Below are 230,686 nucleotides of genomic sequence, written 5' to 3'. Positions count from 1 at the left end.
TACTCAACGTTCTTACAACGCGCTTACGACCAAGTGATCCACGATATTGCCATTCAAAAACTGCCCGTTTTATTTGCTATTGATCGTGGCGGTATTGTGGGCGCTGATGGTCAAACTCACCAAGGTGCTTTTGATCTCTCATTCTTACGCTGTATTCCTAATATGGTCATTATGGCGCCAAGTGATGAAAATGAGTGTCGCCAAATGCTTCATACGGGTTATCACTATCAAGATGGTCCTGTTGCCGTACGCTATCCAAGAGGCTCTAGTGTTGGTGCACAATTGCAACCTCTGAGTCCGCTACCGATGGGTAAAGGTATTATTCGTCGCCAAGGTAAAGGCATTGCAATCCTAAACTTTGGTACGTTACTGCCAGAAGCATTAGAAGTTGCTGAAAAATTGGATGCAACGGTAGCTGATATGCGTTTTATTAAGCCTCTTGATAAATCACTTATCCTTTCTCTGGCTGAACAGCATGATATGTTGGTAACGCTGGAAGAAAATGCCATTATGGGTGGTGCTGGCAGTGGTGTTAATGAGTTACTCATGCAAGAACGTTGCTTAGTACCCGTCTTAAACTTAGGTATTCCAGATCTGTTTGTACCACAAGGTGGACAAGAAGAGATCAGATCTGACTTAGGATTAGATGCAGAAGGTATTGAAAAATCAATTAAAGCTTATCAAGCTAACTGATTGAATTAAAATAATAAAAAACCTCTCCTAATTAACCACTGGAGAGGTTAATGTATTTTCTAGGCTGTGATTTACCTACTTTTATATACTGATTTACGCTTTCACATCTCCTATTTCCGCCCCATTATAATCTTGTTGGTCATCACATTTTTATGTAATTCACTGAAAACAGTCGCTTTCATTCTTGAATCCATTCAGCGTTAATTTATTCAATCAGTTAGATTTTTCTTTCTTTTTGTTCGCCAACGAAACGTTTCGATCATGCTCACAATATGAATAAATCAAACTTGTTTTCCCACCTTTCTTTTCTACTATGTAGACAGCGAAACGTTTCGCTGAGGAGGAAATATGAAAAAAGGTGTATTACTTAATAGTCCTATTTCGAGTGTCATTTCACGTTTAGGACACACTGACAAAATCACTATTGCAGATGCCGGATTACCTATTCCCTCCTCTGTTGAACGTATTGATCTTGCTCTCACTCAGGGTATTCCGGACTTTATGTCCGTGTTACAAACAATCACTCATGAAATGCAAGTTGAAGCCGTGATGCTGGCGGAAGAAATAAAAACCATCAATCCCTCTCTTTTTAATGAAATCATCGCTTATCTCCATTTATTAGAACAAGAGCAGAAGAAACCTATTCAAATAATGTGTGTTTCACATGAAGCATTCAAAAAGCAACTTACTGAAAATAAAGCTGTTATTAGAACCGGTGAATGTACGCCTTATGCCAATATTGTGTTGTTTTCTGGTGTGACTTTTTGAGGACAATATGGAACCTTTACTTGAACTTAAAGATATTGATAAGTCATTCCCCGGTGTCAAAGCACTATCAGGCGCGACTTTGCGAATTTACCCCGGTCGAGTGATGGCTTTAGTCGGTGAAAATGGCGCAGGAAAATCAACACTGATGAAAGTACTCACTGGGATCTATAAAAAAGACGCCGGCGAGGTCATTTATCAAGGTGAAAGTTGTGCATTCAATGGTCCCAAATCTTCCCAAGAAGCAGGAATAGGCATTATTCACCAAGAGCTTAACCTTATTCCAGAATTAACCATCGCAGAAAATATCTTCTTAGGTCGTGAGTTTACACGTGCTTTTGGCGCTATCGATTGGAAGAAAATGTATGCAGAGGCTGATAAGTTATTAGCCCGATTAAACCTTGCTTACAGTAGTCACCGTTTAGTATCTGAATTATCGATTGGCGATCAGCAAATGGTAGAAATTGCCAAGGTGCTTAGCTTTGGTTCCAAAGTGATTATTATGGATGAGCCAACGGATGCATTAACGGACACTGAAACTGAATCACTATTTAGTGTTATTCGTGAACTCAGAGATCAAGGCTGCGGTATTGTTTATATCTCACATCGCTTAAAAGAGATCTTTGAGATTTGTGATGATGTGACAGTGTTGCGAGACGGTCAGTTTATTGGTGAAAAACCTGTCGCCTCATTAAAAGAAGACACGCTAATTGAAATGATGGTGGGTCGTAAGTTAGAAGAGCAATACCCTCGTATTAATATCCCCCAAGGAAAAACTAAACTTAATGTCATTAACCTCAGTGGCGCAGATGTTCACGATGTTAGTTTCTCATTACATGAAAGCGAAATTCTGGGTATTTCAGGATTAATGGGAGCGGGTCGTACTGAGTTAATGAAAATTATCTACGGCGCATTACCCAAAACCAATGGCACCGTTGAAATAGATGGTAAACCCTGCCAAATAAAAAAACCGGTTGAAGGATTAGAGCAAGGCATTGTTTACATCTCTGAAGATAGAAAACGTGATGGTTTAGTGCTTGGCATGTCAGTAAAAGAAAATATGTCTTTGACTGCACTACGCTATTTTAGCCGCGGTATGGGGGTGCTTAATCATAAAGAAGAGCAACTCACTGTGGGTGATTTTATTAAATTATTCAATATAAAAACCCCTTCAATGGATCAAACCATTGGCTTTTTATCTGGGGGGAATCAACAAAAAGTGGCTATCGCAAGAGGCCTAATGACTCGCCCTAAAGTGCTTATTCTTGATGAACCTACTCGCGGTGTAGATGTAGGTGCGAAAAAAGAAATTTATCAGTTAATTAATAAATTTAAACAAGAAGGATTAAGCATCATCTTAATTTCTTCTGAAATGCCTGAGGTGATGGGAATGAGTGACCGCATTTTAGTTATGCATGAAGGTCGTATTAGTGGTGAGTTTTCTGCTCACAATGTGACACAAGAAATGCTAATGGCAGCGGCTGTTGGTAAACAATATGACGCTAAAGTAGGAGTTTGATATGAGCACGAATTCAATTCCAGCGTCAAAACGTTGGTTCTCAAAAGCTTGGCTGTTAGAGCAAAAATCGCTAATTGCATTGCTACTTCTGATTGTTGTGGTTTCTACTCTCAGCCCTAATTTTTTTACCTTAAACAATATTTTCAACATTCTTCAACAAACATCCGTTAACGCCATTATGGCGGTTGGAATGACTCTGGTTATTTTAACATCAGGTATCGACCTATCGGTTGGTTCGTTGCTTGCACTAACAGGTGCCGTTGCGGCTTCTATGGTGGGGGCAGATGTTAATGCGATTGTTGCTGTTGTTGGTGCATTGGCATTAGGTGCAGCTATTGGTGGTGTAACAGGAATTATCGTTGCTAAAGGTAAAGTTCAAGCCTTTATTGCTACGTTAGTCATGATGTTATTACTACGCGGTGTGACTCGCGTCTATACCGACGGTAGCCCAATTAATACTGGATTTAGCGATAATGCCGATCTGTTTAGTTGGTTTGGTATTGGTCGCCCGTTTGGTATTCCAACCCCAATTTGGCTCATGATGATTGTCTTTTTGAGCGCATGGTATTTATTACATCACACCCGTTTAGGTCGCTATATCTATGCACTTGGGGGAAATGAATCTGCCACTCGCTTATCGGGTATTAGCGTCGATAAAATCAAAATCATTGTTTATTCATTATGTGGTTTATTAGCCGCTCTTGCGAGTGTCATTGAAGTTGCTCGACTTTCATCAGCACAGCCAATGGCAGGTAATGGTTATGAGCTAGATGCGATTGCTGCTGTTGTGTTGGGAGGCACCAGTCTTGCAGGTGGTAAAGGTCGTATTATCGGTACATTAATTGGTGCGCTTATTCTAGGATTCTTAAATAATGCACTGAATTTATTAGGAATATCATCAAACTATCAAATGATAGTAAAAGCGGTGGTTATCCTACTTGCTGTTTTGGTAGATAACAAAAAATAACTCTCTATTCTCTTAATCCGAACCCCGACAGGAACTTATATTATGAAACTCAAAAAAATGGCGACACTTCTTTCTGTTGTTGCATTAAGCGCCACACTCAGCGCCAACGCATTTGCAAAAGAATCGATCGCGCTTGTTATCTCAACACTGAACAACCCTTTCTTTGTCACCATGAAAGACAGTGCACAGAAAGAGGCAAATAGATTAGGTTACGACCTTGTTGTTCTAGATTCTATGGATAATCCGGCTAAAGAGCTTGCTAACGTGCAAGATCTCACCGTAAAAGGCACACGCTTAATGCTTATTAACCCAACAGATTCAGATGCTGTGGGGAATGCCGTTATTTTAGCCAATAAAGCCAAAATCCCAGTTATTACCTTAGATCGTGTTGCAAACAAAGGTGAAGTCGTCAGCCACGTCGCTTCAGATAATCGTCTTGGTGGTAAAATGGCGGGTGATTACATCGCTGAAAAAGTCGCTAATGATGCCAAAGTCATTCAATTAGAAGGGATCACTGGAACATCTGCATCTCGTGAACGTGGTGAAGGCTTTAAACAAGCCGTTGATGCCCATAAACTGAATATACTCGCAAGCCAACCCGCTGATTTTGACCGCACAAAAGGTCTTAACGTGATGCAAAATCTGTTAACTGCATATCCTGCGGTTCAAGCTGTTTTTGCACAAAATGATGAAATGGCATTAGGTGCATTACGTGCATTGCAAACTGCCGGTCGTACTGATGTATTAGTCATTGGTTTCGATGGTACAGATGATGGGATCAAAGCAGTAAACCGCGGCATGTTAGGTGCAACCATTGCTCAACGCCCAGATCAAATTGGTATTATCGGTATTCAAACTGCAGATAAAATTCTTAAAGGCGAGAAAGTGGATGCAACAATCCCTGTCGAGCTTGAGTTAGTTATTAAAAAATAACAACAATAAATACCACGGAGTGATATTACTCCGTGGTAGCTTTGATCATTAAAACACGTTTTCACAAGGATAAAGGCTATGACAACACCTCGCCTTGCTGTTCTAGGTAGCATCAATGTTGACCATATTATGAATATTTCACAATTTCCAAAACCTGGTGAAACCATTATTGGTCATCAATACAAAATAGCCTTTGGTGGTAAGGGTGCAAATCAAGCCGTTGCTTGTGGTCGCAGTGGCGCCGATATTACCTTTATTGCTTGTGTTGGTGATGATGCAATTGGCAGTGAAATAATCTCTCAGCTTAAAACTGATAATATTCATATTGATGCAATTAGTATTATTCCACAAACACCAACAGGTGTTGCGATGATCCTCGTTAATGAACAAGGTGAAAATGTCATCAGCATTGTTGCTGGTGCGAATGGCGCACTAACACCTACACACTTTCAGCAGTATCATCATGTTGTTGAACATGCAGATGCCTTACTGATGCAATTAGAATCACCATTAGAGACTGTTTTTGAAGCCGCAAAACGGGCAAAATCACATCAAACTAAAGTCATTTTAAACCCCGCTCCTGCACAACCTTTATCTGATGAATTTCTGAGTTTTATTGATGTTATCACTCCAAATGAGACAGAAGCCGAAATATTAACAGGCGTTTCTGTGCATGATGAAGCGGGTGCAGCAAAAGCTGCCGAAATCTTACATCGTAAAGGGATCAAACAAGTGCTGATCACTTTGGGTAGCCGTGGTGTCTGGTTTAGTGAACAAGGAAAAGGCATGATAATTCCTGGATTTCGTGTCGATGCTGTTGATACCATTGCCGCAGGTGATACATTTAACGGTGCATTTGTCACTGCAATATTAGAAGGGAAACCTTCCGTTGAGGCTATCCGTTTTGCTCACGCAGCAGCAGCAATTGCAGTTACACGTCATGGTGCGCAATCTTCAGTTCCTTGGCGTCATGAAATCGAATCATTTTTAGCAGAGCGAGCATAGTACTTTGGCAACAATGAAAGATGTCGCCCGTTTGGCGGGCGTTTCGACATCAACTGTTTCTCACGTTATCAATAACAACCGTTATGTTAGCGAAGGTATTCGTAAAAAGGTTAACGACGCTATCGAAACCTTAAATTACGCGCCTTCTGCTTTAGCGCGCAGTTTAAAAATGAACTGTACTCACACTATCGGTATGTTAGTCACAGCCAGTAGTAACCCGTTCTATGCAGAAGTTGTTCGCGGTGTTGAACGCAGTTGTTACGAAAAAGGTTATAGCCTAATTTTATGTAACACCGAAGGGGATTACGAGCGCATGGATAGTAGCCTTGAAACGTTGCTACAAAAACGTGTTGATGGTTTATTATTGATGTCAACAGAAGCCAGAGCGCCCTCTCATGAAGTACTAAATCGTTATCCTCGCTTACCAATGGTTATGATGGATTGGTCCCCGTTTGAATACGGGGGAGATATTATTCAAGATAACTCTCTGCTCGGTGGAGAAATTGCAACCCATTATCTGATTGAAAAAGGCTTTACTGAAATCGCCTGTATTGCAGGCCCACAAGATAAACTTCCAGCAAAACATCGTTTGCAAGGTTATTACAATGCGATGCAAAAAGCGGGATTAGCGATTCGAGAAGAATTCGTGTTAACCAGTGATTTTGAATTTGCGGGTGGATTTAGTGCAATGCAAAAATTACTCTCACTTTCTGTCTTACCACAAGCTGTTTTTACCTGTAATGACGCGATGGCGGTTGGTGCTTATCAAGCTATTTATCAAAAAGGTTTGCGTGTACCTGATGATATTTCAGTCATGGGTTATGATGATATCGACCTAGCCTCTTATATGATCCCACCACTTTCGACTATTCACCAACCTAAAGATGAGTTGGGAAAACTCGCTGTCAGCCAATTATTACATCGCATGGAAAATATCGATGCTGATGATAATGTTCTGGTGCTTACACCCAAACTTATAGAGCGTGGCTCGGTGATAAACCATAAAAAATAATCTATTACATTAATAGGTTATTAGGATCTGTATGTATTTAATACAACATGTTTGGTATCCTATTAAAACTGCTATATACTTATGCTATATAGCAGTAATTGATAGGAGCTATTACTATGATCCAGCATGGCAAAGTATTTATGAGCAATAGAACACAAAATGTTCGTTTACCCGCTGAGACTCGATTTCCTGATGATGTAAAAGAAGTTTTTGTTCGCGTCAAAGGAAAAGAAAGAATAATCACACCGATACAAAATGCATGGGATAGCTTTTTCTTATCAGATCAGTCTGTAACAGATGATTTTTTATCTGAAAGACCAGATCAAGTCACAAGTGAAAGAGAATCCTTTGATGATTAAATACCTGTTAGATACAAACATCGTTATATTTACCATTAAACGCAGACCTGAATTTTTACTACCGAAATTCAACCAACATGCTGAACAATTAGCTATTTCTACAATCACACTTGCTGAGCTCATTTTTGGTGCTGAAAAAAGTTTAAATTCAGCTAAAAACTTAGCTACGGTTAACGACTTTGTTTCTCGACTCACTGTTTTATCTTACGATGAGTTAGCCGCTTTTCATTATGGGGATATCAGAGCAACACTTGAGAAACAAGGTAAACGCATTGGTGATAATGATTTACACATAGCTGCACATGCTAGAAGTAAAGGGCTAATAGTAGTTACAAATAATACTCGAGAATTTGAAAGAGTTGATGGGTTAAGAATTGAGGATTGGACTCATCATTAATTTAGATATCAAAACTTATTGAGCGTGGCTCGGTGATAGATTTCATAAAATAACAACAAGAAAGTTAACACTATTATTACTGATGCTCTCTTTTAAGATGATGGCATTTATTTCTAGTTACATTTATAAAATTAAACATTAAATATCAAATAATTAGATTGTTTTTAAAACTACATCTATTTATCTTTATCTCCTCTTTAATCCTCTATATTTAAGCTACTTTTTCTCGTTCTTTACGCCATTGGCCATGAAGGATGCAAATTTCCATCAAATCTATTATACTATCGCCCTTTCGCATTATCTGATGCAGCGCCATTTAGGGCATTGCTTTAGAATTTTCACACTTAAATGATAATGTGTCCTTTAATTTATGGGGCAAGTGTTATCCTCATTTTGACGATTAATCACTTCCCATTTTGATAAAATTTGAGAGTATTATTATGTCATTACCTTCTTGTCCTAAGTGCAATTCAGAATACACCTATGAAGATGGTGCAATGTACGTGTGCCCTGAATGTGCTCATGAGTGGAACGATGCTGAGCCTGTTGTTGAAAGCGATGAATTGATTGTTAAAGATGCTAACGGTAACTTATTAGCCGATGGCGATTCAGTGACTGTGATTAAAGATCTGAAAGTCAAAGGTAGCTCTACTATGCTGAAAATCGGTACGAAAGTAAAAGGTATCCGTTTAGTGGAAGGCGACCATAACATTGATTGTAAAATTGATGGCTTTGGGCCAATGAAGTTAAAATCTGAATTTGTGAAGAAAAACTAAGATAAATTAATAATACCTTTATTAATTCATTCAGATATTCTTAGCATTCTCAAAGGCGCTTATTAAGCGCCTTTTTATTTAGATAAACGTTACTCGTTACCCTCACTAAAGTGATCAAATCCTTTAAGATTAGGATAAACATCTTTACCATCACGTAAATAACGAATGCCTTCGCTAATCGGCATAATTTGCCCTATACAATGGAAATCTGCACCTGTATGCGCTAATGCAATCTCTAAAGCGCCACGGTTAATTTCTGGCACAGTAAAACATAATTCATAATCTTCACCGCCACTTAATGCCCAAATCTCCGCTTGTTCTTCGCTCACTTCTGCTTTCATCGCCGGCGAGTAAGGTAATGCATCTAAATTTAAGCGCGCACCACAACCACTTGCTGTAAGAATATGGTTTAAATCTGAAATAAGTCCATCGGAAATATCAATGGCAGATGTCGCTAAGTGGCGTAATGCCTGACCTTGTAGTAAGCGTGGCTGAGGGCGTAAATGCCTTGCGACAAAATAATCACTGTGCTCTTTTTCTATCGGTTTTAATCTATCTTGTAGTACAGCAAGTCCTGCTGCACTATCGCCTAAAAACCCAGTAACGTAGATCCAGTCACCTATTTTCGCACCGGAACGAAGTAATGCGGTTCCTTGTGGAACAAGCCCTTGTATTGTAATTGTTAAACTTAAAGGGCCACGAGTAGTATCACCACCGATTAGCTGGATTGCATAATACTCAGCTAAAGCAAAGAAAGAACGGCTAAATGCTTCAAGCCATTCACTGTTTGTCTCTGGCAATGTCAATGCGAGTGAAGCCCAAGAGGGATCAGCTCCAACAGCGGCTAAATCACTAATATTTACAGCAAGGGCTTTATAGGCTAAATCTTCAGGTGAGATAGAAGGAAGGAAGTGAATACCACTCACTAAAGTATCGGTACTAATCGCAACTTGTTGCTTTTCAGGTACCGTCAATATTGCGCAGTCATCGCCAATTCCTGTACTCACATCTTTTCGTTTTACAGGTTGTGAAGTGAAATATTGCTTAATAAGGGAGAATTCACCACAAGGCATTATCTATTTCCTATTGAGCTATGTGCATACTAGACTAGCTTTATTAAACAAAAGGCCGGAAATACCGGCCTTGAATTATTTACCATAGAGGAAACGTGAAAAACGTTATTTTTTACGTACAGTTGGTGCAGCTTTATCAAGCACGCCATTAACAAATTTATGGCTATCGTCAGCACCAAATACCTTAGCCAGTTCAATCGCTTCGTTAATCGCAACTTTGTAAGGAACATCTTCACGGAAGCTAAGTTCAAACATTGCTAAACGTAAAATTGCTTTTTCAACTTGACCTAACTCTTCAAGTTGGCGGGATAAATAAGGTTCCATCGCCTTATCTAAACGTGTTGCATTAATGGCAACACCCACTAAAAGCTCACGAAAATAAGCAATATCTACACCTTGGGTATCCTGCTCGGATAAAAACTCCAATTCCACATCCGCGATGTCATTTCCGGATAATTGCCATGAGTAGATAGCTTGAACAGCACACTCACGAGCACGACGACGAGCAGCAGGTTTCACAAAATTCCCCTTAAGTTAAAACAGATGATTAGCCTTTTATGGCTTTAAGTACATTGATCATTTCAAGTGCTGTCATTGCCGCTTCAGCACCTTTGTTGCCCGCTTTTGTTCCAGCGCGTTCAATGGCCTGTTCAATACTTTCAGTGGTTAATACACCAAAAGTCACAGGGATCTCGCTTTGCATTGCAACTTGAGATAGGCCAGAACTACATTCGCCAGCAACGTATTCAAAATGTGCGGTTCCACCACGGATAACAGTACCTAGTGCGATAACTGCATCGTATTTGTCGCTTTCGGCTAATGCTTTAACCGTTAATGGCAACTCATAAGCGCCTGGAACCCAAACGACGGTAATATTTTCAGAGGAAACTTGTCCAATGCGTTCTAATGCATCAACCGCACCTTCTAATAGGTTGTCATTGATGAAGTTATTAAAACGGGCAATTGCAATTGCTACGCGTGCGTTTGGCGCCGCGACAACACCTTTGATTACGTTCATAGGTTACCTTTTTCTCCTATCCGCGGGGCGCGGATTTTATCATATTCTTTCCTTTACTGCGCTCTGTTTTATTATTACACAGCAAAGGAGCCAAAAACCCTTGATAAATCAAGGCATTTAGTTGGCTGATAACGATGTCGTAACGACAGGAAATAACACACACGGCGCTATTTTACTACAAATAGCGCCGTAGACACACTTATTTGCGTCTATTAATAACGAGGTTTTAAACAAACTCTGATATCAGAGCCAATTTTTTGGAGAGAATCTACTGTAAATTCAGGCGCTTCGGATAATGATGAAAGTGGTGAAAGTGCAAATAATCCACGCGCATCATTCCCTAAAATTTTAGGCGCAATATAAATAATAAGCTCATCAACAAGCCCTGCCTCTAATAGTGCGCCAGCAAAATGAGCGCCACTCTCAACCCATACGGTATTGATATTGCGTTTACCTAATTGCATCATTAATAAAACTAAATCCACACCACTGTTTTTGCCATTCGTTGGTAATAGGATTTCTGATACATTACCTTGCCAGTCATTTGGCTGTGATTTTGTACGCGCCAACCAACATTCGCCTTCAATTTGAGTGATTTTATGATTTTTAGTCACTCTATTTTGGCTATCAGCGACAATACGAATAGGTTGTCGTAGCGTTTCTTCAGGATAAAGCGCTTTAATTTCATCTGAAAGCTCATCCCAACGTACATTCATAGAAGGGTTGTCAGCAAGCACTGTTGCACTTGTCGTTAAAATAGCGCTGGCTTGGGCACGGAAATTTTGTACATCCCGACGAGATGCTTTTGAGGTTATCCATTGGCTTTCACCTGATGCTAATGCCGTTTTACCATCTAAAGATGCACCTAATTTTAACTGGATATAAGGGAAGCCCGTTCTCATTCGTTTAAAAAAGCCAACGTTAAGTTTTTCAGCTTCTTGCATTAAAACACCGTGTGATACATCAATTCCCGCTGATAATAATTTGTGTAATCCTCGTCCTGCAACTTGAGGATTAGGATCTTGCATCGCAGCAACAACGCGCTTTATACCTGCATTAATTAAGGCATCAGCACAAGGTGGCGTTTTACCAAAATGGCTACAAGGCTCAAGTGTGACATAAGCTGTCGCCCCTTTTGCTTTATCTCCTGCCATTTTTAATGCATTGACTTCAGCATGAGGGCCACCTGCGTGATGATGATAACCTTCACCAATAATCTCACCCTCTTTTACAATCACACACCCTACATTAGGATTAGGCGATGTTGTAAAGCGACCTAATGCTGCAAGCTCAATGGCTCGACGCATATAGTGTTCATCATGCAGGCTTTCATTTTCACTTGGATTGTTGCTGTTGTTATTTATCATAATAATTACATGTAATTTTATTATTTATCGTTATTTTTCAAATCATTAAATAAAGCACAGTATTAATGTATTAATCCTGTAATTTTGCAATTTCTTCACCAAAATCACGGATATCTTCAAAACTACGATAAACAGAAGCAAAGCGAATATAAGCCACTTTATCGAGTTTCTTTAGTTGCTCCATAACAAAATTGCCAATTTCTTTTGAAGGGATTTCTCTTTCACCCGTCGCCCTTAGCTGTGATTTGATATGGCTTATCGCAGCTTCAACATCATCTGAACTCACTGGACGCTTTTCTAATGCTTTAAGCATACCTCGACGAAGTTTTTCTTCATCAAAAGGCTCTCGAATTTCATCACTTTTCACAACACGAGGCATCACTAACTCTGCGACTTCAAAGGTAGTAAAACGTTCATGGCAAACAAGACATTGGCGACGACGGCGCACTTGTGAACCATCACCAACAAGTCTGGAATCAATTACCTTGGTATCTACGGCTCCACAAAATGGGCAATGCATAGTTATTCCTACTTTTGACAATACTCATAAACAGTGTACCTGTTCAGTGAACAAAAAACACCCTGTCAGTATACACTGGCAGGGTGTTTGCGATGTTTTACCAGAAAAACGCTCTATTATGGTAAGAGTGTTGTCTGATCGGCACCCTCTTTTTCCACTTTTTGTACGATCAAGTGTTCACGTTTCATTCCCATTTTCAGTGCTAATGCAGAAGCCACATAAATAGAAGAAATAGTACCGATTGAAACACCGATTAACATAACTAAAGAGAAGCCTTGAAGCATTGAACCACCAAAGATATACAGCATTAATACAACCAATAATGTTGTTGCTGATGTCATGATGGTACGGCTTAATGTCTGTGTAAGAGAAACGTTCATAATTTCATATGATGTTCCTCGACGAATTTTACGGAAGTTCTCACGAATACGGTCTGATACAACGATACTATCGTTCAGTGAGTAACCGATAACAGACATCAATGACGCTACAATGGTTAAGTCAACTTCTATGTGGAACAGTGAAAGCACACCCAGTGTTATCACCACGTCATGCGCAAGTGCAATAACCGCACCTAACGCCAAACGCCATTCAAAACGGAATCCAACATAGATAAGAATACAGATAAGTGCAGATAATAACGCCATTGCCCCTGTTTGAGCCAATTCACTACCCACACTAGGCCCAACAAATTCAATACGTTTAACCACTGCATCGTTATCAACTTTAGCATTGATAACATCGATAACTTTCTTACCTAATTCTTGACCAGCCTGTCCTTCAACAGGAGGCATACGCACCATAATATCGCGACTGCTACCAAAATTTTGTAACAGAGGATCTTTAAAGCCCGCTGCATCTAGGCTATCACGCATTTTATCAAGGTCGGCTGGTTGACTGAGATTGATCTCAATTACTGTACCACCTGTAAAATCCAGTCCCCAGTTAAATCCTTTCACGGAAATGATAGCAATTGACGCTATCAAAAGCAGAAACGAAATACTAAAGGCGACGTTGTCCCAACGCATAAAGTCAATGACTCTACGACCATGGTTTAATTGTTCAACAGTATAATCCTGTGCCACAACGTGCTCCTTAAATAGACAGTTTCTTAACGCGTTTACCACCATACAACAGGTTTACAATCGCACGAGTACCGACGATAGCGGTAAACATGGAGGTTGCAACCCCGATTGCAGTTGTGATAGCAAAGCCTTTAATTGAGCCGGTACCGACTGCATAAAGGATCACAGCTGTAATTAATGTGGTTAAGTTCGCATCAATAATACTGGAGAAGGCACCTTTATAACCTTCATGGATTGCTTGTTGTACTGATCGACCATTACGTAACTCTTCTTTGATACGTTCGTTTATCAGTACGTTGGCATCGACGGCGACGGCAAGTGTTAATACGATACCTGCAATACCTGGCATGGTCAGTGTTGCGCCCGGTAATAGTGACATTACCCCAACAATTAACACTAAGTTTGCCATTAATGCCGTACTCGCAATCACACCAAATTTACGATAATAAATTATCATAAAGGCAACAGACGCAATCAGACCCCATAAACACGCTTCTAAACCTTGAGTAATATTTTGCAGACCCAAAGTTGGACCAATCGTTCTTTCTTCAACGATTTGAATCGGGGCAATCAACGCACCAGCACGTAATAACAGAGATAACTGACGTGCTTCATTCGCATTTGAAATACCCGTAATACGGAAGCTATTTCCTAAACGACTCTGAATATTCGCAACGTTGATAACTTCTTCGCTTTTAACCAATACAGCACGGTCATTCTCGTCGCGTTTACCGCTGTCTTTATACTCTACGAACAGTGTTGCCATCGGTTTACCGACGTTGTCTTTCGTAAAGTTAGACATGATAGAACCACCCGCGCTATCAAGTGAAATATTCACTTGAGGTTGACCATATTCATCAGCCTGAGAAGTGGAGTCAGTAATGTGGTCACCGGTTAAAATAACGCGTTTATAAAGAATCGTTGGTCTACCTTCACGGGTATATTTCACTTCTGAGTCGCCCGGAATACGGCCTGTTTCTAACGCAGAAGGATCAACAGTGGTATTGACTAAACGGAATTCTAATGTTGCTGTCGCACCTAAGATTTCTTTAGCACGAGCGGTATCTTGGATACCTGGTAATTCAACAACAATTCGGTCAGCGCCTTGACGTTGAACTAATGGCTCTGCAACACCTAACTGGTTAACACGATTACGTAAGATAGTGATGTTTTGCTGTACTGCATAAGTACGCGCATCACGTAAACGTTCGTCAGTAAAAATAGCTCTTAACGAGTTATTTGCACCATCTCTAAAAATGAGATCTTGATTACGACGAGTTAGGTAATCTGAAGCTTTAGAGCGATCATCCGAATTACGGAAACGGATTTCAACGCCATAATTATCCGTTTTACGGATAGATGAATACGGAATGCCTTCATCACGTAATAATGTACGTAGACTTTCAACATTTTGTTCCTGAAGTTTACCTAACGCGGTTTCCATATCGACTTCCATCAAGAAGTGAACACCACCACGTAAGTCTAACCCCAGTTTCATCGGCTCACCGCCAATGGCTTCTAACCATTTTGGTGTTGCCGGTGCAAGGTTAAGTGCAACAATGAACTGGTCGCCTAATGCAGGCAACAACACTTCACGGGCACGTAACTGAATATCAGGGTTACCGAAACGAGCCAAAATCGCACCATTTTCAAGTGCAATAGATTTCGCTTCAATTTTTTCTTTATCTAATAAAGATCGAACTTGATCCAGTGTTTGCTCATTGGCGGCGGTTCCCCGCGCGCCAGTGATTTGAACAGCCGGATCCTCACCATATAGGTTAGGAAGTGCGTAAAGCAGACCGATGAGGATAGCGGCTATCAACATCAGGTACTTCCACAAAGGATAACGGTTTAGCACGGCAGTTCCCTTTTCCCTTTGGGGAAATGTTATTAAATAGCTTTCATTGTGCCTTTAGGTAATACAGCGGCAACAAAGTCACGTTTGATAGTTACTTCTGTTGTTTCATTCAGAGCAACAACGATATAGCCGTTATCTGAAACTTTAACAACACGACCAATTAAACCACCAGTCGTTAAAACTTCATCACCTTTACCAATAGAATCCATCAGTTTACGATGTTCTTTAGTACGTTTTTGCTGTGGACGTAGGATCATAAAATAGAAAATCAGAATAAAGATCACTAACATCGGTAAAATAGACATAAAGCTAGCTTCAGGCGCAGCTTGTCCAGCAGAAGCAACAGCATCAGAAATGAAAAAACTCATTCACTTTTCCTCATTGTTGTCGATATCGACGATATTCAAGTTATAAGCCCAATATCATACACAGAATTGGGCTTTCTCGTATACATTATTCACACTTAGTCGCACTGCCATTTAGCGGTGGGACGGGTTTTCCAATACGTTCGTAGAATTCGTGTACAAACTCTTCAAAACGCGAGTCTTCAATAGACTGACGAATTTCAGCCATCAAACGCTGATAATAACGCAAGTTGTGGATAGTGTTCAGCCTTGCACCTAAAATTTCGTTACAACGATCAAGATGATGTAAATAAGCGCGGCTATAATTTTTACAGGTATAGCAGTCACAATGTTCATCAAGTGTTGATGTATCAGAGCGATGTTTCGCATTACGAATTTTAATAACACCATCGGTTACAAACAGATGACCATTTCGTGCATTTCGTGTTGGCATAACACAGTCAAACATATCAATACCACGACGAACACCTTCAACTAAATCTTCTGGTTTACCAACACCCATTAAATAACGCGGTTTATTCGCAGGAATTTGAGGGCAGACATGCTCTAAAATACGATGCATATCTTCTTTCGGTTCACCGACTGCAAGACCGCCGACAGCGTAACCGTCAAAACCAATTTCGACTAGCCCTTTTACCGAGATATCACGTAAATCTTCGTAAACACCGCCTTGAATAATACCGAATAATGAATTTTTGTTATTGAGCTCATCAAAGCGCGCACGACTACGTTTAGCCCAACGTAATGACATCTCCATTGAGTTTTTCGCATAATCCCAATCTGAAGGATATGGCGTACACTCATCAAAAATCATCACAATGTCAGAACCCAAATCGAATTGGATTTCCATTGATTTTTCTGGGCTTAAGAAAATCTTCTCGCCATTAATAGGGTTACGGAAATGAACACCCTCTTCTTTAATTTTACGCATTGCGCCTAAACTAAAGACTTGGAAACCGCCTGAATCCGTTAAAATGGGACCTTGCCATTGCATAAAATCATGTAAATCACCATGTAACTTCATGATTTCTTGACCCGGGCGTAACCATAAGTGGAAAGTATTACCTAAAAGAATTTGTGCACCTGTTGCTTTTACTTCTTCAGGTGTCATTCCTTTTACGGTGCCGTAAGTACCCACTGGCATAAATGCTGGTGTTTCAACAACACCACGTTCAAAAATAAGGCGACCGCGGCGAGCATTACCGTCGGTTTTGTCTAATTCGTATTTCACTCATCCTCCAAGCATCAGAAAAACAGTCCAATGCGCAATAAAAAACAGCACATTCTAATCATTTGTTAGACGGCTGTATATGTTACTTCAACAAAAACCCGTGCTTAGTCAAAGGGATTCAGCAATAAAATTGAAATAACGATTTATAAAACGAAGAAAAACGTTAAAAAGAATAATAAATCTTTATTCTTGTCCTACTTTTTCATTGATAGCTAAAGGATTACAAGTAATAAACATCGCATCACCATAACTGAAAAAACGATACTCTTGTTCAACCGCTTCTTTATATGCATTCATGGTATTTTTATACCCAGCAAAAGCAGAAACTAGCATGATTAAAGTCGATTCAGGCAAATGGAAATTCGTAATCAAAGCATCAATTATTTGATATTGATAACCAGGATAAATAAAGATTTGAGTATCATCGAAGAAAGGTGCTATTAACGCATCTTTTGTTGCTTTCGCGGCACTTTCTAACGAACGAACAGAGGTTGTTCCCACTGCAATCACTCGATTGCCACGTGCTTTACACGCTAATACCGCATCAACCACTTCTTGTGGTACTTCTGCGTATTCAGAATGCATGGTGTGTTCTTCGATATTATCAACACGCACAGGTTGGAAAGTACCAGCACCAACATGCAGTGTGACAAATGCCATCTCAACACCTTTTTCTTTTAAGGCTTGAAGTAATGGTTCATCAAAGTGTAATCCCGCAGTAGGGGCTGCAACAGCGCCTGGACGTTCATTATAAACCGTTTGATAAAGCTCTTTATCAGACTCTTCATCAGGACGATCAATATAAGGAGGTAAAGGCATATGCCCAATACTATTCAGGATGGTAAGAACATCTCTTTCATCATCAAAGCGAATTTCAAAAAGTGTATCATGACGCGCAACCATAGTTGCTTGTACACTTTCATCTTCACCTAGCACAAGCGCAGCGCCTTCTTTCGGTGATTTAGAGGCTCTAACATGAGCAAGAACGCGATGTTCATCAAGCATACGCTCAACTAACACTTCGATTTTGCCACCTGACGCTTTACGGCCATAAATACGCGCGGGGATCACGCGAGTATTATTAAAAACCAGTAGATCACCGGCATTTATTTTATCTAACACATCGGTAAAAATACCGTGTGATAAAGCACCAGTCTCACCTTCTAAAGAGAGCAAACGACAACCACTGCGTTGAGGTTGTGGATAGTGAGCAATCAAGGCTTCTGGCAATTCAAATGTAAAGTCTGATACACGCATAATTAAACGACTACTTTCATAAAAAACAGGCGGACTAGTCTAGTGCTGCCAGCTTATCAGTGCAACAAAGAAGCCCTTTTTTATTCAAAAAGCGCTATGATGATGAAATGAATTATCTTGCTCACTTACATCTGGCCTTTAGGGCAAAAAGCTCTCTATTAGGCAATATGATGGCAGATTACGTTAAAGGCACGCCTAGCTCTGATTACAGCCAAGCTGTTATTGAGGGCATTCGTATGCATAGACGCATTGATGTGCTCACTGACACTCACCCATTAGTCAAACAAGCTCGACTGTTATTTCCTGATGAATATCGCCGAGTTTCACCGATTACCTTAGATGTTTTTTGGGATCATTTTCTTTCTTTAAATTGGTCAAAATTCGAACCAGACATCCCATTAGCTCAATTTGTCACCAGAACTCGAAATATTATTGAACCCGATTTATGGCAAACGCCTGAAAAATTCCAAGAACTCAATGAATATCTATGGTCACAATCTTGGTTAATTCGTTATGCAGACAAGGCATATATTGCTCAAACATTGAAAGGAATGGCGAGAAGAAGACCGCGATTAAGTGCACTCGCTGGCTCTTATATCGTACTCGAAACACATTACGATGAATTAAGTGAGATTTTTTGGCAGTTTTATCCACAATTGCTAGAAAGAGCACAGCATCACCAACTTGATGACTGATACATTTAACAACTATTTAGAACTTCATCTTTTTGTCATATTGTAGGATTACATTTGATATATCAAAGAGATGCTAAGTCAATTTATTATATTATTCGTAACGATTTGTTAACAAGCATAGTATTCATTTTCAAAGTTGATTAGAATGAATCGTTATACAAGGAGTCATAAATAATCCTACTTTATTGTATTAAGTTGATAGCTATAATCTATCAAATAGATTGTTCTGTTTAACTTTATCAATAGCGATTGATTATTTATGCTGTATACATCATTTAAAAACAGGGTACATACTCTAAATAGTTCGAGGTGTAGCTAGGCGACAAGTGAATGAGTGCTAGAAGCATACAAGAGTATGTGACTAGTGCGAATGAACACAGTCAACAACGCGACAACTTGAAATATGACGAATAACACCCTGAATTTACTCCAAATAGTTCGAGATGTAGCTAGGCGACAAGTAAATGAGTCGCTAGGAGCATACAAGAGTATGTGACTAGTGCGAATAAACGCAGTCAACAACGCGACAACTTGAAATATGACGAGTACAAACTCTTTCAATCTACAGGAGTACATTATGGTTCTGGTTACTCGCAAAGCCCCTGATTTCACAGCTGCTGCCGTTTTAGGTAATGGTGAAATTGTTAATGATTTTAACCTGCATTCATTTATCAAAGGCAAACCTGCCGTTATTTTCTTCTGGCCAATGGATTTCACTTTCGTTTGCCCTTCAGAGCTGATTGCATTCGATCACCGTTTTGAAGAATTCAAAAAACGTGGTGTTGAAATCATTGGCGTTTCTATGGACTCAGAATTCGTTCATAACGCATGGCGTAAAACCCCAATTGATGATGGTGGTATTGGTGAAGTTAAATACCCAATGGTTGCTGATATCAAACACGACATCATCAAAGCTTACGGCATCGAACACCCAGAAGCGGGCGTTGCATTGCGTGGTTCGTTCTTGATCGATAAAGAAGGCGTTGTTCGCCACCAAGTTGTTAACGATCTGCCATTAGGCCGTAATATTGACGAAATGATCCGTATGGTTGATGCACTGCAATTCCACGAAGAGCACGGCGAAGTTTGTCCTGCACAGTGGGAAAAAGGTCAAGAAGGTATGGGCGCATCTCCAGATGGCGTTGCTAAATACCTGAAAGCAAACTCTGGCAAACTGTAATCGTTCAGTAAGCTAATGCATTTCTAAAAGCCTGTAAAAACAGGCTTTTTTATTTCACAAACCCTAGTAAAAAATGAGTACTCATCATGAAATGAAGTTTTCAACTTAGTGCTTTAACGATTTTTAGCTCTGGTAATATCTTCCTACGCAGCAATTGCCTTTTCCAAAATTTCATTTAAGTAGAGTTGCATTCTCTTCTTCACTGCTAAAAGACTCAACTCAGCTATATCATATTCTTTAAGTTTGACTTTCATCGTTCCCCCCTCAATCTCTCTGAATATCATTTTAGCTTTATCAATATCACTTTGTTGTGTTGTTTTATCTCCACAACAAAAGAGATCGTTTTTTACTAGATAAGGTTTCTTTTTTTATAAAAATGATCTAGTCATGGTTTTGCCATTTATTTATATTTTATTTAATTAAAAATTAATATCTAACATCAATTTATTATTAAAATAATAATATTAAATAGAATATAAGAACAAATGACCTTTAATTTAATTTCAATAATAGAATATATATAAATAGTAGTTATTCTCTTTCGTAATTACAGATAAAAATAATAATCATTTAATTAAAAAAATTAATTAACACGAATTATTTTTATTTCTATGATAGTAATCACAGAATAAATTCTTTAATAACCACACTATCAGAAAGGATAATAAAAATACGCAAAAAATGGAGATAACACATTGTAAATACAAATATTTAACATTTTCTTACAAGGTGTTTTTTAATCATAAAAAGAGTTGAAATCTATAATCTATCTGCTAACCATACCGTTATTATATTTTTTATATAACGATAAAGCAAGCGGGTAAATAAAGAATTTATCATCACAACTTATTTCTTATTAAATTAGTTAAGCGGAGATAAATATTAATGTCTGATACACATCATCGTCCAATATTAGATATTGGACTATCAAGACTAGAGTTTCTGCGAATATCCGGTAAAGGGCTTGCAGGGATCACAATAGCACCCGCATTGCTTTCTCTTTTAGGTTGTAAGCAAGAAGAAATAGATAGCGGAATAATTCAATTAACCACAACACCTAAAGGCGTTTTAGTCACAAATAGAGCGCGTTGCACAGGATGCCACCGTTGCGAAACGGCATGTACAACATGGAATGATGGAAGTGTTGGATCATTCTTCTCTCGCACCAAAATTCATCGTCATTTTTATTTTGGTGATAAAGGTATTGGCTCCGGTGGTGGACTTTATGGCGATTTAAACTTTACAACAGATACATGTCGCCAATGTAAAGATCCCGAATGTATGAAAGTCTGCCCAGTAAAAGCTATCCGTTATCAAGAAGAGTTCGGCTGTATTGTCGTTGATACACGTCGTTGTATTGGTTGTGCCGCCTGTACAACAGCTTGTCCGTGGATGATGGCAACGGTCAATCCACAAACTAAAAAATCCGGCAAATGCAATTTATGTGGTGAGTGTGCATCAGCGTGCCCAACCGGTGCTCTGCAAATCATTGAATGGAAAGAAATTACTGTTTAATAAATCCAGACAATCACATCACTGAACCACATTTAGATTAGGAAGCAATATTATGACTAACGGCTGGACTGGAAATATTCTAAGAATCAATTTAACTACCGGTGCCATCACTCGTGAAAGCTCAAGCAAGTATAAATTCTTGATTGGTGGTATGGGCTTTGGCTACAAAATTATGTATGAAGAGGTTGCACCTGGCGTTAAACCTTTTGATGAAGAAAACAAAGTTGTCTTTGCAGTAGGTCCTTTAACTGGCTCTGGCGCACCTTGTAGCTCCCGCGTCAATATCACCTCTCTTTCCACCTTTACTCGTGGCAATCTGGTTGTTGATGCTCATATGGGTGGATTTTTCGCAGCATGGATGAAGTTTGCAGGCTACGACTCGCTGATTATTGAAGGTAAATCGGATAAACCTGTTTGGATCCATATTGACGATGACCAAGTTTCTATTGAAGATGCCTCTTTCTTATGGGGGAAAGGCGTTCGTCAAACCACCGAAGAGTTATGCGCTCAAACAAGCCCTGAAGCCTGTGTTGCTGCAATTGGTCCTGCGGGTGAAAACCTTGTGCCATTATCAGGTATTATTAATAGCCGTAACCACAGTGGTGGTGCGGGTATTGGTGCCGTCTTAGGTGCTAAAAAACTAAAAGCGATTGTTGTTGAAGGCAGCCGTGGCGTTAACGTTGCTGACCGTAAAGCGTTAAAAGAACTTAACGACTATATGATGACACAACTGATTGGTTCTAATAACAACCATGTTGTACCAAGCACACCACAATCTTGGGCAGAATATTCACACCCAGGCTCTCGTTGGAATGCGCGTAAAGGTCTGTATTGGGGAGCGGCTGAAGGCGGCCCAATTGAAACAGGTGAAATTCCTCCTGGTGATATCAACACGGTTGGTTTCAGAACCATGAAATCCACCTTTGACTTAGGCCCAGAAGCAGAAGAGTACACCGTAAAAATGGGGGGGTGCCACTCTTGCCCTATCCGTTGTATGGCACAGCTTAACGTTCCGCAAGCGAAAAAATTTGGTGTACCACAAACGGGGGGTAACACTTGTGTCGCTAACTTCGTTCACACTACTATTTTCCCTAATGGACCTAAAGATGTTGAGAAAAAAGGAGATGGTAACGTTGTTGGTAACCTAGTGGGTCTGAATATTTTTGATGATATGGGACTTTGGTGTAACTACGGTCAGCTTCACCGAGACTTCACGTATTGTTATACCCACGGTGTATTTAAACGAGTGCTTTCTGAAGAAGAATATAACGATATTCCTTGGGATAAACTGGAAGAAGGCAACCCAGAATTTATCAAAGATTTCTATTACCGTTTAGCACATCGTAAAGGTGAATTTAGCCACCTTGCTGATGGCTCTTATCTCATTGCACAGCGCTGGAATTTAGGTGAAGAGTATTGGGCTGATAAGAAAAATAAACTTTGGTCACCAATGGGCTTCCCAATTCACCACGCCAATGAAGCATCAGCTCAAGTGGGTTCTATCGTTAACTGTATGTTTAACCGCGATGCGATGACTCATACCCATATCAACTATATCGGCAGTGGTTTACCGCTAAAACTACAAAAAGAGATTGCCGGTGAGCTATTTGGCTCTGGTGATGCTTTTGATGAAACCAAAAACTATACACCAATCAATAAAGCCAAAATTGCTTATACCAAATGGACTCTCTTACGTAGTTGCTTACACGATGCAGTCACCTTATGTAACTGGGTATGGCCTATGACAGTTTCTCCTCATAAGAGCCGTAATTATCGTGGTGACTTAGAAATGGAAGCTAAATTCTTTACTGCTATCACAGGTGAGCCAACGACTTCTAAAGATCTAGATTTAGCCTCAGAACGTATCTTCACTCTACACCGTGCTTATACGGTTAAATTAATGAACACCATGGATATGCGTAATGAGCATGACCAAATCTGTTCATGGGTATTTGATAAAGATCCTGATATTCCAGTCTTTACTGAAGGTACAGACAAAATGGAAAGAGTCGATATGCAGCTTTCTCTCACTATGTTCTATGAAGAAATGGGCTGGGATCCGCAATTAGGTTGCCCAACAAAAGAAACTTTAGTTCGCCTTGGATTGCAAGATGTTGCAGACGATTTAGCGTCTCGTGGTTTATTACCCGGTTAATCGGTAAAAGAAGGAGATCATGATGATAGAACAAAATGCATCGGCTTCTATACCACCTGATATCGCTGATGATGCAGATATTGCTTTAGAGCAACCTGATATCTCTCGTCGCCGTTGGTTACTGCCACTATCAGAAACAGGTGTTGGACGTAGTACTAACACCTCAACTGATATCGTCAAAGAACCCGTTGCAGAGGTAGCCGAATTATCTGCTGAACAACATCTCGCGAATGCGATACGTCAATGTTCAAAAGAAGGTGAACTATTAGCCATTTCAACGCTGTATGATGCACCCTATTCTCTGACTGAAGAGGATATTGCACAGTTAGAAACCGCGTTAAAGAGCGACGAGTTTATTGATATCGCCCATTTAAATCTCAATGGCGAGGATTATTACTACTCTGATGAATTTATGTCAGATAACTTCGCACAACTGCAATTATTAAACCGCCATGCGGATATTTGTACCGCTATTGCAGGTGTGGTTCGTTTTGAGTGCGAAACCTATCCTCGGCCATTGAAACAAAGCATGTTGATGTCTGAACCCTTTCAATACACGGCTTCAGAGATTGAAGATGCACTGACACTGATGAAAACTCACCCTGACTTTCAGGATATTCAGCAAGTTTTAGCATCCAACGATGCTCCTTATCTCTTTAGCAATACGTTAATGAGTTACGGCAAAGCACGGGGCTTAACTGAATGGATTGAGGTAGAACAACATGAAAATCCTTAATGTTCTGCCTTATCAACGAAACTCGATGTGGGTATTACAACATCATCAGACTGAGGAGCAAAAATAATGCGTGTTTCTCGCCGTAAATTTGTAGCAGGTATGGGATCGGTCATTTTTTTCAGTGCACCACTAGGGAGTGCGCTTGCAGCCACTGCAGAAAAAAAACCTATTCGCTATGCCATGATCCACGATGAGACTCTTTGTAATGGCTGTAATATCTGCGCCACTGCATGTCGTCGATTAAATAAAGTCCCCAATGGTATGGCAAGAATGGATATTGCTCATATTCCATTAAGCCTCAAAGAAGATAACGATAAATACCATTTCTTTAGACACTCTTGCCAACAATGTGAAGATGCGCCATGTATTCCGGTTTGCCCTACGGGTGCTTCTTGGCGTGATGAAACCAATGGCATTGTGCGTGTTAATAAAGAGAAATGTATTGGTTGTAGCTATTGCATATCAGCATGTCCATACCAAGTCCGTTATCTTAACCCTGTGACACAGGTTGCTGATAAATGTGATTTTTGTCTTGAGTCTCGACTACAAAAAGGTTTTCCACCGATTTGTGTGAGTGCTTGTCCACAAAATGCCTTGTTATTTGGTAGAGAAGATAGCCCTCAAATTCAAGAATGGCTCAAAACACACGATTACTATATTTATCAACTTGATGGTGTAGGAAAACCCCATCTCTATCGCCGCGTAGGGCCTCATGTACAAGAGGGAGGTGAAGTATGAGTGCCGTTCATATCATGCCAAATGCCGAGCAATTCCAAGCCTCACTAAAAGAGTATGTCTTGATCTACACACCCGACTATTCACCATTGTGGTTAATCGTTGCAGGCGTGCTTTTAGTTGGGATGTTGCTTGTTCTTGCACTGCATGGCTTCTTACGTTATCGCTTTGCCACACCACACGGTGAGTCGCATAAAGAAGAGAAACTCTATCTTTACTCTAAAGCAGTGCGTTTGTGGCATTGGAGTAATGCCTCTTTATTTATTCTGTTGCTTCTAAGTGGTGGGATTAACCATTTTGCCCTGCTTTCAGCCCACGATACGGCACTATTAGTTAATGTGCATGAAATTTGTGGCTATCTGCTCTTAGTTTGCTGGTTATCCTTTATCCTTATTAATCTTATTGGTGGTAATGGTAAATTTTACCGCATTGATGGCAAAAATTGGCTCCAGCGCGCTTTAATGCAAGTTCGCTTTTACCTCTACGGCATTATCAAAGGTGAAGATCACCCCTTCCCAGCAACACTTAATGTTAAGTTTAATCCACTGCAACAAATGGCTTATTTAGGGGTGATGTATGCATTAGTTCCACTGCTTTTAATAACGGGTGTGTTGCTTCAAAACCCAGCATTTATTCCTGCTGACGCAGTGATATTTAAAGCATGGTTATTAATCGCACATCAAATATTAGCTGTATGTAGTGTCTTTTTTATCATTGGTCACCTTTATCTGTGTACAACAGGGAAAACACCCTTCCAAACATTTCGCAGTATGGTTGACGGTTACCATAGACACTAATTAATACATGGAGTAAGGAGCTTATATGTCTGTCCCTTCAAAGGAAAATATTAGATTAACAAAAGAAGACTTACGACAGTTGCATGTTTCAACTTCGCTTTATCGTTGGTTTTTGCGTTATTTTCCTGATGGAGGCACTTACAGTGCTATCCATAGTGAGTTAATAAAACAGCGCCGTACACAGTGGATAGAAAGCTTTATTCAATATATTTATTTACGTCATTTTAGTGAAGCATCCTTTGCCAAACAGGAACAAGAAGTCATGGAAAACATCTTGTTCCTGCTCGGCAATGAACAACAAGGTGTGACATTACAACGCCTGCCCTATCACAACATGTTGCCAACCTCTGAAAATATTCAATTTTCTACCGAATGGCATCAATTGATCTTAAAAAGTCAGCAACTAAGCACCGATCTTGCTTTGTGTGGAAGTAACAATATTGTGGCTTTTTCTGGCGATGAAAACAGCATTGCCAATACGGGTTATAACAATCAATTGATAAATACTGGTTTTGCAGGAAAAGTATGTAATACAGGTAATCAATGTCGTATTGGCAGCTTAGGCGGGCGCTCCCGTATTTGTAATAGTGGCAACGATGTCAAAATTTATGCCTCAGGTAATGGTGTTCATGTCGCAAACAGTGGTATACGCAGTTTCATTACGGCCTCTCAAGATCGCGCAAAAGTCACTAATACAGGTGATTTAGCGCAAATCAATGTGACTGGAAAAAACACGGTGGCAATTAACACCGGCGATAACTGTAAAGTCACGGTATCTGGCGACGACAGTATTTGTATATCAACGGGTAATCTTCATCAGTTCTGCTTAGGAAAAGGCGGTAGTGCAGTGATTGCTTATCATGACGGCAATCGTACGCGCTTTAAAATCTTCTATGAAGGTGAAGATGATATTGTTGCTGGCGTTCATTATTACTTAGATGAAAACCAACAGCCCGTGGCAGAAAAACAGTATTCTACAGATCAAAATTAATGGGCAATCTAAGATAAACTGTTTGCTCTGCTCTTAAATCAAATAGGTACTATAATGTCCAAAGTCGCTATTTTTTGCTATGATTAGACATTATAGTATCTATTTGAGGCTAACAAATGAAACTCTCATTACTTACTGATCTTGATGTTAGTCGAGCCTTTGCCTCTCATTTACGAAAGTTGCGTGAAAAAGAAAAATGGTCACGCGAACAACTTGCCGAGCGTAGTACAGTTCCTGCTTCAACTATCAAAAAATTTGAGTTACAAGGTAAAATTTCACTACGCCAGTTACTGTTACTTTGGCAATGCCTTGATGATTTAAATAATCTTTATGCGGTTGTGGATCCTAAGAAAGTGAATAAACCACGTATGCCAAGGACTATTGAAGAGGTATTACAAGATGAGTTTTAAGCCGATCTAAAAGCTAAATGTGACACGGACGTTATCTACAGGTGATCCTGTTTTAATGGGAACATTGGTACAAAACCATAGTGGTGTCTTTTTTCAATATGATGATGAACATTGGGAGCCAGCCCCTTTTTATGATGTAACTTATAATCCCAATCCTAGAAATGAACATATCTCTTCATTTGCTGGATATGCTAAAAAGCCACCATTAAAGACAATAAAGCAACTTGCTGAAATAGCTGGTTTTGGAAGTTGGCAACAAGCACAAGCGTATATTCATCATACCGTTGATGTTATTGCTCGATTCTCATCACTTGCCAAAGAATATGATGTATCCAAATTAATACGAACAGATATAGAAAAAACACTTGCTGATCGTTTAAAAGAAAATCGACACTTACTGTAATTCCAACAAAAAGGGAAACTTTCGTTTCCCTTTTTACGTTTAAATCAATCTGTTTTCACTGCATTTTATTGCTTATTGATAGCTTCAGTATGGATCACTTTTTTATGGTGTAAACCAACAACTTTGTCATAAATACCACAAACTACAATAGTAATGAGAACAGGAGTTAACCACGCTAAACCTTGCTCACTTAATGGCAATTTAGTTGCCCACTCTGGTGATAAATGTTTCAGATAATCAGAGGCTTTTATTGCATCAAAAATACCGAAAAATAAGCTAACCGCCATGGCGGGTGCGATAATACGGCTTGGATTATTCCACAGACGTAATGTGAAGCTCATTAAAATAATCACAATGCAAGGCGGATAAATCATAATCAATACAGGAATAGAAAACTCAATGAGTTTGCTTAATCCTAAGTTTGATACAACAGCTGAGAATATCGCCAGAATCAACACTAATACACGATAAGAGATAGGCAAATAACGGCTAAAAAACTCTGCACATGCACACGTTAAGCCAACAGCAGTCACCATACAGGCTAAGAAAATCAGTACCGCTAAGAAGAAGCTACCAAAATTGCCGAAAGTGTACTGAACATAGGCATGTAAAATATCAGCGCCATCTTGAGCACCCGGAATAATGCTGCCACTGCTAGAGCCTAATTTAAATAAACTCAAATAGATCGCAGTTAACAATACACCAGCAATAATTCCCGCCCACATAGTATAACGTGTTAACAGTGATGAATTATCAATACCCCGAGAACGGGCTGCATTAACAATAACAATACCGAAAACCATAGCGCCCAATGTATCCATGGTGAGGTAACCGTTAATAAAGCCTTGAGTCAACGCCATATCACGATAAGCATCAGTAGCAGGAATAGCACCACCAGCAGGCCAAAATACTGCGGCCACACCTAATACCGCTAATGCCAGAATTTTAATCGGTGCAAGAATATGACCAACACTGTCTAGCAATTTACCGGGATAAAGTGAAATACCAATAACAATTAAGAAATAGACAATGCTGTAAATCAGCAATGACATCTCAGTATCACCCACTAAAGGAGCAATACCCACTTTAAAAGAAACCGTTGCAGTACGAGGTGTTGCGAAAAGAGGCCCAACAGCGAGATAGGCAACAATAGCTAATAATAACCCCATTGATTTACCAATAGGTGTGCTTAATGCCTCAATACCACCACCGACTTTTGCCAATGCGACAACCGTTAAAACAGGTAAACCGACACCGGTGATCAAAAAGCCAATTGCCGCTGTCCAAACAAATTCGCCTGATTGTAAACCCACCATTGGAGGAAAAATAATGTTGCCAGCGCCAACAAAGAGGGCGAATGTCATAAACCCTAATGCCAGAATATCTCTAGAAGTTAATCTATGTGCCATAAGTTTTGTTAATATATAGTTACAATAATGGTTAATTTGCGCCAATATAGCGCAACATAAAATCAACAATATCTATTTAGGCTCATACCATCATTATTCAGGATAATATCCATATATAATCATTTCATGTAGAGCAATCAGATACTAAATAGAAAAAATTGCCGATAACTGGTCACAAGTAAAACTTTTATAATGAAAAAAGGCAATAGCCAATCCCAAAACCAGAATAATCATCTAAACTATTTTTCAGCTCCAGTTATAACTGTCATATATCATCGAATATACATGATATGATTTGTGCATTTTATCACCAACAATATTGAATATTAGCATCACTTAAAGTTACCATTAATTAATAATATTAAAATTTAACGCTACGATATTAGTTTTTATTGATATTAAAAAGATCAAGAATGAGACCAAAAACCTTTATCACTGATTGATACAAGTGATAAAGGCTTTAAAAAGACAGACTGCTAATGTGTTTTTTTAGCGGTAAGCAATGTTTGAGGAAGGATAAAAGAGAAGGTACTCCCCACACCCACTTTACTTTCAATGTTCAATTGAGAGTGATGATGAAGCAACGACTTTTTCACAATTGCCAAACCTAACCCTGTACCACCTGAATGACGAGAGCGCGCTTTATCAACGCGATAAAAACGTTCTGTTAAACGAGTTAAGTGTTCAGCACTGATCCCCGCTCCATTATCTGAAACACTAAATAACATACCTTGGGGGATTTTTTTCCAACTGACGTTGATTGTGGTGCCTTCTTCAGTGTGATTAATGGCGTTATACACTAAGTTAGAAACAGCACTACGCAGTTGCTCTTCATTACCACGAACAGCCCACTGTTCATCAACATCAAAAACAATCTGGTGTTGACCTTGGCTTAATGAGTTAGCTTCTTGTTGTAATAAAGCCAAAATGGCAGGGATATCAACAATCTTGTTTAAATCAATATGGGGCGCAGATTCGATACGAGAAAGTTGTAAGAGTTGCTGAACAAGCGTATCCATGCGTTTAGCTTGCTCTTGCATCGTAACTATCGCCTTATGCTCTGCAGGTTTGGCTGAACTATTTTCTTCCATCATTTCAAGATAACCTTGAATAACGGTTAGCGGTGTTCTTAACTCATGACTAACATTAGCAAAAAAGTCACGCCGTGAATTTTCTAGTTTATTTTTTTCTGTCACATCACGCGCCACCATCAAGCGCTGATCTTCGCTATATGGCATCACACGGAACTCAACAATAGAGCCATTATTCAGTGAAATAGTTAAGGGACGACTAAAATCACCTGCGGTAAAATAGTGCAAAAAATCAGGATAACGTAATAAGTTAAAAATAGTTTGCCCGTTATCTTCAGGCCAGCGAAAGCCTAATAAATGTTGAGCAAGGCTATTACACCAAAAAATATTGCCTTCATTTGTCATCATCACAACAGCATCAGGTAAGCTTTCAGCCCCACTTCTAAAACGTTTAATTAAGTCGCCTAATTCTCTGCGTCGTTTACGATTACGTTGCTGGGTCTGTCGGATCCCATAAAAAATAGGCTCCCATCCCCCTCTTCCTTCTGGGGGTAATACAGAGCGATCTAACCATAACCATTTAGATAATTTCAGCAAATTATAGGCATGCCACACAAGGGCACTGAGAAGCGATGCCACCAGCAACCAAGGAAGATGCCCAATAAAAAGCGATAATATAAAGGCAGGCAAACAAAATAGACATAGCCCCCAAACGAGGGCTTTCCACGATAGTCGTTCTAACACCTGACGGTTACTCCCATATTGACTTAGAAACGGGCAGAGAAACGATATCCCGTTCCACGTACTGTCTGTATCATTCGGTCATGACCATCTTCTTCAATGGCCTTACGTAAACGACGAATATGCACATCAACAGTACGGTCTTCGACATAAACATTCGTTCCCCAAACGTAGTTTAGCAGTTGTTCTCTGCTATATACGCGTTCAGGATGTGTCATAAAAAAGTGCAGGAGTTTAAATTCGGTAGGCCCCATATCAATCGGTTTATCTTGACTAGTGACTCGATGAGAGACAGGATCAAGCCCTAATCCATTGAATTCAATGATATCTTCTGCTGACATCGGTGATAAGCGTCGTAAAATCGCCTTCACACGGGCGACAAGCTCTTTAGGGGAAAACGGTTTGATAACATAATCATCAGCCCCCGTTTCTAACCCTTGGACTTTATCTTCTTCTTCCCCTTTGGCCGTTAGCATAATAATGGGAATATCACGGGTGTTACTTTCCCGTTTCATCTGTTTTATTACCTGTAAGCCTGATCCTCCGGGGATCATCCAATCTAATAAAACCAGATCAGGGTAAGGATCAATCAGAAAGCTCAATGCAGAATCGTAGTCTTCTGCTTCAATAGGTTGAAAACCATTTTGTTCCAAAACAAAACAGATCATCTCTCGAATTGCGGTTTCATCTTCAACAACAAGAATACGCCTTGCCATACTCTATCCTGTGTAATGTATATAGAGGGTCAAAATGATTATGATGCAGTTTTATGACAGATTTATGACTAGCCTTAACATTACTGAAATAGATCCCTGTTGTTAAGGTAAATAAATCATTTTTTGGTGAAATATCACTCAAAAAAGGGGGTAATTGTTGAGTTTTCACTAAAAAAGCAAGGTGCGCTATACTCTTCACCAGATAAAAAAGAGGGATAGCAATGCGGATTATTCACACATCAGATTGGCATTTAGGGCAATATTTTTTTACTAAGACTCGAGCTAAAGAACATCAACAGTTCCTTGATTGGTTGTTAGCACAAATTAAACATTATCAAGTTGATGCTCTGATTGTTGCAGGCGATATTTTTGATACGGGTTCTCCACCAAGTTATGCCCGAGAACTGTATAACCGTTTTGTTGTTGCTATTCGAGATACACAATGTCAGCTCGTTATTCTAGGTGGCAATCACGACTCTGTCGCAACACTAAACGAGTCAAAATCACTCTTGGCGTGTTTAAATACCACCGTTATTGCCAATGTTGATACTGAAACACCGCAAGCACCGCTGATCCTTCATCAAAAAGACAATGCACCAGGCGCATTACTTTGCGCAATTCCTTATCTACGCCCTAGAGATATGATAAGTAGCCGAAGTGGGCAATCTGGGGCTGAAAAACAAAATGCGCTAAAAGAAGCCATTGCTGATTATTATCAAGCTCAATATCAAGCTGCTCTTGATTTACGTAAACAATTGAATGCAAATATCCCCATTATTGCAACAGGTCATCTCACCACTATCGGTGCAAGCGTCACCGATTCAGTACGTGAAATTTATATTGGTACTTTAGAGGCTTTTTCTGCAACCCTATTTCCTGAATTTGATTATATTGCTCTTGGTCATATTCATCGCCCTCAAGTAGTGAATAAATCAGGTCATATTCGTTATAGTGGCTCCCCTATTCCTTTAAGTTTCGATGAAAGCGGGCAACAGAAAAGTGTCTGTCTTATCGATTTTGAGCAAGACAAATTAACTAACCTCACACTATTACCTATCCCTGAGTTTCAATTACTACGCACTATCAGTGGTTCATTAAAAGAGATAGCGATACAAGTTGAGGATTTAAAAAAACAATACGCTGAAATAGATACCACTATTTGGTTGGATATCGAAGTCTCAACACAAGATTATCTCAGTGATATACAGACCCGTATTCAAGAGCTAACTAACGATCCACTTTTTGATGTGATCTTATTAAGAAGAGCCAGAAAACAACGCCAAGCGTTCACTCAAAATGAGAACGAAACACTGACCGAATTAACTGTTTATGATGTTTTTGAAAGACGCTTAGAACAACATGAGTTTGATTCAGAAGAGACAAAAACACGCTTAACAACATTGTTTAAGCAAGCCGTTGAAATGGCAGAACAAGAGGATAACGAAGCATAATGAAAATCTTAAGTCTGCGATTTAAAAACATTAACTCCTTAAAAGGTGAATGGAAAATTAACTTTAACCAAGAGCCTTTTATCAGCAATGGATTATTTGCCATTACAGGCCCTACGGGTGCGGGAAAAACCACCCTGTTAGATGCGATTAGTTTAGCGCTTTATCATCGAACGCCACGACTAGATAAAGTCACACAATCACAAAATGAATTGATGACACGCCATACGGCGGAGTGCTTGGCTGAAGTTGAATTTGAAGTCAAAGGTGTGGCTTATCGTGCATTTTGGGAACAACGCCGTGCTAATTATAAAGAAGATGGCAATCTTCAAGCACCACAGGCAGAACTGGTTAAAATAAATACGACAGGAGGCGAAGATAAAATATTAGCAAGCAAGATAAGCCAAGTGAAAGAGATGATTATTAATATCACTGGTCTTGATTTTGATCGCTTCACTAAATCTATGTTGCTTTCCCAAGGACAATTCGCGGCTTTTTTAAATGCAGATGATAAATCTCGTGCTGAATTACTCGAAGAACTGACTGGAACAGATATTTATCGTCATATTTCTCAATCAATTTTTAAACATTGGCGAGAAGAAGAACATGCATTAAAAACGCTAAAACAGCAAGCCGAAATGATGGCGTTATTAGATGAAAATGCGCGCCAAGCGTTATTAACTGAACAAACTGATCTTTTTGCCAAAGAGAGCCTATTACAAAAAGAACAACAGGAATATCAAATAGCAAAGCAGTGGCAAGAAAAAGAAACTGAACTCAATAAAAACACACTATTAGCACAAACTGAGGTTAACTTAGCGCAAGAAGCAATAGTTGCGGCGAAACCCGATATTCAACGCCTTGAAAATAGTGAACCCGCAGAAAAAATCCGTCCGATTTATGATGAAAAGAACCGTCTATTAAAAGAACAAACCTATATTGAGTCACAACTCTCAACGCTAAAAGCAGAAAAACAGCTTATTGAACAACAGATCCAACCTATTAATCAGCATTTAGTCGAGGCTCGTGACTCATTTAAACAGCACGATGAGAAAAAACAGCAAATATTGCAACTTATTCGTGAAAAAGTAGCGCCATTAGATAATCAGTTAATCTTGCTACAACAAGATATTTCAGCAAAAACACAGCAAAAAAATACGCTAGAAAAAACACAGTCAGAATATCTTGAAAAAATACAGTTAACAGAAGCCCAATTATCGGGATCACAAAAACAATTCAATGAATTAAATGAATATTTAAATCAGCATACCACTCATGCTCAACTTGCTGAAAACTTACCTTTATGGCAACGTTATTTTGAGCAATATGATGAAATCACAGAAAAATATCTTATTAGCCAAAAGAGTGAAAAAACAGAGCAAGAAAAAGAACACGCACTCAAGTTTGCCTTAGAGAAAGCAACTAAATCACTAGAGCAACAACAGCACACACTTAATTTACAGCAACAACAATTAAGTGAATTACAAACACAACTTGAGCAACTCAATAAAGCAGATGCTATTGCGGATATTCCTCATCGTTTGCAACAAATTTCTCAGCAAAGAAATGCCCTCGCAAAACTCATGGGATTACAGACTCAATTACAGCATGCGATAAAAACTGAACATCAACAGCAAAAAAGCCATTCAGAAAATCAGCAAAAAATAGCAATGCTGACTGAAAACATTCACAAAAATGATATTGTTTTAAAAGAGAAAGAACAACATCTTAAAGACTTAAACGATAATTATCTGCTAATACGAAAATTAGCAGAATACGAAGAAGAGAGACAACATTTAGTTAAAGACAACCCATGCCCTGTTTGTGGTTCAACTGAACATCCTTATGTTGAAAAATATAAAGAAATTAAACCAGACGAAACAAAAACACGATTAGATATTTTAACGCAGCAAGTTCATACATTAACAATAGAGTTAGTAGAACAAAAAACACAGTGTACTAACTATCAAGTTCAAAATGAAAAATTAAGTCGCGATCTAGAGCAACTAACACAAGATATTGCGTCATTAAAACAACAATGGCAGCTCTTAGCTCAGACTTACGCATTACCCGATGTTGATTGCGAAGAAACGGCTTTAACTCAATTAGATTTAGAACTTGAGAAAGAAGATAAGTTACTGACACAAAAACGGATTAGTTATCAACAATTAGAAGCCCTAATTCAGCAAGAATACAAAAGGTTATCTGATAACAAAGAGCTATTTAATCAACAACAGCAAGCGATCCTTCATCAACAAAATGAATTTGCACAGCAACAGAAAGACGTTTCCAATAAACAACAACAAACAGCGCAATATCTTCAACAACAAACCCAGTTAGCACAGGATCTTCAATCAATTGTCAAACAGCAAGGTTATGAGTTACGGGAATTTGAAGACAAAACTCAATGGCTTATTGCGCGTAAAAAAGAGAGCCAACAATATCAATCAACCTTAAAAACACATCACGAATTACAACAAACAATTCGCGAATTGTTATTAACGCAGGAAGAGAGAAAACGTTATTTATCTGAAACTCAAAAAGAACTTGATGCTGTTTTAGTTCATTTACAACAACACCATCAGCAACAAGAACAGCTAAACGCGCAACGCCAAGCTTTATTTGGTACACAAACCACCGAAGATGCGCGCAATGAGTTGGATAAACAAAGTCAGCTGTTACAAAAACAAATTGAACAATATAGCGAAGAGAAAAATCGACTCGAAGTCCGTTTAAATCAGCTTATTGGTCAATATCAGGAAAATGAAAAATCGCTACAACGGTTGCAAACACGCTCACAAGACATTATTGAACAATATCAATATGCGTTAAAAAATAGCCTGTTTACTGACGAAAATGCATTTTTAGCCTCTCTGTTATCCGTCGAGGAAAGAAATCGTTTACAAGAGCAACAAAAACAACGGCTTGATAAATTACTGCAAGAAAAAACACGTTTAGATACACAAGAAAAGGCATATCAACAACATTTGTCACAACAGCCAGTGTTATCGACTGAGCATAATATTGAACAGATCACCACGCATTTATCGTCACTAGAAACACAACTGGCTCAATTACAAGAAACAAAGTTCCGTATTCAAGAGCAACTGCGTATTGATGAAGAAAAACGCAAAGCGCAACAAGATCTACTGATCCATATTACTAAACAGCAATCTCAGTTTGATGATTGGAGCTACTTAAATGAATTGGTGGGATCGGCATCAGGGGATAAATTTAGCCGTTTTGCCCAAGGCTTAACGCTTGATCATCTCATTTATTTGGCTAACCGTCGTTTAGAAAAGCTGCATGGACGTTATTTCTTACAACGCAAAACACCAGCAAGCCTTGAACTACAAATTGCAGACACATGGCAAGCCGATGCACTGCGGGATACTCGCACGCTCTCTGGTGGCGAAAGTTTCTTAGTCAGTTTATCGCTCGCCTTAGCACTGTCGGATTTGGTCAGTAACAAAACGCAAATCGAATCATTATTTCTCGATGAGGGCTTTGGTACATTAGATCCTGATACCTTAGATATTGCATTAGATGCGCTGGATAGCCTTAATGCATCCGGCAAAATCATTGGCGTCATTAGTCATGTAGAAGCCATGAAAGAGCGCATTCCTGTGCAAATTAAAGTGAAGAAAGCGGGAGGATTAGGTATTAGCCAACTTGCGCCTGAGTTTAGATATGTAGATAAACAGAATCTAAATCAAGTAGTTAAAAACTAGGTCGAATATTTTGACGTAGCTGATTAAATTTTTTATATATCAATAAATCACTGCTAAGCCCTATAGTATGTGCATAGATTAGCTCAAGCTAAGACACGCTTTAAGCGCTTAAATTTATCAAGGAGACAATCATGTCTAACGCATTTACTGATTTAATGAAAAAACGTAGAACAATTTATCATTTAGGTAATCAACTTCCAATTAGCGAAGACAGAGTCACTGCGATTATCAAAGAAGCGGTTAAAGAGAGCCCAACAGCATTTAACTCACAAACATCTCGTGTTGTTGTTCTGTTTGGTGAACAACATCAAAAACTGTGGGATATCGTTAAAAATACACTGAAAAAATTAGTCCCCGCAGAAGCATTTAGTGCAACTGAAGCAAAAATTAATAGCTTCGCCGCAGGTGCGGGTTCAATTCTGTATTTCGAAGACACCGATATCGTAAAAGGTCTTCAAGAGCAATTCCCACTGTATGCGGATAACTTCCCTGTATGGTCAGAGCAAGCAAGTGGTATGGCGCAACTTTCTGTTTGGACTGCATTAGCCGCAGAGAACGTAGGCGCATCACTACAACACTACAACCCAATTATTGATGATGAAGTTCATGCAACTTGGGATCTGCCAAAAACATGGAAATTAAGAGCGCAAATGGTCTTTGGTTCAATTGAACAAGAGGCTGGTGAAAAGAATTATATGGAAGATGATTCACGCTTTAAAATCTTCAAATAAGTGTTAGAACAGACATCTGACAAAGTACCCTAGCAATAAGTAATACCCTCTTTCTTTACTTTCATTCCATTGCCCACAAGCCTCTGTGGGCTTTTTTTTACATATCTACAAAACTCATACCCACAAAAAAAGAGTGGTGACCTTATGCCACCACTCTTTTATTACTTAATCAGTTTCAGATCGGTCTTTCGCTATTTTTTCTGAGCGCCATAGACATTTTCATGGGAATCAATATGCAGTAGATACAGTTCAACTTTGTTGGCTACCCATGAATAGCCGAGTAGTACAGTCAACTCATTAAGCCTAAATTTGTGTACTCTAAGATAAGCAAGATCGCCTTTTTTCTGTTCACCAATCAGTGGATTATCGATTATTTGATCAATTTCATCTTCAATAATTTTCACATCTGATACAGGCAACTTTTTCATTGCCTTTTCAAATCGAGAGGACTGATAAACATCAATCCCTTTTTGTGGTTCGGACATATCGAGAAACCTTTTTGTTTTCGACTTCCGCCTGTGCCAGTAATAATTCTTCGATAAAGCTATATGGCAGATCAGGGTTATCTTCAGCTATACGCCCTATTTTAGCCCAGTGTTCAATTTGTTTAGGAACACTTCTGCTTTTCGCTTCCGCATGAATTTTAGCATCAGACACAAAGTCTTCATCTAATCTTACAGAAATAGCCATTACTTACACTCCAAGCCTCACGGCAATTATAACTTTATGACTTTATAACATTAAACGTTATAAGTTTAGATCTTTATAATGACGATAAAATGCAGTCTTTTGTCGCAAAATGACACAATGAATCACAAATTGTTCCTTGTAAAGGCGTTGACTCTTATGTTTATTCCCGCACATTTGCGAATAAAAAAACATAAAAAAAGAGCAAAGTGCGTAATGAATACAAAGGTAGGGATGGACCCTTTGTGTTCAACACTTTGCTCTCTTTATTTATTTACGCACCTCTCGTAAGAGGTGCGATTTTCACAAGGCGTATGAAAATACGTTATTTACGTGTGATGTTATTCGCTTTTGGTTGAGCAATTGGAGACTGCTCAGCAAAGTATTTCACGACTGCATCAACATCTGGCACGCTGTAAACAGGATCTTTACCTTCTTTCAGTACTGAGAAGTTACTACCACCCGTTGCTAAGTATTCGTTAGCCACAACACGGTAGTTCGCTTTCATATCTACGGGTTTACCGTCAATTTTCATTGATTCAACGATAACACGGTTACCATTAGATGCTTTGCTATCCCATGTGTACTGGAAGTTACCTGAAATCGCTAACACTTGTGGGCGTGAACGATCCCATTGTTGTTCTAACAGGCGTTTGATTTGCTCACCAGTCAACGTTTGAGTTAACAGTACGTTAGAGAATGGCTGTACAGTGTAGATTGCGTTATAAGAAACGTCACCACCTGTCATATCAGCACGAATACCACCGCTGTTCATAAATGCGATTTGTGCGCCACCCATATCTTTTGGTTTCGCAGTATATAAATGCGCATCAGCAATCACTTGACCCAGTGCAGACTCACCCGCGTCGTTAGTTTGCTTAGTTAAATTACCTTCTAACTTACCGATAATACGGTTAGCTAATGGGGTAGCGATTTTTTCGTAAGCTTCTAACAGTTTAGTGACTGCTGGATCTTTTTCATATTTACGGTTATCAACCCAAATATTACGTGCTTCGATATCAACAACATCTTTAGTTGTTTTGTCTAATTTCAGATCGATACGCGTTAACATTGCACCGTTAGATTGTGCAGAAGTCACCGAACGTCCGTTAATAGTACAGTTATAAGCTTGGTGAGTATGACCCGTCACAACGAAATCAATTGCAGGATCTAATTGCTCAACAATACCTAGAACTTTACCCGTAATACCATTACATGCGTTGATATTCACTGGGCCACCATCACGGCGCTGTGCGGCACCTTCGTGGATCAGAACACCAATTGCTTGAACGCCTTGCGCTTTTAACTGAGGCACTAATGCATTGATGGTTTTCGCTTCGTTATGGAAACTTAAACCTTCAGTACCTTTAGGCGTTACAATTGCAGCAGTACCTTCTAAAGTGACACCAATAAAGGCAACAGGGATACCGTTAAATTCTTTGATAACATATTCAGGGAATAACGTTTTACCTGTTTCATTAACAGTTACGTTTGCTGATAAGTATTGGAAATCAGCCCCTTTAAATTCGGTTGGACCTTGGCAACCCGTAACTGGGTGGCAACCACCGTTTTGCTTACGCAGTAACTCGCCCATGCCTTTATCAAATTCGTGGTTACCCACAGAAGTTGCTTCTAAGCCGGCTAATGATAATGCTTCGATTGAAGGTTCATCATGGAACATTGAAGATAACAGAGGGCTTGCACCAACCATATCACCCGCAGCAACAACGATGTTGTTCGCGTTATCTTTCTTCATTTCTTTGATTAACGTAGCCATGTGCTCGATACCACCAGGTTTGTTTGGACCTGGCGCTTTTAGCGCACCGTGGAAGTCGTTCATTGCAATAACACGCACATCAACAACATTAGCTTCGTCGTAGTTCTTTGCACAACCCGCTAATAAGACTGAGCTTACTGCTAGTGCAACGAGTTTGTATTTATGGTTCATTTAAAATTTATCCCTAAGATCAAAATTCACGTTTCGGACAATCAATTACTTCGAAATCTTTGCTATAACAGATATAGAATTCATCTCGATTAATTTGAATTTCTTTATCCTTCAGTGATGGATTGTGTTCTTTTAAGAACTTAATCAATGCACTGTTTGAAGGACGGCCTTCTGGTAATACTAACGCTTCATACAACTCTTTTTGTTTACCAAAGAATGCATCTGGTGTATCAAAAGCACACACACCGTGTTTTTCCCACTCACCTTGCAGTAAGTCGATACCCGGAGAATCACACAGATAAGGTTTGATAGCAGAGTATTCTAAAGGTGGTAAATCGCCTTTACATAAACGAGGATGCTTGCGTATGTCTTTCCAATCACGGCACTCTTCCCATGATTTACCATCACAGGTTTCAGCCCACAGCCCATGAACAATCCAGCCAAATTTGTTATCAGAGAAACACTGGATTTCAAATTTATCGTACTCACGTTTTGCACGATCTTTTTCATTATCGTTATTTAAACGTTTAATGTTATTACTTTTATAATCACAAAAAGCCGGTGAGTAGTTAATTGCTAACTTAAAGTAATCTGTCGATGCGGTGCTATTTTGACCATAGCGATCATTAGAAGCAATGTAGTCGTAAGGTGCTGTTGGCGCATCAGGTAAAATACAAGATACGCCTTCAACTAATTTAGCTTGAGGTTTTAATGGTTCTGTAATTTCAGGTGCTTGCGTTGCACATCCTGCTAGCACTAAAGCAAAAGCTGCAGGTAATAGCTTCATAAAGCGCATAAAATCCCCTTAAAGAGCAATGAATTTTACTCTCTTGGTTCAAAAAGGTAAGAAAAACCTGCCCTGAACGGGCAGGCTTAATGGCTTATTTCTTCTCTGTTAAATCGATTCTGTAAATTGCAAAACCGATTTCATCATTTTCCACAAAGGTCATTGGATATTGAGAGAAATCTTTAATAAATGCAGCGGCTTTTTCGCTTGGAGAAGTTTCAAAACGTACATCTAACGCTTTGTCAGTCTTAATAGGTAAGAATGACCAGTTGTTAGCGGCTTTAGTTGCAACTTCACCTTTTTCTTTCGTTTGTTTAGCAATGTAAGAAGCTAAAATTGCACGGTTTTCATCTGGAGATGCGAACGCAATATTTGCTTCACCCGTACCTGCAAACTTACCGCCGTATCCACGGTAGTTATTGGTTGCGATCAGGAATGTGGCTTTAGGATCGATTGGCTTGCCTTCATAAGTCACTTCTTTGATACGGTTCGCATCTTTATTAACGACTTGGCAATCAACGTCATATTTAGCTGGTTGAGTTAAGTCAACTTTATAGTTCACACCGCTAATAGTGTCGAAGTTATAAGTACGGAAACCATCCCAGTTGATCAGTTCTTGTGGTTTTGTTGAATTAGGATCAACTTGGTTCCACATACCTGCTGAACATTCTAACCACTCAACAACATCAGCACCGGTCGCTTTAACAACCACTAATGTGTTTGGATACAAGTATAAATCTGCAGCGTTACGGAATGTTAAATCACCTTTTTCAACTTCAACGAAGTCTGCTGGTGCATTTTTACGACCACCCGCTTTAAATGGCGCTGCTGCACCTAATACTGGTAAACCGTCTAAGTTTGGATCACCTTGAATAAAGTGTTTGGTGTAATCAACTTGTGCATCATTAACGATTTGTACAGTTGGATCGCTTTGTACTAATGCTAAGAAGCTGTACATATTGGCAGATGCTTTACCAATGTGTTTACCCACGAAATCACGGGTACCTTGGTGTGCTTTTTCAATGATTTGTGCTAATTCAGCATCACGTTCAACTAATGCTTTTTTGTTTGCTTTATCAAAGATAGGGCGCGCTTCACCCGTTGCTTGTGTCATCACCCATTTACCGCTGTCGTTATTGATAACCATATCAACGACACCTAAGTGATCACCCCATTGGCCAGGCATAACAGCAGGAATACCGTTTACAGTACCTTTCGCTGTATCTACGCCTTTAATGCCTTCAAATTCTTTGCTTGGGAATACGCCATGAGCGTGACCAAACATGATTGCATTGATGCCTTCAACTTCGCTTAAATAATAAACAGAGTTTTCAGCCATTGCTTTGTACGGCTCTGACGCAAAACCAGAGTGAGGAATAGCCACAATCAGGTCAGCACCCTCTTTTTTCATTTGAGGGACGAATTTTTTCGCTGTTTCTGTAATATCGTTTACAACGACCTTACCATCCAGATTGGCTTTATCCCAGATTAAGATCTGTGGTGGTACGAAGCCGATATAACCAATCTTGATAGTGTGTTCTTTACCATCACGATCTTTTACTGGTGTATCAACAATAATATAAGGTGTGAAATAGTTTTTGCCTGTTTTCGCATCCATCACGTTGGCGTTGATGTAAGGGAATTTAGCACCGGCAATGGCTTTTTTCAGGTAATCTAAACCATAGTTAAATTCATGGTTACCAAAGTTACCTACTGTGTAGCCCATGGTGTTCATCAGCTGGTGAGCTGGATGAGATTCGCCTTTTTCTAAGCCTTTAGCTGCTTGATAGTCAGCCAGCGGGCTACCTTGGATCAAGTCGCCGTTATCAACTAAAATCGCATTGGTTGCTTCAGCTTTTGCTGCTTTAATTAAATTAGCAGTACGGACATAACCAAACTGTTCAGTTGATTTGTCTTTGAAGTAGTCAAAGTCGATTAAGTTACTGTGAACATCAGACGTCTCCATAATACGAAGATCGACTGTCGCAGCATTCACGTTGAATGCGACAAACATTGCTAATGTTGAAATTTTCAACACGTTCTTAACCATTACACACCCCTTATATATTGGTTAACAGGAGAGCAAAATGGCTCTCCTTTCGTTACTTCTGTCAAACGGTAGTGCCTTTACTAGGACTAGAAGTACAGACGCATACCGGTTTCGAAGATATATTGTTTTTTATCTTCATATTTCGGGTTTTCGCTACGAGCATCATCATATGCAACTTCAGCGAATAAACGTAAGTTGTTGTATTTAGATACTGCAAAACGTTTATCTACACCCATAGTATAGGTTTCTTTTTTGTAGTTGAATGTATTGGCATCACCATCACGCAGGTAGTAACCCGCATACATACCACTTTCGATACGATCCCAGTGCCATTTCACACCAACACCATATAAATCTGCTTTCCAGTCGCCTTTAACTGAATTCCAACCACGAGGGTTTTTAAATTGATTTTCATAGAGTGCTAAACCTGGGTTTTTAGCACGAGATTGACCATAGTCTAAACCGATAGAGAATTCACGACCAGGGAAAAAGTATTCAGCACCAAAAGCTAAGATGCTGTTTTCAGGTGTTTTATCTTTATTTGGACCTGAATTATTTGCTTCACCTTTAGCCGCTGAGTAACCTGCGTCAAACTCTAAACCGAAAGTTGATTTATAGAAACCAACGACTGAGTAAGCACGAGTGATATCACCAGCAACACGACGACCATCATCACCAGATTTACCGGTTACAGTACCTGCTAATTTAAAACCTTCGTAACGGTTAGTTTCTAAGAAAATGGTTTGTGGTAAACGGGTCATAAAGTTGTTTTTACCAACACCATTGTAATCAATACGGTGATTACCGTATTTATCTTCTGTAATGTTGGTATTACCACCAGAGTAACCTACTGAACGACCTAATACATCGCTAAAGTAGAATACACCTGTGTTGCCGTAACCGTAGCTTGATTTTTTCACCCAGTCGATTGGGATGTAAGTACGACCAAATTGGATTTGACCATAATCACGATGAGAGAAACCGACATAACCCACACGGTTGTACATTTCAAAGTTTGATTTAGGGTTTTCGCTGTTAGTTCTTTGAGTGTCTGAACCCCACTCTAATTTACCAAAGACTTTGATATCGTTAGTCAGTTCGTGTGAACCGAAGAAGCCGATACGGCTACCATCATCCGTCATTTTCATTTCGTGATTTTGGCTAGTCACTTGTGTTTTTAAACGGAACTGACCATTTACATCGAAACGTGTACCTTTATCGTTATACACGTTTACTGCGTTTGCAGATCCAGAAAGAACCAACAAACCAACCAGTGCTGCTAGAGGCTTCAAGCTTTTCATGATTAAAATACCCATCTATTTTCTATAGTTTTATGATTTTCTTTAAGGTCAAAAATAATACCGCCGTATATAGTTGACCTGAGATTCAAGCAAAAGATCTCTGCCACGAATTTCGAAAAAGAAAATCGCTCTCACAATTGATAATTTTTATAGCTACTAATTATGACTCTACAAAATCTTCTTAAAGGCTTTAATTTCCTTGACACAGACGTAAACACCAATAAGACATAAAAATAATATCCTCATTATATTTAAATAAGAGCATTGCTTTTATTTCTGTCAGGAAAAGAAATAGGTCGTTGAGTTTTCGATGGCATGTTACTCAAAAAAAAGCCCTGCTTTCGTGACACAGTCCACAATTACACCAATGTGCATTTTCATGGTTACATACCCAAGTGATAGGTATCACAATTAAAGGTAAAGATACGTGTTTTTTGAACTTAATCAACTTTTTAAAAATGGCACTTTAGTATTTTTCTTTTATATTTCATTTCTTTATAAGACTCTTTTTTTTGCTAATAAAAAATTTATCTCCCTATTTAATATATTTAAAAGGAAGTATTAATTTTAACCACTAAATAAATAACACTAAAGATTTGAATATTGTTATTCCTAATTAATAATTTTTATTCTTTATATTTATTTCTTATTTAAATAAAGGCAAAGTCGAATTTAAATACAATTTAACTGGTGGTAATGAACAACACTCCATCATAAAAAGAATAATTATCTGTAAATATTAAAAAGAGAAGCACAAAAATACCATTCAATCACAATATCTAATCAATACGGACAAGTAACCACAAAACCCAATGAAACATTACAAAACCTAAACTATTACCATGGTTAATATAAAAAGACCAATCGTGCTCTTTTAACGATATTTGAAAAAAAAATATCTATATTTGTGATCTTAATCACCTTGTTAATTATGAAAAAACCCCGCCTACATTTTCCTAATTTTGTGATAATTATCACATGAGGGCGTCAAGAATATTTTTGTTTTGTAAATTAATGCAGGGATAAATCTGAAAGTGATTTCAGTTTGTAAACAAAAAAGAGTATAAAAATAAAATCTTGTGATTATTGTCACATAATAGCTTGTGCTAAAAATTACATTATTTCATTATTAATATTCTTAATTAATTCAAGTCAAATAAGAATAACACGCATTATCATAGAGTAGATTTACTAATTATTCGTTTCAGCTTTTTTTATCTTTTTATTCAATAACACCATATAGATTTTCTTTTAAGGGATATTACCTTTTAGATACCCTCAACATTCAGTATCATATTGAGGTAAATAATGATTAAGGGGAATGTCAGATGCTGTGGTTTAAAAATATTTTGGTCTATCGCTTAAATAAAGAGATAGCACTGTCAATGGATGAGTTAGAACAACAGCTTGCTTCATTGGCATTCACACCTTGTAGTAGCCAAGATATGACACGAACAGGTTGGGTTTCGCCGATGGGTGATCGCGGTGAAGCGCTTATTCATGTTGCTGGCAAACAAGTCATGATATGTGCACGGAAAGAAGACAAAATCCTACCTGCCACTGTGATTAAAAATGCCTTACAAGATAAAGTTGAAAAGCTTGAGGGGGAACAAGGGCGTAAACTGAAAAAAACAGAGAAAGCCACCTTAAAAGATGAGGTTGTTCATACTCTGCTTCCTCGTGCTTTTAGCAAATTTTCACAAACATTTATTTGGCTAGATTTAGAAAAACAACGCGTTATTGTTGATTCAGGCAGTGCAAAGCGTGCCGAAGACAATTTAGCATTGTTACGTAAAACCTTAGGGTCATTACCTGTTGTTCCTTTGAATTTTAATGAATCCGTTGAATTAAAAATGACAGAGTGGGTACGCTCTGGAGAACTTCCAGCGGGTTTTACCTTAATGGATGAAGCAGAGCTAAAAGCAGTGCTAGATGAAGGTGGCGTTATTCGTTGTAAGAAACAAGAATTAGTTTCTGACGAAATTGCGACGCATATTGAAGCGGGTAAATTTGTCACCAAACTTTCAGTGGATTGGGAAGATCGCCTTCAATTTATGCTTTGTGATGATGGTTCTATCAAACGCATTAAATTCAGTGAAACGTTACGTGAGCAAAATGATGATATTGATAAAGCTGATTTTGCCCAACGTTTTGATGCCGACTTTATTTTAATGACCGGAGAATTAAGCGCTTTAATTGAACGAGTCACCGAAGTCTTAGGTGGCGAAGCCGAATAATAACTTCTTCCCAAGAAAACAGCCTATCATTCGCGATGTATAGGCTGTTTTTTTATCTAATAAAAATATAATTTATTTTTGAATTAAATAACGAATCGTTGGGCCATCTTGTTGAATATCTAACACGGTATAGCCGTAATTTTTCGCATCAAGTGGAATATTGTTGATTGATTGAGGGCAATCACTCACCACTTCTAAAATCTCGCCTTTTTTCAGTGATGGCATAGCTTCAAGCGTTGCCACCGCAGGGTAAGGACAAGGTTCACCAACCATATCTAGACGATAATCAGGAATAATAGTGTCTTTCTGGCTCATGCAATTTCCTTATTAATCTGCGTTGAAATAGAGTCTGCTTGTTGGGCTTTTTTACGGAAAAAGTGTTTTTCCCACAAAAGTAATAATGCAAATGACAGACCCAACATCAGATACGTCACACCTAATCCCCCCACAGGGCCAAAGGTATCAAGTAAATTAATCTTGTCATAATCCGTTGCGATCACTGAGGCAAAATCATCCCAGTAGTAAGCCAATAATGTGGAGCCGATGACGTTACCCAATCCCACCCACCAAAAATGGATTTGACCTTCCACTGCTCGATACATCCAGCCCGTTTCACACCCACCAGCAAGCACAATACCGAAACCGAAGAGTAAGCCACCAATGACAGCATTCGGTCCTGCCCACATAATTTTTGGCGCAGCACCTAATTGGACATAACTGAAGATCCCAATGGCACTCACCGCCATACCGATGATAATCGCTTTTGCCATATGGGTTCTGCCTGTGATCCATAAGTCGCGGAAAGCAGAGGTAAAACAGATTTGTGCGCGTTCAATTAAAATACCAAAACCAATACCGCCTAGCATGGCGAAACCCAGTTTTGGTGAATCAAAGAGAATAATTAAAGACCACGCAATCATGGCAAAAAAGATAACCATTCCCAATCTAAATCGACGTTTCGCACGTTGTTTATCTTGAGTGATAGGTGACGCTTGGCTAACTTTTTGTAGTTTTACTGGAATACGAAATAAAGGCATCAATGATAACTTGGCACCAAAATAGGAACCGACTGCCGTTGCAACCGCAAAAAACCAAGCATGTAAAGAGAACTGAGGAATACCCGTAAAGAAGGCAGCAAGGTTACACCCCATTGCTAAACGAGCACCAAAACCTGCGATGATCCCCCCTAGAACAGCTTGAAGAATACGAATTTTATGTTGAGGATGGCGAAGTTTGACGTTGTTAGCCCAAAGAGCAGCCATAATACAACCTCCAAACATCCCGATAATCATCACACCATCAATACGCGTTAATGGCGTACCTTCAAGACCGATAATTTTAAAATAACCCCATTCTTCAGGGTGAGCACCAAACCATTGCATAACGTGCCCTCCCCAGCGAGTAAACTCACCAGTGACAGCCCAAAAAGTGCCGGTTAAACCAAAGTAATAAGTTGATAAGATACCTGCCGCGATAACGGCTGGAAGAGGCTTCCAAAAACGGATCAGGTACTGGGATTTAAATTCTGACCAAGACATGTTTTTTCCTAAAGCTAACCTCTACGAGAGACACTCTCCACGCAGTAGGATGAGGCGAACATGTTACTCCGATAATTTTTTTATCAAAGAGTCAGTATTCAGATAAATGAAGGAAATTTGCGTTATAACAAAGTTTTTGTAACAGATAAATAACTTATCCCACTTATAAATTCAGCAATACTTTTCATTTATAAGTGGGAAATAAGTGCTTAGCAAATACGAGGCAGTGGCTCGTTATAAGGTAAGTCAAGAATACGGCTTGTCCCAAAAATTCCCGTTAATCGAATATAATTATCCTCAGTGACTTCACCAATAGTACAAGCATCTTTACCTAAAGTATGTTGATGTAATGCTTCAAGTACTTGGGCTTCCGCTTCTGGTGATACCACTAACACAATTTTTCCTTCGTTAGCAAAATTCAGCGCTTCAAGCCCTAATAATTCACAAACACCACGAACAGATTGTTTCATTGGTAATTTGCTTTCATGCACATTCATGCCACAACCACTGGCTTGAGCGAATTCATGTAAAATTGCGGTCACTCCGCCTCGTGTTGCATCACGTAATGCACGAATACCTTTAATTTGGCGTAAAGGCGCAATCATTGGCTCAAGAACAGCACAGTCGCTTTGTAGATCGGCTTCTAACCCTAAATTCTCACGAAGGTTCAGAATTGTTGCACCATGATCGCCAATCGTGCCACTCACTAAGATCTTATCGCCAGCTTTGATATTGCTTGCAGCCCAATTAATTGCGGTTGGAATAACCCCAATACCTGCCGTATTGATAAAGATCTTATCCGCAGCACCACGAGGAACCACTTTCGTATCCCCCGTAACAATTTGTATTCCTGCTTGCGCAGCGGCTTTTGCCATCGCCATGACAAGGGTTTCGAGGGTTTCAAAGGGAAGCCCTTCTTCAAGAATAAAACCACATGAAAGGTAACGAGGCACCGCACCACCAACAGAAAGATCGTTAGCCGTACCACAAACAGATAATTTACCAATATTTCCGCCAGGGAAAATGATCGGATCGATGACATAGCTGTCTGTACTAAATGCAAGACGATCGCCAAGAGTGGTTAATTCATTTAACGCGATCCGCGCTTGGTCTTCTTTTTCATTTAATAATGGATTATCGAATGCTTTTAAAAATAGTCCTTCGATAAGTTGTTGCATACCTTGCCCACCATTTCCTTGGGCTAAGGTGATTTCATCAGGTTGTTTCATATATTACCTTCACGGCGATACTGATAATAAGCCGCACATGCACCTTCTGATGATACCATCAAGGCACCCAATGCCGTTTCTGGTGTACAACTTTTACCAAAGAGTGGGCAATCGGAAGGTTTGCATCGTCCTGTTAATACATCGCCACAGCGAGATTGTGGATTATCAGCCACTTTCTGCGGTGCAGGAGTAAAACGTAATTCAGCATCAAACTCAGAATAAGCAGGTGTTAATTGAATACCTGACATTGGGATTTCACCCAGTCCACGCCATTCACTGGTTTCTTTTAACATAAACACTTCGCTAAGTGCTTTTTGAGCCAACTTATTACCTTCATTCGGTACAATGCGACTATATTGGTTTTCAATACTTAAAACATAATCTGTATTTTCTGCTTTTGCTTTAAGTTGTTTAATGACCATCAGTATAGCTTGTAATAAGTCTAATGGTTCAAATCCTGTCACCACAAAAGGCTTTTCAAATTCGTCACATAGCGGTTGATATGGCGTACAGCCAATCACCATACTCACATGCCCCGGTGCAATAAAGCCATCAATGCGAACATCATCTTGCTCTAGTAGACAACGTAAAGTAGGCACGATAGTAATATGCTGACAAAACAGAGAAAAGTTTTTAAGACCGCGCAATTTCGCTTGTTGTAGCGTCATTGCCGTACTCGGCATCGTCGTTTCAAAACCTAAACCAAAGAAGACAACTTGTTTATCTGGGTTATCTTGTGCAATTTTGAGTGAATCGAGCGGTGAATAGACAATACGAATGTCACTGCCACGACGGCGCGCATCAAGCATTGAGCCATTACGGCCCGGTACTCGCATTGCATCACCAAAAGTACAGAAAATCACGTCAGGACGAGCGGCGATTTCTAAACAGGCATCAATTCGCCCCATCGGTAATACACAAACAGGACAACCCGGCCCATGAACAAATTCAATTTCTTCTGGTAATAAGCGGTCTAGGCCAAATTTAAAAATGGCATGTGTATGCCCACCACACACTTCCATAATTTGTAATGGACGCTTAATAGGATGAGGCCATTGTGAAATCGTTTCACGGATTTGGGCGAGTAACGCTTTCGCAAGTTCAGGATCGCGAAATTCATCAACGTACTGCATCATCAGCCTCTTCGAGGGTCACACCATAAACATGCTGTAATGCATCAAGGGTATCTTGTGCTTCTTGCTCATCAAGAATACTCATGGCAAATCCCACATGAATAAGTACCCATTTGCCTAATAATTCACTGGGTTCGCCTTCACATACCATCGAAATATTAACAGCACGTTTGACGCCGCTGACTTCGGCATAAGCGAGTTGGTGGACGTCTTCGCCCACCTCAACAATCTTAGCTGGAACACCTAAGCACATAAACGACTCTCCAACCAAGCTAACCACTCTTCCATGCCTTCACCCGTTGTTGCTGATAATGCAATGATTTCGATATTTGGGTTAACACGGCGAGCCGATTCAATACAGGCTTGAACATCGATATTCAGATGTGGCACTAAATCAATTTTGTTGATAATCATTAAATCAGCCGCAGCAAACATATGCGGATATTTCAGTGGCTTATCTTCACCTTCAGTCACGGAAAGAATAGCAACTTTATGTTTTTCACCTAGATCAAAACTGGCAGGACAAACTAAGTTACCCACGTTTTCAATAAAGAGAACGCTGTTATCTTGTAAGCCTAATTGGTGTGTCGCATCATGCACCATTTGTGCATCAAGGTGACAACCTTTACCTGTATTCACTTGGATCGCTGGCACACCGGTTTCACGGATACGATCCGCATCATTAGTGGTTTGCTGATCGCCTTCGATCACAGCACAAGGCACACGTTGCGCTAACTGTTTTAATGTTTGTGTTAATAGTGTCGTTTTACCGGAACCGGGACTTGAAACCAAATTCAAAGCCAACACATTTTGTTGTTCAAAATGCTCACGGTTATGAACAGCAATGCGGTTATTTTTATCCAACACATCCATTTCAATTTTCAACATACGCTTTTGGCTAATACCGGGAGCATGTGTTCCTGCTTCACCTTGGCCATAATGCATATTTTGATTTTCAATCACTGGGCTAAATTGCTCTTCGTGCTCATGTTCGTGACCGTGGTCATGACCATGTGCATGATCGTGGCTGTGTGAATGATGATGCGAATGCTCATGGCTATGATCATGAGCATGGTCGTGACTATGTGAATGATCATGCTCATGATGATCGTCATGTCCATGATGATGTTCATGGAAAACAGGGGCTTCGTTTAGCTGTGCATCGTTATGAAAATGAAGATGAACATCACCACTGTTATGATAATAGTGGTGATGAACGATGATAGGCTGACCATGTGTTTCGTAGTTATGCTTATGCTTTTGTTCAGACTTATCAATGTATTTATGAACAGTATTCGCTGGAGTAGCATTGTGTTCATGATGGTGATCATGCCCATGATGGCTGTGATCATGATGATGACCGTGGTCGTGATGATCATGGTCATGAGAGTGATGATGGTGATGCTCATGTGAATGAGGCTCTACGCCTTCAATTCTGACATTGCCTTCGCCACAACCGCAAGTGCTACACATATTCTGACTCCTGTACTATTCAATAAGAAGAATGTGACTCTGTGTCGCGTAAAATTTCTACACTATGATCTTAACTGACCACGGAAGAGAGAACGACGACTTAAATCAACTTCTGCTACGGATTGTGTCTGAACAGGAAGAGAAAGAGCCATTTTTACACTATTTTCCACCAACTCAACAGCATGTTCCCCTGAAAGGTGTCTATCAAGTGGCGACATCAATGAACAAGCAAGATACTGCATATCACCCGCAAGCTCCCCCACAACGAATTTAATCTGACCACAAGGTAATTCTAATCCAATGCGATCACCTACTTTTCGATGTGGCCATTCTTGTGAAGGTCCAGGAAAGACAACAAGTTCTAACATCCAAGGAGTAAGAACAGCACCAATCCACTGATTTTCAAATAAGGTAAAGCCCCCTGCTTTTACAGGAACGCCTTCGCGATAAAAAGGAAGCCCTTTCATCTCTTTTTCAGCAATTTCACTAAAACGCGCTTCAAGTTGCTCAACAGGCGGTTCATCGTATCCTACGATATCCCAGCTTATTTCACTCATGCTGTTACCTCTTTGGGTGTGACAGAAATACCATATTCACGCAAAATATTGACGACATGTTCTAACGCAATTTCCATTGATTTTTGACCAATGTCAGACAGTGACATGCTTGGCTCTAATGAAGCAGGCTCAATACCCACTAAAATAAGCTTACGTGGAAATTCATCTGTCATACGCAATGCCATAAGCACATCAGATAAGCCTAATTGATGAGGCGAGATCTTCTGTGTAAAAAGTGCAGGAACATCATCATCATGTAACACAAAAATACTGCCCGGTTCATGATTACTTCTTACCGCATCAGCAACAATCAGGAGGTCTCTTGCCGCGATATCTTGCAAGATTTCCATACCTGATGTGCCACCATCAATCACATCGACGTTCTCTGGTAAAGAGAAGCGCTCTTCGAGCGCTTCTACTATACGAACACCAATGCCTTCATCGCTTAGTAATAAATTACCAATACCTAAGACGAGAGTTCGCATTATAATACCTTCACCTTACTTAGTTCTTTACCTGTTAAATCAACCATATGCACAGCACACGCCATACATGGGTCAAAGGAGTGGATCGTTCTTACCACTTCTAATGGTTTTTTCGGATCAGCAACAGGTGTACCAACAAGTGATAACTCATAAGGACCCGGTTCATCATTAAAGTTACGAGGACCCGCATTCCATGTTGATGGAACAACTGCCTGATAGTTAGTGATTTTACCGTCTTTAAACACGATCCAGTGAGATAACATACCGCGAGAAGCTTCTTCAAAACCCACGCCACGGTATTCTTTACCTGGTTCAAACTCTGGTTTAATAAAGGCAGTCGTGTCACCACGACCAATATTGTCAACCAGTGATTGCCATAAGAAGTTCAGAGAATCTTGTAATACGCAAGCATGAACAGTACGTCCAATAATACGTCCCCAAGTTGACTCTAACTGCTCGTTAACCAGTGTTTCACCTGTTAACTTAGTATAGATTTCATTAACTTCGTTATAGTGTTTAACAGTCCCTTCATGCTTACCGGCTAAACCACACACTAACCATGCTAATGTCCCGACTTCGACAGGTTTACCATAGAATGTTGGTGACTTAACCCATGAGTATTTTTCGTTCTCATCCCAACCTGTATATTTAGGACGAGTCAAACCTTCCCATGGTTTTAATGGTTCATCATCTTCATACCATGCGTGTTTACCACTTTCTTCAATACCGTCCTTCAGGTTTTCATCTTTCCAGTCTTTAATTGGACGATACGTTGAGAAATCAACGCCTTCCATATAGCCACCAGACAATAAAAACTCAGTATTGTTACCGTTAATAGGCAATTCAGGTACAGATAAATAGTAGTTCGCACCTTTACCAATTTTTAGCCACTCTGGATAATAAGCAGCGAAAATTGCAGTATCGACTTTATAAACTTGTTCAATAAAATCGCCAAGATTATCGATAAAGTGCTTCACATACATTAAACGTTCTAAGTTAAGAACACTTGGGGCATCAAGGTTAATTGGGTTAGCAACACCACCCACGGCCAAATTTTGAATGTGCGGTGTTTTCCCCCCCAGAACCGCTACGATACGGTTGGCATCACGCTGACACTCAAGGGCTTGCAGATAGTGAGCAACCGCAATCAAGTTAACTTCTGGTGGTAATTTCATGGCTGAGTGACCCCAGTAGCCATTAGCGAAAATACCTAACTGACCGCTGTCCACTAATCCTTGAATTTTCTTCTGAACTTTTCTGAACTCTTCAGCAGAGTTCAATTGCCACTTAGAAACCCCTTTCAGCATTGCTGATGCTTTTTCAGGATCCGCTTGTAATGCAGAAGTAATATCAACCCAATCCATCGCAGAAAGCTGATAGAAGTGAACGATATGGTCATGAAGAATATGAGAAGCCAAAATAATGTTACGGATATACTGCGCATTGACAGGAATATCCATACCTAAAGCATCTTCAACGGCACGTACTGAGGCAATCGCGTGAACTGTCGTACAAACACCACAGATACGTTGCACGATAATCCATGCATCACGAGGATCGCTTCCTTTTAGGATCTCCTCCATTCCGCGCCACATGGTACCGGAAGACCAAGCCTTAACAACTTTTCCGTTATCAATTTCACAATCGACGCGTAAATGCCCTTCAATACGGGTAATAGGATCAATAGTAATGCGTTGGCTCATGATTTAACCTCAGCCTTTTTTAATTGTATATTTGAATCTGTTTGTGCAGGTAAAACCGGCAATAAACGGATAATAAGAATGTAAGCCGTTACTTCAAATGCAACGAAACCAATAGAAATCAGCAATTCGCTTGCTGTTGGGAAATAGTGGTAACCATTGCCTGGATTGTAAGCAACTAAAGAGTAGTTCATACGCCACATTGCTGCGCCAATTAAGATAAATACAGCACAAACAAACAGCATTTTTGGACTACGGCGGTTATTATTTAAATGCATCAAAATAAGAGGAAGTAATAATAATGCACTTTCAGCAATGAATAACCACGAGAACATATCCCCATTTCCGATATAACTCAGTTTACCGTTCCAAATAATTTCACCCCAACGACATACCAAGAATGCGATCAGTAACACTTCGATCACTTTAGTTAACTTAGTAAATAGCGGTGTTTCATCATCATTCATGGTACGGCTTGCTTTTAGCAAAGAGCCTTCAAAAATAACGATAGTGAAACCAAGGAGAAAGGCCGTTAACAGAGAAAATAACGGTAACATCTCATAAGATTGCCACAGTGGATGTACTTTCCAACCTGCTGAAATCATTAATGATCCCATTGAAGATTGGTGCATGGTTGGCAGTAAAGCACCAAGACCAATAATAAAGAACATCGCTTTATTAAGACGTTTCAACGACACTTTCCAACCTAAACGTTCTAATAACGCAGGTAAGAATTCTAATGCCATCACCATAATATAGATGGTCATACAGGTCGCTGTTTCAAACAACACTGAGTTAACGTTAAAGTATTGCGGCATAAAGAAGTGAGGCATGTTCCAATAACGACCAATATCAATAGCGATGGATAAACCACCTAATGAATAGCCGAACAAGCTCGCTAACAATGCAGGACGCACTAATGGGTGAAATTCTCCTTTATTAAAGACATAAACAGCCCATGCTAGTGCCCAACCACCACATGCAAAGCCTGTTCCTATCAATAAGTCAAAAGCAATCCAAATACCCCAAGGATATCCCCCATTCAGATCAGAGACATCGCCCAGACCTAATACCAAACGCTTACCAATAAGAATAAAACCGAGCACAGCAAGCGGTAAAAATACTCTGACTGCGAGAGTAAATAACTTACCGCCAAGTGGACGAGGATCATGACTCGACATCGTTATCCTCCTTGTGGTGTTCCTGCTCTTGTTTTTTACTATTACGGTTAACCAAATAGGTGATCCCTGCAAGGGCTGCTATTGGTAATACCATGCCTTTGTAAAGCGTATGTTGAATATGTTCAGAACGTGCGCCCGTTGATAATGGTGCGACTTCTGGCATGCCTAAATTGTCGAAAGGAACAGCAGAAAGTACCATGACTTGCGTGCCGCCACCTTCAAACTCACCATAGATATGATCTTGATATTCAGGAATTTTATGTAGATAAGTATCGCCACCACTAATGGTTTGACGTGGGTAATGATATTCTTCACCCGCTTTTTTCGCTAAACGACGTTTTGCTTCTTCAAGCAACTCTTCGCGTGTACCGAAAATAACTGCACCAGTAGGACAAACTTCAACACAGCCCGGTAATAAGCCTTTATCTAAGCGCTCAACCCCTTTTTGGTTACAAAGCTCACATTTATAGAGTTTACCAAATGGATCATCATAATCGTATTTTGGAATGTTATAAGGACATCCCACCATACAGTAACGACAACCTGTACAGATATCTGCGTGATAATGGACGATACCGGTTTTTGGATCTTTGGTTAACGCAGAAACAGGACAAACAGAAACGCAGTTTGCATCAACACAATGCATACATTGTTTCTTAATAAAGGCATAACCGTTTTCCAGTTGGTCTTTATTTTCACCAGTACCATCACGCCAAATTTGAATAATGTTATTTGTGTAAGGACTTAATTTGTCATTGTTTGACCAAATCGGATCACCATTCGCGTAAGTATCACCACGCTCCATTGGCTCCGGGTGATTAATTTCCTGACATTTTGTGACACATGCTTGACAGCCTACACACAGTGTAGAGTCGTAGAGCATACCGAGAGACCCAGGAATTGGGGGACGGTTCTGCGCCGCAGCATGACTCGCAGTGGGTGCCATTCCCGCAAGGAGAACCCCACCTGATGCCAGCTTAAAGAAATGACGCCTATTCACCGTTTATCCTCCTGTGAGGCTCCTGTGGCATTCTTGTCACGGCCTAATTGACGCACAGCCATCACACTGACACCCGCAACTGCACCCACGACAGCACCCAGTAAACCAGCAGCACCATAAGAAACACCGCCACCTTCTTTTGCATTAACATCAGGCACTTGTGCTTTTGGTGTTGGCTGATAAACATTCGCTAATTGGAAAATACCTTTAGTAAAGCCGATACCTTCTTCGTTACAACCATAGCAGGGGTGGCCAATACCGACAGGCCAGATCCCACCACCGACATCGCAGAATTCTAATGTTGGGCAGTTACCATAAGTTTCAGGACCTTTACAGCCTAAATGGTATAAACACCAGCCTTGACGATGACCTTCATCACCAAATTCTTTAGCAAAACGACCCGCATCAAAATGAGGGCGACGTTCACAGTTTTCGTGAATTAAACGCTCATAAGCAAAAAGCGGTCTGTTTTTGCTATCTAACTTAGGCAATTTGTTGAAAGTAATAATATGTGCAACAGTTGCTAAGAAATTATGTGGGTTTGGTGGACATCCTGGAATATTGATAACGGTTTTACCCGGTAAAATAGCTTCCAGTGATTTAGCGCCTGTTGGGTTGCCCCCAGTAGCAGGTACCCCCCCCCATGCAGAACATGAACCAATAGCAATAATCGCAGCAGCCCCTTCAGCGGCTTCTTTGATATGCTCAAGAATTGGTTTTCCTGCAACCATACAGTAAACACCGCCGTCTTTGTCTGGGATTGAACCGTCAACAACGAGGACGTACTTACCTTTGTATTTCTCCATCGCATTGTGTTTATTTTCTTCAGCTTGATCACCAAAAGCTGCAGAAAGCACTTCATGATATTCAAGTGCGATAACATCAAGAACGAGGTTTTCCAGAGTCGGGTGAGTTGCTCGTAATAAAGACTCCGTACACCCAGTACATTCCTGAGCACCAATCCAGATAACGGGTGGGCGTTCAGGTGATGCCATTGCTTCTGACATTTCTGCGGCAGCTTTGCCGCTTAATCCCATGGTAGCTGACAACGCAGCACACAATTTCATAAAATCGCGTCGGTTAATACCATGATGGGAAAAAACATTATTCCCCAAGGCCATATATCTCTCCTGATATGATGATTTTTAATTGGAATAATTTTAAAACACCGCCTTTTTAACACTCCGACACAATAATGACTTGATCATTATCAAGCGATAATTCATTAAAAAATAAATTATTCTTTTATGTGAGTAAAAACGTTTCAGCAATATAAGGTTTAATGCTTAATTTTTATATATTTCGTCATTTTAAATTTATTAAAACGCTATTTAATAATGATAAGGTAAATAGAAATAATTATCATTACTTTAAAAACAAGGTGAGAGAACGCATTTAAACCCTTAATAATTAATGAGTTATAAAAAAGACAAAAAATAAACAAATTATAAGACAATATATTTAAAATAATACAAAATTAATAATTCATTATTTCCAATTTCTAATAAAAATTATTAAAAATAAGTTCTAATATATTTTTTAATTATAATGGTGACTCTTTTTTTCATATTATCAACCTTTATATTACATCATAAATAATGTTAAAAATTGCATTTCATAAACAAGAAATGATTACATTAATATATTTAATTTCAGCTTATTTTCATTACCAATTTAATGACTCTTCTTTTGTTATTAATTTTTAATCACCATGATGCTGTTTATTTTATAGTCAAATGCTGGTCTATTTTTCTTATCATTTTTCATATAGTTATAAGCATATTCGTTTTTGGAATAAGAAACTCCCTTAACACAAAATCGCTATAAAATTAAATACATATCGATATAAGACGACGTCAAAAAGATAAGATCATTAATAATTACTAATCAGTACATACTGGCAATAATTTCATTAGGTTATTTTATAACATATCGAATTTATAACGAAATTAGCGTAAATAAAATTTAATGTTAAATCCCTGTTGTTTTTGTGGATAAAAAAAACACAATCTATCGATAAATAATTCCCAAATAGAGCCTATTTCTTTTTTTTGTGAGAATAGATAAAAGAAGTGGTCATAAATCTAAAAAATTGAAAAATGCTTTGTTAACTATTTGTATTTTTTAACCAGGCAAGCTCTAGTTGATAAGGAGCGATAAACTGAGAATAAGCATCAAAATGGCACACACCAAAGCACACATGCTAAAAATCTTAACTTAGAAGCAGCAGTAACGGCAGGTATAACAAGCAAAATAAAAAAGCCATAACACCGAAATGTTATGGCTTCTAAATTTATTAAAATAATAAAATGCTATGTGTAGTTCTCTGCCTTTCACGTTTTATTTTACTCACTGCTTATCAAAGATAAGAAGTGGTTTGAATAAGTAAATAAAATCTACTTACCAGAAATTGGAACGACTGAAAACAACGGTCTACCTGGTGCAATAAAAAATAAGTACCCAAATGCGGATAACTTAGATAATAAATAAATTAGGCGTTATAACACGCTACAAAATATTTCAATTTGTAACGTGAGTGCATTATATCCAATAAGATTTTTTGCGCAAGTTTTTTTACACTTAAATCAAATTCATATAAAGGCATTATAAATCACAAGGTTATAGATAAATTTAACTTTAAAAAGTCGATCTCAACAAATCTAAAAATGAAAAAAAATGAAGAGTTAATGAATATTAATGTTATAGACGTTCAAATAAAGATATCTACTTAGCATTAATTGATTCAGCTCACCATGACTCAATAGACTTAATTAATTATTTATTCGGTAACTTAATCTATCTATTATTAATATTATTTAACACTAAAGTTAAATTTTATTCTAACTCAATTTTATTAATAATATCGATAACGATTAAAATGATAAAAATATAAACTTCATTTCTTCCATACAATAAAAAAGCACTTTATTCATCATTTCACAACGACAAATAAAGTGCTTTTAAAATAGCGTAATAATACTTAGATAAATAGCTTATTTACTAAAATTTAACCACCCGTAGAGACGGTTTCCATTCCCACGAGTCCAACTTTGAGATAACCCGCTTTTCTTAACGAATCCATTGCGGACATTAACGTTTCATAATCAACCGTTTTATCCGCTTGGAAAAAGATTGTTGTCTCTTTGTTGGCTTGTGTCATGGTATCTAACACACTCGCCATCGTTTCATGTGTGACCATCTCTTCACCAATGAAAATTTGTTTATCCGACTTAATCGTCAAATAAACCGGTTTTTCAGGGCGAGGCTGTGGTTTAGCACTTGAAGCGGGTAAATTTACTTTTATATCAACAGTAGCTAAAGGTGCCGCCACCATAAAGATAATGAGTAGAACCAACATGACATCAATAAAAGGCGTCACATTGATATCATGCAATTCATTATCATCACCTGAATCATCACCAAGACGCATTGCCATAATTCATTACCTTGCTTTGCTGTTTTCGATATCTAAATCACGGCTGACTAATGTCACCACACCTGTTGCAATATCACCAATTTCACCACGATAACCCGCGATCATACGAGCAAAAATGTTATAGATAATAACCGCTGGAATTGCCGCAATTAGACCAATCGCGGTTGCTAATAGCGCTTCTGCGATACCCGGTGCAACAACAGCAAGATTGGTCGTTTGAGAATGTGCAATACCAATAAAGCTATTCATGATCCCCCAAACCGTACCGAAAAGGCCGATAAAAGGAGAAATTGCACCAATTGTGGCTAAGTAACCATTACCACGACCTAATTCACGGATAATTGCGGCAACGCGACGTTCCATTCGCATTTCAATACGCTCTTTAATGCCTGATGCTACTTTACTTTCTTGAGAGTAAGTACGCTCTAATTCTGCATCATTAAAGAAGTCAGCAGTTGCGCTCTTATTGCCAAATTTTTTGCTAATCGCTAATGCATCGTTGAGTGATTTAGCTTCAACTAACTGAGCGGTTTCATTTCTTAAACGACGTCGCAGAGCTAATAAGTAACTTCCTTTCGCAAAAAATAGTGCCCACGTCACAATAGAAGCTAGCAGTAAGCCTATCATTACGCTTTTAACAACTAAATCGGCATTACGGTACATGCCCATTACTGATAAATCTTCAGCGAATCCACCACCAGCAACCATTTCAGGTTGTACTTCTGATGGTGTGTTTTCTGTCACTGAAGGGACATTTTCTGAATTTTCAGCCGTTGTGATAGGTGTATTTTCACCTTCAGGCTTAGTGGTTTCAGTACCAACTGCTTTCACTTCATTACCCGTTGCAGAGGTCGTAGTCGCAGTTGTCGGTGTAGCAGTTCCCGGTGTAGAAGCTGTTGAAGAAACGGCAGCAGTAGTTGGCTGTTCAGTTGGTGTGGCAGGAGTTGTATCCGCAAAAGCAGAGCCTGTCAGACCGATTGCCAATAGAATAGAAGCTGTCAAATTACGCATCAGTTGGCCTTTTACTCTCTTTTTTATCTATTTATTTATTCAGCAATGACATCTTTACGTCACTACTTACCCAAAATCGTTCGCTTACCATCATCCTGTTTGCCATCAGGAAAGAGAAAACGCTCAAATGATATCAAACATGAAGCATTTTGATAGTAATTATCATTACTATTTGGCTATTTTTTTTTCATTTGTCCATTTTTAAGACAAATTATCGTTCTTTCATGTAACGTGAAATTTTATCAACTACCCTGCAAGCCTTTTGTACTTATCCAAAAAATGAATTAACTTGAGGTAAACACACCATCAATTAAAAGAAGGTATTAAGGATGACGCTAAAAAAACAAGAAACCGCACTCCTCCTTTCTGGTCGAGCTAAAAAATATTCTCAAGGCGCAGTAAACCCTATTATACAACGGACATCATCTGTTATTTTTGATTCCGTTGCACAAAAACGTGAAGCAACGAAAAAACGGGCAGAAGGTACACTTTTTTATGGTCGTCGAGGTACAACCACGCATTTTGCCTTACAAGAAGCCTTAACTGAATTAGAACAAGGCGCAGGCTGCGCACTATTCCCTTCAGGTGCGGCGGCTATTACGCAATCTATACTCGCATTTATTGAGCAAGGTGCTCATATTCTTGTTACAGGCTCAGCCTACGATCCAACTCAAAATTTTTGTGATCAGATCTTACGTAAATTCTCAGTCACAACGACTTATTTTGATCCTTTAATCGGCAAAGAGATCAACCAATTACTACGTCCTGAAACAAAAATTGTTTTTCTTGAATCGCCAGGATCAATCACGATGGAAATTCAAGATCTGCAAGGGATAGTCAATTCCGTTCGCCAATATAACCCTGAAATCATTATTATGATTGATAACACTTGGGCGGCAGGATTACTGCTTAAACCACTGACATTGGGTGTCGATATTTCAATCCAATCTGCCACAAAATATATTAATGGTCACTCTGATGGCATGTTAGGTTTTGCTGTGGCTAATGAACGTTGTTGGGATCAGTTACGAGAAAATACCTATTTATTAGGCCAATGTGTTGATCCTGATACTGCTTATATAACAGCAAGAGGATTAAGAACATTACCTGTCAGAATGAAACAACACGAACAAAGTGCATTAGAAGTCGCTCGCTGGTTAAAACAGCATCCTTTAGTTGAACATGTTTTCCACCCTGCATTAGCTTCTTGTCTTGGGCATGAATATTTTCAACGCGATTTTTCAGGTAGCAACGGATTATTCTCTTTTAGTTTAAAGAAAATCTTAACACCTGAAGAATTTGCACATTTCTTAGATAACTTTTCATTATTTAAGATGGCGTTTTCATGGGGAGGATTTGAATCTTTAATTTTAGGTTATCAACCCAATGATATTAAAGCGATGCGCCAATATGAAACTCAGCCGATATTTACAGGAACACTATTTCGCATTCATGTTGGATTAGAAAATGTAGATGACCTTATTGAAGATCTCGAGCAGGCCTTTTTACGTATTCCTTAATAAAGAATGAATTTTTTATTAAAAAAAATCTATCCCTGTGGTTCCACAGGGATTAAATCAAACTGTTCTCTTTATTTTGCGTTAGAATAGCGAATATAAAGTCCTTTTTTAATGCGAGTTCGCTAATGGGTACATTAAAAGAGATAATTCACGCACTAATGCAACACGATTATATGGTGTTAGCTAATCCAAATGTGCTGTGGGTTATCTATATTGTTCTTTTTGTTATTATTATGCTGGAAAACGGGGTATTACCCGCCGCATTTTTACCAGGAGATACACTGCTTATTCTTTGCGGTGCCTTAATTGCAAAAGGTGTTTTACACTTTTTCCCGACGATCATTGTATTAGGCGCTGCCGCGAGTATTGGGAGTTGGCTCGGATTTTTGCAGGGCCGCTGGCTAAGTGATACAAAAGTGGTTAAACGTTGGATGGCTCAATTACCAGAGCAATATCATCATAAGGCAAATGATCTCTTCCATCGCCAAGGTTTATATGCGCTATTACTGGGTCGTTTTATTGGGTTTGTGCGTACATTATTACCGACCTTGGCAGGTTTATCTGAATTAAAACAACGTCGCTTTCAAATATTTAACTGGTTAAGTGGCTTCTTGTGGGTAGGTATTATTGTTTCTTTAGGCTATGTGCTAAACCTTATTCCATTTGTACAAAAACATGAAACACTTGTCATGAATATCTTGATGACATTACCGGTATTGCTCTTAAGCGCGGGCTTAATTGGCTCGATTGTGATGTATATTCGTCATCGTAAAAATAATACCAGTAACAAGTAACCAAAAAAACGCCATTATTTTAATCATCATAATGGCGTTTTTTAATCCTCTAATACTCCAAAAGTTCAGTTGTTCATTGTCTTATCTCCACACCGATTCATATCTAACTAAAGATCCATTTATATTCATCACAATCATATTCTTCCTACTCTCTTTTTCTTTAAAGCTTGATGGCTTTTGAAGCAAGAAACGTTGGAATATAACTATCAACAAGAAAACGAGCATGAGGAGCAAAATCTTCAACAAAATCTTGCAATAAAAAACCCGCCGTTAACTGTCCACCAATAAGATCAGTCAAAGAGTGACCAAAGACTAATCCATCACCTCTTGCAACTTTTTCTTGCAGAATATCTGAAGGTAATGAACGTTGATCGCTATAAGGCAAGCGATAAGTTGGTCTCATTAATCCCTGTGAACGCAATTGCGGATCTCTATCATCAACAAATACAACAGGATTATAAAAGCTCGCCATTAGCACACCACCTTTTTTCAAAACACGGTAGCACTCTTGCCAAACAGGATTTACATTCGATACATATAAGTTTGAAATTGGGTGAAAAATAATGTCAAAACTCTCATCAGCAAATACGGTTAAATCAGCCATATCACCTTGTGCGGTTACCAAATCTAACTGATGTTTTTGTGCCAATTGGCTATCTTTATCCAATTGACCTTCTGATAAATCAAACACCGTCACAATCCCCCCCGCAGCCGCCAAAATCGGTGCTTGTTGCCCACCAGCAGACGCTAAACAGAGTATTTTTTTACCTTTAATATCCGCTAACCATTCGCTCTTAACGGGGCTAGGTGTTAAATGTACTTTCCAATCACCTTGCTTTGCAGCGATAATTTCTTCGTCGCTCACAGGCTTAGACCACTGATTTTCCATCGCGGCTTGCTTATCCCAATGCGCTTGGTTTAATGTTAAATAATGATTTTCCATATCACTCCTTATAAATTGTCTACAATATGTCTTGTTGTGGTAATGAAAAAAACATTCTGCTCTCATTTCTACAACCTTACAGTTATAGTGACGTCAGACTATCTAATCTAGATACAGTGGAAAACTTTTCCCTGATTAATTGTCATACTTCAGAACATCGAATTAAGGTGGAAACAAAATGCAAAACTTTACTTATTATTCGCCAACTCGCCTTCATTTTGGTCAAGGTCAAATAGATAAACTTCGTTCTGAAATTGGAAAAAATGAAAGAATTCTACTTACTTACGGTGGCGGTAGTATTAAGCGTAATGGCGTATTAGACCAGATTTATACCGCACTTCCAGGTTATCAAATTCATGAATTTAGTGGCATTGAACCTAATCCATCTTATGAAACACTCATGAAAGCCGTTTCTTATGCAAGATATCACGGTATCACACATTTATTAGCCGTTGGCGGTGGTTCCGTTATTGATGGCACAAAATTTATTGCAGCCGCTATACCCTATAAAGGTGAACCTTGGGAAATCGTAACAAGTCACGGTAAAGTAGTCGAAAAAGCGATACCTTTAAGCTGTGTATTAACACTTCCAGCAACGGGAACAGAAACAAACAGTTTTTCTGTTATCAGCAGAAAACAGACCATGGATAAGCAAAGCTTTGCCAGCCCTCATGTTTATCCTCATTGCGCTATTTTAGATCCAACAACGACCTATTCTTTACCACCAAGACAAACAGCCAACGGTGTTGTTGATGCTTTTATCCATATATTAGAGCAATATCTCACTTATCCAGTGAATGCTCGTGTACAAGATGAGTATGCAGAAGGCCTTTTACGTATTTTGATTGATCAAGGACCAAAAGCGCTGACATCACCTACAGACTATGATATCCGTGCTAATATAATGTGGACAGCATCACAAGCGCTCAATGGTATCCTTGGTGTTGGTGTTCCTCAAGATTGGGCTACACATGCATTAGGTCACGAACTCACGGCTTTACACGGACTTGATCATGCGCAAACCCTCGCCATCGTATTGCCTGCATTATTAAATGAAAAACGTCAGGCTAAGTACGGCAAGTTAATTCAATATGCACAAAAAGTTTGGGGTATAAACCAAGGTTCTGACGCTTTTAAAATTGAAACGGCGATTAATGAAACTCGAAAATTCTTTGAATTAATGGGACTTAGAACTCGACTGACTGATTTCAAAATCAGTGAAGAAGATATTCCTGCATTAGTGCGAAAGTTGGAAGAGCATGGACAAATTGCACTGGGTGAGCATCAAGATATCACATTAGAAGTCAGTCAACGTATTTATACAGCGGCACTCTAAGAACTTTATGCGACTCTGGAGATAGAAATGGATAAACCTAAACTGATCAAATTATCTGATGGAAATACCATCCCACAACTTGGTCTTGGTGTTTGGCAAGCAGATAATCATCAAGTTGTTAACGCTATTCATCACGCACTTGATACTGGCTATCGCCTTTTTGATACGGCCGCGATTTATCACAATGAAGAAGGTGTGGGTAAAGCGTTAAAACAGATCACGGTTCCTCGTGATGAACTTTTTATCACAACAAAATTATGGAATAACGATCAAACTCACGCCCGTGGTGCCGTATTAGAAAGTCTCCAGCGTTTGCAACTTGATTATATTGATCTCTATTTAATGCATTGGCCTGTACCTTCACGAGAGCTTTATGTTGAAGCTTGGAAGCAAATGATTATTTTGCAAAAAGAAGGGTTAGTAAAAAGCATCGGTGTCTGTAATTTTAAAGAAGAACATTTGGAACGCATTATTACTGAAACAGGTGTAGCTCCTGTTATTAATCAGATTGAAATTCACCCGTTAATGCAACAAGCACCGTTAAGAGCATGGAACACAACACATAATATTGTGACCGAATCTTGGAGCCCATTAGCACAAGGTGGTGAAGGTGTCTTTGATCAGCCTATTATTCAAAAACTGGCTGAAAAATATCATAAAACCCCAGCACAAATTGTTTTACGCTGGCATTTAGATAGTGGACTTGTTGTTATTCCAAAATCAGTTACACCTTCTCGTATTGAAGAGAACTTCCATATTTTTGATTTTAAATTAGAAAAAGAAGAATTGGCTGAAATTATCCGTCTTGAACAGAAAAAACGTTTAGGCCCTGATCCTGATATTTTTGTCGATATCTAATTTCTTCCTATTTATCCTAAGAGCCAATATACATAAATATATTGGCTTTTTTATTTATAAAAATAACACTTAAAATCATTTTATTTTATAAAATGGTAGGTCATTTTTTCAATCACCTTACATTAATATATTTATGTTCTCTTTTTGATATCGAAAACTCATATAAATACGAAAATCTTATGATTATTTGTTACGGTGAGTTTAATAATGACAAAATTTAAAAGTGGACTAACACCTCAACTCTCTTCTATTACAAAGAAAGTTGCATGGTTTAATATCTTTATTCAACTGGCTTTTCCTATCTCAGCAACCCTTCCAGCCAATGTATTTGCTAATGGAAATAACCAAGAAAAACAAACCATTAATTTATTAAAAAAACAGAAAAGCTATCAAGTTAAAATAGGTGATACTCCTGACTCTATCGCTAAACAATTTAATATAAAATTATTTAAACTTATTGAAGCTAATCCCGATCATGTCTCTTTAGTTGGTAAATTAAAAATAAAGGCGGGCATGACACTTAATATACCCGATGAGACTTTATTGACAAAAAAATGGTTAAATAATAACAATCAAGATATTCCGCTCCCTTCAACTAACGAGCAAGAACTGGCTCAAATTATTATCGATAATTCATCTTTATTAAATAAAGATACTGATGCAACGCAATACGCAATACGCCAAATTTCAAGCAAAGCCAATCAACAAATAGAACAATGGTTAAATCAGTTTGGTCATGCTCGAGTCTCACTTTCAACAGATAAAAAATTCACTTTGGAAGGAAGCTCTGCAGATCTTCTTATTCCTCTCTATGATAGCGAAAAGAACTTGTTTTTTTCTCAAACCAGTTATCACCGTAAAGATTCTCGCAGCCAATTAAACCAAGGCATTGGTTACCGACATTTTGCTGATAAGTTTATGGTGGGTCTTAATGCATTTTATGACTACGATTTAAGTCGATACCACAGTCGTTTTGGTGTGGGTGCTGAAATATGGCGAGACTATTTTAAGTTAAGTGCAAATCACTATCACCGTCTATCTAACTGGCGAACCTCTGATGATGTTATCGATTATAACGAACGTCCTGCTAATGGTTGGGATATTCGTACAGAAGGCTACCTGCCAGCTTATCCACAATTAGGTGCAAAACTTATTTTTGAACAATATTACGGCAAAGAAGTTGGCTTATTTGGCAAAGATCATCGCCAAGAAAATCCTCACGCTTATACAACTGGACTCACTTATACGCCAGTACCTTTAATTACCTTCGGCGCTGAACGTCGCTTTGGTTTAAATGATAATAGTGATAATAAATTTGATATGAATATTCAATATCGAATTGGAGAATCGCTCTCTTCACAACTTAATCCCGATAATGTTCGAGCAACACGCTTAATGTCTGGAAATCGCTATGATTTTGTAAATAGAAACAACGATATTGTTCTTGAGTATAAAAAGAAAACCTTAGTATTTCTTTCTATTACGCCGACAATTAATGGCTACGCAAAAGAAGAAAAAGATTTAGGTGTGCAAGTTCACTCTAAATATCCCGTTAAACAAATTGAATGGTCTGCGAGTCGCTTAATCGCCAATGGCGGTAAGATTAATCATAATAATAATCTTAGTTACTCAATCATTCTTCCTCGTCATATTACTGGTTCATCTGAAAAAAACAGCTACACAATAAGCGCCGTTGCTATTGACGAACAAGGTAATCGTTCTGAGCCAGTACAGAGTAAAGTCACTGTTGATCAATCCGCGATTAATACGCAAAATAGCCAATTTACGCCGAAAGTAGCACAACTACCTGCCGACAATCATTCTGCACAAAATCTGACATTATCAATCCTTGATAATGATAAGCTGCCCATTGATATCAATTTAAAAGAACTTTCATTAAATATTCAGTCTGATGATCCAGTCGGCAATAGCCGAGTTTCACAATTCAGTAGAATTGATGAGGGGAAATATCAAGTCACCATCACAGCAGGAAGTACGCCTGAAATTGTGACATTAACGCCAAAATTTAGAGATAACACGTTTAATCAGGCACAAGTAACTTTTGTTGCTGATACACATTCCGCCATTATTGCTAAAGGTGGATTAACCGTGATTAAAAACCACGCACCTGCTGATGGTAAAAGCCAAAATAAAATTCAAGTTATCGTAACTGACATTAATGCCAATAGAATTCCTAACTATCCTGTCTCTTTTACTGCGGATAATGGTGCAACGATTATTGGGCAAGCAAATACAGATGCTGAAGGTAAAATCATTGTTCCAATCACCAATACACATATTGGTAAAAGCATCATTAATGTGAGTGTTAAAAATATTACCTATTCGACTCGTGTTGATTTTATTGCCGATATTAACTCAGCAAAAATAAATACTTTCACTATTAATCCTAATAGTTCATTTGCCAATGGAACGGATGAAAAATTAATTTCTTTCAATATCATTGATAAAAACAATAATCCAGTTCCCAATACCAAAATTCAATTATCTGCAGATAATCAAGCGCTACTTAAAGAAACAGAATTATTAACGGATAATCAAGGTAATGCATCAACAACCATGACCAGCAATATATCAGGTACTGTAACAGTTGCTGCGCTGGTTAATAAGGTAACCACGAAAAAAACAACGCAATTTATTGCTGATTTATCGAATGGTAAGATCATTTCAGTAACACCATCGGCACCACCTTATATTGCTGATGGCAAAACAACAGTAACGTTTACCGCCGTCGTTGAAGATAAAAATCACAACATCTTACCGAATGCGAAGGTCATTTGGTCTACGAATCGTGACCAACAGATTGTTTCTATTCATGAAGTTTCAACCACAAATAACCAAGGTATTGCTCAAACGACGCTGACCAGTACTCAAGCCTTTGATGTTATTGTCACAGCCAGTATCAGTAATGAATCACTCGATGCATTACCTATTACTTTTATTGCGAATAACCAACAAGGTTTAATTACCTTAACCACCAATAAAACCGAACTGATCGCGGACAATAAAGAACAAGCGATACTCACCGCCGTGGTAAAAGATAAATTTGGTAATAAATTACCTAATGTTACTGTTGAGTGGCAATCTAGTGCCTCAACCACACTCGATAAACAAAAGAGTGTGACCGATAATCAAGGGCAAACAACCAATCAAATTAGAACCAAAAAGGCAGGTACGACAGAGGTTATTGCCACGCTGTCAAATAAAGAAAAAGCGCAAGTCACACTCACCGCTATTGCCGATCCAAATAGTGCCAATATTGTCTTAACGACTGTCAATAATAAAACAGAAGCGATTGCAGATAATAACGACACAATTATCTTGGTGGCTCATGTCACAGATGCCGAAAATAATCCATTAATCAAACAATCTGTATTTTGGTATTCAACCCATAATAGGTTAAGTACCAATATGGTGAAAACGGATGACAACGGTGATGCCAAAATTGAGATAAAAGGTACTGAGGCCTTATCAACTACCGTCACAGCAACATTGGAAAATAACCAAAATGCCACACAAGACCTTCGCTTTATTGCTGGTCAAGCCAATGCATCACAAAGTTCATTTTCGATTGAACCACAATCTATTATTGCCAATGGTCAATCACTTTCCACCGGCGCAATAACCTTAAAGGATAAATTTGGTAACCCTGTTCCTAAACAAGAAAAATTTATTACGTTCTCGGGTGATAACGGCACCCTTAAATTCAGTGCCATTAAAGAAATTAATGCGGGTGTTTATCAAACTACTATCAGCGGTAAACAAGAAGGTATTAGTCTTATTAGTGCCCATTATACTAATGCAAGTAATACCTTTAATTTAACTCAACCTCTTGGTTTTATCGCTGATAAGCAAAATGCCATGATTAATGCGGTTAATGTTATTGCGCCCTTTGAGGTCACAGCAAATGGTACAGATCATGTTGTGATACGCGCAAAAATCGTTGATAAACAAGGTAACCCGAGTATGGAAGGCATTGCTGTGGGTTGGTTAACCTCTTTAGGCAAGCTTTCATTACCTATCAGTAAAACGGATAAAAATGGGGTTGCAGAAATTACCCTAAGTAGTACGCAAGCAGGTATCGCACAAGTGACCGCCATGCTAGATAGCCAACAAACACTTGATGCAGACCATCTGATTCAGTTTAATACTGATGAAATTTCGGCTGATAAATCTCAATTATCACTTACCCCTGACACTCTTATTTCTGAAACGGATCGATCTCAAATCACGTTAACGTTAAAAGATAAATACGATAATTTACTAACAGGATTAAAGAGCAAAATCAGCGTTAACTACAGTACGGATTTAACTGCAACCACAACGGCATTTAATGAAATCTCAACTGGGGTTTATCAAGCTCAAGTTAGTGCATTAAAAGCAGGTAAAACAACAATCAGCGCAAAAGTAGATTCAGTAACACTCACACAAACCGCGCTATTAACAGTTCTACCTAACAGTCAAACAGCCAAAGCTGATAAATTTGAGATAAGTAACACACAACCTCATGCAGGCGATACCATCACTTATCATGCTTATATTAGTGATAAAAATAATAATCCTGTTAATAGTGGCGTAAGTGTGACATGGACAACCGATAAAGATAGCTTACTGGCTAAACCGCTGACATTTACAGACAGTAAAGGTATTGCTGACGTTGAATTAACACGTAATCCTGCAGGTATTGCTAAAGTTAATGCCGTATTAATTTCAGGAAGTTATCCTGCTCCCGATGTTAATTTTGTGGCAGATGATGTTGATGAAAACAGTTCAGAAATCAACTTAATACCCGCAACAATCATCGCCAATGGCACAGATAAAGCATTACTCACGTTAACGATTAAAGATAAAGGCGGTAATATTCTGCCAGATCAGCAAGTTGAAGGTATTTCTAATACCCCAACGATTCAGTTTAGCCCTGCCAAACAAGTCTCTCCGGGTCATTATGAGATTGAAGTAACGGGGACTAAATCAGGTACGGCACAATTAAGTGTTAAAGTTAATAGTATTGATTTCAAAAAACAAAAAACCTTACAACTTCATGCGGATGCAACAACTTGGCAAGTAAAATCTGTCGATGTCGATAAAACAACCATGATTGCTGGCGATAAAGGCGTCAATTATCAAGCAATCATTGTGGATGCTAATGACAATATATTACCTAACGTTATTGTGTCATGGAAGTTACAAGGTTTAGCTGATGATTATGACTTTAGTACTTATACAGATGTTAACGGTATTGCAAGAACCAAAGTCACCAGTCATGTTGCGGGCATATTGAAGATGAGTGCTTATCTTGATTTAAATAATCATAAGCCGATTCAAGATGTCACTGTCAATCCAGCAGATATTGATGTGGATAAATCAACCTTTAGTACTAATCGCCAATCTATCGGTGGTGATGATAAAGATAGTGCCCTACTCACTGTAAATTTAATGGATAAATACAGTAATGCTATTAATGGTAAAACAGTTTCGATTAATACAACCAGTGGCAAACCTCATTTTAGTAATAATCCACTAAATTTATTAGGAAATGGTAGATATCAAACCAATGTTACTTCAAATGTCAAAACAGATATTACCTTAACGGCAGAAGCGGACGGATTAACCATTGCAAAACCATTAACTATCAAAGTCACAATCCCGAAACCAGATATTATTTTTGACAAACAAATCCAGCAAGAAATCTACGCCTCAGCACCTATCAATGCATTAGGTTACACTGGATTACCTAATAATATTAACGTGATGTGGTCTAGTTCCGATCCTGCTATTGCCTCTATTGACACGAGTAGTGGCAAAATTTCAATGAAAAAAGCAGGCACTACCATTATCACATTACAAACATCAGGTAATGATCAATATCAACCAGCTCAAAGTAGTTATCCTTTAGTTATTGAAAAAGCGGCGCCTCTTTTACAATTAGCGTCATCGGGTACCATTAAATCCGTATGGAATGACGGAGTAACGCATAACGTTAACGCCACTTTTAGCAATACAGACGTAAAAAATATTCCTTTGCATTATGTCAGTGATGATCAACGTATAGCTATTGTTGATACGTTAGGAACAATTACCGAAGTGAAGCCAGGCAAAACGAAAATACGCATCAAAAGTGATGCGACTGATCAATTTCTAGCAGATGCTGTAACAGTGGATTACGAGCAAGATAAAGGAACACTCCAAATCACTTTTGCAAAAAGTAGCATCATTTTATCTGAAACAGATACTAATATTGATGTGCAACAGCCTACCATCCCATTACCTAAAGAAGCTCAAGGTATCTGGTCAGCAAAAGATCCTAATATTGTAGCAATAAGAGAAAATGGCACTATTGTTAAAGTGACTCCGGGTAAAACAGATATTATTTTAACTTCAAAAGAAAATGACTACTTTTATCAATCTAAAGGTTCTTATTCTGTAGATATCAGGAAAGTACCTAATATCTCGATTAATTCTGTTACACGAAGAATTGATAATAATAAAAATGAACAAACCAAACCGAACACAAATACTTCAATAAGTTGGACCCCTGTTTATGAAAATGACTCATTAACTTTTTCTTGGACCCCACCTAATACATCAGTAAGTAGTTATGCGGTTAATCTTGAACTCTGGGATGGTAATCAAAAAACTAGCCAAATATTTGGCTATGACCAATCTCAACTTCTTAGTGGTGGCCCATTTACAACCACTTTTAAGATTGATAAGCGTTTATTTAAGAGTACTCAGCTTAAAATAAAAGTTATTGTATTTGATCTTTTCGATCATGATCCGGCGACAAATACTGGTAGACAATATGCCGTTTATTACCCATTAGATATAAAACCGATTAATCCTCAGTATATGGATTTAGAGTTAAATGGTTCCATTTCATTTATTACCACTCGTGATGCCAGTATACCAAGAACATCATGTAGGTTAACTCAACTCGATGATACGACGCATGTAATAGCAAGACCGATGTTTACATTAGGTAATAACTCAAATGAGTTCCTTGAACCCGTAATAATCTCACACGATCTCGTTGATATACAAGGAGATTCATCGCGGGACTCAGTAAGTTATAATGATGAAAATACCTATACTTCACAAGTAACTAACCAGCGTTTTCCGTCCAATGGCCCCTCTATGGCAATGAAAGAAGATTGTTGGGCCTCAGGTAGCACCGGTGCACATCATGGTAATGCAACATTAATTACCAATGTTACTATCGCAGGTGTAAAATACCAATTTAAACAAAATGTTAATTGGGATGGTGATGGTAGTGCGTCACAAAACAATATCACGAAAGTTAGCCAGCTTTAGTTAAAATCATTAGATTAATCATAAAGAGCCCATCAGGGCTCTTTATTAATTTAAAGCTGTTTTTGTGACAGCTCCCCGGCCTATCTGGCGAGGCTTCCCACGACCTAGGCCGCAACCATCTTTGTGACGGATTTACGTAGGCCTCCATGGGCGGAAACGACGAGTCCCGCCGCCTGTAATTCCAGTATGCCCTTGCGTCCGATTTGATGGCAAAATATGCCAGCCCCATATCCAGACCAATAACGTTTGATACCCGTGTTGGCTTTGTTGGTGCTTCAATTCCATCATCACAGAGTAACGATGTGCAGCATTTCCCAGCTTCCGTGCCACTGGTAAGCCTGTTTTTTTAATGTGAAGCGCTTTGTTGTACGCAAAACGCACAGCACCGAACTGGGCATTGAGAAACTTCGCCTGTTCTGGTGTCGGGTAAATAGCTTGAACGACTGTGTTTCCATTACTAATGTTAAGTGAACATAATCGTTCGCCTACAATTATTGTAAAACAGAGAACAGTCACACTGATAACCTTAATGCCGAATAAGGTTATTTTCGTCAATTTCATTGGCTCCTTTCGGAAAAGGAGACAAAATCAATCCGCTAAAACAAAGAAATTAACTTATTTTATTTTCTTGACTCCTTACTTGAAAAAAAAGATCCGCACCTACCTCTTTGTTTTGCACTCGCCCCAAATAAATTTATTTGGGGCTATCTTTTTTATATCAAATAGAAAAATAAAAAATCCCGAATACAAGTCTCCTCATATTCGGGATCATTATTACAACAATAAACAATCTTAAGATTTATTTATCTTTTTGTGCATTTCTTGAACTGATATAACACTTTCCGTAGGGTCCGCTGTTAATGACAGCGTTGTCGCAAACCCGCCATTTAACGTCGTGTCATAATGGACTTTATATCTTAATGCACTACGACGAATAATTTTAGAATCTTCAATGGCTTGACGACCAGAAGTCGTATTAACAATATAGTCATATTCACCATTTTTAATTCTATCTTCAATATGTGGCCGCCCTTCATGAACCTTATTCACTAAGCGTGGGTTTATTCCTGCCTCACCTAATACAATGGCTGTACCATGTGTCGCATCTAATTCAAATCCACTTTTTAGTAATTTCGTTGCTAAATCAACAACTCGCTTTTTATCACCAGCACGCACAGAAAGAAGCGCTCTACCTTTTTTCTTCATGGTAGAACTACTACCTAACATCGCTTTAGCAAAAGCTTGAGCAAAGGTTGTACCAACGCCCATCACTTCACCTGTTGAACGCATTTCAGGCCCTAAAATCGGATCAACACCGGCAAACTTATTGAAAGGTAAAACTACCTCTTTTACAGAGTAATAAGGTGGAATAACTTCTTTTGTAACTCCCTGCTCTTCAAGGCTTTGACCAATCATGACACGCGCAGCGACTTTGGCTAATGGCACACCTGTGGCTTTTGACACAAAAGGTACGGTACGAGCAGCACGAGGATTGACTTCGATAAGGTAAACATCGTTACCTTTCACCGCAAATTGTGCATTCATCAACCCTTTTACACCTAATTCAAACGCAAGCTCACGGACTTGTTTACGCATCACATCTTGAATTTCTTGGCTTAGGGTATAAGCAGGCAATGAGCAAGCGGAGTCACCAGAGTGAACACCCGCTTGTTCGATATGCTCCATAATGCCGCCAATCACGACTTGCTTACCGTCACAAATCGCATCAATATCGACTTCAATTGCATCATCAAGAAAACGGTCTAACAACACTGGCGCATCATTTGACACACTCACTGCGGTTTGGAAATAGCGACGTAAATCGACTTCATCGTAAACAATCTCCATTGCGCGTCCACCAAGGACATAAGACGGACGAACCACCAGCGGATAGCCAATCAATTGTGCTTTTTCTACCGCCTCTTCTAGCGCTGTTACAGTGGCATTTTCAGGCTGTTTAAGCCCTAATTTATCAACCGCTTTTTGGAAACGTTCACGATCTTCGGCTTTATCAATCGCATCAGGGCTTGTGCCAATAATAGGCACACCTTCAGCTTCTAACGCTCTGGCTAGTTTCAGCGGAGTTTGTCCGCCGTATTGCACGATAACCCCTTTCGGCTTTTCAATTCGTACAATTTCAAGTACATCTTCTAATGTGACAGGTTCAAAATAGAGTCTGTCAGAAGTATCGTAATCTGTTGAAACCGTTTCAGGGTTACAGTTCACCATGATGGTTTCGTAACCGTCTTCACGCAACGCAAGCGCGGCATGAACACAGCAATAATCAAATTCGATTCCTTGACCTATACGGTTTGGCCCACCGCCTAAGATCATGACTTTAGGTTTATCTTGATGTGGATTTGCCTCGCACTCTTCTTCATAAGTCGAGTACATATAAGCGGTATCCGTAGCAAATTCTGCTGCACAAGTATCAACTCGTTTATAGACCGGATGGAGTTGATATTGCTCCCGTAATTGGCGAATAACAGGCTCTTTTACGTTAAGTATTTTGGCTAAACGCGCATCGGCAAAACCTTTACGTTTTAACTGACGTAAGAAATCAGCGCTTAAGCCTTTTATACCAACTTCACTGACTTTTTCTTCAAGACGAACAATTTCTTCGATTTGAACTAAGAACCAACGGTCAATATTAGTGAGGTTAAATACACCATCAACGGATAGTCCTGCTCGGAAGGCATCCGCGATATACCAAATTCTGTCTGAGCCGGCTTCTTTTAGCTCACGGCGAATTTTTGTTAATGCTTCAAGGTCGTCTAAATCGACTTTAGGATCAAAACCGGTTGCCCCAACTTCAAGGCCTCGTAATGCTTTTTGCAAAGATTCTTGTTGTGTTCTACCAATTGCCATCACTTCGCCGACAGATTTCATTTGCGTTGTTAATCTGTCATTGGTTCCTGCAAATTTTTCAAAGTTAAAGCGAGGAATTTTTGTCACAACATAATCAATAGAAGGTTCGAAAGAGGCTGGCGTTCTCCCTCCAGTAATGTCATTCATCAGCTCATCGAGGGTATAACCTACTGCTAATTTTGCAGCGACTTTCGCAATTGGGAAGCCTGTCGCTTTAGATGCAAGAGCTGATGAACGAGAAACCCGGGGATTCATTTCGATAACAATCAAGCGTCCTGTTTTAGGATCAACAGCAAACTGAACGTTAGAACCGCCCGTTTCAACACCTATTTCACGTAATACCGCCATCGAGGCATTACGCATAATTTGATATTCTTTGTCAGTCAATGTTTGTGCTGGCGCGACGGTAATGGAATCGCCTGTATGAATTCCCATTGCATCAAAGTTTTCGATAGAGCAGACAATAATGCAGTTGTCGTTTTTATCACGCACCACTTCCATTTCATATTCTTTCCAACCAATTAGAGATTCATCAATTAACAGCTCATTGGTGGGTGATAAATCTAAACCACGGATACAGATTTCTTCAAATTCTTCACGATTATAGGCGATACCACCGCCTGTTCCGCCCATCGTGAATGAAGGGCGAATAATACAAGGAAAACCCACTTGTTCAGCAACAGCAAACGCTTCATCAAGGTTATGTGCAATACCTGAACGTGCAGTATCTAAACCGATTTTTTTCATCGCTTTATCAAAGCGTTGTCTATCTTCTGCTTTATCAATTGCATCGGCTGTTGCACCAATCATGGTGACGCCAAATTCAGCCAAAACACCTTGGCGCTCTAGCTCTAGCGCACAATTCAATGCAGTTTGACCACCCATTGTCGGTAATACCGCATCAGGGCGCTCTTTTTCAATAATTTTTCTCACAACTTGCCAGTGAATAGGCTCGATGTACGTTGCATCGGCCATTTCAGGATCGGTCATAATGGTTGCAGGATTTGAATTTACCAAAACAACACGATATCCCTCTTCACGTAGGGCTTTACATGCTTGAGCGCCTGAATAGTCAAACTCACACGCTTGTCCGATAACAATCGGCCCAGCACCTAAAATCAGGATTGTTTTGATATCTGTTCTTTTAGCCATTTTTTTCGCTCCTGATTTATTTTGTTGTCACTGATTGCAGGTTTTGACGATATTGCGCGATAAGCTCGATAAAGTGATCGAAAAGAGGTGCGGCATCATGAGGCCCTGGACTCGCTTCTGGGTGACCTTGGAAACTGAATGCAGGTTTATCTGTGCGATGAATACCTTGTAAAGAACCATCAAATAGAGATTTATGTGTCACACGTAAATTGGCAGGTAATGAGGTTTCATCAACGGCAAACCCATGATTTTGCGCGGTGATCATCACCGTATTTTTATCTAAATCTTTAACAGGATGATTACCACCGTGGTGACCAAATTTCATTTTGATGGTTTTTGCACCGCTCGCTAATGCTAATAACTGATGCCCTAAACAAATACCAAATACCGGAATATCAGTGGTTAAAAAGGTTTGAATAGCGTTAATGGCGTAATCACAGGGCTCTGGATCCCCGGGGCCATTGGAAAGGAAAATACCATCCGGAGAAAGAGCTAAAACATCTTGAGCTGACGTTTGAGCGGGTACAACCGTGACTTTGCATCCTCTGTCCACCAGCATACGTAAAATATTACGTTTCACACCGAAATCATACGCCACGATATGCAATGGCAACTCAGTCGCTAATTTAGCTTCTGGTAATTCATTTTCTAACGTCCAACTTCCTTGAGTCCACTGATAAGGCTGTTTGATGGTAACTGTTTTGGCTAAATCCATGCCCTTTAAGCCAGGAAAGATTTTGGCTTTTTCAAGTGCAAGTTGGGGATCAGGATGTTCACCTGCGATGATACAACCGTTTTGTGCGCCTTTTTCTCTCAACAAGCGAGTTAACTTACGTGTATCAATATCCGCAATCGCAACAATGTTATGGCGTTTAAGATAATCAGATAACGTTTCTTGAGCACGATAGTTGCTCATCACTAATGGCAAGTCGCGAATAATCAAGCCTTGAGCATGGATTGTTTCTGATTCTTCGTCTGAACGATTAACGCCGGTGTTGCCAATGTGGGGATAAGTGAGAGTAACAATTTGTTGGGAGTAAGAAGGGTCGGTTAATATTTCTTGGTAACCGGTCATTGAAGTATTAAAAACGACTTCACCGATGGCGGCGCCTTCTGCGCCAATCGACTTGCCGTGGAATTCGGTTCCATCTTCTAGAACCAGTATAGCTGATCTAATCAAAACGCCCTCCAGAGAATAATAAATCACATTTCATGCATATTAATTCAGATTTAAGACTCTAAATCAATGCCAAAAACATAAAATTGGGCAAATTTTTGGCAAATTGGGCGCATTCTAAAGATCGAACGAGCAGATGTCTAGAAAAAACACCTTTTTAATTAAAAAAATATCAATCATTAGCAATTTAGTCAGCCAAGTGACAATTTATACAAGCAATCTTACAATTTTAACCGTTTGCTTACCAAGATAACTTAAAAAAGAAAGAAGAAAGGAATAAAATGAGGATTTTTCATATCCAGAGAGATAAAAATGGATAAAAAATAGAGATAACAAACAAAAATAAGAAACAAAGAAAAAACAAACAACAAACAAAATAAAAAACTCATAACTATAAAAATAATTATGAGTTTTCAATGCATTACAAAAATTAAAAACTACAAATCCTCTAAAGAAAGAACATCTTTCATATTATAAAGACCTGATTTTTTATCACTTAACCAAATAGAGGCTTTAACAGCGCCATTTGCAAAGGTCATTCGGCTAGATGCCTTATGGCTTATCTCCACACGCTCTCCAATATCAGCAAAGATCGCAGTGTGTTCTCCCACAATATCACCCGCACGGATCGTAGCAAAACCGATACTTTGAGGATCACGCTCTCCCGTATGCCCTACACGTTCATAAACCGCACACTCTTTAAGATCACGACCTAATGCATCTGCAATAGATTCACCCATCGCTAATGCAGTGCCTGATGGCGCATCAACTTTATGACGATGGTGCGCTTCAACGATTTCGATATCACTGTAAGATCCCATTACTTTAGCTGCTTTTTCAAGTAATTTAAGCACTAAGTTAACACCAACACTAAAGTTAGCCGCAAACACAATAGGGATAATTTTGGCCGCATTTTCAATTGCTTTTTTACCTTCATCATCAAAGCCTGTCGTACCAATAATCATGCCTTTTTTCTGTTCGACACAAAATTCAATATGAGAAAGCGTTCCTTCAGGGCGTGTAAAATCAATTAACACATCAAATTCACCTGCTTGAGCCAGCAAATTATCCGTAATTGTGACACCAATATGCCCAATGCCCGCTAATTCTCCAGCATCAGCGCCAATCAATGAAGAATTAGTACGCTCAAAAGCAGCACCTAAAACGGTTCCTTCTTGTTGAGAAATTGCCTGAATCAATTGGCGCCCCATACGACCACCCGCACCAACAACGGCAAGACGAAGTTCTTTTGCAGACATAACTCAATTTCTCCTTAACAATACTTATTATCTCTATTTATTGTTTACAGATTAGCGATGTCATCCACTTGATGCCAGCATTTAACGTTCAAGATAAGAAAAACATACAAAACCGTAGTCATTATCAGTAAAAGAGATGAACAGCATGATTATTCATTTAACTTTACTTTATACATAAAAAAAGCAGAGTTATTCACTCTGCTTTTTAAATTCACTATCACATTTAAGTGAGATTATTCGATAACTTTATAATCTAGGCGAAGCTCTTTAGGCACTTCAAAAACAATATTTTCTTCACGCCCTGATAATTCGATCACCTCATCAGCACCAAAGGTCTTTAAACGTTCTAATACTTGTTGAACCAAAATATCGGGTGCTGAAGCCCCAGCTGTCACGCCAACAATATTTGCATTAACCACCCATGATTCATCAATATCTTCAAAGCTATCGATCAGATAAGAAGGCTTACCTGCACGCTGTGCAAGCTCTGCTAAGCGATTAGAGTTTGATGAGTTTTTAGAACCAACAACAAATACAACATCCGCTTTTTCAGCAAGCTCTCTTGCCGCTTCTTGGCGATTGGTTGTTGCGTAGCAGATATCATCTTTACGAGGCCCAATAATTTTGGGGAAGCGGGCATTTAAAGCATCAATCACTTCAGATGTATCATCAACAGAAAGCGTTGTTTGGGTCATAAAGCAAAGATTATCTTCATCTTTCACTTCTAATTTCCAAACATCAGCAGGCGACTCAACCAAATACATTCCCCCTTCAGGGTTATTGTATTGCCCCATTGTGCCTTCAACTTCAGGGTGCCCTGCATGACCGATTAAAATAGCTTCTTTGCCTTTACGGCTCGCTCTTGCCACTTCCATATGAACTTTGGTGACTAATGGGCAAGTTGCATCATAAAGCATTGTTAAATTACGTGAGCGAGCTTCTTGGCGAATCGCTTGAGAAACACCATGTGCAGAAAAAATTAAAATCGCGTTATCGGGGACTTCTGAAATTTCTTCAATAAAAATAGCGCCACGTTCACGTAAGTCGTTAACGACATAGCGGTTATGAACGACCTCGTGACGAACATAAATAGGTGCGCCATAGATTTCCAGAGCGCGGTCAACAATGCTGATAGCTCGGTCAACACCCGCACAAAAGCCCCGTGGGTTAGCCAGCAGTATTTGCATGTGTTGTTTCCTCCTCAGGATTGATGCAGACAACTTCAATATCAAATGTCACGTCTTCTGACGCTAACGGATGATTAAAATCAACGGTGACAGAATCTTCAGTGACATCTCTTACAATACCCGGCATTTCACTGCCATTCATTGCTGTAAATAGCATGATAGTACCTGCTTCAGGCACACCAGACTCTGCAAAGTCAGAAGGCATAAAGTATTGGATCAAGTCAGGATTGTATTTACCAAAAAGATGTTCACCCGCAAGCGTAAAGGTTTTTTTATCTCCCGTTGATAATCCCAATAATTCAGCTTCTAAGGCAGGCGATAAACTTTCATCACCTAAACGAAAAAGAGCGGGTTTACCATGCGCTTGTGTAGATTCAGCAACAGAGCCATCTGCTAACTTTAAAGTGAAATTCAGCAACACTGCGCTGTCGTTGAGTACCTGCATAACCATACTAATACCTTCTATTAAGCGTAACCCCCGCCATAAGGCAGGGGTTATTTTAGTTAACTTCTTGTCTGATTACTTTTGCTTTTTTGTATCTTGAGGACTGACATTTTTATCAGGGAAAAAGCTCTCAATAATAATAAGCCCTGCACCGATACAAATCCCCATATCAGCAATATTAAAGGTAGGCCAGTGCCAATCTCCGACATAAACATCAAGAAAATCGATGACAAACCCATGGATCAGACGATCAGAAAGATTACCCAATGCTCCGCCAATAATTAGCGCATAAGCAACGTTACTTAGTTTGGCACTCGCTTTGTTTTTATACATCATCACTAATAAAGTCATGCAGATTGCCAATGCAATCAGTGCAAAAAACCAACGTTGCCATCCTCCTTTATCTGCTAAAAAGCTAAAGGCAGCACCATAGTTATGGGCGTAAGTGAAGTTGAAAAAAGGCATCACGGCAACAGATTCATACAGACGAAATGTCTGCATGAAATACTGTTTCGTTCCTAAATCCAACACCACTACGGCGACGGCTAGCCATAGCCAGCGTAAACCTGTAGAGCAAAGTGTTTTCTTCATTAATTAAGCAAACTTACGTTCTTCACCGTTACCGGCTACGTTAGTAACACAGCGTCCGCATAATTCAGCGTGTTCCGCTACTTGACCGATATCTGTCGCATAATGCCAGCAACGAGGGCATTTTTCGCCATCTGCTTTGTTAAAGGCGATTTTTAAACCTGCCATATCAGAAGCTAATGCTGTTTCTGGTGCGTCATTAATATCTGCCACTTTCGCTTGAGAAGTTAATAAAACAAAACGCAGTTCGTTACCTAACGCATTTAACTTATCTGCTAACGCTTTATCTGCATACAGTGTGACTGATGCTTCTAAAGAACCACGCAGTTGTTTATCTGTACGAGCTTGCTCTAATACTTTGTTGACTTCACCGCGAACGGCAAGTAATTCAGCCCAGTAGTCATCATTTAAAGTTTCTGACGCATCTAAGCCGAATAAATCGGTATACCATTCTTCCGTTAAGACATATTTTGCACGTTCGCCTGGTAACTCATTCCAGATTTCATCTGCTGTGAATGACATAACTGGCGCCATCCAACGAACTAATGCTTCACAGATATGGAATAACGCTGTTTGGCAACTACGACGAGCAACGCTATCGCTTTTCGCGGTGTACTGTCTGTCTTTGATGATATCTAAGTAGAAAGAACCCATTTCCACTGAACAGAACTGCATCAGGCGCTGAATAACATTATGGAAATCATAATTTTCATAATGTTTTAGGATATCCGCTTGTGCTGCTTTCGCACGACCTACTGCCCAGCGATCTAACGTGACCATATCTTCTGGCTTAACTTGGTGTTTTGCAGGATCAAACCCATTTAAGTTCGCTAAGAAGAAACGCGCAGTATTACGAATACGGCGATAAGTATCCGCAGAACGTTTTAAGATCTCATCAGATACGGCGATTTCACCTGTGTAATCGGTTGATGCAACCCATAAACGTAGAATATCAGCACCCAGTTTATCCATCACATCTTGTGGACTTACTGTGTTACCGATAGATTTAGACATTTTACGGCCTTGTCCATCTACGGTAAAACCGTGTGTTAAAACTTCACGGTAAGGCGCTTTGCCTTTGATTGCAGTCGAGATCATCAGTGAAGACATAAACCAACCACGATGTTGGTCTGAACCTTCTAAGTACATATCTGCTGAATTGCCGTGGAATTCAGGACGCGCATCTACAACTGTTGAGTGTGTTGATCCTGAATCGAACCAAACATCTAGTGTATCTGGCGTTTTCATGTAATCGTCAGCTTCATCACCTAGCACTTCACGGATATCTAAATCCCACCATGCTTGAATGCCGCTCACTTCAACACGTTTTGCCACTTCTTCCATCAATTCTAAAGTACGAGGATGTGGCTCTTGCGTCTCTTTGTGAACAAACAGAGACATTGGCGTTCCCCAAGTACGTTGGCGAGAGATACACCAGTCAGGGCGGTTTTCAACCATAGATTCAATACGTGCTTGACCCCAATCAGGGATCCATTTAACACCTTTGATCTCTTTTAATGATTGTTGACGTAAACCGTTTTTATCCATGCCAATAAACCATTGTGGTGTAGCACGGAAGATAACAGGCGTTTTATGTCTCCAGCAACATGGGTAACTATGTTGCATGGCTTCGTGATGTAACAGAGCGCCTTTTTCTTTTAGCAGTTCAACAATGACATCATTCGCTTTAAAAACAAAAATGCCATCTAATGTTGGATAAGTACCCGCTAAGTAACAACCATTTGGGCCAACTGGGTTGGCGACTTCTAAACCGTATTTTTGACCAATAACAAAGTCATCAGGGCCGTGGCCTGGTGCAGTATGAACGGCACCTGTACCCGCTTCTAAAGTAACGTGATCACCTAAAATTGCAGGTACATCAAAGCCCATAAATGGATGATTAAAGCGCAGTAGTTCTAAATCTGCCCCCTTACACTCGCCTAAAACAGCCCAACTTGTTACGCCAATACGCTTCATTACGCCTTCAACAAGATCAGCGGCTAAAATCACGCATTCATCGTTAAAAGAGACTAATGCGTAATTAAATTCAGCATTTAATGCGATGGCGCGGTTAGCAGGTAATGTCCAAGGTGTTGTTGTCCAGATAACCAAAGAAATAGGCTTATCTGTTACTGTATGGAATTTTGCGGCAACGGCGTTTGGATCAACTGCCGTGAAACGCACATCAATTGAAGGTGAGGTTTTATCGTAATATTCAACTTCAGCTTCTGCCAGTGATGAACCACATGCTGTACACCAGTGAACAGGTTTAGCCCCTTTTAGCAGGTGACCATTTGCAATAATGCGCGCTAATGCACGAATAGTATTCGCTTCTGTCTTATAGTCCATCGTAAGATAAGGTTTTTCCCAATCTCCTAGAACACCTAAACGAATAAAATCTTTTTTCTGTGCTTCAATTTGCTCGTAAGCGTATTTACGGCATTCCTCGCGGAATTGCGCTGCAGATATTTTCTCTCCTGGTTTACCTACGATTTGTTCAACTTTTAGTTCGATAGGTAATCCGTGACAATCCCATCCTGGAATGTACGGAGAATCAAAGCCTGACAGCCCTTTGGATTTAATAATAATATCTTTGAGAATTTTGTTTACTGAGTGACCAATATGAATATTGCCGTTGGCGTATGGAGGGCCATCGTGCAAAATAAATGTTTTCTTACCACTTTTAGCCTGACGAATTGCTTGATACAAACCTTCTTTGTACCAACGTGATAACATCTCTGGCTCGCGCTTTGCTAAATCCCCGCGCATAGGGAACCCTGTTTCTGGTAAGTTCAGGGTATTTTTATAGTCACTCATTCGATTCTCAGTTCCAATTTTCCGCTAGTTTATGACTCCGACCGCTGCGATAAAAAATCCCTAGCAGTAGCCACATCATCTGCGATTTGCTGCTTCAATGCATCCAATGATGCAAATCGCTGTTCATTACGTAATTTCTTTCGTAACACAACATCAATACGACGTCCATATAAATCCATATTAACGTCGATTAAATGAACTTCTAATTGTACGCCCTTTCCTTTTACAGTAGGACGACTTCCGATATTTGCCACACCGGGTAAAGGTGATTGATTATCTGATAAATAGACATCAACAGCATAAACGCCTTTAACAGGTGCAACTAAGCGTTTCATAGGAATATTGGCTGTCGGAAAACCAATGGTTCTACCCAATTCATTACCATGAACAACACGCCCACAAACGCTGTAAGGGTGTCCTAGTAGTGATTCAGCAAGGACTAAATCATCATTGAGTAACGCTTCTCGTACCGCAGTGCTACTGATACGCAATCCTTTATCGCAATAACTTTCGGTATTAGCGACTTCAAATCCATATCTTGCACCGGCTTGTTGTAAAAAGTGAAAATCACCTTCACGGTTTTTGCCAAAACGAAAATCGTCGCCAATAGCAAGAAACTTCACCCCTAACTTATTCACCAATAGTGATGAAACAAATTCTTCTGGGGTTTGCGCCGCAAATTGTTTATCAAATTTGACACACAAAAGGTAATCAATACCACATTCAGCTAAATATTTAATCTTGTCTCGTAAACGAGTCAGACGTGCTGGTGCCTTTTCTGGTAAAAAGAACTCAAGTGGCTGAGGCTCAAATGTCATCACAACCGTAGGTAATCCTCGCTGTGACGCTTCTTGCTTCAAGTGTTTCAATAATGCCTGATGGCCTCTATGGACACCATCAAAATTCCCAATTGTCAGAACGCAACCATGATGTAGCGCTCTAATATTTTGTATACCGCGAATTAGCTCCATAACTGGCTCAATACCGTGGAAATTATTGGATTATACCTTGTCAAAGGCTTGAGAGTAACCCAATATATCAATGTTTATTGATGAGTAATATCTCGACTAGTCGATTCACTGTTATTCTTAAATTTGATTGCTCACATCAAACAAAAAATGGACTATCACTCACTTCTTGGTTATAAAATCGCATAAAATCAAGCATAGATCCTATTAGAATCTATTATTTATTACTCATATACACGATTTTGATGATTTTTTCACTCAAAAGACTGTATTCTACCCGTCTTAACTGATAAAATCTTGCGCCATCACAACGAAACAAGTGTCGCGTACAACGACGCTAATTTTGTATAAATCCATTGACAAACTTAGGTTGAAAAGGCATATTCCTTCACCTTTGTATTTGTCCTCGCTAGAATATATTTGGGAGTTGGAACTTGGCTAATATCAAATCAGCTAAGAAACGTGCGGTTCAGTCTGAAAAGCGTCGTCAGCACAACGCAAGCCGTCGTTCTATGATGCGTACTTACATTAAAAAAGTATACGCAGCAGTTGCTTCAGGTGATAAAGAAGCAGCACAAAAAGCATTTAATGACATGCAACCAATTGTTGACCGTCAGGCAACTAAAGGCTTAATTCACAAGAATAAAGCTGCACGTCATAAAGCTAATCTGCAAGCACAAATCAAAGCAATGTAATATTGTTTTCTTGTGTTATAAAAAACCGGCTTATGCCGGTTTTTTTGTTTTCTACTTTTTAATCACAATCTATTTATGGGTCTACAACACTCTTTTTATCTCCATTAAAGAGTTCTGAAAAATCAGTATTACAAACACGTTGAACCGCAGGATGTTGGATCATTCTCTCTGCAAAAATTGCGTAGTACTCTTCTTTTACCGTATCAAGCATCCCAATCTCTTCGATATTACTATGCGCAAAAGTTTCATCGGTATACAGTGAAGGCGCGACAAAGATAGCATTATAATTTAAGCCAAATGCTTTCATTAATGCCGCATCATCAAACTCACCCAGTATTTCCACTTGAAGATTTTTATTACGGATCCATGTTAATAAATGGCGGCCTAACATATATCGACGACCAGGAATAAGGAGTTTTCGCTCTTCTAAACATTCAGGAAACGGTTTTTCTGGAAGAGGATGACTGCAAAAAAAGCTCATATTACATTCGCCAAGTTTTACAGAGAACAGACCTTCTTGTTGTGACGAATCCACTGGGCAATCTGATAGGATCATATCCAGCTTATGCTGACTTAATTGCTCTAGTAATAATTCATGAGTAGATTCAAAACAACGCAGGTGGATTTGCTCATTATCAATGACAGCCGTTTCTAGTATGCGACTGACTAATTGCTTTGATAACGCATCCGCAACACCGACATCAAACAGTAAATTAGATTCACGACTGTAGTTGACGATATCCAGCATTTCTTGGCTGAGCATAAACATTTTATCAGCATAACGAAAAATGAGCTGACCCAATTCAGAAGGCACTAATCCTCTTCCTTGGCGTTTAAATAACTTGCCACCTAATCTTTCTTCTAATGCTTTAATTTGCCCTGTAATTGTCTGAGGTGTCAGATACAGCGCTTGCGCTGCACCCACAACAGAGCCTTCTTTACACACATGCCAAAAATAATAAAGATGGTTAAAATTGAGATGTGACACCCGCATAGTTATCTTCCTTTCAACTTCTGTGCTTCAAACACAGACTATGTAATAACGCATTAGTTTGCGATTGGCTTTCCTTGCATCCAATCCTCATAAAAACACCTACGGCACAATACACTGTATTGCACCGTAGGTTTAAATATATAGCTCGGTATTTATTGTGTTGAGAAATTCAAATCCGTAATAAACTCCCCTATATTGACTTCGTTTTTAACTTCGGCAAAACAGAACGAAGCAACAAATATCCAACAATAGCGGCTACTGTTGAGCCGACTAAAATACCAAGCTTAGCGTAGGTATTATAAGCCTCATCCGCGCCATCAAATGCTAATCCTGCAATAAAGATAGACATAGTAAAACCGATACCACATAGCACAGACACTGCAAATATTTGTTTAAGGTTAATCGCATCTGGTAATTTTGCAATGCCTAGTTTTACCGAAATCCAACTAAAGAGGAAAATTCCAATCGGCTTACCTAAAAATAGACCTAACGCGATACCTAACGGTAAAGCAGATAACATACCATCAAGCGTTACACCATTTAAAGAAACCCCTGCGTTACTAAATGCAAACAGCGGTAAAATAAAATAGGCAACCCAAGGGTGTAGCACATGCTCTAATTCCTCAGAAGGAGAATCACCTTCTTTATTTCTTAATGGGATAAGGAATCCAACAATCACACCTGCAATCGTTGCATGAATACCTGATTTTAAAATACACACCCACAAGATAAATCCAAGAATTAAATAAGCTGCCGTATTACCCACTTTACGCCAGTTCATTATGCCCAAAGCAATCACTATAAACCCAGCTAAAGCGAGAGGCATGAGTGCAATACTCTTTGAATAAAAGAGCGCAATAATGACGATGACACCTAAGTCATCAATAATAGCCAATGCTAATAAGAAAACTTTTAACTCAACCGGAACGCGCTTGCCCAGTAACGCCATAACACCTAGCGCAAAAGCAATGTCTGTTGCAGCTGGAATTGCCCAACCTTGCTGCCCAACTGCGTCCGCATGATTAAACATCAAATAAATCAATGCAGGTGCTAACATACCACCCACTGCGGCTATCGCTGGGAAAATGGCTCTATCGCGCTGAGCCAAAGAGCCTTCTTTTAATTCACGTTTAACTTCTAATCCTACAACTAAAAAAAAGATCGCCATTAAGGCATCATTTACCCAAAGTAATAATGGCTTATCAAGTTCGAACGCGCCGAATTTGATCATAATAGGAATAGATAAAAACTCATTATACAAAGCACTTAGAGGTGTATTCGCCATAATCAATGCGATAATAGCAGCAATAATCAGAAGAATACCGCCTGATGCCTCTAATCTCAAAAATTGTCTAATAATTGCCGTCATAATATTAACCTCAAAATCACTAATCTTATTAATAATATGCTAATCATGAATTCGCAAAAAACAGATTATTTATGGATAATAACTCGTATTATTCGAATTGAGTAAGAAATATCAAGAAAAACAAGATGAATCGTATCAATTTATCAACATGATCTTTCAATAATAAAAGAAACAATAATAATTAATAATTATAAAAATAACATATTGAATACTAATGTTATTTTTCATAATTAAGTAAAAATAAGCATATTGTTTGACAAGCAACACCAATTGATAAAATAGATCAAAAATATCAATTTCCGTTACTGAAAAGAGGGTCTTTATTCCTCACCTTTTAAACCATCCCAGAGGATAAAAAGAAATAGTGGCGTATTTACTGTTTCGCTATTGTGCTATTGTTTGATAAAAATACCCTTTCCGCATTAAGGTTTATATCAATATGTCGATTACTGTTTTTATTGCCGTTTTATTTGCTGCGATCTTTCATGCATGCTGGAATGCATTAGTAAAAGTAGGCAGTGATCGATTTTTAGGGATCTCATTACTGACTTTTTTTTCTGGTGTCGTAACACTACCCGCCCTGTTTTGGGTTGGGCTCCCTGATGTTGGTGCATGGAAATGGCTTGCCCTTTCTGTTTTATTTCATGTTGGTTACACACTCTCCTTAAGTCGTTGTTATACCTTAGCTGATTTTAATCAGGTCTACCCTATCTCTCGTGGCAGTGCGCCATTAATGACGGCTTTTCTTGGTTTTTTTCTCTTCCATGAAACACTGCCAATAGCGGGATTACTCGGTATTTTATTTATCATTTTGGGTATTATCCTTATCTCACGCAGTCGGAAAATAGCAGCGTTTAATTTACGTAAAGATGCACTCTTTTTTGCGCTGCTTACCGCATTATTTACCGCAAGTTATACCCTATCTGATGGTAATGGCTCTCGTGTAGGTGAAACGCCGTTTGCTTATATTTTGTGGCTCTTCTTTTTAAATGGCATCACGATGTATTTACTTGCTTGGCTTCGCTATCGGCAACATTTAAAAACCAAGATAAAGGATTATTGGAAACCCGCATTTTTAGGTGGGATCATGCAGTTGGTAAGCTATGGTATTGTGATATGGGCGATGAGCCATGCTTCAATCGTACTTGTCGCGGCTTTAAGAGAAACTAGCGTGTTATTTGCCATGATCTTATCTGTCTATCTGTTAAAAGAGCAATTTAACCGTAAACAGTTATTGGCGTGTTTAGTCATTTTAGCGGGTATTGTTGCTATCAAGATGGGATAACATTAAACCTCATTCAAATAAAAAGGCCTAATGACAGAATTTATCATCAGACCTTTTTGAAGGTGATAAGAAAAATTATTTGGTTAAATCATCAAAGAATTTTTTCACACCATCTAAGAAGCTTTTAGAACGAGGGGTATTTTTCTCACCACTCTTGCCACCGAATGATTCACCCAGTTGTTGCATTAACTCTTTTTGTTTCTCGTTGAGTTTAACAGGGGTTTCAACCACAACGCGACACATTAAATCACCAATACTACTACTACGTACTGATTTAACACCTTTGCCTTTCATGCGGAACATTTTGCCAGTTTGTGTTTCTGCTGGAATTTTAAGTTTCACACGGCCATCAAGTGTTGGAACTTCAATCTCGCCACCTAAAGCAGCAATGGCGAAGTTAATAGGAACTTCACAGTAAAGGTTATTGCCATCACGTTCAAAAATATGGTGTTGGCGAACATGAACCTGTACGTATAAATCGCCTGCTGGTGCGCCGTTTTCACCGGCTTCACCTTCACCACTTAAGCGAATACGGTCACCTGTATCAACACCGGCTGGAATTTTGACAGACAGCGTTTTAGCGCGTTCAACACGACCATCACCATGACATTTAGAGCAAGGCTCTTTAATCACTTTACCGCGACCATGACAAGTTGGACATGCTTGCTGTACAGTGAAGAAACCTTGACGTAAATGAACCTGACCAGCGCCATGACAAGTAGAACATGTTTCTGCTGATGTGCCTTCTTTAGCACCGCTACCATGGCATTTGTCACATGTTTCTAGTGTCGGTATACGAATTTCTTTCGCAACACCCCGAACCGCTTCTTCAAGCGTTAGATCCATGTTGTATTGTAAGTCAGAACCACGTGCTGCGCGTTGTTGACGGCGACCACCACCAAAAATATCACCAAACACATCACCAAAGATATCACCAAAGTCAGCACCACCGCCGAAGCCGCCGCCACCTTGACCACCAAATCCACCTTGTTCAAATGCAGCATGACCATATTGATCATAAGCAGCACGTTTTTGAGCATCACTTAAAATCTCATAGGCTTCTTTGATTTCTTTGAATTTTGCTTCTGACTCTTTATCACCTTGATTTCGGTCTGGGTGATATTTCATTGCTAAACGCTTATATGCGCGTTTAATTTCTTTTTCGTCGGCGCTTTTGCTTAAACCGAGTACTTCGTAAAAATCTCTTTTCGCCATTCTAGATTACCCTTGACATAAGCACACGGGCGTTGAGTTTCCTCGACGCCCGTGTTCGGTATCAGTAACTATTCACAGGTGAGTTACCGCGGCCCGTTAAGGGCATTATTTCTTGTCTTTGCCGTCAACTTCTTCAAATTCTGCATCGACAACATCGTCATCTTTCTTCGCACTTGCATCAGCACCCGCGGCATTACCTGCTGCGCCTGCTTGAGCTTGTTGTTGTGCGATTTCTAGCAGTTTCTCAGAAGCTTCAACTAATGCTTTAATTTTAGCTTCAATAGCGTCTTTATCTTCGCCTTTAGAAGCAATTTCTAACTCGCTTACCGCTTTCTCGATAGCTTCTTTATCATTCGCTGGTAATTTATCACCCGCTTCTTCAATTTGTTTACGTGTGCCGTGAACTAATTGGTCAGCTTGGTTACGAGTTTGTACTAATTCTTCAAACTTACGGTCAGCTTCTGCGTTTGCTTCTGCATCACGAACCATTTTTTGGATTTCATCTTCATTTAAACCAGAAGATGCTTTGATTGTGATGTTTTGCTCACGACCACTGTTTTTATCTTTCGCTGATACATGCAAGATACCATCAGCATCGATATCAAAAGTCACTTCGATTTGTGGCATACCGCGTGGCGCAGCTTGGATACCGTCTAAGTTAAACTGACCCAGTGATTTATTGTCACTTGCACGTTTACGTTCACCTTGTAATACGTGAATAGTTACAGCAGATTGGTTATCTTCTGCAGTAGAGAACACTTGGCTATGTTTAGTTGGGATTGTGGTATTTTTTGCAATCAGGGATGTCATTACACCACCCATTGTTTCGATACCTAAAGACAGTGGTGTTACGTCAAGTAACAGAACGTCTTTAACATCACCCGCTAACACACCACCTTGCACAGCCGCACCCATTGCAACAGCTTCATCTGGGTTAACGTCTTTACGTGGCTCTTTACCAAAGAAATCAGCAACGGTTTTTTGAACCATTGGCATACGAGTTTGACCACCAACCAGAATAACGTCGTTAACTTCGCTAACTTTCAGGCCTGCATCTTCTAATGCAACACGTACTGGTTCCATTGAACGTTTAACTAAATCTTCAACTAAAGATTCCAGTTTTGCACGAGTTACTTTGATATTTAAGTGTTTAGGGCCAGTCGCATCTGCTGTAACGTATGGCAAGTTAACATCTGTTTGTTGTGCAGAAGATAATTCGATTTTCGCTTTTTCTGCTGCTTCTTTCAGACGTTGCATTGCTAATGGATCGTTACGCAGATCAATGCCTTGTTCTTTCTTAAATTCATCAACTAAATAGTTAATTAAACGGCTATCGAAGTCTTCACCACCTAAGTGAGTATCACCATTGGTTGATAGAACTTCATAAGTTTTTTCGCCATCAACTTCATCAATTTCGATGATAGAGATATCGAATGTACCACCACCTAAGTCATAAACTGCGATAGTACGGTTACCCACTTCACGATCTAAGCCGTAAGCCAGAGCAGCCGCTGTTGGTTCGTTAATAATACGTTTAACTTCAAGACCTGCGATACGACCCGCATCTTTAGTTGCTTGACGTTGAGCATCGTTAAAGTAAGCAGGAACAGTAATAACAGCTTCAGTAACTGCTTCGCCTAAATAGTCTTCTGCTGTTTTCTTCATTTTTTTCAGGACTTCAGCAGAAACTTGTGGTGGAGCCATTTTTTCGTTACGCGCTTCAATCCAAGCATCGCCGTTATCTGCTTTTACAATTTTGTAAGGCATGATAGCAACGTCACGCTGAACTTCCGCATCCTCAAAACGACGACCAATTAAACGTTTGATAGCAAATAAAGTATTTTGTGGATTAGTCACAGCCTGACGTTTTGCAGGTTGACCAACTAAGATTTCACCATCTTGTGCATAAGCAACGATTGAAGGAGTAGTACGATCGCCTTCTGCGTTTTCAATAACCCGGGCAGTTTTGCCATCCATTACAGCAACACAAGAGTTAGTTGTACCCAGGTCAATACCAATAATTTTACCCATTTAAACGCCTCCAAAGAGAATTCTTTATCAATTTGATTACCAATCTATATGAGGATGAATATTCATTTTTCAAGTCACAAATTAATAGACTAAACAACATCATCTCAAAGCGGATACAAAATCAACGCAACTCAATAGTGGTAATTGCAGTTGAAAAAGTAGATGGGGTCATAAATACATTCATCAAGGGGAATAATGAAAAAAAATGCAAAAAATGCGAAAAATTTGTGTGCGAGAATAAATCAGGAATTAAAAATGGTTATTTTTCATTGCGTTAGATTAATTACAAATAACATTATGACTTATCTAAAATACTCTTTTAAGACTAGACTTAAAACAACAGCATAACAAGCTGAAAAATAACATTTTTTATGTTTTTACAATAAAAACATCAAATAAATATAAGGTTATTTTTGCGTTATCCAAACTTAGTCAAAACGTTTCCTAGCCAAAAGTTTGCTGACAAAAATAACCTCTTACATTATTTATGCTGAAGTCGAACGGCGGGCTGATTTAGGTCTAAACGCAGCAACTATCGCTTCATTAGTTTCAACATAAGGGCCATCAAGTAGCTGAATACAGTATGGTACGCTGGCAAAAATACCGCTAACAATCACATTACCGTCGTTATCTTTTAATCCTTCCAACGTTTCGGCAATAGCCTTAGGTTGCCCTGGCAAATTTAGAATTAACGCTTGGTTACGAATAACACCAACTTGGCGAGATAAAATAGCAGTAGGTACAAACTTCAGACTAATTTGACGCATCTGCTCACCAAAACCCGGCATTTCTCTGTCTGCAATAGCCAACGTAGCATCAGGCGTAACGTCACGACGAGCGGGACCGGTTCCCCCTGTTGTTAACACTAAATGACAGCCGACTTCATCAACGAGCTCACACAGTGTTTGCTCAATCATGAGTTGTTCATCAGGAATTAAACGTGATTCGATATGAAAAGGCGTTGTTAATGCAGCTTTTAGCCAAGTTTCTAAAGCGGGTAAGCCTTTATCTTCATAAACCCCACTGGATGCGCGATCAGAAACAGAAACTAACCCTATACGTAATTCGTTCATATCAAACCTCAATTAATCAATCACCGTCTAACTTGCGCGCAGATATTACCATGAGAACACAAGAGAATTAAAAAGAATCTCAATATAATACTGATATTTACTATTTGATTATTGAGAATAGATAATAAAGAAATGATAACAACTATTTTTATTTGGCTTTAACTAAAAATAAAAAAGGGAGCCTAAGCCCCCCTCTCTTTAATCCTGAATAATATTAATTAATATTACTCATCAATATATTTAGTAATATAAGAAGCGGCTAATTTTTTCGCTTCAGCTAATTGTGCTGCATTTAATGCACGAGCAGTACGTTTTAGCATAGCTTCATCACCATCACCATTTTCAACAGCAACAGAGAACCATGCATAAGCTTCTTTCAGATCACGTTTAACACCTTTACCATAGTAATAGTTTAAAGCGAGGTTATTTTGTGCCAAACCATTACCTTGTATAGCTGATTTTCTATACCATTCAACCGCTTTACGTGCATCTTTAGCAACACCGTCGCCTTCATCGTACATTACGCCTAAGTTATTTTGCGCATCACGATTACCTTGGTTTGCTGCTTTGGTATACCAGAAAACCGCTTTAGTGCCGTTACGTTCTACACCTTCACCATCATCGTAAGAAACAGCAAGGTTATATTGTGCATCAGCATGACCTTGTTCTGCTGCTTTTGTATACCAAACTACCGCTTTTTCATGGTCTTGTGCTACACCGATACCTTCATCATAAGAGATACCAAGGTTGTATTGTGCATCACTATCACCTTGCTCACCGGCTTTAGTATACCAATACACAGCTTTCTCATGATCTTGCGCTACGCCATCACCATCATCGTAAGAAACAGCAAGATTGTATTGGGCTAAAGAGACACCTTGAACAGCTGCTTTGTTATACCAATAAACCGCTTTTTCTGCATCACGATCAATATCATCACTCATGTCATACATAAGTGCTAAATTGAGCTGTGCTTCAGCATGACCTTGCTCGGCAGCTTTGGTATACCATTCCAGCGCTTTTTGTCCATCCTGCTCAACACCTTCGCCATTCTCATATTTTACGCCCAATTGATACTGAGATGCTGCGTTTCCACTTTCAGCGCTTTTTTCAATTGCAGGTAAAGAGAAAGCAGTTTTACTTTCTGCCATTGCAACGCCACTAAAAAATAACGATGCAAGTACCGTTGCCAAGACAATCTTTTTCATAATTCACCAATAATAAATTGAGTATTTTAATAATATATTTTTATAATTATTACTGGATAAATAATATATTCCAATCAATTTAATCTTAAAATTTACTTAAATGTTATTTCGAGAAGCAAAAAATGAAAATACCCACCTGTATAAGATGGGTATTTAAGATTTTTATAAGAATTTAACGACGAATTATAATAAATCCGCAATCATTTTCTCTAATTTTTCCTGATCGACAGCAAACTTACGAATACCGTCAGATAATTTATCTACCGCCATTGGGTCAGCGTTGTGCTCCCAATAGAATTGAGCTTCAGTGATAGCTTCTGGACGCGCTTTCACTTCACCTTTGTAGGATAATTTATGTTCAACTTCACCTTCAGCTTCTGATAATTCTTTTAACAGTGCTGGAGCGATAGTTAAACGGTCACAACCTGCTAATTCTAAAATCTCACCCATATTACGGAAGCTTGCACCCATAACAACAGTGTTATAACCATGTTGTTTGTAATAGTTATAGATTTCAGTAACAGAAATCACACCTGGATCTTCAGCTGGCGCAAATTCTTTTTTATCTGTATTGGCTTTATACCAATCCATGATACGACCAACAAATGGAGAAATCAGGTAAACACCTGCTTCAGCACATGCACGCGCTTGAGCGAAAGAGAACAGTAAAGTCAGGTTACAGTTGATACCTTCTTTTTCTAATTGCTCTGCGGCACGGATACCCTGCCAAGTAGACGCTAATTTGATAAGAATACGGTCGTTATTGATACCTGCATCATTATAAAGTTTCATTAAATGACGTGCTTTTTCGATACATGCTTGTGTGTCGTAAGAAAGACGTGCATCAACTTCTGTTGAAATACGACCTGGGATCAGTTTTAAAATTTCTAAACCGATATTTACTGCCAGTTTGTCGCAAGCATCAACGATTTGTTGTTCACGAGAATCGCTTTGTGAACGAGCCCATTCAATCGCTTCATCAATTAATTTACGATATTCAGGAATTTGAGCTGCATTTAAAATTAAAGATGGGTTGGTAGTTGCGTCTTGTGGCTGATACAGTTTCATCGCAGCGATGTCACCAGTGTCAGCAACAACAGTTGTCAGTTTACGCAAAGAAGTCAATTTGTTGGTCATTTTGTTTATCTCATCTACTAGGTAAATCTGTTTGCAGTCACCTGCGGATATCTATTGATAATAACATGGACTGCTCACACTACAAGACGCTTAGATTCATACAGAGCAATTATTTGAATGCCAAACGTTTTCGCAAAAAAAAAGCAGAAAAAAACAGAAGAAAATCACAAGCTGAATCGTTTAAATTGTCGAATTTTACGACAATTAACAGAAACCATTGTTTTTTCCTATTACTATAATTTAGTCTTTAATCGAAAGAATTTGCTATATTTGATCAACATTAAAATAACGTATCGAGGGAATTATGCTAATCACCATTTCACCAGCTAAAACACTGGATTTCGAATCACCTTTAGCAACAACGCACTTCACCCAACCTGAATTGCTAAAATATTCCCAACAACTTATCGAAGAATGTCGACAATTATCATCGAGCGATATCGCAAGCTTAATGAAAATAAGTGACAAACTTGCAGGATTAAATGCTGCTCGTTTTGGTGAATGGCAACCTAATTTCACACCAGAAAATGCACGCCAAGCTATTTTGGCATTTAAAGGTGATGTTTATACCGGAATGCAAGCAGCGCTTTTTTCTGAAGATGATTTTCAATTTGCACAACAACATTTACGTATGCTTTCTGGCTTATATGGCGTACTGCGTCCTCTTGATTTAATGCAACCTTATCGTCTTGAAATGGGAATAAAGCTAAAAAATAACAAAGGAAGCGATTTATACCAATTTTGGGGAAATACCATTACAGAGACATTAAACAAAGCACTTGAAGAACAAGGTGATAATGTTTTAATCAATTTAGCGTCCGATGAATATTTTAAATCAGTTAACCCGAAAAAACTCAATGCTGAAATTATTAAGCCTGTTTTCCTTGATGAAAAAAATGGCAAATATAAAGTGATCAGCTTCTATGCTAAAAAAGCCCGTGGATTAATGAGCCGCTTTATTATCCAAGAAAAACTGACTAATAAAGTACAACTAAAAGAGTTTGATCTCGAAGGTTATCAGTTTAACTCTGCAGAATCAGAGGGTAATACCTTAGTTTTTAAACGTGCAGAATCGCTGGCAAAATAAAAATATTAACTATTAGCTATCAATAAAACAGCACTAAAATCAGTGCTGTTTTATATTGTGATTTACAAATGTCTTGTCACTAATGGCAAAGGTGACCATGTAGGTGATGGAATAAATTCACTGCCTTGCATTATTGTTAATTGCTGTTCATTAAATTGTGCCATTTCTTGAATAATCGAAACAAGAGATTGTGCTGAAAGCTCACTGTGTTTCTCAATAATAGAAACTGTTTTATCTGCTTCATCATGGTGTGTTTTTACAGTTAAAACAAATTGATTATCCTGCGTTTTATATTGCATATCATCGCCTACTTGAGAAGCAATAAGCTTATCGTGTTTTGATAATCCTGAAATAAAAAGGTGGCTGCTGTTCCCTTCATCATAAACCGTCACTTCACCATGACGCTTTTTCACAATATAAACATTATCGCCCGCACCACCACTTAAATAATCATCACCAAATTCAGAAATTAATAAGTCATTTCCACTTCCCGCATTGAGGTTATCATTTCCCTCTCCTGCAATTAAAATATGATGCCCATGATTAACAACAATATGATCATCCCCTTTTCCGCCATCAATGACCGAACTACATTTATTATGATTAACGACAACATCATCGCCTTCCTCTAATTCAAGAATAGGCAAATGCTCAATAACTTGCTTTTGTGGATCCGGTAACGTTATTAAAATAGATCTTAACAAAGAGTGAGGTGGATCAAATGAATAGACCGCCAATGTCTCTTGATTTAAGGTAAGCGATTCAGGGATCATAAGCACATTATCCTCTTTATTTATCACCATATTTAGATCCGTAATCGGCATAAGTAAGCCTTGGGGATTTTCTTTTGCCGGAAGAGTAAAGACAATATTATCTTTATCGATAAAACGAATCGTCATATCAGAGTCAAAAATAGCGCTAAGAAGTGATGGTTCGAAAATCAATTTCACATGAGCATCTGGATGATAACGATGTGATAGAGTCCCATGATTAAAGACCAAATCAAAACCACTGATATCAGATAAAAAGAAATCACTTATACTGTTTGATAGCATTCCATTAATATTATTAGAAAGCGAAATTTTAATTTTTTCACCCTTATTTTTTGCTAAATAAGTTTTAATTTGATAACTATCATGACCAGCGCTTAATTTAATAAATGAATTAGGTGTAATACCCAAATAATGGTTATCACTTTCATTGCCATGAATATCAAATTGTAATTTTTCACCAGAAGAAAAACCACTGTATTGTAACTGGGGTAACAACGTTATTATTTTATTATAGTCAGAATATGAGATCGACAATGAATGCTGATTATCATCGACACAAAGTTTCTGAATATTTTCTTTATTTTGATTGTATTTATCTAAATAACTAAAATGATATAGCACCTTATCGTCAATAGTTTTATTTTCACTTGCTGTTAATAAAAAACCATCTCGTGTAGTTAAAGTATATCTATGTGCCAACATAGCATTTTCATGATAAACATTTTTTAATTTTATAGAATGATAAATTAATTCATCGTTTTCATTTCCATCATTCACTTTTATATAAAAAATGATGTCTTTTCCTCTACGGGAAACAGCTGAAATTTCATCAAAATTATAGTTTAATCGTACAATACTAGACTCGATATGACTCTCTTCATTAATAATCGTTTCAAATTGAATATTATAATTTTTTTCTAAAGAGGCTCTTAAAATAATGTAATTATCATTTCCCTCTCCACCTTCGGCATAACCTTCTTGTAAAACTAAAGTATCATTTCCCCCTAATCCATATAATAAATCAGCACCACCAACACCATCTAAGTAATTATCCTCTTGATTACCATAAATAATATCATCACCTATCTCGCTCCCCATTACGTTCTCAATACTGTCTAAATAGGCAATCACACTTTGATCTTGTAAGACAATATTAGGCATAGAATCAACTAACTGCTTTGAATACAAGCGCCCATTCTCTTGATAAAGAAACAGCTTTGAATGAAAATTTTGACTATTTGTTTGTTCTTCTGATTGTCTGAATTTAACATAGTTATGAGATAAATTAACTTCATATCCCATGTATTTATTTGTTGTTTTTATAATACAAAGTGTGTCATTTCCCTCTCTACCATAAAAACGACTCGCATAAAGTGGCGATTCAGAGGAAAATAAATTGAACATATCATTTTTTTCACCTCCACTTAATCGTTTAGTACCATTATAAACATCAAAGATATTTTGAGTGATTAAAGGTGCTGCAATAATATCATTACCATGATAGGTATTAAAATAGAATGTTTCATTCTCATTCCAATCTGAGACATAGTATTTTTTATACTGATTAGCTTTTATTAAACTCTCTGTTAATATTTCTTTTCCAAATTCATTTATGACTTTGTCTTTTTTTGTTATTAAGTTTTTTATAAATTCACCATCAACAAGATCATCAAAAATAGGGGAAACATCATCAGAAATAATCTCTATTGTATAGCGTTTTAATTTATTAATATAAAAATCAATATCAAAAATAAGAGTTTCATTCGTAGCAATCGCTTCTTTAGGAAGATAGTATTTATATTTTGTTTTTTCTGAACGAAGATGATAAGAAAGTGCAGCTATTTTTTCAGCGACTTCTTGACTGACATTTTGAGATATTCGTTGAGCAACATATTCTCCTAAAGGATTTAAAATTGAATCTAACGTTTTCCCCATTAAATTAGGCATTATTTTATAATAATAATACTCTTGATAAATTTGTTTTTCATTTGTATAAAAATAGCGACTCTGAATATTTTGCTTTTTTATCTCATCAAGATAATTGACGGCATTTTTATCAATCATCTCTTCTAATTGTGTTTCTGTCTCCAAATAGACAACTTCATTTTTTTTATTGGGTAATAGATCCCCCATAAAAAAAGCATAAAAACCATTATCTAGCTCTTCTAACGGTGTAAAATGCACTTTTACTTTAGCTTCTTCAATAAGTCTTGCCGCATTATAAATCGAAGTTGCAAGCGCAATAACTGCGCCAGCCACAATACCAATAGGGCCGGCAACCGTTGAACCTGCAAGCATTCCAATAGAAACCCCAAACGTAACTAACCCGGAAACGATAGCAAAGGAACCATTAACAATATAATCAATTTGCCTTTTTTCATTATTTTCACCAGAAATTTGGCTAAAATTATCGTAGGCATTATAAAGATCAAATCCAATAGAAAGAACATTAAGCCCAATTCCTACCTTTGTACTTATTTTACTCACATATTCGAGTGGATTATGGCGATATTTTAATAATCCTTTGGCTAACGTCATTTCAATCAATTCAGAAAGACCATTGTAAGCCATTTCAGACCACATAATAGTCAGATTATTAATGATCTCTTTTCGCTCTTTAAATGTTAATAGTGGATTATTTAATTGTTCAGCAAGCATAAACGTGGAGTTAATTGACTGCCACATACTATAAGTAATATTAGCGTAGCCAATTTTACTAATTATTTTCATGTGCCGAGGAATGCTTAATGATACTTTTCTTAAATTATCCCAATCTTGTGATTGATACTCTTTATGACCTAATTCATTAATTTTAAACAATCTTTCAGAAGCCGCTAGATAATCAATTCTATTCGTATCACTAGAAAGTAAATATTTAATTTTATCTTTTTTATTATTCAACAAATCACGAAATAAAGAAATGAGGGATTTATCTTTTTCATCCCCGGTAAGAGAAAGAAAATAATTATTAAGGTGATAAGGATCAAATAGGAGTTTCGATTCCCATTTATCCACCTTACTAAGATCAAGCGACGCTATACTTTTACCATCAACTTTCGCACCCACATTAACCAATAATGTTTTATCAATAGAGTATTTATTTATTTTCACTATTTCTTTATTAACAATTGGTAGATGATTAAGTTTTAAAAGATCTAATTGATTTAAATTATTAGCTTTATCTAGCGCTGTTGAAGGTGATAGTGAATCAGGTATTATTTTATGGTGGATCATGCTAATGATATTTTGAAGCGAATTAATTATTTTTTTATAATTATTAAAAATAGAAATTTTATCCAATAGCACTCGATATAAAACACCTTTTTTATTTACATCAAAAAATGAAGAAAGTAAATTTTTTGATAATAAACTTAGTTTTTTTATTAAACTGGGGTTATCATGAATTCCATGGATAAGATCTATCACTTGACTTGTTTTTTCAATAAGATTTAGATTGCTCTTTGCTAATTGAAAAGATGACAGCCATTTATCGGCAGGAATATCCCCCATTAAATATTGATTAAATTTTTTATTTATTAATGGATCGTATATTGATTGAGTTAAATTATTCTCAATATTATTTCTATCTGTAGTATTAAAAATGGAAAATAACTCATGTTTATATTTATTAAATACATTTTTTATTGACAAATCACCATTAATAATCTCATCACTTATATTCTTTAATATTTGTCTATGCTCTTCAACATTAATGGCATCTACCTTATTAATAATCGCACCTAATTGATAATGGTTAAGATTATAGCGGTTTGACTCAATATAATGAAAAGCATCTTTGACTGTCATTTTTTCTGAATAATCAGAAAAAACCTTACTAATTTCCATTTTATAACCAGATTTAAACGACTCATTATCTCTGTAATAGGGAGAAACTTTTGAAACTAACTGATATAATTTTTTAGTATATTTTTTATTCTCAATATAAGATTTTTCTTCCGTTGTACTGCCAACAAAATGATCAAATTCTAATTCAGGTATGATAACATCTGATACCGTATTCCCTATCAATAATGGTTTATCAATATACTGCCTCTCAATAATCGGCTTAACAACAATATAATCGCTTAAAAGAGAAACTTTATTATCAATAATCTGATAAATAGGCATATTTAATCGCTGGGCAATACCTTCAATAAAAAAATCACCTGATTGATAACTTAATAGTTTTTCTTTCTTTGCCAGAACAAGCGTTTTTTCATTAAAAAATTGATTTTCAATGATAATGCGTTGTAATAATTCAACGTTATTTTTTTGTTTAATTACATCTAGATGAAAAAGATTACTTTCTTCACTTCCTGCTGCGAGAACTCTTATTTTATTTTTTAAACAATAATCAAGGAAATGACTTATCTCTGGCTTGTCATTTAAATAAACATTTAAACTCTCACTTTTCACTCCATTATAAAAATAGATAACAATATCATCTTGATAACAAGCATCTATACTATCAATAATAATATTATCAATATTATTTCCAGTAAAAAAATGATTATCACTAAACAAAAATTTCAAGTTATCTTTATTATCATCAAATAATAAGTAACTACAATCCACCTCATTTTTATTTTGATTAAGTGATCGTTCTAAAAGAATAGCGGGATCACGTTCATTAATATAAAAAACACTGGGGTGGTATCCATAATTTTTTTCACGATAATTCTGAATAAAATAGCTTTCTAATTGATTAATCTCATGTACTAACATCCTATTGGTAAATTGATTATTTCTAAAAAGATCAACATAGAGTTCACTATAATGTCCAATCTCATTACCTTTATTTATGTCTATTTCATTCTCAATTAAATTCAATAACTTGTTAACATGTTTATCACTTCTATATTCAGAAAACTTCTTATAATTTTCTTTTAAATGTAATTTATTTTCACCTTTTATTAAAATTGTATTCGTTAATTCAGGTATATTAATCCCCTCCACTATCTCATTAACATATTGATAGCTATTGTGAAACTCTATAGTGTAATCATAACCCTCAACGCCAACGCTCCTTTTTTTATCTACTGGCAAATAGGGACTTTCAATAATTTGATTATAAATAAAATTACTGACACCATGAGTACCATCACTAATTTCATTTACCATTAACTGATAAAGTTTTGCAGCAACAAAACTATTTTTTTCAGCTAATTGTATAAGTCTTTCTTTCCCATAATTTAATCTATCATAAAATAGTTTACTCTCTAACTTCTCTTTTACTTTATTAAGAATATCAACAAGTGATGTGTTTTTATTATTATTATTAAATAACTTAATTTTATTGACTAGGGAGAAACCAGCTATTAACTTATCAAAATAGATATTTCCATTTAATTTATCTATTAAAGAAACGATTTCTTTTAATTCTTTTGATTTACTTCCTTTAACTAAATAACTATTTATTTCAATTAAATTTCTATAATAAACATCATTAAATTCAATATACCCACTTTTTTTCTTAATTTCTTGAAAATTATTGAATTCAGCCACTACAATACCAATACTATTATCATCATTCTGACTTAAAATAATCTTACTTGCCTGATTATTTTCAAGAATGTCATTAATATAATGCTTAACTAGATAAATGCCCTCATCAACATGTGAATTTTTTACAATAACTTCAATTAAAACGTTCTCTTTTTTAAGTTCGAGTATAAGATCTCGCTGTTCACTATAATGAACAACTCGCCCTGTAACATTTTCTTTAAAAGGTAATGAAAATCCTATTTTTTTTATCTGTTCTGCAATACCTTTATTAGTATTAATATCACTATCATCCCACACACTTTTATAATTTATTGAATTACTTTTTTTATATTCATCAAAAATAATATATTTTTTATTATCAATTTCATGTGAACCATAAAAATCCATTTTCTTCTCTAATACTTCGTTTATAGATGCAATACTGGAGTATTCTAATAATTCACTATTAGAATCAAATAAAGAAAATTTATAATTAACCTCAGAATACCTTTTATAAGAAATAGCAATAGCATGATTTTTGAAAGCAATAATAGCATAATAATTATCATAACTATTCATAATATTTTCTAAGTGTTTTTTAATATTAATTTTATTAAACTCTATTTTTTTAACATGCGATCTTTCTAATCCTTTATGCTCTAATATTTGGCTATATTTAAGTGGCGTTACTGAATCAAAAACAAAGTATTGTAATTTTTCACCTAACCTCTCCATTTGAAAGTGTTGAGAAAATATAATACTTTTAATTTCTTTAATTAGATTTAATATCTCATACTCTTGTATACTATTAAATAAAAAAGAATCCAGTTTATTTTCTATAAACTCTTTCTCATTCTGATAAGAGCTTATATTTTCTTTTAACCAGCTTAAATATTTATTTCCACCTTCTAAACCACTGTTTCTAACTTCAACTAAATAATTCAAACTCAATCCATAACACAATCCTGCTAAAGTATGAACATGACTAAAATCATAATTAGTTTCTGTTGAAGCAATAAGATTAACTCGACTCATTACTCTTTCTAGTGGTTTTAATAGATCTAAATACTGTGAAAAATTTTTTACTACATTACGTTTCATTTTAGTTATAAACCAACCAGTACCTACCTTATAAAGTAAATGTTCTCCACTCTCTGTTATCTGATCATATTTAGATTTTGCAACTGTAAATGCTTCCTCTATATCATCGACATAAATATGTAGTACCTTTTCTTTATTTTCTATTTTATCTCTGATAATAAAAATATTTTTATATGAATAACTTTCATTTAATTCAATAGAAGTGTATTCATTAACATTTATTTGTTTTCTTTTTTTAATATCATTAATTATTTCACTAAGAATATCTTTATTATTTACCTTCCAATTATCTGTATTATTAAAGTAGCTAAGATATTCTTTTTTATTATAAAAACGATAATATAAAAAATCACCATCACTTTTATCAATTATAATATTATGAATTTTATTTATTAGATCATTCTTATTATAAAAAAAACCAGCATATCCATCAAAGTTAATAAGTTTAAATTTATTATTTTCATTATCTATTTGTATAAATACCTTATTACCTTCAAACTCTAGATAGTAATCACCAGATGAATTATTCTGAATTAATAATTTCAATCTTTCTTTTTGTATTTTACTGGGTTCTCTACTTGCTAATTTAGCACTATTAAAAAACAAGGTCTCTATACTTGAATTAATTTCTTTCCTAATGAAATCAATACCTTTAGTAAAATCATTCTTATGATATAGCAAGAAATTATTATCTATTTTCTCTAAGAATTCATTTGCAGCATATTCATTTTTAGATATAAAGATAGAGATATAATTCTCAGTTAATATTCTTTTTACAGACGTTATCTTGAAAAAAAGCTCTGAATTATTTTCTTTTATATGATTTTCTATTTTTAATCCAATACTATTAATATTATCTTTGAACGTTATTTCTTTGAATCCATTCATATTTAATTTCCTTAGTTATAATTAATTCACTTACCGGAAATAAATATATAAATTGATTTTTATCTTTTTTAAATACTGATCTTCCTATTTTTAGATAAAAAAATAGCCCAACATTTTGTTGGGCTATTTTATTAAATATATAAAAGTAATTGTTATTTAGGTGCCCTTTCAAGTAAAAATGCACGTAACTGAGCAAAATCAGCAGGTAAGAAATGCGAAAGCAATTCTTTATCTGCACGCTCTGCGAGTTCTTTAGGTAATGCTAATTCGCCACCTAGAATACGTTCAACACTTTCTTTAAATTTCGCAGGATGAGCGGTTCCTAAGAATAAACCATATTCACCCTCTTGAAGTTCATCGCGTAGTAAACGATATGCAATTGCAGCATGAGGCTCTGAAATATAGCCTTTTTTCGCGAGTTCACGTACTGTTTCTTCTGTTGTTTCGTCACTCACTGAACCATGAGCAAGATCAGAAAGATCCCAACCTTTACGACGATACAATTCTTCAATACGTGGCCAGTTATTGGGTTGGCTAACATCCATTGCATTCGACAGTGTTGCGACAGTGCGATGTGGTTCCCATTTACCGTTCTCTAAATAACGAGGAACGGTATCATTCGCATTAGTTGCAGCAATAAAACGTTTTACGGGTAATCCCATGGATTTTGCCAGTAAACCCGCTGTTAAATCACCAAAGTTGCCACTGGGTACTGAAATCACTAGTTGCTCATGTTTTTCAGCAGGGATTTGTGCAACTGCTTCAAAATAATAACAAATTTGGGCAAGCAATCGGCTGATATTAATGGAGTTCGCTGAGTTCAAATACATTGTTTTCTTTAAGAACTCATCATCAAAAGCTTGTTTCACTAATGATTGGCAAGCATCAAAGTCATCTTTAATTGCAACAGTGTGAATGTTTTCACCTAATGTACAGAACAGTTTTTCCTGTAATGGGCTAATTTTGCCTTCAGGATAAAGAATAACAACTTGTACATTTTCTAATTTGTAGAAAGCATGAGCAACAGCAGCGCCAGTATCACCGGATGTTGCTGTTAAAATAGTAACTGGTTGGTTGCCAGCAACTTCTGATAACATCTGCGCCATAAAGCGACCGCCAAAGTCTTTAAATGCTAGTGTCGGGCCGTGGAAAAGCTCTAAACAACTCACATCATCTTCAACTTGAGTTACTGGTGCAGGAAAGGCAAATGCGGTGCTAATGCGTTTTGCTAATACATCAGCAGGAATTTCATTACCAATAAAGGCCGTCAAAATACGGCTACTGCGTGTTGCAAAATCAAGTGCTAGCAATTCATCAATTTCAGCTTTAGAAAACGAAGGTAAGTCTTGTGGAAAAAAGAGCCCTTGTTGTTTACCCAAACCTTGTTTTACTGCTTGAGCAAAACTGACTTGCTCTTGATTATCTTTCAAATTATATAATTTCATGACTTACCCTATCTGTCTTGCGCCACGCGTATCTATACGGCAGATATGTACAAAGCCTTCACTGTTTTGTACGTAGTTTTGTTTCAGCCATTCGGCCATCTCTTGTGCGATTTCTAATGAATCACTAATCGTAAAAATAGTAGGTCCTGAGCCTGAAATACCACAAGCTAATGCACCTTTCTTCTGCGAAGCCTCTCTGGCTTTTTCAAAACCTGGAAGGAGTTGGGTGCGATAAGGCTCAGCAATCACATCTTGCATCAAATTAGCGGCTAATCCTGGTTGCTGAGTATGGCAAGCATGAATAAAACCAGATAAATAACGACCGTGGTTAATGATGTCTGCTTTAGCGTATTGTTTTGGTAAAATCGCTCTTGCTTCTGCTGTAGAAACTTTAATTCCTGGATATGCCATAACCCAATACCAATCATCAAAGGTTGGTACAGACTGGCAAATAATGCCATTTTGTTCCAAAATCAGTTGCAACCCACCTAAGTAGCAAGGCGCAACATTATCATAGTGCACACTACCTGAAATACGTCCTTCAAGCTCACCCATCATCAGCAGTAATTGTCTTTCACCAAAAGGTTTTTGGGCAAATTCATTAAGCGCAACCAATGCCGCAACAACAGAACAAGCACTTGATCCTAAACCAGAACCAATCGGCATATTTTTCTCAAGTGTCATTGCAATAGAAAGTTCTTTGCCTAATTTTTCACAAAATAACTGCCAACATTGATACACAATATTTTGCTTAGGATCTGAAGGTAATTTGCTAACAAAGTGCCCTTTACTTTCAAGTGTAAATGCCGAAGCCGCTTCAACAGTGACACAATCACCCAGTAATTGCCCATCAATAGGTGAAACTGCCGCGCCGAGGACATCGAATCCAACACTCACGTTGCCTATTGATGCCGGTGCATAAACTTTAACCACGCTTAAACTCCCAATTTCCATGATAAGGTACGTAATACATCTGCAAACACCCCAGCAGCAGTAACATCATTACCAGCACCATATCCACGTAATACCAATGGAATAGGTTGATAGTAGCGAGTGTAAAAGGCTAAAGCATTTTCACCATTTTTCACTTTAAACAGAGGATCATTTGCATCAACTGCCATTATCTTAACTTGGCATTTGCCTTCATTGATGATGCCAACATAGCGTAATACCTTACCTGCTTTTTGTGCTTCTTCGACTTTAGCATCAAATTCAACATCAACTTGAGGTAAACGGTTTAAAAAGCTTGCTACATCACCTGAGCTATCAAATGAAACCGGCAGTACAGGCTCTACATCAATATCACTGAGTTCTAATTTATAACCCGCTTCACGCGCTAAAATAAGCAGCTTACGGGCAACATCCATACCGGAAAGATCATCACGAGGATCAGGCTCTGTAAAACCTTTATCTTTTGCTGAAAGAGTCGCTTCAGATAAACTTTTACCTTCATCTAATTGACCAAAAATGTAAGATAATGACCCTGAAAGAATACCATTAAATTGAACTAACTCATCGCCTGCATTTAGTAAGTTTTGTAGGTTTTCAATAACCGGTAAACCCGCACCTACGTTAGTGTCATACAAGAACTTACGGCGTGAAGCTTCCGCGGCTTGTCGAATTTGATAGTAATAATCCATCGACAGCGTATTCGCTTTTTTGTTTGGTGTAACCACGTTAAAGCCATTTTGTAAGAAATTTGCGTATTGTTGCGCAATTTCTTCGTTTGATGTGCAATCAACGATCACTGGATTTAAGAAGTGGTACTCTTTTTCTAAACGAATAAGCTGACTAAAACTAAAAGGCTCTTTGGCTTCTTTTAAGGCATGTTGCCAATTATCTAAATCAATACCTTGCATATCTGTCAACATGGCTCTTGAATTAGCAATACCACATACACGAAGATCGATATGCTTATTTTTCAACCATGCTTGTTGGCGATGGATTTGTTCGATTAATGCGCTACCAACACCACCAACACCCACGATAAAGACTTCAACAATTTGATTGGTGTTGAAAAGCATTTGATGACATAAACGCACAGCATTAGTTGCTGAGTCATTAGCAATAACCGCTGAAATTGAACGTTCTGAAGAACCTTGAGCAATAGCAACGATATTAATATTGCCACGCGTTAACGCAGAGAAAAATCGCGCTGAGATCCCTTTTAAAGTGCGCATACCATCACCGACAACGGAGATGATAGCGACATTTTCCATGATATCTAACGGATCAAGTACGCCATCTTTTAATTCTAAATAAAATTCATCTGATAATGCTTTTTGCGCTCTAATAAGTTCTTTTTGTGGTACACAAAAGCTGATGCTGTATTCAGAAGAAGATTGTGTGATCAGAACGACAGAAATACCTGCTCTCGACATAACAGAGAACACACGAGCTGCCATCCCCACCATACCTTTCATACCAGGGCCTGACACATTGATCATCGCCATGTTATTAAGGTTGGTGATCCCTTTAACGGGAGTACTATCGTCTTTTTGACCATCACCAATTAATGTACCCGGCGCATCTGGATTGCCTGTGTTTTTTATTAAGCAAGGAATTTGGAATTGGGCGATTGGTGCAATAGTGCGAGGATGAAGTACTTTTGCACCGAAATAAGAGAGTTCCATCGCTTCTTGATAAGACATGCCTTTTAACAGACGTGCATCAGGAACTAAACGAGGATCGCAAGTATAAACACCGTCAACATCAGTCCAAATTTCACAACACTCCGCACGTAAGCAAGCCGCTAACACAGCAGCAGAGTAGTCTGAACCATTACGACCTAATACCACCAGTTCATTCTTTTCATTACCCGCAGTAAAACCTGCCATTAAAATCATATCGTCTTTTGCGATATTGAGTTCTAAGATACGGCGAGTAGACTCAGGAATATCAACTGTCGATTCTAAATAATGACCTTGTGCGAGTAAATTTTTGACAGGATCGATCACAGTGACATTATAGCCACGCGCCCGTAAGACCGATTCCATAATAGCAATAGAGAGCTTTTCACCACGGCAAATCATTGCCGCATTGATGCTATCAGGGCATTGTCCTAATAAAGAGATCCCATGAAGAATATGTTTGATCTCTGCAAACTCACGTTCAACTTTATCTTTTAAGCGCTCATAATCAAAACCAGGTTGTTTTTCTCTTAAACCTTGTAATAAGTTGGCAAAAATTTGCTCGGCTTCTCGTACTTGAGTGAGAGGATCTTCGCCTTCTGCCGTTTTTTCAATCATTGCAACCAAGTAGTTAGTTATCTTGGCTGGTGCTGATAATACAAGAGCGACTTGTCCCTGTTCTCTTTTTTTCTCAGCGATATCAGCAACATTCAGCACACGCTCTGCGTTGGCAACTGAAGTTCCTCCAAATTTTAACACTCGCATACAGCTCTCCTGATTTTTTACCCAAAAAAAAACCCGCATTTCTCAATGCGGGCTTTTTCGATTTTCGTTTTTTATATGCGACAGCCCGCCCCGCAATATAAAATTCCGGTGGTGGTGGTAATAATTGTCATTTTAGCTGGGCTGTAAATACGCATAACTATCCTGTCTGTCTCAAAATTAGTTTGACTATATACTGGTTAAAGCAAAGCGAGAGAGATGTCAAATTTTTTCTTTTCTTTCACCAAAAAACAAACTCAACTTAAATAAAATTTATTCGTTCCTTACCCCTATTGTAGTATAAATATTGCTATCACAAAGGGATAAACAAAGAAAATAAAGCTACTATTTTAGGGTTATTTGGGGATTTGTACTTTTATGAGGAATAAGGTATTTTATGCTAGTTTAAATTGTGTAACAAAACTGGAAAAAAAATAAACCCCCACTATATTTAACATATATTTTTCTTTTACATTACATAAATCAAATTATATAGTTAACTATTGAAATCAAGGTTAAGCTGTTATCTTGATTTTGATATGTGTCAACAAAAGTTAGCTTTTTAGATGGTATTTAATACAACTGGTGTTATATTGCTGTTAATAGACTATGGGCGTTTTGCATTCTGATTTTAGCGTCCATTATCGATTAAAATTGCAATTTTTGTAATAACGTGATGGTTATTTATCGAATTTCAATCTGGGTCTAATTTTTACGTGCTAATAACAAAAATGAATAACCACACAAGCGCACACACAGAAGTTAAACACAGATTTCCTTTTTCTATTTTTGGTAATTTTAGGTAGCAAATATGCAAACCCCGCACATTCTGATTGTTGAAGATGAAGTTGTTACTCGTAATACCCTGAAAAGCATATTCGAAGCTGAAGGGTATATCGTACACGAAGCCACAGATGGCAACGAAATGCACAATGTTCTATCTGATCATGATATTAATCTGGTCATTATGGACATTAACCTTCCTGGTAAAAACGGGCTGTTACTTGCTCGTGAATTACGTGAACAGGCAAGTGTTGCATTAATGTTCCTAACAGGTCGTGATAATGAAGTTGATAAAATCTTAGGCCTAGAGATTGGTGCCGATGATTACATTACTAAACCATTTAACCCTCGTGAATTAACGATTCGTGCACGTAACTTACTGTCACGTACCATGAATTTAGTTAATGGCACAGAAGAACGTCGTTTAGTTGAAAGCTATAAATTCAATGGTTGGGAGCTTGATATTAACAGTCGCTCACTAATCAGCCCTGCTGGTGAACAATACAAATTACCACGCAGTGAATTTCGTGCGATGCTACATTTCTGCGAGAACCCAGGAAAAATCCAAACTCGTGCAGAATTACTGAAGAAAATGACAGGCCGTGAACTGAAACCTCATGATCGTACTGTTGACGTAACCATCCGTCGTATTCGTAAGCATTTTGAGTCAACACCAGATACACCAGAAATCATTGCAACAATTCATGGTGAAGGTTATCGCTTTTGTGGTGATTTAGACGAGTGATTTTGATTCTATCTCAAACACTTTCTTAACAAAAAACCCCGAATTACCATTCGGGGTTTTCTTTATCTAAAGAAGGTTTAATAAAATCACAAAAGGTGAAAATTGATCTCGGCGACTATTTTTAAAAAAAAGATAACTTCTTTCTAAAAAAATATTTAAACCCTATTCGTATTAATTTTATTAACCATTAATTTCTCTAGCAAATAAAAATCACTCTTTCCACGGCATAATAGGTACTGCACTAATCGCATTTTTTGGCGAACCATCAATGACTTTATCTGAATAAGTCAGGTAAACCAAAGCATGACGCTGTTTATCGTAAAAACGTACAACTTGAAGCTTTTTAAATACTAGTGATGTTCTTTTCTGGAAAACAACATCGCCATTATTTTTCCCTTTAATAACCTTTTCGCTAAGTTCAATAGGCCCTACTTGCTGGCAAGAGATAGCCGCATCAGCAGTATCTTCAGCAAGACCTAAGCTCCCTGAAATGCCCCCAGTTTTTGCTCGGCTCAAATAACACGTGACATTTTTAACTTCAGGATCATCAAATGCTTCAATCACAATTTTATGATTAGCACCAAAAAACTTGAATACCGTATCCACATAACCAATTTCTTCTGCTTTTGCCATCAAAGAAAAAGGGAGTAAGATAGATACTGCTAGCATCTTTTTGAAATTTAACATATTTACCTTGTTCCATTGAAAAGATGAGAAAATAATTCTGCCTAGAATAAAACAATCCATTACTTACTGATAGAAGAATTTGTGTACATTAGTCGATGAAAAAGACTATATTTTACGATTGCCTAACAATATAACTTGTTATAGATGTTCAGGCTCTTTACCATCTACTGCAATAAATAAACGAATATGACTAAGGGAGATGTATGGATCAAACCAACATCATACGTGATTTGCTCGCTTGGCTTGATAGTAACCTAGATAAGCCATTATCCCTCGATAATGTCGCAACCAAAGCGGGTTACTCCAAGTGGCATCTACAACGCATGTTTAAAGAAGTTACAGGACAAGCGATTGGTTCTTATATTCGTTCAAGGCGTCTATCTCGCGCAGCGGTGGCATTACGTTTAACGAGCCGCCCTATTTTAGACATTGCTTTGCAATATCGTTTTGATTCTCAGCAGACTTTTACCCGCGCTTTTAAAAAGCAATTTGATAGAACACCCGCGCTTTATCGTCGTACTGATGAATGGTGTGCGGTAGGTATTTGTCCACCAATTACCTTAGATCCTCAGCATTTACCTAAATGGGAATTTGTAACGCTATCTGAGAAAAAATTAATTGGTATTGAGCAAACTTGTAGCCACACTCTTGAGCAATGGGCTGATGCCTGCTCTAACATGCGCCAAACTTTTTGGCGCTACTACATGAGTAAGATAAACGCTGTCCCTCATCAAGTTTATGGGCTTCACCATACACAACATAGTGATGAGCATGAAGACGAACAACGCGTACTTTACACAACCGCCGTTGAGCCGGACTATGCAACGTTTATCGATGATGATGCAGCAAATGAAGTCTCTCTTGCTGGCGGCGATTACATTCGCTTTGATTTTGAAGGTGAGGCAAAACGAGGTGCAATGCAGGAATTTTTATTCCTAATTTATGGTGTCTGCTTACCTAATATGGGATTAACGCGCCGTAAAGGCTATGACGTTGAAAAATACTATCTTAAAAATGTGCGTTACAGCAATGAGATGGTGACTGAGCCACAAGATCATATCGAACGTTTTGAATATTATATTCCAATTAAACGCGAAGATGTAACTGCATAAGAAAAAGCTCTCTTTGTGATATAAAAAAGAGAGCTTTTATTTTTTAGCGCTGAACTTCATCTAGTGCAGCATCAGTTAGATGACTCACATCACCCGCCGTTTCAATCACCCAACCATTAGCAAGCCAAGGGCTATTTTGATAATCAACGCGTGAAATCGAGCAATTACGCAGCCTTAAACGGCGTTCTGCATATGCAGGTAATCCCAACACTGTGCTCAATAAGCATCCTAAAGCAATACCATGACTGACTAAAAGTGGACGGCTATTTTCGGGTAAATCAAGGCATTGATTTAGCGCAGCCTGCATACGACTTGCTAATTCTGCCATTGATTCTCCTTGGGGAATTCGTCCATCAGGTGTACCATCAATCAAACTCTTGCGCCAAGCCTCTTCTTGTGTCTTTAATGTTGCGATCTCTCGCTGTTCAAGAACGCCCATATTGAGTTCACGTAAACGTGGGTCAGTTATCACTTCACAGCCACAAGCTTGTGCAATGATTTCTGCCGTTTGACGAGTACGGCCAAGATCGCTTGAGATAATGTGGGTAATGCCTGCTGATTTTACTTTTTCAGCCACTTGCTGTGCTTGACGCACACCATTCGCTGTTAGTGGGCTATCAGATTGCCCTTGAATACGTCTCGCCACGTTCCATTCAGTTTCACCGTGGCGAACAAGATAGACCTGTAACATACATTTTTTCCGTTATACTGCTCTAATTTTTCAAAGGATGATTAATTCATTATGTATCATGTCATTGCAGCCACTACGAATCCAGCAAAAATCAACGCGATAAAACTCGCTTTTGAGCAAGTATTCGGTAAAGATACCTTTGATATTGAAGATATTAATGTCGATAGCCGTGTTCCACAGCAACCTATCGGAAATACAGAAACGAGAACTGGCGCACGTCAACGTGTGATGGCGGCTCGTCAAGTTCGCCCTGAAGCTGATTTTTGGGTGGGTGTCGAAGCCGGTATTGAAGATGATATGACCTTTGCTTGGATTGTTGTCGAACATGGTCAAATTCGTGGAGAATCACGCTCAGCAAGCCTTATGCTACCAGAGCAGATCTTAAAAGGGATCCGTGAAGGCCGTGAGCTTGGTGATGAAATGGCTTTCTTAACAAAGATTGATAACATTAAACAGCGCGGCGGCGCGATTGGTTATTTTACTGATGGCCTACTCAGTCGCACTTCTGTATATCAACAAGCATTAGTGCTGGCATTAGTACCTGTCACTCATGACATCTATAAAGAACTCAATCAAAAAGAAGATTAATAATTAATCTGATATGTTTTTTTAGATAATTAAGAAACAAAAAAAGCCATTTAATCAAATAATTAAATGGCTTTTTATTATTCTAGTTTAGAAAGTCACAACGCAACTATTTTTTCGTCATTAGCTCTTTTTCAAGCCATAATTTCACATCATGTGGCGCTGTTTTTAAACTATTAGAGCCTCTAGTGATGGTGGCAATACCAACGCCTAACTCTTCTTTTAACTCACGCTGACTTAAATCTCCTCGCATTAACTCTTGCACAATGCGAACTCGTGTTGCCAAAGCACTACGTTCATCAGGCGTCATTAAAAGTTGTAAAATGGGAAATTGCACATCTTGCTCAAAAGCATGTTGTAATAACTCAACAAATCTTAGCCAGTGCTCATTCTCTTCGGGTGATAATGCAGGATCTTGCATCGTGGGAACCTCTTTTTGCCACACTCATTAACTAGTACGCAATATAACATACTTTGCTAATGAACAAAGAGGCTCCAACGGTAAATCCGCGTTATTATCTCTTAATACCGACTATTCCACTCATTTTCAGTCAGTACTGGCTGCTGTTCACCCGCAAAATAGCTATAGAAAACAGCAAAAGAGAGTACATTTTTGACATAACCTCGTGTTTCAGCGAAAGGAATACTTTCAACAAAGGCTATCGCATCTAATTGACCATTCGCATCAGATAACCAACGATCAACACGTGCAGGCCCTGCATTATATGCGGCACTTGCTAAAATACGGTTTTGATTAAAACGTTGATAGACAGAATCAAGATAGGCCGTACCAATCTCAATATTTTTCACAGGATTAGTTAACTGTGCACTACTTACATACCCCGTAATACCCGCTTGTTTTACTGTAAACTCTGCTGTTTTTGGCATTACCTGCATTAAACCTGTTGCACCCGCTGAAGAGCGAGCTTGAGGGTTCCACGCGCTTTCTTGACGAGCAATCGCCATCGCATAATTTCGATCTATCAATTTATCTTTCGTGTACTGTTCAAACTCATTTTGCCAAGCAAGAGGAAAGCGTTCTTCTAGGTGATCCCACATTTTCCCTGTGATCGTGGCTTGCACCGCCAAATCAGCCCATTTTTGCTCATACGCATAACGCGCTAATTCAGACTGTATTTGCGCTGGCTGTGAAGCAACATAGTTTGCCCACTCTGATCGTGCTAAGTTATCCATCTGCCAATACATTAATTCACGAACACGCTGTATTTCTGGCTGATTAGGGATGCTTGATGAAACACTAGGGGCTTTATCTATCACCATCACATAAGGCTTACCTAATTTGGCTGCTGCAACCATTGGATAAAAACCACGATTTTGTGTTAGCGCATCTAAAATAGCTTGCGCTTCACTGTTTTTACCTTGTGATTGCAACACCATTGCTCGCCAATAACGCCACTCTTCCTTATTTTTACTTTCAGGAGAGAGTCTTTCCAACCACAATGCCAATTCAGCGGGTTGGTTTTGGCTTAATGCTAAGCGTACGCGACGCTCACGCAATGTATCCGATGCCGTATCTTGAATAACGCTATCACGCCATTTTACCTGCTCTGGTGTCGCATAAGGCATATATTGCCAAGCCACAGTATCACGCATTAACTGGCGTTCACTCGCCGTCATTTTTTGTGCATGTGCGATATTATCAATCTGTGCTCGAGCTGCATCGGCGTCTTTTCTGGCCCAACGTGAAAATGCAGATTGTATGATGGAGCGTGTAAAATCTGTTGGTGAAAGCGCGCTCGCATAACGTCCAACTAAGTTTGGATAGTCTTGTAATTCAACCAAGGCATCGCTAATAGTTTGATAATTTTGAGGAAGGCGTCGAGCCAAGTAAGCAGCAAGCGCTGTATTACCATTTTTAATGGCTAAATTAATTCGCTCTAACACTAACTCTGGTGTTAATTGATTCGCCTTTTGCCATTCATCAAAAAGAGGATCACAACTTGATGGCATTGAGGTGCCATTTAGCCATGCTTCTTTAGCACCGATCCATGCTGTTTGAATATCACCTGTTGCCCATTTTGCATAATAGTAATTACATCTTGCTGCTTTAGGATTTGGCGGATTTGGACTAAAAGTCAGTAAATTTTGCCACTCTTGACGTTTTGCTAATTCATTCACAAATAATGAAGGCAGTGCTTTTGCTGGCGGTAATGTAGGATATTTGGCCACAAATTCAGTGACCACAGCAGGCGCAATTACATCAAGATTGTCCGTAATTTGACGGTATTCCAAATAGGGATAAAGCGGGTAGCTTTGCAATGTTGGGAGTAATTTTTCTACTTCATCTGTTTTTTTAAGATCCCATGCGGCTTTAATTTCTTGATAACGAACACGTTGTTCACTTAATGAATCGGCTTGTGTCCATGTAGAAAAACACAATGCTCCTATTGCGACTGCTAATGACCATGTTTGCTTCACCACGTAATATCTCCCACTTCAAATAGAACCACCAAAGACTGAATACATTAGCTAATATGATAATCATTAACAATGTAAGTTCCCCTCTTTAAGAGAAATATTCATTACTTTCAGAGGAAGCACGAAAGGTAGATAAAAACCTCTCTTTTGACTAAGGTTTTCTTTTATAAATCGGGTATACTGGCGACTTTCATCATTTTCGGGTCTTTGGCAAATACTGACATTGACTTTGCTATTGTTCATTTTGGTGTCATAAACACGCGGCTTAATCACAAAAAATTTGTTTTTAGCGCAAAAAGTGGCACCTCAGATAAAATCGCTTTTATAATCAAAGGGTAATTATAGTGGCTCAATACGTTTATAGTATGTTGCGTGTCGGGAAAATTGTCCCACCTAAGCGACATATCCTTAAAAACATTTCACTCAGCTTCTTCCCGGGCGCGAAAATTGGTGTGCTTGGTCTTAATGGTGCCGGTAAATCAACATTACTACGCATCATGGCAGGCATTGATACTGATATCGAAGGTGAAGCACGTCCACAACCGGGTATTAAAATTGGTTACTTACCACAAGAACCAAAATTAAACCCTGAACATACCGTACGTGAAGCCGTTGAAGAAGCCGTTAGCGAACTGAAAAACGCATTAAACCGCCTTGATGAAGTCTATGCGGCTTATGCCGATCCTGATGCTGATTTCGATAAATTAGCAAAAGAACAAGGTCAGTTAGAGGCGATTATTCAATCTCATGATGGTCATAACCTTGAAAATCAATTAGAGCGTGCAGCAGAAGCACTGCGTTTACCTGAATGGGACGCTAAAATTGAGAAACTTTCAGGGGGTGAACGCCGCCGTGTTGCTATCTGTCGTCTTCTGTTAGAAAAACCAGATATGCTGTTATTAGATGAACCTACTAACCACTTAGACGCAGAATCTGTAGCTTGGTTAGAACGCTTCTTACATGATTATGAAGGCACTGTTGTGGCGATCACGCACGACCGTTACTTCCTAGATAACGTTGCGGGTTGGATCTTAGAACTTGACCGTGGTGAAGGTATTCCATGGGAAGGTAACTACTCTTCATGGTTAGAGCAAAAAGACGCACGTCTTGAGCAAGAAGCGGCAACTGAAGCAGCTCGCCATAAATCTATTCAGAAAGAACTTGAGTGGATCCGCCAAAATCCTAAAGGTCGTCAAGCAAAAGGCAAGGCTCGCCTTGCTCGCTTTGAAGAACTTAATAGCGTTGATTATCAAAAACGTAATGAAACCAGTGAACTCTTTATTCCACCTGGACCACGTTTAGGGGATAAAGTGTTAGAAATTAATAATCTAACAAAATCTTATGGTGATCGCGTTCTAATTGATGATTTAAGCTTCTCTATTCCTAAGGGGGCAATTGTCGGTATTATCGGTCCTAACGGTGCAGGTAAATCAACACTATTTCGTATGATCTCGGGCCAAGAGCAACCAGACTCAGGTACCTTAGTGTTAGGTGATACTGTTAAGTTAGCATCGGTTGATCAGTTCCGCGATAGTATGGACGACAGTAAAACTGTTTGGGAAGAAGTTTCAGGTGGCCAAGACATTATGCGTATTGGTAACTTTGAAATTCCAAGCCGAGCGTATGTCGGTCGCTTTAACTTTAAAGGCGTTGACCAAGGTAAACGTGTTGGCGAACTTTCTGGTGGTGAGCGTGGTCGTTTGCATCTTGCTAAACTGCTACAAGTTGGCGGTAACATGTTACTGCTCGATGAACCAACTAACGACCTTGACGTTGAAACTTTACGTGCATTAGAAAATGCCCTGCTAGAGTTCCCAGGTTGCGCCATGGTTATTTCCCATGACCGTTGGTTCCTTGACCGTATTGCCACACATATCATCGATTACCAAGATGAAGGTAAAGTGGAATTCTTCGAAGGTAACTTTACCGAGTATGAAGAATACAAAAAGCGGACATTAGGTAACGATGCTATTCAGCCTCGTCGCATGAAATACAAGCGCATGAGTAAATAATCGAATTTACTTACTGTATTCGATAATAAAAAAAAGCAGAGATTATTCTCTGCTTTTTTTATTTAATTAGTTTGGTATTTAATAAATATATTTAAAGTTTAAAAAATAAAAAACAGAACATTATTAATTTAAAATATCCCAAAAACTCAGCCACAAAACCTACATTTATTAATGGATTATTTTATGATAATGATTAACTATTTTGAATTTAGTCAATTCTGTACAGATAAGTTATTAGGAAATATTATTTTAAATGGAATAAATGAAGTTATCACTCCACTATTTAAAGATAACGTTGATAATGAAAAATCATATCCAGTATTTATAACAAAATCATTTGTTGGTAGAAAAGAATATCGATGGGAATTAAAAAAATAAGAAATAGAATATATTAATAATAAATTAATTATTAATATTTGGTTATTTCCTAAAGATAACTCAGGTGATACTTATTTACCTCAAACATTAAAAAATAAAAATCATAAAAGTGCTAAATCAATATTATATCTTGGTAAAATTATTATTGTTGAATTTGGACATATTTCTCCTTGTGTAACCTTAAATGAAGGCATAAAAACGAACAAACGTTATCCTGATAGTATTCAACAAGGGGAGATGCATAAAAGAAGACCTGCGATTGTTATTAAAGCTGATGATAGAGGTGTTAAGGTTATTCCACTTACATCAAAAAAACCTCACGATTTAGCGGTTAATACCTCTATTTTTAAATTATCAGATTAATCAATAAAAAACATTGGTGATCTTGCTAAAAAAGAAACTTATGCTTTATGTGATATGATCCAAACTGTTTGTATTACTCGTATACTCCCGCCTTTATTTAAATTAAATAGCCGTAAAAAATATTATCGCCACCAAGATTATCGTGCTTCAATTTGTAAACATGATCGCAGACAACTAGATAAAGCATTACTATCATCAATATCAAGAAGTAAAATATATTTGGAACTAGAAGAGTTAAGAGAGAAAAATAATTCATTAAAAATAGAATTAGATAAGGCAAAAAGAAATTTAATTATATTAAAAGAGATGTATATGTATACTAACGACAGTAAATCTTTATATATTGATGAAGTTGATAATGAAATTTTATTATATGAAAATTCTATTAAATAATTATATTGCAGTTATATTTTCACTATGATACTCTTTTTTCTGTTGGTGGGGATAAAAGAGCCGGCAATCTTCTCCGCGACGCTGAAAAATTGCGATGCCGACGAACACAAATACTAAAAAACCACCTCCCGGTGGTTTTTTAGTTTCTGTTTCTTTAAATTATTTATTTTTAATGATTATTTTTTATATAATAAATATATAATTTAACTCTCTTGCTTATAATCAAAACTTAAAGGTGCTGTAAACGAAATATTCCCATTAACTAAGCGGTAACTTTCAGGCGCAGGAAGCGGTGAAGCACGTTTAATTGTATTTAATGCTTCTCTGTCAAGAATACGATTACCTGATGATGTTTCCACTTTCGCATCTAATACTTCACCTTTAGCATTTAACACAATAGAAACTTGTGTCACGCCTGTCGCTTTAAAACGTATTGCTGTACGTGGATAACGTTTATACATTTCAAGATGACTATGTACTAAACTTTCCCAGCCCATTTGTCCACTCACTGAAGAGGAAGATAAACTATTAAATTGAGCACTGCTGCTTGTATTAGAGCCAGAAATAGGTGCGCTTGTTATATCTGATGGTGCTTCTGAAACAGGAAGATCATCAGGTACTTTTACCGCAACAGGCTTAGGTTTTACAACCGGTTTTACTTTCGGTTTTTCTGGTATACGCTCATAAGTGCCTTGTTCTACTACAGGCATTTTAGGTAAATCTAACACTTCTTTGATAGGTTCAGGCTCTGTCTCTGCAGGTTCAGGAACAGACATCACTTTCTCAGGTCCAACGGGTACTTCTTTTGTCTCTGCCTGTGCTAATTGATAAACACCAAGGCTTATTGTCATTGCAGGTGGCAAAACACCATGGCGTTCATCTTTAGATGTTATCCAGCCAATAGCGACAACGGCTAACGTTGCATGAAATAAAATACTGGCGGTTAATCCACCAATAGAAAATGACCTACGGCGTGAAAAAGTCGCCGACATACTACTCATAATTCTTGCCTCTGATTTTCATTCTTGTGAATTATAGGCATAATATAAACACAAATGATATTGCTTATTATTAATAATACAATAAAAAATTAGCTTGATAATTATCATAACTTGTTCGCATGAGAAGCAGTAAGAGCTTATTATTTCACTCTTTTTTAGACACCAGAGATTATGGCTAGCGATAAATCATTGGCACAAAAAATTAGTTGTGCCTATCAATCAACCTATGGACAACTTGTGCGTTTTTTCCACAAACGTACGGGGAATTACCATGATGCAGATGATTTGTCTCAAGATGTGTTTACACTATGGCTAAACAGAAAAGAACAAACACCTGTGCAAGAACAGCGTGCTTTTCTGTTTAAAATAGCGAACCACGTTTTGATTGACCATTGGAGAAAAAATCAAAAGCAAAAAGATATCTATCAGGATGATTGTGAACTAGATGACGCCGCTCAAAGTTATACCACGGAGCTTGATCCGGGATATGTCCTAGAGCATCAACAGCGCTTAGATCTACTTAGCGAAGCAATTGAAACATTACCTCCACGCCGTCGAGAAGCATTTGTTCTTTATCGTTTTGATGGACTATCACAAAGCGAAATTGCAGAGCAAATGGAAATCTCAATCAGCATGGTGGAAAAACATATTGCGGCTGCCCTATTACATTGCAAAAGATATGTCGATGCAGGACAGGAGAAATGCACGAATGATGAGTAAGCCGGAAAAAAACATACCGGAAACGAGACCTCACACAGATGAGGATGCAGACTCCCTTTTTTTGGAGACTGATGATGAATTACTCAACGCTTCGACTGATGAGCAAGCGGCCCTTTGGTTCACCCGACAACACAGCCAAAGGATGACCCCTAAACAACGCCAAGCATTTAAAGTGTGGATAGAAAATGATGTAAACCGGCAAGCGTATCAGGATATTGCAGGGCTCTGGCGTCAATGTGATGCATTACCACGACCAACAATAGCCGCCGTTGAAAAGAAAAAGCGCTCACCTTGGCGACCAATGATCCACACCACAGCGACGCTTTGTTTACTCACTGTTTTATATCTTCCTTATAGTCATTTACCTGCATTACTGATGGATAATATGACGCTTGCAACCAGCGACTTACCGAAAGAAATGACCTTAGCTGATGGCTCTAAAGTCTATTTAGACAGAAACACACAGGTAAGAGTGGCTTATGTGCAAGAAGAAAGACGATTATGGCTAGATAAAGGACAAGCGTATTTCAAGGTAAAATCAAATCCGTATCGCCCTTTTTATGTTCATGCTGATACCCGATTAATTAAAGTTGTCGGCACTGAGTTTGAAGTTAATCGCTACGATAACAATCAAATTAACGTTGCTGTCCATGAAGGGATCGTCGAAGTAAAAGCAACACCAAAATCTTCTCCCGCCTATTTGTATGCGGGCTCTCAGGCCACCAGCACATTAACGAGTGACAGTTTTGTTATCTCTTCGGTTAATATTGACTCCGTGGGAAGTTGGCGTTTTGGTCAACTGCATTTCTTTGAGCGCCCATTGGATGAAGTGATAACCAAACTCAAACCTTATCTTAATATCAATATTCAAATTTCCTCCCCCGAAATTGCCAAAATGAAAGTCTCAGGAGTCGCTAACATAAATGATGCCAAAGACTTTATTACCGCAATTCCACTTATATTGCCGGTTAATGTTGTTTTTACCGATAAAAATAATGCGTTAATTATCAACAAGTAAAAATAAATATGAAAAATATTCTTTTTTACAGGTGAGGATAATTCTCATTTCACCCTCTTCCTTAGTAACAACAATTATTAAGTTAGTGAATGGGATTGGTGAAATGAGAATGAATAACAAAAAAGGGGCCCTTAAGAGGTCTTTGCTAGCATTACTAATAAGTACCACTATTGCCGCACCTTGTGCTTATGCATCTACAGTTTCAGTGGCTTTACCAGAACAGTCTTTAGCTGATTCATTAAGTGCCATTGCAAAACAAGGGCAAGTACAAATTTTATTTGATGCAAATTCGGTTAAAAACCTACGTGCTCCAGCACTTTCAGGTCAATATGAAACCCAAACAGCATTACAAAAAGTCTTAATTGGTAGCGGATTAGAAATTATTCCACAAGGCAGTGGATTTGTTATTCGTCCTCTTGCCACGACTAACGCAATTGTTATTCCTGAAGTTAAAGTAATAGGTGTTGGTAGCAGTTATCACCCTTCTACCGATGTCATTTCCGCACCGCAATACATTACTTCAGAAGAGATAAAACAGCGTAATACGGGTGATGGTAATATCACTGACTTACTCAAAAGTAACCCTGCTGTACAGTTCTCCAATAATGACAGCACGTCAATGAATCAGGGTGAAATTAAACCTTCACGCATCTCTATTCATGGTTCTAGCAGTTATCAAAACGCTTACAAACTTGACGGTGTCAGCTTTAACAATGACTTTGATCCGGCTAATTCAGGTAATGGTGAAACCAATACTCGTGTTACTAGTGATGAACAAGGTATGTACCTTGATAGTCGCTTAATTGATAGTGTCACAGTTTATGATAACAACATTCCTGTGGAGTTTGGCGGATTTACAGGCGGAACTGTTGATGTACAAAGCCGTCGTTGGTCAGGCGAAACTCATGCCAATGCCTATTACCGCACAACGCGCTCAAGCTGGAACAATATTTTCACTGATCCAAAACTACATTTTGATACAGCAAACAATGATTTTAGTAACCCTGCTCGTTTCCAGAAAAAATATGACAAACAAAACTTCGGTGGTTGGTTTGAAACAGGGTTAACTGAGCATACAGGTTTAATATTCTCTGCTTCTCGCCGTGAATCAACCATTCCTATGATGATGAGTAGCGCAGGTGGCTTTATCCATACACCTGACTATGAATTAGAACAAGTTGAACAAAACGCTGGTTATCGCGACCAAACTCGTACCTCAGATAGCTATTTTATTAAATACTCTTGGGATATTTCAGATACTCAATCTCTTGATTTATCAAGTAATATCGCGCGTTATAAAAGCTATCTATTCTCAGGTTCAGTCTATAATTCAGGCTATGATAATGAGCATAATGGTTTAAGTTTTACTGCACTGTATAAACATAAGTTAGATCTTGGTACCTTAGAATTAACAACGGGTTATCAAAAATTAGAAGATAAACGAACGAATGATCAAAATTACTTTATTCGTTTAGATGATGCGATTACTGGTTGGTCAACACCAACAAGTTATAACAGTGGTGGTCAGGGTGATCTAAAGAGCAATCAAGAAACCGTAAGTACTAAAGCGATAATGCGTTTTAACTCTTATGACTTAGGTTCAACCATACACCAACCTACAACAGGTTTTGAAGTTGCTAGAACCAAAGGCTCTTATATCAGAGATAAAGATTTTTATAGTTACTTCTATACGGGAATAACAGATCCCGATACAAACGAGTGGAGTGGCGGGCGCTCAAATACAACGCGCTTCCAATCAGGAAGCCATAGTGCAACCTATACAAATTATGCAATCTATCTTGATGACAATATTCAATATAAACGCTTAACGCTGCGTCCTGGTATTCGTTTAGATAGAGATGATTTTGTTCAAAGAAACAATATTTCACCTCGTTTAAGTGGTACTTATGATGTTTGGGGTACAGGCAATACCCTCTTAATTGGTGGTGTAAACCGTTACTACGGTCGCTCCATGTTAACTTACGCATTGTATGGGGCACAAAATGCAGGTTTGCAACACTGTTACTTCGATTGCGAATCACCTGATGCCCGTTGGAATAACCGTACCGATTTTGACGGTATAGATTCCTTAAAAACACCTTACAACGATGAATTCACCTTAGGTTTGCAACAAGAAATTGCCTCAACAACATGGCGTTTACAATACGTTCATCGTAACGGTCGTGATGAAGTGCGTAGTGATACAAAATATCCTGAAAGCACTGATTACGAAAAAATCAATATTCGTGCATTTAATAATAATGGTCGTAGTTCACACGATACGGTAACTTTATCGGTGAAAAATAGCCAGCCTTGGGAATTGGCACAAGCTGATCATGTTTTCAATGCTTCAATAAGCTGGCAACAAAGCAAAACCAATACCCCTAAAGATTCAGGTTATGCTGATTTTAGTCCAAACACTCAAAACGTTAACCGAAACAAAGTGCTATATGATGGAAAAATCATTGATGCCAAAGACCTACCCTCTGGTAATTTCAACTCGCCATTAAAAATCACAGCAGATCTCACTAGCGTTTGGGATGAATGGAATGTGACGTGGTTTAACCAATTGCAATGGAATAGCTGGCGCTCTCAAGCAGAAAAAACCAATAACGGTAACCCGATCAAAACAGATGAAGCGGGTTATATTTATGCCTATAAAAAACAAAATTACAGCAGCCGCTTTACATGGGATACAAAGTTAAGTTGGCAGCCTGAGTTTGCTTATGGTGTAGGTGTCTCTGTGGAAGTGAATAACGTCCTTAATACTAAAAACGTTGCCGATCACTTCACTTATAAAAATAACGATTACAAATCTTATGAACCCGGTCGTCAGTTCTGGTTACAAGTCAGCTACGACTATTAATAAATTGACGAAGTTAATGTGAGCAACCAAGTCGATACACAATAAAAATATGACCGATAAGCAATGAAAACAATAAAACAATTTTTCTATTTAGTTTCACCTTTTTGGGGGCGGCGTGCCGCCCTTTACTGCTGGTTTCTATTAATTGTCTCTTTGACTTTAACCCTGTCCTCCGTTTGGTTTAACGTCAAAATGAATGAATGGAATGGCGGTTTTTATAACGCATTACAACAACTTGATGGACAAGCACTCTACAAGCTCCTTCAACAATTTGTCATCATTATTGCAGGATTAATTACTGTGGTAGTAATGGGTGATTTCTTACGCCAAAAAATGGTCATTCGCTGGCGAGAAGGCATGACAGAGCAAGTCCTCGACCGCTGGTTATCAAAAAACAGTAAACACTACATGTTAAGACTCACTTCTCAAGAGCCTGATAACCCAGATCAGCGTATTGCCGAAGATATTCGTTTACTGATCGAATCCACCATGCGTTTAACGGTGACATTTTTGCACTCGTTACTCACGCTTATCTCTTTTGCCACTATTCTTTGGTCACTGTCTGGCGCTATCTCTTTCACATTAGGTGGTAGTGAGTGGACTATCCCCGGCTATATGTTCTGGGCTTGTATTATCTATACCATTATCGGGATCACCATTACGCAGTTTATTGGTTCACCATTACGTAAAATTAATATGGATAAACAGCGCAAAGAAGCGGATTACCGTACTGCGCTGATCACCCGTAAACAACATGGTGATGCGATTGCAGGTCAACGTGGTGAAACCAGTGATCGCAACGAATTAATGGGTCGTTTTTTAGGGGTTATTCATAACTGGAATAATCTTATACGCTACGAAAGAAACCTTGCATTCTTCACGGTGGGTTATCAACAAGCTACTGCAATGGCACCGATTATTTTTGCCTTACCTAAATTCCTTGCTGGCGAGTTAATGCTAGGGGGATTAATGCAGTTGAGACAAGCATTCTCTAGTGTTGCGGGTGCATTAAGTTGGTTTATTTTCTCGTATAAAGAGATTGCCGCATGGCAAGCAACGGTAACCCGTCTTTATAATTTCGTGGTGCTTTTAGAGCACGATCATGAGCCAGAAGTCACTGATTTAAATGATAAACAGACTAAGTTAAAAGCCAATCTTTCTCTATTTATGCAAGATGACAGCCTGCTAATCCAAGATATTAATTTATCTGTAAAAGCAGGTGAGTTAACCGTTATCGAAGGTTGTTCTGGTTTAGGTAAATCAACACTGCTTAGAGCATTAAGTGGGCATTGGCCTTATTTCAAAGGGGAAATTCAGCGTTCACCAAATGTATGCTGGATCCCACAGCGCATGTATCTACCTTTTGCACGTTTAGACAGTCTGCTCGCTTATCCTTGTCAGCCTAATCAATTCTCTGCTAATGAGTACGAAGAAGTGCTTCACTTGGTAGGCTTAGACAAAATAAAAAATCAACTTTCACTGGAAACGGATTGGACAACACGTCTATCCGGTGGTGAGCAACAGCGCCTTATTTTTGCCCGTTTATTACTCAATAAACCAGAGCTTATTTTATTAGATGAAACCACCTCTGCACTTGATGAACAAAATGCATTAAACATGTTGAAATTGCTAAAACAACATCTGCCAACCACGGGTATTGCCTTAGTCAGCCACCAGCACTTTACTCATGTGATTGCAGATAATGTGATTTCACTCAAAGCCCCTACCGTGTCCTCCTCTCAACCTGCTGGAGTTACCGAATATGTATCGTAAATTACTGATTGTTTCAGTCAGTCTTTCGCTTTTAGGGTGTGCGGCAAGCAACCCTAATCAAAATGATAAAAATACGCTACTACTGCGTCCTGATGTTCGCCATTTCACGTTAGATAATGGTTTAGACGTCTACTTACTGCAACGCCCACAAAGCGGTGTTGAAATGCGCCTTTTAGTCAAAAGCGGCTCAGTTCAAGAAGATGAAAAACAGCTCGGTTTTTCACACTTTACTGAGCATATGGCATTTAAAGGTACAACTCATTTTCCGGGTACAACAGGCTTTAAACAACTTGAAGGCCTAGGCATGAAATTAGGTAGTCATGTAAATGCCGTAACAAGTTTAAATGCGACGACTTATAAACTGTCATTACCGAATGCAAACCCGATCCAAATTAAAACGGGGCTAAAAATCTTATCTGATTGGGCATTTGAAATGACATTTGACCCTATTGAGTTTGATAAAGAGCGTCCCGTCATTGTTGAAGAATGGCGTTTGCGTCAGGGTATCGGTTTTCGAATTAACCGCCAGTTAGAAGAATTGCGTTATTACGGTAGCCGTTATCTAGATCGTGATCCTATTGGCGATTTAGACATTGTTAAACATGGCGATGTGAAAGATGCAAAGCGCTATTACGATACTTGGTATCAACCAGAAAGAATGGCATTAGTGCTGGTCGGTAACTTTAATCAGGGCGACGCTATTGCCGATATTAAGCAACTGTTTAACGCTAAAAATAGCGAGAATAAAGGAATTGATAATCCATCTTGGCACAATTTTATCGATCATAAAGATCTACTCGTTAAAACGATTTTCGATAAAGAGCAAGGCTCTCGTATTTTGCAATTTACCTTGCAACGGACTTTGCCAGCACCTTTAAATAGTCGCCAAGGTCAATATGAAGATTTAATGGATTCATTATGGCTATCAATTTTAAATCAACGTTTCTCCACTATCGTTGATAATGGTTTAATGGCTTCTATTAGCGCTAATGCACAAGGTGCAATGTTAGACTCTCGTCGTTCACAACAACTGATGATTGCGCATCCTAAAGGTAATGATTACCAAGGCGCATTAGATATCTTATTTACAGAAGTTCAACGCTTAGCCTCTGTTCCTGTCACTCAAGAAGAGTTAGATAATGCTCGCAACGCGATGTTAAAACGTCTAAGTCAACAAGCTGCGGGTGAAGAGCGTTACGAACACGATTATTTAGCCAATCAAATCACGACAGCCATTGAATTGGATATGCCAATTCAAACGAAAAAACAGGCACTCAATTTAAGCTATCAATTAATCAATAAAGTGACCCCTGAAACATTGTCAGCTTATTTCGCCCAATATCTAAAACAATCATCGCCACGCGTTGCTGTCATTGGCCCTGATAATGATGCTAATTTGTTTAATGCAACTAAAGCTGCACAACGCTGGCAAGAAATTAGACAATCAAATCCAGGCGCATTTACCCTAAAAACGCAAGCCGTTGTATTAGATATTAAACCTGAACTCACTGGTTCAGTTGTTTCAACACAATCACTGCCGATTGAAAAAACACAAGAGTGGACACTGAGCAATAACGTAAAAGTAATTGTGAAAAATGACAGTTATCTCAAAGATAATATTCAAGTTTCACTGCGTATTCCGGGCGGTTCTTCACTTGAAACAAATCAAAGCTTAGGCATGGTGCAATGGGCATTAAAACTACCTGAAGTCAGTGGATATGGTCATTATAATGCACGTGAATTGGCATTATTTACCAAACAACACCAGATTAGTTTGCGCCCTTATAGCGAGCTGTTATTCCATGGTTTTCGTGGCGAAGCGCCGATTGATGAATTGGAAACCTTGCTAACTTTAATGCACCTAAAAGTGACTTCTCCACAGTTTAATGGCGAGAAGTTAGAGCAACAAAAGCAAGCCATGGCATTAGGTATTTCAAAAACACCTGTTGAACGTACTTTCTTAGATAATATCAATAAAGAAAGCTATCAAAATGGCGATCGTTTAGTGGTTTCTCCTCAAGGTATTTGGAAACAGTTTACTGCCCAACAATTACAAAAAACCAACCAAATGATTTTAGGGCAACCAGCTGATATGACATTAGTTATCAGTGGTCCAGTTAATCTCAATCAAGTTAAACCTCTTGTTGAACGTTGGATTGCGAGTCTGCCAACGCGTTCAGAGCAACGCTTATTTTGGGCAGATCCCGCGATTAATCCTAAACTTACCTCGTTTAGCAAAACATATCCTATTGCAAGTAGTGATAAGAGCATGATTAGCATTCAATATGCAGCACCGGCTCAATGGTCACAGCAACAAGTATTGGCGCTAAATTTACTCGATACGGTAATCAGCCAACGTTTAAGACTCAATCTACGTGAAAGAGCAGGTGGTATTTATTCACTGGGTTTCTCTGAAATGTTAACGAAAGTGCCTACAAGCTACTATACCGGTCGTTTAAACTTTACGGCATCACCTGAGCGTGCAGATGAATTAATTACTCTTGCTCGTAAAGTCGTGAATGAAGTTAAGCAATCTGGCATTACAGATAAAGAGTTACAAGAGGCTAAAAATATCTGGTTAACTGAAAATTCACAGGTAAATGATAGTGCAAGCTATTGGACAGATGCCCTTGCACAAGTTGCAACTGATGACCAACAGTATCAACGTTTACTGACTGATCCCGCCATTATAAAAACATTAAGTGTTAACACTATAAACCAAGTCGCTCGCCAGTGGTTAGGTGAGAATGAAAAGGTCTTTAAGTTAACGCCAGCAACTCAAAAATAAAAACAACTTAGGTTGAAAACGATAAACCATAAAGTTGCCTAAAATAAAACGCCCAGTTCGCAAGATAAAACTGGGCGTTTATTCATCTATTTTAATCAAGTTACAACAATAAAATTCAAATTTATTGATTATTAAATTTATTAATCTTTTTTAACAGCAAAACGACCACTGCCTAAAAACATCACAGCAATCGCGGCAAATAGATAAAAGCCTGCACTTTCTGGCGCCCATCCCCCTGTTTTGGGATTTAATGCAAATAGATCACCTGAGTGAACCATCAAGACGGCAACAAACATTGTCCCTGCTAAAATGAGTGCTGAGGCACGAGTAAATAGACCGATAATCAGCAGGATAGGAGCAACCACTTCCCCAATCACTGTACCGTAGGCAATAAAGGCGGGTAGATTAACATTAGCTAACATGCCCTGAATACCGGCTAATCCACCGGGTTCCATTTTATGAAGCCCATGTAATAACATTAAAACGCCAAGAGAAACACGTAATACCAATTTACCTAAGTCAGAACAGTCAACAAGTTGATTAAATTTATTAATCATAACGTCTCCAAATTCAAAATAGTGATGTGTGTTTTTAATACATATTAATAGGTACACTACATTATATGATGAAATATTATGAATGATTGTAATTTTTATTATCACTATTTGTTCTCATTAACTAATTACTTAGATTATTATTGATTTATAGTCCTCTACTCACCTTTTCTATGATTAAGATCACAACTTATTAACATAATAAACTCTTAATCACTCACTTCTCGTTATGCTAATAGATATCTCATCTGACCAGTATAAAAAGGGTATCTGATGGCACATTATTCTCATCTATTTTCGCCTCTTGATTTAGGGTTTACCGTACTTAAAAACCGTATTCTTATGGGCTCTATGCATACTGGACTTGAAGAAAATCCGAATGACGCCCCAAAACTTGCACAGTTTTATGCCCAAAGAGCCGCGGCAGGTGTTGCATTAATAGTGACTGGCGGGATCTCCCCCAATAAACAAGGTGTGTTATTACCACACGCGGCAACATTGATATCTGAAAGCCAACTGGTGACTCATCAACTTGTTACTAATGCAGTACATCAGCAAGGAGGTAAAATTGCTTTACAGATCTTGCACACAGGTCGTTATAGTTACCAGCCTAACTTAGTTGCCCCTTCTGCTATTCAATCGCCAATCACCCCTTTTATGCCAACAGAAATGAGTCATGAACAAATCGAACAAACTATCGATGACTACATTCACTGTGCACAATTAGCTCAAAAGGCGGGCTATGATGGTGTTGAGATAATGGGATCCGAAGGCTATTTAATTAATCAGTTTTTAGTCAGTCATACCAATCAGCGAAACGATCAATGGGGTGGAAATATTGAAAATCGTTGTCGTTTCGCGTTACGCATTCTTGAAGGCATAAAAAAAGCCGTCGGTAAGCAGTTTATTATTATTTACCGTCTTTCTATGTTGGATTTAATTAAAGAGGGTTCAGATGCATCAGAGGTACTTTATCTTGCCAAAGCCGTTGAAAAAGCGGGTGTGACAATGATCAATACAGGGATCGGCTGGCATGAAGCACGAGTTCCCACGATAGCCACCATGGTACCAAGAGGCCAATTTGCGAATGTAACGCGCGAATTAATGGGAAAGGTGAATATCCCACTGATTACATCAAACCGAATTAATACACCACAAACCGCAGAAGCTATTTTAGCTGAAGGCTGTGCTGATATGGTTTCAATGGCTCGCCCTTTTCTTGCTGATCCTGATTTTGTGCTTAAAGCGCAACAGGAGCGCGAAGATGAAATCAATACTTGCATTGCTTGTAATCAGGCATGCCTTGATGAAATATTTTCAGGCCAAACCGCCTCTTGCTTAGTTAATCCTTTTGCGTGTCGAGAAACCGAACTTCTGGTTATTCCAACTCAACAACCTAAAAAGCTGGCTGTTGTTGGTGCGGGCCCTGCGGGATTATCTTTTGCGGTAACCGCCGCCAAACGAGGCCATCATGTCACACTGTTTGAAAAAGAAGATGTGATTGGTGGTCAACTGAATATCGCCAGTCAAATTCCGGGGAAAGAAGAATTTAAAGAGACATTACGTTACTTCAAACGACAATTACAACTCACTGGTGTGATTGTTAAAAATAATACCGAAGCCACTCCTCGTCATCTTGAAAACTTTGATGAAGTGATTTTAGCCAGTGGTGTTACTCCTCACAGCCCTGACATTGAAGGGCAAGATAATGAGATAGTTAAAAATTACCTTGATGTTTTAAAATACCATCAACCTGTGGGTAAAAATGTAGTGATCATTGGCAGCGGAGGTATTGGCTTTGATACTGGCCTCTATCTTACTCAAAAAGGGCAATGCAGTAGCCTAAGCCCTTGTGCTTTTAACAAAGAATGGGGTATTGACCCAACGCTTTCATCTCGTGGTGGTATCAAGCCCGTTAATCACCTTAAAGATGATACTAAACACATTGTGATGACACAGCGTAAAGCCGGAAAAATAGGCTTAAGTTTGGGAAAAACAACAGGTTGGATACACAGACTAACATTAGAAAAAAAAGGCGTTAAATTCTTAACTGATTGTCATTATCAAAAAATCACCCCCGAAGGTCTTGTGATTGAACAAGAAGGAAAACAACAACTTCTTATGGCTGATAATATTATATTGTGTACAGGGCAACGCGCTTATCACCCTCTCTTTGCGCCTTTAGAAAAAGAAAATAAAACAGTTCATCTTATTGGTGGAGCAAAAGATGCCAGTGCATTAGATGCAAAACGCGCCATTAGGCAAGGCACAGAACTCGCCCTCGAAATTTAATCAACTAAGGTTAACAAGACAAAAAGAAACCCCACAAAATGTGGGGTTCTATTTTTTATTATTGATTATTATTTTTACAGCTCTTCCTGTCTTACTACTTACCCTTTTTACCCATTATTTTTTTCAGTTAATGGATTATCTGAAATACGATTATCTTCAGCAATACAGACTGTTGCAGTAAAGAGAACATCCGTTGATGAGTTAAGTGCTGTTTCTGCTGAATCTTGTAACACACCAATCATCACACCCACTGCAACCACTTGCATAGCAATATCATTGCTAATACCAAACATACTACAAGCCAGTGGAATTAACAGTAAAGAACCACCTGCAACACCCGATGCACCACACGCACAAATTGCGGCAACAAGGCTTAATAACAATGCGGTTGGCACATCAACAGGCATACCTAATGTATTTACTGCCGCTAATGTCAAAATCGTGATAGTAATTGCTGCACCACCCATATTGATGGTCGCACCTAATGGAATTGAAACAGAATAAGTATCTTCGTTTAAATTCATACGACGGCACATTGCCATATTCACAGGAATATTTGCTGCTGAGCTACGTGTAAAGAAGGCTGTTACACCACTTTCACGCAGACATGCCCATACTAATGGGTATGGATTGCTGCGAATTTTCCAAAATACAATCATTGGGTTCACAACTAAAGCAACAAACAGCATACAGCCAAGTAGTACCACAAGAACTTGTAAGTAGCCTGCGAGAACTTCAAAGCCAGTTGTTGCGATAGTTGATGACACTAAACCAAAAATACCGATAGGCGCTAAACGAATAACAACACGTACTACGTTTGTTACTGCATCCGCTAAATCTTGCGTTAAAACTTTAGTGGTATCACGTGCATGGCGTAATGCTAAGCCAAGCCCGATAGACCACGCTAGGATACCCATATAGTTACCATTGATAAGCGCATCAACAGGGTTTGCGACCACATTAATTAATACGCCTTTAAGAACTTCAGCAATATTCTCAGGGGGTGACAATTGTGATTCGTTAACAACCAGCGTTAAAACTGATGGGAACATAAAGCTGGCAACAACTGCGGTTAACGCAGCAAAGAACGTTGCTAACAGATATAAAATTAATACAGGGCGGATATTCGATTTTTGCCCTTGGCGATGATTAGCTATCGAAGCCATAACCAGTACCCATACTAAGATAGGCGCTACGGCTTTCAGTGCACTAATAAACAGGGTACCTAGTAGACTCATCATCTTGGCAGCTTCTGGCGCTAACCAAGCAAGTAAGATCCCTGCAATTAAACCAACGAGTATTTGTTTGACGAGGCTTCCCTTAAAGAACAGGCTGAAGACTCTGGATTGTTGTTTATCCATAGCTATTCCATTACTTAAAATAATATTTAAAAAAGGCATTTTTGAGTGTTTGCAATGCCAGTATAAGGAATTGAATCGCGCTGAAAAGCTGATTATGCAAAATATACAGTATTAACCGTTTTTGTTAACAATAAAATAACATAACTGTGATCATAATAGGATTTTGTTCTTTTTAATATACCAACATGAAATGAAAGAAATTATTATTATCAGTAAGTTATACCTAGTCATCTTACTTACTTTTTATTTTATTTCTTCTCTTTGGGATTTTCCTAATCAATTGATAGTCTTTTTTATTAACATTATCACTAACAATTATCCACTATGAACATCTTTAAATAGAATAAATAATAAACAAAAAAAGACGAACAATATAAACAAGATAACGTTTTATTTTTCTCAATTAATATTAAAAATTTATCTTTTATGATCTCGATAAAATAGAGAACACCTCCTGATATTATCGATCTTCTTAAGATTTTCTTTTTAAAAATGCCCTATTCTGAACTCAAAAAGAGATTAGATGTCTATTTTTCAAGATCCAATATCCATGTGTAAGTAGTGTCGTCATCGAGTTGAAAAATTTTCTGTCTAGTTTTTCCTGATTTTGTTAGAGTGTTGCTGTTTTAAACAATGAAAAATAGACCCTATGAAGTAGAAAACGGGTAAGTAGATTACAACACTTATTGATTTTATATTTACCCCCAAATGACTCAGTTTTAGGAAGCCTTTTATATGGAAATCGTAAGAGAGCTATTCTTGGCGCTATGGCATCAAGATTACGAAACCTTAGCTAATCCTTCATTAATATGGATTATCTACATTTTATTATTCACCATACTATTCCTAGAAAACGGAGTATTGCCCGCAGCTTTCTTACCAGGAGATAGCTTATTAATTTTAGTGGGCGTGTTAATTGCTAAAGATACAATGGATTTTCCATTGACCTTACTTATTTTGACCGCAGGCGCGAGCTTAGGTTGTTGGTTGGGCTATCTTCAAGGGCGATGGCTTGGAAATACAAAATTAGTACGCAGTTGGCTATCGCATCTGCCAGAACATTACCATCAGCGCGCGCATGGGCTTTTTCATCGCCATGGCTTAGCCGCATTACTTATTGGTCGTTTTTTAGCGTTCGTTAGAACATTGCTACCAACGATTGCTGGCCTTGCTGGATTAAACAACACGCGCTTTCAAATTTTCAACTGGTTAAGCGGACTTTTATGGGTCGGTATACTGACCACATTGGGTTATATGTTAGGTAATAGCCCACTGTTTCGTCAGTATGAACACCATTTAATGAATATCCTTATGCTATTACCTGTTTGCCTATTAGTCATGGGATTAATTGGTAGTATCTGGGTTGTCATTAAAAAGAAAAAAGCGAAAGCGTAAAATCTATCAAATAATATAAAGATTTTCCGACTGCCATAAAAAGCAATAAGAAAAAAATGACAAAGGCCTGTTTCATATATTTGAGCAGGCCTTTATTTTATTTCGTTATATACTCGCCTTAATACCATCTCATGCTTGTAACCATGAACACCGATTAAGATTTATCTCTTTTTTTTAATATTAAGTCGTTATTTAATTTCATTAAGCGGTAAAATTAGTCTATTGTTATAAGTATCACATCTATCTCTATTAAAGGAGTTAATTATGTCTCATCAACGTTCAAATGAAGATCTGCGTAGTGAATTGAAATCTCTTGCTGATACTCTAGAAGAAGTGCTGAACTCCTCTGCAGATAAATCCAAAGAAGAAATCCAAAGCCTGCGTGCAAAAGCAGAATCGGCAATAAAAGGTTCTCGTGCAAAACTCAGTGATGCAGGAAGAGAAATTGTCGATAACACCAAAGAAATCGCCGGAAAAGCAGATAACTATGTTCGTGAAAACCCATGGACAGGTGTCGGTATTGGTGCGGCTGTTGGTGTTGTTCTTGGTGTTCTTCTAGCAAAACGCTAATTAATAATGAGTGATACGCAAAGACCACAGGGCCCCGCATCCGGGGTTCTGAATTCTCTCAGTAAAATTGGTGCTATTGTCATAGGCATGGTTGAAACACGCCTAAACTTGATTGCCGTTGAACTGGAAGAAGAAAAAACCACGCTTATCCAGCTTATTCTTATGGCGGGTGTTACCTTGTTGCTCACCGCTTTTGGCTTAATGAGCCTACTTATTCTGATTTTTTGGGTAATTCCACCTGAATATCGAGTCTATGCTTTAGCCATCACAACCGCTACTTTACTTTTTTGTGCACTGATTGGTGCCATCATGACATTAAGAAAAGCGCGAAATTCCACCTTACTAGGCGATACTCGCCAGCAATTGGAATTAGATAAACGTCTTTTGGAGCAGTATCATGATGAACAAACAAAATAAGCAGACGATCCTCGCAAGACGTAAAAAGCTGTTGTTGAATAAAATTCAGCAACAGCGTGCAGACTTAGGGCAAAGCACGCAAACTTGGCTTGATGTGACAGAGCCTTATGATAAAGCGTGGCGAATTTTAGTTTCTTTAAAACCCGCATTTTTAGTGGGTGCTAGTTTTATTTCTCTTTACAGCATCAAACACCCTAGAAAAATCATACGATTAGGGCAACGTGCCATCGGTGCAATTGGCTTAATTCGTACCATCCAAAAGTCCTTCAAAAAAACCTCAGATTGAACATCAATTTTTTTGTCTAAGAATGTTAATTCTTCTTAATATCCTCTTTAATCAACTCACGTTATTATATATCTCACAACGTAGCCGTGGTTATTAAATCTAAAAACAGAAAAATAACCGACGAAAATACAATACAAATCGATATACATTGCGAATAATAGAGTTGAATTAGGAATAAAGACCATGAAAAAATTTGAAGACATTGCATTATTAATTGCCCGTATTTTAATGCCTATTTTATTTATTAGTGCAGGCTACGGAAAAATTAGTGGCTACGAAGGAACACAGCAATATATGCAAGCAATGGGTGTTCCAGGTTTCTTATTGCCACTGACTATTTTATTAGAATTAGGCGGTGGATTAGCAATCTTATTTGGTTTCTTAACTCGCACAACAGCAATCTTTACCGCGGTATTTACTCTTCTAACCGCACTACTGTTCCACAGTAATTTTGCTGAAGGCATGAACCAATTAATGTTTATGAAAAATATGACAATCGCAGGCGGATATTTATTACTGGTTATCACTGGTCCAGGTAAATGGAGCTTAGATCGTATTTTCAATAAAAATTGGTAATAACGAATTTAGAAACAAAAAAGATCCCCTTGGGGATCTTTTTTTGTTTTAAGCATAAAATCTAAAGATTATCTGAGCTTCAAAACTATTTTTTATCATTTGCAAAGAGTTTAGGTATTTCACGTAAACACCATGATTTGGCTTCACCCATACTATCTCTTCGCCATGCCATAATAATATTATTTTCATGGTGATATTCAGGGCCAACAACACGCAAACGCCCTTCTTTAATATCATCTTCAATTAAATCAATTGGCATCGTCGCCACACCTAAACCGGCAATTAAAGCACGACGTTTATCTTCAATAGAACTGACCGTTAAACGACGCTGTTTATCTAATAGCAGTACAGTTAAAACTGGGCGCTCTCTTGCTGTATCTGCAATGGCAATACCTCGATATTTTAAGCGAGTTTCTTCTGATAATGGCTCAGGTTCATTATGGATGGGGTGATCTGGGCTGGCGACATAAACGCTAGTGGTATTGTATAAAGGACGAAAGTTGATTTCTGATGAAGTGCGAAAATGCATATCAGGTGAAATCACAATATCACACTTACCACTTTCTAAACTTTCCCAAGCACCTGCTAAGACTTCTGTCACTAAAGAGAGTTGGGTATTGGATTTTTCAGCTAATTTATCAACCAAAGGAAAGAGTCTAGATGCAGGAGTGAGCGCTTCACAAACAATGGTAATATGAGGCTCCCAGCCTCTTGCTAAGGCTTCTGCATCTGACGTTAATTTGTCAGCAGCCTCAAGTAAGATGCGTCCTCTATCAAGCAACATTCTGCCAACATTGGTAAATTTAGTTCTATGGCCAGAACGGTCAAAAAGGACAACATCTAAATCTTCTTCTAATTTTTGCATGGTATAACTGAGTGCCGATGGAACTCGATTTAGTTCATCAGCAGCTGCTGCAAAACTCCCTCTACGATCAATGGCATCCATCACTCGTAAAGATTCCAACGTAATGGCTTTGTCTTTACTCATTATACTTATCTCTATCAAATAATTTGATTATAGGCACCAGATTAACTTGCTAACAATAGACAGTCCATACCTCTATGATAAATATATTGATAATCTACTCGAAAAATACCGCTATGATAAAATACAGAACAGCACAACAATGTGGTAAAGCGGATTATGGTTGGCTACAAGCTCGCTACACATTTTCCTTTGGCCACTACTTTGACCCTCATTTTTTAGACTATGGCACACTAAGAGTTCTCAACCAAGAAGTGCTTGCCCCAAATTCTGAATTTAAAGCAAAGACTTATCCTCATGTTGATGTCGTTAACTTGATCCTTCAAGGAGAAGCGACATACCTTGATAATATGGGACGTACAGTGACGGCAAAAGAAAATGAGTGCTTACTTATTTCACCGCATAATACTGAAACATATATTGAGAAAAATAGCAGCCCTGATACGCCGTTAACCCGTATCCAGTTGTGGCTAAATGCGTGTCCACAACAAGAAAGTGTAGCTTCACAAAAATTGGCTTTAGATGAAAACTTAAAATATCAATTGTTAGCTTCACCTACTGGTGATGATGGCTCGTTGATGTTAAGGCAAACAATTTGGCTTTATCATATTCATTTACAAGCAGGCGATGAAATTACACTGCCAATAAAGGGACAGAAAGGCTTTTTACAATCTATAAAAGGCGGCTCCTGTTTACAAACGTCAACACACGAAAATGGGCAAATTCAGTGTGGTGATGGGGCTTTTATCCAAGATAGTCACAGTATCACGTTAAAAAGCTCGGCTGAGTTTCGTGGCTTGTTTATTGATATTATTTCGTGACAGTTGATTTAGATGGGTTTAAAAACAGAAAACCCTCGAAACACAATGTGAATCGAGGGTTTTTATGAGGTGAGTTGACCGTTAAGCCGGGTTCTGTCGTGGACAACCATTCATCTAGGCCAGAACTTGCGCGCTGGCTCCAGCAACCTACCCGGGTTCAATGCGGGCCGCACCATAAGAACCCCTATTTGGTCTTGCTCCGGGTGGAGTTTACCATGCCACAAACTGTTACCAGTTGCGCGGTGCGCTCTTACCGCACCCTTTCACCCTTACCTGATCCTGTAAACAGGCCATCGGCGGTTTACTCTCTGCTGCACTTGTCGTAGGCTCGCGCCTCCCAGACGTTATCTGGCACCCTGCCCTGTGGAGCCCGGACTTTCCTCCCCTCTATCCGTCTCCCCGAAGGGACAACGATAAAGCAGCGGTTGTCTAGTCAACTCAGGGTGCGGATTATAGGGATTTTGGTAGAAAATGTATAGCAAAAGAAGCTAAAAAATCACTTTACTCGCCTGAAGCTTCACCATTTTGCTCAATGACATGTTTATAGAGTGCATTTTTCTTCACGCCATAAATCTCCGCAGTGACAGCAGCCGCTTTTTTCAGTGGTAACTCTTTTTGTAAAATCGCGAGTGTCCGTAATACTTCTGGAGAAAAATCATCATCAACGGGTTTTTCATAACCCTCAACAATTAATACCATTTCACCTTTACGACGATTTTCATCTTCAAGAACCCATTTCAGTAATTCACCCACTGGCATGCCTTGAATAGTTTCCCACGTTTTTGTGAGCTCTCTCGCTAATACTACGTAGCGATCTTCACCCCAAACTGTCACCATATCAGCTAAACTATCTAACAGCCGATGTGTTGATTCATAAAAAATCAATGTACGAGGCTCTTCGGATAATGCGCGTAAACAATCCTGACGACTTTTTGTTTTTGCTGGCAAAAAGCCTTCATAACAAAAACGATCAGAAGGGAGCCCTGCCGCAGACAGTGCCGTAATAGCGGCACAAGCACCGGGTAATGGTACGACATTGATACCATTCTTACGACATTGATTGACTAAATGATAGCCAGGATCGTTAATTAATGGTGTACCTGCATCAGAGACTAATGCGATACTTAGCCCCTGTTGTAATTTGCTGATTAATTGATCCGCTTTTTGCTGTTCATTATGATCATGTAACGCATACAAACGTGCGTTAATGGCAAAGTGCTGTAATAGAAGCCCAGTATGACGGGTATCTTCTGCAGCAATTAAATCGACATGAGACAGCACATCAAGTGCCCGCTGGGTGATATCGCCCAGATTACCAATAGGTGTGGGTACTATGTACAGTGTGGATGTCGTTACCGCTGCTCGATTAGGTTGATTCATTGTTTATTCCGAATGACCGATTTAAAATTGAGCATAATTATAAAACATCACTGGGTACAGTATGCTTTCCTCAATTTTTGTGCGTTTTAAAACAGGTTTATCCTATACTGCGATACTCTCTGCGCTGATTATGTCAGGTTGTACCCTGACGGGGCAACAAGAACAACCTCTCACTCCCGCTGCAAAAGCAGAAATGGAGATGAAACAATTTCAAAAAGTGATTGATGACGCTCAAGGGCTAGCATCTTTAGATGTTATTAGAGCCTATATTGGGTTAGAAACATTAATTACTGATCCTCAACTGCATCAGAAAAATATTGATGATACCTGGCTCACACTAACCAAACTCACACCAGAGCAACGCCGTAGTGCTGTTATCAAAGCAGATGAAAATACGCTGCAAGGTTGGTTAGATTTACTGAATACCTATGAATACAACAAAGATGATGCTGATAAGTTATCAACAGCGGTCAGAGAATGGCAAACTCGCTATCCTCGTAACCCAGCAGCATTAACACTTCCTGCGTCATTATTACGTCTTTCACAACCCTCAGTAAGCACGAGTAGCCAAATCGCGTTATTATTACCGTTAACAGGGCAAGCGAAAGTCTTTGGTGAAGCTATTCGTCAAGGCTTCCTTGATGCACAAAGTGGTTTACCTCAACCTCAAGCGATGCCTACAGCGCCACAAGAGCCTAAAAAAGATGACAGCCTTGCATCAATTTTAGAAGAGTTAGGTATCAGCAATACTGAAACGCCAACAACAGATCCAAATACAGCTAAAGATACCACTGATAATAGTGAAACAAATCAAGTAAAAGAAGAAAAAGAAACGGAGGCTTTTTCAGGTAATATGACCGTTCAACTTGATCCTATTGCACAAAACTCTCGCCAAGTGATTGTTTACGATACCAATAGCCAATCTATCGACGTTTTACTGAAAAAAGTACAGCAAGACGGTGCCAACTTAATTGTCGGACCACTGCTAAAACCTGAAGTCATGAAGACGATAGAGCTTCAAAGTGGCTTACCTGTATTAGCATTAAATGAATTAGATAGTGTTCCTTCAGCGACAACTGTTTGTTTCTTCTCTCTTTCACCAGAAGATGAAACCCGTAATGCGGCACAACATTTACGTCAGCAACAAAAATCAAACCCATTAATTATTGTTCCTGATAATAAATTTGGCCAAAGAATGGCACAAACCTTTGCTGATGAATGGCAACGCACGGGTGGCGGTACTGTTCTACAACAAACATTTAGTTCTGTTGAAAGCTTAAAAGCTTCTATTAACCGTGGTGTGGGTATTCGTATGACAGGTACGCCTGTTCTACCAACCGCTAATGCACCTTTACCGTTAGAGACGCAATCTATTCCCTCAGCAGGTGGTGCCATTGATTCGGTTTACATCATTGCGACTAGCGATGAATTAACCTTAATTAAACCAATGATTGATATGGCAATCAGTACCCAAAAGCGTCCACCAATTTATGTTAGTTCGCGTAGTAACCAAGGTGGAACAGGCCCTGATTTCCGTATGGAGATGGAGGGTATTCAATTTAGTGATATTCCATTGATGACTGGCGCTAATTTGCCGTTAATGCAAAAAGCATCAAGCAAATTTGCGAACGATTACTCATTAATGCGTCTTTATGCTATGGGAATTGATGCATGGTCATTAGCAAACAATTACAATGATCTGACAAAAGGCACATTACGTTTTAATGGTATTTCAGGTTCATTACGTGTTGAAAACAACTGTACTGTTTATAGACAACTTCCTTGGATGCAATTTAAACAAGGTAAAATTGAACCTGTTACACAGTAGTACACGTATTTCGTTATCATTAAAATAAACCGCCATAAAGGCGGTTTATTTTATGAGCAAGATGAAGAAGGAAATCATGGATGATTTTTTCTAAAAGCCCTTATTTTTTAGGGCTATACTACGAACAAAAAGCGCTAAAATATTTACGCCAACAAGGATTAATATTGATTGAGCGTAATGTCCGATATCCCTGTGGAGAAATTGATCTTATTATGCAGGAAAAGAGGACATGGGTATTTGTTGAGGTTCGTTTTAGACGTAACATCTTATTTGGTGATGCAATAAGCTCTATTACGACCTCAAAACGGCGTCGCTTATGGCGTACAGCAAAATGTTGGTTAGCACAACGCCAAGAAAGTATTGAAACTTCAGACTGTCGTTTTGATATTTGTGCATTTAATCAACGCCAGCTAATATGGCTAAAAAACATTCTCGATTATACGGAATTTATTCGTTAAATTAGATTATATAGGTCTTAACGTGCTTGATAGAATCAAAGTCTGCTTTACAGAGAGTATTCAAACTCAAATTGCAGCAGCAGAAGCATTACCAGATGCCATTTCCAGAGCCGCCATGATGATGGTTCAATCTTTGTTAAACGGCCATAAAATATTAAGCTGTGGAAACGGTAGCTCAGCAGCAACAGCACAGCGATTTGCCGCAAGCATGATCCATCGTTTTGAAACAGAGCGCCCAAGCTTGCCTGCTTTATCGTTAAACACAGATAGCGTTGTGATGACTGCGATTATGGGGAATCAGCAGCACGATGAAATCTATGCAAAACAAGTGCGTGCATTAGGACAAGCTGGAGATGTGCTACTTGCTATCTCAACTCACGGTAACAGCAGAAGTATTATTAAAGCCGTTGAAGCCGCTGTTACACGAGATATGACCATTGTTGCATTAACAGGTTATGATGGCGGAGAGCTTGCCGGATTATTAGGCCCTCAAGACGTTGAAATTCGTATTCCATCTCAACGTACCGTCAGAATACAGGAAGTTCAGATGCTAACAGTCAATTGTCTCTGTGATTTAATTGATAATACATTATTCCCACATCAGGATGACTAAGGAGTTACTATGAAATTGCTTCCTATCACCGCAGTGCTGTGTTCTGCACTTTTACTGCAAGGTTGTATCGGCGCAGCGGTTGTCGGCACTGCCGCAGTTGCGGGTAAAACTGCAACCGATCCTCGCTCATTAGGGCAACAAGTTGACGATGGTACCTTGGAAGCACGAGTTTCTGGTGCTCTAAATAAAAACGAACAGATCAAGAAAAGCAATTCACGTATTGTGGCTACCGCTTATCAAGGCAATATTCTGTTAACAGGCCAAAGCCCTGATATGTCTGTTGCGAATACGGCAAAACAGGTCGCAAGTACAGTTGAAGGGGTGAATAACGTCTACAACGAAGTTCGCCAAGGTGAGCCTGTGACATTAGGTACTGCCTCTTCAGATACATGGTTAACAACCAAAGTTCGCTCTCAAATTTTAGGCAGTGATTCAGTAAAATCCTCTTCTGTAAAAGTGATTACTGAAAATGGTGAAGTGTTCTTATTTGGCATTTTAACCCGCCAAGAAGGGGCGGCTGTTGCAAAAATTGCCAGTGAAACCAAAGGGGTAGTAAAAGTAACCACTGCATTTACTTACCTTAACTGATCCCATCACTAATCTCGTTTTTATATTACCCTGACAGTATCGGTCTTTATAAGAAAATGACCGATACTGTCAGTTTTTTCTCGACTAACACTCGCCTTTACTCAACAAGCTGTTAGCGTCTTAACATCCCTTTATCAATGATAAAATCGATAATTGTTTCCAAGCCCACTTTTTCTTTTAGATTTGTGAAAACATAGGGCTTCACCGGACGCATTCTTGCTGTGTCTGCTTCCATAACTTCTAATGAGGCACCAACATAAGGTGCTAGGTCGATTTTATTAATCACTAATAGATCTGAATGTGTAATACCGGGGCCACCTTTACGTGGAATTTTTTCCCCTTCGGCCACATCAATCACGTAAATGGTTAAATCAGCAAGCTCAGGGCTAAATGTCGCACTTAAGTTATCACCACCGCTTTCCACAAAAACGATATCAAGATTTTTGTGGCGCATAGCTAATTCTTCAACTGCCGCAAGATTCATTGATGCATCTTCACGAATAGCAGTATGAGGACAACCTCCCGTTTCGACACCAATAATACGATCCGCATCTAATGCTTCAGCACGCGTTAAGATCTTGGCATCTTCTTGGGTATAAATATCGTTAGTCACAACGGCGATTTCATAAGTGTCGCGCATTGCTTTACAAAGAACTTCTAACAGTGCTGTTTTTCCTGATCCAACAGGACCACCAATACCAATACGTAGTGGTTGATTATATTCTTGCATATAGATTTCTCATGAACGAAAAAGTCGAGTGTATTGTGTTTCATGGCGACTACTGGCAATAATTTGCGCGGGTGTAAAACTCCCAATATCTTCCGTTGGCCAATGTGCGGATTGCTCAACAATGGCAGGGATCTGCTCTGCTAATGTAAACAATATTTTCTGCCCCGCACTTTGCCCTAATGGGATCAGTTTTACGCCTGACATCACGGTATTTTCAAGCCAACCCCAAGCGTAAGCACAACATAACTTTTCAGAGGAGATATTCCATTTCACAGCGGCTAACGCAAACGCCATGAGTTGTGTCTGTTTTACACACGCTTGTAAAGTTGCATCTAACTCAATATCGAGTTGAGGAAGTAAACGAGCAAAAGCGATACCTCGTTGGCGCTCTTCTTGTCTTAATTCTTTGGTTTCACGACTTGCGACAATAAAATCACACCAATATTTTACGTCACTCATTTTCGCTTGTGCCAAATTTTCTTGTAATCGCCGTAAGATAGGGAGCTCTAACGTTGCTAAAGTACCGGTCATTTGGGTACTTAGCCAATCCGCTAATGTTTGAGGACAACAAACCCACCCCTTTTCAATCGCCCACTCTAACCCTTGAGAATAAGTAAACGATCCCACAGGTAAAGAAGGACTGACTAATTGATATAAGCGCAGATCTGCAAGCATCAATAGACTCCCTTATTCAAATAATTAGTGATGATGATGATCGTCATGAGAGTGATGATGATGATGACCACCAGACGATCCACCATAAGCGCCCGGCTCAGGCTGGTATTTCTCTAAACCCACCACCACATTGGCACCTAAACCTCTCGCCATATCATCTAGAACATGATCATGAAAATAACGGCACCAACCTGCTTCGATTTGTAATGGAACATGACGATTACCTAAGTGGTAACAAACACGAGCCAATAACAGGGGATCGTCACTATATACGGTTGAAACTTGCTCTTTTGCCGCTTCAATGGTTACCAACGTATTATCTTCTGATAGTAAGATATCGCCCTCTTTTAGCACCGTACCACGAGGCAAAAATAGCCCCGCTTCTTGTCCATCACTTAATGTCACTTTTAAACGGCTTTTGGTTCTTTCATCCATTGTTAAGCACAGAGTAAGAGCCTGTTCTTCTGACGTTGCTGTTTCAAACGCTTTTTGTTTATCAATAAGTTGAGTAAATCTTTTCATTCTCTACATTCTCGGTAAAACGCGGTTCAAAAGAGAAAATAGCGTTGTGCCATGGGTAATTGCGTTGCAGGTTCACACACTAATGGCACACCATCCGCTTTCACAATATAGGTTTGAGGGTCAAGCTCGATATGAGGCACATAACTATTGTGGATCATCGACGCTTTAGTAATATTACGACACCCTTTAACACGACCAATTAAGCTCTTTAAGCCCAGCTTTTCAGGTACGCCTGCGTCAATCCCCGCTTGCGACATAAAGATCATCGACGTTTGATATTTCGCTTTACCTAAACACGCATACATTGGACGATAATGCACAGGTTGAGGTGTTGGGATCGCCGCATTAATATCACCCATTGGCGCATAAGCCACCATGCCACCTTTCATGATCAATGCCGGTTTCACACCAAAGAAAGCCGGATCCCATAAAACCAGATCAGCCAATTTCCCTTTTTCAATAGAACCGACTTCATGTGCAATACCATGTGCTAAAGCAGGATTGATCGTGTATTTCGCCACATAGCGTTTAATGCGATGGTTATCACTTTCAGCAGTATCACCTTCTAATGTACCGCGTTGTAATTTCATTTTGTGCGCACATTGCCAAGTACGCAGAATAACTTCACCGACGCGCCCCATTGCCTGCGAGTCTGATGACATAACTGAAATAGCCCCCATATCATGTAAGATATCTTCTGCTGCGATGGTTTCACGACGGATACGAGATTCAGCAAAAGCCACATCTTCAGGAATAGAAGGATCAAGGTGATGACAAACCATCAGCATATCAAGATGCTCATCTACCGTGTTAATGGTATAAGGCATTGTTGGATTAGTAGAAGCTGGGAGAATATTGGGCTCACCGACTGATTTAATGACATCAGGTGCGTGTCCACCCCCCGCGCCTTCTGTATGGAAAACATGGATCACACGACCAGCTATCGCTTTCACGGTTTCTTCGTAGAAACCACCTTCATTTAACGTGTCAGAGTGAATAGCAACTTGCACATCCATTTCATCGGCAACATTAAGGCAGTTATGAATTGCCATTGGTGTTGCGCCCCAATCTTCATGAATTTTTAGACCAATAGCACCCGCTTCAATTTGCTCACGAACGGCTTCAGGTTGGCTCACACAGCCTTTACCGAATAAACCAATGTTAATTGGGAGTTCATCAACCGCTTCTAACATGCGGTGCATATTCCAAATACCGGGGGTTACTGTGGTTGCATTTGTTCCTGCAACTGGCCCTGTACCACCACCAATAAACGTGGTGACACCAGAAACCAAACCTTCTTGTGCTTGTTGAGGGCAGATAAAGTGAATATGCGTATCAACACCACCTGCGGTAACAATTTTACCTTCACCCGCAACCACTTCTGTGGCGGGTCCTACAACAATATCCACATTAGGCTGTACATCAGGATTACCCGCTTTACCGATACCCACAATACGGCCATCTTTAATACCGATATCCGCTTTTACGATACCCCAATGATCTAAAATAATGGCATTTGTGATAAGCACATCGACACATTCAGCATTGACGACTTGGCTCTGTCCCATACCATCACGAATAACTTTACCACCACCAAACTTGACCTCTTCGCCATAAGTGGTGAAGTCTTTTTCAATTTCAAGAAAAAGCTCAGTATCGGCTAATCGCAGACGATCGCCAGTTGTTGGGCCAAACATATCTGCATAAGCTTGACGTGAGATAGTTTTCATTTTTTCTCACTCTCCAATTTACCCATCACTTTGCCATGAAAACCATAAATTTCACGTTTTCCAGCAAAAGCCACCAATTCGACTGTACGGCTTTGACCCGGTTCAAAACGAACCGCCATGCCCGCAGGAATATTTAAACGAAAACCCAAAGTGGCTTCTCGTTCAAATTTCAGTGCGTCATTCACTTCATAAAAATGATAATGAGAGCCGACTTGCACGGGTCTATCGCCATGATTAGCAACCTGTATTGTTTTTGTCTCTCGACCTGCATTAAGTTCGATATCGCCTAATGCTTGGTTAACTCTAATTTCACCGGGTATCATGTTGTTACCTACACAATAGGATCATGAATAGAAACAAGTTTTGTACCATCAGGGAATGTACATTCCACTTGAATATCTTTTATCATTTCGGGCACACCTTCCATGACTTGTTCTGCAGTCAAAACAGTGCGCCCTTCACTCATCAATTGGGCAACCGTTTTACCTTCTCTCGCCCCTTCCATAATGGCGCAACTGATAAGTGCAACCGCTTCAGGATAATTAAGCTTAAGCCCTTTCGCTAAACGTCTTTCAGCAACAAGACCCGCTGTAAAAAGCAGTAATTTATCTTTTTCTCTTGGTGTTAATTCCATTTCTGCTCCTAAAATTAACGATTATGTCGCCCATATACGAGGCGGCTCAGGACAATACCCTAACCAGTGTTGTCTGACGGTTTGCCAAACTTGAGCAAAACACGCCATCATCGGCTCTGTTTGAGAGCCTAATAACCGTAAAACTAAAATACCGTCTACATCCGTTAAACCATATTCAATAACATGATCATAAGAAGCGGAGAAAACCTCGATACTTTGTTGAATAAGGCTTTTTAATTCATCCGTTGCGGGATAAATATAAAGTGACCCCAACATCGGAAATTCACGCATGGCAGCCGATCTTTTTTGTAAACCATCGACAAAAAGCGACTCAGTTAATGTCAGCTTTTCATCGATATAGAAATTTAACCGCCCTTTTACATTGCCATTTTCAAACCATTCATTTAAAACGGGGCGACCAAAACATTGAATTTCCCAGCCAATAAACTTGCTCGTAGAGGCAACATGAATATGCGTTTCTAGGCGAACTTGGGCTTCAGGAAAAAAGATATTTTCTTGAGGTAACCACTCTAAAAAGCCATTATCGGCTACTTTTAAGGTTTGAATTTGCCGAGCAACACCGCCCGCACTACGGTAAAACTTAGTGGCCCCGGGTGTTGTGAGCAACGCGTGCGCTTGAGGCTGCACATCAATATTGATCAATAGCTTATCGCCACCCACCACGCCGCCAGGGGGATGAAGCAAATAGGTGTGTGCAATACCTTGCTCAGGATAAAAAGGACGCTGAACCATTAATGGACCGATATGGCGCTTTTCTGTAAGACGTGTTATTTCGCGTTTCACTTCATAACGTAAAACGATTTCAGCAAGCCAACCCTTCCCTGAAAAGTCAGACATACTCACTCCTGCCAACTCGGCAAAATTATCAATAAATCAGGAAAATACGTGAATACATACAGCGCTATCCATAAGATTGAGTCATTCAAAATCAAATAGAAAATAAGCTAATGAATGTTGGATAGGGTGTGAATAAAAAACAAACAGTGATATCCTAACAGCAGGATAATCTCCTTCGTCTGTGACGCGCGATTCTACACCTTATTACGAAAAATGCGTTTTGAATAAATAACAATTTATTTAGAAAAAATAACACTGTTTAAAATAAATGTAAAAAATGAGCAAATATCTATATTGTCATGTTTTATCAACAAGATTATATTCTGCTTCACTCTCATTCTGCTTTGCATGACAACACTAATTTAAATTAGAATAATCTCTCTATTTATTATTCTAGACGTGGCTTATCAGTTTATACAACCAATGAGCTAATTTTGAGTATTGTTCATTTAAGCACGATTAATGCTTAACTTGCCTACGGTATATAGGAGATCATGGAATACAAACATATCCTGTCCTCTAACCAGATGTCTTTAAAAACGTTTTACATCGAAAACCCGATGATAGCGATGGTTAGTGGCGCAAAAGGTACTATTTGCATCAATGGGCAAACTATTGATGTATCAACCCATTTAACGCTTATTATTCCGAAATACAGTCAAGTTTCTTGCGATATAGTCAGCCAATTTACGCATAAATCTATTGAACTACACACTCTTGTATTATGTGAAACAGAGCTTCAGTCTGTTTTCTCTTTACTAAAACCTTTAATTAAATCTAGCTCGCCACTCACAAGCCACCTTCCTGCTTACCATTTATCAACTCCTGAAGTGATAAAAAGTAATTTTGGAATTTTAAAACAGTGCTTACCGCTACCACATAGCTCTCCATCTCAAGAAACCATGTTTATGCAGCAATGTTTATTTTTTATTTTGATGGCGGTGTATCAAGAAGGTATCGATATTTTAAATATCTTCCGGTTTAACTATGATGAGCCGAAAAACCAGGCAATTACACATTTAATTACGCAAGATCCTCAAAGAAAATGGCATTTGGAAGATGTCGCTAAAACGCTGTTCACCACACCATCAACGTTACGTCGGCATTTAAGTAAAGAAGGCGTCTCATTCTGCCAGCTATTGCTGGATGTCAGAATGGGGATTGCTTTAAATTACCTCACATTTTCCAATTACTCTGTTTTTCAAATAAGCCATCGCTGTGGTTTTGGCAGTAATGCCTATTTTTGTGATGCCTTTAAACGTAAATACGGCATGACACCGTCACAATTTCGCATTCAGTCTCGCCAATCTAACGATCCCTCAGCGATAACAAAGCTATCGGAGAAGATTGCTGAGCCTAATAGAAAAATATTTCAAACCTTATAAAATTATTACAAATTATTTTTCTTTAAAAAGGGTGTTCCACCCATTAGCCGCATCTGATTTAAGATCCACTGTTGCCGTTTTAGGGTATAAGCAGAAGGTTTATTTACGTGATAAATATGCGGATTAGGTAATACTGCGGCTAATAATGCAGCTTCATGGCTTGTAAGTTGTTTCGCCGGCTTTCCAAAATAGTGTTGAGAAGCCTGCTCTACACCGAAGATCCCATCACCAAACTCAACAATATTCAGATACACCGTTAAAATACGTTTTTTTGACCAAATAAGCTCGACAATAGGCGTCATTCCTGCCTCAAGCCCTTTTCTTATCCAGCTACGACCATCCCATAAAAAGAGATTTTTGACCGTTTGCTGAGAAATAGTCGATGCACCACGTAATGTTTTCCCGTTGTTATGATTTTTTTTAAAAACTTTCTCAATAGCATCAAAATCGAAGCCCCAATGTTTGGGAAAATTTTGATCTTCAGAAGCAATAACAGCTAAATACATCACAGAAGCTATCTCTTTTTCACTTACCCAAGTGGAATGTGATACATAAGAGAAATCAAACTCACTCCAAGCAGAAATTTGTCTTTGAACCATAACAGCAGAAAAAGGCACAGGTAAAAAAGAAAACAGCACAACTGTTAACAGCCATAAAGCAATTAAAATAATTAATAGTTTCTTTAACTTTCTCACCAGTACCATCTGCTGTTTTTACCTACTATCTATGCCATCTCAAGGACTTTCTTAACCAGTTTCTCAATACCCACCTGTGCTTGTGCAATAGATTGTGCAAGCATATACGCAGGAGTTGTAACAACGCGATATTTTTCATCAACAACAATATCATCAACAGGGCAATCTACATGGACGCCCCCCATCTTTTCAATTGCACGAGCTGTTTCTGCATCATTTCCAATTGTTAATTTTACTGGAGAATTTAACATTTTTGGTAACATTACAGGCGCAATACAGATTAGCCCTAATGGTTTATTTTGCTGATGCATCGCTTGTACAAATCTTAAGAGATCTTTGTTAATTTCACAGTCACTCCCTTTTGTTGCGAAATTGCACAAATTTTTCGCTGCACCAAAACCACCAGGGATAATGACAGCATCAAAGTTTTCAGCCTTTGCCTCTGATAAAGGGGAGATTTTTCCACGAGAAATACGAGAAGACTCTTCCATCATATTCCTTTTTTCTGATTTTTCCTCACCAGTAATATGATTAATTACAGTTGGTTGTAAATCATTAGGTGAAAAATAATGAACTTCAGCATTATTTTGGCTTAAAGCAAGCATAGTGAGCACTGATTCATGGATTTCACTCCCATCGAACACACCACAGCCACTTAAAATTACCGCAATTGATTTCATATCTTTCTCCGTTTGTAGTAGATTACTAGTTACCCATTTATAGGTGTAAACACCAATCGGCATCACATATTTAAATGTTTCTTGTAACAAAAAAACTTATCTTTGCTATTTTGTTGCTTGTATGATGTATGGAATAGTTTCATCCTATTCGCCTATGTAATGAGAATCAAAAAAGCGGATAGAAAAGTTTCCCTGGTGTTGGCGCAGTATTCGCGCACCCCAACCTTCGGTTGGGGTTATTTTTTTCTAGTGTCTAATAACCAGTTTCTTAAACTTTCCACATCCTTTCTCCAATCTCTTTCTAGCTCATCTACCCACTCTTGTATATTGTCCCACCAAGCAGGTAATTCCGATGATTGGATCTGTTTAGCGAGTTGCTGTAAATGTTTTAAACCAATAGAACCTGCTGCACCTTTAATTTTGTGTCCTTCCTCTGAAATCCCCTTCTCATCACGAGCTGTTAGGTTAGATTCAAGGACTGACATATAACTTGGCATCATCTTTTCAAAAACATCTAGACCATCAGTGATTAATTGAGGTCCAACAAGTTCGATGTATTGATTCAGCATGTCTATATCTAGTAATTCTTCATTTTTATTCAACAATTCCGATGACTCATTACATGGTACAGAAACCGCACCATCACCCCAGAATTTATTGATAATCGCAGTAAGTGCATCCACAGAAAGTGGTTTACTTAGCACATCATTCATTCCTGCGTCCAAATACTCTTTTTTGTCTTTCAAAACATTTGCTGTTAAAGCAATAAGAGGAGGAAGTTCATTGCTGTCGAATTCTTGACGTAATTTTCTTGAAATATCGAACCCTGTCATATCCGGTAATTGAATGTCTAGTAGCACTAAGTCATATTCATCAGGCTTAAACATGGATAACGCTTCTTGCCCTGTCATTGCAACATCAACAGTATTACCCAGTTTTTCTAAAACAGAGCAGGCAACAATCACGTTAAGTTCAATATCTTCAACAAGCAGAATATTTAAAGCCGGTAATAAGAGCTCATCATCACTTTCGATATCGTGATGCTCTTCAATCGCAGGAGCGACGATAGAGAGAGTAAAGGTCGACCCCTTACCTAACTCACTCTCAACACGAATATCACCGCCCATATGCTGTGCTAGGCGTTTTGAGACAGCAAGTCCGATACCTGTTCCCGTTGCAGAACGCCCCCCTTGACTATCATTGACTTGATAGTACATGGCAAAGATCTTCTCAAGTTCACTTTTGGGAATACCAATTCCGCTATCTTTCACTTCAAAGAACAACTTATCTGGCGCTTCTTGCCAAATACGCACTTTGATTTCACCTTCTTGGGTAAACTTCACAGCATTACCAATGAGATTCCATAAAATTTGGCGTAATCGAGTCCCATCAGAAGTTATCTTATGCGGTAGCGTTTCTTCTGCTTCAAGTGTGAATTTCAATCCTTTTGGCTGTACTAACAATCCAGACAGGTTTTCTAAATCAGAAATAAATTCAGTGAAGTCAATTGGCTGATTATCTAACTGAATTTTTCTACGCTCAATTTTGTCCATCTCAATCACGTCATTAAAAATATTCCCTAACGTAATCGCACTCACATGGATCGTTTTTAAATAATTGAGTTGTTCTGGTGAAAGCTCAGTATCCAATAAGATACGGCTTAATCCAACAATACCATTTAGTGGTGTACGCAATTCATGGCTGATGGTTGAAATAAACGTGGTTTTATCACGGCTTGCATTCTCTAACGCGTCTTGATAGCGCTTACGCTCTGTAATGTCACGTCCAAAGCCCATTAAACCATGACGTTTACCAATACGATCATAAAACGGTACTTTGCGCAGTTCAAAACAAGCCTTGCGCCCGTCTGGATAGACTAACCACTGCTCATAAGTCAGGGACACATTATGACGGAAGACTTTTTCATCCGTTTCCATCACTTTTATCGCAATATCTTCGTCATACACATCAAGTGGGGTTAAACCGATAAGTTGCTTCTCACTTTTACCTGTCAGTAATTCCGTCGCGCGGTTACATCCTGAAAATTCATTATCTTCATTGCGGTAATACACTAAGTCAGGAGAGGCATCTAGGAATGAACGTAGAAGTGAGGATTGTTGTTCAAGCTCGATTTGCGTCAATTCACGACGCTTCATTTCACTTTTTAGTTTTTCTAGTAGTTCAAGGTGCGCTTTTTCAACTTTTTCACGCTCTTGAATTTCCAAGTTTAATTGCTCAATATTCTCTTTTAATTGAGAGTTAAGCTCTAAGTCGCGCTGGCGCATTACACCGAGTTTATCCACCATACGCGATAAACGGCGTCGTGACTCTTCAAGTTGTTCAACCACAACAGAGAGAAAATAGACAGCCCAAGGCGTAATAATCAGCCCAAAGAAAATAGAGCGAACAAGGTCAATACTGGTAACATCACCTGCAAGCAAGAATGTCACCGCCATTTGAACAACCATCGCTAAAACAACTAATGCAGAAGCTAACAACAATGAGAAGCGAATTAGCCCCAGCCTCATCATTAAGTCAACGTAGTATTGGGCAAGCCCTTTGAGCAATTTCATTGAAAACTCCAATATATTGAATCTATGGAATGATAACCCAAAAATGAATTGGCGCAGTGGCGAACATTCAGAAATCTTACTAAGAGTGTTTATTTCTCATTACTTTGTTTGATTTAACCCTCTATTTTCTCTCAACGAGCCTATCCGAGATATATGCATTCATAAAAATAATACAAAACCAAGCAACATAAACGATAGTGATATCAACGATAAATAGACCTTATTATAAAAAATGCAATTTGTCTTTTTTTATACAAATTGTATAAAAAAAATAAAAATCCAAAATCAATATATTCATTAGAATAACTCACTACCCGTTTTTGTCATTAAAGGATGAGATAAAGCTAAATCGCTCAAATAAAGTGATATAGCTCACATTAAAAAATCGCGCCCACACAAGTTTAAAATAGAATAATTTAGTTATTAATCAATATATTAAAATAAAAAATTCCTTATCTATTTTATCTCAGTCAACTATCCCTACACATTGACCTGATTTTTATTTATCGATAAGTTGAAAAGGCATTGCATAGCAATATAAAAAACACACCAAGCTAGGCAAACACAACATCACCCGACTGAGCACCCATAAATTTACCTACATACTTAGAGCCAAAACGTTCCTTTTGCGCTCTTTTTTGAGGCGCCCAGTAAACTAAGTAGGAAGCAAAAAATGCTCTATCAAAAGACACAGGAAAAAGACAATTGTGGGTTTGGATTGATCGCGCATATTGAAGGGCAAGCCAGCCATAAAATTGTCAGAAATGCCATACATGGTCTCGCCAGAATGCAACATCGTGGTGCTATACTTTCTGATGGTAAAACTGGCGATGGTTGTGGATTACTCTTACAAAAACCAGAGCGTTTTTTCCAATTAGTTGCCCAAGAAAAGGGCTGGCATTTAGCAAAAAATTACGCCGTAGGGATGCTATTTTTAAGCCAAGATCCCAATATCGCCAAACAATGTCGGCTCATTGTCGAAGAAGAACTACAACGTGAAACGCTTTCCATTGTTGGTTGGCGTAAAGTGCCTATTAACACGGATATTTTAGGCAGTATTGCACTTTCTTCACTCCCTCTAATCGAACAAGTTTTTGTTAATGCACCTGCAGGTTGGCGGATAAGTGATATTGAAAGACGGCTCTTTGTTGCCCGTAGACGTATTGAAAAGCGCATTGCTGACAGTGATTTTTATATTTGCAGTCTTTCTAATTTGGTGACAGTTTATAAAGGCCTCTGTATGGCCATCGATCTACCCCGTTTTTTTACCGATCTTGCTGATCTACGCATGGAATCTTCAATTTGTTTATTCCACCAGCGTTTTTCAACTAACACCACCCCCAGATGGCCTCTTGCACAACCTTTTCGTTATTTAGCGCATAACGGTGAAATTAATACCATTACAGGCAATCGCCAATGGGCTAGAGCCCGTGCCTATAAATTCCATACCCCACTTATTCCTGATCTACAAAGTGCAGCGCCTTTTGTGAATGAGAGTGGCTCAGATTCAAGTTCACTCGACAATATGCTAGAGCTTTTTCTCAATGGCGGTATGGATATTGTTCGTGCAATGCGATTGCTAGTCCCACCTGCATGGCAAAATAATCCACAAATGGATGATGATTTACGGGCGTTTTTTGATTTTAACTCAATGCATATGGAGCCTTGGGATGGCCCTGCTGGCATTGTATTATCAGATGGTCGTTATGCCGCGTGTACGCTAGATAGAAACGGTTTACGCCCTGCTCGCTATGTTATCACCACAGATAACATCATCACTTGTGCTTCTGAAATTGGTATTTGGGATTATCAACCTGATGAAGTGCGAGAAAAAGGACGAGTCGGTCCCGGCGAACTGATGGTCATCGATACACATCATGGGCGCATTTTGCACTCGTCCGAAACCGATGAAGATTTAAAAAGACGCCATCCTTATAAATTGTGGTTAGAGCGCAATGTCAAACGTTTAACCCCGTTTGAAGAGTTACCAGAACGACAAGCCACAGGACAACGCGCCTTTGATGATACTTTATTAGCCACTTATCAAAAACAATTTGCCTATAGCCAAGAAGAGCTTGAAAGCATTTTGCATGTACTTGCAGAAAACGGGCAAGAAGCCACAGGTTCAATGGGCGATGACACGCCATTTGCGGTACTTTCTCAACGCCCTCGCCTTATTTATGATTATTTCAGACAGAAATTTGCGCAAGTCACAAATCCGCCTATAGATCCATTAAGAGAAGCCCATGTCATGTCTTTAGCGACCTGTATTGGACGCGAGATGAATGTGTTTTGCGAAGCGGAAGGTCAAGCACATCGGCTAAGTTTTAAATCGCCTATTTTGCTTTACAGTGATTTCCAACAGCTTATTAATCAGGAAAATCCTTATTACCAATCTGTTTATCTTGATATCACTTATCAACCAACAGAATGTAACTTAGAAACAGCATTACGACAATTATGCGCAAAAGCACAACAGGAAGTTCATCATGGTGCGGTATTATTAGTTTTATCAGATAGAAATATCACTAAAGAGCGATTACCTATCCCTGCCCCTATGGCAGTTGGCGCTGTACAAAAAGCGCTGGTAGATAATAACTTACGCTGTGATGCCAATATCATTGTCGAAACTGCCAGTGCCCGTGATCCTCACCATTTCGCCGTATTACTCGGATTTGGTGCTACTGCTATTTATCCTTATCTTGCTTATGAATCTTTAGCTCAACGTGTTGATAAAAAAATCCTGCAAGCAAGCTATGCTCAAGCGATGCTTAATTACCGCAACGGCATAAATAAAGGGTTGTATAAGATCATGTCCAAAATGGGCATTTCAACCGTTGCTTCTTATCGTTGCTCTCAACTTTTTGAAGCGGTTGGATTAAATGATAGGGTTGTCGAACTCTGTTTTGCGGGCGTTGATAATCGGATTAATGGTGCTGATTTTAGCGATTTTGAACATGACTTATTTAATCTGTCTAAGCGGGCTTGGTTAACTCGTCATCCTTTAGAAGCTGGCGGCTTATTAAAATACGCCCACAAAGGAGAATACCACGCCTATAACCCTGATGTCGTTCAAGCACTGCAAAAAGCCGTCAATAGCGGGGAATATACCGACTATCAGCATTATGCAAATCTTGTGCAACAGCGCCCAATTACAACCTTACGCGATATGCTCGCTCTCAATAGCAAGACAACGCCTATCTCAATTGAAGAAGTCGAACCTGAAACGGAATTGTTTAAACGCTTTGATACAGCCGCAATGTCAATTGGGGCACTCAGCAGGGAAGCTCATGAAGCGCTTGCGCAAGCGATGAATACATTGGGGGGATTTTCAAACTCAGGTGAAGGTGGTGAAGATCCGGCTCGTTACGGTACGAATAAAGTCTCACGCATTAAACAAATTGCTTCGGGTCGTTTTGGCGTGACACCTTCTTATCTCATGAGCGCAGATGTTCTACAAATCAAAGTCGCACAAGGAGCAAAACCGGGTGAAGGCGGACAACTTCCCGGAGATAAAGTGACACCTTATATTGCGCAACTGCGTTATGCTGTACCCGGTGTGACCCTAATATCACCACCACCTCATCACGACATCTACTCTATTGAAGATTTAGCACAGCTTATTTTCGACTTAAAACAGATCAATCCCACTGCACTGATTTCTGTAAAACTCGTGTCCGAGCCCGGTGTGGGTACCATTGCAACGGGTGTTGCCAAGGCTTACGCGGATTTGATCACCATTGCAGGTTATGACGGTGGTACAGGCGCAAGCCCTTTAACTTCTGTAAAATATGCAGGTAGCCCGTGGGAATTAGGTTTAGTGGAAACTCAACAAGCACTGGTGGCAAACAATCTTCGTCATAAAATTCGTTTACAAGTCGATGGCGGATTAAAAACAGGTTTAGATATTATTAAAGCGGCGATTTTGGGCGCAGAGAGTTTTGGTTTTGGTACTGGCCCCATGGTAGCATTAGGCTGTAAATATCTGCGAATTTGCCATTTAAATAATTGCGCAATGGGTGTTGCAACCCAAGATGAAACGCTCCGTCGTCACCATTATCACGGATTACCCGAACGCGTTATTAACTACTTCCGTTTTATTGCACAAGAAACCCGTGAGTTAATGGCATTACTTGGCGTAAGAAAAATCACAGATTTAATCGGTCGAACCGATCTGCTTTCATGCCTAGAAGGTGTTAGCAGCAAACAGCAAAAGCTCTCTTTAGGTGGATTATTAGAAACAGCAACTTCACCATCAGGCAATGCGCTTTATTGTCAGGAAAATAATAATACTTATGATAAAGGCGAATTAAATCAGTATATTGTTGCCCAAACCAGTGAGGCTATTAAACAGCAAAAAAGCCAAACAGACTATTTTGATATTCGCAATACAGATCGCTCTGTCGGAGCAACATTATCAGGCATTATTGCTAAACATTATGGTGAAAGTGGCTTATCTGCTACACCAATTAAACTTCATTTTACAGGAACAGCCGGTCAAAGCTTTGGTGTATGGAATGCGCAAGGCGTTGAATTAACCTTAGTGGGTGATGCTAATGACTATGTTGGTAAAGGCATGGCTGGAGGCCGTATTGTCATTTCGCCTCCAGTTGGCTCTGCATTTAAAAATCATCACGCCACTATTATGGGTAATACCTGCCTTTATGGTGCAACAGGTGGAAAACTCTATGCTTCTGGCTTGGCTGGTGAGCGTTTCGCCGTCAGGAACTCCGGTGCGATTGCTGTCGTTGAAGGTGTAGGCGATAACGGATGTGAATATATGACTGGCGGTATTGTCTGCGTTCTGGGTAAAACGGGGATTAACTTTGGTGCGGGAATGACGGGTGGATTTGCCTATTTGTTAGATGAAGATCTCACGTTATCGCAACGGATCAACACTTCGTCAATTGAGTTACTTCCTGTTGCATCCTTTGCCATTCTCGCTGAGCATCTACGTGGCATGATCGCAGAACATGTCAGACTAACAGGCTCACAGCAAGGAGAAAGATTACTTTCACAGTGGGAATATTGGTCACAACACTTCAAATTGGTTAAGCCAAAATCCAGTGATGTCAATGCATTGCTTGGTCATCCTCGTCGTTCATCTGCTGAATTACGCGTTCAGGCACAATAGGAGAATATTATGAGTCAGAATGTGTATCAGTTTATCGACTTAAATCGTATTGAGCCGACTAAAAAACCATTAGCAATTCGCAAAATTGAGTTTGTTGAAATCTATGAAGCTTTTTCGCCACAACAGGCCTCCGCACAAGCTGATCGCTGTTTAGGCTGCGGGAATCCTTATTGTGAATGGAAATGTCCTGTTCATAATTACATTCCTAATTGGTTAAAGCTGGCAAACGAAGGCCGTATTATTGAGGCGGCTGAGCTTTCTCATCAAACAAACAGTTTGCCTGAAATTTGTGGTCGCGTTTGCCCACAAGATAGGCTTTGTGAAGGTGCCTGCACGCTTAATGATGATTTTGGTGCCGTCACAATTGGCAATATTGAGCGCTACATCAATGACACCGCCTTAGCACAAGGATGGCGTCCCGATCTTTCTCACGTCACCATGACCGATAAAAAGGTCGCGATTATCGGCGCAGGCCCCGCGGGTCTTACCTGTGCAGATGTTCTTATTCGACAAGGCGTGAAACCCGTTGTTTTTGATAAACATCCAGAAATTGGGGGATTACTTACGTTCGGGATCCCCTCTTTTAAACTCGAAAAATCACTAATGATCCGACGTCGCGAATTATTCAGTGAAATGGGTATCGAGTTTTGCCTTAATACAGAAATAGGCAAAGATATCGCACTCAGTACCCTAATAACACAATATGACGCCGTATTTCTAGGATTAGGTACTTATCACAGTTTAAGCGGTCATTTTCCTAATGAAAGTGCTAATGGTGTTTATAGCGCTCTACCTTATTTAATTGGTAACACACGTTATTTAATGGGTTATGGTGAAGATCCTCAAACACCTTATATCGACCTTAAAGATAAAAATGTAGTGATATTAGGCGGTGGTGATACCGCAATGGACTGTGTGCGTACAGCGATTCGGCAAGGTGCAAATAAAGTGACTTGTGTTTATCGTCGTGATGAAAGCAATATGCCAGGTTCAAAACGCGAAGTAAAAAATGCTAAAGAAGAAGGTGGCGAATTTTTATTTAATCTTCAACCTATAGATATTGAAGTCGATAATCAAAATAACGTGGTCGGTATTCAAGTTATTAAAACCCAAGGTGATAAAACATTAACGACGATTGAAGGAAGTGAGCATTTGTTATCTGCTGATGCGGTTATTCTGGCATTTGGCTTTAAACCTGCACATTATCCATGGTTAGATGAAAATAATATTGAATATGCATCTTCAGGCAGAATTATTATTTCAGATAATCAAGAAATACCAAATCAAACAACAAACCCTAAAGTGTTTGCTGGGGGCGATATTGTACGAGGCTCTGATCTTGTGGTAACAGCAATAGCAGAAGGAAGAGAGGCCGCTGAAGGAATCTTAAGATATTTATCATGTTAAATATTTTTTATTTTCGTTATTTAAAATAACAATTTCTCTTATTTATTATCCCATTTAATTTAAGTGGGATAATTTTCAATATTAGCGATTAAATTAATAAATAGTATTTAAGGATCATCAAGATATCAGACAAAATAATCATTCTCATTACCATTTAATATAATTTATAGAATAATATTTTGATAAAATACGGTATTCTTTTTTTGTATCAGAATAACACTTCTGATCTATAGTAAATATAATTTATTTTCGTATTTTTTACTTTATCTCTTTTTATTTAACCTTTCTGTCATCTTTTAATGATAATTGTTTTACAGCATTTGTTAATAACATCACAGTCTAAAAAAATAGATTTTATTTCGGCTATTAAATTTGATAACAATCAAATATTGTCAACCTACCAACTTCATAATGGAGTCACCTAATAACTTTACAGAAAAATATAATTTATTGATGTTAGGTTCGTTTTCACAATTAATAGTATTGTCATAATTAACTAGGGGATCACTATGGTGATGCAACTTATAGCAGTAGCCGTTATTATCGTAACTGTCTATTTGCTAATAAAAAAATATGAAACCAGAATGGTGCTAATTGGTGCGGGCTTATTACTCTGTATTTTAAGTCTGAGCCCATTGGATGCGTTTGCTGCATTTAGTGAGCGCATGGTGTCTTCATCATTAATTCAAGCAATCTGTTCGAGTATGGGTTTTGCTTATGTTATGAAGTACACCAAATGCGATATGCATCTGGTTCATGTTTTATCAAAAGTAATGACTCGTCTGGGCTTCTTCCTTATCCCAGCAACGGTTGTCGTAACGTATTTTATTAATATCGCAATCCCATCAGCAGCGGGTTGTGCTGCAGCGGTAGGTGCGACACTCATTCCATTATTAATCGCAGCACGTATTCACCCAGCTATCGCAGGTGGTGCAGTGTTATGTGGTACTATCGGCTCAATGCTAAGCCCAGGTATGTCGCATAACGCCTTCGTTGCTAACATGGCAAATATGGAAGTGGTTGATTTAATCGCTCGCCATAGCCCATACAGCTTAATGGCTGGTGGTATCGCAGCTGTTTCACTGGCAGTTGTCGCTTTAGTGAAAAAAGAGTTCAAAATGGCTTCTGCTACTGGTGATGCATCATCTTCATCAGCGCAAGCAACGCCAGAAGCTGTTCGCCCTAACTACTTATATGCAACAGCACCTTTCATTCCATTGATCCTATTAATTCTGCCATTCTTCGAGTCTTTCAGTACCTTTAAACTGTCTGTACCAGCAGCAATGTTAATCGGTTCTATCTATGCTCTGTTCATCACATTAACTAACCCTGCTCAAATTACGAAAGAGTTCTTTAAAGGTATGGGTAATGCTTATGGTGATGTATTAGGTATCATCATTGCAGCAGCTGTATTCGCCGCAGGTCTGAAAGCATCTGGTTTAATCGACGCGTTCATCAACTTCTTAACTCATTCTCCTGAATTTGCTCGCTGGGGTGGTACTTTAGGGCCATTCTTAATGGGTATTATCACAGGTTCTGGTGACGCAGCAGCATTCGCATTCAACGAAACAGTAACACCTCATGCTGCACAATTCGGTTATGAAATCCCTGATATGGGTATGGCAGCGGCATTATCTGGCGCGTTAGGTCGTACTATGTCACCACTGGCAGGTGCAGCAATTGTTTGTGCTGGTCTTGCAAATGTTAACCCTATGGAAATCGCAAAACGTACTGCACCGGGTATGATTATCGGCGTCATCGCTGTTGCGTTATTCATGCTATAAGTGGAGAAATGAATATGTCAGCAATTACACTAGAAAAATTAATTAAATGGCGTCGTGAGTTTCACCAATATCCAGAAATTGGTTGGTCAGAATTTTTAACCACAGCAAAAATTGTCAAAGAACTACGTAGCTTAGGTTTAGAAGTTAAAGTTGGCCCAGACGTTATCAATCAAGAGTTTGCTTTTGGTCGTCGTCGTCAAGTCGTTGAAAAAGGTCTAGCCGTTGCAAGAGAGCATAAAGTTGATGAAGCTCTGCTTGATGAAATGAAAGAGCTAACTGGCTGTGTCGCTATTTTTGACAGCGGTAAAGCAGGTCCAACAGTTGCACTGCGTTTTGATATCGACTGTGTAGGTGTTAATGAAGCAACCGAAACTAAACACCGTCCTCATGCCGAAAATTTTGCTTCTTGCCATGCTGGCGAAATGCACGCTTGTGGTCACGATGGACACATTTCTATCGGTTTGGGTGTAGCTCACTGGTTAGTTGAGAATAAAGATAAAGTGGTTGGTAAAGTTAAAATCTTATTCCAACCCGCAGAAGAAGGTGTTCGTGGCGCTCGTGCGATGGCTGAAAGTGGTATCGCTGATGATGCAGATTACTTCTTAGGTGCACACTTAGGCTTTATCGCAAACAGTGGTGAAATTGTTATTAACCCAACACATTTCTTATGTACCACTAAATATGACTTCCGTTTTAAAGGTGCGCCATCCCACGCAGGAGCAGAGCCAGAATTAGGCCGTAATGCATTAGCAGGAGCTTGCCATGCAGCGACGCAAATGCTGGGCATTTCTCGTCATGGTAAAGGGATGTCACGTATCAACATCGGTGTATTAAAAGCCGGTGAAGGCCGTAACGTTACCCCCGCTAATGCTGAAATGCAAATTGAAGTTCGTGGTGAAAACGAAGAGATCAACAGCTTTATGGCTGCAAATGCGGTACGTATGGCTGAAGGCGCAGCACATAGCTTCCAGTTAGAAATGGAAAGCGAAATCATGGGTGAAGCCGTTGACCTAACGAATGACCAAGAATTGATTGATGTTATGACCAAAGTTGTTGGTCAACATTCTGAGCTAACTGCGGTTGCAACTCGCCCATTCGGTGGTAGTGAAGATGCAACAGTATTAGCAAAACGTGTACAACGTTGTGGCGGTAAATCACTGTACTTCGTTGTGGGTGCCGATCGAACAGCAGGTCACCACCAAGCAGGCTTTGACTTTGATGAAAAACAATTAATGACTGCGGTTAATCTTTACACCGGTTGTTTAGAAGAACTGTTGAAGTAATTTTTCAGTAATACAATCCCATAAAGCGCTCGATAGCAATATAGAGCGCTTTTTTTGCGAAAAATAAATGATGGATTTACAATACACTGATAAATCAAATATATACAAAAAAACCAGTTCAAATGAACTGGTTTTTTCATTAATACAAATAAGATAATCTCTTATTTCACAACGCGCAGTGCTGGACGACCCGTTGGGCGAGGTGGCTCTGGATCATCATCTGGTGAAGAAGTATCAGCTTCGACAGCTTCATCAGTGACAAGAGATAAACCTTCGCTAGCCGGAGCGACATTGTTATCTTCACTATCATCTTCAGCAAACTGTAATGATGCGCCAGATTCATAAGCAGGCTCTGGCTCAAACATCATTCCCGCACCGTTTTCTCTCGCATAAATAGCCATAACAGCAGCCATAGGCACTCGTACTTTACGAGGTATGCCACCAAAGCTTGCACTAAATAAAACCTGATACGGCGTTAACTCTAAGTCATCTACTGCACGAGATGAAATATTTAGTACAATTTGACCATCATGCGCATATTCCATTGGGACTTGAACACCGACAACATTCACATCAACCACTAAATGTGGTGTTAAATCGTTTTCGATGATCCAGTCATAATGCGCACGTAATAAATGCGGACGACGCGGAGACATATCCATAATCTCCATACTTAATTACCCTCTTGAAGGTAAGCGCATCTCACGCTCTGCTTCGGTTAATGACGCGAGGAAAGAATCACGCTCAAAAACACGCTGCATATAAATTTGTACATCTTTAGCGCCAGCACCACTTAAATCTACACCAAGCACGGGTAAACGCCATAACAGAGGAGCAAGGTAGCAATCAACTAAGCTGAACTCTTCACTCATAAAGTAAGGATATTCTTTAAACACAGGAGATACAGCCAGTAGCTCTTCTGCCAACTGTTTACGAGCAGCATTAGCTTGCTGTTCAGTCCCTTTTTCAATGGTGTTCATTAAAGAATACCAATCATGCTCGATGCGATGCATCATTAAACGGCTGCTACCACGAGCAACAGGATAAACTGGCATTAAAGGAGGATGAGGGAAGCGTTCATCAAGATATTCCATGATGATACGTGAATCATACAGAGTCAGCTCACGATCAACCAAAGTCGGTACACTTTGGTAAGGGTTAAGATCGATAAGATCCTGTGGAAGATTACCAGCTTCAACCTGTTCAATTTCAACACTGACACCTTTCTCCGCTAGGACAATTCTGACCTGATGGCTGAAAATATCAGTCGGACCGGAAAACAAAGTCATTACCGAACGTTTGTTGGCAGCGACAGCCATGAAAACCTCCAAGTTAATCAATTAAAGAAATGAATTAGCACAATGCCCCTTCCATTTCCCCATTCCTAAAAGACAAGCACACAAACGCAGTAGACCTAAATAAACATTTAAGTTACTAACTGCATTGGGTAACTACCTGTATAACAGCCTTATCGTGGGATAATCATATTTTACAGGGTTAAAAACTCACCTGTCTTTGCGGCACATATCATTATCAAGTAATACCAAAATAATCATTCAACAATCATTATTGTCATAATAATTTTGGTATGACTTTCAAACTCATCACGGGTATTGAGATCGATATACCCATTGGCAACATGATGAAGTTATAGAAAGAAAGACACCAAAGTCCGCTATTCTACCAGAATTCATGTTACTTAGGGGGGCTAATGCAAATAATTCAACATAATATGCCACACTACCCTAAAAGTAAGATTATAATATCAAAAAATGAAATTATTTAGAGATAACATCTAAAAAATAGGCTTTTTAATACTATCGTTATCTTACATAAAGCTTGTTTTTATGATTAACAGCATCATGTATTAGCAACATTATGTTTTTATTATTAATAAACACAAATAAGTCAAAAATAAAAAACCCGCCTGTGAAGACGGGTTTTCAACATCAAATTGATATCTAAAAGATAACAAATTAACGTTTAGAGAACTGTGGACGACGACGTGCTTTACGCAGACCCACTTTCTTACGTTCAACAGAACGCGCATCACGGGTTACGAAACCAGCTTTACGCAGATCAGAACGTAGAGTCTCATCATATTCCATCAGTGCACGAGTGATACCGTGACGGATCGCGCCAGCTTGACCAGAAATACCACCACCTTTAACAGTGATGTATAAATCTAATTTACCCAGCATATCAACTAATTCCAGCGGTTGACGAACAACCATACGTGCTGTTTCGCGGCCGAAGTAAACTTCTAGGCTACGTTTGTTGATTACGATATTACCGCTACCTGGCTTAATGAAGACACGTGCGGAAGAACTTTTGCGGCGACCTGTGCCGTAGTATTGATTATCAGCCATTGCCTATTATCCCGATTAAATGTCCAGAACTTGCGGTTGTTGTGCCGCGTGGTTGTGCTCAGATCCTGCGTAAACTTTCAGTTTACGGTACATCGCACGACCCAGAGGCCCTTTTGGCAGCATGCCTTTTACCGCGATTTCGATTACACGCTCAGGACTACGGGCGATCATCTCTTCGAAAGTCGCTTGTTTGATACCACCTACGTGACCAGTATGACGGTAGTAAACTTTGTCAGTACGTTTATGACCAGTTACCGCTACTTTCTCAGCGTTTAAAACGATGATGTAATCACCAGTATCAACGTGCGGAGTGTATTCCGCTTTGTGCTTACCGCGTAAACGGCTAGCAATTTCAGTTGCTAAACGGCCTAAAGTTTTGCCGTCTGCATCAACAACGTACCAGTCGCGTTTTACGGTTTCTGGTTTAGCTGTAAAAGTTTTCATTATTGAAAATTACCCAATGTTTAGTTACACGTTGGTGAACGCTCGGTTCAAATACTATTGAGGTTCACACGACTCTTGTGTCCAGCAAACCTACCCCTTCGAGTAGCACTGCTGACTCTAAAATGCGAGTTTTTTGGGAAATAAAAAACTTGCTGCAACGTGGGGTCGCAAGATTATAGAGAAGTCAGAAAAAAAAATCGAGTCATAATTGAAAAACAATTGAATTCTTTTTCAATATTTCAGCGAAAAAAACGAATCTGGCACTTTTTTCTGATTTGACTGATAAATTCTTGCTACCTGAAGAGAAGAATTGTTCCTTTCCAGAGCGCTTGTAAGCTGCCTAATGCGTTCTATTCTCATAGAAAAAAACATCAAGCAACTTAACCTGCGTCATCCTACCATAATGAAAGATGACTTTCTTCAAGAATTAAACATTAAGCGAGATGGGGTTGTACTAAATATTCTTCACTTTGCATCTCTTGTAAACGAGATAAGCAACGTTGATATTCAAAACGCAGAAAATCACCTTGATAAATCTCGTTCATTTCTACATTTGCATTAATAATAAGTTTCACCTTACGCTCATAAAACTCATCAACAAGCGCTAAAAACCGACGCGCAGCATCTTCATTTAATGTTCCCATTTGTTCCATGTCATATAACAAAACAGAGTGGTAATGCTTAGAAAGCTCAATGTAATCAAGCTGACTACGGGGTTCCATACACAAAGTTGAAAAATTTATAGCAAGGACCCCACTAGAGGCTTTTCTTACTTTCATCGGGCGATGATTGATGGTTAAAGTACAATCAACTTGCGGTTCACTGGTTGCCAAGTGCATGAAAATTCTGTCCATTTCTTGACGATTTTCATCGTTAAGAGGAGATAAAAAAAGATGCGCTTGTGTTAATGTTCTAAGACGATAATCAATACCTGCATCGACATTTAAAATATCGCAATGGTGTTTGATCTGTTCTATTGCAGGTAAAAAACGAGAACGTTGCAATCCATTACGGTAAAGCTCGTCAGGTGGAATATTTGATGTTGCAACTAGCGTGATACCTCTGGCAAATAACGCTTCAAGCAAGGTACCTAAAATCATTGCATCAGTAATATCAGAAACAAAAAACTCATCAAAACAGAGCACATCGGTTTGCACTTTAAAGCCATCAGCAATAATTTCTAGCGGGTTTTCATGACCTTGTAAGTTTTTCAACTCTTCTTGAACACGTAACATAAAGCGATGGAAGTGTAAGCGAAGCTTTCGTTCTGTCGGCAAACTTTGATAAAACATATCCATCAACCATGTTTTACCTCGTCCAACCCCCCCCCACATATATAAACCACGTTCTGGTGCAACAATCTGTTTTTTTGTGCGAATTCGCCCGAATAATCGTTGTGTTAGCGAATTTTTTTCTGGTGGAGTCTCTTTTAATAATGCATGGTAGATCTGTTGAAGATGGAGAACAGTTTTTCGCTGAACATCATCAGGTTGATAATCACCTTGCTTTAATGCGGCTTCATAAAGTGATAACGGCGTACTAACAGTCATGAATGCCCTCTTATCCTTAATTTTCTGACATACTGATTTGTGTCTGTCGAATGGCTCTATTATAAGCATTAAGAATTGTTTTAACATCAACGTAACACACGAATTTTATATTAAGCTTAAGGATATTATTCCACCCATGCCTTTTAGCGGTTATGATGTTATAAGAATCCATCGTCCTCACTATTAGATGAAAAGGAGTTGCCATGGTTTGGGTTTATGCACTGATTGGATTAGTTGTCGGTCTTATTATCGGCGCACTTGCAATGCGTTACGGTAACAGCACCCTTCGCCAACAAGATGCTATCAAAGCAGAGTTAGACACGAAAAAAGAAGAACTTGATACTTATCGCAATGAGCTTGTCAGCCACTTTGCTAGAAGTGCTGAACTATTAGATAACATGGCGAAAGATTACCGTCAGCTTTATCAACATATGGCAAAAAGCTCTAATGAGCTCATGCCTGATATGCCTGCTCAAGAAAATCCGTTTAATTACCGATTAAGTGAATCAGAAGCCGCGAATGATCAATCTCCAATAAAAATGCCGCCTCGTGATTACTCCGAAGGGGCGTCTGGATTGTTCAGACCCACAGAGAAAAAAGACAGTTAATCTTAAAACGCCACATTTTTGTGGCGTTTTTTCTTTCTCATAAACATCATAAAATGACAATTATTTGCTATGGTTTTAAAGATAGCTTTTGTCTTGTAAATCCGTGTAAAAGGAAGCAAAGCACATCATGTCTTAATGAACTTTCCTTTGTCAGTACAGGTCTTAGTGACATCGCGCTCATTTTGAGCAATAACTTTTATTTTGATAACTGTATCAAGAGACTCTAATTCATGTTGACTAAAAAAAGAAAATTATTACTTAGTGCATTAGCAATGAGTGTCGGACTTTCACTCTCTACTATTCCAGCAACCAGTATGGCCGCACTGCCTGCGGTTATGCCATCAGGCGAGCAACTGCCAAGCCTTGCACCGATGTTAGAAAAAGTGTTACCTGCTGTCGTCAGTGTGCACGTTTCAGGAACACGAGTACAAAGCCAGCAAGTGCCTGAAGAGTTCAAATTCTTCTTTGGCCCCAATTTCCCATCACAACAACAAAGTATTCGCCCTTTTGAAGGCTTGGGCTCTGGCGTCATTATTGATGCACAAAAAGGCTATGTATTAACAAACAACCATGTTGTTGATGGTGCAGATAAAATTCAACTACAAATTAATGATGGTCGTGAATTTAGTGCAAAATTAATTGGTAGCGATCCACAAACAGATATCGCCTTACTGCAAATTGAAAAACCAACTAACTTAACCGCAATTAAAATGGCGGACTCTGACCAATTGCGTGTTGGTGACTTTGCGGTTGCAGTAGGTAACCCATTTGGTTTAGGCCAAACAGCAACATCTGGTATTATTTCCGCATTAGGTCGTAGCGGTTTAAATCTTGAAGGTTTAGAGAACTTTATCCAGACCGATGCATCAATCAACCGTGGTAACTCTGGTGGTGCACTCGTTAACTTAAATGGCGAGTTAATCGGAATTAACACCGCTATTTTAGCACCGGGTGGTGGCAATATCGGTATCGGCTTCGCTATTCCAAGTAATATGGCGCGTGATCTTAGCCAACAACTGATTTCGCATGGTGAAGTTAAACGTGGCATCTTAGGTATTCGTGGTACAGAAATGAATTCTGATCTGGCGAAATCCTTTAATATTGATGCACAACGCGGTGCTTTTGTTAGCGAAGTAATGCCAGATTCATCCGCTGCAAAAGCAGGCATCAAACCGGGTGACGTTTTAATTTCAGTTGATGGTAAACGTATCAATAGCTTTGCTGAATTAAGAGCTAAAGTGGGTACGACACCACCGGGTAAAGAGATCCTGATTGGCTTAATCCGTCAAGGTAAATCAATGGATGTTAAAGTGACATTAGAGAAACAATCGGCCGATGCAACACGCGCAGATAACTTTTCTCCTGCACTACAAGGTGCCACATTAAGTAACTACTTAAACAAACAAGTTAAAGCAGTTGCTGTTGATTCTGTTGAGAAAGATTCCGCAGCTGCGGCATCTGGTTTACAGAAAGGCGACCTTATTATTGGTATCAATAATACGCCAATTACATCACTGGGCGATTTACGCAAAGCAATTGATGCTAAACCGCCTGTTCTTGCATTGAATATTCAGCGTGGTAATGAAGAAATTTACCTGCTGTTACGTAATACACCGCGCTAAGAAGTAAGCTTTTCACCTATCTAATTTATTGATTTCTTTGGCCCTATAATTTCCGTTATAGGGCTTTTTTTATACCTCTTTTTGATAAGAGTCATTGGCTTAAAAGGGGATTTTATGCGCTGAGCGATGCTTTCATAAGTTAAACTATGTTATTCTCACCGCTCTTACGCGAATAATTTCACAGTCAGACATAAATACAGGATTTTTATGTTAACTAAGTTACTGCGCTCAACTCTAATTGGTCTTCTCACAGCAGCAATTCTTTTGATTGCAGTTCCTTCAATTCGCCCTATTTTTATTGAACGCCTACTTAATGGCGATTTTCTTAATGCGCCTTTTAGCTATAACACCGCGGTGCGACGAGCAGCCCCTGCGGTTGTTAATGTTTATAGCAGTACAATGGGCAGCTTTTCTCAAGAAGGCCGTGAGCTAACATCTTTAGGCGCTGGCGTCATTATGGATGGTCGTGGTTATATTTTAACGAATCAACATGTTATTAATAATGCCGATCAGATCCTTATCGCGCTCCAAAATGGTGATCTTTATGAAGGCTTACTTGTTGGTTCTGATCCCTTAACCGATCTTGCAGTATTAAAAATTGATGCCGATAAGCTCCCGACGATCCCCATTAATACTAAACGAATTTCTCATGTTGGTGATGTTGTGCTGGCTATTGGTAACCCATTTAATATTGGGCAAACTATTACACAAGGGATCATCAGTGCGACGGGGCGCGTTGGATTAAGCCCAACCCGTTACCAAAATTTTCTACAAACAGATGCCTCAATTAATGAAGGTAACTCTGGTGGTGCGCTAATTAATACTGAAGGTGAACTGGTGGGCATTAATACCATGACGTTTGATTCAGGAACCTATAACGGATACCGCCCTACAGCAGAAGGATTAGGCTTCGCCATTCCGACCGAACTTGCTGTTAAAATTATGAATAAGCTAATTCGTGATGGTCGTGTTATCCGTGGCTTTATTGGTATCACAGCAAAAGAATTACCAAGAATTCGCTCATCCAATACAGATATTAAGCAAATTCAAGGATTGCGTATTTTTAGGATCACACCAAATGGCCCAGCGGATAAAGCAGGAATAAAAACTGGCGATATCATCCTTAGCATTAATCATGCGCCAGCGACTTCCGCGATGGAAATGATGGATTACATTGCAGAAACACGCCCCGGTACGGTTTTACCTGTCACGCTATTACGAGAAGGTAATGAGATCAATGTTGATGTCACGATCTCTGAATACCAACCAGAATCATAACTAGCAAAAAATCTCCCTATTTTTAGCTAATAGGGAGATTTCATATAAAACGTTGCACTTTGCGAGCAGCTTTCTTTAAAGATTTCTGTATTACGATAATCTTCTAATGTACTGTGATTACAACCGCTGTACTCTCCTTCTTTTGTGCCATCATTTTGCCAACCACAAACTGGGCAAATCTCAAAAAAAGCTTCATCTTTATCTTTAAAAACAAGATAGTGGCAAGCAACACAACTCACTTCTAAAGGAAGGTGACAACTGCGTTTTTCTATCAAAGTAATCTCCTATTACGATAGTAAATAAAACAGTACGTTATTCATTTTTACTCGGTTTGCCTGTGAACGTGTTGTTTTCAACAGTATGCCAAATTTTTTCAGCTTTCCGTCCAATCCAAATAAGTGAAATAGCTAAAATAAAGAAGAAAATCGCACTGTGTAAACTGTCCCAGAAGTATTCAAAGAAACGGGTATAGAGATTGATACCAAGGAAAGTCAAACCAAAACCTCTTAACATGCCGTCATCTGTTTTAAGGCTAATATAAATACAAATAACAGAAGCCACGCCAAATAACAGTGCCCAAGGCAACAAATTCACACTTGAAGTACGATACCAAGTATCAGGATCGTAATTACCAAAAATAGACATGATCCATAGCGCAATAAACAGATAAGTGAGTCCCATTATTTTTGTCATGGTAAATAAGCGACGGTGTACCAATACATTTTGTAGGAAATAACAGCCTGCTAATAATACTGCGCCAAAGAAGACAAAGCGGATAGGATAGTTCATCCCTAACCAATAAGCGCCCCAGCCTGACATATACCCTGTTTCAGCACCAAACCAATTTCCTAGCATTAAAAGGAAAAATAGCCACACTAGCGATGAACGACTGATAAAACCAATTGAACCATAAATAGCACAGCCAATTAAAAAGAGAGGGGCAATATGACCGCTTCCTGTATCCAGTAATTCTCCCAGTTGCCAAAGAAAAATCGCCGTAAACATCACGCCTAAAAAGAGAATAAATTCAGTACTATAGTGCCACTGTATTTCTTTTCGCTGACGTTTAAATCCCCAGAAGTAGAGCGCTGAAGCAATAAGTGCAGGAGAGATCACGCGCATAATTTCAGAGACACTGAAGAGTTCAATAAGGTAATAGACCAATGCGCTATCACTAAAGATACTCCCTGCGGCGATAATCAAACAGACCATTGCTATCCAAAATGCATAGCGACTTAATCTTTTCCAATCAAAAGGAATACGATGCAACGTACTTCTTAACTGCTGATGTTCTTGTTCTGAAATTTCGCCAGATTGTTGCCATTCATCCAATGCTTGACGAATTAGGCGCTCTTGTTTCCTTGTTACCTGCATATATGTTCCTTCCTTTTAGCTCATAGCTATTTCTCTAAAACAGGCCTATTTTTCTTACTGTATCTTGCCACGAAAGAAATGCTTTATGAATTGTCCTATTCTGTTGAGAGTTCTGTTGAACTAATGCACAAAAAAAAACCATAGCACAACAATGTACTATGGTTTTAAATGGCTAAAAAAGATAACTAAAATAAATTAGTCATTCGAGTGCAAACGTTCGATTTTTGCCCCTAAGCCTTGTAATTTAGCTTCAATATTTTCATAACCACGATCGATATGATAAATACGATCAACAATGGTTGTGCCTTCAGCAATACAACCTGCAAGGACTAAGCTTGCAGAAGCACGTAAATCCGTTGCCATCACTTGTGCGCCGGAAAGTTTTTCAACACCGTGGCATAACACCGTATTACTTTCGATTTCAGCGTGAGCACCCATACGGATTAACTCAGGAATGTGCATAAAACGATTTTCAAAAATGGTTTCAGTGATCATTCCTGCGCCTTCAGCCACTAAGTTTAAAAGGCTAAATTGTGCTTGCATATCAGTTGGAAAACCCGGATGTGGCGCAGTACGCAATGTTACCGCTTTAGGGCGTTTACCATGCATATCAAGGCTTATCCAATCTTCACCCACGTCAATATCAGCGCCTGCTTCACGTAATTTTGCCAACACAGCATCTAACGTATCCGGTTTAGCATTACGACACATAACACGACCACGAGAAACTGCCGCTGCAACTAAGAAAGTCCCTGTTTCAATACGATCCGGTAGGATTTGATAAGTACCACCACCAAGACGCTCTACGCCTTCAATAGTAATGCTATCTGTACCTGCACCGCTAATTTTGGCACCTAATGTATTGAGGAAGTTTGCCGTATCTTCAATTTCAGGCTCTCTTGCTGCATTCTCAATAATCGTTTTGCCTTCAGCTAATACCGCCGCAGTCATAATCGTGATAGTGGCACCCACGCTCACTTTATCCATGACAATATGTGCGCCTTTTAAACGCCCATCAACACGTGCTTTTACATAACCTTCATCCAGTGTGATCTCAGCGCCTAATTGCTCTAAACCTGTAATATGAAGATCAACAGGACGAGCACCAATGGCACAGCCACCCGGTAAAGAAACCTGACCTTGACCAAAACGAGCCACCAGCGGACCTAAAGCCCAAATTGAAGCACGCATGGTTTTTACTAACTCGTAAGGAGCACAAAATTCATTAATATTACGAGCATCAACGAAAACAGAGCCATTACGTTCAACATGAGTTCCTAAACGATTAAGTAACTTAATCGTTGTGTCGATATCTTTTAATTTAGGAACATTGGTTAATTCTACTGGCTCTTCGGCAAGGATCGCAGCGAACAGGATTGGTAGTGCGGCATTTTTTGCGCCTGAAATAGTGACCTCACCTGATAAACAGGTTGGCCCTTGTACTCTAAATTTATCCATCTGTAGAACTCTCTTTTTATTTTGCTGTACGCTGTATACCTACTGAATCAAAGCCCGTTAAGTTTACGATCTCTCTTCCACTCTTCAGGTGTGTAGGCTTTAATAGACAAAGCGTGAATACGATTATCTGCGATATATTCCATCAAAGGGGCATAAATGGTTTGTTGTTGTTTTACTCTGCTCATTCCCTCAAACATTGCGCCAACAACGACAACTTGAAAATGACTACCGTCACCATTGACGATGACTTCATCTAAAGACAGGCTGTCCATTAATACTTGTTTGATTTCATTTGTATCCATAATTGCTCAATCTCAACGTTAAAATAATAATCAGTCGTCTATCCTAATGGAATCCGCTCTACTCTTAAACCATCAAAAACCCCCTTAATGATAAAAGTATCACGAAGGGGGCTTTTTAATACCTTTGCTCAAACTCTGTATTAGGCAATATTCATAATTTCATCAAGATCATAGAGTGTAATTAAGGTCTGAAAACGCTCACTGGCACCTTGAATAATAAATTGACGATTTTGCGCTTCCATTTCTGCTTTTAAGTGAACAAAAAGTGCCAATCCGGTTGAATCAATATGTTCTAAGGCAGAAATATCTATGATATCAATATCAGCTAATAATACTTTACGTTGCTGCCAAGCAGGTAACAACGTTTCACGATCTAACGTTCCTTGGAAATAGAGGGCACTATCCTTTTTTTCCCAATTTAACGAAGCTGACATGTTATTTTTTCTCATCCAGAGTGATTGGTGTTTTAGCACTGATTTCTAACTGTTTTGTTAAACCATCAACACCTTTAGAATTTAAAATATCTGACCACTCATTCTGTTTTGTGGTGATCATGCTGACACCTTCAGCAATCATATCATAAGCTTGCCATTCGCCTGTTTTGCTGTTTTTACGCCATTGAAAATCAAGGCGGACAGGTGGGCGACCATTTGTATCAATAATGGTGACACGAATCGTTAGCGTTGATTTGTCTGCGAAAGGTTTTGCAGGCTCAATACGGTATTCTTGGCCTTCATACATCGCTAATGCTTGACCATAAACTTGAGCAAGATACGCTTCAAATGCAGTGAAATAAGCATCACGTTGCGCAGGGGTTGCATTACGATAATGTGGCCCTAACACTAATGCACCCGCATATTTAATATGTACATAAGGCAGTAATTCTTGCTGAACAATTTGACGTAAAACTTCAGGGTTTTTACGAATTTCAGGCTGTTCATTTTTTAATTGACTAAAGGTCTTTTGTGCCGCATCTTCCATCAATGCGTAAGGATTGGTTTTATCTACCGCCATTGCAAAAGGCGTTATCACTAATAGTGCGACCATCAATAAGCGTTTAAACATACGTTCGCTTCTCCTCAAATAGAGTTTCAATAATACGATGCATTTATTACGCTAAATTTAGCTAAATGTATAAGTGCATCGTATAGGAATTAATGATTAGGGTAATGCAGAGTGTTCTTCTGTCGGTTTAGATTCAGATTTAGCTGAATCATCACCATCACCCGTTTTATAAAGGAATTGACCAATAAGGTCTTCTAGCACCATTGCTGAATTGGTGTTTGTGATGCGTCCTCCGTCTTTTAACAGAGTAGAATCTAAGGCTTCATCATAAAAACCTAAATTCAATGCAAGGAACTGCTCACCTAATAAACCCGATGTACGAATAGACAATGAGCTACTTTCTGGAATGTGATCGTAAATACTCAGAATATCGAGCGCAACTTCAGGACGATAGTTCCCTTCATCTTCTTCTTTTAAGGTAATAGAAGAAACACGCCCAATCACCACACCACCAATCTTAACTGGAGAGCGCTCTTTTAACCCACCAATATTACCGAAGCTGGCATAAACGCGATAAGTCGGTTGATTACCCATTTCTTTAATATCAGCGACTTTAAGGCATAAGAAAATCACGGCAGCTAACGCAATCAGAACAAATAGACCAACCCAAACTTCAATTTTTTTACTTTGCATGACTTAGTTCCCAAACATCAGTGCTGTTAGCACAAAATCTAAACCCAATACGGCTAACGATGAATGAACAACAGTACGTGTTGTTGCTCTGCTAATCCCTTCTGATGTTGGGATTGCGTCATACCCGTTAAAGAGCGCTATCCAAGTGACGGTAATGGCAAAAACGACACTTTTAATAAAGCAGTTCACTAAATCGAGTCGCCATTCAACGGCACCCTGCATAGATGCCCAGAAAAAGCCTTCATCGATCCCTTTCCAATCCACACCCACAATTGCACCACCCCAAATACCGATAGCGACAAAAATAAGTGAAAGCAATGGCATACTAATAAGACCCGCCCAAAAACGGGGCGCAACAACACGTCTTAAAGGATCGACGGCCATCATTTCTAAACTAGAAATTTGTTCTGTGGCTTTCATTAAGCCGATTTCAGCAGTTAAGGCTGAGCCCGCGCGACCTGCAAATAATAATGCGGTGACGACTGGGCCTAATTCTCTTAACAATGAGAGTGCGACCATCATGCCAAGACTAGCTTCAGCACTAAAGGTTGTTAAAACAAGATAGCCTTGTAATCCCAACACCATGCCAATAAATAGACCAGACACCATGATAATTAATAAAGATTGAACACCAACGTTATACAATTGCTTCAGTAAAAGAGGCCACTGTTTACGAAATTCAGGCTTACCCACTAACGCCCGAAAGAGCATAATGCCGGCTCTACCGAAGGTTGCAAAAATCGCCAATGCTCTAGCGCCAATGCGAGATAATAAATTTACCACGTACTAATTTCCTCGTCCTAATAGGTCGTCCTGATAATCTCCCGCAGGAAAACGGAAAGGTACAGGGCCATCAGCAATACCATCTAAAAACTGTCTTACTTGCCTATTTGGATTATCCTGTAATTCTTGTGCACTGCCTTGAGCAATGACTTTCTGCTCCGCAACAATATAGGCATAATCTGCGATACTTAACACTTCAGGTACATCATGGGAAACCACAACACAAGTCACACCGAGCGCATGATTTAACTCATCAATTAACTTAACAAGCACCCCCATTGTAATAGGATCTTGTCCAACAAAAGGCTCATCAAACATAATCAGTTCAGGATCAAGCGCAATAGCTCTTGCTAATGCGGCCCTTCTTGCCATACCTCCTGATAATTCAGAAGGCATTAAACTTGCTGCACCACGTAAACCCACGGCTTCAAGTTTCATCATCACCGTTGTACGGATCAATGCTTCAGGTAAATTTGTATGTTCTCTTAGTGGAAATGCCACATTTTCAAACACATTCATGTCTGTGAACAGTGCACCTGATTGAAAAAGCATACTCATTTTCTTTCTTGCCTGATACAACGCAGAACGTGATAGCGCAGGAATATTGTCACCATCGAACCAAATTTCACCACTATCAGGAAGGATTTGTCCTCCCATTAGGCGTAACAAGGTTGTTTTACCAATCCCTGAAGGGCCCATAATCGCAGTCACTTTTCCTCTCGGTACAACAAGATTGATCTCAGAGAAGATCTTTCTGCTACCGCGAGTGAAGTTCATATTGCGCACTTCAATTAGATTGTCAGATTGTGCGTTCATGAATAAAACATCCTCAAGCCTGTCTGCATCAACGAATTTTTACGCTATTTTGGCAGGTCATTCGCTATGTTACAAAGAAATCACCACTATTTAGCAAAATAGTGCACGGTTAATTTTACTTTTCGTGCTTGGCTAGTCAAAATATGGTTAATTAGCAAAACCTTTTGACAATATGTTTTTTTATCAGCCCTGTCTTATTGGTTTTTTCTTTATTCGCTCATTGTTGGAAAACTGATGGCATGTTGATTACTTTGTCTCTTTTAATTTTTGGATTGATGTTACTCGTTTATGCATCAGACCGATTAGTCTATGGTGCGAGCGTTTTTGCGCAATCGTTAAAAATCCCGCCAGCCGTTATCGGGATCTTAATCGTAGGTACTGGTACTTCACTGCCTGAGCTTTTTGTTTCAACTGATGCCGCTGTTCATAATTTACCTGATATCGCTATCGGAACAGCTATTGGCTCTACACTCACCAACCTTCTCCTCATCGCGGGTATTGGCGCGATGATTTACCCCATGAACATTCAGTCCGCAGTGCTAAAAAAAGAGCTTCCTTTGATGATTATAGTCATCATATTAGTCGGCATTATTGTTTCTAATGGAAATTTAGGGCTTAGAGAAGGCACCCTGCTCTTTTTTATTGGTTTTGCTTCCATTTTTCTAATGATAAAAACGATGCATAAAACACTATCACAAGAGCGTCATGTGTTACCTTTAGAAACCTTAACGCGTTTTGAATTACAGACAAATCCTCGTAATTCCGTTGCGCTCTTTTGGATTGTGGTTGCTTTAATTATTATTCCCGTTGCGACTCAAATGATATTAGATAATGTCTTTATTTTAATGCAGCGGTATCATCTCAGTGGTTTTTTTGTTGGTTTAACTTTGCTATCTATTGGCACAAGTCTACCAGAATTAGCGACAACCATTGTGGCAGCATTAAGACGTGAAAATGAATTAGCCTTAGGAAATATTATCGGTGCTAATATTTTTAATCTCACTTTTGTGCTAGGAATGCCTGCATTACTCTCACCAAGTGCATTTAACCTCGATACATTTTATTTTAGTTTTGCTGTACTTGGTGTGGCTAGTTTACTGTTTTCCATTTTTTCATTAGGGCGAAAACAGCGCCTTAATCGAGGAAAAGGGATATTCTTATTAGTTTGCTTTATTGTTTATATTACGGTGTTGTGCGTCGCACATTCTCTCTTAACCTAAAATAAATGGTACAAAAAAATGACCGAGTTTGATTTTCAGCAAGCGGGTAAAAAAGTCCTTCATATTGAGCGTGATGGGTTAGCTGAACTAGAACAATACATCAATGATGACTTCACTCTTGCCTGTGAAAAAATTTTCCACTGCCAAGGTCGAGTCATTGTCATGGGTATGGGTAAATCTGGCCATATTGGACATAAAATTGCCGCAACATTCGCCAGCACAGGAACACCATCTTTCTTTGTTCATCCCGGTGAAGCCAGCCATGGCGACTTAGGTATGGTGACAGAAAAAGATATTGTTTTGGCGATTTCAAACTCAGGTGAAGCCAGCGAGATCCTCGCACTTATTCCGGTACTTAAACGTAAACAGATAACACTGATTTGTATGACACGCACTCCTCAAAGTACAATGGGGAAAGCGTCTGATATTCATCTTTGTATCAAAGTGCCTAAAGAAGCCTGTCCTTTAGGGCTTGCACCAACAACCAGTACAACAGCAACTTTAGTGATGGGAGATGCATTAGCCATCGCACTTTTGCGTGCCCGTGGATTTACTGCTGAAGATTTCGCGCTATCTCATCCGGGAGGGGCATTAGGCCGTAAATTACTCCTTCATGTCAGTGATTTAATGAACAAAGATGAAGACATTCCACGTGTCACTAAAGATGCCACTCTACGTGAAGCACTTGTTGAGATAACCCGTAAAAAATTAGGTATGACCGTCATTTGCGATGATAGTATGCTGATCAACGGTATCTTTACAGACGGTGACTTACGAAGAATATTTGATTTAGGGATAGATCTGAACAATGCCAAAATCTCAGATGTCATGACAAGAGGCGGTATTCGTATTCGCCCAGATTGTTTGGCAGTTGAAGCCCTGAATTTAATGCAAGCAAAACATATCACCTCGCTATTAGTAACAGAACAAGATAGTGATATCCTGTTAGGTGTTTTACATATGCATGATTTATTACAGGCTGGTGTTGTATAAGATAGTCATAACGTTCGAAGGATAAAAATGAATACAATGATAGAAACTTGTTATGGTGCAGTAAGTGAGCAAATCATCAAAAAAGCAGAAAAAATCCAATTGCTGATTTGTGATGTTGATGGTGTGATGTCAGACGGACTCATTTACATGGGCAATAATGGCGAAGAATTAAAAGCCTTTAATGTCCGCGATGGGTATGGCATCCGTTGCTTGCTTACATCTGGCATCGAGGTTGCTATCATTACAGGTCGTCAGTCTAAACTGTTAGAAGATCGCGCTAAAACCCTTAGCATTACATATCTTTACCAAGGTCAGCATAATAAGCTTTTGGCGTATCAACAACTGTTAGATACACTAAACCTTAAACCTGAACAAACAGCCTATATTGGTGACGACCTGATTGATTTACCTGTAATGGAAAAAGTGGGACTTTCTGTCGCCGTGGCTGATGCTCATCCATTACTTACACCTCGTGCTAATTATGTAACTCGCATTGCGGGTGGGCGTGGTGCAGTACGAGAATTATGTGATTTAATCCTTTTAGCGCAAGGTCGGCTTGAAGAAGCTAAAGGTCTTTCGATTTAACGTATAACGATACAGAATGAATAAATTAAAATCCTGGTTTACCTTAATTCTTGCCATTATCGCCCTTGGGCTGATTGGCTGGAACTACACTAATAACACTGAGTTCGGTGATGGTGAGATTGTTGATGATGGTCAGCCGACCTATCAATCCAAATCATCGATATCTTTTGTTTACGAGCCAACGGGTATACTCGGATATAAACTTGTTGCTGATGATGTCAAAAATTATGCTCAGCAAAAGTTTACATGGTTTACTAACCCTGTCTTAACCACCTATTCACCGACAGGGGATGCAACATGGACAGTACGCGCAAATAAAGCCAAGCTAACAAACAGTAAAATGCTCTATCTTTATGGCGATGTTCAAATTGATAGCTTAACGGATGACTCTCAACTACAGAGAATAAGCACAGACAACGCTATCGCAAATTTGGATACACAGGATGTTTCCTCTGATGATGAAGTGACTATTATCGGCGTCGGACTGAAATCAGTCGGCTTAAAAATGCGAGGCAATCTGCGCGAGAAACGTGCAGAGCTGATTGAAAAGGTAAACACCTATTATGAGATCCCTAATGAATCAAAAAATCCGTAATACACTGATTATTGGTACACTTTTAGCGATAAGTGTGCCTGCGATGGCGCTTAAAGATGACACGCAACAACCTATTGTTGTGAACTCAGAGAAACAGTCGCTTGATCTAGAAAAAAACGTCACAACCTTTACGCAAAATGTTGTGATCAAACAAGGTTCTATCGATATTCGTGCTGATAAAGTTGTTGTCACACGCCCAGGTGGTGACTCCAAAAGGATTGTAATAGAAGCATTTGGTAATCCAGTCACTTTTTATCAGTTACAAGATGATGGCAAACCTATCAAAGGTCGTGGCGAAAAAATGACCTATGAAATGGATAAAGAGTTAATGACTTTAACGGGTAAAGCCTATCTTGAACAATTAGACAGTAATATCACTGGTGATAAGATCACTTATCTCGTCCCAACTCAGCAAATGGAAGCTTTTAGCGGTAAAGGTAAGCAAGTGACGACTGTTTTACTGCCTTCCCAGTTGCAAGAGAAAGGTTCTGGTGTTAACAACAAAGGTAAGTAACACTTTATGGCGCTGTTAAAAGCTGAAAATTTAGCAAAAGCATACAAAGGGCGCACCGTTGTCGGTGATGTAAGCCTGAACGTTAATTCAGGTGAGATTGTCGGCTTACTTGGGCCAAATGGTGCAGGTAAAACAACCACTTTCTATATGGTTGTTGGCATTGTCGCTCGTGATGCAGGTAGTATTACAATTGATGATGAAGACATTACGCTGTTACCGTTACATGAACGAGCACGTAAAGGCATTGGCTATCTTCCGCAAGAGGCCTCTATTTTTAGACGCTTAAGCGTTTATGACAACATTATGGGGATCTTAGAAATCCGCCATGATTTAACGCCTGAAGAGCGAAAAGATCGCGCAGAAGAACTGTTAGAAGAGTTTAATGTCAGCCACTTACGTAACAGCTTAGGACAATCATTATCAGGGGGTGAACGCCGCCGTGTTGAAATCGCACGAGCATTGGCAGCAAACCCTAAATTCATTTTATTAGATGAACCTTTTGCGGGTGTTGACCCTATTTCGGTATTAGATATTAAAAAAATTATCCAGCATCTACGTGATTATGGATTAGGTGTACTGATTACTGACCATAACGTTCGTGAAACATTAGATGTGTGCGAACGTGCTTATATCGTCAGCCAAGGTCACCTTATCGCTCATGGTTCACCAGAAGAAATTCTTGAAAATGAGCAAGTTAAACGTGTTTACTTAGGTGAAGGCTTCCGCCTGTAATCTTTGATTCACTTTTACTCTGTCATGGATGACAACAGCAAAGGACTCATCGCATTATTATGAAACAAAGTCTGCAACTTCGTCTTAGTCAGCAACTGGCAATGACGCCACAGCTACAACAGGCTATTCGTTTGTTGCAACTTTCGACGCTTGAATTACAACAAGAAATTCAGCAAGCGCTTGAGTCTAATCCACTTCTAGAACAAGACGACGATCAACAAGATCCCGTTTCAGATGATACTTCTCATACAGAAGATCAGTCAGACTCTACAACAGAAACAACAACTGAAAACGAAGTTGAAGAGTTCGACACGTTAGATGCTTTAGAACAAAAAGAGATGCCGGATGATCTCCCGTTAGATACTCAATGGGAAGAACTCTACACCGCAGGCACACCTTCTGGCACCAGTAATGACTATACTGATGATGAACTTCCACTGTATCAAGGTGAAACAACAGCCTCATTGCAAGATTATCTAACATGGCAGGCTGATCTCACGCCATTTTCAGAAACAGACAGAGCAATTGCGATAAGTATTATCGATGCTATTGATGAAACAGGATATTTAACTGTCACAACAGATGACATCCTTGCTGGAATGGGCGATGATGAATTAGAGCTTGATGAAGTCGAAGCCGTATTAAAACGTATTCAACGCTTTGATCCTATTGGTGTTGCTGCTCGTGATTTGAAAGAGTGTCTTTTGATTCAGCTATCTGCTTTTTCAATAGAAACACCCTATCTTAAAGAAACGCAGTTAGTCATTAGCCAATATTTAGAGTTGCTAGGTAACCGTGATTTTCGTCAATTGATGCGTCAAACGAAGTTACGAGAAGAGACACTTAAATCTGTTATTGAGATGATCCAGTCTCTTGATCCTAAGCCTGGATTAAGTATTGATACAGGCGAGTCAGAGTATGTTATTCCAGATATACTGGTAAAAAAATCAGGTGAACGCTGGCAAGTTGAGTTAAATACAGATAGCATTCCTCGCCTACGAATAAATGAGACTTATGCCGCCTTGGGTCAATCGGCTCAAAATGAAAGCGATGGAAAATTTATTCGTGACAATTTACAAGAAGCCAAATGGCTGATAAAAAGTTTAGAAAGCCGTAATGAGACATTATTAAAAGTCGCTCATTGCATTGTTGACACACAGCAGGCATTTTTCGAATTGGGTGAAGAGCATATGAAACCTCTTGTATTAGCAGATATTGCTGAACAGGTTGAAATGCACGAATCCACCATTTCTCGAGTGACAACGCAAAAATTTTTGCATTGCCCAAGAGGAATTTTCGAATTGAAGTATTTTTTCTCTAGCCATGTGAATACTGATAGCGGAGGCGAAGCCTCTTCAACAGCAATCAGGGCTTTAGTGAAGAAACTAATCGCAGCAGAAAATCCAGCGAAACCACTTAGTGATAGTAAACTGGCTGATATGCTTGCAGAACTTGGAATACAAGTTGCTCGACGCACTGTTGCGAAGTATAGAGAGTCATTATCCATCCCGCCTTCAAATCAACGCAAAGAGTTGGTTTGAGCATAATTGAGAAGGAAGACACTATGGAACTTCAAATCACTGGTCATAATATTGAATTAACCGATGCTCTGCGTGATACCGTCAAAGCAAAAAGCGCGAAATTACCTCAGTTCTTTGACAAAATTAATAACGTTCAGGTTATCCTGAAAGTCGAGAAAGTTAATAAAATCGCGGAAGCGACCATTCAAGTTAATGGCGGTGAATTGCATGCCTCTGCAGAAGCAGAAGATATGTACGCAGCAATTGATGGATTAATGGATAAACTGGCTCGTCAATTAACCAAACACAAAGATAAACTGAGACAACATTAATTCATTTCCCATTGTAAAATGGGGATACAATCGGCGAAGTTACTGCGTTGTTTATGACTCGGTTTAAGCCAATGCCTAATCAATATCAGTAACGAAAAACCAGATGTCACTTTGTGGCATCTGGTTTGCTGGTCTAAGTGAATAAGACAATGAACAACGATACAAAGATGAATATTAGCGACGTACTTTCTCTGGCATGTACACATAATGATGTACATTGCACGAGTAAAAAGCGCGCGTTAGAAATTATCAGTGAAAATGCAGCAAAAGCACTTAACTTACCCGAAACACTGATATTTGAAGCCTTATTGACGCGTGAAAAAGTCGGTACAACAGGGATTGGGGGTGGTTTAGCGATCCCTCATGGACGTATTGAAAGTGATGAAACAGAAAAAGTAGTTGGTGTGTTTCTTCACCTAAGCGAACCTATTGCCTTCGACGCTATTGATAATCAACCTGTCGACTTGTTGTTCGCATTACTCGTTCCTGCAACACAATGTAAGGAACATTTACACACACTGTCTTTGATTGCAAAACAGTTGGCAGACAAAAATTTATGTCGCCGACTACGCTCCGCACAAAGTGATGAAGAGCTTTATCAGATTATCACAGAATAACCCCTACGGGTTTAGTAGGACGCGAATAGCATACAGTGGAATGATATTCATCACTGGGAAATTATAGGGGAGCTACCTCATGGTGCTGATGATAGTCAGCGGACGCTCTGGTTCAGGTAAGTCAGTCGCTTTGCGTGCGCTTGAAGACATGGGATTTTATTGTGTTGATAACTTACCTGTTGATCTTTTACCTGAGCTCGCAAAAACACTGGCTGAACGTGATGCTTCTGCTGCCGCAGTCAGTATTGATGTCCGAAATATGCCAGAGTCGCCGGAGATCTTCGAAAAAGCGCTGGAAAGTTTACCCGCTGAATATTCTCCACAACTCTTATTTTTAGACGCAGATAGAAATACCTTAATTCGTCGTTATAGTGATACTCGACGCCTTCACCCGCTTTCAACCAAGAATCTTTCGTTAGAAATGGCCATTGATACCGAAAGTGATCTGCTTGAGCCATTGCGATCACGCGCTGATCTCATCATTGACACCTCTGAAATGTCAGTTCATGAGCTAGCAGAAATGCTACGTACTCGCTTATTAGGTAAGCGTGAGCGTGAGTTAACGATGGTTTTTGAATCCTTTGGTTTTAAGCATGGTATTCCTATTGATGCAGACTATGTTTTTGATGTGCGATTCTTACCCAATCCACATTGGGATCCTAAACTGCGTCCAATGACAGGTCTTGATCGCCCTGTCGCGGCATTTTTAGATAGACACACTGAAGTTCATAACTTTATTTATCAAACTAGAAGCTATCTTGAACTTTGGTTGCCGATGTTAGAAACCAATAACCGTAGTTATTTGACGGTTGCGATTGGTTGTACAGGAGGTAAACACCGCTCTGTTTATGTTGCTGAGCAACTTGCAGATTATTTCCGCTCTAGAGGGAAAAACGTACAATCACGCCACAGAACACTAGAAAAACGCAAATGACCCAATATCGACAAGTTGCGATTAAAAATCGGCTTGGTATGCATGCAAGACCTGCAATGAAATTGTTTGATTTAGTAAAAACATTTCAATCAACCGTCATTTTACGCAACAACGAAGGGGTTGAAGCACAAGCGGATAGTGTGATTGCTATGCTGATGTTAGATTCAGAGCAAGGCAGTCAAATTGATATAGAAGTCACTGGTAGTGATGAAAATGAAGCTATTGATGCTATTATCGCATTATTTGAATCGGGGTTTGATGAAGAATAATCGTAATAAAAAACAATAGATTAGCATTTCTTAACTAAATAACCCGAAAGAGACTGTGATCACTGTCTCTTTCTTTTTTATACAGAACCGCCTATTATCTCTTATATGAGTTTAACAACACCCCCACCTCACCCGTGGGGGTGTTGTTTTGCATTGGAATAAATTGGAGTGTGGTATGACAAAGCCAACAATTATCATCAACGAACTTGATGCAGAACGTTTAGATTCATTACTTGAACAACCGGTATTTGCAGATAGCCCGATTGCTGAAGCATTGAATGAAGAATTAGATCGTGCTGACATTGTTACACCAGCTGATATCCCTGCTAATATTGTCACAATGAACAGCAAAGTCCGTTTTATGGACTTAAAAAATAATGAAGAGCGTACTCGTACTTTAGTGTATCCCGCTTCATTAAAAGACAGTACCACTGAACTTTCAGTCATGGCACCAATGGGGGCTGCACTACTGGGTTTAGCCATTGATGATGAGATCAGTTGGAAGCTGCCAAATGGCCTTGAGACTAAGGTTAAAGTATTAGAAATTCTGTACCAACCTGAAGCTGCGGGTGAATTACACCGTTAAGCATAGCTGAAGGTTCGCGTCTTACTTTTATCTTATCAAATTGAAAAGCATACGGATAAACGCGATATCTCAGCCCATTGCGGGCTGAGATTAAAGGTTGTGATAAGTGTCTAAAATTTACTCACCTGCAATACTCATTTCTGGTAATAACAACGATCCACACTGAACATTACTGCGCATCTCAATATCATCACCCATAGTAGCAATATTCGCCCACATCTCTTTTAAGTTACCCGCAATAGTCACTTCACTAACAGGATATTGAATTTCACCGTTTTCAACCCAAAAACCGCTCGCACCACGAGAGTAATCACCCGTTACTGTACTGACGCCTTGTCCCATCAATTCAGTAACAACAAGGCCTGTTCCCATCTCTTTTAACAGCGCATCAAACGATAAACCTTGTCCTGGGATATACCAGTTATGAATACCACCAGCATGGCCGTTGCTTTTTAAACCGAGTTTTCTTGCTGAATATGTGGTTAATAACCACTCTTGTAATACGCCATCTTTAATGATGTCAGCATTGGTTGTCCGTACACCTTCGCTATCAAACGGTGTTGATGCCAAGCCTCTCATTAAGTGAGGACGCTCTTGAATATTTAGCCACTGAGGAAAAATTTGCTTACCTAAGCTATCGAGTAAACAAGAAGATTCACGATAAATCATGCTACCACTGATTGCCGCAACCAAATGACCGAAAATACCTGTCGCCACATCGGCTGCAAAAATAACGGGGGCTTTCATGGTGGGTAGTTTACGAGGTGCAAGGCGAGATAAAGTACGGCGAGCGCACTCTTGACCTACCCATTCGGGTGATTCTAGATCATCAAAACGACGACTAATGGTGTAAGCATAGTCGCGCTCCATATCTTCACCATCACGTGCAATAACACAACTCGACATAGAATAGCGTGAAGATGAATAGCTTTTTAATAAGCCCAGACTATTACCAAATACACGGGTTCCACTGTGGCTATTAAAGCTACCCCCTTCAGTATTAATAATACGGCTATCGCTATCTAAAGCGGCTTTTTCTGCTCTTGATGCTAATTCAATCGCTTTATCTGCCGTGACTTCGGTAGGATGGTAAAGATCAAGGAAAGGCGCATCAAACGCTAATAGCTCTTGATCCGCAGGCCCTGCATAGGGGTCAACTGAAGTGTAGCGTGCAATATCCACAGCGGCTTGTACAGCACGCTTAATCGCATCAGGACTTAAATCTGTTGAAGATGCACTACCTTTACGTTGTTGTTGATAAACGGTAATACCTAAAGCACCATCACTATTAAATTCAACATTTTCAACTTCACCGTAACGCGTACTTACACTAATACCCGTCGATTTATTAATAGCGACTTCAGCACCATCACATTGTTTTGCTGCCAGCTCTAATGCAAGTGAGACGGCGTCTTCAAGCTGTTTTACCTGATCTGAATTATTCATTGAGAACCATTTTTCCTAAGGAGAACACCACTTTTTACTTATTTTTAGCAAAGTAAATCAATTGACAGGTGGTCAACAAGCGATTTTCCCAGTTACAATAGAAGATATATGAATGTTATCACCCGTCGGGCTTTTGGTCATTCACCAAATCACACTCCCGGCTTACTCTGCAACAGGAATTTTTATTATGGCAAAGCAGCCTGAAGAGTGGCATTACCTCAATCCTGAATTTGACGATACATCGTCAGAAGAGGAAGAAGAGGACGAAATCATCTGGGTCAGCAAAAGTGAAATTAAACGTGATGCTGAAGCACTCAAAAAACTGGGTACTGAATTAGTTGAATTAAGTGCACAAGAATTAGAGCGAGTGCCATTAGATGAGAAATTATTAGCCTCTATTCAATTAGCACAAAAAGTACAGCGTGAAGCACGCCGTCGCCAAATTCAATACATTGGAAAACTACTGCGCAATGTAGACGAAGAGCCGATCCGCCAAGCGCTTGATAAACTAAAAAACCGCCACAACCAACAGATCTTAGTGTTACATAAACTTGAAGATCTGCGAATTCGCCTTGTCGAAGGTGGCAATGAAGTGATTGAAGAAGTCGTTGCGCTGTATCCAATGGCTGATCGCCAACAATTACGCACACTTATCCGTAATGCGAAAAAAGAAAAAGAAGCGAATAAGCCGCCAAAATCATTCCGCTTACTCTTTCAATATTTAAAAGATTTATCAGAATCAGCATAAAACCTGATCATCCTGAAAACGCAGTGTAAATTCAGCCTCACTGCGATTTTCAGGGCATATTTTCTACTCTGAATTATTTTTGTGTTTTATGCTCACAACGAAAATGTAATACGTCTTTACCAAGCTCATGTTGTGCTTCTTGCATCAATTCCACCAAAGGTTGAAAATCATGGGAATGATGAGGTAAATGCTTGAAAACAATACTGACCGGCAATTCTATTCCCCCCACTAACGCATCCCATAGTGCATCTAGGTTATCGCCAAATTTATCATCTAACTGGAATTGCAAGGCAAATTCGTGATAAAAGGCTTCTCTATCTGCCAGTGTCTTAAAATTGAAGATAACCTGTTTCATTAAGGTGCGACCTTTGTCATTGTACGATAATGATCAGTGGTAACATAAATCAGCCCATCATTAGAATAAAGCAATCTGTCACTGCCACGATGGCCACACTGATAATTCACATCCGCTTCATACCATTGGCGTCCGGCTTCTTCTGGCAACTGTTTTTCACGGTTCATAAAGCGATCGCCACCGATGGCTCTTCCCGGTAAAACTTCACATAAGTTGCCTTCTTTCGCATTCCAGCCTTGCTCTCTTGCCTGTTTTTTAGTGAGATAAAAACTCGGTAACTGTTGATGTCGTTGTAAATAATTCGCCACTGCATTGGCTTGTGTTTTCTCATCAATAGAGAGTGGGATTTGCGCTGGTTGATTGCTGTTATTGCTCGATGATATCGGAATAGAAGCCGAGGATGAAGACGTTGGCGCTTTGGTTTCAGGCAATAAACCTTTGTAAAGAACCCCAAATAAAACAGCAATAACAATAATAACTGGTAATAAACGTTTACCCATAAATAGCACCCTTACTGTCGCTAGGATAAAAAACTCCATCAAAAGATGGAGTTTAGTTGATACGTATAAATAACGATAACAAAAATTAAGCAGTACCGCCTACGGTGATCTTATCAAGCTTCAACGTTGGCTGCCCCACGCCAACAGGTAGGCTTTGTCCTTCTTTACCACAAACGCCAACCCCTTTATCTAAAGCGAGATCATTACCGACCATAGAAACCTGTTGCATGGCTTCAATACCTGAACCAATCAGAGTTGCCCCTTTAATTGGTTTGGTTATTTTTCCATTCTCGATTAAATAAGCTTCAGAGGTTGAGAAAACAAATTTGCCTGATGTGATATCAACCTGACCGCCACCAAAGTTTGGTGCATAAATACCGCGATCAACGCTGGCAATAATCTCTTCTGGTGAAGATTTACCTGCTAACATATAGGTGTTTGTCATGCGAGGCATAGGAAGATGCGCATAAGACTCACGACGACCATTCCCTGTTGGTGCAACCCCCATTAAACGTGCATTCATCTTATCTTGCATATAGCCTTTTAAGATGCCATTTTCAATTAAGACATTGTATTGACCCGGAACACCTTCGTCATCAATAGCAACGGAGCCTCGGCGACCTTCGAGAGTACCGTCATCAACAATTGTGCAAAGCTCAGAAGTGACTTTCTCACCAATACGGCCTGAAAATACAGACGTTTCACGGCGGTTAAAATCACCTTCTAAACCATGCCCTACTGCTTCATGTAATAACACGCCCGGCCACCCCGCGCCCAATACCACAGGCATTGTTCCAGCAGGTGCTGCAATCGCTGATAAATTCACTAATGCCATACGTACCGCTTCACGAGCATAAGTGATTGCATGGCTTTCACCATCCACTTTAGTTAAGAAATAGTCATAACCAAATCGGCCACCGCCACCACTTGCGCCACGCTCACGTTTGCCATCTTCTTCCACCAGCACACTCACTGAAAGGCGAACTAAAGGGCGCACATCGGCAGCTAACGTGCCATCTGTTGCTGCAACAAGCACATGCTCATAAACCCCCGTTAATGACGCATTAACTTGTTTAACGCGTTTATCTTCAGCTCGAGCGGCTTTATCTACCTCATGCAATAGCGCAATTTTCTCTTCACGAGAAAGGCTTTGCAGAGGATCGTTTAAGCTGTATAGCGGAGAATGTTGAATAGCACCTAAAGTATGGATACGACCATTACCTTTAGCCTGAACAATACTTCGTGCAGCATGAGCACTTTGGTTAAGTGCATTAAGCGTTAGTTGGTCGGCATAAGCAAAACCGGTTTTTTCACCGTAAATTGCTCTAACGCCAACACCTTGATCAATATTGTAAGAGCCATCTTTAATAATCTGATCGTCGAGGATCCAAGCCTCGTGATAACTTGACTGAAAATAAAGATCACCATAATCAATTTGACGCTGTGCAAGCTGCTCTAGTGTTGATGCTAAATCATCTAAACTAAGTTTGTTTGCTTCCAACAGACTTTCGCTGACAACAGCTAAACTCATAATTCTTCTTTATCCTTAACTTTTTTGATTAAGTGGGTCAGTTTCGGGCGAAAGCGATTATGTTTTACAACCCGTATCTGCTCACGCATACCGTGTAGACTTTCGACGCCAACATTCAGCGTTAACGCACTGACAGCATCAGGATTCTTTTTCAAGACTTTCCCCCAGCCATCAATCGCCATAGTATGACCCCAAGTCCGACGCGTATCATGTGTGCCCACTTGTGCCGGCGCTAAGATAATACACTGATTCTCAATGGCACGAGCACGTAATAAAGGCTCCCAGTGCGCTTTTCCGGTTAAACGGGTAAAAGCCGCTGGTACAGAGATTATCTCTGCCCCTTTTTCTCTTAATGCTTGGAAAATACCAGGGAAGCGCAAGTCATAACAGATCGTTAAACCTAATTTCCCAACTGGAGTATCAACGACTGTTAGACGCTCACCGCGTTGATAAATAGAAGATTCGTTATATTCGCCTTGCTCATCATCAATACTGACATCAAACATATGAATTTTGTCATAACGAGCACGAATAACCCCTTCATCATCAAACACTAAACTACTGCTGGTAATTTGGTCTGGGGAGTCTCGACTAATCAATGGCATAGAACCGACTAAGATCCACACGTTGTAACGCTGAGCCATTTTAGCGATAGCATTTTGTAAAGGCCCATCACCCTGAATTTCAGCGTGTTTATGGTAATCTTTTGAGTTTGAAAAAAGTAACGCATTTTCTGGTGTTAATACAAGCTTCACTGAATCGGGTAATTGCTTAATCTGTTGCTCAATTTGCGCCAGATTATTTTTTGTGTTTTTACCGCTACAAAGTTGCAAAAGTGAGACATTAACTTTTTTCATAACGCCTGATTCTCCTTAAGCTGACGCAGTACTTCGTCAATTTTGGGTTGTTCCATAGTTCCGGTCACATGATAACGGATAACTGAAATCTTACTCCAAAGTGGCCCCAGAACTTTTGATGCCGCAAACACTGCGGCGCCTGCAATTGGGTTTATCGCGAATGCAGTCGCAACACCAACTGTTGCTGAAATCTCTGGCGTTACCACGACTTGTAGATCCATTTTACGTTCAAGTAAATCAACTTTCCCACTTATTGCAATATCAGCAATAACACCATCAACTCGGACACTATCAGCATTCATAATACCTTGATTGATCGTAATTTCACTCTTAATCGAGTCATACTCAAAATGCTCGCTGAAAGTATCTCTAAAATCAAACTGTAATTTACGTAAAAGTGCATCAAAACTCACAAGGCGAAGTAATTTACCCGCCTGTCCGACATCCACTTTTTCTATCCGCCCTTTACCTAATACAGATTTAATATCACCGTTTAACGTTGCAAGATCAAAATTCCACGGCGTATCACGCCATTGTAATGAAAAATCGGCAGAAAGTGGGGACTGGATAATAGGAATAATAAAACCGAAGTAAGCGGCCATTTCATCTACTTCTTCCGCTTTCAATTTACCGATTAACTTTGTCGTATTATTGCCTGCATTATCTTCAGACCAGACACCCGTAACAGACAATTCACCGCTACTATTTTCTAATTTACCGTCTGTTAAAAACAAAGCACCCTGATTTTGCTTTAATGATCCTTGAATTTTGCCAAGTAATAACCCATTGACCCAACATTCTTGGCACTCAAAATCAATCGAAGGAATATTTTTTACTGAAAATTTCAATACATTAGGATCAGAAATATTGGACATTTTTAGTGGTTTATCTTCTTGAACAGAAGAGGCGCCATTAAAATAGAGATAATTAATATTCACTTGCCAAGGTGTCAATGCCTCAGGAATAAACACATCACCTCGTAATTTACTCCCTGAAAAGGCAAATTTTACCCCTTCATTAACGCGCATAATTTCAGTTTGAGGGTTACGCCATTTTTGTCCTGCAAAATTTAAATCAGGCAAACTAATATGCACCTTATCAGGAAAAGAAACTGCATTCTCAGACGGCGTTAAAGACGAAAAAGCCATTAATGTCGGCAACCATTTATCACCCTCTAATCCTTTAAGCGCGATAGTTAAGCGTTGTTGTGAACTCAATTCGGGTAGCTTAATAGACGAAGAAACAACATTGCCTTGTAATAAACGTAGTTGTTTTCCTAATGTCCACAGGCTATTTAGTTTCCACTGTTTCTCAGCACTGGCATTCACGGTTAAGGTTTCACTGTTACCTTTTGCAGAAATAACAATAGGCGGTGATTGTTTTAAATCCTGTGTTTCAGGCGCTGTTAACTTGCTACTTAATGCATTGATATTTCCGGTTAAATCGACTTGATAATCAACATCACCTTTTTCAGGGATCTTAACATTAACGTTGCCATTCCATGGAAATACACCACTCAATTTCGGTTGAATATCGCTAGGTAAACCTTGGATTTTTTGAATATCCCACTGGCCTTTTAAGCCGACATCGACCTGATAATGATCCGTATCATTGTGACTTGTAAATGAGAAAGCAAGAGGCTGCCCAAACCAATGAGCCGTTAATGTATCACTCTCAAGTTTGTCATTGTGATAACGAAATTGTCCGCTAACCCCCTTTAAGGTGGTATCCATAAAATTCAATGTGACATCATTGTTTTTTAAATTAATATCACCTGAAGCAACCACCTCTTCACCGCCAAAAGGAATATCTAATTTCAATGTACCGTTAATTTTTCCTGCGACTTTAAGCTCTTCAAGTGTATGACCAATACTCGCCATTTGAGAATCTAAGAAATACTCTTTCAGCTCGTCACCTGTGGCTTGAATATCCGCATTAATTAAGATTTTTTCTTGTCGATAGCGCTCAATGACTGCACTTAAATTCGTGGCGGTTGCTTTACCCACTTTTGCTTGTGCAGAAGACATCCATAGCCCATCATTTTTAAAGTCTAGATCAATATCGAGATCAAATAACGCAGGCCATTCACTATCAAATTTAAAGGTTGCGTGTTTAACAGGGGCATAAACTTGGAACCACCCTTTGTGGTTATCAAAAGGAAAATCAGCGGGATCACCATGAAAAATAAAGGTTCCATTATCGATATTACCCGCAATAATTGCATCCGAGAGATATTGTGTTAACGCTTTACCCACATACTCTTCTGGCAGATAACGCCATGTATCTCCTGCATTTGTGACTCTCACACCTGAGAGAATAGAAAGCTGCTGATCCTCACCTTGTTTTTCATAACGAAAATCACCCGCTACCCATGCCGATGTAGCTTGAATATCGATTCCTTCACTCCAAAGAGATAAATTATCTCCAGAATGAGTCCAATAAACTGCGCCTTTCCCTTTTTCAATATTCAGCGGTGCTTTAAACAATTTTCCAGTATCTACTTCACTGTTTGATAGGGTGAAATTAAGTTCACCACCTTGCATACTGCCTTTTAATTGCCCACTGAAATGTTGCACTGAAGGGATCTCTTGCCAACGCTTCCAACCCACATTTTCCCAAGAGAGATTAATTGCGCTTTGCTCAAAGTGTTCGGGGGTAAGATCTAATGCAAAATCATTAACCACACCAGAAAATTGGCGATACTGCCATTGGCGAACAAAATCGGGGGTTAAAAAAGAGAATAATGGCAATACAGCATATAGCCTATCTAACTCAATATTTTTGGCACGAATACGCCATGCTTCATCATGCTGTTTTTCTTTTGGTTGATAAAGAACGGCTAAATAACCATCAGGCCACTCTTCACCATCCATGGTAATTTTTCGAGTATAAGGAACATCCGCAAGCCAACCATTCTCTTGCCTTCTCATACGTAATATTAAATCTTCAACATGTAATACGTGCGAGGTTCCATCATTACTCCAGTCCATTTCACCTTGATGAATTTGCAACTGACTCCCAGTGATCCGCCCTTGAGTAATTTCAATCCAGTTAGACAAACTGGCTTTGGCTTCACCGATACCACTATTATTTTTTACCCACTGACTAAGCCAAGGTGAGATATCAATGTCATCTGCGGTAAGAAATACCTTACCGTTATCGATCAAACCGTTCTCTGTTGTATAGAGATCAAGACGTACTTTTAAACCACCATAATGATTAATTGGCGTATCAAGAGTAACTTCGCCTTGAGCACGATGACGATTTTTTTGATTTAACCACATCAATTCAGGCACATGTAATGTGCTGGTGTCTCCTGAAGGTGTTAAAAAAACAAAACGGCTTTCAATCAGTTTAAAGCGATCAAACTGTTCAAGGAAAATTGAAGAGATATCATCAGGTTTCGTTAATGTTATATCCCCACTTTGCCCAGTAAAAATAGGGCTATGGTAATTAACATATAACTGTTCAAAGGTTAACTCACGAAAATGAAGGCGAAAAGCGAATAATGAACGCCAAACGTCAAAAGAAAAAGTGACTTTTTCTGCCGTAACGTTCACATCTTTATTGGTGATCTTCAGCCCTTCTACTTGAATATCAGGGCCAAAATTCTGCCACTCCCCTATGATCTTTGTCATTGAGACAGGGCTATTAAGTTGCTTCGTAAGATACGATGCTATTTCAGGGCGATAACTATCTAAGCGAGGCAGAAAGTAGCGAAATCCGCTTAATACCAAGGCAAAAACGATGAGGCAAAAAACTGTTATCACTAACAGGTATTTAGGCAGCCGCTTCATTTTTGTCTCCTTTCTGCCATCATATTCATGAGGAAGGCGAATCCATTACATCATCACCACGTCAAATTGCTCCTGACTATAGAGTAGCTCAGTTTGCACTTTCACTTGTTTACCGACAAAAATTTCAACCTCTGCTAATGCATGTGACTCATCACCTTTTAATGCTTCGGCTACTGCTGAGGAGGCGTAAACTAAGAAGCGATCGGCATCAATCGTTTTATGCACACGCACTATTTCACGTAAAATCTCATAACAAACTGTTTCAACTGATTTTACCGTACCTCGCCCTTGGCAAGTTGGGCAGTCATCACAAAGCACATGTTCAAGGCTTTCTCGCGTTCTTTTACGTGTCATTTCTACTAAGCCAAGTTGAGAGAAGCCATTAATCGTTGTTTTCACTCTATCTTTACTTAGCGCTTGTTCAAGTGATGCCAATACTCTGCGTTTGTGTTCATCATTATTCATATCAATAAAGTCAATAATGATGATACCGCCCAAATTACGTAACCGTAATTGACGAGCAATGGCTTGGCTTGCTTCAATATTAGTATTAAAAATCGTTTCTTCTAAATTTCGATGACCAACAAATGCTCCAGTATTAATATCAATAGTGGTCATTGCTTCAGTTTGATCGATAATCAGATAACCACCTGATTTCAATTCAACTTTGCGCTCTAAAGCCCGTTGAATCTCACTTTCTACCCCATAGAGATCAAAAATAGGTTGATTTCCTTGGTGTAATTCAAGTTTAGCGGTTAATTCAGGAATATATTCACCAATAAATTCCTGTAGTTGATTATAGGTTAATTTAGAATCAACTCGTATGCTATCTAATTCAGAACCTGCAAAATCACGTAAAATACGTTGTGCTAAAGCCAGCTCACCATAAATTTGAATGCGGGTTTTATTTCTTTTCTTACGCTCAATAATTTTATTCCATAGGCGTTTAAGAAAAGCGGCATCTTGTTTAATCTCATTTTCGCCAACGCCTTCGGCGGCAGTACGAATAATAAAACCACCATTTTCATCGCAATACTCTTCAACGAGTTGCTTTAAACGCTCACGCTCTTCTTCACTGTCAATTCGCTGAGAAACGCCGACATGAGACGCACCAGGCATAAACACTAAATAGCGAGAAGGTAATGTAATATCGGTGGTAAGGCGAGCGCCTTTGGTTCCTAAAGGATCTTTAACCACTTGTACAATTAAGTCTTGTCCTTGATGCACCAGTTGCGCAATATCACGAACATTAAATTTTTTCTGCTCTTCACCCGCAATACATTCAGTGTGAGGCATAATATCAGAAGCATGTAGAAAAGCGGCTTTATCCAGCCCGATGTCAATAAATGCAGCTTGCATCCCGGGTAATACACGACTTACCCGACCTTTGTAGATGTTTCCGACGATACCTCGTTTAGCTTCTCTTTCGACATGAATTTCTTGAAGTATGCCTCCGCGAATATAGGCAACACGAGTTTCAGATGGCGTCACATTCACTAATAACTCAGCTGTCATGAAATCTCCTTCTCATTAGCTAGAGACGAAAATTGAGCTATCAATGCTTCGGTTTCAACAAGAGGCAATCCGACAACAGCATGATAACTTCCCTCAATCCGTTGAACAAAACGGCCTCCTTTTCCTTGAATACCGTAAGCGCCAGCTTTATCCATTGGCTCCCCTGACTCAATATACGCGCTAATCTCACTCTCTGTCATCTCTCTAAAAGTGACGTGTGTGACGACTAATTGACTCAATGTATGTGTGCTATTCGAGATAGCAATTGCCGTCATCACTTGATGTGTTGCACCTGAGAGTGCACGTAGGATTTGCGCGGCATGGGTTTTATCACGAGGTTTTTCAAGAATATGCCCATCATGAACCACAATAGTATCAGAGCCCAAAACGGGATAATCATGAGGTGCTTGTCTTACACCTTCTTGTGATTTTTCTTTTGCCAAACGAAGAACATACTCTTCTGGCCTTTCACCTTGTTGCCAAATTTCATCAATTGCTGGCGTGATAATACTAAATTCAACATCTAATAACGCGAGAAGTTCACGTCTTCTTGGTGAGCTGGAAGCAAGGTAAAGCGTGGTCACAAATAATGTCCTCATGACGGTAACGCAAAAGTGACCGCCATGATCCAATAACTTAGTGAACTAAAAACTGGTGACGGATTTTGCGAAGCAAAAAATAAAGCCATGGCCAAAGAATACCACTGACTGGACTATTCCAGAATACTTGAGGGTGAAAAGTCACAGGTGAAAGTAAAAATTCTGCCCAAAATACAGCAAGATCAACAACGACAACACTTAACATCACCACTAAGGCTTGTTGCCATAACGCTAAATTACAAAAAAGCTGATATTTAAAGGCAATGACATAACTCACTAAAGTATAAGCCAATGCATTGACACCCAAGGTTGTTCCTTGGACGAGATCCATAATCATACCTAAGACAAATGCAGTTCCGACACTGACTTGATGAGGAATCGCAGTTATCCAATAAATAAGAAATAACATGGGCCAAATAGGTCGATACACTTCTAACTGTTCTGGCCATGGCATAATTTGTAGCACTAATGTGACAAGAAAAGAGAGCCAAACAACCCAACGCCCACGACTTTGATATGGATTCATCGCGTCTACCTACTTCTATTTATATTAGCAGGTGTATTTGTTGCAGCGGGTGTCGTTGCTGGTGTCGCGGTTCCGTTAGTTCCTTCAGTCGTATTGTCTAACGGCTCTTGAGACATAGAACGAGGAAGCGGTGGCCCGGCTTGTTCATAATTAGGTAAAACTTGAGGCATCAGTTGCATTAAACGCTCATTAGCCGCGTGATAAACTTCTGAAGGCAGAGGAGGTTCTCCCGTTTTATCCGATGTATTCCATAATAAAAGCAAATAGCGTAAACGTTGTAGCTCTGCTGAAGGTCGAACATTAATCACGGAATAAGCCCGTTGATTATCCACTTTAACTGAAGATACCACACCAACAGGATACCCTTCTGGGAAACGACCGCCCAATCCTGATGTCACTAAAACATCGCCGACACGAATATCAATATTGGCAGGTAATGCTTCTAACAACAAGTCATCGGCACAGCCTGCACCAGAAGCGATCACACGAATATCGTTACGTAAAACTTGTACAGGTAATGCATGAGAAGTGTCACATATTAATAGTACACGACTCGTAAGCTCACTTACGGCAATAACTTGTCCGACAACACCTTTATCACTAATAACAGGTTGCCCTTCATAGACGCCATCGTTGGTTCCTTTATCAATAACCACTTGATCTCGATAAGGCGTACTATTACCAGACAGTACTTGTGTTACTGTCATTTGTTCATTTTGGCGCAGTGGTGAACCAAGTAATTCTCGTAAACGGGCATTCTCTTGCTTAAATTGCTCCAGTAATTGGCTTTCTCCGCTGCGAACTAACAACTCTTTTCTTAACGCTTGATTCTCAAACTGTAAACGCTCACGCGTGGCAAATGTTTCTGAAATTTGATCAAGGAAACGGCGTGGGCCATTTGCCAGAAAATAGAAGGGACTAACAGCAGTATCAAGATACTGGCGGACTTTAGAAAATGCACCAATACGGTTATCAGCAATCAATAAAGAGATAGCGACAACCACGGCGATTATTAATCTTAGTTGCAGGGAAGGGCCCCGACTAAAAATTGGCTTCATAAACTCTAAGATCACTCACACGGAGAAGTAAAAGTACAGGCGTTAATATTCTCACCAAGGGGGAATCCATTCTCCCTTGTTAGAATTAATCTCAATCTTCGCTAAACAGATCGCCACCGTGCATATCGATCATTTCTAATGCTTTACCACCACCACGAGCAACACAAGTCAGTGGATCTTCTGCAACAATGACAGGAATACCTGTCTCTTCCATTAATAAACGGTCTAGGTTACGTAATAATGCACCACCACCGGTTAATACCATGCCACGCTCTGAAATATCAGAAGCTAATTCTGGCGGACATTGTTCTAATGCAACCATGACAGCGCTTACGATGCCGGTTAATGGCTCCTGCAAGGCTTCAAGAATTTCATTAGAGTTTAATGTAAAGCTACGAGGTACACCTTCTGCAAGGTTACGACCGCGAACTTCAATCTCATTGACTTCATCAGACGGGTAAGCTGAACCGATATCGTGTTTGATACGTTCTGCCGTTGCTTCACCAATCAGTGAACCGTAGTTACGGCGCACATAGTTAATGATAGCTTCATCAAAACGGTCACCACCGATACGAACAGAAGAAGAGTAAACGACACCGTTTAATGAAATCACGGCAACTTCTGTTGTACCACCACCAATATCGACCACCATTGAACCTGTTGCTTCAGAAACTGGTAAGCCTGCACCGATTGCCGCAGACATAGGTTCTTCAATTAAGAACACTTCGCGAGCACCCGCACTTAATGCTGATTCACGGATAGCTCGACGTTCTACTTGAGTGGCTCCTACTGGTACACAAACTAATACACGAGGACTTGGACGCATAAAGCTATTGTTATGAACCTGTTTTATGAAGTGCTGAAGCATTTTTTCGGTTACATAAAAATCAGCAATCACACCGTCTTTCATTGGACGGATAGCAGCGATATTCCCAGGTGTACGCCCTAACATCTGTTTGGCTTCATGCCCTACAGCTGCAACACTTTTTGATGTGCCAGCGCGATCTTGGCGAATAGCGACAACGGAGGGTTCATCGAGAACAATACCCTGTCCTTTGACATAAATAAGGGTATTGGCGGTACCCAAGTCAATAGACAAATCGTTGGAAAACATGCCACGAAATTTTTTAAACATACGAAAGGATAATCCTGCAAGCCGGGACGGAAAAATCCGTCTACTCTATCAACCACAATAAGCAGCGACAAGGCGCGATTCACTACTTAGATTAAAGTGGACACGTAAATAATCATAAAGGCACAATATTCTACGTTACTTTTCCCAATTGGAGCAGAAAAAAACTGCATAAAAATGGGCTAATTAGAACGATTAACGCATAATTTCGATCCTACGCTGTTCATATTTGACTTATGTAACAATACAAACAACGCTCATATCAATAAAGAAAAATCTTACTTCGCTGCCACACTGTGACTCAAAAGTCTCATTGCAAGTTCAAATAAAATTTATTCATTTGAATAAGCACAATGACTCTATTGATATTAAATGGTGTTTCACTGGCAAAATTTGACTGAGATAACAACCAAAGTACCCACCTCGAATACTTCTAAAACAACGCATTATCTTTATTTCGAGCAATAAAGAGAAATGCTCATTTTTATCCAATCGTAAACCATTAATGGTGTTATCTAATTACCAAGATATAAAACTCAGAATAATCTCTGCACCAATAAACGTAGAACCCCCGTTTATACACTAAAAAAGGATTATTTGTCTCATTATTACAATAGATATTGTGCACAATCACGACGAGATCTAAAAAATCACCTATCATGACACAAATAGAAATCGATGAGGGGTCAAGATGAAAGCATTATTAGTAGAACAAAATGACAACAAACTTAGTGCCAGCGTACAAACCATTGATGAAAAAACACTGCCTATTCATGAGGTTATTGTCGATATTCATTACTCAACGCTTAATTATAAAGATGGACTCGCGATCACTGGCAAAGGAAAAATACTGCGCCAATTCCCAATGGTACCGGGTATCGATTTTTCGGGTATTGTTCATCACAGTGAAGATCCTCGATTCCACATTGGTCAACATGTCTTATTAACCGGCTGGGGAGTAGGCGAAAGTCACTGGGGGGGGCTTGCACAAAAAGCAGGTGTAAAAGGTGATTGGTTAAGCGTCGTACCAGAAGGACTCTCTTTAAAAAATGCCATGATCATTGGGACTGCGGGTTTTACTGCCATGCTTTGTGTGATGGCATTAGAACAAGGCGGTGTCACACCTGAAAGTGGTGATATTTTAGTCACCGGAGCCAGTGGTGGTGTCGGAAGTACTGCCATTAGTCTGCTAACCGCATTAGGCTATCAAGTCACCGCATTAAGTGGCAGAGCGAGTAACCATGACTATTTACGCAAACTCGGTGCCAAAAATATTATCACTCGTGAAGAGTTTGAACCTGCGGGTAGAGCTTTAGATAAACAACATTGGGCGGGTGCAATTGATACCGTCGGTGGGCAAATTCTTGCCAATATCCTGTCGCAGACAAACTATAACGGAACAGTAGCGGCTTGTGGATTAGCAGGCGGTTTCTCTTTGCCAACAACTGTCATGCCTTTTATTTTACGTAATGTTCGCTTACAAGGTGTCGATTCTGTTTATTTCCCAGCAGAAAAACGTGCTCAGGTTTGGCAACGTTTATTAAAATTACTACCAGAAACATTCTATCAACAAGCGATGACAGAAATTACACTGGATGAAGTTCCTCGTTACGCTCAGATGATTATGGATAATCAAGTGACAGGTAGAACCTTAGTAAAACTCTAGTTCTCGATTTTTATCTGCTTATTTCTGGCATTAATTCACCTTGTTGAGTGCCAGAATAAGCTTCTTTGTGTGTGAAATGGTCATTAAATTGTGATGCGGATCACATTTATGATATATATTGATGATTGATCTCAAAGAAGCTCAGATTTCCAGTGACATCAATAAATAACGTGGTGTTATGATTATTTTTTAGACACCTGTTTATTTTGCTTTCTCGCGTTTACAACTTTGCAAAAACTTTTAACTTTTCATCAAAATAAACCCTTCATTCCCTGATTAGACCAGTATTTTGCTGTTATCTTCTGTGAAATGTCTATAATGTCGGACTTTGTGATATGTATCGTAGCAATGGATACAATAAAAGATGACAAAACGAAAAGCACAGGTTATTTTGTCATTTCGTTGACGAATTGACGGAGATAGAAGCATAATGTCGGAAAATTTTCATATTTTGCTCCTGAATGGTCCGAATCTAAACCTGCTTGGAACAAGAGAGCCGGAAACCTACGGACACTTAACTCTGGATGATATCGTTCAAAGTTTGTCAGCAGATGCTCAGGCATTAAATGTGAAACTCAGTCATTTTCAGTCTAACGCTGAATTTGAGCTGATAAATAAAATTCATGCGGCTCGGGGCAATGTCGATTATATATTAATCAATCCTGCAGCTTTCACGCATACCAGTGTTGCACTGCGTGATGCATTATTAGGGGTGAATATTCCATTTATTGAAATTCACCTGTCCAATGTCTACAGTCGGGAGCCTTTCCGCCACCATTCATATCTCTCTGATATCGCAACAGGCGTAATCTGTGGATTAGGTGCAGAAGGTTATCGATTTGCTTTACAGGCAGCGGTCAGCCGCTTGTCTTAATAAAAAACATCAAAAAGAGTACGGAATCAACTCATGGATATTCGTAAAATTAAAAAACTGATCGAGCTAGTCGAAGAGTCTGGCATTTCTGAACTGGAAATCTCTGAAGGTGAAGAGTCAGTACGTATTAGTCGTAACTCTGGTCTTCAGGGTCAAATGGCTCCTCAGCAATATTTTGCGGCACCAGTGGCACCTCAACCTGCATTAGCAAATGCAGTTGCGCCTGTAGCGCCAGAAACACCAGCAGCTACACCGACGCAAGAAATCAGCGGTCACGTTGTTCGTTCACCAATGGTCGGAACGTTCTACCGCTCACCAAGCCCTGAAGCTAAGAAATTTGTTGAAGTCGGTCAGCAAGTCAATGTAGGCGATACTCTGTGCATCGTTGAAGCAATGAAAATGATGAACCAGATTGAATCTGACAAAGCGGGTGTTGTTAAATCTATCCTTTGCCAAGATGGCGACAACGTTGAGTTTGACGCTCCACTCTTTGTTATCGAATAACGAGGCAGGTCCATGCTAGAAAAAATCCTCATTGCCAACCGTGGTGAGATAGCACTGCGTATCCTAAGAGCATGTAAAGAGCTTGGGATCAAAGCAGTTGCCGTTCACTCCACGGCAGACCGTGATTTAAAACACGTTCTGCTGGCAGACGAGACTATCTGTATTGGTCCCGCTGCTTCAGCAAAAAGTTACCTAAATATCCCTGCAATTATTGCAGCGGCTGAGATCAGTGGCGCACAAGCCATTCATCCAGGATACGGTTTCCTGTCGGAAAATGCTGATTTCGCAGAACAAGTTGAACGCTCAGGCTTTATTTTTATCGGCCCAAAAGCTGAAACCATCCGCCTAATGGGTGATAAAGTTTCTGCTATTGAAGCGATGAAAAAAGCAGGTGTTCCTTGTGTACCAGGATCAGACGGTCCTTTAGGTAACGACACTGCGAAAAATATTGAAATTGCTAAACGTATTGGCTACCCAGTTATCATCAAAGCCTCTGGTGGCGGTGGTGGACGCGGTATGCGTGTTGTTCGTTCTGAAAAAGATCTGGAACAATCCATTACAATGACGCGTGCAGAAGCAAAAGCAGCATTTAGCAACGACATGGTATACATGGAAAAATACCTTGAGAACCCACGCCATGTTGAAATTCAAGTTATGGCTGATGGTCAAGGTAATGCAATCTATTTGGCTGAACGTGATTGCTCAATGCAACGTCGTCACCAAAAAGTGGTTGAAGAAGCGCCAGCACCGGGTATTACCCCTGAAATCCGTAAAAATATCGGCGAACGCTGTGCGAACGCCTGTATTGAAATCGGCTATCGTGGTGCAGGTACATTCGAATTCCTGTATGAAAATGGTGAATTCTACTTTATTGAGATGAATACCCGTATTCAGGTTGAACATCCAGTAACAGAAATGATCACTGGCATCGACTTAATTAAAGAACAGTTACGTATTGCATCTGGCTTACCTTTATCAGTAACGCAAGATCAAGTTAACGTTCATGGTCATGCAATTGAATGTCGAATCAACGCAGAAGATCCAAAAACCTTCATGCCAAGCCCGGGTACAATTACTCGCTTCCACTCACCGGGTGGATTTGGCGTGCGTTGGGAATCGCATATTTACGCAGGTTATACTGTTCCACCTCACTATGATTCAATGATTGGTAAATTGATCACTTACGGTGAAACACGCGAAATTGCGATCTCTCGTATGAAAAATGCGTTGGCGGAACTTATCATTGATGGTATTAAAACCAATATTGAACTGCACCAGTTCATTATGAATGATGAGAATTTCCAAAAAGGTGGTACAAACATTCACTACCTTGAAAAACGTTTAGGTTTAGCGGAGAAATAATCTTTCTCGCTTAACCAGAAAAGGCATAGTTTATTTACTATGCCTTTTTTTATTGCTGATGCCCCCTCTTTTAATTAAAAAACCCGCACTTCATTTATTCAAGTTTATATTTAAAAACAATAAGATACTTTATTTTAAATACTCACTCATGACTTTGTGATTAATTTTCACTGAATCAATACTCACTTTCCCGTACAATCCTCCCATTCATTTTTAACCCTATTAAAATTGGGAGAACAGATGGACAAACGTTTTGTTCAGGCCCACAAAGAAGCCCTTTGGGCCCTAATTCTAACTTTTATGTATTTGTTAGGTTGGTTAATTACCGCCTATTTACCTGATAACACACTAGGCATTACTGGTTTACCTCTTTGGTTTGAGCTTTCATGCTTATTCCTACCTGTTTTGTTTTTTTTGTTGTGCTATCTGATGGTGCGCTACTTTTTCAAAGATATGCCGTTAGGAGATGAGCATGACGATGCAAACTGAGGTCATAGTGCCACTGATTGGCTACCTTCTACTGGTCTTTTTGCTGTCGGCTTATGCTTATCGTAAGCGCGAAAAAGGCGAATTTCTTAACGAATATTTTCTTGGTAACCGCTCAATGGGTGGTTTCGTGCTAGCCATGACTATCACTGCAACTTATGTCAGTGCAAGCTCTTTTATTGGCGGGCCGGGTGCAGCCTATAAATACGGTATTGGTTGGGTATTGCTTTCAATGATCCAACTTCCTGCTATTTGGCTCTCTCTGGGGGTGTTAGGAAAGAAATTTGCCATTTTAGCGCGCCGTTATAATGCCGTGACCTTAAACGACATGCTCTATGCACGTTACAAAAGCCGTTTCTTGGTCTGGTTTGCCAGTTTAAGCCTGTTAGTCGCTTTTGTCGGCGCGATGACCGTGCAATTTATTGGCGGAGCACGTTTATTAGAAACTGCAGCCGGTATTCCTTATGAGTTCGGCTTGCTGATCTTTGGGATCTCCATTGCACTGTATACTGCAATTGGCGGATTTAGAGCCAGCGTATTAAACGATGCTTTACAAGGTCTTGTGATGCTGCTCGGTACCTTTATTCTCCTGTTTGCCATTATCTATAAAGCAGGTGGATTAGATGTTGCGATACAAAAACTCAATACCATCGATCCCGCATTAACTTCTCCTCAAGGGGCTGATGGGATTTTAAGTGGCCCGTTTATGGCATCATTCTGGGTACTTGTCTGTTTTGGCGTTATAGGCTTGCCACATACTGCGGTACGTTGCATCTCTTACAAAGACAGTAAAGCCATGCATAAAGGGATCATTATTGGCACAATCGTGATGTCATTATTGATGTTTGGTATGCACTTTGCTGGTGCATTAGGTCGGGCGATCATTCCTGATCTGACTGTTCCTGATCAGGTTATTCCAACATTAATGGTTGAAGTATTACCGCCGATTGCAGCTGGTATTTTCCTTGCTGCACCAATGGCTGCCATTATGTCGACGATAAATGCGCAACTGTTACAATCATCAGCAACGTTGGTCAAAGATCTCTATCTCAATATCGCTCCGCATGCGATCACTAATGAAAAACGTATCTCTCGTTTATCAAGCCTTTCAACCTTGATTTTAGGTGTGTTACTGCTGTTTGCTGCATGGAACCCACCCTCAATGATTATTTGGCTTAACTTACTTGCTTTTGGTGGCCTACAAGCTGTTTTCTTATGGCCTTTAGTGCTTGGGCTTTATTGGGAAAAAGCTAACCGTTATGGTGCGATTGCAGGCATGATCACTGGTGCCGCACTCTATGCCACTCTTGCGACATTTAATATCCAGATAGCTGGATTCCACCCCATTGTTCCATCACTGTTATTGAGCTTAGTCGCGTTTCTTGTGGCTAATCGATTTGGAGAGCATACTCTGCCTCAATCAGCATCATTACAGTGAATTCGTTTTTAAAGAGACTAATTATGCCTTGGATACAATTAAGACTTAATGCAACCGCCGCTAATGCAGAAGCTATTGGTGATGAATTGGTTGAAAGCGGTGCCGTTTCAGTGACTTTCCAAGATAGTCACGATACCCCTATTTTTGAACCTTTACCGGGTGAAACTCGCCTTTGGGGTGATACTGACGTTATCGGTTTATATGATGCAGAAACTGACATGAAAATCGTTGTGGCGATGTTAGAAAATACGCCATTACTCGGTCAAGGCTTCCTGCACAAAGTTGAACAACTCGAAGATAAAGATTGGGAACGTGAATGGATGGATAACTTCCACCCAATGCGTTTTGGCGAGCGTTTATGGATTTGCCCAAGCTGGCGTGAAGTACCTGATCCTAACGCCGTGAACGTCATGCTAGACCCTGGTCTTGCGTTTGGTACAGGTACCCACCCTACGACCTCATTATGCCTTCAGTGGCTTGATGGCTTAGATTTAGCGGGTAAAACGGTTATCGACTTCGGTTGTGGTTCTGGCATTTTAGCTATTGCGGCATTAAAACTGGGTGCAGCAAAAGCCATTGGTATTGATATCGATCCTCAAGCCATCCAAGCAAGCCGTGATAATGCACAGCGTAATGGTGTTTCTGACGCACTCACCCTGTATCTTGCAAAAGACCAGCCTGATAACCTCAGTGCCGATGTTGTCGTCGCTAATATTTTAGCCGGTCCATTGCGTGAACTTGCGCCTGTTATCAGTACACTGCCCCGCCAAGGTGGATACCTAGGCCTTTCTGGTGTGTTAGCGACACAAGCAGAAGGTGTAGCAGCCGCCTATGAAGGACTATTTAACTTAGATCCTGTTGCCGAAAAAGAAGAGTGGTGCCGTATTACCGGTGTGAAAAAATAACACTGAATAAATATTAACCAAAATGAGATAATCTCATTGCGTTAAAATTTCACTTAATTATTGTTTATCAGGCATTAGTCACATTTTTGCCTGATAAACTCTACTTAGTTCCACTTGTTTATCAATTCTATATCATCAATTTTTAATTTTTTAAAAATAGATAACACTTTGTTTTTATTAATTAAATAATCAATTCACAAAAAATCAAGTGTAAAAAAGTAACTTTTTTTCGCAATTTGGTTAAACTTTGTCCTTTCATATCTGGCAAAAAATGCGTAATATACGCGCCCTTGCAGTCACAGTTTGGCCCTCTTTTCATCTATGCGAATCGGACAGTATCAGTTAAAAAATTGCCTTATCGCGGCTCCCATGGCTGGCGTTACAGACCGACCTTTTCGGTCGCTTTGCTATGATATGGGTGCAGGTATGACAGTTTCTGAAATGCTTTCTTCCAATCCTCAGGTTTGGCAGACAGACAAGTCTCGATTACGAATGGTACATAGTGATGAATTGGGGATCCGCTCCGTACAAATTGCAGGAAGTGATCCCGTTGATATGGCGGCCGCTGCGAAAATAAACGCAGATAGTGGCGCTCAAATTATCGACATTAACATGGGTTGCCCTGCAAAAAAGGTGAATAAAAAGCTAGCCGGTTCAGCATTACTTCGTCATCCCGAGCTTGTCGCAGAGATCCTCTCTGCTGTGGTTAACGCGGTAGATGTGCCTGTTACTCTCAAGATCCGTACTGGCTGGTCACCTGATGAACGTAACTGTGTAGAGATTGCCAAATTGGCTGAACGTTGTGGTATTCAGGCTCTCACTATTCATGGGCGTACACGCGAGTGTTTGTTCAAAGGGGAAGCCGAATACGACAGCATTCGGACAGTTAAGCAGAATGTTTCTATTCCCATTATTGCGAATGGAGACATAACAGACCCGCTAAAAGCCAGAGCAGTATTAGACTACACTGGAGCCGATGCTTTGATGATCGGTCGCGCTGCTCAGGGAAGACCCTGGATCTTTCGGGAAATCCAGCACTATCTGGACACAGGTGAACTGTTGCCCCCTCTGCCGATTGCAGAGGTACAACAAATAATGCAAAAGCATGTGCGTGAGTTGCACGACTTTTACGGTCAAGGCAAAGGAACTCGCATTGCACGCAAGCATGTCTCTTGGTATCTCAAGGAACATGCCCCTGATGACCAGTTTCGGCGCTCCTTCAACGCCATAGAGGATGCCAGCGAACAGCTGGAGGCGTTGGAAGCATATTTCGAAAATTTTTTGCGTAAATAAATAAAAGAGCTGACAGAACTATGTTCGAACAACGCGTAAATTCAGACGTACTAACAGTTGCCACCGTAAATTCACAAGATCAGGTGACCCAAAAACCTTTACGTGACTCAGTTAAACAAGCACTGAAGAACTATTTTGCTCAATTAAACGGTCAAGATGTTAATGACTTATATGAGCTAGTATTGGCTGAAGTTGAACAGCCATTGTTGGACATGGTAATGCAGTACACCCGTGGCAACCAAACGCGTGCAGCACAAATGATGGGCATTAACCGCGGCACACTGCGTAAGAAACTGAAAAAATACGGCATGAACTGATCCTAGTCAGTTAGGTCTATTTTTATAAAAAGCCTTTTTTGGGTTTCCAGAAAAGGCTTTTTTGTTGCCTATTTTTCACGCTTGCTCTATAACATAAATCATTAAGTTACCAAATATGGTAACATGCTCTTTTGTATTTCAATTAAATAACTGAGTAAAAGAACACTATACTCATTTCGCAATCAAACTAAAAAACGTTAGTCACTCGATTACCTATCAATATCCTGAAACAAATGTAATGTTTTCTGATGGGAACCCCTCAGGGAATGACTGGCAACGTATTCGTTTTGATAATACTCCCTCTAAAAATCCAGTCAGATTTTCTGTAATAAATTCTACCTCTGATCCTCTAGAGGGAATAATTGCCATTGTCCAATGCTCACTATTTTCTGATAAAACAACCCAAAAAAGCGTATCACCATTATCTGTCTCACCAATAGGCAAAAGCCCATTATGTTTTGGGTATAGAATAAAAGGATAGTAATCAGGATCTTCATTGATTAATGAATCGAAATCGTCAAGGATCCACGCTTTTTGCTGAAAAAAATTAATGTACTCATTTTCACTAAAGGGGTTAAATAACGTAATAAAATTGGCTATTTGTCCTGAGCCATATTGCATAACAAGTTCAATATAGTCTTGAGGAAAGGTGTATCGATTATCAATAAGCGGCCATTCCTTACCTTCTCCTCGATTTATCGGATATAAAGGTATTGGTAGCCTCTGATTTAATGCTGTTAACATTCCACCCTCACTGATTTGATTTCCATTTTATTGCTCAATTTATGGTATTTTATCTTTACCTTCTTTTTATCATAATTCAGCCAATTTCTATCACTCTAGTTAGGTGATAAAAATGCGATACCAACAAGACGATAATAATGACAACACCCTCACATACCATTACTTTTATTGATAGCGCTTACCCTAAACCTCATAATATTGAAGAATTTGTCTGGTCAGGTCGATTAGATAAACATGGTCAACTTTGGTTTGATCTGCACCTTAGAAGTGCCAGTTACTATTTAAGTGAAGGTAAAGATTATCTTGATGATATAGATGAAGATGAATTAGATGATGAGGAAGAATATACCAGCCTTGTTGATTGGCAATCTAAGATTGTCTGGGATAATTATCATCGTTGCACTCTCTCCTCAACATTTTGGTCAGATGAAAAAGGCATTCTACTGAGCACAGGCGAAATTCCTTTTGATTTTGACAACTTTGTCACGCACCAATTTAATCTTGATACTGCACCACAAATAAATAATTCTGAAGACGATGAAGAGCCAACCGCAATTTCCGCGTTCAGTCTTTATTTATTAGGACATGATGAATGTAAAAACCATCAAATTCACTTTCAACGTCAAAAAAATAACACTTATCACATTAATTGGAGTGGAAAAATCGCACTAACTTATGGGGGATTTGATGAATTTATCCATCAATTTATTGCAAGATTAGAAAATATTTCTTTTGATGGTTTTTATTTCCCTAAATCGTGGGATTTAGAGAAAGCAGCACTGGAATTTAAAAAGGTACTTTCTCATTTTGAACATTATGAGTTTGTATTAATTAATCCCCAAAGTCAGATTAAACAGTGGAAATTAAAATATATCGCTTAAGTAGCGTGATGATTAATTAAAATACCTAATGATATTTATGTTGATATAAAACCCCTCATCTGTTTATATCAACATTGTTCATAAAGTAGATAATATTTATGTTTATCAGGGAATTATAATGACTGCCTTACCAAGAAAAAAAACATGGCAGATTGTCCTGACTATTATTTTAATCGGGATAAATTTACGCCCCTTCTTAACTGGCCCAGGCCCTATTATTGATAATATTATTGTATCAACAGGAATGAGTTATAGCCAAGTCTCATTACTCACCTTATTACCCATGCTTTTAATGGGAATAGGCGCATTAATCGTTCCTTTCTTACAATCTTATATTCAAGTTCGGAAAGGGCTGTTAGTCGCAATGTTGTTGCTTCTTATCGGCTCATTTTCTCGAGCTTATGTTTCTGATGGCAATCAGTTATTACTGACTGCCCTCTTTTGCGGTTTGAGCGTTGCTTATATTCAAGCAGTATTTCCTGGCACTATTAAAGGATGGTTTGGACATCGAACGCCTATTATGATGGGGCTGTATTCCGCCATGCTAATGGGGGGAGGCGCATTAGGTGCTCAATTATCCCCGATTATTACGCATCTAATGGTCATTGGCAAAATGCTTTAGCGTGGTTTGCACTTCCAGCAGGTTTTGCATTTGTCGCTATTCTTTTTTCTATTAAAAACAGTGTCACATCTGCTAATAAACTATCACTCAATACCTTAATTTGGCGCCCCAGAACAAGATTGCTTATTTTAGGTTTTGGTTGCGTTAATGCAGGTTACGCCTCTGTTGTGACATGGCTGGCACCTTTCTACCAATCGTTAGGAATGCCAAGCGCACAAAGTGGCTCTCTTGTCGCTATCCTTTCTCTTTTCCAAGCCTCTGCCGCTTTAATTATTCCGTTCTTAGCGGCTAAAAATCACGACAGACGTTTTTGGCTTATGCTGACATTAGTAAGTCAATTTATCGGTTTTATTGCAATAATGGCTATTCCAATGAGTGCGCCTTATCTGTGGAGTATTTTCTTAGGCTGCGGCTTAGGTGGATGTTTTTCCATGATGATGATTGTCGCGCTCGATCATATTCCTGATCCCTCGCAAGCGGGTGCTCTGTCAGCCTTAATGCAAGGTGGTGGCTTTATTATTGCGGCTTTTGGCCCTTTAGTTGCTGTGCTATTACGCCAACCGGATGGAAGCTTTACTTATGCATGGGCATTTCATGCTATTTTAGTGATTGTGACTATCGGATTATTTGCACGATTAAATCCTCGTCATTATGCAAAAGCCTATCCCGCTAATCATCCTACTCAATAGCTCCCTATATTTAAGGCTCACACAAAATAAGCGCCTTACTGTTTACAATAAGGCGCTTATTAATGACATTATCAAACACTACTTATGGCAATGATTAGGCAACGATATGCGTTCCTGTTTCACCTTTTAAGGCTGAAGCCAGTTTTTCTGGCGTTGTGATAATCACTCTTTTTCCACCAGCGGCTAAAAATGAGAGGCTGGCTTCAATTTTAGGAAGCATACTGCCTGGTGGGAAATGCCCTTCATGCATATATTGTGTCATTTCCTCAACCGATGTTTCACCCAATGCTTTTTGTTCTGGCTTACCAAAATGAATACAGACTTTTTCAACACCAGTGGTGATGATAAGAATATCTGCATGTAATTCTTTTGCGAGCAATGTTGATGACAAGTCTTTATCAATAACGGCATCGACACTTTGGTAATTTCCCTGTGCATTTTTAATCACAGGAATACCACCGCCCCCCACTGCAATGACGACATAGCCGTATTCTGACAGTGACTTAATTGCGCTAGATTCAATAACATGTTGTGGAATTGGGGAGGCAACAACACGACGATAACCACGGCCAGAATCTTCAACAAAATGCCATTGAGGATTTTCTTTCTTTAGTTGCACCATCTCTTGTGCAGAGAAAAATGCACCAATAGGTTTTGTTGGAGAAACAAAATTGGGATCGTTTTCATCGACTTCAACTTGTGTGATAAGGGTAATGGCTTGTTTATTTTGTTGAACACGAAGCTTATTCGTTAACGCTTGTTGTATTAAATAACCAATACCGCCTTGTGTATCAGCAACACAGTTAGCTAAAGGTGTTAACGGCAAACCTTCTTGCACATGCGCCACTTCAGCGCGACGTAAATCAAGCCCGACTTGTGGCCCATTACCATGAGTTAAAACAATATTATACCCTTCAGCCACCATATCACTAATATGGGCTGCAACCTCTTGTACTGCTTGTTCTTGATGAGCGATAGACTGGCTAGCATTGTCTTTAATAATACTGTTGCCTCCAATGGCAACAACAACGAGTTCTTTCATATTTCACTCTCAATGATATTATTGGCAATTAAAGTAGAAATAACGCACCTCTACTCTTAGAGGTTGGGTGGATAAGGTCGCCATATTCGCTAACCATTTTCCCCATTTTTATTTTTAATGAGATAAACATTACCGCGTTGAATAATACCTATTCATTAATTGCGCAGGATAATAGCAGAGAATGTAAAGAAAACATCAATTACTCAACATTTCTCTTATTTAATTTATGTAATTAAAATACGAAAGGAAAAGGATAAAAGGCGTCATCAAACACATCAATAACGCCTTATTCAATATAAGTAAGCAGGATTGTTAGTACTTTTTCACTTTGCTATTTGATCAACATTGGGTAGATAAACATCAGGCATATCAGTGATCAGCATATCAACCCCCCATTGCTCAAAATCTTTCACTTCTTCAGGATCATTCGGGGTATAACAATAAATTTCATACCCCGCTTGTTTCAGCATTTGAGCTTGTTCTTGTGTGAGATATTTGTAATTACAATGCACACTAAAACCATCGATCGCTTTTAGTGTTTCTAACGCATTATCAGGAATTTCATCCCACAATTGGCCTCTGCGAATAGAAGGTAGGTATCGTTTCATAACGATCAGTGCATGCGTATCAAAAGAAGAAAACAGAATTTGCTCATTCGGAATATCTGCACTTTTTATCATGTCAGAAACCGCTAAACATAAACGTTCAACATCATCATCAGGCCATGTTTTCAGTTCAATATTGAGCTTTGTTCCTGAACGCTTAATGAGCTGCAATCCTTGCCTTAAAGAAGGAACTTTCTCACCTTGATAGAGTGAACTAAACCAACTTCCAGCATCAAGGCGATGTAAATCATCTAAGGTATGAAAACGCACAGCGCCTTGCCCATTCGTGCAACGATTAACTGTTTTATCATGAATAAGCACAGGAACATGATCCGCGGTTAATTGCACGTCCGTTTCAATCCATTCACACCCGAAATCAATCGCCATTTTAAACGCAGCCAGTGTATTTTCAGGCGCTTTTCCAGAAAAACCTCGGTGAGCAGCTATCTTCATTTCTCTCTCCTTTTCATTTGTGCCGACATCATGACAACCATTTATGACAGCAATTTGACAGTCATACCATCAATATATCTTCATTTAATTGTCACCCCTTTGTCATAAACAACATTTAGGGTAATCCGCAGATTAGATTGCACCTTTAACTTTCGATTAAAAAGGAAATTCTGCATGTCGATAAAATCAATAACAGGTCTTGCTGTTGCAATGGCGTTATTTACTTCTCCTACACACGCAAAAACACAAATTGAATGGTGGCATGCAATGGGAGGTGCGCTCGGTCAAAAAGTAAATCAAATCGCCTCTGATTTTAACGCCAGTCAATCTGAATATGAGATAAAACCCGTTTATAAAGGCACTTACGCTGAAACGATGACCAGTGCAGTGGCTTCATTTCGTGCTAAAAACCAACCCGCTATTGTGCAAGTCTTTGAAGTGGGCACAGCGAGCATGATGGGGGCAAAAAAAGCCGTTTTTCCTGTTTATCAATTAATGGAAAAAACCAACGAGCCTTTTGATCCTAATAGTTATTTATCAACTGTCACGGGCTATTACACCACCAGCGATGGAAAAATGATGTCACTGCCGTTTAATAGCTCTACACCTGTACTTTATTACAACAAAGCCCTCTTTAAAAAAGCAGGCATAGAACAACCGCCAAAAACATGGAAAGAGATGGAAGCAGTTTCTCAGAAACTACTCGATTCTGGAGTGAAATGTGGATTTACCACCACATGGCAATCATGGACACAAATCGAAAACTTTGGTGCGCGTAATAATTTACCTATTGCGACAAAAAATAATGGGTTTGATGGCGTTGATACGACTTTCCTTTTTAATAAGGCACCTTTCGTTAATCATATTCAACAAATGGCAGATTGGTCGAAATCCGGTATTTTCAAATATGGCGGACGTCAATCGGATGCAATGCCTCTGTTTTATACCCAAGAATGCGCCATGGTGATGGAATCATCCGCAGGATTTGCAGGTATTAAAGAAAATATGAAAGGTCTTGATATTGGTGTTAGCCAATTACCTTACGACGATACTCTGGTACAAAAACCAGCAAATACCATTATTGGTGGTGCATCGTTATGGGTAATGTCAGGGCGTCCAGATGCCGAATATAACGGTGTTGCCAAATTCTTTACCTATCTTTCAAGCCCTGAAGTTCAAGCCGATTGGCACCAAGCAACGGGTTATTTGCCAGTCACTAAAGCCGCTTATGCATTAACACAGCAACAAGGCTTTTATCAGCAAAATCCTGGCGCAGATACAGCAATATTACAAATGACGACCTCAGAACCAACCACCAATTCAAAAGGATTACGCTTTGGTAATTTCCTGCAAACTCGAGAAATCGTTGATGAAGAGTTAGAGAAAGTGTGGTCAGGAAAACAAAGTGCTCAAGTTGCGTTAGATAATGCGGTTACGCGTGGGAATGAGCAGTTACGCCGTTTTGAACGCACTCAACAATAGTCACTTACATTAGGCGAGCAAAGTCGCTCGCCTTCTGCTTTTATCGATTTACTGGATATTGTATGGCTTCTCAATCCATTTATTTTAAACAAAAAGGGTTACCTCTCGCGCTAATTTTTCCTCAATTAGCGATCACGCTGATCTTTTTCATTTGGCCTGCTGGGCAAGCTTTCTTTCAGTCATTTCAATTAGAAGATGCATTTGGACTGAGTCGAGAATTTGTTGGTTTTGAAAATTTTCAGCGGCTTTTTAGCAATCGTTATTACTTTGATAGTTTGGTCACCACGCTTATTTTCAGTACCAGTGTCGTCTTTCTCTCTATGCTGTCAGCGCTTATTTTGGCAGGCATTGCCGAGCAAATTTTGCGAGGTAAACTTTTTTATCGCACTATTTTAATTTCACCCTATGCGATAGCGCCAGTTATTGCAGGCTTTCTGTGGCTATTTATGCTTGATCCCACAATTGGCGTATTAAGCCAACAATTAAAGAAAATAGGCATTAATTGGGATCCCGTGCTTAATACACATCACGCGATGTGGATGGTGATTTTAACAGCGACATGGAAACAAGTGAGTTATAACTTTCTGTTTTTCCTCGCCGCCTTGCAATCTGTACCTAAATCCCTTTTAGAAGCAGCGGCTATCGATGGTAGTGGTCCCATTAAGCGCTTTATAACTATCAGTTTTCCTTTAATTTCTCCCACAACCTTTTTCTTACTGGTGGTTAATTTTGCTTATGCCTTTTTTGATACTTTCGCCATTATCCACGCGATGACGCAAGGCGGCCCCGGTAGTAGCACCTCAACACTGGTTTATAAGGTCTATAACGATGGTTTTGTGGGATTAGATTTAGGCTCTTCCGCCGCACAATCCGTTATTTTGATGTTTATTGTCGCGATATTAACCCTTATTCAATTTCGTTATGTTGAGAAAAAGGTGGCTTACTGATGGTTGAACGTAGACCTTTATTTCATGCATTCTGCCACTTGATCCTTATTGTCGGCATACTATCTGTTGCATTCCCTGTCTGGATTGCGCTAGTGGCAACAACCCATCAAAACACCGAGTTTGCCACAGGCTCTCCTCTTTGGTTTGGTACTGAAGGCTTCAATATTTTTAAAACGATATTTTCACAGGCAGGCACCACGCAAAATAGTGCGATTTCAATTAACAGCATGTTATTAAATTCTTTAGTTATGGCGTTAGTGATCACCCTAGGGAAATTAACTATATCGATTTTATCGGCCTATGCCGTGGTTTTCTTTCGCTTTCCGGGGCGGATGCTTGCCTTTTGGACTATCTTTTTTACCTTAATGTTACCTGTTGAAGTGCGCATTATGCCGACATTTGAAGTCGTCACTAACCTCAATATGTTGAACTCTTATGCAGGTTTAACCATTCCATTAATTGCCAGCGCCACAGCCACTTTTTTATTTCGCCAATTTTTTCTGACCATCACTCCTGAATTAATTGAAGCCGCCCAAATTGATGGTGCTGGGCCGATTAAATTCTTTTTTACTATCTTGCTTCCTCTCTCTCGCACCAATATCGCTGCCCTTTTTGTTATCACCTTTATTTATGGGTGGAATCAATATCTTTGGCCAATGTTGATCACAACTGATACCCACTACTACACCATTGTGATGGGAATTAAACAGATGGTTGCGGTTTCTGATGGTGTCGTTGAATGGAATAAAATTATGGCAACCACGTTAATAGCCATGTTGCCGCCAGTTCTTATCGTCATTCTGATGCAAAGAGCCTTTATTAAAGGCTTTATTGATACGGAGAAATAATATGACAACCGTAACGCTCACTGATTTAGAAAAACGCTATCCTAATGGACACCAAGCTATTTCGAAATTGAACCTTTCTATTGAGCAAGGTGAAATGGTGGTGTTAGTTGGCCCAAGTGGTTGTGGCAAATCAACATTGCTACGCATGATTGCAGGGTTGGAAACCATCACACAAGGCGATTTACTCATTGATAATTTACGGGTTAATGAACATGAACCGAGTGAGCGAGATATCGCCATGGTGTTTCAAAACTATGCGCTTTATCCTCATATGTCTGTCTATAACAACATGGCATATGGTTTACGTAATCGAAAAACACCCAAAGCCCAAATAGAAGAACTTGTCACAAATGCGGCTAACATGCTAGAAATCAGTCATTTATTGGATAGAAAACCGAAAGAGCTTTCTGGTGGACAACGTCAACGTGTCGCAATGGGAAGAGCCATTGTGCGTAAACCCAAAGTATTTTTATTTGATGAACCACTCTCTAATCTTGATGCAAAATTACGTGTTCAAATGCGCCTTGAGATTAAAAAATTACAACGAAAACTCTCAACAACCTCGATTTATGTGACGCACGATCAGGTAGAAGCGATGACATTAGCAGATAAGCTGGTGGTTTTAAATCAAGGAAATATAGAGCAAGTGGGGACACCTTTAGAGATTTATGAAAGTCCAGCTTCCGTATTTGTGGCAACGTTTATGGGCTCTCCCGCAATGAATATCTTAGATGCCCCAATTAATCATGGTGTAATTGAAATCGCTGATGGGCATATTGCCATTTCATCTCAGCATCTTCCTTATCAAGCCATTAAATTAGGTTTACGTCCTGAACATTTGATCATTAGTCATCAACATCCCCTTTTTCATGTTGAAGTGGAATTTATTGAAGCACTAGGTGCTGATGTTTTAATTTATGCCACGACTTGCGATAAACAAAAGCAGTCTATTGTTATTCGTGCACCTAACAATCACGGTGTGAATATTGGTAATAAAATTGGTCTAACCATTCATCCTGAAAACCTTCATTTCTTTAATGAGCAAACAGAAAAACGTATTAACCGCCCTTTTATGCTCATCAATGAATTAATGGTTTCCTGATACATCGATATCAATTTATTCATTTTCGGTTTAATCTTAATAGCGGTGTTTTAAGCACCGTTATTTATTTATCACTAAGCAATAAATATTAAAAATATAAAATTTGTCAGAATTAAACAAATAAAATCCACATCTGAATACAACGTTTCTTTGGTATTATTCCAAGTAAATTCAAAACAGCATAATGTACACTCAGAGTAAGTATAATCAATGATCTACATAGATATTACTAAGGGACATATATCTTCTCCCTATTAGACATGATATTAATCTTCTTAAATTTAAAGAAGTTAAAATAACCAATATGTTTTTTCATCATCATTTTAAGAATAAAAAATAATATTTTTTAGATGGAAAAAGTAGAAACATATATTGAGGTAATATTTATTACCTAAAATGCTTATATTGCACCGATAGATAAGCACTGTTATTCTTCCGCTCGTATTTAATACGCAATTATATAAAACTGCGCAGCAGAAAAGGACTTAATTCAAAATGAAAATCAAATTACTTGCTACAGTGATGGTATCAGCAGCACTGCTCTCTGGTTGTAAAAATCTTAATACCGATATGTTGGCCAAATCAGGCACTCAACTATTCCAAGCTGCAACATTAAGCGATAACGATATCAAAGCGCTAACCAATGATGCTTGTAAAGAAATGGATGCTCAAAATAAAGTTGCACCTGCAAATAGCACCTACACTAAACGTTTAAATAATATCGCTAAAGCGTTAGGTAATGAAGTTAATGGCACGCCAGTAAACTACAAAGTTTATATGACCAAAGATGTGAATGCGTGGGCTATGGCGAATGGCTGTGTTCGTGTTTATAGCGGTTTAATGGACATGATGACAGATAACGAAGTTGAAGGCGTTTTAGGTCATGAAATGGGGCACGTTGCTTTAGGTCATACTCGTAAAGCAATTCAAGTTGCACACGCAACGGTTGCAGCACGTACTGCAGCAGCATCCGCAGGGGGGGTAGCAGCGCAATTAAGTAGCTCTCAGTTGGCTGAAATGGGACAGAAACTGGTTAATGCTCAGTTCTCTCAACACCAAGAGTCAGAAGCGGATAATTTCTCTTATGATCTGCTGAAAAAACGTGGGGTAAGCACTGCAGGTTTAGTCACAGGTTTTGAGAAATTAGCTAAACTAGGTGGCGGTGATTCAAGCATGTTTGATTCTCACCCACCATCAAAAGAGCGTGCAGATAATATCCGTAATCGTATTGCTGAAGATAAAAAATAATTACCTTGCCCCTGTATCCCATGATATGGGGGTTTTCTTTTCAGGTTTATCCTTTTTACGAATGGCGAAAAGCGTTTGTCACATCAGCAAAAAAACGTTGGATCGCTTGTTTTTCACTCTGATTATATTGTTCAAATAATGCAGACCATTTTGCTTGAGATTGTTGATGCAACACCTCATGCGCATGAAAAAGCCGCTCGCCTTCAGCGGTTAAGATAAAAAATATTTCTTTCTGATTATCTGCTAATTTTATTTTTTCAATCGCGCCTTTCGTTTGTAATCGACTACATATCTTTGAGACAGCACCTCGTGTCATTGCCATATACTCACTGATAGTTGTGAGATTTCTCATACTCTCTTCACCAATACAATGGATCACATGCAGTTCTGTGAGTGAATAATTATCTAACCCATTATCTTCTAATATTTTTTTATGATCGTTATCGGTCCGTTCATCTTTAAGATGCAAAAAATCACTTAACCCTTTTAACAAATCTTGTGTTGTCACATTCTCTTTTATCATTTTGTTTCCTTGGAAAAAATATTTTATAAAATAGTAACAAAAGTATTTACAACAATCAAAATATCGCTATTATTCACTTTGTTTCCGTGGAAACAAAATAACAAAAGGCAATATTATGAAACTATCAATCCGCAGTCTATTTTATCTCATTTGCTTTAGCGCACTATTAGGCTCTTTGGCGCAAAACATCTATACACCAGTGCTTCCCTTGATCCAACAGCGATTTAATACCACGTTATCATTGGTTAATTTAACAGTATCTGCATTTACTTTTGCCATGGCTGTTATGCAACTATTTTACGGCTCATTGATTGATAAATGGGGAAGAAAGCCTATTTTGCTTGGCGGATTAGCCATTTCAATCGTGGGAGCTTTGGGTTGTGTTTGGTCTAATTCTATTGGCGTATTGATTTTTTGGCGGGTGATCCAAGCCATTGGCATTGCAGCTATTCCCGTGGTTGCTGCCACTATTCTTGGCGATCTTTATCAAGGAAACGATCGCGCTAAAGCGATGGGATCGTATCAAATGCTATTAGCGCTAGCCCCTGCCGGTGGCCCTTTATTAGGTGGATATTTAGCGCAACATTATCAGTATCAAGGTATTTTTATTTTCTTGTCCGTTGTCGGTGCCATATTACTTATTACCCATCTCTTTTATTTATCTGAAACACGTCCGGAGCAGAAAGAAGCCTTTAAAAGCCTATCTGCAATACAACAAGTGCTTATGGCACCTGCGGGTAAATCTGTATTTGTTATGAGTTTTATGGTGTTTTATAACTATTTTTGTCTACTGGTTTTCTTACCCTTAATTGCCTTTAATCTCTATCAGCTTAACAGCACTGAAATAGGTGGGTTATATATACCTATGTCGATTGCGCTTATCTTAGGTAGCTATCTTTACCGTAGAATTTGCCATCTCTTTAATGCGGAATATGGTGTGATTATTACCTCTTGTATCAATCTGATTATGTTGATGTTATTTGCACTCTTTTGGCAAATTTCATTACCTGTAATGCTTGGTTTAACCGTGTTATACGGGCTTTCTTTAGGATTAACAATGCCTACACATACCTCATTATTAGTGAGTCATTTTAGTGCTATGAGAGCAACTGCAATGGGGATTTATAATTTTATTCGTTATTGTGGAATGGCTGCAGGCCCGATGGTGGCAACCTATTTTGTCACAGGCAATAGCTATGAGTATGTCTTTTACTCTTGTGCGTTCTTCACGAGTTTGGCATTGTGTTTCACACTCAAAATCTTAATGCCATCATTAAAAGAAAAAAGACACACTGCGAACTAACAGGATATTTAATGAAACTGACCATTGAAAAACTGACACAACTCTCTGAACAAGACCGTATTGATTTAGGCAAAATTTGGCAAGATATACGTTATCAATCAGCCCTAAAAAACGAGATCAACAACGAGAATGTACTCTTTGTGGCAAGATTTAATGAGCGATTGTTAGCCGCTTGCTGGGTTAAATTATCGGATGAAAAAGCCATTATCACCGATTTTATGGTAAGAGAAGTAACACGTCGTCGCGGTGTTGGACATTATTTACTCACACAATGCTTATCAGCATATCCTGATATTTCCCATTGGCAGGCAATCAGCTTATCCACTGAAGAAAATGGGTATGACATTGCACATGCTTTTTTAGCACACCATCAATTTAATCCATCACCACAATCGGATCTCTATGTTTTAAATAATTCACTCTAAATAATTCTGCAACTTGAAATATAACAAGATTCTTACTCTAAATAATTCAAGGTGTAGCTAGGCGACAAGTGAATGAGCCGCTAGAAGCATACATCAGTATGTGACTAGTGCGAATGAACGCAGTCAACAACGCTACAACTTGAAGTATAACGAGTAAACGCTACGGCTTGAAATATGACGAATAATAAAGCCGAGCCACATTATAAGCGGTTTCATTCAGATTCTTTTGCGCGTTATTAAGTGCATCGGCCAGTGTAGAAACACCTGGTACAATAGAGAAAACGGCATCAATACCCTGCTGATGAACCACATCATAGTCAGGTAAATAACCACCGACCAACGCAATCACAGGAAGGTGATATTTTTTTGCCAACTTAGCAACGCCTGTCGGTGTTTTACCTTGCGCCGACTGGCTATCCATTCGCCCTTCGCCAGTGATCACCAAATCTGCATCAATTAACTGTTTTTCTAATCCAACAGCATTAGCAACTAATTCGACACCCGGCGAAAGTGTTGCTTGCGTAAATGCAAGCAAAGGCAGAGCCACCCCGCCGGCTGCACCACTTCCTGCAATATTGATAAGACTGCGTTGAGTCATTTTCTCAAGATAAGTACCGAAATGGTGTAATGTGTTATCAAGTTGCGCAATATCTTCTTGGGTTGCCCCTTTTTGAGGACCAAAAATAGCGGATGCCCCATTTTCTCCACACAATGGATTAGTGACATCGCAAGCAATCTGAATTTCTATCTGTTTTAGTTTGGGATTAAGTTTGGTGATATCAATAGAATGAAGTTGGGCTAATGAGCGTCCACCAAAAGGCAAAGATGTACCAAACTTATCGTTAAGACCAAGACCGAGTGCTTGCATCATCCCTGCACCAGCGTCATTTGTCGCACTTCCCCCTAGCCCTAAAATAATTTTTTTAACACCCATCTCAAGTGCGGCATTAATTAATTCACCCGTACCATAACTGGTCGTTAAATTGGGATCGCGTTGAGATGAAGGGATAAGATGAAGACCAGATGCTTGTGCCATTTCAATCACAGCCGTGGTGTTATCACCTAAAAGTCCCCAAGTTGCAGTCACTTGTTTACCTAAAGGCGAGCACACTTGAGTAGAGATAAAACGGCCTTGCGTTGCATCCAACAGCGATGTCACCGTACCTTCACCGCCATCCGCCATGGGAATACAACAATATTGCGCATTGGGTAAATAACGTGAAAAACCCTGTTTTATTGCTATCGCAACGTCTTTCGCACTTAAACTTTCTTTAAATGAATCAGGGGCGATAACTATTTTCACGTTCTTTTCTCCATGCAACAAAAAAAGCGATATTTTCATATCGCTTTTATAACATACTCTACTTTATGAGGGCGTGTGCTTGGTTTGAAATGTGATTAATCTTCAATCGCTAAACGCAATTTCTTCATCGCATTTTTTTCTAATTGACGAACACGCTCCGCAGAAACACCGTATTTTGTCGCCAAGTCTTGCAATGTCGATTTATTATCATCATCTAACCAACGAGCACGAATAATATCTTGGCTACGTTCATCAAGAGTTTCAATTGCTGACGTCAGTTTATCCGTTGCATGATTATCCCAGTTATCTTCTTCAATACCATCAGCAAAGTCAGAAGACTTATCTTCTAAGAAGAGTACTGGTGCAATAGGATGTGAGTCATCACTATCATCAGCGGTCATATCAAATGCCATATCTTGTGCTGACATTCGTGATTCCATTTCTCGGACATCACTTTCTGACACGCCTAATTCTCTTGCAACAAGTTCCACTTCATCTTGATTAAACCAGCCTAAACGCTTTTTATTTTTTCGCAGATTAAAAAATAATTTACGTTGTGATTTTGTCGTTGCGACTTTCACGATACGCCAGTTGCGTAGCACATATTCGTGAATTTCAGCTTTGATCCAATGCACCGCAAAAGAGACGAGTCGAACACCCACTTCTGGGTTAAAACGACGAACCGCTTTCATCAAACCGATATTACCCTCTTGGATAAGATCCGCTTGTGGTAAGCCATAACCTGAATAGCTGCGAGCAACATGAATAACGAAGCGCAGATGTGAAAGGATAAGCGTTCTTGCTGCATCCAAGTCACCATCGTAATGCAGCCGTTCAGCGAGTTCCTTTTCTTCCTCTGCGGTTAACATCGGATAGGAATTGGCTGCACGTATATACGCTTCGATGCTGCCTTGCGGAACCAATGCTAAGGATTGCATTTCTTTTGTCATTCAAATCCTCATGAAAATCAAATAAATAATAAAATTATTGCGATAAGGGAAATTAGATGAGCCTTCTAAATATAGCTTAAATAAGAAGCCAGTTAAGGTTTTTTACGATGTGTTTTTATCATAACGACTATTTGACCAGCATAAAGACTAAAGGTTCATCTCGCATCTATGTTTACATATCTTTGTACTTTTCTATCACAGATAGCAAATATGACTGTTACCTTATCGTAGAAAAGAGCGTGTGTATTATTATGCCAGAGACGGGGCGTCGATAAAATGGCTGGGTGACGATATTAACGTAACCCAACCTGATAAAAAATATCTTCTCATTATTTAGAGGATAAAAATGCTTATAGATTATTCTGGCGTGAATTGACGCAAATGCTGCATTGTCGTCAACCATGCAGCAAGCCAGCCAATTGTCATAGCAACGAGAATAAGAATGATAGATTCATCAAAACCTAGTCCTGAAATGGAAAATGAAGTTCCAAACACGGTCGCGGCTTGAGTCACCACATCAGAGAGTTTCCACACCAGTAAGGCTGAAAAAATCAGGGCAAATATGGCACCAATAAAGCCAAGGATCAGTCCCCAATTAAGGAAAGGACGCATAATAAAGCCATCAGTTGCACCAATTAGCTTCATTACATTGATGGTGTCACGGCGACTGAAAATATTGAGGCGCACACTGTTACCAATCACCAGTAATAGGGCAACAACCATCAATGTACCAATCACTAAAGCGATTTGCCCGACTAATGAAGTTAACGTTGAAAGCCGAGTAAACCAACTATCATCCATTCTTACTTCATCAACACCGGGTATTTTCGCTACTGTATCACGTAAATTTACCATTAATTGTTGATCGCTAGGCTCCATAACAGGTGTCACTATCGCAACCGCAGGCAATGGATTCTCTTCTAACATGTCTAACGCACTACTAAAACCAGCCCAAGAACGAAATTCCACTAGCGAATCTTGTCGTGAAAGATAGTTAACACCCTCAACTTTTTCTAAGGCTTCTATTTTCTTGATGGTAGCTTCAGCTAATGAATCATCAAGAGATTTATCAAGATAAACCGTTAATTGTGGTGTTGGATACCATTGTTCAGCCGCAGTGGAGACATTCTTCCACACTATATAAAAGATGCTAGGTAAGGTGAGAGAGATAGCAACAACCATTACCGTTAAAAAAGAAGAGAGCGGTTGGCGTAAAAAATCTGCCATTGTGTTACGCCATGCATAGCGCCACTGTTCGCGTCTTCCCCCTTTTAGCGCCTTGGTTTTTGCACCTGGCGTTGGCATTGATTTACGGGAACTTTTTGCTTTAGCCATTTTGTCCTCCCACCATTCTGCCTTGCCCTAATGTAAGAATGCGATAATTTCTGCGTTCTATCAGCGACATATCGTGCGTTGCCATTAACACCGTTACGCCAACACGGTTGAACTCTTCAAAAAGGCGCATAATACCTTCTGAAAGCTCGCCATCAAGGTTACCTGTTGGTTCATCTGCGAGTAAAACAGTCGGTTTATTCACAACAGCGCGCGCAATACCGACACGCTGTTGTTCACCGCCAGAGAGCTGAATAGGATAATTTTTGGCTTTATCCAATAGTCCTACTTTATCTAAAGCGGCTGAAACTCTTCGCCGAATATCCTCTTCACTCGCGCCAGCAATAATTAGAGGAAGAGAAACATTGTCATAAACCGTTCTGTCCATCAATAAGTGGTGATCTTGGAAGATCATCCCAATTTGACGACGCAGAAAAGGGATCTCACTATTTTTTAGTCTACTGATATCATGACCAGCAAACCAAATAGCGCCATCACTTGGGCGTTCTATTCCACAAATTAACTTAAGCAATGTACTTTTACCGGCACCAGAGTGACCCGTTAAAAAAGCCATTTCACCAGGACGAAGATGAAAATCAACCCCCTGTAATGCTTGTCTTCCACCTAAATAAGCCTTGCTGACGTGTTCGAAGCGGATCATTAAAACTACTCCTCGCGGGCAAACAGAGCCTCAATAAAATCGTCGGCCTTAAACGGACGTAGATCTTCAATACCTTCACCTACCCCGATATAACGGATAGGAATACTAAACTGATCAGCAATAGAGAAGATAACGCCCCCTTTTGCTGTACCATCGAGTTTAGTCAATGTTAATCCAGTTAGCCCAACTGTTTCATTAAAGAGTTTAGCTTGACTAACTGCATTTTGTCCGGTACTTGCATCTAACGTCAGCATCACTTCGTGTGGTGCTTCTTCGTCTAATTTCTTCATAACACGAACGATTTTTTTCAGCTCTTCCATTAAATGGGATTTATTCTGCAATCGTCCTGCGGTATCAGCAATAAGAACATCGACACCTTTTGCTTGGGCTGATTGAATTGCATCAAAAATAACAGATGCAGGATCAGCGCCAGTATGTTGCGCCACAACAGGGATATTATTACGCTCACCCCAAACTTGTAACTGTTCAACAGCCGCCGCTCGGAATGTATCACCCGCAGCTAACATGACGGATTTACCTTCCGCTTGGTATTGTCGCGCTAATTTTCCGATTGTGGTTGTTTTACCAACACCGTTCACGCCAACCATTAAAATAACAAAAGGTTTTTTACCTTCAATATTTAATGGTTTATCAACTTTACTTAAAATATCGCTCATCTCTTCACGTAATTTACCGTAAAGGGCTTCAGCATCTTTAAGATCTTTATGACTGGCATGTTTGGTCAGGCTAGTGATGATTTTAGTGGTGGTTTCCATGCCCACATCAGCAATTAAGAGTTGCTCTTCTAACTCTTCAAAAAGTTCATCATCAATCTTCTTACCACGAAATAGACCAAGGAATCCTGAACCTAAGTTCTGACGAGTTTTCAGTAAACCTTTTTTCAGTCGGCTAAAGAAGCCTTCTTTCTTAGGTTTCTCTTGTTCAACAACTTTATCTGCCAGTACGTCTTCACGTAAAGATTCAATATCTTCAGCTTCTGCTTGCGCAATAGCGAGACGTTCATTTTCCTCTTCTTGTGCAAGGCGTTGTGCTTC

The 230,686-nt window shown here is 39.1% G+C and carries 200 protein-coding genes, 1 other RNA gene and 2 pseudogenes (2 of these 203 only partly in view); 94 read left to right on the top strand and 109 right to left on the bottom strand.

Features of this window, described 5'->3' with window-relative positions:
* From dxs to B6258_RS04165, 10 genes are all read left to right on the top strand, one after another.
* On the top strand, positions 1-693 hold the end of the coding sequence (gene dxs, locus B6258_RS04210; RefSeq protein WP_099074205.1) for a 1-deoxy-D-xylulose-5-phosphate synthase. It extends 1,173 nt beyond the left edge of the window; the window shows 693 of its 1,866 coding nt (coding positions 1,174-1,866); its start codon lies off the left edge, out of view; its stop codon occupies positions 691-693.
* A gap of 348 nt (positions 694-1,041) precedes the next feature.
* Complete coding sequence (rbsD, locus tag B6258_RS04205; protein ID WP_099074204.1) at positions 1,042-1,461, top strand: D-ribose pyranase; 420 nt, start codon at positions 1,042-1,044, stop codon at positions 1,459-1,461.
* A 7-nt stretch (positions 1,462-1,468) separates the two neighbouring features.
* On the top strand, positions 1,469-2,977 hold the full coding sequence (rbsA, locus tag B6258_RS04200) for a ribose ABC transporter ATP-binding protein RbsA (RefSeq protein ID WP_099074203.1): 1,509 nt from the start codon (positions 1,469-1,471) through the stop codon (positions 2,975-2,977).
* A 1-nt stretch (position 2,978) separates the two neighbouring features.
* Complete coding sequence (gene rbsC, locus B6258_RS04195) at positions 2,979-3,944, top strand: ribose ABC transporter permease (protein ID WP_099074202.1); 966 nt, start codon at positions 2,979-2,981, stop codon at positions 3,942-3,944.
* Between the two features lie 42 nt (positions 3,945-3,986).
* Complete coding sequence (gene rbsB, locus B6258_RS04190) at positions 3,987-4,877, top strand: ribose ABC transporter substrate-binding protein RbsB (RefSeq protein WP_099074201.1); 891 nt, start codon at positions 3,987-3,989, stop codon at positions 4,875-4,877.
* A gap of 78 nt (positions 4,878-4,955) precedes the next feature.
* Complete coding sequence (gene rbsK / locus B6258_RS04185) at positions 4,956-5,882, top strand: ribokinase (RefSeq protein WP_099074200.1); 927 nt, start codon at positions 4,956-4,958, stop codon at positions 5,880-5,882.
* A gap of 4 nt (positions 5,883-5,886) precedes the next feature.
* A complete protein-coding gene (gene rbsR / locus B6258_RS04180; RefSeq protein ID WP_206073601.1) occupies positions 5,887-6,894 on the top strand; it encodes a ribose operon transcriptional repressor RbsR in 1,008 nt (335 codons plus the stop codon).
* Between the two features lie 116 nt (positions 6,895-7,010).
* Positions 7,011-7,253, top strand: a complete 243-nt coding sequence (gene vapB / locus B6258_RS04175; protein WP_099074198.1) for a type II toxin-antitoxin system VapB family antitoxin — start codon at positions 7,011-7,013, stop codon at positions 7,251-7,253.
* Positions 7,246-7,650: a type II toxin-antitoxin system tRNA(fMet)-specific endonuclease VapC gene (vapC, locus tag B6258_RS04170; protein WP_099074197.1), complete on the top strand. Its 405-nt coding sequence runs from the start codon at positions 7,246-7,248 to the stop codon at positions 7,648-7,650. The genes vapB and vapC overlap by 8 nt, the downstream gene beginning before the upstream one ends.
* Positions 7,651-8,090: 440 nt before the next feature.
* Positions 8,091-8,426, top strand: coding sequence for a zinc ribbon domain-containing protein YjdM (locus B6258_RS04165; RefSeq protein ID WP_099074196.1), 336 nt, complete (start codon positions 8,091-8,093; stop codon positions 8,424-8,426).
* A gap of 89 nt (positions 8,427-8,515) precedes the next feature.
* On the opposite strand, the gene thiL is transcribed toward B6258_RS04165, so the two are convergent.
* From thiL to queA, 10 genes are all read right to left on the bottom strand, one after another.
* Positions 8,516-9,499 (bottom strand): thiamine-phosphate kinase, encoded by a 984-nt coding sequence (gene thiL / locus B6258_RS04160; RefSeq protein ID WP_099074195.1) that lies wholly within the window; start codon positions 9,497-9,499, stop codon positions 8,516-8,518.
* A gap of 105 nt (positions 9,500-9,604) precedes the next feature.
* Positions 9,605-10,018 carry a transcription antitermination factor NusB gene (gene nusB, locus B6258_RS04155; protein WP_006535124.1) on the bottom strand — a complete coding sequence of 138 codons (414 nt, stop codon included), beginning with the start codon at positions 10,016-10,018 and terminating at the stop codon, positions 9,605-9,607.
* A gap of 28 nt (positions 10,019-10,046) precedes the next feature.
* A complete protein-coding gene (gene ribH / locus B6258_RS04150; RefSeq protein WP_099074194.1) occupies positions 10,047-10,517 on the bottom strand; it encodes a 6,7-dimethyl-8-ribityllumazine synthase in 471 nt (156 codons plus the stop codon).
* 212 nt (positions 10,518-10,729) lie between these two features.
* Positions 10,730-11,884, bottom strand: a complete 1,155-nt coding sequence (gene ribD / locus B6258_RS04145) for a bifunctional diaminohydroxyphosphoribosylaminopyrimidine deaminase/5-amino-6-(5-phosphoribosylamino)uracil reductase RibD (RefSeq protein ID WP_164996132.1) — start codon at positions 11,882-11,884, stop codon at positions 10,730-10,732.
* A gap of 70 nt (positions 11,885-11,954) precedes the next feature.
* Positions 11,955-12,404, bottom strand: coding sequence for a transcriptional regulator NrdR (gene nrdR, locus B6258_RS04140; RefSeq protein WP_006535128.1), 450 nt, complete (start codon positions 12,402-12,404; stop codon positions 11,955-11,957).
* 116 nt (positions 12,405-12,520) lie between these two features.
* Positions 12,521-13,489, bottom strand: coding sequence for a protein translocase subunit SecF (secF, locus tag B6258_RS04135; protein ID WP_099074192.1), 969 nt, complete (start codon positions 13,487-13,489; stop codon positions 12,521-12,523).
* A 10-nt stretch (positions 13,490-13,499) separates the two neighbouring features.
* Entirely contained in the window at positions 13,500-15,347 is a 1,848-nt protein-coding gene (gene secD, locus B6258_RS04130) for a protein translocase subunit SecD (protein WP_075672033.1), read from the bottom strand.
* Positions 15,348-15,379: 32 nt separating this feature from the next.
* On the bottom strand, positions 15,380-15,715 hold the full coding sequence (gene yajC / locus B6258_RS04125) for a preprotein translocase subunit YajC (RefSeq protein WP_006535133.1): 336 nt from the start codon (positions 15,713-15,715) through the stop codon (positions 15,380-15,382).
* A gap of 85 nt (positions 15,716-15,800) precedes the next feature.
* Positions 15,801-16,943 carry a tRNA guanosine(34) transglycosylase Tgt gene (gene tgt / locus B6258_RS04120; protein ID WP_099074191.1) on the bottom strand — a complete coding sequence of 381 codons (1,143 nt, stop codon included), beginning with the start codon at positions 16,941-16,943 and terminating at the stop codon, positions 15,801-15,803.
* 183 nt (positions 16,944-17,126) lie between these two features.
* Entirely contained in the window at positions 17,127-18,200 is a 1,074-nt protein-coding gene (gene queA, locus B6258_RS04115) for a tRNA preQ1(34) S-adenosylmethionine ribosyltransferase-isomerase QueA (protein WP_099074190.1), read from the bottom strand.
* Between the two features lie 107 nt (positions 18,201-18,307).
* On the opposite strand from queA, the gene B6258_RS04110 reads away from it, so the two are divergent.
* The 10 genes from B6258_RS04110 to B6258_RS04060 all read left to right on the top strand — a co-directional run bounded on the left by B6258_RS04110 (position 18,308) and on the right by B6258_RS04060 (position 27,817).
* Positions 18,308-18,895, top strand: a complete 588-nt coding sequence (locus B6258_RS04110; protein WP_099074343.1) for an acyl carrier protein phosphodiesterase — start codon at positions 18,308-18,310, stop codon at positions 18,893-18,895.
* Between the two features lie 577 nt (positions 18,896-19,472).
* Positions 19,473-20,075, top strand: a complete 603-nt coding sequence (locus B6258_RS04100) for a peroxiredoxin C (protein ID WP_072069413.1) — start codon at positions 19,473-19,475, stop codon at positions 20,073-20,075.
* An 885-nt stretch (positions 20,076-20,960) separates the two neighbouring features.
* The gene (locus B6258_RS04095) at positions 20,961-21,590 is read left to right on the top strand and encodes a ferredoxin-like protein (RefSeq protein ID WP_006535141.1); all 630 of its coding nucleotides are present in this window, start codon (positions 20,961-20,963) and stop codon (positions 21,588-21,590) included.
* A 52-nt stretch (positions 21,591-21,642) separates the two neighbouring features.
* On the top strand, positions 21,643-23,745 hold the full coding sequence (locus B6258_RS04090; protein WP_099074188.1) for an aldehyde ferredoxin oxidoreductase: 2,103 nt from the start codon (positions 21,643-21,645) through the stop codon (positions 23,743-23,745).
* 19 nt (positions 23,746-23,764) lie between these two features.
* Positions 23,765-24,481, top strand: coding sequence for a YdhW family putative oxidoreductase system protein (locus tag B6258_RS04085; RefSeq protein ID WP_099074187.1), 717 nt, complete (start codon positions 23,765-23,767; stop codon positions 24,479-24,481).
* A gap of 66 nt (positions 24,482-24,547) precedes the next feature.
* The gene (locus B6258_RS04080; RefSeq protein ID WP_099074186.1) at positions 24,548-25,219 is read left to right on the top strand and encodes a 4Fe-4S dicluster domain-containing protein; all 672 of its coding nucleotides are present in this window, start codon (positions 24,548-24,550) and stop codon (positions 25,217-25,219) included.
* Positions 25,216-26,013 carry a thiosulfate reductase cytochrome B subunit gene (gene phsC / locus B6258_RS04075; RefSeq protein WP_099074185.1) on the top strand — a complete coding sequence of 266 codons (798 nt, stop codon included), beginning with the start codon at positions 25,216-25,218 and terminating at the stop codon, positions 26,011-26,013. The genes B6258_RS04080 and phsC overlap by 4 nt, the downstream gene beginning before the upstream one ends.
* Positions 26,014-26,038: 25 nt before the next feature.
* The gene (gene ydhT, locus B6258_RS04070; protein ID WP_099074184.1) at positions 26,039-27,004 is read left to right on the top strand and encodes a protein YdhT; all 966 of its coding nucleotides are present in this window, start codon (positions 26,039-26,041) and stop codon (positions 27,002-27,004) included.
* A gap of 116 nt (positions 27,005-27,120) precedes the next feature.
* A complete protein-coding gene (locus B6258_RS04065; protein ID WP_006535148.1) occupies positions 27,121-27,414 on the top strand; it encodes a helix-turn-helix domain-containing protein in 294 nt (97 codons plus the stop codon).
* A gap of 19 nt (positions 27,415-27,433) precedes the next feature.
* Positions 27,434-27,817 carry a hypothetical protein gene (locus B6258_RS04060; RefSeq protein WP_240531517.1) on the top strand — a complete coding sequence of 128 codons (384 nt, stop codon included), beginning with the start codon at positions 27,434-27,436 and terminating at the stop codon, positions 27,815-27,817.
* Positions 27,818-27,882: 65 nt separating this feature from the next.
* Here B6258_RS04060 and brnQ read toward each other — a convergent pair whose 3' ends face one another.
* The 3 genes from brnQ to phoB all read right to left on the bottom strand — a co-directional run bounded on the left by brnQ (position 27,883) and on the right by phoB (position 31,714).
* The gene (gene brnQ, locus B6258_RS04055; RefSeq protein ID WP_099074342.1) at positions 27,883-29,226 is read right to left on the bottom strand and encodes a branched-chain amino acid transport system II carrier protein; all 1,344 of its coding nucleotides are present in this window, start codon (positions 29,224-29,226) and stop codon (positions 27,883-27,885) included.
* Between the two features lie 476 nt (positions 29,227-29,702).
* Positions 29,703-31,001, bottom strand: coding sequence for a phosphate regulon sensor histidine kinase PhoR (gene phoR / locus B6258_RS04050; protein WP_099074183.1), 1,299 nt, complete (start codon positions 30,999-31,001; stop codon positions 29,703-29,705).
* Between the two features lie 23 nt (positions 31,002-31,024).
* Complete coding sequence (gene phoB / locus B6258_RS04045; RefSeq protein WP_023580900.1) at positions 31,025-31,714, bottom strand: phosphate regulon transcriptional regulator PhoB; 690 nt, start codon at positions 31,712-31,714, stop codon at positions 31,025-31,027.
* A gap of 221 nt (positions 31,715-31,935) precedes the next feature.
* Here phoB and sbcD point away from each other — a divergent pair, with 221 nt between their 5' ends.
* The 3 genes from sbcD to B6258_RS04030 all read left to right on the top strand — a co-directional run bounded on the left by sbcD (position 31,936) and on the right by B6258_RS04030 (position 37,624).
* The gene (sbcD, locus tag B6258_RS04040) at positions 31,936-33,165 is read left to right on the top strand and encodes an exonuclease subunit SbcD (protein ID WP_099074182.1); all 1,230 of its coding nucleotides are present in this window, start codon (positions 31,936-31,938) and stop codon (positions 33,163-33,165) included.
* Positions 33,165-36,893 carry an AAA family ATPase gene (locus tag B6258_RS04035; RefSeq protein ID WP_099074181.1) on the top strand — a complete coding sequence of 1,243 codons (3,729 nt, stop codon included), beginning with the start codon at positions 33,165-33,167 and terminating at the stop codon, positions 36,891-36,893. The genes sbcD and B6258_RS04035 overlap by 1 nt, the downstream gene beginning before the upstream one ends.
* Before the next feature lie 131 nt (positions 36,894-37,024).
* On the top strand, positions 37,025-37,624 hold the full coding sequence (locus B6258_RS04030; protein ID WP_072069426.1) for a nitroreductase family protein: 600 nt from the start codon (positions 37,025-37,027) through the stop codon (positions 37,622-37,624).
* A gap of 191 nt (positions 37,625-37,815) precedes the next feature.
* Here the strand turns inward: B6258_RS04030 and B6258_RS04025 are convergent, their stop codons facing one another.
* From B6258_RS04025 to B6258_RS04000, 6 genes are all read right to left on the bottom strand, one after another.
* Positions 37,816-38,109 carry a type II toxin-antitoxin system RelE/ParE family toxin gene (locus B6258_RS04025; RefSeq protein WP_099074180.1) on the bottom strand — a complete coding sequence of 98 codons (294 nt, stop codon included), beginning with the start codon at positions 38,107-38,109 and terminating at the stop codon, positions 37,816-37,818.
* A complete protein-coding gene (locus B6258_RS04020; protein ID WP_004245167.1) occupies positions 38,084-38,314 on the bottom strand; it encodes a ParD-like family protein in 231 nt (76 codons plus the stop codon). Before B6258_RS04020 ends, B6258_RS04025 begins: the two co-directional genes overlap by 26 nt.
* A gap of 322 nt (positions 38,315-38,636) precedes the next feature.
* Entirely contained in the window at positions 38,637-40,259 is a 1,623-nt protein-coding gene (locus tag B6258_RS04015) for a bifunctional metallophosphatase/5'-nucleotidase (RefSeq protein ID WP_099074179.1), read from the bottom strand.
* A gap of 19 nt (positions 40,260-40,278) precedes the next feature.
* Complete coding sequence (locus tag B6258_RS04010) at positions 40,279-41,055, bottom strand: ribonuclease T2 family protein (protein ID WP_069368615.1); 777 nt, start codon at positions 41,053-41,055, stop codon at positions 40,279-40,281.
* An 85-nt stretch (positions 41,056-41,140) separates the two neighbouring features.
* Entirely contained in the window at positions 41,141-43,096 is a 1,956-nt protein-coding gene (locus tag B6258_RS04005; RefSeq protein ID WP_099074178.1) for a bifunctional 2',3'-cyclic-nucleotide 2'-phosphodiesterase/3'-nucleotidase, read from the bottom strand.
* Positions 43,097-43,182: 86 nt separating this feature from the next.
* Positions 43,183-44,397: a porin gene (locus tag B6258_RS04000; RefSeq protein ID WP_231039901.1), complete on the bottom strand. Its 1,215-nt coding sequence runs from the start codon at positions 44,395-44,397 to the stop codon at positions 43,183-43,185.
* Between the two features lie 1,328 nt (positions 44,398-45,725).
* Between B6258_RS04000 and rdgC the strand changes: the two genes are divergently transcribed.
* Positions 45,726-46,634 carry a recombination-associated protein RdgC gene (gene rdgC / locus B6258_RS03995; RefSeq protein ID WP_099074176.1) on the top strand — a complete coding sequence of 303 codons (909 nt, stop codon included), beginning with the start codon at positions 45,726-45,728 and terminating at the stop codon, positions 46,632-46,634.
* 72 nt (positions 46,635-46,706) lie between these two features.
* Here the strand turns inward: rdgC and yedF are convergent, their stop codons facing one another.
* The 14 genes from yedF to exbB all read right to left on the bottom strand — a co-directional run bounded on the left by yedF (position 46,707) and on the right by exbB (position 61,377).
* Positions 46,707-46,949 (bottom strand): sulfurtransferase-like selenium metabolism protein YedF, encoded by a 243-nt coding sequence (gene yedF / locus B6258_RS03990; protein WP_006535172.1) that lies wholly within the window; start codon positions 46,947-46,949, stop codon positions 46,707-46,709.
* Positions 46,946-48,172, bottom strand: coding sequence for a selenium metabolism membrane protein YedE/FdhT (yedE, locus tag B6258_RS03985; protein ID WP_099074175.1), 1,227 nt, complete (start codon positions 48,170-48,172; stop codon positions 46,946-46,948). The genes yedF and yedE overlap by 4 nt, the downstream gene beginning before the upstream one ends.
* Before the next feature lie 209 nt (positions 48,173-48,381).
* A complete protein-coding gene (hypE, locus tag B6258_RS03980) occupies positions 48,382-49,401 on the bottom strand; it encodes a hydrogenase expression/formation protein HypE (protein ID WP_099074174.1) in 1,020 nt (339 codons plus the stop codon).
* On the bottom strand, positions 49,398-50,534 hold the full coding sequence (gene hypD, locus B6258_RS03975; protein ID WP_075674243.1) for a hydrogenase formation protein HypD: 1,137 nt from the start codon (positions 50,532-50,534) through the stop codon (positions 49,398-49,400). The genes hypE and hypD overlap by 4 nt, the downstream gene beginning before the upstream one ends.
* Entirely contained in the window at positions 50,521-50,787 is a 267-nt protein-coding gene (gene hybG / locus B6258_RS03970) for a hydrogenase maturation factor HybG (protein ID WP_006535180.1), read from the bottom strand. The genes hypD and hybG overlap by 14 nt, the downstream gene beginning before the upstream one ends.
* A complete protein-coding gene (hypB, locus tag B6258_RS03965; RefSeq protein WP_099074173.1) occupies positions 50,778-52,007 on the bottom strand; it encodes a hydrogenase nickel incorporation protein HypB in 1,230 nt (409 codons plus the stop codon). Before hypB ends, hybG begins: the two co-directional genes overlap by 10 nt.
* 62 nt (positions 52,008-52,069) lie before the next feature.
* Positions 52,070-52,564, bottom strand: coding sequence for a hydrogenase-2 assembly chaperone (gene hybE, locus B6258_RS03960; RefSeq protein WP_099074172.1), 495 nt, complete (start codon positions 52,562-52,564; stop codon positions 52,070-52,072).
* A complete protein-coding gene (locus tag B6258_RS03955) occupies positions 52,561-53,049 on the bottom strand; it encodes a HyaD/HybD family hydrogenase maturation endopeptidase (RefSeq protein ID WP_099074171.1) in 489 nt (162 codons plus the stop codon). Before B6258_RS03955 ends, hybE begins: the two co-directional genes overlap by 4 nt.
* A complete protein-coding gene (gene hybC / locus B6258_RS03950; protein ID WP_099074170.1) occupies positions 53,049-54,752 on the bottom strand; it encodes a hydrogenase 2 large subunit in 1,704 nt (567 codons plus the stop codon). The genes B6258_RS03955 and hybC overlap by 1 nt, the downstream gene beginning before the upstream one ends.
* Positions 54,749-55,930, bottom strand: a complete 1,182-nt coding sequence (gene hybB, locus B6258_RS03945) for a Ni/Fe-hydrogenase cytochrome b subunit (RefSeq protein ID WP_023580918.1) — start codon at positions 55,928-55,930, stop codon at positions 54,749-54,751. The genes hybC and hybB overlap by 4 nt, the downstream gene beginning before the upstream one ends.
* Entirely contained in the window at positions 55,917-56,930 is a 1,014-nt protein-coding gene (gene hybA, locus B6258_RS03940) for a hydrogenase 2 operon protein HybA (RefSeq protein ID WP_036911746.1), read from the bottom strand. The genes hybB and hybA overlap by 14 nt, the downstream gene beginning before the upstream one ends.
* Positions 56,927-58,051: a hydrogenase 2 small subunit gene (gene hybO, locus B6258_RS03935; RefSeq protein ID WP_075674248.1), complete on the bottom strand. Its 1,125-nt coding sequence runs from the start codon at positions 58,049-58,051 to the stop codon at positions 56,927-56,929. The genes hybA and hybO overlap by 4 nt, the downstream gene beginning before the upstream one ends.
* A gap of 1,886 nt (positions 58,052-59,937) precedes the next feature.
* Positions 59,938-60,366, bottom strand: a complete 429-nt coding sequence (gene exbD, locus B6258_RS03930) for a TonB system transport protein ExbD (protein WP_099074169.1) — start codon at positions 60,364-60,366, stop codon at positions 59,938-59,940.
* A 6-nt stretch (positions 60,367-60,372) separates the two neighbouring features.
* Positions 60,373-61,377, bottom strand: coding sequence for a tonB-system energizer ExbB (gene exbB / locus B6258_RS03925; RefSeq protein WP_099074168.1), 1,005 nt, complete (start codon positions 61,375-61,377; stop codon positions 60,373-60,375).
* A gap of 329 nt (positions 61,378-61,706) precedes the next feature.
* On the opposite strand from exbB, the gene metC reads away from it, so the two are divergent.
* A complete protein-coding gene (metC, locus tag B6258_RS03920) occupies positions 61,707-62,897 on the top strand; it encodes a cystathionine beta-lyase (protein WP_099074167.1) in 1,191 nt (396 codons plus the stop codon).
* A 125-nt stretch (positions 62,898-63,022) separates the two neighbouring features.
* Entirely contained in the window at positions 63,023-63,691 is a 669-nt protein-coding gene (locus B6258_RS03915) for a DedA family protein (protein ID WP_099074166.1), read from the top strand.
* Between the two features lie 160 nt (positions 63,692-63,851).
* On the opposite strand, the gene B6258_RS03910 is transcribed toward B6258_RS03915, so the two are convergent.
* Complete coding sequence (locus B6258_RS03910) at positions 63,852-64,634, bottom strand: class I SAM-dependent methyltransferase (RefSeq protein WP_099074165.1); 783 nt, start codon at positions 64,632-64,634, stop codon at positions 63,852-63,854.
* A gap of 178 nt (positions 64,635-64,812) precedes the next feature.
* Here B6258_RS03910 and B6258_RS03905 point away from each other — a divergent pair, with 178 nt between their 5' ends.
* The 3 genes from B6258_RS03905 to B6258_RS03895 all read left to right on the top strand — a co-directional run bounded on the left by B6258_RS03905 (position 64,813) and on the right by B6258_RS03895 (position 74,157).
* On the top strand, positions 64,813-65,970 hold the full coding sequence (locus B6258_RS03905) for an iron-containing alcohol dehydrogenase (RefSeq protein WP_099074164.1): 1,158 nt from the start codon (positions 64,813-64,815) through the stop codon (positions 65,968-65,970).
* A 27-nt stretch (positions 65,971-65,997) separates the two neighbouring features.
* On the top strand, positions 65,998-66,828 hold the full coding sequence (gene dkgA / locus B6258_RS03900; protein ID WP_099074163.1) for a 2,5-didehydrogluconate reductase DkgA: 831 nt from the start codon (positions 65,998-66,000) through the stop codon (positions 66,826-66,828).
* Between the two features lie 207 nt (positions 66,829-67,035).
* Positions 67,036-74,157, top strand: a complete 7,122-nt coding sequence (locus tag B6258_RS03895; RefSeq protein ID WP_099074162.1) for an Ig-like domain-containing protein — start codon at positions 67,036-67,038, stop codon at positions 74,155-74,157.
* A 132-nt stretch (positions 74,158-74,289) separates the two neighbouring features.
* Here B6258_RS03895 and B6258_RS18250 read toward each other — a convergent pair whose 3' ends face one another.
* The 10 genes and pseudogenes from B6258_RS18250 to ribF all read right to left on the bottom strand — a co-directional run bounded on the left by B6258_RS18250 (position 74,290) and on the right by ribF (position 86,621).
* Positions 74,290-74,487 (bottom strand): hypothetical protein, encoded by a 198-nt coding sequence (locus tag B6258_RS18250; protein ID WP_164996129.1) that lies wholly within the window; start codon positions 74,485-74,487, stop codon positions 74,290-74,292.
* Positions 74,478-74,589: pseudogene (locus B6258_RS18245) on the bottom strand (helix-turn-helix domain-containing protein); the annotation flags it as partial. The pseudogene B6258_RS18245 and the gene B6258_RS18250, both read right to left, overlap by 10 nt.
* 360 nt (positions 74,590-74,949) lie before the next feature.
* A complete protein-coding gene (gene carB, locus B6258_RS03885; RefSeq protein ID WP_099074161.1) occupies positions 74,950-78,177 on the bottom strand; it encodes a carbamoyl-phosphate synthase large subunit in 3,228 nt (1,075 codons plus the stop codon).
* Positions 78,178-78,193: 16 nt separating this feature from the next.
* Positions 78,194-79,357, bottom strand: a complete 1,164-nt coding sequence (gene carA / locus B6258_RS03880) for a glutamine-hydrolyzing carbamoyl-phosphate synthase small subunit (RefSeq protein ID WP_099074160.1) — start codon at positions 79,355-79,357, stop codon at positions 78,194-78,196.
* A 434-nt stretch (positions 79,358-79,791) separates the two neighbouring features.
* Positions 79,792-80,613 carry a 4-hydroxy-tetrahydrodipicolinate reductase gene (gene dapB, locus B6258_RS03875; RefSeq protein WP_099074159.1) on the bottom strand — a complete coding sequence of 274 codons (822 nt, stop codon included), beginning with the start codon at positions 80,611-80,613 and terminating at the stop codon, positions 79,792-79,794.
* A gap of 233 nt (positions 80,614-80,846) precedes the next feature.
* On the bottom strand, positions 80,847-81,800 hold the full coding sequence (gene ispH / locus B6258_RS03870) for a 4-hydroxy-3-methylbut-2-enyl diphosphate reductase (RefSeq protein ID WP_099074158.1): 954 nt from the start codon (positions 81,798-81,800) through the stop codon (positions 80,847-80,849).
* Positions 81,781-82,251: an FKBP-type peptidyl-prolyl cis-trans isomerase gene (fkpB, locus tag B6258_RS03865; protein WP_099074157.1), complete on the bottom strand. Its 471-nt coding sequence runs from the start codon at positions 82,249-82,251 to the stop codon at positions 81,781-81,783. The genes ispH and fkpB overlap by 20 nt, the downstream gene beginning before the upstream one ends.
* Before the next feature lie 69 nt (positions 82,252-82,320).
* Positions 82,321-82,836, bottom strand: a complete 516-nt coding sequence (gene lspA, locus B6258_RS03860) for a signal peptidase II (RefSeq protein WP_099074156.1) — start codon at positions 82,834-82,836, stop codon at positions 82,321-82,323.
* A gap of 3 nt (positions 82,837-82,839) precedes the next feature.
* Positions 82,840-85,650 (bottom strand): isoleucine--tRNA ligase, encoded by a 2,811-nt coding sequence (gene ileS / locus B6258_RS03855; protein ID WP_099074155.1) that lies wholly within the window; start codon positions 85,648-85,650, stop codon positions 82,840-82,842.
* A 29-nt stretch (positions 85,651-85,679) separates the two neighbouring features.
* Complete coding sequence (gene ribF / locus B6258_RS03850; protein WP_099074154.1) at positions 85,680-86,621, bottom strand: bifunctional riboflavin kinase/FAD synthetase; 942 nt, start codon at positions 86,619-86,621, stop codon at positions 85,680-85,682.
* Between the two features lie 431 nt (positions 86,622-87,052).
* Between ribF and rpsT the strand changes: the two genes are divergently transcribed.
* A complete protein-coding gene (rpsT, locus tag B6258_RS03845) occupies positions 87,053-87,313 on the top strand; it encodes a 30S ribosomal protein S20 (RefSeq protein ID WP_004248964.1) in 261 nt (86 codons plus the stop codon).
* A gap of 73 nt (positions 87,314-87,386) precedes the next feature.
* Here the strand turns inward: rpsT and nhaR are convergent, their stop codons facing one another.
* Together nhaR and nhaA are read right to left on the bottom strand one after the other, a co-directional pair.
* Complete coding sequence (nhaR, locus tag B6258_RS03840; protein ID WP_099074153.1) at positions 87,387-88,307, bottom strand: transcriptional activator NhaR; 921 nt, start codon at positions 88,305-88,307, stop codon at positions 87,387-87,389.
* Positions 88,308-88,497: 190 nt separating this feature from the next.
* A complete protein-coding gene (nhaA, locus tag B6258_RS03835) occupies positions 88,498-89,676 on the bottom strand; it encodes a Na+/H+ antiporter NhaA (RefSeq protein WP_099074152.1) in 1,179 nt (392 codons plus the stop codon).
* A 439-nt stretch (positions 89,677-90,115) separates the two neighbouring features.
* Between nhaA and B6258_RS03830 the strand changes: the two genes are divergently transcribed.
* Positions 90,116-90,961, top strand: coding sequence for a DMT family transporter (locus tag B6258_RS03830; RefSeq protein ID WP_099074151.1), 846 nt, complete (start codon positions 90,116-90,118; stop codon positions 90,959-90,961).
* Between the two features lie 75 nt (positions 90,962-91,036).
* Here the strand turns inward: B6258_RS03830 and dnaJ are convergent, their stop codons facing one another.
* The 5 genes from dnaJ to tal all read right to left on the bottom strand — a co-directional run bounded on the left by dnaJ (position 91,037) and on the right by tal (position 97,625).
* Positions 91,037-92,176 carry a molecular chaperone DnaJ gene (gene dnaJ / locus B6258_RS03825; RefSeq protein WP_099074150.1) on the bottom strand — a complete coding sequence of 380 codons (1,140 nt, stop codon included), beginning with the start codon at positions 92,174-92,176 and terminating at the stop codon, positions 91,037-91,039.
* A gap of 105 nt (positions 92,177-92,281) precedes the next feature.
* On the bottom strand, positions 92,282-94,207 hold the full coding sequence (dnaK, locus tag B6258_RS03820; RefSeq protein WP_099074149.1) for a molecular chaperone DnaK: 1,926 nt from the start codon (positions 94,205-94,207) through the stop codon (positions 92,282-92,284).
* Between the two features lie 485 nt (positions 94,208-94,692).
* Positions 94,693-95,280: a molybdopterin adenylyltransferase gene (gene mog, locus B6258_RS03815; RefSeq protein WP_099074148.1), complete on the bottom strand. Its 588-nt coding sequence runs from the start codon at positions 95,278-95,280 to the stop codon at positions 94,693-94,695.
* 224 nt (positions 95,281-95,504) lie between these two features.
* Entirely contained in the window at positions 95,505-96,488 is a 984-nt protein-coding gene (locus B6258_RS03810) for a tetratricopeptide repeat protein (RefSeq protein ID WP_099074147.1), read from the bottom strand.
* Between the two features lie 183 nt (positions 96,489-96,671).
* Positions 96,672-97,625 (bottom strand): transaldolase, encoded by a 954-nt coding sequence (tal, locus tag B6258_RS03805; protein WP_099074146.1) that lies wholly within the window; start codon positions 97,623-97,625, stop codon positions 96,672-96,674.
* A 304-nt stretch (positions 97,626-97,929) separates the two neighbouring features.
* Here tal and yaaA point away from each other — a divergent pair, with 304 nt between their 5' ends.
* Positions 97,930-98,712 carry a peroxide stress protein YaaA gene (yaaA, locus tag B6258_RS03800; protein ID WP_099074145.1) on the top strand — a complete coding sequence of 261 codons (783 nt, stop codon included), beginning with the start codon at positions 97,930-97,932 and terminating at the stop codon, positions 98,710-98,712.
* A gap of 62 nt (positions 98,713-98,774) precedes the next feature.
* On the opposite strand, the gene B6258_RS03795 is transcribed toward yaaA, so the two are convergent.
* The 4 genes from B6258_RS03795 to thrA form a co-directional block, all read right to left on the bottom strand.
* Positions 98,775-106,958, bottom strand: a complete 8,184-nt coding sequence (locus B6258_RS03795) for an RTX toxin (RefSeq protein ID WP_099074144.1) — start codon at positions 106,956-106,958, stop codon at positions 98,775-98,777.
* A 152-nt stretch (positions 106,959-107,110) separates the two neighbouring features.
* The gene (gene thrC, locus B6258_RS03790) at positions 107,111-108,403 is read right to left on the bottom strand and encodes a threonine synthase (protein ID WP_099074143.1); all 1,293 of its coding nucleotides are present in this window, start codon (positions 108,401-108,403) and stop codon (positions 107,111-107,113) included.
* Positions 108,404-108,406: 3 nt separating this feature from the next.
* Positions 108,407-109,336, bottom strand: coding sequence for a homoserine kinase (gene thrB, locus B6258_RS03785; RefSeq protein ID WP_099074341.1), 930 nt, complete (start codon positions 109,334-109,336; stop codon positions 108,407-108,409).
* Between the two features lie 2 nt (positions 109,337-109,338).
* Positions 109,339-111,798, bottom strand: a complete 2,460-nt coding sequence (gene thrA, locus B6258_RS03780; RefSeq protein ID WP_099074142.1) for a bifunctional aspartate kinase/homoserine dehydrogenase I — start codon at positions 111,796-111,798, stop codon at positions 109,339-109,341.
* Between the two features lie 808 nt (positions 111,799-112,606).
* Here thrA and arcA point away from each other — a divergent pair.
* Entirely contained in the window at positions 112,607-113,323 is a 717-nt protein-coding gene (arcA, locus tag B6258_RS03775; RefSeq protein ID WP_006535263.1) for a two-component system response regulator ArcA, read from the top strand.
* A 210-nt stretch (positions 113,324-113,533) separates the two neighbouring features.
* Here arcA and creA read toward each other — a convergent pair whose 3' ends face one another.
* The gene (gene creA / locus B6258_RS03770) at positions 113,534-113,992 is read right to left on the bottom strand and encodes a protein CreA (protein WP_171455359.1); all 459 of its coding nucleotides are present in this window, start codon (positions 113,990-113,992) and stop codon (positions 113,534-113,536) included.
* Positions 113,993-114,213: 221 nt separating this feature from the next.
* Here creA and robA point away from each other — a divergent pair, with 221 nt between their 5' ends.
* On the top strand, positions 114,214-115,122 hold the full coding sequence (gene robA / locus B6258_RS03765) for an MDR efflux pump AcrAB transcriptional activator RobA (RefSeq protein ID WP_099074141.1): 909 nt from the start codon (positions 114,214-114,216) through the stop codon (positions 115,120-115,122).
* A gap of 43 nt (positions 115,123-115,165) precedes the next feature.
* On the opposite strand, the gene gpmB is transcribed toward robA, so the two are convergent.
* Positions 115,166-115,813, bottom strand: coding sequence for a 2,3-diphosphoglycerate-dependent phosphoglycerate mutase GpmB (gene gpmB / locus B6258_RS03760; protein ID WP_099074140.1), 648 nt, complete (start codon positions 115,811-115,813; stop codon positions 115,166-115,168).
* A 51-nt stretch (positions 115,814-115,864) separates the two neighbouring features.
* On the opposite strand from gpmB, the gene yjjX reads away from it, so the two are divergent.
* On the top strand, positions 115,865-116,401 hold the full coding sequence (yjjX, locus tag B6258_RS03755; RefSeq protein WP_023580954.1) for an inosine/xanthosine triphosphatase: 537 nt from the start codon (positions 115,865-115,867) through the stop codon (positions 116,399-116,401).
* 106 nt (positions 116,402-116,507) lie between these two features.
* Here the strand turns inward: yjjX and trpR are convergent, their stop codons facing one another.
* Both trpR and sltY read right to left on the bottom strand, forming a co-directional pair.
* Positions 116,508-116,819, bottom strand: a complete 312-nt coding sequence (gene trpR, locus B6258_RS03750; protein WP_036911763.1) for a trp operon repressor — start codon at positions 116,817-116,819, stop codon at positions 116,508-116,510.
* Between the two features lie 101 nt (positions 116,820-116,920).
* Positions 116,921-118,840: a murein transglycosylase gene (gene sltY / locus B6258_RS03745; protein ID WP_099074139.1), complete on the bottom strand. Its 1,920-nt coding sequence runs from the start codon at positions 118,838-118,840 to the stop codon at positions 116,921-116,923.
* 341 nt (positions 118,841-119,181) lie between these two features.
* On the opposite strand from sltY, the gene ettA reads away from it, so the two are divergent.
* From ettA to B6258_RS03730, 4 genes are all read left to right on the top strand, one after another.
* Positions 119,182-120,849 (top strand): energy-dependent translational throttle protein EttA, encoded by a 1,668-nt coding sequence (gene ettA / locus B6258_RS03740; RefSeq protein WP_036932999.1) that lies wholly within the window; start codon positions 119,182-119,184, stop codon positions 120,847-120,849.
* A 183-nt stretch (positions 120,850-121,032) separates the two neighbouring features.
* Positions 121,033-121,227 (top strand): hypothetical protein, encoded by a 195-nt coding sequence (locus tag B6258_RS03735; RefSeq protein ID WP_099074138.1) that lies wholly within the window; start codon positions 121,033-121,035, stop codon positions 121,225-121,227.
* Between the two features lie 237 nt (positions 121,228-121,464).
* On the top strand, positions 121,465-121,590 hold the full coding sequence (locus B6258_RS18440; RefSeq protein WP_276307759.1) for a hypothetical protein: 126 nt from the start codon (positions 121,465-121,467) through the stop codon (positions 121,588-121,590).
* Between the two features lie 54 nt (positions 121,591-121,644).
* Entirely contained in the window at positions 121,645-121,983 is a 339-nt protein-coding gene (locus tag B6258_RS03730; protein WP_099074137.1) for a hypothetical protein, read from the top strand.
* Between the two features lie 203 nt (positions 121,984-122,186).
* On the opposite strand, the gene B6258_RS03725 is transcribed toward B6258_RS03730, so the two are convergent.
* Positions 122,187-122,984 (bottom strand): energy transducer TonB, encoded by a 798-nt coding sequence (locus tag B6258_RS03725; protein ID WP_099074136.1) that lies wholly within the window; start codon positions 122,982-122,984, stop codon positions 122,187-122,189.
* Between the two features lie 171 nt (positions 122,985-123,155).
* On the opposite strand from B6258_RS03725, the gene B6258_RS03720 reads away from it, so the two are divergent.
* The 5 genes from B6258_RS03720 to B6258_RS03700 all read left to right on the top strand — a co-directional run bounded on the left by B6258_RS03720 (position 123,156) and on the right by B6258_RS03700 (position 132,149).
* On the top strand, positions 123,156-123,704 hold the full coding sequence (locus B6258_RS03720; RefSeq protein WP_099074135.1) for an RNA polymerase sigma factor: 549 nt from the start codon (positions 123,156-123,158) through the stop codon (positions 123,702-123,704).
* Positions 123,694-124,722, top strand: coding sequence for a FecR family protein (locus B6258_RS03715; protein ID WP_240531516.1), 1,029 nt, complete (start codon positions 123,694-123,696; stop codon positions 124,720-124,722). The genes B6258_RS03720 and B6258_RS03715 overlap by 11 nt, the downstream gene beginning before the upstream one ends.
* Positions 124,723-124,825: 103 nt before the next feature.
* Positions 124,826-127,588 (top strand): TonB-dependent receptor, encoded by a 2,763-nt coding sequence (locus B6258_RS03710; RefSeq protein WP_099074134.1) that lies wholly within the window; start codon positions 124,826-124,828, stop codon positions 127,586-127,588.
* Positions 127,589-127,651: 63 nt separating this feature from the next.
* Positions 127,652-129,361: an ABC transporter ATP-binding protein/permease gene (locus B6258_RS03705; RefSeq protein WP_099074133.1), complete on the top strand. Its 1,710-nt coding sequence runs from the start codon at positions 127,652-127,654 to the stop codon at positions 129,359-129,361.
* The gene (locus B6258_RS03700) at positions 129,351-132,149 is read left to right on the top strand and encodes a M16 family metallopeptidase (protein WP_099074132.1); all 2,799 of its coding nucleotides are present in this window, start codon (positions 129,351-129,353) and stop codon (positions 132,147-132,149) included. The genes B6258_RS03705 and B6258_RS03700 overlap by 11 nt, the downstream gene beginning before the upstream one ends.
* A gap of 140 nt (positions 132,150-132,289) precedes the next feature.
* On the opposite strand, the gene B6258_RS03695 is transcribed toward B6258_RS03700, so the two are convergent.
* The gene (locus tag B6258_RS03695; protein ID WP_099074131.1) at positions 132,290-132,706 is read right to left on the bottom strand and encodes a DoxX family protein; all 417 of its coding nucleotides are present in this window, start codon (positions 132,704-132,706) and stop codon (positions 132,290-132,292) included.
* 270 nt (positions 132,707-132,976) lie between these two features.
* Between B6258_RS03695 and B6258_RS03690 the strand changes: the two genes are divergently transcribed.
* Complete coding sequence (locus B6258_RS03690; RefSeq protein ID WP_099074130.1) at positions 132,977-134,995, top strand: NADPH-dependent 2,4-dienoyl-CoA reductase; 2,019 nt, start codon at positions 132,977-132,979, stop codon at positions 134,993-134,995.
* A gap of 107 nt (positions 134,996-135,102) precedes the next feature.
* Here the strand turns inward: B6258_RS03690 and sstT are convergent, their stop codons facing one another.
* Positions 135,103-136,356 carry a serine/threonine transporter SstT gene (gene sstT, locus B6258_RS03685; protein WP_099074129.1) on the bottom strand — a complete coding sequence of 418 codons (1,254 nt, stop codon included), beginning with the start codon at positions 136,354-136,356 and terminating at the stop codon, positions 135,103-135,105.
* Positions 136,357-137,091: 735 nt separating this feature from the next.
* Here sstT and B6258_RS03680 point away from each other — a divergent pair.
* The 5 genes from B6258_RS03680 to B6258_RS03660 all read left to right on the top strand — a co-directional run bounded on the left by B6258_RS03680 (position 137,092) and on the right by B6258_RS03660 (position 139,600).
* Positions 137,092-137,751, top strand: coding sequence for a DedA family protein (locus tag B6258_RS03680; protein WP_099074128.1), 660 nt, complete (start codon positions 137,092-137,094; stop codon positions 137,749-137,751).
* Positions 137,752-138,015: 264 nt separating this feature from the next.
* Positions 138,016-138,321 carry an ElaB/YgaM/YqjD family protein gene (locus B6258_RS03675; RefSeq protein ID WP_098941181.1) on the top strand — a complete coding sequence of 102 codons (306 nt, stop codon included), beginning with the start codon at positions 138,016-138,018 and terminating at the stop codon, positions 138,319-138,321.
* A gap of 6 nt (positions 138,322-138,327) precedes the next feature.
* A complete protein-coding gene (locus B6258_RS03670) occupies positions 138,328-138,738 on the top strand; it encodes a phage holin family protein (RefSeq protein WP_099074127.1) in 411 nt (136 codons plus the stop codon).
* Entirely contained in the window at positions 138,719-139,024 is a 306-nt protein-coding gene (locus tag B6258_RS03665) for a YqjK-like family protein (RefSeq protein WP_240531515.1), read from the top strand. Before B6258_RS03670 ends, B6258_RS03665 begins: the two co-directional genes overlap by 20 nt.
* A gap of 183 nt (positions 139,025-139,207) precedes the next feature.
* Entirely contained in the window at positions 139,208-139,600 is a 393-nt protein-coding gene (locus B6258_RS03660; protein ID WP_099074126.1) for a DoxX family protein, read from the top strand.
* An 85-nt stretch (positions 139,601-139,685) separates the two neighbouring features.
* Here the strand turns inward: B6258_RS03660 and B6258_RS03655 are convergent, their stop codons facing one another.
* Entirely contained in the window at positions 139,686-140,588 is a 903-nt protein-coding gene (locus tag B6258_RS03655) for a LysR family transcriptional regulator (RefSeq protein ID WP_099074125.1), read from the bottom strand.
* A 113-nt stretch (positions 140,589-140,701) separates the two neighbouring features.
* Between B6258_RS03655 and B6258_RS03650 the strand changes: the two genes are divergently transcribed.
* On the top strand, positions 140,702-141,406 hold the full coding sequence (locus tag B6258_RS03650; RefSeq protein ID WP_099074124.1) for a pirin family protein: 705 nt from the start codon (positions 140,702-140,704) through the stop codon (positions 141,404-141,406).
* A gap of 66 nt (positions 141,407-141,472) precedes the next feature.
* On the opposite strand, the gene rnpB is transcribed toward B6258_RS03650, so the two are convergent.
* Both rnpB and rsmI read right to left on the bottom strand, forming a co-directional pair.
* Positions 141,473-141,847: RNase P RNA component class A (gene rnpB, locus B6258_RS03645), an RNA gene on the bottom strand.
* A gap of 60 nt (positions 141,848-141,907) precedes the next feature.
* Complete coding sequence (gene rsmI / locus B6258_RS03640; RefSeq protein ID WP_099074123.1) at positions 141,908-142,786, bottom strand: 16S rRNA (cytidine(1402)-2'-O)-methyltransferase; 879 nt, start codon at positions 142,784-142,786, stop codon at positions 141,908-141,910.
* A gap of 61 nt (positions 142,787-142,847) precedes the next feature.
* Here rsmI and B6258_RS03635 point away from each other — a divergent pair, with 61 nt between their 5' ends.
* The 4 genes from B6258_RS03635 to dolP all read left to right on the top strand — a co-directional run bounded on the left by B6258_RS03635 (position 142,848) and on the right by dolP (position 146,273).
* Entirely contained in the window at positions 142,848-144,614 is a 1,767-nt protein-coding gene (locus B6258_RS03635; protein ID WP_099074122.1) for a penicillin-binding protein activator, read from the top strand.
* Between the two features lie 80 nt (positions 144,615-144,694).
* Positions 144,695-145,072 (top strand): YraN family protein, encoded by a 378-nt coding sequence (locus tag B6258_RS03630; protein ID WP_023582844.1) that lies wholly within the window; start codon positions 144,695-144,697, stop codon positions 145,070-145,072.
* 22 nt (positions 145,073-145,094) lie between these two features.
* Positions 145,095-145,685: a DnaA initiator-associating protein DiaA gene (diaA, locus tag B6258_RS03625; protein ID WP_004245257.1), complete on the top strand. Its 591-nt coding sequence runs from the start codon at positions 145,095-145,097 to the stop codon at positions 145,683-145,685.
* A 9-nt stretch (positions 145,686-145,694) separates the two neighbouring features.
* Complete coding sequence (gene dolP / locus B6258_RS03620; RefSeq protein ID WP_099074121.1) at positions 145,695-146,273, top strand: division/outer membrane stress-associated lipid-binding lipoprotein; 579 nt, start codon at positions 145,695-145,697, stop codon at positions 146,271-146,273.
* Between the two features lie 112 nt (positions 146,274-146,385).
* Here the strand turns inward: dolP and ureG are convergent, their stop codons facing one another.
* Genes ureG through B6258_RS03585 form a run of 7 tightly spaced genes read right to left on the bottom strand, consistent with a single transcriptional unit; the run spans position 146,386 to position 151,422 of the window.
* Positions 146,386-147,003 (bottom strand): urease accessory protein UreG, encoded by a 618-nt coding sequence (ureG, locus tag B6258_RS03615; RefSeq protein ID WP_099074120.1) that lies wholly within the window; start codon positions 147,001-147,003, stop codon positions 146,386-146,388.
* A 9-nt stretch (positions 147,004-147,012) separates the two neighbouring features.
* A complete protein-coding gene (locus B6258_RS03610) occupies positions 147,013-147,678 on the bottom strand; it encodes an urease accessory protein UreF (RefSeq protein WP_164996131.1) in 666 nt (221 codons plus the stop codon).
* 24 nt (positions 147,679-147,702) lie between these two features.
* Positions 147,703-148,200 (bottom strand): urease accessory protein UreE, encoded by a 498-nt coding sequence (gene ureE, locus B6258_RS03605; protein ID WP_099074118.1) that lies wholly within the window; start codon positions 148,198-148,200, stop codon positions 147,703-147,705.
* Positions 148,201-148,226: 26 nt separating this feature from the next.
* Complete coding sequence (gene ureC / locus B6258_RS03600; RefSeq protein ID WP_099074117.1) at positions 148,227-149,930, bottom strand: urease subunit alpha; 1,704 nt, start codon at positions 149,928-149,930, stop codon at positions 148,227-148,229.
* Positions 149,927-150,253: an urease subunit beta gene (locus tag B6258_RS03595; protein ID WP_099074116.1), complete on the bottom strand. Its 327-nt coding sequence runs from the start codon at positions 150,251-150,253 to the stop codon at positions 149,927-149,929. The genes ureC and B6258_RS03595 overlap by 4 nt, the downstream gene beginning before the upstream one ends.
* 8 nt (positions 150,254-150,261) lie before the next feature.
* Positions 150,262-150,564, bottom strand: a complete 303-nt coding sequence (locus B6258_RS03590) for an urease subunit gamma (protein ID WP_023582851.1) — start codon at positions 150,562-150,564, stop codon at positions 150,262-150,264.
* Positions 150,565-150,585: 21 nt separating this feature from the next.
* Complete coding sequence (locus B6258_RS03585; protein ID WP_099074115.1) at positions 150,586-151,422, bottom strand: urease accessory protein UreD; 837 nt, start codon at positions 151,420-151,422, stop codon at positions 150,586-150,588.
* Positions 151,423-151,916: 494 nt separating this feature from the next.
* Between B6258_RS03585 and B6258_RS03580 the strand changes: the two genes are divergently transcribed.
* A complete protein-coding gene (locus B6258_RS03580; RefSeq protein WP_099074114.1) occupies positions 151,917-152,807 on the top strand; it encodes an AraC family transcriptional regulator in 891 nt (296 codons plus the stop codon).
* A gap of 5 nt (positions 152,808-152,812) precedes the next feature.
* Here B6258_RS03580 and mtgA read toward each other — a convergent pair whose 3' ends face one another.
* From mtgA to arcB, 3 genes are all read right to left on the bottom strand, one after another.
* The gene (gene mtgA / locus B6258_RS03575; protein ID WP_099074113.1) at positions 152,813-153,511 is read right to left on the bottom strand and encodes a monofunctional biosynthetic peptidoglycan transglycosylase; all 699 of its coding nucleotides are present in this window, start codon (positions 153,509-153,511) and stop codon (positions 152,813-152,815) included.
* A gap of 20 nt (positions 153,512-153,531) precedes the next feature.
* Positions 153,532-154,182, bottom strand: coding sequence for an isoprenoid biosynthesis glyoxalase ElbB (elbB, locus tag B6258_RS03570; RefSeq protein WP_099074112.1), 651 nt, complete (start codon positions 154,180-154,182; stop codon positions 153,532-153,534).
* 236 nt (positions 154,183-154,418) lie between these two features.
* Positions 154,419-156,755 carry an aerobic respiration two-component sensor histidine kinase ArcB gene (gene arcB, locus B6258_RS03565; RefSeq protein ID WP_099074111.1) on the bottom strand — a complete coding sequence of 779 codons (2,337 nt, stop codon included), beginning with the start codon at positions 156,753-156,755 and terminating at the stop codon, positions 154,419-154,421.
* A 673-nt stretch (positions 156,756-157,428) separates the two neighbouring features.
* Here arcB and gltB point away from each other — a divergent pair.
* The 4 genes from gltB to B6258_RS03545 all read left to right on the top strand — a co-directional run bounded on the left by gltB (position 157,429) and on the right by B6258_RS03545 (position 166,363).
* Positions 157,429-161,889, top strand: a complete 4,461-nt coding sequence (gltB, locus tag B6258_RS03560; protein ID WP_099074110.1) for a glutamate synthase large subunit — start codon at positions 157,429-157,431, stop codon at positions 161,887-161,889.
* A gap of 9 nt (positions 161,890-161,898) precedes the next feature.
* Complete coding sequence (locus B6258_RS03555; protein WP_099074109.1) at positions 161,899-163,296, top strand: FAD-dependent oxidoreductase; 1,398 nt, start codon at positions 161,899-161,901, stop codon at positions 163,294-163,296.
* Between the two features lie 509 nt (positions 163,297-163,805).
* Positions 163,806-165,080 carry a C4-dicarboxylate transporter DcuC gene (gene dcuC / locus B6258_RS03550; protein WP_099074108.1) on the top strand — a complete coding sequence of 425 codons (1,275 nt, stop codon included), beginning with the start codon at positions 163,806-163,808 and terminating at the stop codon, positions 165,078-165,080.
* Between the two features lie 14 nt (positions 165,081-165,094).
* Positions 165,095-166,363: an amidohydrolase gene (locus B6258_RS03545; RefSeq protein WP_099074107.1), complete on the top strand. Its 1,269-nt coding sequence runs from the start codon at positions 165,095-165,097 to the stop codon at positions 166,361-166,363.
* 161 nt (positions 166,364-166,524) lie between these two features.
* Here the strand turns inward: B6258_RS03545 and sspB are convergent, their stop codons facing one another.
* The 5 genes from sspB to zapE form a co-directional block, all read right to left on the bottom strand.
* The gene (gene sspB, locus B6258_RS03540; RefSeq protein ID WP_099074106.1) at positions 166,525-167,034 is read right to left on the bottom strand and encodes a ClpXP protease specificity-enhancing factor; all 510 of its coding nucleotides are present in this window, start codon (positions 167,032-167,034) and stop codon (positions 166,525-166,527) included.
* Between the two features lie 6 nt (positions 167,035-167,040).
* Positions 167,041-167,682 carry a stringent starvation protein SspA gene (gene sspA / locus B6258_RS03535; RefSeq protein WP_023582862.1) on the bottom strand — a complete coding sequence of 214 codons (642 nt, stop codon included), beginning with the start codon at positions 167,680-167,682 and terminating at the stop codon, positions 167,041-167,043.
* 657 nt (positions 167,683-168,339) lie between these two features.
* The gene (gene rpsI, locus B6258_RS03530; RefSeq protein ID WP_004245284.1) at positions 168,340-168,732 is read right to left on the bottom strand and encodes a 30S ribosomal protein S9; all 393 of its coding nucleotides are present in this window, start codon (positions 168,730-168,732) and stop codon (positions 168,340-168,342) included.
* Between the two features lie 15 nt (positions 168,733-168,747).
* Entirely contained in the window at positions 168,748-169,176 is a 429-nt protein-coding gene (gene rplM / locus B6258_RS03525; protein ID WP_006535327.1) for a 50S ribosomal protein L13, read from the bottom strand.
* Positions 169,177-169,610: 434 nt separating this feature from the next.
* Complete coding sequence (zapE, locus tag B6258_RS03520; protein WP_099074105.1) at positions 169,611-170,726, bottom strand: cell division protein ZapE; 1,116 nt, start codon at positions 170,724-170,726, stop codon at positions 169,611-169,613.
* A gap of 203 nt (positions 170,727-170,929) precedes the next feature.
* Between zapE and zapG the strand changes: the two genes are divergently transcribed.
* The 3 genes from zapG (at position 170,930) to degS (ending at position 174,234) form a co-directional block, all read left to right on the top strand.
* Positions 170,930-171,334 carry a Z-ring associated protein ZapG gene (zapG, locus tag B6258_RS03515; protein ID WP_099074104.1) on the top strand — a complete coding sequence of 135 codons (405 nt, stop codon included), beginning with the start codon at positions 170,930-170,932 and terminating at the stop codon, positions 171,332-171,334.
* Positions 171,335-171,564: 230 nt separating this feature from the next.
* Complete coding sequence (gene degQ, locus B6258_RS03510; RefSeq protein WP_099074103.1) at positions 171,565-172,956, top strand: serine endoprotease DegQ; 1,392 nt, start codon at positions 171,565-171,567, stop codon at positions 172,954-172,956.
* Between the two features lie 207 nt (positions 172,957-173,163).
* A complete protein-coding gene (degS, locus tag B6258_RS03505) occupies positions 173,164-174,234 on the top strand; it encodes an outer membrane-stress sensor serine endopeptidase DegS (RefSeq protein ID WP_099074102.1) in 1,071 nt (356 codons plus the stop codon).
* Between the two features lie 26 nt (positions 174,235-174,260).
* On the opposite strand, the gene B6258_RS03500 is transcribed toward degS, so the two are convergent.
* The 9 genes from B6258_RS03500 to mlaF all read right to left on the bottom strand — a co-directional run bounded on the left by B6258_RS03500 (position 174,261) and on the right by mlaF (position 180,665).
* The gene (locus tag B6258_RS03500; protein ID WP_099074101.1) at positions 174,261-174,509 is read right to left on the bottom strand and encodes a CPCC family cysteine-rich protein; all 249 of its coding nucleotides are present in this window, start codon (positions 174,507-174,509) and stop codon (positions 174,261-174,263) included.
* A 37-nt stretch (positions 174,510-174,546) separates the two neighbouring features.
* Positions 174,547-175,608 carry a DUF2157 domain-containing protein gene (locus B6258_RS03495; RefSeq protein WP_099074100.1) on the bottom strand — a complete coding sequence of 354 codons (1,062 nt, stop codon included), beginning with the start codon at positions 175,606-175,608 and terminating at the stop codon, positions 174,547-174,549.
* Between the two features lie 195 nt (positions 175,609-175,803).
* Positions 175,804-177,066 (bottom strand): UDP-N-acetylglucosamine 1-carboxyvinyltransferase, encoded by a 1,263-nt coding sequence (gene murA / locus B6258_RS03490; protein WP_099074099.1) that lies wholly within the window; start codon positions 177,064-177,066, stop codon positions 175,804-175,806.
* Between the two features lie 47 nt (positions 177,067-177,113).
* On the bottom strand, positions 177,114-177,368 hold the full coding sequence (ibaG, locus tag B6258_RS03485) for a BolA family iron metabolism protein IbaG (RefSeq protein WP_006535338.1): 255 nt from the start codon (positions 177,366-177,368) through the stop codon (positions 177,114-177,116).
* Between the two features lie 140 nt (positions 177,369-177,508).
* Positions 177,509-177,802, bottom strand: a complete 294-nt coding sequence (gene mlaB / locus B6258_RS03480; protein WP_099074098.1) for a lipid asymmetry maintenance protein MlaB — start codon at positions 177,800-177,802, stop codon at positions 177,509-177,511.
* A gap of 1 nt (position 177,803) precedes the next feature.
* The gene (gene mlaC, locus B6258_RS03475; protein ID WP_099074097.1) at positions 177,804-178,433 is read right to left on the bottom strand and encodes a phospholipid-binding protein MlaC; all 630 of its coding nucleotides are present in this window, start codon (positions 178,431-178,433) and stop codon (positions 177,804-177,806) included.
* A 96-nt stretch (positions 178,434-178,529) separates the two neighbouring features.
* On the bottom strand, positions 178,530-179,066 hold the full coding sequence (gene mlaD / locus B6258_RS03470; RefSeq protein ID WP_099074096.1) for an outer membrane lipid asymmetry maintenance protein MlaD: 537 nt from the start codon (positions 179,064-179,066) through the stop codon (positions 178,530-178,532).
* A gap of 3 nt (positions 179,067-179,069) precedes the next feature.
* Positions 179,070-179,849 (bottom strand): lipid asymmetry maintenance ABC transporter permease subunit MlaE, encoded by a 780-nt coding sequence (mlaE, locus tag B6258_RS03465; RefSeq protein ID WP_099074095.1) that lies wholly within the window; start codon positions 179,847-179,849, stop codon positions 179,070-179,072.
* 3 nt (positions 179,850-179,852) lie between these two features.
* Positions 179,853-180,665, bottom strand: a complete 813-nt coding sequence (gene mlaF, locus B6258_RS03460) for a phospholipid ABC transporter ATP-binding protein MlaF (protein ID WP_072063774.1) — start codon at positions 180,663-180,665, stop codon at positions 179,853-179,855.
* 239 nt (positions 180,666-180,904) lie between these two features.
* Here mlaF and B6258_RS03455 point away from each other — a divergent pair, with 239 nt between their 5' ends.
* The 12 genes from B6258_RS03455 (at position 180,905) to rnk (ending at position 189,562) form a co-directional block, all read left to right on the top strand.
* Complete coding sequence (locus tag B6258_RS03455; RefSeq protein ID WP_099074094.1) at positions 180,905-181,885, top strand: calcium/sodium antiporter; 981 nt, start codon at positions 180,905-180,907, stop codon at positions 181,883-181,885.
* Between the two features lie 18 nt (positions 181,886-181,903).
* Positions 181,904-182,878 (top strand): arabinose-5-phosphate isomerase KdsD, encoded by a 975-nt coding sequence (gene kdsD / locus B6258_RS03450; RefSeq protein WP_099074093.1) that lies wholly within the window; start codon positions 181,904-181,906, stop codon positions 182,876-182,878.
* A gap of 27 nt (positions 182,879-182,905) precedes the next feature.
* Entirely contained in the window at positions 182,906-183,463 is a 558-nt protein-coding gene (gene kdsC, locus B6258_RS03445; RefSeq protein ID WP_099074092.1) for a 3-deoxy-manno-octulosonate-8-phosphatase KdsC, read from the top strand.
* 16 nt (positions 183,464-183,479) lie between these two features.
* Positions 183,480-184,058, top strand: coding sequence for an LPS export ABC transporter periplasmic protein LptC (gene lptC / locus B6258_RS03440; protein ID WP_075671457.1), 579 nt, complete (start codon positions 183,480-183,482; stop codon positions 184,056-184,058).
* The gene (lptA, locus tag B6258_RS03435) at positions 184,039-184,572 is read left to right on the top strand and encodes a lipopolysaccharide ABC transporter substrate-binding protein LptA (protein WP_099074091.1); all 534 of its coding nucleotides are present in this window, start codon (positions 184,039-184,041) and stop codon (positions 184,570-184,572) included. Before lptC ends, lptA begins: the two co-directional genes overlap by 20 nt.
* A 6-nt stretch (positions 184,573-184,578) precedes the next feature.
* Complete coding sequence (gene lptB / locus B6258_RS03430) at positions 184,579-185,304, top strand: LPS export ABC transporter ATP-binding protein (RefSeq protein ID WP_006535352.1); 726 nt, start codon at positions 184,579-184,581, stop codon at positions 185,302-185,304.
* A gap of 59 nt (positions 185,305-185,363) precedes the next feature.
* On the top strand, positions 185,364-186,845 hold the full coding sequence (rpoN, locus tag B6258_RS03425; RefSeq protein WP_099074090.1) for an RNA polymerase factor sigma-54: 1,482 nt from the start codon (positions 185,364-185,366) through the stop codon (positions 186,843-186,845).
* Positions 186,846-186,868: 23 nt separating this feature from the next.
* On the top strand, positions 186,869-187,156 hold the full coding sequence (gene hpf, locus B6258_RS03420; protein WP_036913954.1) for a ribosome hibernation promoting factor: 288 nt from the start codon (positions 186,869-186,871) through the stop codon (positions 187,154-187,156).
* A gap of 149 nt (positions 187,157-187,305) precedes the next feature.
* Entirely contained in the window at positions 187,306-187,773 is a 468-nt protein-coding gene (ptsN, locus tag B6258_RS03415) for a PTS IIA-like nitrogen regulatory protein PtsN (RefSeq protein WP_023582879.1), read from the top strand.
* Between the two features lie 79 nt (positions 187,774-187,852).
* Entirely contained in the window at positions 187,853-188,707 is an 855-nt protein-coding gene (gene rapZ / locus B6258_RS03410) for an RNase adapter RapZ (RefSeq protein WP_023582880.1), read from the top strand.
* The gene (npr, locus tag B6258_RS03405; protein ID WP_006535359.1) at positions 188,704-188,976 is read left to right on the top strand and encodes a PTS phosphocarrier protein NPr; all 273 of its coding nucleotides are present in this window, start codon (positions 188,704-188,706) and stop codon (positions 188,974-188,976) included. Before rapZ ends, npr begins: the two co-directional genes overlap by 4 nt.
* A 175-nt stretch (positions 188,977-189,151) precedes the next feature.
* The gene (gene rnk, locus B6258_RS03400) at positions 189,152-189,562 is read left to right on the top strand and encodes a nucleoside diphosphate kinase regulator (protein WP_099074089.1); all 411 of its coding nucleotides are present in this window, start codon (positions 189,152-189,154) and stop codon (positions 189,560-189,562) included.
* 117 nt (positions 189,563-189,679) lie between these two features.
* Here the strand turns inward: rnk and pmbA are convergent, their stop codons facing one another.
* Positions 189,680-191,008: a metalloprotease PmbA gene (gene pmbA, locus B6258_RS03395; protein WP_099074088.1), complete on the bottom strand. Its 1,329-nt coding sequence runs from the start codon at positions 191,006-191,008 to the stop codon at positions 189,680-189,682.
* A 187-nt stretch (positions 191,009-191,195) separates the two neighbouring features.
* Between pmbA and yjgA the strand changes: the two genes are divergently transcribed.
* Positions 191,196-191,756, top strand: a complete 561-nt coding sequence (gene yjgA, locus B6258_RS03390; protein WP_099074338.1) for a ribosome biogenesis factor YjgA — start codon at positions 191,196-191,198, stop codon at positions 191,754-191,756.
* A gap of 73 nt (positions 191,757-191,829) precedes the next feature.
* Here yjgA and B6258_RS03385 read toward each other — a convergent pair whose 3' ends face one another.
* The 10 genes from B6258_RS03385 to mreB form a co-directional block, all read right to left on the bottom strand.
* The gene (locus B6258_RS03385; protein ID WP_099074087.1) at positions 191,830-192,111 is read right to left on the bottom strand and encodes a barstar family protein; all 282 of its coding nucleotides are present in this window, start codon (positions 192,109-192,111) and stop codon (positions 191,830-191,832) included.
* Complete coding sequence (locus B6258_RS03380; protein ID WP_099074086.1) at positions 192,111-192,611, bottom strand: ribonuclease; 501 nt, start codon at positions 192,609-192,611, stop codon at positions 192,111-192,113. Before B6258_RS03380 ends, B6258_RS03385 begins: the two co-directional genes overlap by 1 nt.
* Before the next feature lie 85 nt (positions 192,612-192,696).
* On the bottom strand, positions 192,697-194,142 hold the full coding sequence (gene tldD / locus B6258_RS03375) for a metalloprotease TldD (RefSeq protein WP_099074085.1): 1,446 nt from the start codon (positions 194,140-194,142) through the stop codon (positions 192,697-192,699).
* The gene (nit1, locus tag B6258_RS03370) at positions 194,139-194,999 is read right to left on the bottom strand and encodes a deaminated glutathione amidase (protein ID WP_099074084.1); all 861 of its coding nucleotides are present in this window, start codon (positions 194,997-194,999) and stop codon (positions 194,139-194,141) included. Before nit1 ends, tldD begins: the two co-directional genes overlap by 4 nt.
* On the bottom strand, positions 194,996-198,796 hold the full coding sequence (gene yhdP, locus B6258_RS03365) for an AsmA2 domain-containing protein YhdP (protein ID WP_099074083.1): 3,801 nt from the start codon (positions 198,794-198,796) through the stop codon (positions 194,996-194,998). The genes nit1 and yhdP overlap by 4 nt, the downstream gene beginning before the upstream one ends.
* 45 nt (positions 198,797-198,841) lie before the next feature.
* The gene (gene rng / locus B6258_RS03360) at positions 198,842-200,311 is read right to left on the bottom strand and encodes a ribonuclease G (RefSeq protein ID WP_023582889.1); all 1,470 of its coding nucleotides are present in this window, start codon (positions 200,309-200,311) and stop codon (positions 198,842-198,844) included.
* Positions 200,308-200,895 carry a Maf family protein gene (locus tag B6258_RS03355; RefSeq protein ID WP_099074082.1) on the bottom strand — a complete coding sequence of 196 codons (588 nt, stop codon included), beginning with the start codon at positions 200,893-200,895 and terminating at the stop codon, positions 200,308-200,310. Before B6258_RS03355 ends, rng begins: the two co-directional genes overlap by 4 nt.
* A gap of 52 nt (positions 200,896-200,947) precedes the next feature.
* Positions 200,948-201,436 carry a rod shape-determining protein MreD gene (mreD, locus tag B6258_RS03350; RefSeq protein WP_099074081.1) on the bottom strand — a complete coding sequence of 163 codons (489 nt, stop codon included), beginning with the start codon at positions 201,434-201,436 and terminating at the stop codon, positions 200,948-200,950.
* A 5-nt stretch (positions 201,437-201,441) separates the two neighbouring features.
* Complete coding sequence (gene mreC / locus B6258_RS03345; protein ID WP_099074080.1) at positions 201,442-202,494, bottom strand: rod shape-determining protein MreC; 1,053 nt, start codon at positions 202,492-202,494, stop codon at positions 201,442-201,444.
* A 91-nt stretch (positions 202,495-202,585) separates the two neighbouring features.
* A complete protein-coding gene (gene mreB, locus B6258_RS03340) occupies positions 202,586-203,629 on the bottom strand; it encodes a rod shape-determining protein MreB (protein ID WP_023582893.1) in 1,044 nt (347 codons plus the stop codon).
* Between the two features lie 688 nt (positions 203,630-204,317).
* Here mreB and acuI point away from each other — a divergent pair.
* The 9 genes from acuI (at position 204,318) to fis (ending at position 212,471) form a co-directional block, all read left to right on the top strand.
* Positions 204,318-205,292, top strand: a complete 975-nt coding sequence (acuI, locus tag B6258_RS03335; RefSeq protein WP_099074079.1) for an acrylyl-CoA reductase (NADPH) — start codon at positions 204,318-204,320, stop codon at positions 205,290-205,292.
* Between the two features lie 430 nt (positions 205,293-205,722).
* Positions 205,723-206,166 (top strand): type II 3-dehydroquinate dehydratase, encoded by a 444-nt coding sequence (aroQ, locus tag B6258_RS03330; RefSeq protein WP_006535378.1) that lies wholly within the window; start codon positions 205,723-205,725, stop codon positions 206,164-206,166.
* A gap of 33 nt (positions 206,167-206,199) precedes the next feature.
* Complete coding sequence (accB, locus tag B6258_RS03325; protein WP_023582895.1) at positions 206,200-206,670, top strand: acetyl-CoA carboxylase biotin carboxyl carrier protein; 471 nt, start codon at positions 206,200-206,202, stop codon at positions 206,668-206,670.
* 12 nt (positions 206,671-206,682) lie between these two features.
* Complete coding sequence (gene accC, locus B6258_RS03320) at positions 206,683-208,032, top strand: acetyl-CoA carboxylase biotin carboxylase subunit (RefSeq protein WP_088493822.1); 1,350 nt, start codon at positions 206,683-206,685, stop codon at positions 208,030-208,032.
* Between the two features lie 240 nt (positions 208,033-208,272).
* Positions 208,273-208,521 (top strand): YhdT family protein, encoded by a 249-nt coding sequence (locus B6258_RS03315; RefSeq protein ID WP_023582900.1) that lies wholly within the window; start codon positions 208,273-208,275, stop codon positions 208,519-208,521.
* Entirely contained in the window at positions 208,511-209,956 is a 1,446-nt protein-coding gene (gene panF, locus B6258_RS03310) for a sodium/pantothenate symporter (protein ID WP_099074337.1), read from the top strand. Before B6258_RS03315 ends, panF begins: the two co-directional genes overlap by 11 nt.
* Positions 209,957-209,979: 23 nt before the next feature.
* Positions 209,980-210,861 carry a 50S ribosomal protein L11 methyltransferase gene (gene prmA / locus B6258_RS03305; protein ID WP_099074078.1) on the top strand — a complete coding sequence of 294 codons (882 nt, stop codon included), beginning with the start codon at positions 209,980-209,982 and terminating at the stop codon, positions 210,859-210,861.
* 321 nt (positions 210,862-211,182) lie between these two features.
* Positions 211,183-212,154, top strand: a complete 972-nt coding sequence (gene dusB, locus B6258_RS03300; protein WP_099074077.1) for a tRNA dihydrouridine synthase DusB — start codon at positions 211,183-211,185, stop codon at positions 212,152-212,154.
* 20 nt (positions 212,155-212,174) lie between these two features.
* Positions 212,175-212,471: a DNA-binding transcriptional regulator Fis gene (gene fis, locus B6258_RS03295; RefSeq protein WP_004245342.1), complete on the top strand. Its 297-nt coding sequence runs from the start codon at positions 212,175-212,177 to the stop codon at positions 212,469-212,471.
* Between the two features lie 216 nt (positions 212,472-212,687).
* Here the strand turns inward: fis and B6258_RS03290 are convergent, their stop codons facing one another.
* On the bottom strand, positions 212,688-213,215 hold the full coding sequence (locus B6258_RS03290; RefSeq protein WP_099074076.1) for an SMI1/KNR4 family protein: 528 nt from the start codon (positions 213,213-213,215) through the stop codon (positions 212,688-212,690).
* 137 nt (positions 213,216-213,352) lie between these two features.
* Here B6258_RS03290 and B6258_RS03285 point away from each other — a divergent pair, with 137 nt between their 5' ends.
* Both B6258_RS03285 and B6258_RS18470 read left to right on the top strand, forming a co-directional pair.
* Entirely contained in the window at positions 213,353-214,096 is a 744-nt protein-coding gene (locus B6258_RS03285) for a hypothetical protein (protein WP_099074075.1), read from the top strand.
* A gap of 118 nt (positions 214,097-214,214) precedes the next feature.
* Positions 214,215-215,407: pseudogene (locus tag B6258_RS18470) on the top strand (cyanate transporter).
* A 94-nt stretch (positions 215,408-215,501) separates the two neighbouring features.
* On the opposite strand, the gene B6258_RS03275 reads toward B6258_RS18470, so the two are convergent.
* Together B6258_RS03275 and B6258_RS03270 are read right to left on the bottom strand one after the other, a co-directional pair.
* The gene (locus tag B6258_RS03275) at positions 215,502-216,449 is read right to left on the bottom strand and encodes a carbamate kinase family protein (protein WP_099074074.1); all 948 of its coding nucleotides are present in this window, start codon (positions 216,447-216,449) and stop codon (positions 215,502-215,504) included.
* Between the two features lie 323 nt (positions 216,450-216,772).
* The gene (locus B6258_RS03270) at positions 216,773-217,507 is read right to left on the bottom strand and encodes a glycerophosphoryl diester phosphodiesterase (RefSeq protein ID WP_099074073.1); all 735 of its coding nucleotides are present in this window, start codon (positions 217,505-217,507) and stop codon (positions 216,773-216,775) included.
* A 174-nt stretch (positions 217,508-217,681) separates the two neighbouring features.
* On the opposite strand from B6258_RS03270, the gene ugpB reads away from it, so the two are divergent.
* The 5 genes from ugpB to loiP all read left to right on the top strand — a co-directional run bounded on the left by ugpB (position 217,682) and on the right by loiP (position 223,134).
* Entirely contained in the window at positions 217,682-218,989 is a 1,308-nt protein-coding gene (gene ugpB, locus B6258_RS03265; protein WP_099074072.1) for a sn-glycerol-3-phosphate ABC transporter substrate-binding protein UgpB, read from the top strand.
* Positions 218,990-219,051: 62 nt separating this feature from the next.
* On the top strand, positions 219,052-219,936 hold the full coding sequence (ugpA, locus tag B6258_RS03260; protein ID WP_099074071.1) for a sn-glycerol-3-phosphate ABC transporter permease UgpA: 885 nt from the start codon (positions 219,052-219,054) through the stop codon (positions 219,934-219,936).
* Entirely contained in the window at positions 219,936-220,784 is an 849-nt protein-coding gene (gene ugpE, locus B6258_RS03255) for a sn-glycerol-3-phosphate ABC transporter permease UgpE (RefSeq protein WP_099074070.1), read from the top strand. The genes ugpA and ugpE overlap by 1 nt, the downstream gene beginning before the upstream one ends.
* A gap of 1 nt (position 220,785) precedes the next feature.
* A complete protein-coding gene (gene ugpC / locus B6258_RS03250) occupies positions 220,786-221,886 on the top strand; it encodes a sn-glycerol-3-phosphate ABC transporter ATP-binding protein UgpC (RefSeq protein WP_099074069.1) in 1,101 nt (366 codons plus the stop codon).
* Positions 221,887-222,381: 495 nt separating this feature from the next.
* A complete protein-coding gene (gene loiP / locus B6258_RS03245; RefSeq protein WP_099074068.1) occupies positions 222,382-223,134 on the top strand; it encodes a metalloprotease LoiP in 753 nt (250 codons plus the stop codon).
* A gap of 55 nt (positions 223,135-223,189) precedes the next feature.
* Here the strand turns inward: loiP and B6258_RS03240 are convergent, their stop codons facing one another.
* Entirely contained in the window at positions 223,190-223,657 is a 468-nt protein-coding gene (locus B6258_RS03240) for a MarR family winged helix-turn-helix transcriptional regulator (RefSeq protein ID WP_099074067.1), read from the bottom strand.
* 115 nt (positions 223,658-223,772) lie between these two features.
* Between B6258_RS03240 and B6258_RS03235 the strand changes: the two genes are divergently transcribed.
* Both B6258_RS03235 and panM read left to right on the top strand, forming a co-directional pair.
* The gene (locus B6258_RS03235) at positions 223,773-224,960 is read left to right on the top strand and encodes an MFS transporter (protein WP_099074066.1); all 1,188 of its coding nucleotides are present in this window, start codon (positions 223,773-223,775) and stop codon (positions 224,958-224,960) included.
* Positions 224,961-224,971: 11 nt separating this feature from the next.
* Positions 224,972-225,385, top strand: a complete 414-nt coding sequence (panM, locus tag B6258_RS03230) for an aspartate 1-decarboxylase autocleavage activator PanM (RefSeq protein ID WP_099074065.1) — start codon at positions 224,972-224,974, stop codon at positions 225,383-225,385.
* A 160-nt stretch (positions 225,386-225,545) separates the two neighbouring features.
* On the opposite strand, the gene B6258_RS03225 is transcribed toward panM, so the two are convergent.
* The 5 genes from B6258_RS03225 to ftsY form a co-directional block, all read right to left on the bottom strand.
* On the bottom strand, positions 225,546-226,727 hold the full coding sequence (locus B6258_RS03225; protein ID WP_099074064.1) for a glycerate kinase: 1,182 nt from the start codon (positions 226,725-226,727) through the stop codon (positions 225,546-225,548).
* Between the two features lie 56 nt (positions 226,728-226,783).
* On the bottom strand, positions 226,784-227,638 hold the full coding sequence (gene rpoH, locus B6258_RS03220) for an RNA polymerase sigma factor RpoH (RefSeq protein ID WP_023583733.1): 855 nt from the start codon (positions 227,636-227,638) through the stop codon (positions 226,784-226,786).
* A 357-nt stretch (positions 227,639-227,995) separates the two neighbouring features.
* A complete protein-coding gene (ftsX, locus tag B6258_RS03215) occupies positions 227,996-228,973 on the bottom strand; it encodes a permease-like cell division protein FtsX (protein ID WP_099074063.1) in 978 nt (325 codons plus the stop codon).
* Positions 228,966-229,631 carry a cell division ATP-binding protein FtsE gene (gene ftsE / locus B6258_RS03210; protein ID WP_023583735.1) on the bottom strand — a complete coding sequence of 222 codons (666 nt, stop codon included), beginning with the start codon at positions 229,629-229,631 and terminating at the stop codon, positions 228,966-228,968. Before ftsE ends, ftsX begins: the two co-directional genes overlap by 8 nt.
* A 5-nt stretch (positions 229,632-229,636) precedes the next feature.
* A protein-coding gene (gene ftsY, locus B6258_RS03205; RefSeq protein WP_099074062.1) for a signal recognition particle-docking protein FtsY crosses the window boundary here: on the bottom strand, positions 229,637-230,686 show its 3' portion. It continues 915 nt past the right edge of the window; the window shows 1,050 of its 1,965 coding nt (coding positions 916-1,965); the start codon falls outside the window, past its right edge; it ends in the stop codon at positions 229,637-229,639.

This window comes from Proteus alimentorum (assembly GCF_002607735.1).
In the GTDB taxonomy this organism is placed as follows: Bacteria; Pseudomonadota; Gammaproteobacteria; order Enterobacterales; family Enterobacteriaceae; genus Proteus; species Proteus alimentorum.
Note: the sequence above shows the minus strand (reverse complement) of the source record. Positions and strands in the feature narration are given on the sequence as shown.

Bases quoted from the DNA above. Each gene is read 5' to 3' on its own strand.
- rsmI (WP_099074123.1), bottom strand. From the start codon at position 142,786: ATGAATCAACCTAATCGAGCAGCGGTAACGACATCCACACTGTACATA.
- B6258_RS03905 (WP_099074164.1), top strand. From the start codon at position 64,813: ATGCAAAACTTTACTTATTATTCGCCAACTCGCCTTCATTTTGGTCAA.
- B6258_RS03580 (WP_099074114.1), top strand. From the start codon at position 151,917: ATGGAATACAAACATATCCTGTCCTCTAACCAGATGTCTTTAAAAACG.
- B6258_RS03545 (WP_099074107.1), top strand. From the start codon at position 165,095: ATGTCAGCAATTACACTAGAAAAATTAATTAAATGGCGTCGTGAGTTT.
- B6258_RS04025 (WP_099074180.1), bottom strand. From the start codon at position 38,109: ATGTCCGAACCACAAAAAGGGATTGATGTTTATCAGTCCTCTCGATTT.
- B6258_RS04005 (WP_099074178.1), bottom strand. From the start codon at position 43,096: ATGGTTAAGAACGTGTTGAAAATTTCAACATTAGCAATGTTTGTCGCA.
- lptC (WP_075671457.1), top strand. From the start codon at position 183,480: ATGAATAAATTAAAATCCTGGTTTACCTTAATTCTTGCCATTATCGCC.
- dnaK (WP_099074149.1), bottom strand. From the start codon at position 94,207: ATGGGTAAAATTATTGGTATTGACCTGGGTACAACTAACTCTTGTGTT.
- B6258_RS04030 (WP_072069426.1), top strand. From the start codon at position 37,025: ATGTCTAACGCATTTACTGATTTAATGAAAAAACGTAGAACAATTTAT.
- ispH (WP_099074158.1), bottom strand. From the start codon at position 81,800: ATGCAAATACTGCTGGCTAACCCACGGGGCTTTTGTGCGGGTGTTGAC.
- mlaC (WP_099074097.1), bottom strand. From the start codon at position 178,433: ATGTTTAAACGCTTATTGATGGTCGCACTATTAGTGATAACGCCTTTT.
- B6258_RS03290 (WP_099074076.1), bottom strand. From the start codon at position 213,215: ATGTTAACAGCATTAAATCAGAGGCTACCAATACCTTTATATCCGATA.
- mreC (WP_099074080.1), bottom strand. From the start codon at position 202,494: ATGAAGCCAATTTTTAGTCGGGGCCCTTCCCTGCAACTAAGATTAATA.
- exbB (WP_099074168.1), bottom strand. From the start codon at position 61,377: ATGCGTAATTTGACAGCTTCTATTCTATTGGCAATCGGTCTGACAGGC.
- rng (WP_023582889.1), bottom strand. From the start codon at position 200,311: ATGACAGCTGAGTTATTAGTGAATGTGACGCCATCTGAAACTCGTGTT.
- yjgA (WP_099074338.1), top strand. From the start codon at position 191,196: ATGGCAAAGCAGCCTGAAGAGTGGCATTACCTCAATCCTGAATTTGAC.
- B6258_RS03700 (WP_099074132.1), top strand. From the start codon at position 129,351: ATGTATCGTAAATTACTGATTGTTTCAGTCAGTCTTTCGCTTTTAGGG.
- B6258_RS03705 (WP_099074133.1), top strand. From the start codon at position 127,652: ATGAAAACAATAAAACAATTTTTCTATTTAGTTTCACCTTTTTGGGGG.
- mlaB (WP_099074098.1), bottom strand. From the start codon at position 177,802: ATGTCAGCTTCGTTAAATTGGGAAAAAAAGGATAGTGCCCTCTATTTC.
- B6258_RS03275 (WP_099074074.1), bottom strand. From the start codon at position 216,449: ATGAAAGAACTCGTTGTTGTTGCCATTGGAGGCAACAGTATTATTAAA.
- trpR (WP_036911763.1), bottom strand. From the start codon at position 116,819: ATGCAAGATCCTGCATTATCACCCGAAGAGAATGAGCACTGGCTAAGA.
- B6258_RS03655 (WP_099074125.1), bottom strand. From the start codon at position 140,588: ATGAGTAAAGACAAAGCCATTACGTTGGAATCTTTACGAGTGATGGAT.
- ugpA (WP_099074071.1), top strand. From the start codon at position 219,052: ATGGCTTCTCAATCCATTTATTTTAAACAAAAAGGGTTACCTCTCGCG.
- B6258_RS04010 (WP_069368615.1), bottom strand. From the start codon at position 41,055: ATGCGCTTTATGAAGCTATTACCTGCAGCTTTTGCTTTAGTGCTAGCA.
- elbB (WP_099074112.1), bottom strand. From the start codon at position 154,182: ATGAAATCAATTGCGGTAATTTTAAGTGGCTGTGGTGTGTTCGATGGG.
- B6258_RS03285 (WP_099074075.1), top strand. From the start codon at position 213,353: ATGACAACACCCTCACATACCATTACTTTTATTGATAGCGCTTACCCT.
- nrdR (WP_006535128.1), bottom strand. From the start codon at position 12,404: ATGCATTGCCCATTTTGTGGAGCCGTAGATACCAAGGTAATTGATTCC.
- ribD (WP_164996132.1), bottom strand. From the start codon at position 11,884: ATGATAAATAACAACAGCAACAATCCAAGTGAAAATGAAAGCCTGCAT.
- B6258_RS03385 (WP_099074087.1), bottom strand. From the start codon at position 192,111: ATGAAACAGGTTATCTTCAATTTTAAGACACTGGCAGATAGAGAAGCC.
- B6258_RS03725 (WP_099074136.1), bottom strand. From the start codon at position 122,984: ATGAGTAGTATGTCGGCGACTTTTTCACGCCGTAGGTCATTTTCTATT.
- ugpC (WP_099074069.1), top strand. From the start codon at position 220,786: ATGACAACCGTAACGCTCACTGATTTAGAAAAACGCTATCCTAATGGA.
- hpf (WP_036913954.1), top strand. From the start codon at position 186,869: ATGGAACTTCAAATCACTGGTCATAATATTGAATTAACCGATGCTCTG.
- ureC (WP_099074117.1), bottom strand. From the start codon at position 149,930: ATGAAAACTATCTCACGTCAAGCTTATGCAGATATGTTTGGCCCAACA.
- B6258_RS03635 (WP_099074122.1), top strand. From the start codon at position 142,848: ATGCTTTCCTCAATTTTTGTGCGTTTTAAAACAGGTTTATCCTATACT.
- aroQ (WP_006535378.1), top strand. From the start codon at position 205,723: ATGTCGGAAAATTTTCATATTTTGCTCCTGAATGGTCCGAATCTAAAC.
- phoB (WP_023580900.1), bottom strand. From the start codon at position 31,714: ATGGCAAGGCGTATTCTTGTTGTTGAAGATGAAACCGCAATTCGAGAG.
- B6258_RS03690 (WP_099074130.1), top strand. From the start codon at position 132,977: ATGGCACATTATTCTCATCTATTTTCGCCTCTTGATTTAGGGTTTACC.
- B6258_RS03830 (WP_099074151.1), top strand. From the start codon at position 90,116: ATGTCGATTACTGTTTTTATTGCCGTTTTATTTGCTGCGATCTTTCAT.
- fkpB (WP_099074157.1), bottom strand. From the start codon at position 82,251: ATGGTTATGCAGGTACTCAACGACAGCGCAGTGTTGCTGAATTTCACT.
- tldD (WP_099074085.1), bottom strand. From the start codon at position 194,142: ATGAGTTTAGCTGTTGTCAGCGAAAGTCTGTTGGAAGCAAACAAACTT.
- prmA (WP_099074078.1), top strand. From the start codon at position 209,980: ATGCCTTGGATACAATTAAGACTTAATGCAACCGCCGCTAATGCAGAA.
- dolP (WP_099074121.1), top strand. From the start codon at position 145,695: ATGAAATTGCTTCCTATCACCGCAGTGCTGTGTTCTGCACTTTTACTG.
- vapC (WP_099074197.1), top strand. From the start codon at position 7,246: ATGATTAAATACCTGTTAGATACAAACATCGTTATATTTACCATTAAA.
- yedF (WP_006535172.1), bottom strand. From the start codon at position 46,949: ATGAGCCAGAAAGACACTATTATTCCTGATTATCGTCTAGATATGGTT.
- B6258_RS03555 (WP_099074109.1), top strand. From the start codon at position 161,899: ATGAGTCAGAATGTGTATCAGTTTATCGACTTAAATCGTATTGAGCCG.
- B6258_RS04090 (WP_099074188.1), top strand. From the start codon at position 21,643: ATGACTAACGGCTGGACTGGAAATATTCTAAGAATCAATTTAACTACC.
- ileS (WP_099074155.1), bottom strand. From the start codon at position 85,650: ATGAGTGACTATAAAAATACCCTGAACTTACCAGAAACAGGGTTCCCT.
- hybG (WP_006535180.1), bottom strand. From the start codon at position 50,787: ATGTGCTTAGGTGTTCCAGCTAAGATTGTTGAGGTGGGCGAAGACGTC.
- B6258_RS03670 (WP_099074127.1), top strand. From the start codon at position 138,328: ATGAGTGATACGCAAAGACCACAGGGCCCCGCATCCGGGGTTCTGAAT.
- B6258_RS04085 (WP_099074187.1), top strand. From the start codon at position 23,765: ATGATGATAGAACAAAATGCATCGGCTTCTATACCACCTGATATCGCT.
- hypD (WP_075674243.1), bottom strand. From the start codon at position 50,534: ATGCAGTACGTTGATGAATTTCGCGATCCTGAACTTGCGAAAGCGTTA.
- B6258_RS04100 (WP_072069413.1), top strand. From the start codon at position 19,473: ATGGTTCTGGTTACTCGCAAAGCCCCTGATTTCACAGCTGCTGCCGTT.
- rbsK (WP_099074200.1), top strand. From the start codon at position 4,956: ATGACAACACCTCGCCTTGCTGTTCTAGGTAGCATCAATGTTGACCAT.
- sspA (WP_023582862.1), bottom strand. From the start codon at position 167,682: ATGGCTGTCGCTGCCAACAAACGTTCGGTAATGACTTTGTTTTCCGGT.
- B6258_RS04020 (WP_004245167.1), bottom strand. From the start codon at position 38,314: ATGGCTATTTCTGTAAGATTAGATGAAGACTTTGTGTCTGATGCTAAA.
- creA (WP_171455359.1), bottom strand. From the start codon at position 113,992: ATGCTAGCAGTATCTATCTTACTCCCTTTTTCTTTGATGGCAAAAGCA.
- accB (WP_023582895.1), top strand. From the start codon at position 206,200: ATGGATATTCGTAAAATTAAAAAACTGATCGAGCTAGTCGAAGAGTCT.
- dusB (WP_099074077.1), top strand. From the start codon at position 211,183: ATGCGAATCGGACAGTATCAGTTAAAAAATTGCCTTATCGCGGCTCCC.
- degS (WP_099074102.1), top strand. From the start codon at position 173,164: ATGTTAACTAAGTTACTGCGCTCAACTCTAATTGGTCTTCTCACAGCA.
- loiP (WP_099074068.1), top strand. From the start codon at position 222,382: ATGAAAATCAAATTACTTGCTACAGTGATGGTATCAGCAGCACTGCTC.
- rbsC (WP_099074202.1), top strand. From the start codon at position 2,979: ATGAGCACGAATTCAATTCCAGCGTCAAAACGTTGGTTCTCAAAAGCT.
- pmbA (WP_099074088.1), bottom strand. From the start codon at position 191,008: ATGAATAATTCAGATCAGGTAAAACAGCTTGAAGACGCCGTCTCACTT.
- thiL (WP_099074195.1), bottom strand. From the start codon at position 9,499: ATGCCTTGTGGTGAATTCTCCCTTATTAAGCAATATTTCACTTCACAA.
- dnaJ (WP_099074150.1), bottom strand. From the start codon at position 92,176: ATGGCGAAAAGAGATTTTTACGAAGTACTCGGTTTAAGCAAAAGCGCC.
- ftsE (WP_023583735.1), bottom strand. From the start codon at position 229,631: ATGATCCGCTTCGAACACGTCAGCAAGGCTTATTTAGGTGGAAGACAA.
- yjjX (WP_023580954.1), top strand. From the start codon at position 115,865: ATGTATCATGTCATTGCAGCCACTACGAATCCAGCAAAAATCAACGCG.
- sbcD (WP_099074182.1), top strand. From the start codon at position 31,936: ATGCGGATTATTCACACATCAGATTGGCATTTAGGGCAATATTTTTTT.
- nhaR (WP_099074153.1), bottom strand. From the start codon at position 88,307: ATGCGGGTGTCACATCTCAATTTTAACCATCTTTATTATTTTTGGCAT.
- hybO (WP_075674248.1), bottom strand. From the start codon at position 58,051: ATGGCCTTGGGGAATAATGTTTTTTCCCATCATGGTATTAACCGACGC.
- zapE (WP_099074105.1), bottom strand. From the start codon at position 170,726: ATGACTGTTAGTACGCCGTTATCACTTTATGAAGCCGCATTAAAGCAA.
- lptB (WP_006535352.1), top strand. From the start codon at position 184,579: ATGGCGCTGTTAAAAGCTGAAAATTTAGCAAAAGCATACAAAGGGCGC.
- exbD (WP_099074169.1), bottom strand. From the start codon at position 60,366: ATGGCAATGCGTCTTGGTGATGATTCAGGTGATGATAATGAATTGCAT.
- B6258_RS03695 (WP_099074131.1), bottom strand. From the start codon at position 132,706: ATGATTAATAAATTTAATCAACTTGTTGACTGTTCTGACTTAGGTAAA.
- arcB (WP_099074111.1), bottom strand. From the start codon at position 156,755: ATGAAATTGCTCAAAGGGCTTGCCCAATACTACGTTGACTTAATGATG.
- lspA (WP_099074156.1), bottom strand. From the start codon at position 82,836: ATGAAGAAAACACTTTGCTCTACAGGTTTACGCTGGCTATGGCTAGCC.
- ribF (WP_099074154.1), bottom strand. From the start codon at position 86,621: ATGGAGCTAATTCGCGGTATACAAAATATTAGAGCGCTACATCATGGT.
- ureG (WP_099074120.1), bottom strand. From the start codon at position 147,003: ATGCAAGAATATAATCAACCACTACGTATTGGTATTGGTGGTCCTGTT.
- B6258_RS03225 (WP_099074064.1), bottom strand. From the start codon at position 226,727: ATGAAAATATCGCTTTTTTTGTTGCATGGAGAAAAGAACGTGAAAATA.
- metC (WP_099074167.1), top strand. From the start codon at position 61,707: ATGACGCTAAAAAAACAAGAAACCGCACTCCTCCTTTCTGGTCGAGCT.
- mog (WP_099074148.1), bottom strand. From the start codon at position 95,280: ATGAACGAATTACGTATAGGGTTAGTTTCTGTTTCTGATCGCGCATCC.
- B6258_RS03455 (WP_099074094.1), top strand. From the start codon at position 180,905: ATGTTGATTACTTTGTCTCTTTTAATTTTTGGATTGATGTTACTCGTT.
- ftsX (WP_099074063.1), bottom strand. From the start codon at position 228,973: ATGGCTAAAGCAAAAAGTTCCCGTAAATCAATGCCAACGCCAGGTGCA.
- B6258_RS04035 (WP_099074181.1), top strand. From the start codon at position 33,165: ATGAAAATCTTAAGTCTGCGATTTAAAAACATTAACTCCTTAAAAGGT.
- dcuC (WP_099074108.1), top strand. From the start codon at position 163,806: ATGGTGATGCAACTTATAGCAGTAGCCGTTATTATCGTAACTGTCTAT.
- B6258_RS03235 (WP_099074066.1), top strand. From the start codon at position 223,773: ATGAAACTATCAATCCGCAGTCTATTTTATCTCATTTGCTTTAGCGCA.
- B6258_RS03660 (WP_099074126.1), top strand. From the start codon at position 139,208: ATGAAAAAATTTGAAGACATTGCATTATTAATTGCCCGTATTTTAATG.
- kdsD (WP_099074093.1), top strand. From the start codon at position 181,904: ATGACCGAGTTTGATTTTCAGCAAGCGGGTAAAAAAGTCCTTCATATT.
- B6258_RS03810 (WP_099074147.1), bottom strand. From the start codon at position 96,488: ATGAAAAAGATTGTCTTGGCAACGGTACTTGCATCGTTATTTTTTAGT.
- thrC (WP_099074143.1), bottom strand. From the start codon at position 108,403: ATGAAATTATATAATTTGAAAGATAATCAAGAGCAAGTCAGTTTTGCT.
- dkgA (WP_099074163.1), top strand. From the start codon at position 65,998: ATGGATAAACCTAAACTGATCAAATTATCTGATGGAAATACCATCCCA.
- B6258_RS03650 (WP_099074124.1), top strand. From the start codon at position 140,702: ATGATAAAATACAGAACAGCACAACAATGTGGTAAAGCGGATTATGGT.
- mlaF (WP_072063774.1), bottom strand. From the start codon at position 180,665: ATGAACGCACAATCTGACAATCTAATTGAAGTGCGCAATATGAACTTC.
- degQ (WP_099074103.1), top strand. From the start codon at position 171,565: ATGTTGACTAAAAAAAGAAAATTATTACTTAGTGCATTAGCAATGAGT.
- B6258_RS04080 (WP_099074186.1), top strand. From the start codon at position 24,548: ATGCGTGTTTCTCGCCGTAAATTTGTAGCAGGTATGGGATCGGTCATT.
- brnQ (WP_099074342.1), bottom strand. From the start codon at position 29,226: ATGGCACATAGATTAACTTCTAGAGATATTCTGGCATTAGGGTTTATG.
- B6258_RS03795 (WP_099074144.1), bottom strand. From the start codon at position 106,958: ATGAATGGATTCAAAGAAATAACGTTCAAAGATAATATTAATAGTATT.
- arcA (WP_006535263.1), top strand. From the start codon at position 112,607: ATGCAAACCCCGCACATTCTGATTGTTGAAGATGAAGTTGTTACTCGT.
- ydhT (WP_099074184.1), top strand. From the start codon at position 26,039: ATGTCTGTCCCTTCAAAGGAAAATATTAGATTAACAAAAGAAGACTTA.
- phsC (WP_099074185.1), top strand. From the start codon at position 25,216: ATGAGTGCCGTTCATATCATGCCAAATGCCGAGCAATTCCAAGCCTCA.
- B6258_RS03495 (WP_099074100.1), bottom strand. From the start codon at position 175,608: ATGCAGGTAACAAGGAAACAAGAGCGCCTAATTCGTCAAGCATTGGAT.
- vapB (WP_099074198.1), top strand. From the start codon at position 7,011: ATGATCCAGCATGGCAAAGTATTTATGAGCAATAGAACACAAAATGTT.
- npr (WP_006535359.1), top strand. From the start codon at position 188,704: ATGACCCAATATCGACAAGTTGCGATTAAAAATCGGCTTGGTATGCAT.
- B6258_RS03895 (WP_099074162.1), top strand. From the start codon at position 67,036: ATGACAAAATTTAAAAGTGGACTAACACCTCAACTCTCTTCTATTACA.
- nit1 (WP_099074084.1), bottom strand. From the start codon at position 194,999: ATGAAAAAAGTTAATGTCTCACTTTTGCAACTTTGTAGCGGTAAAAAC.
- gpmB (WP_099074140.1), bottom strand. From the start codon at position 115,813: ATGTTACAGGTCTATCTTGTTCGCCACGGTGAAACTGAATGGAACGTG.
- yajC (WP_006535133.1), bottom strand. From the start codon at position 15,715: ATGAGTTTTTTCATTTCTGATGCTGTTGCTTCTGCTGGACAAGCTGCG.
- B6258_RS03715 (WP_240531516.1), top strand. From the start codon at position 123,694: ATGATGAGTAAGCCGGAAAAAAACATACCGGAAACGAGACCTCACACA.
- panM (WP_099074065.1), top strand. From the start codon at position 224,972: ATGAAACTGACCATTGAAAAACTGACACAACTCTCTGAACAAGACCGT.
- rapZ (WP_023582880.1), top strand. From the start codon at position 187,853: ATGGTGCTGATGATAGTCAGCGGACGCTCTGGTTCAGGTAAGTCAGTC.
- rdgC (WP_099074176.1), top strand. From the start codon at position 45,726: ATGCTGTGGTTTAAAAATATTTTGGTCTATCGCTTAAATAAAGAGATA.
- ugpE (WP_099074070.1), top strand. From the start codon at position 219,936: ATGGTTGAACGTAGACCTTTATTTCATGCATTCTGCCACTTGATCCTT.
- B6258_RS03270 (WP_099074073.1), bottom strand. From the start codon at position 217,507: ATGAAGATAGCTGCTCACCGAGGTTTTTCTGGAAAAGCGCCTGAAAAT.
- murA (WP_099074099.1), bottom strand. From the start codon at position 177,066: ATGGATAAATTTAGAGTACAAGGGCCAACCTGTTTATCAGGTGAGGTC.
- B6258_RS03735 (WP_099074138.1), top strand. From the start codon at position 121,033: ATGATAATGATTAACTATTTTGAATTTAGTCAATTCTGTACAGATAAG.
- nhaA (WP_099074152.1), bottom strand. From the start codon at position 89,676: ATGACGGCAATTATTAGACAATTTTTGAGATTAGAGGCATCAGGCGGT.
- hybC (WP_099074170.1), bottom strand. From the start codon at position 54,752: ATGAGCCAACGCATTACTATTGATCCTATTACCCGTATTGAAGGGCAT.
- thrA (WP_099074142.1), bottom strand. From the start codon at position 111,798: ATGCGAGTGTTAAAATTTGGAGGAACTTCAGTTGCCAACGCAGAGCGT.
- B6258_RS04095 (WP_006535141.1), top strand. From the start codon at position 20,961: ATGTCTGATACACATCATCGTCCAATATTAGATATTGGACTATCAAGA.
- hypB (WP_099074173.1), bottom strand. From the start codon at position 52,007: ATGTGTAGCACTTGCGGTTGTGGCGAAGGCAATGTCAGAATTGAAGGC.
- B6258_RS04065 (WP_006535148.1), top strand. From the start codon at position 27,121: ATGAAACTCTCATTACTTACTGATCTTGATGTTAGTCGAGCCTTTGCC.
- mlaD (WP_099074096.1), bottom strand. From the start codon at position 179,066: ATGCAAAGTAAAAAAATTGAAGTTTGGGTTGGTCTATTTGTTCTGATT.
- zapG (WP_099074104.1), top strand. From the start codon at position 170,930: ATGGTTTGGGTTTATGCACTGATTGGATTAGTTGTCGGTCTTATTATC.
- B6258_RS03380 (WP_099074086.1), bottom strand. From the start codon at position 192,611: ATGGGTAAACGTTTATTACCAGTTATTATTGTTATTGCTGTTTTATTT.
- yedE (WP_099074175.1), bottom strand. From the start codon at position 48,172: ATGTCTTGGTCAGAATTTAAATCCCAGTACCTGATCCGTTTTTGGAAG.
- B6258_RS03910 (WP_099074165.1), bottom strand. From the start codon at position 64,634: ATGGAAAATCATTATTTAACATTAAACCAAGCGCATTGGGATAAGCAA.
- B6258_RS04015 (WP_099074179.1), bottom strand. From the start codon at position 40,259: ATGAACCATAAATACAAACTCGTTGCACTAGCAGTAAGCTCAGTCTTA.
- mtgA (WP_099074113.1), bottom strand. From the start codon at position 153,511: ATGGTACTGGTGAGAAAGTTAAAGAAACTATTAATTATTTTAATTGCT.
- ribH (WP_099074194.1), bottom strand. From the start codon at position 10,517: ATGAACGTAATCAAAGGTGTTGTCGCGGCGCCAAACGCACGCGTAGCA.
- B6258_RS03730 (WP_099074137.1), top strand. From the start codon at position 121,645: ATGATCCAAACTGTTTGTATTACTCGTATACTCCCGCCTTTATTTAAA.
- B6258_RS03955 (WP_099074171.1), bottom strand. From the start codon at position 53,049: ATGCGAACTCTCGTCTTAGGTATTGGTAATTTATTACTAAGCGATGAA.
- ptsN (WP_023582879.1), top strand. From the start codon at position 187,306: ATGAACAACGATACAAAGATGAATATTAGCGACGTACTTTCTCTGGCA.
- panF (WP_099074337.1), top strand. From the start codon at position 208,511: ATGCAAACTGAGGTCATAGTGCCACTGATTGGCTACCTTCTACTGGTC.
- sstT (WP_099074129.1), bottom strand. From the start codon at position 136,356: ATGGATAAACAACAATCCAGAGTCTTCAGCCTGTTCTTTAAGGGAAGC.
- rpoN (WP_099074090.1), top strand. From the start codon at position 185,364: ATGAAACAAAGTCTGCAACTTCGTCTTAGTCAGCAACTGGCAATGACG.
- rbsA (WP_099074203.1), top strand. From the start codon at position 1,469: ATGGAACCTTTACTTGAACTTAAAGATATTGATAAGTCATTCCCCGGT.
- rplM (WP_006535327.1), bottom strand. From the start codon at position 169,176: ATGAAAACTTTTACAGCTAAACCAGAAACCGTAAAACGCGACTGGTAC.
- rpoH (WP_023583733.1), bottom strand. From the start codon at position 227,638: ATGACAAAAGAAATGCAATCCTTAGCATTGGTTCCGCAAGGCAGCATC.
- rnk (WP_099074089.1), top strand. From the start codon at position 189,152: ATGACAAAGCCAACAATTATCATCAACGAACTTGATGCAGAACGTTTA.
- gltB (WP_099074110.1), top strand. From the start codon at position 157,429: ATGCTCTATCAAAAGACACAGGAAAAAGACAATTGTGGGTTTGGATTG.
- hypE (WP_099074174.1), bottom strand. From the start codon at position 49,401: ATGAAACAACCTGATGAAATCACCTTAGCCCAAGGAAATGGTGGGCAA.
- B6258_RS03680 (WP_099074128.1), top strand. From the start codon at position 137,092: ATGGAAATCGTAAGAGAGCTATTCTTGGCGCTATGGCATCAAGATTAC.
- acuI (WP_099074079.1), top strand. From the start codon at position 204,318: ATGAAAGCATTATTAGTAGAACAAAATGACAACAAACTTAGTGCCAGC.
- B6258_RS03240 (WP_099074067.1), bottom strand. From the start codon at position 223,657: ATGATAAAAGAGAATGTGACAACACAAGATTTGTTAAAAGGGTTAAGT.
- B6258_RS03590 (WP_023582851.1), bottom strand. From the start codon at position 150,564: ATGGAATTAACACCAAGAGAAAAAGATAAATTACTGCTTTTTACAGCG.
- B6258_RS03630 (WP_023582844.1), top strand. From the start codon at position 144,695: ATGATTTTTTCTAAAAGCCCTTATTTTTTAGGGCTATACTACGAACAA.
- queA (WP_099074190.1), bottom strand. From the start codon at position 18,200: ATGCGTGTATCAGACTTTACATTTGAATTGCCAGAAGCCTTGATTGCT.
- hybE (WP_099074172.1), bottom strand. From the start codon at position 52,564: ATGAGTGAAATAAGCTGGGATATCGTAGGATACGATGAACCGCCTGTT.
- rbsB (WP_099074201.1), top strand. From the start codon at position 3,987: ATGAAACTCAAAAAAATGGCGACACTTCTTTCTGTTGTTGCATTAAGC.
- kdsC (WP_099074092.1), top strand. From the start codon at position 182,906: ATGAATACAATGATAGAAACTTGTTATGGTGCAGTAAGTGAGCAAATC.
- ureE (WP_099074118.1), bottom strand. From the start codon at position 148,200: ATGAAAAGATTTACTCAACTTATTGATAAACAAAAAGCGTTTGAAACA.
- B6258_RS04000 (WP_231039901.1), bottom strand. From the start codon at position 44,397: ATGAAAAGCTTGAAGCCTCTAGCAGCACTGGTTGGTTTGTTGGTTCTT.
- B6258_RS03610 (WP_164996131.1), bottom strand. From the start codon at position 147,678: ATGCTTGCAGATCTGCGCTTATATCAATTAGTCAGTCCTTCTTTACCT.
- B6258_RS03915 (WP_099074166.1), top strand. From the start codon at position 63,023: ATGGGTACATTAAAAGAGATAATTCACGCACTAATGCAACACGATTAT.
- hybB (WP_023580918.1), bottom strand. From the start codon at position 55,930: ATGTCGAGTCATGATCCTCGTCCACTTGGCGGTAAGTTATTTACTCTC.
- mreD (WP_099074081.1), bottom strand. From the start codon at position 201,436: ATGAATCCATATCAAAGTCGTGGGCGTTGGGTTGTTTGGCTCTCTTTT.
- sspB (WP_099074106.1), bottom strand. From the start codon at position 167,034: ATGGAGATTATGGATATGTCTCCGCGTCGTCCGCATTTATTACGTGCG.
- ibaG (WP_006535338.1), bottom strand. From the start codon at position 177,368: ATGGATACAAATGAAATCAAACAAGTATTAATGGACAGCCTGTCTTTA.
- rbsD (WP_099074204.1), top strand. From the start codon at position 1,042: ATGAAAAAAGGTGTATTACTTAATAGTCCTATTTCGAGTGTCATTTCA.
- lptA (WP_099074091.1), top strand. From the start codon at position 184,039: ATGAATCAAAAAATCCGTAATACACTGATTATTGGTACACTTTTAGCG.
- robA (WP_099074141.1), top strand. From the start codon at position 114,214: ATGGATCAAACCAACATCATACGTGATTTGCTCGCTTGGCTTGATAGT.
- B6258_RS03315 (WP_023582900.1), top strand. From the start codon at position 208,273: ATGGACAAACGTTTTGTTCAGGCCCACAAAGAAGCCCTTTGGGCCCTA.
- B6258_RS03710 (WP_099074134.1), top strand. From the start codon at position 124,826: ATGAGAATGAATAACAAAAAAGGGGCCCTTAAGAGGTCTTTGCTAGCA.
- carB (WP_099074161.1), bottom strand. From the start codon at position 78,177: ATGGCTAAAAGAACAGATATCAAAACAATCCTGATTTTAGGTGCTGGG.
- B6258_RS03595 (WP_099074116.1), bottom strand. From the start codon at position 150,253: ATGATACCCGGTGAAATTAGAGTTAACCAAGCATTAGGCGATATCGAA.
- B6258_RS04110 (WP_099074343.1), top strand. From the start codon at position 18,308: ATGAATTATCTTGCTCACTTACATCTGGCCTTTAGGGCAAAAAGCTCT.
- B6258_RS03720 (WP_099074135.1), top strand. From the start codon at position 123,156: ATGGCTAGCGATAAATCATTGGCACAAAAAATTAGTTGTGCCTATCAA.
- B6258_RS03675 (WP_098941181.1), top strand. From the start codon at position 138,016: ATGTCTCATCAACGTTCAAATGAAGATCTGCGTAGTGAATTGAAATCT.
- yaaA (WP_099074145.1), top strand. From the start codon at position 97,930: ATGCTAATCACCATTTCACCAGCTAAAACACTGGATTTCGAATCACCT.
- ugpB (WP_099074072.1), top strand. From the start codon at position 217,682: ATGTCGATAAAATCAATAACAGGTCTTGCTGTTGCAATGGCGTTATTT.
- B6258_RS18440 (WP_276307759.1), top strand. From the start codon at position 121,465: ATGCATAAAAGAAGACCTGCGATTGTTATTAAAGCTGATGATAGAGGT.
- tal (WP_099074146.1), bottom strand. From the start codon at position 97,625: ATGACCAACAAATTGACTTCTTTGCGTAAACTGACAACTGTTGTTGCT.
- accC (WP_088493822.1), top strand. From the start codon at position 206,683: ATGCTAGAAAAAATCCTCATTGCCAACCGTGGTGAGATAGCACTGCGT.
- mreB (WP_023582893.1), bottom strand. From the start codon at position 203,629: ATGTTTAAAAAATTTCGTGGCATGTTTTCCAACGATTTGTCTATTGAC.
- yhdP (WP_099074083.1), bottom strand. From the start codon at position 198,796: ATGAAGCGGCTGCCTAAATACCTGTTAGTGATAACAGTTTTTTGCCTC.
- dapB (WP_099074159.1), bottom strand. From the start codon at position 80,613: ATGTCTGCAAAAGAACTTCGTCTTGCCGTTGTTGGTGCGGGTGGTCGT.
- fis (WP_004245342.1), top strand. From the start codon at position 212,175: ATGTTCGAACAACGCGTAAATTCAGACGTACTAACAGTTGCCACCGTA.
- B6258_RS04165 (WP_099074196.1), top strand. From the start codon at position 8,091: ATGTCATTACCTTCTTGTCCTAAGTGCAATTCAGAATACACCTATGAA.
- rpsI (WP_004245284.1), bottom strand. From the start codon at position 168,732: ATGGCTGATAATCAATACTACGGCACAGGTCGCCGCAAAAGTTCTTCC.
- B6258_RS03665 (WP_240531515.1), top strand. From the start codon at position 138,719: ATGATGAACAAACAAAATAAGCAGACGATCCTCGCAAGACGTAAAAAG.
- B6258_RS03585 (WP_099074115.1), bottom strand. From the start codon at position 151,422: ATGTCTGACTTTTCAGGGAAGGGTTGGCTTGCTGAAATCGTTTTACGT.